Source organism: Staphylococcus auricularis (genome assembly GCF_051172115.1).
Classification (GTDB): Bacteria; Bacillota; Bacilli; order Staphylococcales; family Staphylococcaceae; genus Staphylococcus; species Staphylococcus auricularis_A.
Window position 1 is genome coordinate 115,343 of record NZ_JBPIZN010000003.1, and the last position, 187,546, is coordinate 302,888.

At 37.6% G+C, this 187,546-nt stretch carries 172 protein-coding genes, 7 pseudogenes and 1 other annotated feature (1 of these 180 only partly in view); of the genes and pseudogenes, 53 read left to right on the plus strand and 126 right to left on the minus strand.

From position 1 onward, the window contains the following. From hutI to ACSBRB_RS07025, 3 genes are all read right to left on the minus strand, one after another. Positions 1-952, minus strand: partial view of an imidazolonepropionase gene (hutI, locus tag ACSBRB_RS07015; protein WP_435032193.1) — the 5' portion only. 281 nt of this gene lie to the left of the window's left edge; only the first 952 of its 1,233 coding nucleotides appear in the window; it begins with the start codon at positions 950-952; the stop codon falls past the left edge of the window. Then, entirely contained in the window at positions 952-2,613 is a 1,662-nt protein-coding gene (gene hutU, locus ACSBRB_RS07020; protein WP_435032194.1) for a urocanate hydratase, read from the minus strand. Before hutU ends, hutI begins: the two co-directional genes overlap by 1 nt. 85 nt (positions 2,614-2,698) lie before the next feature. Continuing rightward, positions 2,699-3,973, minus strand: coding sequence for a YjiH family protein (locus tag ACSBRB_RS07025; RefSeq protein ID WP_435032195.1), 1,275 nt, complete (start codon positions 3,971-3,973; stop codon positions 2,699-2,701). A gap of 125 nt (positions 3,974-4,098) precedes the next feature. On the opposite strand from ACSBRB_RS07025, the gene ACSBRB_RS07030 reads away from it, so the two are divergent. After that, positions 4,099-4,974, plus strand: a complete 876-nt coding sequence (locus ACSBRB_RS07030; protein ID WP_435032196.1) for a LysR family transcriptional regulator — start codon at positions 4,099-4,101, stop codon at positions 4,972-4,974. On the opposite strand, the gene hutG is transcribed toward ACSBRB_RS07030, so the two are convergent. After that, complete coding sequence (gene hutG, locus ACSBRB_RS07035; protein WP_435032197.1) at positions 4,964-5,896, minus strand: formimidoylglutamase; 933 nt, start codon at positions 5,894-5,896, stop codon at positions 4,964-4,966. The genes ACSBRB_RS07030 and hutG overlap by 11 nt on opposite strands. A 346-nt stretch (positions 5,897-6,242) precedes the next feature. On the opposite strand from hutG, the gene sdpC reads away from it, so the two are divergent. Further along, positions 6,243-7,481 (plus strand): peptidoglycan release complex CPBP-like subunit SdpC, encoded by a 1,239-nt coding sequence (gene sdpC, locus ACSBRB_RS07040; RefSeq protein WP_435032198.1) that lies wholly within the window; start codon positions 6,243-6,245, stop codon positions 7,479-7,481. Positions 7,482-7,559: 78 nt separating this feature from the next. Here the strand turns inward: sdpC and rpiA are convergent, their stop codons facing one another. The 4 genes from rpiA to ACSBRB_RS07060 all read right to left on the minus strand — a co-directional run bounded on the left by rpiA (position 7,560) and on the right by ACSBRB_RS07060 (position 11,815). Then, positions 7,560-8,249 carry a ribose 5-phosphate isomerase A gene (rpiA, locus tag ACSBRB_RS07045; protein ID WP_435032349.1) on the minus strand — a complete coding sequence of 230 codons (690 nt, stop codon included), beginning with the start codon at positions 8,247-8,249 and terminating at the stop codon, positions 7,560-7,562. A 172-nt stretch (positions 8,250-8,421) separates the two neighbouring features. Further along, positions 8,422-9,444 carry an aldose epimerase family protein gene (locus ACSBRB_RS07050; protein ID WP_435032199.1) on the minus strand — a complete coding sequence of 341 codons (1,023 nt, stop codon included), beginning with the start codon at positions 9,442-9,444 and terminating at the stop codon, positions 8,422-8,424. A gap of 243 nt (positions 9,445-9,687) precedes the next feature. Beyond that, on the minus strand, positions 9,688-10,923 hold the full coding sequence (locus tag ACSBRB_RS07055) for an ABC transporter permease (protein WP_435032200.1): 1,236 nt from the start codon (positions 10,921-10,923) through the stop codon (positions 9,688-9,690). Beyond that, a complete protein-coding gene (locus ACSBRB_RS07060) occupies positions 10,916-11,815 on the minus strand; it encodes an ABC transporter ATP-binding protein (RefSeq protein WP_435032201.1) in 900 nt (299 codons plus the stop codon). Before ACSBRB_RS07060 ends, ACSBRB_RS07055 begins: the two co-directional genes overlap by 8 nt. A gap of 265 nt (positions 11,816-12,080) precedes the next feature. On the opposite strand from ACSBRB_RS07060, the gene ACSBRB_RS07065 reads away from it, so the two are divergent. Beyond that, entirely contained in the window at positions 12,081-12,689 is a 609-nt protein-coding gene (locus ACSBRB_RS07065) for a DNA-3-methyladenine glycosylase (RefSeq protein WP_435032202.1), read from the plus strand. A 41-nt stretch (positions 12,690-12,730) separates the two neighbouring features. Here the strand turns inward: ACSBRB_RS07065 and fni are convergent, their stop codons facing one another. Next, positions 12,731-13,771, minus strand: coding sequence for a type 2 isopentenyl-diphosphate Delta-isomerase (gene fni / locus ACSBRB_RS07070; protein ID WP_435032203.1), 1,041 nt, complete (start codon positions 13,769-13,771; stop codon positions 12,731-12,733). A gap of 329 nt (positions 13,772-14,100) precedes the next feature. On the opposite strand from fni, the gene ACSBRB_RS07075 reads away from it, so the two are divergent. Then, positions 14,101-14,565 (plus strand): thioesterase family protein, encoded by a 465-nt coding sequence (locus ACSBRB_RS07075; protein ID WP_435032204.1) that lies wholly within the window; start codon positions 14,101-14,103, stop codon positions 14,563-14,565. Between the two features lie 133 nt (positions 14,566-14,698). Here the strand turns inward: ACSBRB_RS07075 and ACSBRB_RS07080 are convergent, their stop codons facing one another. Then, on the minus strand, positions 14,699-15,601 hold the full coding sequence (locus ACSBRB_RS07080) for an alpha/beta hydrolase fold domain-containing protein (protein WP_435032205.1): 903 nt from the start codon (positions 15,599-15,601) through the stop codon (positions 14,699-14,701). Positions 15,602-15,882: 281 nt separating this feature from the next. Here ACSBRB_RS07080 and ACSBRB_RS07085 point away from each other — a divergent pair, with 281 nt between their 5' ends. Continuing rightward, on the plus strand, positions 15,883-16,521 hold the full coding sequence (locus ACSBRB_RS07085; RefSeq protein ID WP_435032350.1) for a hypothetical protein: 639 nt from the start codon (positions 15,883-15,885) through the stop codon (positions 16,519-16,521). Between the two features lie 156 nt (positions 16,522-16,677). Here ACSBRB_RS07085 and tcaA read toward each other — a convergent pair whose 3' ends face one another. Then, a complete protein-coding gene (gene tcaA, locus ACSBRB_RS07090; protein ID WP_435032206.1) occupies positions 16,678-18,072 on the minus strand; it encodes a membrane-associated protein TcaA in 1,395 nt (464 codons plus the stop codon). Positions 18,073-18,328: 256 nt separating this feature from the next. Between tcaA and ACSBRB_RS07095 the strand changes: the two genes are divergently transcribed. Further along, entirely contained in the window at positions 18,329-19,279 is a 951-nt protein-coding gene (locus ACSBRB_RS07095) for a YdcF family protein (RefSeq protein ID WP_435032208.1), read from the plus strand. Positions 19,280-19,376: 97 nt separating this feature from the next. On the opposite strand, the gene ACSBRB_RS07100 is transcribed toward ACSBRB_RS07095, so the two are convergent. Next, complete coding sequence (locus ACSBRB_RS07100; RefSeq protein ID WP_435032210.1) at positions 19,377-20,045, minus strand: ABC transporter ATP-binding protein; 669 nt, start codon at positions 20,043-20,045, stop codon at positions 19,377-19,379. Next, a complete protein-coding gene (locus tag ACSBRB_RS07105; RefSeq protein ID WP_435032211.1) occupies positions 20,045-21,097 on the minus strand; it encodes an ABC transporter permease in 1,053 nt (350 codons plus the stop codon). Before ACSBRB_RS07105 ends, ACSBRB_RS07100 begins: the two co-directional genes overlap by 1 nt. 149 nt (positions 21,098-21,246) lie before the next feature. Here ACSBRB_RS07105 and ACSBRB_RS07110 point away from each other — a divergent pair, with 149 nt between their 5' ends. Together ACSBRB_RS07110 and ACSBRB_RS07115 are read left to right on the plus strand one after the other, a co-directional pair. Beyond that, on the plus strand, positions 21,247-21,924 hold the full coding sequence (locus ACSBRB_RS07110) for a response regulator transcription factor (RefSeq protein ID WP_435032213.1): 678 nt from the start codon (positions 21,247-21,249) through the stop codon (positions 21,922-21,924). Then, positions 21,917-23,299, plus strand: a complete 1,383-nt coding sequence (locus ACSBRB_RS07115) for a HAMP domain-containing sensor histidine kinase (RefSeq protein ID WP_435032214.1) — start codon at positions 21,917-21,919, stop codon at positions 23,297-23,299. Before ACSBRB_RS07110 ends, ACSBRB_RS07115 begins: the two co-directional genes overlap by 8 nt. Positions 23,300-23,382: 83 nt before the next feature. On the opposite strand, the gene mqo is transcribed toward ACSBRB_RS07115, so the two are convergent. Beyond that, a complete protein-coding gene (gene mqo / locus ACSBRB_RS07120; RefSeq protein WP_435032215.1) occupies positions 23,383-24,867 on the minus strand; it encodes a malate dehydrogenase (quinone) in 1,485 nt (494 codons plus the stop codon). Positions 24,868-25,147: 280 nt separating this feature from the next. Here mqo and ACSBRB_RS07125 point away from each other — a divergent pair, with 280 nt between their 5' ends. Then, a complete protein-coding gene (locus ACSBRB_RS07125; protein ID WP_435032216.1) occupies positions 25,148-26,302 on the plus strand; it encodes a glycosyltransferase family 4 protein in 1,155 nt (384 codons plus the stop codon). A 53-nt stretch (positions 26,303-26,355) separates the two neighbouring features. On the opposite strand, the gene ACSBRB_RS07130 is transcribed toward ACSBRB_RS07125, so the two are convergent. Further along, the gene (locus tag ACSBRB_RS07130) at positions 26,356-27,960 is read right to left on the minus strand and encodes an L-lactate permease (protein ID WP_435032217.1); all 1,605 of its coding nucleotides are present in this window, start codon (positions 27,958-27,960) and stop codon (positions 26,356-26,358) included. A 307-nt stretch (positions 27,961-28,267) separates the two neighbouring features. Here ACSBRB_RS07130 and ACSBRB_RS07135 point away from each other — a divergent pair, with 307 nt between their 5' ends. Both ACSBRB_RS07135 and glcP read left to right on the plus strand, forming a co-directional pair. Further along, a complete protein-coding gene (locus ACSBRB_RS07135; protein WP_435032218.1) occupies positions 28,268-29,953 on the plus strand; it encodes a CDP-glycerol glycerophosphotransferase family protein in 1,686 nt (561 codons plus the stop codon). 315 nt (positions 29,954-30,268) lie between these two features. After that, the gene (gene glcP / locus ACSBRB_RS07140) at positions 30,269-31,627 is read left to right on the plus strand and encodes a glucose transporter GlcP (RefSeq protein WP_435032219.1); all 1,359 of its coding nucleotides are present in this window, start codon (positions 30,269-30,271) and stop codon (positions 31,625-31,627) included. 114 nt (positions 31,628-31,741) lie between these two features. Here the strand turns inward: glcP and ACSBRB_RS07145 are convergent, their stop codons facing one another. The 5 genes from ACSBRB_RS07145 to ACSBRB_RS07165 form a co-directional block, all read right to left on the minus strand. Then, positions 31,742-32,143 (minus strand): GNAT family N-acetyltransferase, encoded by a 402-nt coding sequence (locus tag ACSBRB_RS07145; RefSeq protein WP_435032220.1) that lies wholly within the window; start codon positions 32,141-32,143, stop codon positions 31,742-31,744. Positions 32,144-32,177: 34 nt separating this feature from the next. Next, positions 32,178-33,209 carry an NAD(P)/FAD-dependent oxidoreductase gene (locus ACSBRB_RS07150; RefSeq protein WP_435032221.1) on the minus strand — a complete coding sequence of 344 codons (1,032 nt, stop codon included), beginning with the start codon at positions 33,207-33,209 and terminating at the stop codon, positions 32,178-32,180. Positions 33,210-33,376: 167 nt separating this feature from the next. Further along, on the minus strand, positions 33,377-33,790 hold the full coding sequence (locus ACSBRB_RS07155) for a DUF2871 domain-containing protein (RefSeq protein WP_435032222.1): 414 nt from the start codon (positions 33,788-33,790) through the stop codon (positions 33,377-33,379). Positions 33,791-33,929: 139 nt separating this feature from the next. Then, positions 33,930-35,597, minus strand: coding sequence for a Na/Pi cotransporter family protein (locus ACSBRB_RS07160; RefSeq protein WP_435032223.1), 1,668 nt, complete (start codon positions 35,595-35,597; stop codon positions 33,930-33,932). Positions 35,598-35,825: 228 nt separating this feature from the next. After that, entirely contained in the window at positions 35,826-37,115 is a 1,290-nt protein-coding gene (locus tag ACSBRB_RS07165; protein WP_435032224.1) for a YhgE/Pip domain-containing protein, read from the minus strand. Positions 37,116-37,271: 156 nt separating this feature from the next. On the opposite strand from ACSBRB_RS07165, the gene ACSBRB_RS07170 reads away from it, so the two are divergent. From ACSBRB_RS07170 to ACSBRB_RS07180, 3 genes are all read left to right on the plus strand, one after another. Continuing rightward, positions 37,272-37,895: a TetR/AcrR family transcriptional regulator gene (locus ACSBRB_RS07170; protein ID WP_435032225.1), complete on the plus strand. Its 624-nt coding sequence runs from the start codon at positions 37,272-37,274 to the stop codon at positions 37,893-37,895. A 64-nt stretch (positions 37,896-37,959) separates the two neighbouring features. Further along, positions 37,960-38,898: a magnesium transporter CorA family protein gene (locus ACSBRB_RS07175; protein ID WP_435032226.1), complete on the plus strand. Its 939-nt coding sequence runs from the start codon at positions 37,960-37,962 to the stop codon at positions 38,896-38,898. A gap of 927 nt (positions 38,899-39,825) precedes the next feature. Further along, positions 39,826-41,001 carry an MFS transporter gene (locus tag ACSBRB_RS07180; RefSeq protein ID WP_435032227.1) on the plus strand — a complete coding sequence of 392 codons (1,176 nt, stop codon included), beginning with the start codon at positions 39,826-39,828 and terminating at the stop codon, positions 40,999-41,001. A 623-nt stretch (positions 41,002-41,624) separates the two neighbouring features. Here ACSBRB_RS07180 and ACSBRB_RS07185 read toward each other — a convergent pair. Then, on the minus strand, positions 41,625-43,067 hold the full coding sequence (locus ACSBRB_RS07185; RefSeq protein WP_435032228.1) for a sucrose-specific PTS transporter subunit IIBC: 1,443 nt from the start codon (positions 43,065-43,067) through the stop codon (positions 41,625-41,627). Between the two features lie 950 nt (positions 43,068-44,017). Here ACSBRB_RS07185 and rsp point away from each other — a divergent pair. Both rsp and ACSBRB_RS07195 read left to right on the plus strand, forming a co-directional pair. Beyond that, a complete protein-coding gene (gene rsp / locus ACSBRB_RS07190; protein WP_435032229.1) occupies positions 44,018-46,111 on the plus strand; it encodes an AraC family transcriptional regulator Rsp in 2,094 nt (697 codons plus the stop codon). A gap of 133 nt (positions 46,112-46,244) precedes the next feature. Then, positions 46,245-46,592, plus strand: a complete 348-nt coding sequence (locus ACSBRB_RS07195; RefSeq protein ID WP_435032230.1) for a DUF4889 domain-containing protein — start codon at positions 46,245-46,247, stop codon at positions 46,590-46,592. A 78-nt stretch (positions 46,593-46,670) separates the two neighbouring features. Here the strand turns inward: ACSBRB_RS07195 and ACSBRB_RS07200 are convergent, their stop codons facing one another. Then, complete coding sequence (locus ACSBRB_RS07200; RefSeq protein WP_435032231.1) at positions 46,671-47,030, minus strand: DUF3139 domain-containing protein; 360 nt, start codon at positions 47,028-47,030, stop codon at positions 46,671-46,673. Between the two features lie 396 nt (positions 47,031-47,426). Here ACSBRB_RS07200 and ACSBRB_RS07205 point away from each other — a divergent pair, with 396 nt between their 5' ends. Together ACSBRB_RS07205 and ACSBRB_RS07210 are read left to right on the plus strand one after the other, a co-directional pair. After that, positions 47,427-47,804 carry an Hsp20 family protein gene (locus tag ACSBRB_RS07205; protein ID WP_435032232.1) on the plus strand — a complete coding sequence of 126 codons (378 nt, stop codon included), beginning with the start codon at positions 47,427-47,429 and terminating at the stop codon, positions 47,802-47,804. A 54-nt stretch (positions 47,805-47,858) separates the two neighbouring features. Further along, the gene (locus ACSBRB_RS07210) at positions 47,859-48,293 is read left to right on the plus strand and encodes an Hsp20/alpha crystallin family protein (RefSeq protein ID WP_059107463.1); all 435 of its coding nucleotides are present in this window, start codon (positions 47,859-47,861) and stop codon (positions 48,291-48,293) included. A 139-nt stretch (positions 48,294-48,432) separates the two neighbouring features. On the opposite strand, the gene ACSBRB_RS07215 is transcribed toward ACSBRB_RS07210, so the two are convergent. The 9 genes and pseudogenes from ACSBRB_RS07215 to ACSBRB_RS07255 form a co-directional block, all read right to left on the minus strand. After that, complete coding sequence (locus ACSBRB_RS07215) at positions 48,433-48,960, minus strand: GNAT family N-acetyltransferase (protein WP_435032233.1); 528 nt, start codon at positions 48,958-48,960, stop codon at positions 48,433-48,435. Between the two features lie 104 nt (positions 48,961-49,064). Further along, positions 49,065-49,613, minus strand: coding sequence for a GNAT family N-acetyltransferase (locus tag ACSBRB_RS07220; protein WP_435032235.1), 549 nt, complete (start codon positions 49,611-49,613; stop codon positions 49,065-49,067). Between the two features lie 16 nt (positions 49,614-49,629). Further along, positions 49,630-50,460 (minus strand): formate/nitrite transporter family protein, encoded by an 831-nt coding sequence (locus ACSBRB_RS07225; protein WP_435032236.1) that lies wholly within the window; start codon positions 50,458-50,460, stop codon positions 49,630-49,632. A gap of 266 nt (positions 50,461-50,726) precedes the next feature. After that, positions 50,727-51,197 carry an SRPBCC family protein gene (locus ACSBRB_RS07230; RefSeq protein ID WP_435032237.1) on the minus strand — a complete coding sequence of 157 codons (471 nt, stop codon included), beginning with the start codon at positions 51,195-51,197 and terminating at the stop codon, positions 50,727-50,729. 184 nt (positions 51,198-51,381) lie between these two features. After that, entirely contained in the window at positions 51,382-51,900 is a 519-nt protein-coding gene (locus ACSBRB_RS07235) for a YceI family protein (RefSeq protein ID WP_435032238.1), read from the minus strand. A 368-nt stretch (positions 51,901-52,268) separates the two neighbouring features. Beyond that, positions 52,269-53,393: pseudogene (locus ACSBRB_RS07240) on the minus strand (metal ABC transporter solute-binding protein, Zn/Mn family); the annotation flags it as partial. Positions 53,394-53,623: 230 nt separating this feature from the next. Further along, positions 53,624-54,238 (minus strand): DsbA family protein, encoded by a 615-nt coding sequence (locus tag ACSBRB_RS07245; RefSeq protein ID WP_435032239.1) that lies wholly within the window; start codon positions 54,236-54,238, stop codon positions 53,624-53,626. Between the two features lie 67 nt (positions 54,239-54,305). Next, positions 54,306-54,677, minus strand: coding sequence for a cystatin-like fold lipoprotein (locus ACSBRB_RS07250; protein ID WP_435032240.1), 372 nt, complete (start codon positions 54,675-54,677; stop codon positions 54,306-54,308). Positions 54,678-54,775: 98 nt separating this feature from the next. Beyond that, positions 54,776-56,224, minus strand: coding sequence for an MDR family MFS transporter (locus ACSBRB_RS07255; protein WP_435032241.1), 1,449 nt, complete (start codon positions 56,222-56,224; stop codon positions 54,776-54,778). 242 nt (positions 56,225-56,466) lie between these two features. On the opposite strand from ACSBRB_RS07255, the gene ACSBRB_RS07260 reads away from it, so the two are divergent. After that, on the plus strand, positions 56,467-56,571 hold the full coding sequence (locus tag ACSBRB_RS07260) for a putative metal homeostasis protein (protein ID WP_107392836.1): 105 nt from the start codon (positions 56,467-56,469) through the stop codon (positions 56,569-56,571). A 354-nt stretch (positions 56,572-56,925) separates the two neighbouring features. On the opposite strand, the gene ACSBRB_RS07265 is transcribed toward ACSBRB_RS07260, so the two are convergent. The 3 genes from ACSBRB_RS07265 to ACSBRB_RS07275 form a co-directional block, all read right to left on the minus strand. Further along, positions 56,926-57,612, minus strand: coding sequence for a 2,3-diphosphoglycerate-dependent phosphoglycerate mutase (locus ACSBRB_RS07265; protein WP_435032243.1), 687 nt, complete (start codon positions 57,610-57,612; stop codon positions 56,926-56,928). Positions 57,613-57,717: 105 nt separating this feature from the next. Next, a complete protein-coding gene (locus tag ACSBRB_RS07270) occupies positions 57,718-58,590 on the minus strand; it encodes a cation diffusion facilitator family transporter (protein WP_435032244.1) in 873 nt (290 codons plus the stop codon). Positions 58,591-58,795: 205 nt separating this feature from the next. Beyond that, complete coding sequence (locus tag ACSBRB_RS07275; RefSeq protein ID WP_435032245.1) at positions 58,796-59,179, minus strand: GtrA family protein; 384 nt, start codon at positions 59,177-59,179, stop codon at positions 58,796-58,798. Between the two features lie 179 nt (positions 59,180-59,358). Between ACSBRB_RS07275 and ACSBRB_RS07280 the strand changes: the two genes are divergently transcribed. The 3 genes from ACSBRB_RS07280 to ACSBRB_RS07290 all read left to right on the plus strand — a co-directional run bounded on the left by ACSBRB_RS07280 (position 59,359) and on the right by ACSBRB_RS07290 (position 62,762). Continuing rightward, the gene (locus tag ACSBRB_RS07280; RefSeq protein WP_435032246.1) at positions 59,359-60,504 is read left to right on the plus strand and encodes a glycerate kinase; all 1,146 of its coding nucleotides are present in this window, start codon (positions 59,359-59,361) and stop codon (positions 60,502-60,504) included. A gap of 96 nt (positions 60,505-60,600) precedes the next feature. Next, the gene (gene tcaB, locus ACSBRB_RS07285) at positions 60,601-61,812 is read left to right on the plus strand and encodes a putative multidrug effflux MFS transporter TcaB (RefSeq protein WP_435032247.1); all 1,212 of its coding nucleotides are present in this window, start codon (positions 60,601-60,603) and stop codon (positions 61,810-61,812) included. 326 nt (positions 61,813-62,138) lie between these two features. After that, complete coding sequence (locus tag ACSBRB_RS07290) at positions 62,139-62,762, plus strand: C39 family peptidase (protein WP_435032248.1); 624 nt, start codon at positions 62,139-62,141, stop codon at positions 62,760-62,762. A gap of 84 nt (positions 62,763-62,846) precedes the next feature. On the opposite strand, the gene ACSBRB_RS07295 is transcribed toward ACSBRB_RS07290, so the two are convergent. Continuing rightward, positions 62,847-63,665, minus strand: coding sequence for a metallophosphoesterase (locus tag ACSBRB_RS07295; protein ID WP_435032249.1), 819 nt, complete (start codon positions 63,663-63,665; stop codon positions 62,847-62,849). 239 nt (positions 63,666-63,904) lie between these two features. Between ACSBRB_RS07295 and yidC the strand changes: the two genes are divergently transcribed. After that, complete coding sequence (gene yidC / locus ACSBRB_RS07300) at positions 63,905-64,735, plus strand: membrane protein insertase YidC (protein ID WP_435032250.1); 831 nt, start codon at positions 63,905-63,907, stop codon at positions 64,733-64,735. A gap of 151 nt (positions 64,736-64,886) precedes the next feature. On the opposite strand, the gene ACSBRB_RS07305 is transcribed toward yidC, so the two are convergent. Both ACSBRB_RS07305 and ACSBRB_RS07310 read right to left on the minus strand, forming a co-directional pair. Further along, entirely contained in the window at positions 64,887-66,491 is a 1,605-nt protein-coding gene (locus tag ACSBRB_RS07305; protein ID WP_435032251.1) for a M20/M25/M40 family metallo-hydrolase, read from the minus strand. Positions 66,492-66,646: 155 nt separating this feature from the next. Continuing rightward, a pseudogene (locus ACSBRB_RS07310) lies at positions 66,647-68,038 on the minus strand (MFS transporter). Between the two features lie 501 nt (positions 68,039-68,539). On the opposite strand from ACSBRB_RS07310, the gene ACSBRB_RS07315 reads away from it, so the two are divergent. From ACSBRB_RS07315 to ACSBRB_RS07340, 6 genes and pseudogenes are all read left to right on the plus strand, one after another. Next, positions 68,540-70,294 carry a LytS/YhcK type 5TM receptor domain-containing protein gene (locus ACSBRB_RS07315; protein ID WP_435032252.1) on the plus strand — a complete coding sequence of 585 codons (1,755 nt, stop codon included), beginning with the start codon at positions 68,540-68,542 and terminating at the stop codon, positions 70,292-70,294. Position 70,295: 1 nt separating this feature from the next. Continuing rightward, the gene (locus ACSBRB_RS07320; RefSeq protein ID WP_435032253.1) at positions 70,296-71,060 is read left to right on the plus strand and encodes a response regulator transcription factor LytR; all 765 of its coding nucleotides are present in this window, start codon (positions 70,296-70,298) and stop codon (positions 71,058-71,060) included. A 118-nt stretch (positions 71,061-71,178) separates the two neighbouring features. After that, positions 71,179-71,640 (plus strand): antiholin-like murein hydrolase modulator LrgA, encoded by a 462-nt coding sequence (gene lrgA / locus ACSBRB_RS07325; RefSeq protein WP_435032254.1) that lies wholly within the window; start codon positions 71,179-71,181, stop codon positions 71,638-71,640. After that, complete coding sequence (gene lrgB / locus ACSBRB_RS07330) at positions 71,637-72,338, plus strand: antiholin-like protein LrgB (RefSeq protein WP_435032255.1); 702 nt, start codon at positions 71,637-71,639, stop codon at positions 72,336-72,338. The genes lrgA and lrgB overlap by 4 nt, the downstream gene beginning before the upstream one ends. Positions 72,339-72,552: 214 nt before the next feature. Continuing rightward, on the plus strand, positions 72,553-73,065 hold the full coding sequence (locus ACSBRB_RS07335) for a DUF4242 domain-containing protein (protein WP_150888469.1): 513 nt from the start codon (positions 72,553-72,555) through the stop codon (positions 73,063-73,065). Between the two features lie 302 nt (positions 73,066-73,367). After that, positions 73,368-74,405: pseudogene (locus tag ACSBRB_RS07340) on the plus strand (acyl-CoA dehydrogenase). A gap of 45 nt (positions 74,406-74,450) precedes the next feature. On the opposite strand, the gene ACSBRB_RS07345 reads toward ACSBRB_RS07340, so the two are convergent. The 5 genes from ACSBRB_RS07345 to ACSBRB_RS07365 all read right to left on the minus strand — a co-directional run bounded on the left by ACSBRB_RS07345 (position 74,451) and on the right by ACSBRB_RS07365 (position 78,842). After that, a complete protein-coding gene (locus ACSBRB_RS07345) occupies positions 74,451-75,128 on the minus strand; it encodes an ABC transporter permease (protein ID WP_435032256.1) in 678 nt (225 codons plus the stop codon). After that, on the minus strand, positions 75,128-76,075 hold the full coding sequence (locus ACSBRB_RS07350; RefSeq protein WP_435032351.1) for an osmoprotectant ABC transporter substrate-binding protein: 948 nt from the start codon (positions 76,073-76,075) through the stop codon (positions 75,128-75,130). The genes ACSBRB_RS07345 and ACSBRB_RS07350 overlap by 1 nt, the downstream gene beginning before the upstream one ends. A gap of 21 nt (positions 76,076-76,096) precedes the next feature. Beyond that, entirely contained in the window at positions 76,097-76,732 is a 636-nt protein-coding gene (locus tag ACSBRB_RS07355; protein ID WP_107392821.1) for an ABC transporter permease, read from the minus strand. Beyond that, positions 76,729-77,898, minus strand: coding sequence for a betaine/proline/choline family ABC transporter ATP-binding protein (locus ACSBRB_RS07360; protein ID WP_435032257.1), 1,170 nt, complete (start codon positions 77,896-77,898; stop codon positions 76,729-76,731). Before ACSBRB_RS07360 ends, ACSBRB_RS07355 begins: the two co-directional genes overlap by 4 nt. Before the next feature lie 350 nt (positions 77,899-78,248). Further along, on the minus strand, positions 78,249-78,842 hold the full coding sequence (locus ACSBRB_RS07365; RefSeq protein ID WP_435032258.1) for a YdeI/OmpD-associated family protein: 594 nt from the start codon (positions 78,840-78,842) through the stop codon (positions 78,249-78,251). A gap of 235 nt (positions 78,843-79,077) precedes the next feature. Between ACSBRB_RS07365 and ACSBRB_RS07370 the strand changes: the two are divergent. Further along, positions 79,078-80,448: pseudogene (locus ACSBRB_RS07370) on the plus strand (CitMHS family transporter). Between the two features lie 115 nt (positions 80,449-80,563). On the opposite strand, the gene ACSBRB_RS07375 reads toward ACSBRB_RS07370, so the two are convergent. From ACSBRB_RS07375 to ACSBRB_RS07385, 3 genes are all read right to left on the minus strand, one after another. After that, positions 80,564-81,757, minus strand: a complete 1,194-nt coding sequence (locus ACSBRB_RS07375) for an MFS transporter (RefSeq protein ID WP_435032259.1) — start codon at positions 81,755-81,757, stop codon at positions 80,564-80,566. Positions 81,758-81,922: 165 nt separating this feature from the next. Next, the gene (locus tag ACSBRB_RS07380) at positions 81,923-83,296 is read right to left on the minus strand and encodes an MFS transporter (RefSeq protein ID WP_435032260.1); all 1,374 of its coding nucleotides are present in this window, start codon (positions 83,294-83,296) and stop codon (positions 81,923-81,925) included. A 270-nt stretch (positions 83,297-83,566) separates the two neighbouring features. Continuing rightward, complete coding sequence (locus ACSBRB_RS07385; RefSeq protein ID WP_435032261.1) at positions 83,567-84,328, minus strand: CPBP family intramembrane glutamic endopeptidase; 762 nt, start codon at positions 84,326-84,328, stop codon at positions 83,567-83,569. Positions 84,329-84,590: 262 nt separating this feature from the next. On the opposite strand from ACSBRB_RS07385, the gene ACSBRB_RS07390 reads away from it, so the two are divergent. The 3 genes from ACSBRB_RS07390 to ACSBRB_RS07400 all read left to right on the plus strand — a co-directional run bounded on the left by ACSBRB_RS07390 (position 84,591) and on the right by ACSBRB_RS07400 (position 90,035). Further along, positions 84,591-85,589, plus strand: a complete 999-nt coding sequence (locus ACSBRB_RS07390; RefSeq protein WP_435032262.1) for a M42 family metallopeptidase — start codon at positions 84,591-84,593, stop codon at positions 85,587-85,589. Between the two features lie 682 nt (positions 85,590-86,271). Beyond that, on the plus strand, positions 86,272-87,801 hold the full coding sequence (gene ppx, locus ACSBRB_RS07395) for an exopolyphosphatase (protein ID WP_435032263.1): 1,530 nt from the start codon (positions 86,272-86,274) through the stop codon (positions 87,799-87,801). A gap of 68 nt (positions 87,802-87,869) precedes the next feature. After that, positions 87,870-90,035, plus strand: coding sequence for an RNA degradosome polyphosphate kinase (locus ACSBRB_RS07400; protein WP_435032264.1), 2,166 nt, complete (start codon positions 87,870-87,872; stop codon positions 90,033-90,035). 50 nt (positions 90,036-90,085) lie between these two features. Here ACSBRB_RS07400 and ACSBRB_RS07405 read toward each other — a convergent pair whose 3' ends face one another. After that, positions 90,086-90,901 (minus strand): hypothetical protein, encoded by an 816-nt coding sequence (locus tag ACSBRB_RS07405; protein WP_435032266.1) that lies wholly within the window; start codon positions 90,899-90,901, stop codon positions 90,086-90,088. A 168-nt stretch (positions 90,902-91,069) separates the two neighbouring features. Between ACSBRB_RS07405 and ACSBRB_RS07410 the strand changes: the two genes are divergently transcribed. After that, positions 91,070-91,345 carry a DUF1413 domain-containing protein gene (locus ACSBRB_RS07410; RefSeq protein ID WP_435032267.1) on the plus strand — a complete coding sequence of 92 codons (276 nt, stop codon included), beginning with the start codon at positions 91,070-91,072 and terminating at the stop codon, positions 91,343-91,345. 235 nt (positions 91,346-91,580) lie between these two features. Here the strand turns inward: ACSBRB_RS07410 and ACSBRB_RS07415 are convergent, their stop codons facing one another. The 5 genes from ACSBRB_RS07415 to ACSBRB_RS07435 form a co-directional block, all read right to left on the minus strand. Beyond that, positions 91,581-91,769, minus strand: a complete 189-nt coding sequence (locus ACSBRB_RS07415) for a hypothetical protein (RefSeq protein WP_059107426.1) — start codon at positions 91,767-91,769, stop codon at positions 91,581-91,583. 203 nt (positions 91,770-91,972) lie between these two features. Then, positions 91,973-93,331: a gluconate:H+ symporter gene (locus ACSBRB_RS07420; protein ID WP_435032268.1), complete on the minus strand. Its 1,359-nt coding sequence runs from the start codon at positions 93,329-93,331 to the stop codon at positions 91,973-91,975. A 154-nt stretch (positions 93,332-93,485) separates the two neighbouring features. Beyond that, positions 93,486-95,039, minus strand: a complete 1,554-nt coding sequence (gene gntK, locus ACSBRB_RS07425; protein ID WP_435032269.1) for a gluconokinase — start codon at positions 95,037-95,039, stop codon at positions 93,486-93,488. Positions 95,040-95,082: 43 nt separating this feature from the next. Continuing rightward, the gene (locus ACSBRB_RS07430; RefSeq protein ID WP_435032270.1) at positions 95,083-95,760 is read right to left on the minus strand and encodes a GntR family transcriptional regulator; all 678 of its coding nucleotides are present in this window, start codon (positions 95,758-95,760) and stop codon (positions 95,083-95,085) included. A 325-nt stretch (positions 95,761-96,085) separates the two neighbouring features. Further along, positions 96,086-97,051, minus strand: coding sequence for an arsenic resistance protein (locus ACSBRB_RS07435; RefSeq protein WP_435032271.1), 966 nt, complete (start codon positions 97,049-97,051; stop codon positions 96,086-96,088). A 770-nt stretch (positions 97,052-97,821) separates the two neighbouring features. Between ACSBRB_RS07435 and sarA the strand changes: the two genes are divergently transcribed. Next, complete coding sequence (gene sarA / locus ACSBRB_RS07440; protein ID WP_059107419.1) at positions 97,822-98,199, plus strand: global transcriptional regulator SarA; 378 nt, start codon at positions 97,822-97,824, stop codon at positions 98,197-98,199. A gap of 167 nt (positions 98,200-98,366) precedes the next feature. On the opposite strand, the gene ACSBRB_RS07445 is transcribed toward sarA, so the two are convergent. The 20 genes and pseudogenes from ACSBRB_RS07445 to pta all read right to left on the minus strand — a co-directional run bounded on the left by ACSBRB_RS07445 (position 98,367) and on the right by pta (position 115,951). After that, positions 98,367-99,077 (minus strand): hypothetical protein, encoded by a 711-nt coding sequence (locus ACSBRB_RS07445; protein ID WP_435032272.1) that lies wholly within the window; start codon positions 99,075-99,077, stop codon positions 98,367-98,369. A gap of 207 nt (positions 99,078-99,284) precedes the next feature. Next, positions 99,285-99,788 (minus strand): SA0570 family protein, encoded by a 504-nt coding sequence (locus ACSBRB_RS07450; protein ID WP_107392815.1) that lies wholly within the window; start codon positions 99,786-99,788, stop codon positions 99,285-99,287. A gap of 175 nt (positions 99,789-99,963) precedes the next feature. After that, positions 99,964-100,787: pseudogene (locus tag ACSBRB_RS07455) on the minus strand (alpha/beta fold hydrolase). Next, positions 100,784-101,485: an HAD family hydrolase gene (locus ACSBRB_RS07460; RefSeq protein WP_435032273.1), complete on the minus strand. Its 702-nt coding sequence runs from the start codon at positions 101,483-101,485 to the stop codon at positions 100,784-100,786. Before ACSBRB_RS07460 ends, ACSBRB_RS07455 begins: the two are co-directional and overlap by 4 nt. Before the next feature lie 38 nt (positions 101,486-101,523). Beyond that, positions 101,524-102,471: a FecCD family ABC transporter permease gene (locus ACSBRB_RS07465; protein WP_435032274.1), complete on the minus strand. Its 948-nt coding sequence runs from the start codon at positions 102,469-102,471 to the stop codon at positions 101,524-101,526. A 155-nt stretch (positions 102,472-102,626) separates the two neighbouring features. Continuing rightward, positions 102,627-103,508, minus strand: a complete 882-nt coding sequence (locus tag ACSBRB_RS07470) for an ABC transporter substrate-binding protein (RefSeq protein ID WP_435032275.1) — start codon at positions 103,506-103,508, stop codon at positions 102,627-102,629. Positions 103,509-103,602: 94 nt separating this feature from the next. After that, complete coding sequence (locus tag ACSBRB_RS07475; protein WP_435032276.1) at positions 103,603-104,238, minus strand: endonuclease III domain-containing protein; 636 nt, start codon at positions 104,236-104,238, stop codon at positions 103,603-103,605. Positions 104,239-104,340: 102 nt separating this feature from the next. After that, entirely contained in the window at positions 104,341-106,002 is a 1,662-nt protein-coding gene (argS, locus tag ACSBRB_RS07480; RefSeq protein WP_435032278.1) for an arginine--tRNA ligase, read from the minus strand. Next, positions 106,003-106,416, minus strand: a complete 414-nt coding sequence (locus tag ACSBRB_RS07485) for a YwiB family protein (RefSeq protein ID WP_059107410.1) — start codon at positions 106,414-106,416, stop codon at positions 106,003-106,005. It abuts the gene before it with no gap. A 161-nt stretch (positions 106,417-106,577) separates the two neighbouring features. Next, a complete protein-coding gene (locus ACSBRB_RS07490) occupies positions 106,578-107,087 on the minus strand; it encodes a YwhD family protein (RefSeq protein ID WP_435032279.1) in 510 nt (169 codons plus the stop codon). A gap of 26 nt (positions 107,088-107,113) precedes the next feature. After that, on the minus strand, positions 107,114-108,412 hold the full coding sequence (locus tag ACSBRB_RS07495) for an HD domain-containing protein (RefSeq protein ID WP_435032280.1): 1,299 nt from the start codon (positions 108,410-108,412) through the stop codon (positions 107,114-107,116). 30 nt (positions 108,413-108,442) lie between these two features. Continuing rightward, positions 108,443-108,922 carry a GNAT family N-acetyltransferase gene (locus ACSBRB_RS07500; protein ID WP_435032281.1) on the minus strand — a complete coding sequence of 160 codons (480 nt, stop codon included), beginning with the start codon at positions 108,920-108,922 and terminating at the stop codon, positions 108,443-108,445. A gap of 238 nt (positions 108,923-109,160) precedes the next feature. Beyond that, a complete protein-coding gene (locus ACSBRB_RS07505) occupies positions 109,161-109,703 on the minus strand; it encodes a flavodoxin family protein (protein WP_435032282.1) in 543 nt (180 codons plus the stop codon). Between the two features lie 162 nt (positions 109,704-109,865). Continuing rightward, positions 109,866-110,042: pseudogene (locus ACSBRB_RS07510) on the minus strand (hypothetical protein); the annotation flags it as partial. A gap of 11 nt (positions 110,043-110,053) precedes the next feature. Then, complete coding sequence (locus ACSBRB_RS07515) at positions 110,054-110,392, minus strand: YuzB family protein (protein WP_435032283.1); 339 nt, start codon at positions 110,390-110,392, stop codon at positions 110,054-110,056. A gap of 182 nt (positions 110,393-110,574) precedes the next feature. Then, complete coding sequence (locus ACSBRB_RS07520) at positions 110,575-111,651, minus strand: phosphomevalonate kinase (protein WP_435032284.1); 1,077 nt, start codon at positions 111,649-111,651, stop codon at positions 110,575-110,577. 12 nt (positions 111,652-111,663) lie between these two features. Continuing rightward, the gene (gene mvaD / locus ACSBRB_RS07525; protein ID WP_435032285.1) at positions 111,664-112,647 is read right to left on the minus strand and encodes a diphosphomevalonate decarboxylase; all 984 of its coding nucleotides are present in this window, start codon (positions 112,645-112,647) and stop codon (positions 111,664-111,666) included. 5 nt (positions 112,648-112,652) lie between these two features. Further along, positions 112,653-113,573 (minus strand): mevalonate kinase, encoded by a 921-nt coding sequence (gene mvk, locus ACSBRB_RS07530; RefSeq protein ID WP_435032286.1) that lies wholly within the window; start codon positions 113,571-113,573, stop codon positions 112,653-112,655. A 546-nt stretch (positions 113,574-114,119) separates the two neighbouring features. Beyond that, the gene (locus ACSBRB_RS07535) at positions 114,120-114,965 is read right to left on the minus strand and encodes a lipoate--protein ligase family protein (protein ID WP_435032288.1); all 846 of its coding nucleotides are present in this window, start codon (positions 114,963-114,965) and stop codon (positions 114,120-114,122) included. Then, positions 114,965-115,951: a phosphate acetyltransferase gene (gene pta, locus ACSBRB_RS07540; protein ID WP_435032290.1), complete on the minus strand. Its 987-nt coding sequence runs from the start codon at positions 115,949-115,951 to the stop codon at positions 114,965-114,967. The genes ACSBRB_RS07535 and pta overlap by 1 nt, the downstream gene beginning before the upstream one ends. Before the next feature lie 166 nt (positions 115,952-116,117). On the opposite strand from pta, the gene hemQ reads away from it, so the two are divergent. The 3 genes from hemQ (at position 116,118) to ACSBRB_RS07555 (ending at position 118,871) form a co-directional block, all read left to right on the plus strand. After that, positions 116,118-116,867: a hydrogen peroxide-dependent heme synthase gene (gene hemQ / locus ACSBRB_RS07545; protein WP_107392799.1), complete on the plus strand. Its 750-nt coding sequence runs from the start codon at positions 116,118-116,120 to the stop codon at positions 116,865-116,867. A 759-nt stretch (positions 116,868-117,626) separates the two neighbouring features. Beyond that, positions 117,627-118,400, plus strand: a complete 774-nt coding sequence (locus ACSBRB_RS07550; RefSeq protein ID WP_435032291.1) for a threonine/serine exporter family protein — start codon at positions 117,627-117,629, stop codon at positions 118,398-118,400. Positions 118,401-118,415: 15 nt separating this feature from the next. After that, a complete protein-coding gene (locus ACSBRB_RS07555) occupies positions 118,416-118,871 on the plus strand; it encodes a threonine/serine exporter family protein (protein ID WP_059107397.1) in 456 nt (151 codons plus the stop codon). Between the two features lie 81 nt (positions 118,872-118,952). Here the strand turns inward: ACSBRB_RS07555 and ACSBRB_RS07560 are convergent, their stop codons facing one another. The 4 genes from ACSBRB_RS07560 to ACSBRB_RS07575 are packed head-to-tail and all read right to left on the minus strand — an operon-like array spanning position 118,953 to position 121,926. After that, positions 118,953-120,443: an APC family permease gene (locus tag ACSBRB_RS07560; RefSeq protein ID WP_435032292.1), complete on the minus strand. Its 1,491-nt coding sequence runs from the start codon at positions 120,441-120,443 to the stop codon at positions 118,953-118,955. 57 nt (positions 120,444-120,500) lie between these two features. Continuing rightward, positions 120,501-120,863, minus strand: coding sequence for a DUF423 domain-containing protein (locus tag ACSBRB_RS07565; RefSeq protein WP_435032352.1), 363 nt, complete (start codon positions 120,861-120,863; stop codon positions 120,501-120,503). A 27-nt stretch (positions 120,864-120,890) separates the two neighbouring features. Beyond that, positions 120,891-121,265, minus strand: coding sequence for a DUF5327 family protein (locus ACSBRB_RS07570; protein ID WP_435032294.1), 375 nt, complete (start codon positions 121,263-121,265; stop codon positions 120,891-120,893). Next, entirely contained in the window at positions 121,258-121,926 is a 669-nt protein-coding gene (locus tag ACSBRB_RS07575; RefSeq protein WP_435032295.1) for a uracil-DNA glycosylase, read from the minus strand. The genes ACSBRB_RS07570 and ACSBRB_RS07575 overlap by 8 nt, the downstream gene beginning before the upstream one ends. Positions 121,927-122,169: 243 nt before the next feature. Here ACSBRB_RS07575 and thiD point away from each other — a divergent pair, with 243 nt between their 5' ends. Both thiD and ACSBRB_RS07585 read left to right on the plus strand, forming a co-directional pair. Further along, positions 122,170-123,000, plus strand: a complete 831-nt coding sequence (gene thiD, locus ACSBRB_RS07580; protein ID WP_435032297.1) for a bifunctional hydroxymethylpyrimidine kinase/phosphomethylpyrimidine kinase — start codon at positions 122,170-122,172, stop codon at positions 122,998-123,000. A 459-nt stretch (positions 123,001-123,459) separates the two neighbouring features. After that, the gene (locus ACSBRB_RS07585; RefSeq protein WP_435032298.1) at positions 123,460-124,068 is read left to right on the plus strand and encodes a CPBP family glutamic-type intramembrane protease; all 609 of its coding nucleotides are present in this window, start codon (positions 123,460-123,462) and stop codon (positions 124,066-124,068) included. 644 nt (positions 124,069-124,712) lie between these two features. Here ACSBRB_RS07585 and ACSBRB_RS07590 read toward each other — a convergent pair. The 9 genes from ACSBRB_RS07590 to nagB form a co-directional block, all read right to left on the minus strand. Continuing rightward, positions 124,713-124,976 carry a hypothetical protein gene (locus ACSBRB_RS07590; RefSeq protein ID WP_435032299.1) on the minus strand — a complete coding sequence of 88 codons (264 nt, stop codon included), beginning with the start codon at positions 124,974-124,976 and terminating at the stop codon, positions 124,713-124,715. Next, positions 124,976-125,347 (minus strand): hypothetical protein, encoded by a 372-nt coding sequence (locus tag ACSBRB_RS07595; RefSeq protein WP_435032300.1) that lies wholly within the window; start codon positions 125,345-125,347, stop codon positions 124,976-124,978. Before ACSBRB_RS07595 ends, ACSBRB_RS07590 begins: the two co-directional genes overlap by 1 nt. Next, positions 125,319-126,458 carry a thiolase family protein gene (locus ACSBRB_RS07600; RefSeq protein WP_435032301.1) on the minus strand — a complete coding sequence of 380 codons (1,140 nt, stop codon included), beginning with the start codon at positions 126,456-126,458 and terminating at the stop codon, positions 125,319-125,321. Before ACSBRB_RS07600 ends, ACSBRB_RS07595 begins: the two co-directional genes overlap by 29 nt. Next, on the minus strand, positions 126,451-127,824 hold the full coding sequence (locus ACSBRB_RS07605) for an AMP-binding protein (RefSeq protein WP_435032302.1): 1,374 nt from the start codon (positions 127,822-127,824) through the stop codon (positions 126,451-126,453). The genes ACSBRB_RS07600 and ACSBRB_RS07605 overlap by 8 nt, the downstream gene beginning before the upstream one ends. 108 nt (positions 127,825-127,932) lie before the next feature. Next, on the minus strand, positions 127,933-128,136 hold the full coding sequence (locus ACSBRB_RS07610) for a hypothetical protein (protein WP_435032304.1): 204 nt from the start codon (positions 128,134-128,136) through the stop codon (positions 127,933-127,935). Positions 128,137-128,245: 109 nt separating this feature from the next. After that, on the minus strand, positions 128,246-128,746 hold the full coding sequence (locus ACSBRB_RS07615) for a kinase (protein ID WP_435032305.1): 501 nt from the start codon (positions 128,744-128,746) through the stop codon (positions 128,246-128,248). Positions 128,747-128,941: 195 nt separating this feature from the next. Next, complete coding sequence (gene hxlB, locus ACSBRB_RS07620) at positions 128,942-129,490, minus strand: 6-phospho-3-hexuloisomerase (protein WP_435032306.1); 549 nt, start codon at positions 129,488-129,490, stop codon at positions 128,942-128,944. 1 nt (position 129,491) lies between these two features. Beyond that, the gene (hxlA, locus tag ACSBRB_RS07625; RefSeq protein ID WP_059107386.1) at positions 129,492-130,124 is read right to left on the minus strand and encodes a 3-hexulose-6-phosphate synthase; all 633 of its coding nucleotides are present in this window, start codon (positions 130,122-130,124) and stop codon (positions 129,492-129,494) included. Positions 130,125-130,287: 163 nt separating this feature from the next. Beyond that, a complete protein-coding gene (gene nagB / locus ACSBRB_RS07630) occupies positions 130,288-131,013 on the minus strand; it encodes a glucosamine-6-phosphate deaminase (protein WP_435032353.1) in 726 nt (241 codons plus the stop codon). A gap of 1,301 nt (positions 131,014-132,314) precedes the next feature. On the opposite strand from nagB, the gene ACSBRB_RS07635 reads away from it, so the two are divergent. The 5 genes from ACSBRB_RS07635 to ACSBRB_RS07655 all read left to right on the plus strand — a co-directional run bounded on the left by ACSBRB_RS07635 (position 132,315) and on the right by ACSBRB_RS07655 (position 135,889). Continuing rightward, positions 132,315-132,674, plus strand: coding sequence for a YojF family protein (locus ACSBRB_RS07635; protein WP_059107384.1), 360 nt, complete (start codon positions 132,315-132,317; stop codon positions 132,672-132,674). Positions 132,675-132,687: 13 nt separating this feature from the next. After that, a complete protein-coding gene (gene bshB2, locus ACSBRB_RS07640) occupies positions 132,688-133,353 on the plus strand; it encodes a bacillithiol biosynthesis deacetylase BshB2 (protein WP_435032307.1) in 666 nt (221 codons plus the stop codon). A 14-nt stretch (positions 133,354-133,367) separates the two neighbouring features. After that, positions 133,368-134,249 (plus strand): GTP cyclohydrolase FolE2, encoded by an 882-nt coding sequence (gene folE2, locus ACSBRB_RS07645; RefSeq protein ID WP_435032308.1) that lies wholly within the window; start codon positions 133,368-133,370, stop codon positions 134,247-134,249. Positions 134,250-134,676: 427 nt separating this feature from the next. Beyond that, positions 134,677-135,510, plus strand: coding sequence for a helix-turn-helix domain-containing protein (locus tag ACSBRB_RS07650; protein ID WP_435032309.1), 834 nt, complete (start codon positions 134,677-134,679; stop codon positions 135,508-135,510). 43 nt (positions 135,511-135,553) lie between these two features. Beyond that, positions 135,554-135,889, plus strand: a complete 336-nt coding sequence (locus ACSBRB_RS07655) for a transcriptional regulator, SarA/Rot family (RefSeq protein ID WP_059107380.1) — start codon at positions 135,554-135,556, stop codon at positions 135,887-135,889. Positions 135,890-135,997: 108 nt separating this feature from the next. On the opposite strand, the gene ACSBRB_RS07660 is transcribed toward ACSBRB_RS07655, so the two are convergent. The 3 genes from ACSBRB_RS07660 to tadA all read right to left on the minus strand — a co-directional run bounded on the left by ACSBRB_RS07660 (position 135,998) and on the right by tadA (position 138,033). Further along, on the minus strand, positions 135,998-136,564 hold the full coding sequence (locus tag ACSBRB_RS07660; protein WP_059107379.1) for an NADPH-dependent FMN reductase: 567 nt from the start codon (positions 136,562-136,564) through the stop codon (positions 135,998-136,000). Between the two features lie 14 nt (positions 136,565-136,578). Further along, the gene (locus ACSBRB_RS07665) at positions 136,579-137,454 is read right to left on the minus strand and encodes a Cof-type HAD-IIB family hydrolase (protein WP_435032310.1); all 876 of its coding nucleotides are present in this window, start codon (positions 137,452-137,454) and stop codon (positions 136,579-136,581) included. An 87-nt stretch (positions 137,455-137,541) separates the two neighbouring features. Beyond that, positions 137,542-138,033: a tRNA adenosine(34) deaminase TadA gene (gene tadA, locus ACSBRB_RS07670; RefSeq protein WP_435032311.1), complete on the minus strand. Its 492-nt coding sequence runs from the start codon at positions 138,031-138,033 to the stop codon at positions 137,542-137,544. A 61-nt stretch (positions 138,034-138,094) separates the two neighbouring features. Here tadA and ACSBRB_RS07675 point away from each other — a divergent pair, with 61 nt between their 5' ends. Further along, the gene (locus ACSBRB_RS07675) at positions 138,095-138,712 is read left to right on the plus strand and encodes a deoxynucleoside kinase (RefSeq protein ID WP_435032312.1); all 618 of its coding nucleotides are present in this window, start codon (positions 138,095-138,097) and stop codon (positions 138,710-138,712) included. Further along, on the plus strand, positions 138,705-139,367 hold the full coding sequence (locus ACSBRB_RS07680) for a deoxynucleoside kinase (protein WP_107392609.1): 663 nt from the start codon (positions 138,705-138,707) through the stop codon (positions 139,365-139,367). Before ACSBRB_RS07675 ends, ACSBRB_RS07680 begins: the two co-directional genes overlap by 8 nt. Before the next feature lie 128 nt (positions 139,368-139,495). Here ACSBRB_RS07680 and ACSBRB_RS07685 read toward each other — a convergent pair whose 3' ends face one another. The 6 genes and pseudogenes from ACSBRB_RS07685 to ACSBRB_RS07710 form a co-directional block, all read right to left on the minus strand. Continuing rightward, positions 139,496-139,888, minus strand: coding sequence for a hypothetical protein (locus ACSBRB_RS07685; RefSeq protein ID WP_435032313.1), 393 nt, complete (start codon positions 139,886-139,888; stop codon positions 139,496-139,498). Between the two features lie 36 nt (positions 139,889-139,924). After that, entirely contained in the window at positions 139,925-140,623 is a 699-nt protein-coding gene (locus tag ACSBRB_RS07690; RefSeq protein ID WP_435032354.1) for an HAD family hydrolase, read from the minus strand. 225 nt (positions 140,624-140,848) lie between these two features. Further along, entirely contained in the window at positions 140,849-141,928 is a 1,080-nt protein-coding gene (locus ACSBRB_RS07695; RefSeq protein WP_435032314.1) for a branched-chain amino acid aminotransferase, read from the minus strand. Positions 141,929-142,157: 229 nt separating this feature from the next. Then, positions 142,158-142,289, minus strand: coding sequence for a hypothetical protein (locus tag ACSBRB_RS07700; protein ID WP_435032315.1), 132 nt, complete (start codon positions 142,287-142,289; stop codon positions 142,158-142,160). 58 nt (positions 142,290-142,347) lie between these two features. Further along, positions 142,348-143,310, minus strand: coding sequence for an NAD-dependent epimerase/dehydratase family protein (locus ACSBRB_RS07705; protein ID WP_435032316.1), 963 nt, complete (start codon positions 143,308-143,310; stop codon positions 142,348-142,350). Between the two features lie 299 nt (positions 143,311-143,609). Next, positions 143,610-144,562, minus strand: a pseudogene (locus ACSBRB_RS07710) (L-lactate dehydrogenase). Between the two features lie 373 nt (positions 144,563-144,935). Between ACSBRB_RS07710 and ACSBRB_RS07715 the strand changes: the two are divergent. From ACSBRB_RS07715 to ACSBRB_RS07725, 3 genes are all read left to right on the plus strand, one after another. Further along, entirely contained in the window at positions 144,936-145,874 is a 939-nt protein-coding gene (locus ACSBRB_RS07715) for a lactate/malate family dehydrogenase (protein WP_435032317.1), read from the plus strand. Positions 145,875-145,944: 70 nt separating this feature from the next. Beyond that, on the plus strand, positions 145,945-146,166 hold the full coding sequence (locus ACSBRB_RS07720; protein ID WP_435032318.1) for a hypothetical protein: 222 nt from the start codon (positions 145,945-145,947) through the stop codon (positions 146,164-146,166). After that, complete coding sequence (locus ACSBRB_RS07725; RefSeq protein ID WP_435032319.1) at positions 146,163-146,576, plus strand: hypothetical protein; 414 nt, start codon at positions 146,163-146,165, stop codon at positions 146,574-146,576. Before ACSBRB_RS07720 ends, ACSBRB_RS07725 begins: the two co-directional genes overlap by 4 nt. 77 nt (positions 146,577-146,653) lie before the next feature. Here ACSBRB_RS07725 and ACSBRB_RS07730 read toward each other — a convergent pair whose 3' ends face one another. The 3 genes from ACSBRB_RS07730 to ACSBRB_RS07740 all read right to left on the minus strand — a co-directional run bounded on the left by ACSBRB_RS07730 (position 146,654) and on the right by ACSBRB_RS07740 (position 149,894). After that, complete coding sequence (locus tag ACSBRB_RS07730) at positions 146,654-147,604, minus strand: ornithine cyclodeaminase family protein (protein ID WP_435032320.1); 951 nt, start codon at positions 147,602-147,604, stop codon at positions 146,654-146,656. 220 nt (positions 147,605-147,824) lie between these two features. Beyond that, a complete protein-coding gene (locus tag ACSBRB_RS07735; protein ID WP_435032321.1) occupies positions 147,825-148,331 on the minus strand; it encodes a GNAT family N-acetyltransferase in 507 nt (168 codons plus the stop codon). A 375-nt stretch (positions 148,332-148,706) separates the two neighbouring features. After that, positions 148,707-149,894 (minus strand): glycine C-acetyltransferase, encoded by a 1,188-nt coding sequence (locus ACSBRB_RS07740; RefSeq protein ID WP_435032322.1) that lies wholly within the window; start codon positions 149,892-149,894, stop codon positions 148,707-148,709. Between the two features lie 183 nt (positions 149,895-150,077). On the opposite strand from ACSBRB_RS07740, the gene ACSBRB_RS07745 reads away from it, so the two are divergent. After that, entirely contained in the window at positions 150,078-151,250 is a 1,173-nt protein-coding gene (locus tag ACSBRB_RS07745) for a M20 family metallopeptidase (RefSeq protein WP_435032323.1), read from the plus strand. 217 nt (positions 151,251-151,467) lie between these two features. Here ACSBRB_RS07745 and tuf read toward each other — a convergent pair whose 3' ends face one another. The 28 genes from tuf to ACSBRB_RS07885 form a co-directional block, all read right to left on the minus strand. Continuing rightward, a complete protein-coding gene (gene tuf, locus ACSBRB_RS07750; RefSeq protein ID WP_435032324.1) occupies positions 151,468-152,655 on the minus strand; it encodes an elongation factor Tu in 1,188 nt (395 codons plus the stop codon). A 215-nt stretch (positions 152,656-152,870) separates the two neighbouring features. Then, positions 152,871-154,961 (minus strand): elongation factor G, encoded by a 2,091-nt coding sequence (gene fusA / locus ACSBRB_RS07755; protein ID WP_435032325.1) that lies wholly within the window; start codon positions 154,959-154,961, stop codon positions 152,871-152,873. Between the two features lie 121 nt (positions 154,962-155,082). Continuing rightward, complete coding sequence (rpsG, locus tag ACSBRB_RS07760; RefSeq protein ID WP_059107362.1) at positions 155,083-155,553, minus strand: 30S ribosomal protein S7; 471 nt, start codon at positions 155,551-155,553, stop codon at positions 155,083-155,085. Positions 155,554-155,623: 70 nt separating this feature from the next. Then, positions 155,624-156,037, minus strand: a complete 414-nt coding sequence (gene rpsL / locus ACSBRB_RS07765; protein ID WP_059107361.1) for a 30S ribosomal protein S12 — start codon at positions 156,035-156,037, stop codon at positions 155,624-155,626. A gap of 95 nt (positions 156,038-156,132) precedes the next feature. After that, positions 156,133-156,387, minus strand: a complete 255-nt coding sequence (locus tag ACSBRB_RS07770; protein WP_059107360.1) for a ribosomal L7Ae/L30e/S12e/Gadd45 family protein — start codon at positions 156,385-156,387, stop codon at positions 156,133-156,135. Between the two features lie 243 nt (positions 156,388-156,630). Beyond that, on the minus strand, positions 156,631-160,227 hold the full coding sequence (gene rpoC, locus ACSBRB_RS07775) for a DNA-directed RNA polymerase subunit beta' (protein ID WP_435032355.1): 3,597 nt from the start codon (positions 160,225-160,227) through the stop codon (positions 156,631-156,633). 174 nt (positions 160,228-160,401) lie between these two features. Beyond that, positions 160,402-163,947, minus strand: coding sequence for a DNA-directed RNA polymerase subunit beta (gene rpoB / locus ACSBRB_RS07780; protein WP_435032326.1), 3,546 nt, complete (start codon positions 163,945-163,947; stop codon positions 160,402-160,404). 205 nt (positions 163,948-164,152) lie between these two features. Next, a complete protein-coding gene (locus ACSBRB_RS07785; RefSeq protein ID WP_435032327.1) occupies positions 164,153-164,761 on the minus strand; it encodes a class I SAM-dependent methyltransferase in 609 nt (202 codons plus the stop codon). A gap of 171 nt (positions 164,762-164,932) precedes the next feature. Beyond that, a complete protein-coding gene (gene rplL, locus ACSBRB_RS07790) occupies positions 164,933-165,298 on the minus strand; it encodes a 50S ribosomal protein L7/L12 (RefSeq protein ID WP_059107356.1) in 366 nt (121 codons plus the stop codon). A gap of 40 nt (positions 165,299-165,338) precedes the next feature. Further along, a complete protein-coding gene (gene rplJ / locus ACSBRB_RS07795) occupies positions 165,339-165,842 on the minus strand; it encodes a 50S ribosomal protein L10 (RefSeq protein WP_107392595.1) in 504 nt (167 codons plus the stop codon). A 47-nt stretch (positions 165,843-165,889) separates the two neighbouring features. After that, positions 165,890-166,037 (minus strand) — a sequence feature (ribosomal protein L10 leader region). Between the two features lie 87 nt (positions 166,038-166,124). Next, complete coding sequence (rplA, locus tag ACSBRB_RS07800; protein ID WP_059107354.1) at positions 166,125-166,820, minus strand: 50S ribosomal protein L1; 696 nt, start codon at positions 166,818-166,820, stop codon at positions 166,125-166,127. Positions 166,821-167,020: 200 nt separating this feature from the next. After that, positions 167,021-167,443 (minus strand): 50S ribosomal protein L11, encoded by a 423-nt coding sequence (rplK, locus tag ACSBRB_RS07805; protein WP_435032328.1) that lies wholly within the window; start codon positions 167,441-167,443, stop codon positions 167,021-167,023. Between the two features lie 171 nt (positions 167,444-167,614). Then, on the minus strand, positions 167,615-168,163 hold the full coding sequence (nusG, locus tag ACSBRB_RS07810; protein WP_059107352.1) for a transcription termination/antitermination protein NusG: 549 nt from the start codon (positions 168,161-168,163) through the stop codon (positions 167,615-167,617). Positions 168,164-168,177: 14 nt separating this feature from the next. Next, positions 168,178-168,357 carry a preprotein translocase subunit SecE gene (gene secE / locus ACSBRB_RS07815; RefSeq protein ID WP_059107351.1) on the minus strand — a complete coding sequence of 60 codons (180 nt, stop codon included), beginning with the start codon at positions 168,355-168,357 and terminating at the stop codon, positions 168,178-168,180. A gap of 267 nt (positions 168,358-168,624) precedes the next feature. Continuing rightward, on the minus strand, positions 168,625-168,786 hold the full coding sequence (gene rpmG, locus ACSBRB_RS07820) for a 50S ribosomal protein L33 (protein WP_083498180.1): 162 nt from the start codon (positions 168,784-168,786) through the stop codon (positions 168,625-168,627). A 100-nt stretch (positions 168,787-168,886) separates the two neighbouring features. Continuing rightward, on the minus strand, positions 168,887-169,471 hold the full coding sequence (locus ACSBRB_RS07825) for a sigma-70 family RNA polymerase sigma factor (protein ID WP_435032329.1): 585 nt from the start codon (positions 169,469-169,471) through the stop codon (positions 168,887-168,889). A 75-nt stretch (positions 169,472-169,546) separates the two neighbouring features. Then, complete coding sequence (locus ACSBRB_RS07830) at positions 169,547-170,074, minus strand: NYN domain-containing protein (RefSeq protein WP_435032330.1); 528 nt, start codon at positions 170,072-170,074, stop codon at positions 169,547-169,549. Next, on the minus strand, positions 170,074-170,820 hold the full coding sequence (gene rlmB, locus ACSBRB_RS07835; RefSeq protein WP_435032356.1) for a 23S rRNA (guanosine(2251)-2'-O)-methyltransferase RlmB: 747 nt from the start codon (positions 170,818-170,820) through the stop codon (positions 170,074-170,076). Before rlmB ends, ACSBRB_RS07830 begins: the two co-directional genes overlap by 1 nt. An 8-nt stretch (positions 170,821-170,828) precedes the next feature. After that, complete coding sequence (locus ACSBRB_RS07840; RefSeq protein ID WP_435032331.1) at positions 170,829-171,215, minus strand: Mini-ribonuclease 3; 387 nt, start codon at positions 171,213-171,215, stop codon at positions 170,829-170,831. Next, positions 171,215-172,618 carry a cysteine--tRNA ligase gene (gene cysS, locus ACSBRB_RS07845; protein WP_435032332.1) on the minus strand — a complete coding sequence of 468 codons (1,404 nt, stop codon included), beginning with the start codon at positions 172,616-172,618 and terminating at the stop codon, positions 171,215-171,217. The genes ACSBRB_RS07840 and cysS overlap by 1 nt, the downstream gene beginning before the upstream one ends. Beyond that, positions 172,602-173,252 (minus strand): serine O-acetyltransferase, encoded by a 651-nt coding sequence (gene cysE, locus ACSBRB_RS07850; protein WP_083498179.1) that lies wholly within the window; start codon positions 173,250-173,252, stop codon positions 172,602-172,604. Before cysE ends, cysS begins: the two co-directional genes overlap by 17 nt. A gap of 308 nt (positions 173,253-173,560) precedes the next feature. Beyond that, positions 173,561-175,015, minus strand: coding sequence for a glutamate--tRNA ligase (gene gltX, locus ACSBRB_RS07855; RefSeq protein ID WP_435032333.1), 1,455 nt, complete (start codon positions 175,013-175,015; stop codon positions 173,561-173,563). Between the two features lie 262 nt (positions 175,016-175,277). Next, on the minus strand, positions 175,278-176,333 hold the full coding sequence (locus ACSBRB_RS07860) for a PIN/TRAM domain-containing protein (protein ID WP_435032334.1): 1,056 nt from the start codon (positions 176,331-176,333) through the stop codon (positions 175,278-175,280). 226 nt (positions 176,334-176,559) lie between these two features. Further along, positions 176,560-177,936 (minus strand): DNA repair protein RadA, encoded by a 1,377-nt coding sequence (gene radA / locus ACSBRB_RS07865; RefSeq protein ID WP_435032335.1) that lies wholly within the window; start codon positions 177,934-177,936, stop codon positions 176,560-176,562. A 433-nt stretch (positions 177,937-178,369) separates the two neighbouring features. Continuing rightward, entirely contained in the window at positions 178,370-180,832 is a 2,463-nt protein-coding gene (locus ACSBRB_RS07870) for an ATP-dependent Clp protease ATP-binding subunit (protein WP_435032336.1), read from the minus strand. A gap of 11 nt (positions 180,833-180,843) precedes the next feature. Beyond that, complete coding sequence (locus ACSBRB_RS07875; RefSeq protein ID WP_435032337.1) at positions 180,844-181,854, minus strand: protein arginine kinase; 1,011 nt, start codon at positions 181,852-181,854, stop codon at positions 180,844-180,846. After that, entirely contained in the window at positions 181,844-182,398 is a 555-nt protein-coding gene (locus ACSBRB_RS07880) for a UvrB/UvrC motif-containing protein (RefSeq protein ID WP_435032338.1), read from the minus strand. Before ACSBRB_RS07880 ends, ACSBRB_RS07875 begins: the two co-directional genes overlap by 11 nt. 17 nt (positions 182,399-182,415) lie before the next feature. Next, positions 182,416-182,877: a CtsR family transcriptional regulator gene (locus tag ACSBRB_RS07885; protein ID WP_059107338.1), complete on the minus strand. Its 462-nt coding sequence runs from the start codon at positions 182,875-182,877 to the stop codon at positions 182,416-182,418. A gap of 157 nt (positions 182,878-183,034) precedes the next feature. On the opposite strand from ACSBRB_RS07885, the gene ACSBRB_RS07890 reads away from it, so the two are divergent. Then, positions 183,035-184,246 carry a NupC/NupG family nucleoside CNT transporter gene (locus tag ACSBRB_RS07890; RefSeq protein ID WP_435032339.1) on the plus strand — a complete coding sequence of 404 codons (1,212 nt, stop codon included), beginning with the start codon at positions 183,035-183,037 and terminating at the stop codon, positions 184,244-184,246. Between the two features lie 141 nt (positions 184,247-184,387). Here the strand turns inward: ACSBRB_RS07890 and pdxT are convergent, their stop codons facing one another. Both pdxT and pdxS read right to left on the minus strand, forming a co-directional pair. Next, entirely contained in the window at positions 184,388-184,957 is a 570-nt protein-coding gene (gene pdxT / locus ACSBRB_RS07895; protein ID WP_435032340.1) for a pyridoxal 5'-phosphate synthase glutaminase subunit PdxT, read from the minus strand. Position 184,958: 1 nt separating this feature from the next. Then, complete coding sequence (gene pdxS, locus ACSBRB_RS07900; protein WP_059107335.1) at positions 184,959-185,846, minus strand: pyridoxal 5'-phosphate synthase lyase subunit PdxS; 888 nt, start codon at positions 185,844-185,846, stop codon at positions 184,959-184,961. A 98-nt stretch (positions 185,847-185,944) separates the two neighbouring features. Between pdxS and pdxR the strand changes: the two genes are divergently transcribed. Then, positions 185,945-187,327 (plus strand): MocR-like pyridoxine biosynthesis transcription factor PdxR, encoded by a 1,383-nt coding sequence (gene pdxR, locus ACSBRB_RS07905; RefSeq protein WP_435032341.1) that lies wholly within the window; start codon positions 185,945-185,947, stop codon positions 187,325-187,327. Positions 187,328-187,546: the final 219 nt, after the last annotated feature.

Sequence of the window (187,546 nt, forward strand, 5' to 3'; positions counted from 1 at the left end):
AGTCAGTCGCTATGGCAATTGCACCATTATTGTCTAACATGCCACGTGCATCAGCGTAATCTTCTTTTCCCAGGTAGAAAGTTGTACCAGGTAACAATACTGCAATTGTATCACTGTCACTTAATTTAGCTTTATCTTCTTCACTTGAAGCGACGAGATGGTCCCCTGTAATTGCACCTTCGTCAATCGCTAAGCCTAGACCACCTAAAGGATCAATTTCATCCGCATGTATTTTCACTTTGAAACCTTGTTCTTTAGCTGCCTGCATGTAACGTTTAGATTCTTCTACTGAGAATACACCCGTTTCACAAAAGATATCTGCAAAATCAGCATAGTCTTTCATTTCAGGTAATAAATCAATCATTTGTTGTAAGAACGCTTCGTTAGATTCCGCTTCTTTTGGCACTGCATGTGGCCCTAAAAATGTGTGTTTCATATCTAAGTTAAAACGGTCTGCGAGACGGCGTGATACACGAAGTTGTTTAAGTTCATTTTCGTGGTTAAGTCCATATCCACTCTTACTTTCCACCGCAAGGACCCCGTGTTGAATCATCGTTGTTAAGTTTTTCGCTGCTTGGTTAAAGAGCGCTTCTTCTGACGCTTGTCGTGTGGCTTCAACAGTAGATAAGATACCACCGCCACCTTCAAGGATTTCTAAATAATCGGCACCTTGTCGTTTTAAAGCCATTTCGTGTTCTCTTGATCCACCGAATACGAGGTGCGTATGCGCATCAATCAGTGAAGGTGATACGACTTTTCCATAACCATCAATGACTGATTGTGCTTCGTATTTATCTGTGTAAGACCCAGCATAAACGATCTTGCCATCATTAATGACAACCGTACCATTTTCTACGATGTTGAGTTCATCTAATTCTTTTCCTTTTAACGGTTTATCTGTCGCTTTAGGTAGAAGCAGTTGTCCGATATTTTGAATGATTAAATCGTTCATTATTTATCACCTTTCTCTGTAATCATTGGAATTTTAATACCTTTTTCTTTTGCCACTTTAATGGCTGATTCGTAACCTGCATCCGCATGTCTTACTACACCCATACCCGGATCTGTCGTTAATACTCTTCCAAGACGTCGATCTGCACGTTCAGAACCATCTGCGACTACAACCATACCAGCATGAAGTGAGTAACCCATACCTACACCGCCACCGTGGTGGAATGAAATCCATGAACCACCAGCTGCAGTGTTGATCAACGCGTTTAATACGGCCCAGTCTCCTACTGCATCAGAACCATCTTTCATACCTTCTGTCTCACGGTTAGGACTCGCAACTGAACCTGAATCAAGGTGGTCACGTCCGATGACAATCGGCGCTGAAATTTCACCTTCACGTACAAGACGATTTAACGCTAAGCCCATTTTTTCTCTTTCACCATAGCCGAGCCATGCGATACGAGAAGGTAAACCTTGGAATGCAATTTTTTCTTCAGCTAAATCAAGCCAACGATTCAGTTTCTCATTTTCTGGGAATAGTTTTCTCATTTCTTCATCTGCACGTTGAATATCTTTCGGATCACCGCTTAACGCTGCAAAACGGAATGGCCCTTTACCTTCACAGAATAGTGGGCGAATATATGCTGGCACAAAGCCTGGAAAAGCAAAGGCGTTTTCAACACCGTTATTATAAGCTACTTGGCGAATATTATTACCGTAATCAAACGCTACAGCACCTAACTGTTGTAATTCAAGCATTAATTCAACATGTTTCGCCATTGAAGCTTCAGATTCTTTCACATATTGTGCCGGATCACTTTCACGGAAGGCTTTAGCTTCTTCGACACTATAACCTACTGGAACATAACCGTTTAATGGGTCATGTGCGCTTGTTTGGTCAGTGACAATATCAATTTTGAAACCTTTGTCAATGATCGCACGGTGCGTATCAACCGCGTTACCTACGAGTCCGATTGATAAAGGCTCACCTTTATCACGCGCTTCACCAGCTAAACGTAACGCTTCATCTAAATCATGTGTTTTCACATCACAATAGCTTGTTTCGATACGTTTATCGATACGTGATTCATCCACATCGACACCAATGACTACCCCACCGTTCATCGTGACTGCAAGCGGTTGTGCGCCACCCATACCACCAAGACCAGCTGTAAGTGTCACTGTGCCGTTTAATTTTCCGTCAAAATGTTGGTTTGCTAACTCTGCAAATGTTTCGAACGTTCCTTGTACAATCCCTTGAGAACCGATGTAAATCCAGCTACCTGCTGTCATTTGTCCATACATCATTAACCCTTTTTTATCGAGTTCGTTAAAGTGATCCCAATTGGCCCATTCTGGTACAAGAACTGAGTTTGAAATTAATACACGTGGTGCTTCTTCGTGTGTTTTAAACACGGCTACAGGTTTACCTGATTGCACGAGCATCGTTTCATCTGCTTCTAACTCTCTCAACGTACGTTCGATTGCTTCGAATGCTTCCCAATTACGTGCTGCTTTACCAATACCCCCATAAACAACTAAATCTTCTGGACGTTCAGCCACTTCTGGATCTAAGTTGTTATATAACATGCGTAGTACCGCTTCTTGTTCCCAACCTTTACACTCTAATTCATAACCTTTTTTTGCTTTAATGTTTCGCATTACCCTTCGCTCCTTAATTTTAAAAATAGTTAGTTAATTTCATCCATCACGTTGCTGTTGAAAATAGGTGTTCCCTCACGCTGCTTTAGAAAATGAAGAGCGCAAATGGAATCGTAATTAATAATAAGAGTACAACTCTTTCAAACCATATGATGACAAGCTTTCCTACTGATATTTTAATATCGGTAGATAAAATGACTGGCACCACACTTGAAAAGAAGATAATCGCACCGACACTGACTACACCAACGACAAAGCGTGTGACGATGTCTGCGTCTCCAACCACTGCTGCTGGTAATAGCATTTCAATGATTGAAACGGTAGATGCTTCTGCAAGCAACCCTACATTTTCTATTGGGAAAATTGCGATAAATGGATAGAAAATATACGAAATAATTTGAATAATTGGTGTATATTCAGTAATCAATAAGCCAAGTAGGCCAATCGACATAATCGAGGGTACAATGGCCATCGTCATTTTCACACCATCTTTAACGTTTAATTTCACGTTATCCCATAGTGTATTAGCTTGAGTTAACGCTTGCCTCGCTTCATACCATGCCTCTTTTAAAATAGGCATATCGCGTTTAACTTCTTCTTGATAAGGTTGTTGCTCATAAGTTGTGTTTGGTTCTGTTCTAATAGGAGGGATTTGTACTGTAATTGCTGTTACGATAAATGTTGCTATGAGTGTAAACCAAAAATATAAGTTCCAATGTTCTATGATGCCTAATGTATTTGCGACAATAATCATGAAAGTTGCTGACACAGTTGAAAAACCTGTCGCTATGATCACTGCTTCTTTATGTGTATACTGACCATTTTTGTACACTTTATTGGTAATCAGTAAGCCGATTGAATAACTACCTACAAAGGAAGCAACAGCATCGACAGCTGACTTTCCGGGTGTCTTAAAGATTGGTCGCATAATCGGGCGACAAATCACACCGATAAATTCGAGTAATCCATATCCGACGAGCAATGATAAAAAGACCGCTCCGATTGGAATGAGCACACTTAATGGAATGGCAAGTTTATTAAATAAAAACGGTGCCATATCGGGATTTAAAATAAACTTTGGTCCAATATTAAATACAACCATTACGCCAATGATAATACCGACTAGTTTGAAAATTGAAAAAATAATGTCTGTTTTCGACTGACGCCAGGTCCCTTTAAACCATGGATAAAGTGCGCCAATGACAATTAATAATAAAGCATAATAAGGTAATACCGGTTGTGCAATGCCACTGACCCATTGTACGACATGATCAATTAGTATCGTCGACTTTCCTCGGATGGTTACAGGTACAAAGAAAAATAAAATACCGATTAAACTATATACAAGAAACCTCCACATAGACTTTCCTCCCCTTACAGAAAGTACGAACCCCTTCTGAAGCATATTGTACTATGTTACTATATAGGTAACAAATATAAATAAACTAATTATATATAACTTTAACCTATAAAAGGAGTGCTTACATGAAAATCCTCCACCTTGAATACTTCATCGCCATCGTGCGTTTTAACAGCTTTACAAAGGCAGCACAATACTTACATATTAGCCAACCTTCACTCACTGCAATGATTAAGAAAATGGAAGAGCAACTCGGTTATCAACTGTTAACACGTACGACGAAAGATATCAAAATCACTGAAAAAGGGATTCAATTTTACCAGTATGCCGTGCCACTCGTAAATGAATATCATCAAACGATGGAGAAAATGTTTGATCTAAATACGAATCAACAACCAGAACTTAAAATTTCTGTTCTAGAATCTACTACACAATGGTTATCTACAATGATTCAGCAACATGCAACGACACATGAAACGCCTCGTTATCAAATTGTCGAAACGCATGATCAAAATTTATCAACGTCTCAATTACTCAACTATCACGTAGATATTGCATTAACCAATGATAAAATCAAGCATGAAGATATCATGTCCAAACGCTTGTATAAGGAATCTTATATCTTGATTGCACCAGAAGGAAACTTTACGAACCAAAAATCAACGTCGCTGAAAGATATGCCCCTCATCGTTCCAAACAAAGGATCCCAAGTGAGAAAGCACTTAGATGACTACTTTAATCGGATGACGTTCCATCCTCATATCAGTGCTGAAACAGATCGTTTCGAAACCGCTGTGAACCTCGTTCATAAAGGGCTTGGGTACGCTGTCATCCCACAAATTTATTATCAATCGTTTAATACGACGGGACTCGAAGCCGTTCAAATTAGACCTAAGCTGTCACGTACGATTTACATTAACTATTTAAAAAAGCGAAAGCACCCGACTCAGGTCCTTTCGCTTATCGATCAATGTTTACAGTATTGGAATTTTAAGACATGAAATGGTAGAAAAATGTAGCTGCCAATTTGGCTGTGCGTGAATCAATATCATAAGTTGGATTTGTCTCTGCAATGCTTATTGTGGAGACTTTATTATTTGGAATAATTCGTTTTGCAATTTCTAGGACGATTTGTGGACTTAAGCCTAGGACGCATGAGGCACTTACACCCGGTGCATAAGCACTATCAATCACGTCCATACAGATTGTAAACATGATGACATCGTGGTCATGAATGAAACGTTCGACTTTATCTTTTACTGGTGGCGCTACTTGATAAAATAATTCATCAGCATATACATAGCTGATATCTTTCGCTTCAGCATAATCAAATAAACTTTGTGTGTTGCCCCCATGTTGAATACCTAACACAAAATAGTCGGCGTTATCATCTTGGTCTAGGATTTGACGGAAACTTGTGCCAGATGTTGAATAATCTGCTTGTCGTGTATCAAAGTGGGCATCGATGTTAATCACACCGATAGACGCATCAGGGTAAGCTTTACGCAACCCTAAATATTGAGCATAAGCGATGTCATGTCCTCCACCAAATAAGAAGGTTTGTTTATGACGTTGAATCGATGCGTTAACGAGATCTGCAAATGCTTCTTGGGTCTCTTCTAATTGATCTGCATCATGAATCACATTTCCGTAATCCGTTACAGATGTTGCTTTTTGCTTCGGTAGCCCTGCGAATGCTTTGCGAATCGCATCCGGCCCCTCTTTAGCACCGACGCGTCCTTTGTTTAACTCTACTCCTTTATCTACGGCATAACCTAGAATACCAATACCTTCTTGTTCTTTTGAATCAGTAGATTCTGTTAAATCTTTAAAGTTGACCGTTTGAAACAAGCGAAATTGGCTTTCGTCTGTTTCGCTATCCACTCTACCCTTCCAGAGATCAGTGTTAGCTAATTGATACATTGGTTTGTCCCCTCTCTTATTAGAATTACCAAATATCACGCGTATAAGTTAGCGATTTCACATATACAATTCTATAATGAACCAACCATTTAAGCAATGACGTCAAAATTTGAAAAAATAAGCTCAATATGGTGAGACAATCATAGAATCCGGCCAGCATCGTTATTTTAGTTTATTTCTCTGTTAAAATTCATCTTTTTGTAATGCAACCTCTTTCAAATATACCCATATCATGTTACAACTATTACATTTCGAAGATATTTATCACGGAATAATTTATTTTTGTAACTTTAACTTGTATAATGAATCATAAATGATTTTTTATAAACCTTATTGGAGGTTAGCAATGGACAATAAACGTATTTCAAAATTCCAATGGGCAATGATGATCTTTGTGTTCATAGTAATTGCACAGCTATTACTACCAATTATTCTCAAAGATCTTCAGAGCAGTACACCATTCAAAACATTTGTTTTTGATTTAAGCTATCTCGCACCATTTGTAGCTGCAATCTTCTGTATTCTCGTTTTTAAACACAGAGATTTACAACTCCAAGGGCTCAAATTCACTATAGATCTTAAAGTAGTAGAGCGTATACTTCTCGCGCTCATCTTACCTATCATTATCTTAATCATTTGCATGACTGCGTTTAATACGTATGCTGATAGTTTTATCTTACTTCAACCGAATGACTTATCTGTCTCAATCAGTTCGATTATTATTGGACAAATTGTGATGGCATTCATTGTTGAATTTGGTTTCCGTAGTTATTTACAACAAATCATTGAGATGAAGATGAACACCTTCTTCGCATCCATTGTTGTAGGTGTGCTCTTTGCAATATGGAATATTAACATGTCGTTCTCAATGGAATATACAATGTATAATGTACTTTATTCCTTCGCATTCTCTCTCTTAGTTGGAGAATTAATTAGAAACACAGAAGGACGTACGATTTATATTGCAACCATCTTCCATGCAGCGATGTCTATCCCACTTGTTTTCCTATTTAACGAGGAACTAGGAAATGTATTTGCGATGAAAGTCATTGCACTCGCAACTACAGGTGTGACTGTTGTATATATTGCTTTGAGTCTCATCATTCGATTAATCATATATTTAACAACGAAACGTTCATTAGATGAAGTAGAAGAAAATAATTACTTAGATCACGTCAATGATCACAGTGATATTGAAAGTACGCTTGAAAACGACAATGACGATGCATTCAATGCAACATCTACATACGCAACAACTGAAGCACAAAACGCATCACAAGACCCAGATGCAACATCAACGGACGAATCAACAAGCGAAACACCTGACTCCTCTCATGACGAAAATGAACAATCATCAGTAACTGAGTCAGATGAAACCGAAAATACAGGTCACACTGGAACAGAAAGCACGAGTCAATCTACAACAGATCAAACTGAGACTGATGTTCTAGATGAAGCAGAAACACAATCAACGGAGATAACGGAAAACGATATAAACGATGAAACAGTAACGGACAACGATGACGATAACGACGCCATTCAATCAGAAATTAACGCTGCGCATCGTCACTCTCATCGCCGCTAACCCGTTTATGATCACGTTATGAACATAACTAACCCCTTCACACAATGTGAAGGGGCCTTTTTTTACCTATCATTCATTTTATTCATGGTTTAAAACTTTAACACCCTGTGAAGTACCAACGATGACTTGGTCCGTTACATCTAAAAACAGTCCAGTTTCTAGCACACCCACCAAGTGAATCAAATATTCATGTAAGTCATAGACATTCATCGGTTTATTAAGTTGAATATCTAAAATATAATTCCCATTGTCAGTCACAAAAGCTTCATCATCGACCATGCGTCGTTCAACGTGTGACGATAAATCTTTTTCTAATTGTCTTGCTAACATGATCCAATTGAATTGGTCCACTTCAACAGGAAGTTTGAATGAAGCACCGAGGTATTCAACTTGCTTCGATTCATCAATAAGGACAATGAATCGATCTGCTTTCGCATCAATGACCTTTTCTCTAAACAAGGCGCCGCCACCGCCTTTGATCAGATTTAATTCAGGGTCAACTTCATCTGCACCATCAATGGCAAGGTGAATTTGTTCTACTTCGTTGACATCCTTGACTGGAATGCCTTCACTTTCTACAAGCATTGCGGTCTTTTTAGATGTACAAACACTTGTAATATGTTTTTGTTGATCTCTTAATTGCTGTGCGAGTTGTGGAATCAACAGCTCTATCGTTGAACCAGAACCGATACCCACAATCATGCCGTCTTCAATTTGTTTGATTGCGTCATCAAAGGTTAGCGCTTTTAACTCATTCATATCCATTATGTTGCCCCTTTACGTCACGTTTTCTAATTATTATTGTACAAGAACATGTATGAAATCTATAGCTCTATCATATGTATTTCTCTCTTACTTAAATTATAAGCGGTTTATGACGAATAAAAAAGCAATTCATGACATCGGTTGCATCATGAATTGCTTTATCGTTCAGATATGGTTATTCATTTTCATTTTTCACTGAAATCTTGTACGTTGTTTTTGAATAAAATGGTTGGTGCGGTTCTAAAACGGAACAAGCATCTTCACCATATCTATTGATATCATTTGGCATGCATTGCGTTTCTAACGTCACCCCAGAATGTGCTTTATAAATATTAAAGTCACTGTCCCAGCTTGAAGGATCATTGAACGTGAACATGACGACATACGGCATATCCGTTTCAACGTCTAACACAAACTGATTATTGCACAGCTGTAACTGACCTTGTGACACTTCAATAGGATGATCTAACCCACCGCATTGTGCCATTTGTTCAGCCAACTGTGGCACATCACTTTCGAACAGTTCTGTTAAGGTGATTTTGTCTTTTCCGAACGTCTCAACCAAATCAATTGGTTCCTCCGTATCGACGAGATGCTGTTTATTGAGAGGATACAACAGTAGCTCTTCACTCGATAATACGTGATTATCTACGACGTTATTATCACGGTTTAAATTGAAATACACGTGGTTCATCGGATTAAATAATGTAGTCTTCGTAGATGTCGCTTCATATTCAACCGTCCAACAATAGTTAATATCATACGTGTGGGTCACCTGTATACGTATATCACCGGGATACCCGTCTTGTGCTTCTGACAATTCCGTTGTAAAAATAAGCTTCGTTTGATTCACTTGTTCTACAATTTCGTAGTCAAAAAATGTCGTATCGAGGCCATTTGAGCCCCCATGAATGTGGTGAGGGTCATCGTTAGCTTCTAGTTGATACGTCTGACCTTCTAACTCAAACGTCGCATTTTCAATACGACCACCGTATCGTCCGACAGTCGCGCCGAAGTTAAATGGATTATCGAGATAAAATTCATCCGCTTCGACTACATTTCCCAAAACAATATTGTTATCGTTATATTTCCATGAAACAATACGAGCCCCATAATTCGTAAAAACAATCGTTGTTTCATCGTTGTTAATCTTAATTAAATCAAAACCATTACTTTGGTGTTCGACCTTTGTAAACATATTCAATATAAATCCTTTCCGTACGATCCACTTTACGGTCAAAGGTTGAGTCCCCTTATTCTAAACGCTTTCGCATCACTTTCTGAACACCTTCAAAAAGCAAGCGACGGCCCCAACCTTTTAAACCATCTTACTTCCCTTTATTTATAACTTACTGCGTGATCTCCCTTAGATTACACGTTATTCCCAATTATAGAACCGCCGTTCAGTAATATCAACTAAATTTACAGTCTACGATCTATTTTATTGTTTAAACAAACGTTTGAAACTTTGAATCAAGCCTTTATCGAAACGTAAGACACTGTCTTTATAACTTCTCAATGTTAACCACGCGAGTAACACGATAGCGATAACTGATAATCCCATACTAATGAGAATCTCAATCCATGATACATCTGGTGTACTTGATCGAATAAACATGATAAATGGTGATAATAGTGGAATAAAGCTCGTTACTTTTTCCAGCATATTTTCCGGTTTGATAAAACTAAATATACCGACGTAGAGCCCGACAATTGAGATCAATGTCACAGGCATGAATGTTTGGTTGATGTCTTCAATACGAGCTGTGATTGAACCAAGTAAGGCTGAAAGTAGCACGTATGAGATAATCCCAAGAATTAAGAAAATGATACCTACAACAATTAACCGCGTTGTCTCTGGATTGGTTTCAAATTCAAATCCATCTAATAAATCACTGACATCAAATGCGAAGAAACAAATCACGGCAGTAGCGACGAAGATAAACACTTGTGTAAACGCGACAGCAAGAATACCACAAATCTTAGCTGTGATATGCGTGACGGGTTTGACACTCGTAATAATCATTTCAATGACACGGGATGTCTTCTCAGTAGCAATTTCCATGCCGACTTGATTGCTGTAATTAATAATGATGAAAAACATTAAAAAGACGCCGCCATTAATAATAATGCTATTCAACGCTTGTTGTGATGGACTTAATGAAGAACCATCTGAACTTGTGGATACGACTTCACTCGAAACTTTACTTTGTGCTTGTAAGTCTGCTAATTGCTTCGGTGTTAAATCCATTTGAGCTGCTCGCATTTGCGATTGAATTTGCGAGAGTACTGTTTGTAATAGTTGTTCATCTTCAGCAGAAACGGTTGAATGACTTAAAATTTTACCTTCTAACTGTTGATCTTGTCCCTCTTTAATCACAAATGCGTCATCGATCTTTTCATCTCTAATTTGTGCTTTAGCAGCTTTTTCATTAATTTTCACAAACTGTACATCATCACCGAACTGTTTGTTTTGCGATTTTACTGTTTCGTATAATTCCGTAGTTGGTGCAGCCACACCAATCTTATCTTCTCCGTCATCAAAGAATTCAATAATCTTATTCACATTGGCAAGTAATACAATTAAAAGCACAACGACAGCTGTAAAGATGATAAATGACTTTGCTTTTACTTTGTTCTTATAAGTCAGACTAAATGTCGCTAAAAATTTATCCATCAAGCTCACCCACCTTATCAATAAAGATTTCATTTAACGTTGGTTCCATCAATTGGAAACGTCTAACAAAACCATATTGGGTTACGACTTGGTAGACAGATTCTGCAACAGATTCATCTTCAATTGAAACTTGGAGTTCATTTTTCTCTCTATCAACGTTTAACACGCCTGGCAATTCATCTATCTCAGGCATCGTATGTTCTGTTTCTATCACGATACGTTTATTCCCATGATTCGCTTTTACATCTTGTAATGTTCCAGAGACGATTATTTCGCCTTGATTCAATATACACACGTCATCACAGAGCGCTTCAATGTGTTCCATTCTATGTGAACTATAAATAATCGTTGCCCCTTTGCTGTTTAAATCTAATACAGCAGATTTCAATAACTCTACATTGACTGGGTCGAGTCCACTGAAAGGTTCATCTAGAATCAATAATTCAGGCTCATGAAGCATGCTTGCGAGCAATTGAATTTTCTGTTGATTCCCTTTAGATAGCTCCTCGATTTTTTTGTTGCGATTTTCAGTGATATTAAATCGCTCAAGCCAATAATCTAACGCTTCAGATATGGCTTTAGATTTCATGCTTTTCAATGTTGCTAGATAACGCAGTTCTTCTTCGACCTTCATTTTCGGATGTAAACCGCGTTCTTCAGGAAGGTAACCAATTCGGTTATACATATGAGGTCCAATCTTCTCACCATTATATGTAATACGTCCTTCACTCATAGGTGTCAGTCCTAAGATCATGCGGAAAGTCGTCGTCTTTCCAGCACCATTTCGTCCTAAGAATCCTAACATCTTCCCTTGATCTAACTCTAGAGAAATATCATTTACAGCTACTTTCGTATTGTAACGTTTCGTTACGTGATCGATGCTTAAAGTCATAGATTCTCTCCTATCCTCTTATTTGGTACCTTTACTATAGCATATTTCTACTTCATATTTTTAACTATTTCGTAAATCAAAAAATTAACTTTAAAGTTAGTTTACTTACCATATAATTAAATGACATATATACGATCAATGACTGCATGATGACACCTTTTTGGCAATCATCGACGAGTACTGTCATTTACTTTATAATGTGTAAGTAATCGAACCATCTACATGAATGATGAATGCATTATTGAATGAGGGGGCTACCAGATTGATGGACTTTTTAAATCGTCAGACTACAGATATTGCGAAAGATTTACTCGGTGTGCGAGTGATATATCAAGAGGGAGACATCACTTATAGTGGCTATATTGTCGAAACGGAAGCTTATCTAGGTGCGCGGGACCAGGCAGCGCACGGCTATAATCATAAAAGAACACCTAGCGTAGAATCCTTATATCAACCTGGCGGCACAATCTATGGTCATTCAATCCACACGCAATTGTTAGTTAATTTTGTGACACAACAAGAAGGTGTAGCTGAAGGTGTTTTAATTCGTGCCATAGAACCAGAAGAAGGCATCGAATACATGGAAAAAAATAGAAATAAGACGGGGATTGAAGTGACAAATGGACCAGGTAAATGGACGAAAGCATTTCATATTCCCCGGGACATTAATGGCAAGCATTTAACAAGTGCGCCCTTACAAATTGATACAGTGCATCGGAAATATCCTAAATCTATCGAAGAAAGTCCGCGCATAGGGATTCCTAATAAAGGCGAATGGACTGAAAAACCATTACGTTTTACGGTCAAAGGCAATCCTTATGTCTCTCATATGCGTAAATCAGAAATGCAAGAGGTATCATCCACTTGGCAATAAAAAAGGTTCGAACTCCTCTTAAGTTCGAACCTTTTTCTTTCTTATATATCTAAATGACGTTGTGCAATCCAATTTTGTAATTGGAGATCATATATGAGAGGTACCTCAGACAATTCAGTGATGGTTTTCGCATTCAACATCGTCATAATATGTGTCATTTGCTCATGAAACTGTTCTACATATTCGAGCGTCGCCGTAATACCTTTATTTTCTAATTGATTTAGGAATGGACGTGACATGCCAACTGCTTTGGCACCTAACGCTAAACATTTGATGGCATCTAGAGGTGTGCGGACGCCCCCACTTGCAAAGACCATCATATAGGATTGGGCATGCTTACTTTCTAATAAGGATTCTACTGTACTTTGCCCCCATTGTGAAAGATAAGACATATCTTTTAATGCACGGCGCTCATTTTCAATATCGACAAAGTTCGTACCTCCCCGGCCGCTGACGTCAACATGCTTCACACCTAATTCATATAAATCGTCGATAAAGGCTTGGCTCATACCAAAACCGACTTCTTTGACGATGACAGGCACATGAACTTGTTTAACAATTTTTTCCAGATTGGATTTCCAAGCAGAAAATGTACGATTTCCTTCTGGCATCACCAGTTCTTGAGGTGCATTAACATGGACTTGAAGGGCTTGTGCATCGAGTAATTCCACCGCTTCGACTGCTTTATCTACAGGTACGTCTGCCCCAACATTACTAAAGATGATGCCTTCAGGATGTGTTTCACGTACGATTTTAAATGAATCACGCTGATTCGGGTTGCGCAATGCGGCGTGGGTAGAACCGACTGCCATGGCTAGCCCTGCTTCTCTCGCAATTACTGCTAACTTTTCATTAATTTGCTTCGTCCAGTCGCTCCCCCCTGTCATCGCATTGATATAAATTGGTGATGACAACGTAAAATCATCGAGTTCACTTTTTAATTGGACGTCTGAGACATCGATGGAAGGCATAGAATAATGGACAAAGCGCAATCGATCAAAATCTGAGATCTTTGCGTCCTGTTGAGCCATCGCTATTTCAACGTGTTCATTTTTACGTCGTTCTCTCATTTCATCACTCATATTGTTCCTACTTTCATTACTGTTTCACACGCGTCATAAATACTGATTAACGCGATCTAGTTACTCTTTTTCTTCCTTAATATTAAAACTCATATTCACATGAGATATAATGCGCTATACACGACAATCCATGAATCGAACAATTTCACGTCAGTTATTATAGCATAACGTGATGTTATAGATGTAACTCACCTATGAAACATTGAGATACCTGATCCATCAATGCGCATTTTTTCAAGCCGTTTAATGTGCAACGGTTCTATTTTATCATAAAAACGCAGATAATATGCTATGATATCTACAAATATGAGACATTGGAGGTCGAACCCATGCAGTATCCATTTATCACACAGCATCAAGTTACAGAAGATATGATTGATCATAACAGTCATATGCACGATTCAGATTACAACATCGTATTCGGTCAAGCGATTAATGAATTTCACTATCAGCATGGCCTGTCGTTAGCTAAGCGAGACCAGCTCAATTATACAGTGTTTACAGCAGAAGCACATACGAGTTATCTATCTGAGTTAGCAAAAGAAGACCACTTTAATATTCATGTCTATATCTATGATTATGATGAAAAACGTATTCACTTTTTCCTCATGCTTTATAAAGATGATGACACCCTAGCAGCAACTAACGAAGTTATGATGATTGGTATTGACCGCTCAACCAATCAGACTGCTCCATTTCCAAAATCCTTTTTTACACAACTTGAACAGGCCTATCAAGCACAACCACAAGTTGATTGGCCTAAACAACTCGGACATCGCATTAGCATATCATAAATCATATGTTTCACTATGAGACGCAGAACATTGCATGAAACGTTACACTCATTAAAAGAAGACTTTGAACTTTACGCAATAAACGGTTAAAAGTTCAAAGTCTTTTGGTTTGTATGCAAAATGTCTGCCAACATTAGTGATTTAAATAATATAAAATTTGATTCAACGCTTTATGTGATTCTCTAATTGGAAATAGTGGGAAATTATGAATCATTTTCTTATATTCGAAAAATTGTACATCCAGCGACTTCGCTTTCAACATATCTGCTAGCACTTGCATATCTGGATTATATATTTCTCGACTGCCTCCAAATATGAATATCGGCGGTAAGCCAATCATGTGTCCATTAAGCGGTGACACCTTCGGATCTTCTAATGATAACTCATCTGCCCATATTTCCATCACTTTTGTCGTATAATGCGTATTTACTAAAATGTCTTGTTGTTTGAGCTCTGTCGTAATCAGCTCATTAGATAACGTCGCATCTAACAGGGGTGAAATTAAATATAGTTGTCGTGGTAAAGGTTGGTCTTGCTCTACGAGTTGTTGCGTGAAGCCTAATGCCAGCGCAGCACCTGAGCCATCTCCCATCAATACGATATCTTCAGAACTTTCCACTTCACTCAATAATTGTTGATATATTTTATTTAACGCCTCATAAGTTTCTGCTACATGATATGTAGGTGTTTTCGGATAAATGGGCATCACGATTTCATGAAGCATGCTCAGTGCGAGTTTGTCCATAAAACGCCAGTGAAAGACGGAAGGTTGTAGGATATTGTAACCACCATGAATATATATAATCTTCTTAGCTGTACTATGTCTAAAATTAAAACGAAATACCTGCATGCCATCCAATTCTTCTTTTTCTAAGTTAGATTTAACATTCAATGATTCAGGTTGTTTATGTTTTTTATCATTTTTAGCTGCTTGTTTATCTACAAAGGTATTGAACCGTTGCTCATCTTTAAAATTCATTGTTCGACTCGGTAAAATATAACGATCTAAAAATTTGCCTAATAATTTTTCCCTCATTTGATTCACCCACCTATCGTAATTCTGTGTCAGTCATGTAGCGATCTATAAAGTTGTCTCATCGTAAGTCTTATCAATATGTTATAATAAAGGTAAATCTATCAATTAACGATGTCTATACTTGCAATTGATTATTAATTCAACATCCCAATGATTAAGTCATTTTCATACACATTATAACAGACCCAACTTAAAATTCATCATTTAGTCGCTTTAAATTAGGATGTGTCCAAACTTAATTGAGATGCGCTCTATTGATATTTGCAACTATAGAAAGGAGTATTATGAATAATCAGCAACCTTCACCTCAATTTGAACAACAATTCGAACAAGAACGCATGTATCGCAGCAATCGTACTGGAAAGAAAAAGCGCTCATGGATTAGTTTGATCATACAAATCATCGTATTTGTGCTCGTCGCAATTACTGGTTACAGCATGTACCGCGAACCCATCGTCAATCTCGTGTTTGCAGATCAACCGATTAATTTTACAGAGCTGACTAAGCTTCAAGATACGATTAATCAGGCATCTGAGTTAAACTTTAATCTCAGTGATATCGATCAATTACAAACAAGCATTGATCGTTTAATCATCGTATTTTACGTGTTCTTCATCGCTTGTATCATTAGTCTTATATTTACTGTGATTACTGCGATTTTTAACCGTACGGCATTAAAAGCATTGAATATCTTTACGCTAGCGATCATGCTCGTCATCACATTTTTCTTTTCAATGATTATCCAACGTATCAGCTCACATATTTCAAATGAACTGACAAATTATTATATTACGGTCAAACCTGAACAGATATTGGCTGAAGCAGATGCGATTCATAATTCACTCATCCTACTCGGTTGCAGCATCGCATTACTATTCATCAGCCTATTCTTTAAAAATAGACGCCGTCGCGTTGAATAAGCGGTCGGATTATGTTGAAAAGTTTATATTCGTATCAAACGAAATCCCCTTACACAGTGCTGGTTAGCAACCGTTGTAAGGGGATCTTATTTTATAACGCTATTTTGATGCGTTAACTACACACTGATTTCACATGTGTTGTCATTTTTATTTCAATCACTGTTCTTCTGCATGGACTAAAACCAAATCCTGTTCTGACGTATCATCATCTTCCAATTGGTAGTTTAACTCACCATATTCGCCATTTGCCTTCATTCCTTCAGCAGTAATATCGTACCGATGACCTTGACGAATGATCTCTGTTACAACTGGTGGCTGTAACCACGTAAAATGATCTTGTTCAATCGCTTGTTTTACATCTTTATACTGACTGCTATCTTTTTTCAAAAAGTCAGATACGAGACCGAAATCATCATTACTTTGAGCTAAATTAATCGCTGACGTATACTTACTGAAGAATTGTGTCACTTTATTTTTTAAACTATTTTCCTCTTTTTCTTTTTTCGCTACATAATCATTAATTTCTTTATCGTCAAAATGTAACATTGCTTCGTTTTCTTCTTTGATATTATCTGTTTTTAGCGTCGTTTCATTGGTGTTAAATGTTTTTTTCTTCGCTTGACCTGATGCAGACACAGTGATGTTTTTGTTATCTGGATATGGGCCATATGCTTTCCCTTTTTGAAAATCATATGTCTTACCGTTAACCTTCACTTTAACAGTGCCATGATCAATGTGACGATCGCCTTCTAACTTCACAGTGACATATGCTTCATTAAAATGTTCCTTCACATCAACCGTTTCTTTATTACTTTCTGCAAAGTCGAAATTGATATGACCATTAAACGTGCCATTAGATGTTTCCTTAGTCGCATTCAATTCATAATTCCCAGGAATAAAACGACCTAATGAAGTGGTATGATTTTTTTCAGCTTTCACTTGTTTCTTATGGTCATCTGCTTTGTATTCATATGTTGCTGTCATATCAGGCTTAATAATCGCTTCTTTGGTAGGCGCGGTAAAGTTCATATTATCGAAAAAGAGATAGCGCGTACCATTTTTTGTGATTTTTAAGATGTTGTCACCATTCTTGCCTTTAATATATCCGTTTACGCTCGATGACTGATCATTTAACTGCTTTATTTCATCATACACATCTTGTTGAAACGTCTTCATTCCTACGTCATGCTTAATATAGTTAATATAGGCAGCCGCTTCATCTTTGCCTACTGTATTATTTTTCGTGCTTAGTACACTGGATAACTTTTGTGTATCGTTATTATCAATTGCATTGATTAATAATTTACTTTGCGCTTCAGGTGAATTAAAATTACGTAATAAAAAGAAAATCAGTAATAGTAAAATGATGATGAATAATGCAATACCAATTGGGATAATACGATATATATTAGATCGTTGCTGCGTTGCTTCTGTGTCAGAGTGAGTACTTTCTGATGAATGAGAAGTCAGGTTGTGCTGTCTAGCTTCGTGGGGCTGTTGTCGATTTTCGAAATTTGTGTCCTTCTCCTTCTTGTTAGAACGTCTCTGCATGATCTCACCTCTTTATCTCTCGCTATATCATTACCCACTAAATTACTCAATTGTGATAAACCTATGATATAGTTTCATTATAATCGGACATTATTCGTAAAGATATACTTATTTGGTCTTAAATTAAATTTTATTGTATATCAATATAGACGGTCGTGTCATTTCATAACGCATTATCGCAATTTACGATTAACGGACATAGAAATTCCCAAATACCAGCATCCCAAAATGAATTAGGAAGGAACTTACTGAACCCATGACGCAAATACTATTTATTATGATAAGTGTGTTGGTGGTTGTATTATTTATAGGCGCCCTATTTAAACAAACTTATCTGCTCAACATCAATGTCTTTATGATACATATCTTACTCGGCTTTATCATCATACTTTATCACATTTTTGACCGCTCAATCCCTTATGAGCTGATAGCTGTATCGCTCATTGGTGTCGTGTTACTCCAATTGAAACACCGGGATATTCTAAGTGATCATCAAGGTCGGTTATTTTTGAAACGGTTATACCACATGGTTTACATCATGGTGCTATTAACGATTTCAGGTCTCTACGTCGCTTATGGACCAATGATTATCGATGTGCTCGGTTTATGGATGAGTGCGATTACATTTACGATGTTATTTAGCTTTATCAGTTTCTGCATCTGGTGTTCAGGATTTCTCCACCAACGAAACGCCTTTGACTTTGATTTGTTACTCATTCTAGGTGCAGGGATTTTTTCAGAACGTGTCACGCCATTACTTGCGCGACGCTTAGATATCGCAGTCGCGTTATATGATAAAACCCCTGAATTACAACTCCTTGTTTCAGGTGGACAAGGGCCGGATGAACCGATCTCGGAAGCAAGAGCAATGCAACATTATTTGATTGAACATGGGTTTCCTTCCTCACAAATTACAAGAGAGCCAAACTCTGTCAGTACACATGAGAATTTAAAATTTAGTCATCGCATTATCCAAAGACAATATCAAGACAAACCCAACATTTTACGTGCGTTGCGTTATGCCCAAATGGAACGTGTTTCTATGGCAGGGATTGGAAGTCAGACGCCTTACCATTTTCTCGAAATTTCACTGCTCCGTGACTTTTTGGCGTTGATGTATGAATATAAACTATTACTTACGATTTACTTTGGACTTCTTTTTGCAGGAAGTATTTTCAACTTGCTTATAGTCCCTTATTTCTTTTAAACTTATACGATAAAATAAACGCTATTGAAAGACGCTTTAGACCGTCGCTCTCAATAGCGTTTTTATTTACTGACAATCAGAAAGTCTTTCATCCAAATTAAGCGCTCACGATTCGTCCTTCTTCTAACTCAATCACACGATCCGCATAATCAAACAAACGTCGATCATGTGTAATCATGATGCCGATTCGATTCGAAGACTTAATGCGATCTCGAATCATTTCTACTACTTCTGTAGCTCTAGCGGCATCTAAACTTGCAGTCGGCTCATCTGCTAAAATGATCTGTGGCTCATTCATAAATGCTCTGGCAATCGCAACACGTTGTTGTTCCCCTCCAGATAACATGTGAGGATACGCTTCAATTCGATGGGACAATCCAATTTGTGATAACAACTGTCCAGCACGATCTGTTGCTGCTTTACGTTTCATTCCCGCTTCTTTACCTATCGTCGTTAGCTGTTCCATGACTGTCAGATAAGGGACGAGATGGGCCGCTTGGAAGATAAAGCCAATTTCGGTTAATCGAGTCGCTGCTATTCGTCCCGTCGTTTCATATAATGGCTGATCTTGATATAAAATAGCTCCTTCATCTTGCGACAATAAACCACCTAATATCGTTAACAATGTCGTTTTACCTGAACCTGAAGCGCCATTTAAAATGACAAATTCCCCTTCTTTAACCTGTAAATTGACATCGTTTAATACATCCGTTTTTGAACTGCCTTTCCCGAAACTTTTATAAATATGGTTAACTGCTAAACTCATTACATTGAACCTCCTATTGCTTCTATTGGATCTACTTTGAATAATTTAATCAATGACAGTGCAGATCCGATTAACGCTACAATGACGAAGACAATCAATGCGATGAACACGTTAGATAATGAAAGATGGAATGGCATGGATACCGGTATCAATATTGAAAGACTATAAATCAATGCGATGGCGATCGCGATGCTCAATAACGTACTCATTAATATCTGTGCAACGAGTGAGAAAAGTAGATGTTTCGTCTTCATACCAATCGCTTTCAAGATGCCAATCTGTGACATTTTTTGGATTGTGATAACATAGAAAAACGCGCTTAACACAATAGCTGAGATGACAAATAAACTGACAATCATCATATTTAGTGGTGCTTGTTCAGCTTGATAACTTGGGATTTCATCCGTAATAGCTGATTCCTCGTAAACTTTCACACCATCAATCTGATTAATTTGATGTTGTTGTTCTGTACTCAGCTGTGAGACTGGGTAAAAGGTAGCTCTTTCTTTAGATGCTGCATCAAATCCTCTTTTCGTCGTCATAACGACTGAACTATGGGCATACATGGCATCATCCAAGATGCCTGTGATTTTGAATGTTTTACCGTTCTTCAATTTCATCGTATCTCCGACTGCTAACCCATCACCGGTCAATTTTCCATTGATCGCTACTTCATTTGTTTGACTAGGATAGTGACCTTCATTCAACGTAGGTCGATGGTTTTTCGCCGTGTGCATCATTAATATATCTTCTTCATTATCTGTTGTTAATAAGACTTGAGATGAGAGTTGCGTTGCCTCAGTGCCTGTCACTTGTTCAACCGCTTGTTGCTGCTCATGAGATAATTGAGACGTTTGGAGTTGGGGTTGCTTACTCTGTTGTAAAATATAGTAATCTGCATTCATATCTTGAAAGAGTGAGACATTTTCACGGGCAAGACCTTGAGCCAATGCGCTTATGAATACAACCATCACTCCTAGAAGTAAAATGATGAACATGATTAATACATATCTCAATTTATAAAACATCATTTCTTTTAACGCTAATTTCATTGTGATTCAGTCCTTCCTTTCATTTGTTAATCACAGTGTAGAAAGAAAATGTGAACTGAATATGAACAAGACGACAAAAAGTTAAAATGAAAATTTGAGCTCAGTCGCTGCTTGTGTATATAATAAATAGACAATGAGGAGGAAACGTTATGCCAACCTGTTTAATCGTGGATGATGATCCAAAAATATTGCACTATGTCGCTGACCATTTAGAGAAACACCATCTCAATCCCATTACGCAATCGAGTGGCGAAGCAGCTTTAAACTATTTAGAAACACATCAAATTGATATAGCGATTATCGATATCATGATGGAAGGCATAGACGGCTTTGAACTTTGCCGCATTTTAAAGGAAGATTTCGACTTACCCGTGATCATGTTGACTGCACGTGATGCATTAAGTGATAAATCGCAGGCTTTTATTACAGGGACAGATGATTATCTCACTAAGCCATTTGAAGTTGAAGAATTAATTTTCCGTATCAGAGCAGTACTACGATGCTATCAGATCAACGCGAATGACGAACTACATATTGGAAATGTCCAGTTAAATCAATCTTACCTTGAAATGAGTGTCGGACATAAAACGATGAACTTGCCTAATAAAGAATTTCAACTGTTATTCTTAATGGCTTCTCATCCAAAACAAATTTATAGTCGTGAATCATTAATTGAAAAAGTATGGGGCTTCGATTATGAGGGAGATGAACGTACTGTCGATGTACACATCAAGCGTTTACGCCAACGACTCAAACAACTCGGTGCACACATTACGATTGATACTTGTAGAGGCTTAGGATATAAGGTGGAAACCAATCATGTTTAAATCACTCTATAGCCGTATAGCAGTTTACACGATTACTGTGATGTTCCTCAGTGCGCTCATCAGCTTTTTAGCAACCAACGTATATTATCACTTTAGTTTGAAGCCATCGAATGACAGTAAAATCATTCGAACTTTACAGGAAGCGAAGCAATATCAGGAGCAAAATGACATCCCATCACTCACACATTATTTTGAACATCTCGGAGAAATGAATTACCAACTTCTCACAGTATCTGAAGATGGAGATAAAAAGTTTTATGGGGAACATTTTAGAGAAGACAACATCAAGCCAGAAGCGATCAATCAAGTCTTGGACGGTCACGATTATCACGGGATTAAAAACCAACCCTATGAACCTTTCATCACAGGCTTCTTTGATAATGTGACATCTAATACAGTAGGTGTGCCATTTTACGACAATGGCGAAACAATCGCTGTCTTTATGCGACCTGACATCGGGCAAACCTTCAGTGAATTTCGGATATTCTTAGCGGTACTTTTGATCTTATTACTGACAATTTCAATCATTCTTGTCATCGCATCAACCTATGCCATTATTAAACCAGTACAGCAACTCAAAAAAGCGACAGAACATTTGATGCAAGGCAATTTTGATACACCCATTCGGGTCACAAGACAAGATGAATTAGGGATATTACAACGTCATTTTGACATTATGCGCGTGTCATTAAAACAACTCGATGATATGCGGCAACACTTTGTACAAAATGTCTCTCATGAAATCAAGATCCCACTCACCCATATTCATCATTTGTTGAATGAGTTAACACGTACAACTTCGCAAGCAAAAAGAGAGCAGTATATCGACGAAATATACCAAGTTACATCTCAACTCAGTGATTTAACGAAAGAACTCCTATTACTTGCTGAATTAGATAATGCGCACCATTTAAAATTTGAAGATGAGGTCCAACTCGATCAGTTACTCACTCAAATCATTCGACACAATCAATTTGCAGCGGATCAGAAAGACATCGTTATCCTATCTGATTTGGCGCCCGTCCGTTACCAAGGTAATTTACGCTTGTTACATCAAGCACTACAAAACTTTATTACGAACGCGATTAAATATTCCACACGCGAAGGTTGGATTTCTGTCGAACTCGGTCAGAACGCACAAACCGTTACGTGTCGCATAGCAGATAACGGTCCAGGAATGACTACAGAAACACAACAACACCTCTTTGAACGTTTTTACAAAGTAAGTCGTCATGACCATAGTAATGGACTTGGCCTTGCGATTGCGAAAACCATCATCGAACTACACGAAGGACAGATTCATGTAGAGAGTACCATAGGTGAAGGGACAATCTTTACGATTGAACTACCCTTGCACTCTACTTCTAATGCATAATAGTATATGATTCCATACCTCAATTAAAAAAGCAGTGGTTCTCTATTTTAGAACCACTGCTTTAAATAGTTATGTGTTTATCGTTAATTTAATTTCAAATTCTGTTTAATTTCTTCGTTCACTTTGTTATATAACGCTTCGTTGTCAGAGAGTTTTTGACCAAATGACGGAATCATCTCTTTCACTTGTGCTTCCCATTGTGGGAATTCATCTTTAAAGCAACGTTGAAGTAAATCTAACATAATATCTACTGCCGTTGACGCACCTGGTGAAGCACCGAGTAATGCAGATAGTGAGCCGTCTTCTGACGTAATTACTTCAGTACCAAATTGTAATGTACCTCTGCTATCATCCGTATCTTTAATGACTTGGACACGTTGCCCTGCTACGACCACTTCCCAATCCTCTGCTTGAGCAGTCGGCATAAATTCTCTCAATGATTCGATGCGTTGTTCATGGGATAACATGAGTTGAGAAATTAAATATTTCGTTAGATTCATTTCTTTAATACCTGCAGTTAACATCGTTACAAGGTTATTCGGTTTCACAGATTTAATTAAATCCATGTTTGAACCTGTTTTTAAGAACTTAGGTGAGAAGCCTGCAAATGGTCCGAATAGTAAAATACGTTTGCCATCAATATAACGCGTATCTAAATGAGGCACAGACATCGGTGGAGCACCAACAGAAGCTTTACCGTAAACTTTACCCCAGTGCTGCTTCACAATGTCTTCATTCGTACAGTTCAAGAAGAGTCCGCTTACTGGGAATCCACCAATATGTTTTGACGCTTCAATACCTGTTTTTTGTAATAACGGTAAGCTTGCGCCCCCTGCACCAATAAAGACAAATTCACTATTGATGGTATCGACCTCTCCTGTCGTTAAGTCTTTCACTTTCACATTCCAAGAGCGATCTGATTGTTGTGTTAAGTCCTGCACTTCATGATTAAACTTAGGATATACATTCGGTTTTTCAGTTAAGTTTGAGAATAATTTCTGTGTAAGCGCACTGAAGTTGACATCTGTACCCGTTTGATCGTAACTTAACGCCATAGGTATGTTAGACTCATGACGTCCTTCAATCATAAGCGGTGCCCATTTTTCAAATTGCGCTTTATCATCTGTCAGTTCCATATTTTGGAATAAAATATTGTTGCGTAACGCTTCGACACGTTTTTTTAAGAATTTTACATTTTTAGCCCCGTGAACAAAGCTCATGTGAGGTACAGGTCTAATAAAGTTTTCAGGTGCTTCAATTTCACCTCGTTTAACTAAAAAGTTCCAAAACTGCTTAGACACTTGGAATTGTTCATTGATTTTCACTGCTTTCGTAATATCAACTGAACCGTCACTTTGTTCTTTCGTATAGTTTAATTCACATAGAGCTGAGTGACCTGTTCCTGCATTATTCCACGCATTTGAACTTTCTTCCGCTACTTTTGATAAACGTTCAAAAATACGAATTTCTTTCTCTGGTGCTAACTTTTGTAGCAATGTACCTAACGTGGCACTCATAATTCCGCCACCAATCAAGATGACATCCGTCTTGTTATGTCGTGTTTGCATCACATTAATACTCCCTTCAACTTCGGTTAGACAATGACAGTGATACGATTATAAAATAATTGACTTTAACCATTGTCATACTTTGATTTTGCAAAAGAATCTCTAGCGATTTTTGATCAAACTCTATAGAGCTACGATTCGCAAAAAACTACTTTATTATATTACCGGAAACCGCTTTCTTTTATTTTATCAAAGAACCTAGCATTTGTAATTGGATTTCACAGGATCTTACGTATTTTTTTGATATAATGACATCAACACACTGCACGGGAGGTTCACGATGAAATCCATTACATTTTTAATGCACAATATCTACGCGATGGGCGGTACAGTCAAGTCTGTCTCCCAACTCGCAAACACACTAGCTGAAAAAGGCCATGCAGTGACCATCATTTCAGTCTTTAGAGGAAGCAAACAGCCTTATTTTGAGCTCAATCCGCGCATTCAGATTAAAAATCTCACTGATTATCGACCTAATCCACGCAACTTTAAAGACATTTTTATAAATCGTCTCCATAAGTACATTGGTTTTTCGAAAACAAAATGGCTATCTTCGTACGAACCTGGGTTGTCACAATTCAATCATTATGTTGAAAAGAAAATCGTTAAGGCTATTCGATCCACGAACACGGATGTATTGGTTGGTACACGCGCAAGCTATAATATTCTCATCGCTAAGCACGGGTCAGTCAATATAGAAAAAGTAGGGATGGAACATATGAACCTGGGTGCTTATCCTGTCGAGTATCGAAAAGAAATTGTGTCTGCTTATCAAGACTTAGATCGCATCACGACCTTAACGTCAAGTGATCAGAAGCGTTATCAAAGATATGTGAAGACGCCTGTCTACATTGTCCCTAATATTTTAGATGAACCTACCTTAAATCTGGTGAAAGAGCAGCGTATCGTGGCAGCTGGACGACTTGAATATGAAAAAGGCTTCGATTTATTAATCGAAAGTATTCGGGTCATCCAACAAAGTATGCGCCAATTAAATTACTCCCTTTCCATTTATGGTGAAGGCACAGAACGTGAGCATTTACAGCAACTCATTGATCAATATGACCTCAACGATTGTATCACGATACACCCACATACGCGTCAGCTAGCTGAAAAGTTAGCTCAAAGTGAAATCACTGTCGTACCGTCGCGTAATGAAGGCTTTGGGATGGTCATTTTAGAAGCGATGAATCAAGGCAGCATTGTCATTAGTTTCGACCAAAATACCGGTCCAGAATCTATCATCGATAACAATATTAATGGCTATCTCGTTGAACATGGAAATGTTGAAGCGCTAGGTTATAAAATACGTCGCTTGATGAATCAAGAACTTAAAAATAATCCGATTATTAATGAAGCCCATCAAACTGTAGATCTATACAAACCTGAACAAGTGTACCAAGCATTTCGCACGGCTATCAATGATAAATCTTAATCCGAATACATGCAAAAGAGGCTGAGACACATCTTGTCTCAACCTCTTTATTATTATGGTAACAACGTATTTAAAATGAATGTCCAGATACAGATAAAGAGCAACATTACGACGCTATACCGTAACGTCATTTTTAATAATTCTGACTCTTTACCTACTTGTTTCACGGCCGCTATAGCAATTGCAATCGATTGGGGTGAAATCATCTTAGCAGCAACCCCACCTGCTGTATTAGCTGAAACGAGCAATGCCCCGTTCGTTCCTATATTTTGCGCTACTGAAGCTTGAATTGGCGCAAATAATGAATTGTTGTTCGTTACAGATCCAGTCATAAACACACCAATCCAACCGAGAATCGGTGATAACAATGGGAAGATGCCACCCGCTTTTGCGATCCCTTCACCCATGGCACTTGCTAAACCTGCATACGTCGTAAGTTTCGATACAGCAAGAATAAAGCAAATCGTTAAAATCGAAATCCATAGTTCTTTAACCGTCACACCTAATAAACGACCCATATCTCCAAAACCGATCTGACGCGACATGAGCACAGTGATAATAATCGCAAGTAAAATAGCTGTCCCTGTCTGACCGATGATATTCAGCGTTAACACGATTGATTTATTTGCTGAATCACTATAAGTCCCTGGAATCGTAAAGTTCATCACAAGATGATGTAAGGCTCCCCCAGGCAAGAATAGTTTTTTAAATGAGGCTGCACTCCATACCATTACAATCCCAGTGAGAATGATAAATGGACTCCACGCGTAAAGAATCGCTTTACCACTATGGCGTGCGGGCGTCGATACTTCAGCATCTTGCTGAATGCGAAAAATATGCTTCGGTTGATGTGATTTAGAATATAATGCCAATGCGAGCATAGCCACGAGCGGTGGTAAAATGTCCGCTAATTCTGGGCCCATAAAATACGTAATGAATGCTTGGCTGATCGCAAATGTAAGACTGACAACTAAGATGGCTGGGAGCGTTTCTTTGATACCTCTAAAACCATCAATAATCCATATTAATAAAAATGGAACACAGAGATTCATAATCGCAAGTGTGAACACAGAAATTTGTGAGACATCCATCGCTGAAATGTGCCCTGGTAGATTTAAGGTATCGATCACACCTACAGGTAAACCGACTGCCCCAAATGCGCCTGAAGCTGCATTGGCAATGAGACATAACATCGCCGCTTGTAATGGCCCAAAACCGAGCTGCGTTAACAATAATGCACAAATCGCAATAGGTACACCAAACCCTGCAGCTCCTTCTAAAAAGGCGTTAAACGCAAAACCAATGAGTAATAATTGAATTCTTTGGTCTTGTGAAATGCTCGTGATACTGTCTTGAATCACGTTAAACTGTCCTGTTTCAACGGTGATTTTATACAATAACACGGCCATGATCACGATGTAACCTATCGGAATGATACCTTGGAAGAAACCTTCTAGCACAGCACCTGATGCCATCCCTCCTGGGAGATGGAAGATGAATACTGCGATGAGTAAGGTCACGACAACCGTAATCATTGCCGCATAGATTCCTTTCATCTTAAACACCGTCAAACATAATAAAAAGAGAATAATAGGCGTCGCTGCCACTAGACTCGATAATAAAATATGATTAAAGGGGTTGAAACTCTCTACTAACATGTTGCTTCACTTCTTCTTTCGCTGTTGATTTTTTATCTTGTGAATTTTTTCACAAGATAAATATACCACCTCTCTTTGCGAATTACAATCATATTTTTAAGGCATATTTACTCTTTTTTATCTATCTTTGCCCTAGTTAAAATTTAATTTCAAAATTTTACTTTTGGTGTTATAAGTGAAATATTATATTTCGACTTTGATCCTCTATTCTTTAACAATCTCTATATTAAATATATTGAAAGTTTAATCTAAGCGTACAAACATGGTAAAATAAAGGTATTATTAAGCGAATAGAAGGATGTCTATTATGATAAAACAAATCGAACTGAAGGATTGGTCATCGTTAAAATCACAACTTCATAATGCAATACAACAAGGGTTTACACATTTTACCATCGTATCTGATGAGATCAGTGTTTATCCTGACATGCTTGCAGCCGTTTCATTAGAAGATCAAACAATCGTCGTTGATTACACCATTGATCATCAATATCTCAATGATTGTCGCTACTTTGGTCATGAGTATGTCACATTCAATGAATGGATAGAAAATATTAACCTCTATCCAAACGTGATTTTTCATATTGGTACTGTGATGACAATCCTAGACCAATATAATGTTGAAACCCTATTCGATCTTGCCGTGCTTTCTTTACTAAATTCACAAATAAAGGTAGACAGCCATGTCGTGTTTGATTTCCAACGCACATTTGAAACCTCACAACAATTGTGGGATCAAGTTGCTGAGCGTCAGTTATCAAAAACGACCAACTTTAATCTGAATAAATTGGCCTATGAACATCGTCATAAATTACCATTTAAACGAAGTGAAACAACAGCGCCGAAACACCTTCGTTTTACGGATAAATTATTAAAATACAGTCGCTTTTTCACGCCGCATTGGTTATATCAACCTGTGAAGTCACACTTACAAACAAAACATGAAAAACAAAGTTATATCTATGAAAAAGATCCTAGCAAAGTAGAAAATCATATCGTATTTTTAGGCTTTGATTATGGTTTTAGAGGCAATTCACGTTACTTGTTTAATCATTTAGCTAAACATTCTACACGCACACCGATTTACTTTGTCACTGAAGACGTGAAAGGACCAAACTTTGTAAAACCAGACGACCCTGATACGAAGTCGCTTATAGAAACTGCTAAAGTCGTCGTACTCGAAAGCTACATTCCTGATGATTTAAAACCGAACGGAACTATCGTACAGTTGTGGCACGGTACACCGATTAAAAAATTATTCCTAGACAGTCACGAACCCCATCAAAATTTAAATATTTATAACTATCGTGCACGTAAATACAATAAATGGTTACAACAAGATTATTTAATTTGTGATTCAGATGATAGCATTCCTTATTTTAATAGTTCATTCCCTAATCATAACTTACACATTATTGGTTGTGGTTATCCAAGAGTCCGTTATTTAATCGATAAGCTCAACGATAAACCTTACATCGAATTTATTCGTAAGGAATTACAACTCGATCCGGAAAAGCCAACGTTGCTTTATGCACCGACATGGAAATCGAACCAAGATGAAGATGACTTATTACCAATCAGTGATGCATTACTTAACAAATACAACGTGATTTATAAAGCACATAAGGAAGCTCATAATGACTATATCCCAGACAATGTCATTCATGCGCCAGCAAATCTAGAAACACAAGATCTCATCTTAGTCGCTGATGTAGTTCTTACTGATTACTCATCAATTATCTTTGATGCGTTGACCGTAAATAAAACAATCTCACAATATACACCGCATCATGATGCCTATCTTGAAGAACGTGGCGTCTATGAAAATGTCATGCAAGCACTAGCGATGGTTCGTTACAGTGACGCCAAAGCTTTACTCAATGATTTAATCAGTTACCAAATGTCATCGATTAAATCAAATGCGTTCATCAATCAAGATAACCGAGCATTTGAAACGATTGCACATCTCATTCAAAAAGAAGCCAAATCTTGACTAATAAATGAAACAAATCAACCAAAGCGCTCATATCGGTTTCAAATACGTGAGTCAAAGTAGGACTACAATCGATACAAGATAACGATTGCGGTCCTATTTTTTTATTGTTGTGCCATATAGACTGGATTTTTATCCCCCAAAAAGATTTGTTCTAACTAACTATCCCAACATTTATATAACTACATTAAATAAATTTACCTTTTACAACTATCCCTTATTAAAATTGTCCTCACGAAAAATTAATAATATTTACATTTATTTTATGAAAGCGTATACTTACGATGTGTGAAAAAATTCAGGAGGTAAAATTTTATGGGAATAAAAGTCAATAAGAAGTTAATTTTCTTCTTAGGGGCACTCGGTGGTTTACTCTACGGTTATGACATGGGTGTCATTTCCGGAGCATTATTATTCATCAAAGATGATATGCAAATCAGTAGTTCAGTAGAAGGAACCATCGTTGCTGCCATGTTAATCGGTGCCATTTTCGGTTCTGCCGCAAGTGGTCCGTTCTCCGATAAATGGGGACGTCGTCGCGTTGTATTCGTGATTGCAATTGTTTATATCTTAGGTGCGCTTATTTTAGCCTTTGCACCATCCGTAGCTGTTTTAATCATCGGCCGACTCGTGATCGGTCTCGCTGTAGGGGGTTCTACAGCTATTGTGCCAGTTTATCTGTCAGAAATGGCGCCTACCGAACAACGTGGCTCACTTAGTTCATTAAACCAATTGATGATTACAATCGGTATTCTTGCTTCATACTTAGTTAACTATGCATTTGCACCTATTGAAGGTTGGAGATGGATGTTAGGACTAGCTGTTGTACCATCATTCATCTTACTGATTGGGGTTGCCTTCATGCCAGAAAGTCCCCGCTGGTTGCTTGAAAATAAAAGCGAAAAAGCTGCGCGTGATGTAATGCAATACACATTCCCAGCTGATGAAATCAACCAAGAGATCAACGAAATGCGTGAAATTAACAAAGTATCTGAAAGCACATGGAATGTCATTACATCTCCTTGGCTGCTACCAACGATCATCATCGGTTGTGTATTCGGTTTATTCCAACAAATCATTGGTATCAATGCCATCATTTATTACGCACCATCTATCCTAGAACAAGCAGGACTTGCTAAATCTTCATCAATTCTAGGTACAGTAGGTATCGGTACAGTAAATGTGCTCGTAACGATCTTTGCGATTATGATCATTGATAAATTTGACCGTAAACGTCTACTTATCGTAGGTAACATCGGAATGATTGGTTCACTGTTAATCATGGCTATCTTAATCGCACTCTTAGGTGTCGGTTCAGCTGCATGGATTATCATCCTATGCTTAACCATCTTTATCTTATTCTTCGGATTCACTTGGGGCCCTGTCTTCTGGGTTATGCTACCAGAGCTCTTCCCAATGCGTGCACGTGGTGCTGCAACAGGTTTAGCTGCACTCGTTGTCTCTATCGGTAGTTTACTCGTAGCTAAATTCTTCCCAATGTTATCTGAAGCATTACCTATTCATTATGTATTCTTAATCTTCGCTGTGATTGGTATCTTCGCGATGTTATTCGTCATCAAATTCTTACCAGAAACACGCGGACGTAGTTTAGAACAAATCGAAGCTGAGTTACGTTCTAAAACGAATGCACATGACGCAAACATTAATAAATAATTGCGATAATAACATGGTGATTCAACGTCCATGTTTCCCAAAAGAAAAGCGCCGGTTGAACGTATTCTCGTTCAATCGACGCTTTCTTTTTATCATATTTTAAATCATTCAGACTTAAAAACGTTTGTACATACCACCTGATTCAGGTTCCGTATTTTGAAACCCAAACTGTTGATAGAGCTGATCAGCAGGATAATCTGCTATTAAACTGACATAAGTGCCCGCTTCTGCGACACGTTCGAGATAAGTCATGATTTCTTTCATGATTCTTTTACCATATCCATTACCTTGGTACGTTGGCGTCACCGCGATGTCGACAATTTGAAAAGCTGTGCCGCCGTCCCCAATGACACGCCCCATACCAATTAATCGTTCATTCTCATATAAAGTCACTGTAAAGCAAGCATGTGCTAACCCTTTTTTCGCAGCTGCTAATGACCGCGGACTCATCCCCGCTTCAAGCCGTAAGTTACAATAATCTTCTGGCTTAGGAATACGATAAGTGATCTCAACCATGACATTCCTCCTTTAAACGCATCATAGCGTAAAGTTATAAATAACGTTGCATGGCTTCTTTATTCGAAGCTTTAAAGATATCGTTATGGCTTGAAACATAGCCTTCAGGAGCAGCATTTGGTTCGATATATTGTTTAGCTAGATTCGCTGCATTACCTGCATCACTAAAGGCACTCGCAATCAAGTGTACTTTCGCTTCATGATGAATGATATCGCCACACGCAAAGATTCCATCGACATTCGTCGATGTATTGCCATAACCTCTAATACGGTACTGATCGTACATTTCAATCTCAGTCGTTGCTTCCTCTAATAACTTACTCTCATGATCAAAGCCATGACTAATGATTACGTCATCAACAGAACGTGTCGTCGTTTCACCCGTCTTCACATGTTCTAAGACGACTTCTGCGATATGATGTTCCGTTTCATCACCAATCAATTGTTTAATTTGTGTATTCGGTAATTTGGTTACATCGAGTTCATCTAATTTTTGGCTTAACGCTTCATAGCCTCGTACTTCTGCTTTACGATACACTAACGTCACTGATTTCGCATATCCTGATAAATCATGCGCCCAATCTAACGCTGAATTACCAGATCCAGAAATCAACACATCTCTATCTTTGAATTTTTTCAACGACTGTACGACATAGTGTAAGTTCGTTAAGTGATAGCGATCCGCATCCTTCACTTCTAATTGTTTCGGATTAATGATGCCGCCGCCAATCGCAATGATAACTGCTTTAGATTCATAAGTATGTCCTGATTCCGTCTTCACTTCAAAATGTTGTTCAGCTACCTTATTAATATCGATGACACGTTCTTTTAAATGCACTTCTGGATTAAAATGAAGCCCTTGATCAATGATGTCTGAAATCACTTCATAACAAGGTTTGGGTGCCACACCACCGATATCCCAAATAATCTTTTCAGGATAGACGTGCATTTTACCCCCTAGTTTGTCTTGAACATCGAGTAATTGAACATCCATGCCTCGTAATCCAGCATAAAAGCTCGCAAATAATCCTGCAGGTCCTCCACCAATAATCGTTATGTCTTTCATTAGACTGCCTCCCACGTATTGTGTCGTTAACCCAATTATGCATTAAGTGAGAAGGATTATCAATAATACCCTAGTGTTTGAATATGATTTTGTCTTTATAATATGAAAAAAGTCGACGCAAACATCTACACACATGTTTACCTCGACAATTTTTTATTATCTTTTATTTACGCTTTGGGTTCTTTGATGACTGCTTTTCTCAATAAGAAAAAGAGCAAAATAAAGCCAACTGTGATCGTCATATGGCCGATGCCTGCAAATCCAGCAAATGATTCCGGAACCGTTTTACCCATGACTTGGAAAGTCCCTTTCATAAACATCATGCCAACCGTTATGATTACGCCTAAATTATAAATAATAAAGAACCAGTTGAATAAATAATATTGGCTTAAATGAAATACTTTTTCGAGCGCGATTAAAATGAGGTGCATGAACATACCCAAGATCAATGCATGGGTGTGCACGACGACCAGTTGTGAATCACCTGTGAAATGATATGCTACTGTCAATTCACGGTAATAAAAGCCGCTCAATAATCCAACAATCGTATAAAATAAAAATGCATATAAAATTCGTCGCATACATTGTCCTCCTCGATGTTATTATAGGATATTTTGCACGAAATAAAAATGACAATATCGCAAACAAAATAAACCCCGATAGCTGAACCTTACGAGGCCCACCATCGGGGTTTGTCTATCACATAAACTCAATTCATTCTTATTGATAAGACCATTCTGGGTTTGATTCTGATGAAATCGTACCTTCATCTTCACCAAGTGTAAGCATGGCTTCAGAAATATTACGTGAATGGTAACCAATACGTTCGAGAATACCGATCATATCGATGTAGAGTAATCCACCTTGCATTGAACATTTACCTGAACGTAGACGTTTAATATGTTTCTTACGTAAATCATGTTCTAATTTGTAAGATTCTTGGCTACGTTCAATAATTTCTAGTTTTTCAACTCTATCGTAAACATTGATTGTGTCGATTGTTTTTTCGAAAGAAGTTGTGACGTATTGATATAAGGTATCAATACTTTGTTGTGCTTTAGAAGAAATTTTGATGTTATCGCGTTCTTCTTGTTGCAAGTCTTCACTGTAAGACTGAGTTAAACCAGCGATTTTAGCTAGCGTACGGTTCATATCTAACAGTACTGAAAGTCGTTCCACGTCGTCTCTCGATAAGTTTTTCTCAGAAATCTTATTGAGATACTCTCTTGCGTTGTCGCTTAAGTTTTCAACTGCTGTTTGTTTTTGATCAATTTCTTTTGCTACTTTTTGATCTGTTGAATTAACTTGTTTCAACATATCTAAAGTCATGCGACCAATGTTTTGGATATCTTCTTGCACTTCTTGTAATGCAAGACTTGGCGCACGATTGATCAAGTTTTTATCCACTGGTTTAGGTCTGTATTTTTCACTGATGTCTTCACCAGGAATAATTTTCGTAACAATCCAAGCAATGACGAAAATAAATGGTAATTGAATGATTGTATTCGTTACGTTGAATGTACCGTGTGCGAAAGCGATAACCATTTTAGGTTGTAAGTTAATTGCTTCTTGAAGTCTTTCCATTAAGAATTCAAAGACTGGTAAACCAATCAAGAAAATCGTTGCACCGATAACGTTAAATGTAACGTGCGCTAATGCAACACGTATTGCTGCAAGCGTACCAGCTAAACTTGCTAATACAGCAGTGATTGTTGTACCGATGTTATCACCTAGTAAGATTGGTAACGCACCATGTAATGATACGAGATCATTTTCAAAGAATCCTTGTAAAATACCAATTGTGGCACTAGAACTTTGTACAATTAATGTTAATAATGTACCAGCAATGACACCATAGATAGGGTTGCTAGACATATTTAACATGAATTGGTTAAATCCTTTAAGATCTGCTAATGGTTCAACAGCGCTACTCATTAATTCGAGACCAAAGAATAGTGCACCAAAACCAAAGAGAATCATACCGATATTTTTAACCATGCGTTTTTGTACAAAGAAGATTAAAAATGCACCAATAGCTAAGATTGGTAATGCATAATCTCCGACGTTAATCCCAATGATAAATGCTGTTACTGTTGTACCGATGTTTGCCCCCATTACAACACCGATTGCTTGACGCATTGTCATAAAGCCTGCAGTTACAAGACCTATCGTAATAACCGTTGTCCCAGAACTACTTTGAATCAAGATGGTTACAAGCATACCAGTAAGTACACCCATAATCGGGTTACTTGTAAATGTGTTTAAGATTCTTCTAAGTCTGTCACCTGCTGCCTCTTGTAAACCATCGCCCATTTGCTTAATCCCATAAAGGAAAATACCTAAACCACCTATAAAGGTAAAGATAATTTCCATAACCGAAGCATCCATATCTGCACCTCACAAAATAAAATTCTGACCAACAACAATTCTAACTAAAGTTTGTTAAGCTAATGTAAATTTAAGATTAAAATTCAGGGTCTGTAAGACTTTTTAAATCGAGGTGCATGATGGATATCCTTGATATAACTAGGCCGTATATCTTAGATGTTTACTTAATTTTACTCATAAGCTACTCTGTATAGACAGGATAGATACAATCTCCCTTCGAAAGATAACTTATGATGGAACTTGATAACTTTTATCGCTATGTTTTCTAATGAGTGATGCAGTCACAATCGCGATTACACCAAAGATCATAAAGCCGATAAACATCCACATTGTACTATCTAACTGAATGCTGTGATTCATATAGATGAGTTCTCTTAAGCTATTCGCATAATGTGTGAACGGATTCCAACCGACAATATATTTTTGATAAAAATCTGGTAACATTTCTTTCGGATACGTAACCAGTTGCATACTAAAGAACATAGCAAGAATGAATATCGGTAATGCAGGTAGTCCAATCCATGTCATTGTGCCTAAGATTAAGCCGATAAAGCCTATCATTGCAATGGCGATAAATAATGCAATTTTATTCGGTTCATCAAAGTGGAACCCAAGTACGCCACCCATGAAATGAACGTAACTAAACGCTCCGACAAATGAAGTCACTACAGCGATTGCCATTTGTATACCTGCTGCAGTTAAACGTTGTGGACGCGTGATATTATTACTTGATCTAAATGCATATAAGAGTAACACAGAGACAACAATAGAACCAATCCAAACTGGCATGAACATTAAGAACGGTGCATTACCACCTGCTTGATGATCTTTGACTTCATGAATTTTTTCGTTGTCTGCTTTCACTGGTGTATTGATGCCATTAATGTCACTCGCATCGACTTTCACATCTTGTTTTTCTAACGTTTCGATGCTTTGTTTCGTAATTTGGTCATTAATACGATCACTCATGCCACTGAGTACATTGTTTGAAACTTGGGCAGCTTGCATAGATGCCCCACTATTCACAATTGTTTTCAATTTTGCTTGTTTTACATCGATGTCACTATCAGCTCCTGATCGAGCCATTTTCTGTTGCATCTGTTTCGCTTGAGCTGGAGGGATCTCTCCAGATTTCACTTTTTCTTTCATTTCCTCTTTTTTCGCATCTATGATGACTTTTTGAGTTTGACTCATGGCGTCTTTGGAGAAGCTTTTATCAAAAATCGCTACACCAAAATATTTTCCATCTTCAATACCTTTTCGAGCCGCTGATTCTGAATCCACTTGTTTCCAAGCGACCGTATCATAATCACTATCTAATAAATTATCAGAGATCTTTTTCCCTATATTTAAATGATTGTCCTGAATATCAGTACCTTGATCGTTATTCACGATTGCAATGGGGATTTCTTTAGGTTTAGGGTTAAAAGCTGGATAAAAAGCTAATGCAAAAAGCGCTAATATGATGAGGACTGCTATAGGTGCAATCCAGAGTAATTTATTTTTTAAAATATTCATGCTTACATCTCCTTTTCTGTTTTTGGACATTGTGTTTATTAATCAGTGCATCGTCTATTATAATAGCGTTAAGAAATAAATCTCAATGACTAATTTTTAGCATTTTGTCCGTTAATCAACGGATTAAATATATTTGTTCAGAAAAGGAGAAAAATGATGGCTGAAGATCGTAGAATACGCAAAACCAAAAATGCAATTAAAGATGCATTTGTTTCATTATTAAAAGAAAAAGATCTCGATAATATCACAGTTCAAGACATCGCAGAAACTGCAGATATTAATCGTGGCACTTTCTATCTGCACTATGACGATAAATATATCTTACTCGAACGCATAGAAGATGAGTATATTCAATCCCTATCTGAGAGAATGGATTACGGTTATTTTGAAAAGCTTTCTAAAGATACAGACATTGAAACCTTCGCCAAAGATTTTACAGAACACATTCTAAGAAGCGTGTTGCTTCATATTCAAGATAATCTCGCATTTTACAGTGTCATTATGGACTTAGACCGTAAAACGCAAATCGAGGAGAAAGTCAGTCAATTACTCTATGATAATATGTCAAGACACGTTGCCTTTAATCAGCATATTTCGAATATACCGGTGGATTACTTTCACAGTTATGTTTCCGGCGCGATGATTTCATTTATTAAGCATTGGGTGAATGATCCTAATAGAGAAGATATTAACGTCATTACTACCTATCTCTTTAAAATTATATTCCATGGCCCATTACGTCTCGTTACCAATGAACATTTAAATAGCACAATGAAATAGTTATTGTCATCATTGAGGGTTTCAGGTAAGATAAGAAAGATTTCTGAGAAAGGTAGCGATGAGGATGATAACTGCTTACAAACACGAAGATTCACTAGAGATTAAAGAAACGGGACTTGATCAAGACGTCGCTTGGCTCAATATTGTGGATCCTGAACGAGAAGAAATTGAAACATTAATGGGTTTATATGATATACCAGAAGATTTTCTACGAGACCCGTTAGACTCTGAAGAAAGCGCCCGTATCGAGTTTGATGATGACACAGGTTATTCCCTTATCATTATCGACTTACCAATCGTCAATCAAACCAATCAAAAGGTATTATCTTTTATAACGATTCCATTGGGTATCATCATCGGTAATAAAAAAATTATGACCGTATGTAGTGAAGAAAATGACTTTCTAGAATTTTACGCCCGCCAAAATATTAACTTGAACTATCGCAGTCAGTTCGCGTTAACGATTTTACTGACGATTGCCAATCACTTTAACCGCAACTTGCGTTTATTAAATAAAACACGTTTACGTATCGAACGTTCATTAAAAAATAATATCACTAACAAACAGCTCTATAACTTAATGGAAGTTGAAAAAAGCTTAGTGTACTTCTTGGCAGCATTGAAAGGGAACGATAATGTGATTAAAAAATTGTTCCGCTTACCTTCTATTAAACGCTTTGATGAAGATGAAGAACTCATTGAAGATCTCATTATCGAGAATAACCAAGCGATAGAAACGACAGAACTGTATACCAACATTTTAGAAAGTATCACCTCTTCATATGCTTCATTATTATCCAATGAGATGAATAATACGATGAAAACATTGACGTTATTTACCGTGCTGCTTACCTTACCGACACTTGTCTTTAGTTTCTTTGGTATGAACGTCCCATTACCAATTGATGACCACAGTTATATTTCCTGGGTAATCATTATCGCTATTTCCGTTACATTGATTTCAGCAGTCGGATTAGTATTATGGCGTAAGAAGAAATTTTAACCTTATTTATTAAAATAAAGAGGCTAGAACAAAATGTTCTTTCTCAAGAAAACAGTGGTTATTTGTTATAAATTTTAACAACAACCACTGTTTTTCATTTTCTAATAATAAAGTAGTTCGATAAGCTACTATTTTTCTTATATTTGAGACCATTGATACAAATCCAAGCCCTCGTTTTACTTATTGGTTCCCTACACAACCTTTTGATAAAGCTAAACTCTTTTTTAATTTTTGAATATAATCGTTCAAATCATTGTCAAAAAGTTCAAAATGATTTAACTCAATCGAACATCCTTTTTCATACCAATATTTAGCCTCATAATTATTAACTAACATTTTATTACTTATCCCTTTTGTTTACTCAATAACTGGTTTCCCTACTACCATGATAGGATTATCATATAAACTTAAAAATTCTTCTATAGAAGTCTGGTGAAAAGATTTAATTTCAGGAGGAAAATCTTCAATAGATCCATGTGAAAAACAATATTTTTTATCAAATTATTTTTTAAAGACTTTGTAAGATAAACCCCTTATAAGATAATTTATGTACATCGCGTCCTTTATTGAATTACGAAATTAAATCACGTATTATAAATCGGTTACATTCAGAATATAAAAAAATATTGCATTTTTCTGTTAACTATTGTACTATGTCTCTTAATAGAAGAATGGATGAAATTTATGGCTGAATATAAAATCTCAAAAATGGTTGAGGTAAAAAAGTAGCTGCTATGGAAGATCATTAAGCAAGTTTTACAGGGGGTAGGTTTGTACCTATGCCTTCATTTTTATAAATAATTTTAATCAATGGAGAACTATTTTGTTAAATTATACAGATTGTTTATGTTATGACAAATTGTTAAAAAACATGTTTGAACATCAAAAATCAGAGGCCAAATACATTCGGGAGTTGTATAAAAACTTATGAGAAACTTTTATGTTATTTCTATTTTTAGGGGATGTATCATTGGACTTTACTCTCCGATTTGGATTTTGTTTCTTTATAATTCTGGCTATAATTTATTATTTCTTGGTTTGATTGGTACTATTTTTGAGGTTATGAAATTTATTTTTGAAATACCTTCTGGAGCGATAGCTGATAAATTAGGAGTAAAATTTAATTTACTAATATCTTTCGTCTGTTTATTTTTATCTTGGATGATATTTCCCTTTTCCTCAAATATAGTACTTTTAACTATACTTTTACTCACATGGACCCTTTCGGAAACAATGTTTTCTGGAACTTTTGAGGCTTGGCTTAGTTATCAAGTCGGTGAAGCACATTTTTCAAAGCAATTATTCAATAATACAAAGTTATTTATTTTATTTATTGTTATCATTTCCCCTTTATCTGGTATCTTATACAAGATAAATCCGGAATTTCCTTTTATTTTAGCAGGGGTTATATCTATAATTCTTATTTTGTATTTAATTATATGTGTTAGTGATAATAAGTTACCTGTGAAACAAGTAAAACATCATTCTATTTTTACAATAATAAAAGAGTCTATACTAATGATGGTTCATAATAAAAGAGTATTAAATATAATAATAGCAAGTTTTTTCTTTGCTTTTGTATTAGACACCTTAGATAGGTATTGGCAACCCTATTTACAGACTATTAGAGTTGATGAAATTTACTTTGGTTTAATAACAACAATAGGTGGAAGTATTTTACTCGTAACTTTATTTATATTTTCAACTTTTGATAAAAATATAAATCAATCTCCAGAAACATTTAGTAGTATAATTACTTTCATAACTATCATTTTGATTATTATATTACTATTCGGGAAAAAATTATTGTCAATAATAAGTATTTCACTAATTACGATAATAGATGATCTTATGAATACACTAATCAATAGTATTATTAACCGAGAAATGGCAAACAAGACCAATAGTATGTCTACAATTTTCTCAATAAATGGTGCTTCTGGAGCGATGGGAGAAATATTATCCGGGATCATCTTTGGATTTATCATAAGTAAAGTGGGTTATAGCTATACTTTTTTACTCTGCGCATTAATACTTATCATTCCATTATTTTTTTATATCAAAAATTCGCTTACAAAAAGGATCATAAAATTTAAGCCGTAAATTTCAATTTTAAGTTAGTCACTCATAATTACTAAAGTATTAATTTAGTTGTTATAGTTGTTCTAGATATTTGGAGCTAGATCCAAATATCTAGAATAAAGCTTAAACTTTACTCTCATTCAAATTATATTTCATATCTAAGCGATTGAGACTCCTGAGGAATAGAGCCGAAGTCGAAAATCCACTATTTCAAAGTGTAGAACGATGAAATAATTAGTTGGCAGTACTGGTCTGCCATGAAACTACGCTTACTTAAGCTTGTTTCAAAACTCGTCCCCTTTGCAGGGTGGTACTACGAAATCTCTTTAAAGATTTCTGTACTTCACTCACACAAGGCGTCTATATTTAAAATATCAGTTTCGTATACATAGACAGCATTACTAAAGCAGACTTCTCAGCAAATACCGTCACAGTTCGACAAGACTTGAAAAGCAATTTTGCTCAAATTCTAAACGCTTTCTTCATGACTTTTTCTAGAACGCGAAAACGAAAAAGTAATCTACTGAACGCCACTTAACATAGTGACATTAACCCACCATAAAAGTTGAAGAGACAAACAAAAACACGCGATTCGATAAGCAACAGCTTATTAAATCACGTGTTTTTCTGATCTACTAAATTGTTTATGCTTCATTTTTATAAGTAGAACGATATGACAAGGCGTAAGTTACGATAAAGGCGATCACAAATGCGATAACCATTCCGATACCATAATGTAACCAACCACCATTTGTAGCACTGATTGAAATAAATCCTGGAATACCTGCTGTTCCTAGGGCGATCGCTTTAACTTTAAAGAATGAAATGTAAGCAGCACCTATACCTGAACCTACGATTGCTCCGATAAATGGATAGCGTAGTTTCAAGTTAACCCCGAACATGGCTGGTTCAGTGATACCAAGGAGTGCTGAGATACCTGCAGCTGAAGCAACCCCTTTGAGTTTTTTATTTTCTTTCACTATAAAGAATGCAGCGAGTGCAGCTGCCCCTTGTGCTACGTTAGACATCGTCGCAATTGGGAAGATAAATGAACCGCCTGTAGAACTACTATCGGCAATTAACTGTGTTTCTATCGCAATGAAACTGTGATGCATACCTGTAATCACGATTGGCGCATAGAGCAAGCCAAAGATTAAACCACCGATGGCACCACCGATATCATATAACCAAGTTAGACCATCTGAAATCCAATAACCGATTGTTCTTGTGATTGGTCCAACAAATAAGAACGTTAAGAATGCTGTGACAAAAATAGACAACAACGGTGTTAAGAGATTATCTAAAACTGTCGGCGTGATTTTACGTAAACCACGTTCTATTTTAGCTAAGATGTATGCAGCAACGAGCATCGGTAAGACTTGACCTTGATAACCCACTTGATTGATCTTCAAGCCAAATAAATCCCAATGCGGTATAGCTTTACCTGCTTCGAGTGCTTTTGGATATTCATATGCGTTCATCAAATCGGGATGCACGAGAATCATACCGAGTGCCGCACCTAAGAATGCATTACCACCAAAGCGCTTGGTGGCACTAAAACCGATGAGTATCGGTAAGAGTGTAAATGGTGCGTTCGCAAAGATATTAATCATACCAGCTAAGCCAGCAAATTGATCATGGACTTCGATTAAAGATTGTTTATCGTAAAATAAACCCGGTGCCGTTAAGATATTGTTCAATCCCATTAATAAACCGCCAGCTACAATCGCTGGGATGATAGGAACGAAGATATCAGAAAGTAATTTCACAAAGCGTTGTATCGGGTTCATGTGTTGTTTGCGTTGTGGTTCTTCTTCGGATTCGTGTGACGTATCTGCTTTACCTGCTACCTTTTCAAGCTCATTATAAACTTTGTTTACTGTCCCTGAGCCAATGATGATTTGGTATTGGCCACCTGTAGAAAATGTGCCCTTTACGACTTCCATCTCGGATAGTGCCGCTTCATCCACCTGACTTTCATCATTTAACACGAGTCGGAGTCGTGTTGCACAATGCGTCATAGAGTGGATATTATCCTTACCACCAATCGCTTGCAGTATCTCTTCAGCTGACTTTTTATAGTTCATCGGGTTGCCCCCTCAATACCATAGAACCGGTTCCAAAATACTTTAACATAATTGTAACCGGTTCCACTCAAGAACGCAATAGTGAATTCGTGCACGTTAAACAATGTTCACGTTATTGATATCAGCTCGTCCCAAATTATTTTCTAATATTTGTTATTTAAAATGTAAGTGTTTAGGTTGCGCTACATGACCGCTTTTTGATTAATTTGCATCGCGCATGGCTCACGTATCTTTAATTATAGGAGTATACATTTCTTGGTTGTTTATAGCCTAACCACTAAGTCCATAAAAGGGTATGATGGTTGTTAAAACAGTTGCTTTTTTGGAAGAATGGCATTGATTGGCGTGGATTTCACAATGTTTTAAAAGACAACCTCATTTTAAATGTATGTGTATCTTAGCTATGCGTGTAGCTGCACATCATTTTATGCCCATGCGTAGCGACTTTCTATATACGTATACCATATCTCTGATGAGTTTGACGGACTTTAAGACATTGGAGATGAGCAGTGATCCTCAATCATTTTAATCAGCTCAGGGGAATATGCGCAAAATTAATATACTAAGCAGCATTGTAACACTATATAAAAGCGCTAACTTATATTCATCTTCAACACGATCTTTTAGATTTTAACGTTACTCACTCGTTTAAAAATCTACTTCACTCAAACGACTTATATAACCTAAACACTTACGTTGAGTATCATCAAAATCTACCTTTATTATTACCAAATTTCATTTTTTGAACAGTACTCAATTTTTACGATATGTCTCCAAAAATTATAAATTATATCTACTTAATAGTGTGCAATATTAAATTGCTGATGGTTTCCCTTTTTTCATAATTTTAATTTTAATATTTTAGGCATTATAATTCATCAAAATTTGTTGTATAATACTATCTAATCTTAACAATATATTTACAATGCAATTGAGGATTTACCGTAACAATGAAATTAATAGATAATATACAAATTCATGATCATTTACAAACGAATACAAAACGATGTATCGGACAAATCAAACTTTTATTCAGTTTAGAACTTTCACTAGACATTACAATCAACGGCAAGCATCAAACGCTCTCTAACGAGATGGTGATCATTAATCACAGCGATCTATATCAAATCCATCAAGGGGCACATGTCATCGAGCTCAATATTACGTTAGCGACATTGTATGAGACCCACCCCGATGTCTTTGAAGGATACTTTGATGCTTCACTTATACATTCCGTCGATTATTTACAAGACACAATATTAACGTTTATTCAAACTACACAAGCCACCAGTCAAAGTAATGATACGTTATTCAAAGATATTGTCCTGTTATTGTTTGAAGAAGCGTTTATTAGCCAAAATACGTATTACGTGGCCACCCATCAATCTGAGAGTGATGTCTTAACACGTATCACAGATTATATTTCGGCACACCAACATCAAAAGATTACTTCAACGAAAGTCGCACAACATTTTTATATCTCTTCGTCTTATATCTCTATATTATTCAAGAATCATATTGGTATGAATTTCAAACAATATCTTTCAAGCTTGAAAATTGCTGCATCGATCCCTCTACTCATTCAACAACAGCTAACTGTCCATGCGGTGGCTGAGTGCTCAGGTTTTTCAAGTAATACAAGTTATTTAAAACACTTTAAATCATATGTTGGCTTAACCCCCACTGCTTATCGAGCACAGTATGAGGGGCGTCTTAAATATCATCTCGAGTTACGCAATAAAGATATCACACCTTATCTGGAGTTAATTCAGTCTAAATCATACAGTAACCCAATCCATTACCAACACATCAATATAGAATTAGCTACACAATCATTAGTTGAACGCATACCTACTACTAAGACATTTATCACATTAAATAATTTCATTTCACTCTATCAACAAAACATCAATGCGTTAGAAACCATCGAAACGTCGATGTTACCCAACCCTTACCTGTTAATCCATCATACAGAAGGATTAACCCAAGATAGTATTCATTTTGTCATGATTAATGATGCGATTGATCAATTATTCAATAAGCAATTTGGTCTGACTGTCACTATCCATTCCGTCGAAGATTTCGAACTGATTGAACGCTTAATCGCTCAATTTTTAAAATATAAACCGAGTTACTTAACTCATAAGACAAAAGTTAAATTTATGTTACTCTTCGATACGGAACACATGACACAAAAAGACATTCACCTATCTTATACTAAGCTGAAACAAAAATATCCTGCGATTGAGTTTGCTGTAACATTAAATGGCATCTTATCTCAAACGACAAATATGACAGAAGCACGCTTGATGTTAAACCGCTTGAAGATGGACTACTATTTTATCGACAGCCCATTCTTACATCAACTTTCTATAGAATCAACATCATCTCAAACTGCTTTTGATAAAATAAGCACATTGATTTCATCTTTGAAGTTACCACCTGAACGTATCGCCTACATAAATATGACGCACCAAGACTTAAATGATCCTACACCTGGTCAAAAGAATGCGTTACCCACAATGATGCGACCATTTTTACAATTTATTATGTCAGACATTAATCTTGGCTATGCACTCTATTCACATCATACGGAAGACGTTGCATTGGTCAATCACTATGGTTTATATCATCCGTTGAGACATGTCTATAGTTTATTGCGTCCTTTTTATGATAAGCCGATTGCAGTGCACAAACAGTATATGATTGCCTACGAGGATGATATGTATCATTTATTACTATTTAACGACAATGAAAAGCATTTAAAACCGAATCAATTACATCGTTTTAAAATTTATCCAGCGAGTGACCACAGTTTAATGCTGTTCATACAAACACTGAATGCATCATATGGTACAATCGAACACACCTTATCCGATCATTTAAACCTTCATGCGATTGAAAAGGAAATATTAACGTATTTAAAACAAGCCAATCGACCGAAAGCGGAAGTGACTGTCGTGCCACAAAATCAACTTTCGTTTGATATCGTCTTGGAACAAGCTGCGCTCAAATATGTGCGCATCAGTGCGATTGAATCGTAGTTTGAGTTTATATTTTCAGCGTCAATAAGTTGTCACAAATATGTAATTGTTGGAATCATTAGACAGATTTTCGTTGCTTTCTGAAGAAAAATCATTTATAAACGAGATAGTATACAAAAAGGAGCTATCTAAAATGAAAAAAGGTAAAGGACTAGCAGCAGTACTCATCGGAGTCATGCTCATTGTATCGATTGTACTCGTCATTATGATGATTACAGGTGGAAGACAAGAAACCTATTATGGATATATGAAAAACAGTACAACCGCTGATAAAGTGATCAGCGAAGAAAGTCACGAAATCGAAGAAAATGTGAAATTACCGACAGAAGATGATTTCTCACCGAAACAAGGTGATTTCGTAAAATTAGTGAAAACAGAAAACGATTCTGAGTTTAAGAAAATGGAAGTCGTTAAACACGACGACGTGCCTCACGGTCTTATGATGAAAATTCATGACATGCATGGTCATGATGCTCATTAAACGGTAAAAATAGTATATAAAGAAAAAGCCTCTCTCCTTCCTATTACATCACATAGGTTTAAGGGAGAGGCTATTTTTTTAATCATCTTTTGGTTTATAGTCTGGATCGAATTTATTATGTTTGGCTTTTTTGATATTTTTATTCGTTTCATCATCAAAGCCTTGGACAACAATACCTTCGTACGTTGCTACAGGTTGTACAACGTAAGTTTTATCTGGATCATCTTTAAACTTGATCTCTTTATAAAATAGACCTTTTTTAGCACTATATTTTTGCTCTTCAGCTTCAACTTGATCTGATAAATGTTGTTCTTCTAGATATTTATCTACAAGTTCTAAATTTTTATGCCCTTGATACGTACGCATTCCAAAGAAAAAGAGCACTGCTATAATTAATGATACAAACAGGATACCTAATACTTTTAAAAATGTTTTCAATTCTATTTCTCCTTTTACCGCTCTACGTACTTTAAGTTAATCACATGCATTCTATTATGACGGATGAAACCCAATTATTAAAGTGTAATTCATTGTTTGTAACAAAATAGTCGCTAGATTAAGACGCAAGTTGATATCTTACATCTCATGTTTAACTTCTACTCATGCGTTAATGTAATAAATAAGACGTTATTCAAGCTAAATTTTGACGATTAAAGACTATAAATAGAGATGATTTGATTTGACCTTTGACGAATTTTACCATTTCAAACGCCGTCATAGCAAGGTTTTATAAGTTTTATCTCAAAAAGTCAAAAATAATCAAATTTTGATATTGACTTTCTTTGACCTTCGATATATAATGTAATTGTAACGTTAAAGGAGAGGTGATCAGCAATGACTGAAAATACTTTAAATCGCAATCTTCCATTTGATTTATTAGATGAATTATTTACAACTGATCGTCAGTTTAAAGCTGATGTATACGAAACAGATCAAGCATACCAAGTAGAAGCTGAACTTCCAGGTATCGACAAAGATCAAGTAACCATCGATTTTGATGAAAATGTATTAACTATTAGTAATGAACCTAAAGAAATCTCTAATGAAACAGCTGAACAATATATATTAAAAGAACGTAAAAACGTCGCACGAAAAAGACAATTTATTTTCAAAAACGTAGATCAAGCAAATATTGGTGCAACATTTAACAACGGTATATTAACTGTCACACTTCCTAAAAAACAAATTAAAACACAAATCAATATAGACTAATCATAAAATGTAACTCAATATACTAATCTATTATTATTAAAGGAGAGATATATCATGGGCTTTGAAATGAGACCTTTTAACAATTCATTTTTCGATATTAATCCTAACGACTTTTTTAAAGATTTTGGACGTCAACTTGCTGGACAATTTCCAGGTAACCAATCTATCAAAACAGATATTACAGAATTAGATGATAAATATGTTGTAGAAGCTGAATTACCAGGTATGTCTAAAGAAAATATCAGCTTAAACTTTGAAGATAATGTTTTAACTATCGAAGGTAAACAAGAAGTAGATAATAAAGAAGAAGATGAAAACGGCCGTGTCATCCACAGAGAACGTAGTTTTAGCAACGTGAGCCGTCAATTCTCATTCGATGATGTAGATCAAGATAACATTTCTGCTTCTTACGAAAACGGAATGTTGAACATTACACTTCCTAAAATCGAAGCAGACAAACGTACAAATCACAACATTCAAATCGACTAATTAAAGCAAAATCATAATTTATTCATTTTATCCCTTAAGAAAGCCGACAAAGTTCGAAACTTTGTCGGCTATTTTTGTATTTTATAAAGGTTAAATGAAAAACACCCTCGTTTTTCCTAAAAAGATAAGCAATGATAACCTAACGTTCTTCGAGCACTTTTTCATCGAAACGATCTGGGATCAATACTTTACGCATTAATACCCCTACATCATCATCGCTTTCATGTTCTTTATAAACCTCATAACCACGGTGTAGATAAATATCTAACAACCATGGATGTTTACGCGCAGAGGTACCTAACGTCACTGCGGGTGCTTTCAATGTATCTCTTAAAAATGTCTCTTCTACATAAGTGAGGAGTCGGCTTCCCATACCTTGACCTCCATAAGAAGGTTTTGTCGCAAACCACCATACAAACGGATAAATGGAAACCCGATCTTCACTTTCCCACGGATAACGTACAGTAATCGTAGATATAATTTCTTGCCCATTTTCTAATACAAATGCAGTTCCCGTTTCAATATTATCTTCTACCATCTCTACTGTCGCATTGACAGATGGCCATTGAATGCCCATTTCTCTCAATGGTGTAAAGGCCTCGTACATTAACTGTTGTATTTCTACTGAGTCATCTTGATTCGCAACTCGAATATGGATATCAGACATCATTTCACGCCCCCTAAGATTCTCTTTATCAAAGCCAGTCAGAGTCAATTACACTCATAACCTTATTGTGTACATCCGCTTCAGTCAATCGATTTGATTCTACTTTAAGACTTTCTTTTTTTAGGGGGTGGTGTGCCAAGTACCTCTTTATTAAAACGATCTGGAATCAGCACTTTATACATAAATGCGTTGATATCACCATCATCACGCTCACGTTCATGATAGACGACATAGCCGCGATGTTGATAAATTTTAAGCAACCATGGATGTGTTTTGGCTGAGGTACCTAACGTCACTGCAGGTACTTTGAGTGTATCTCTTAGATAAGTTTCTTCAACATACGTCAGTAATTCACTTCCATAGCCTTGGCCGCCGTATTCAGGATCTGTCGCAAACCACCATAGAAATGGATACATCGAATTACGACGTTGTCCAATCCAAGGATAGCGTACTGTAATGGTAGAAATGATTTTCTCTTCTTGTTCTAATACGAAAACCGTTCCTTTTTCCATATTACGTCTCACCATATCTAAATCCGCGTTCACTGAGGACCAATCAATCCCCATTTCCCTCAACGGAGTAAATGCTTCGTGCATCAATGCATGTAGTGCTTCCGCATCTTTGGACTCGGCTACTCGAATGCGAAATGACATTACCCGTGACCTCCTTTTATTTATTTTCGGTTATATATTGATCACGTTTACCATTTAAATACGCATAAACTAAACCTACAAAAATACCGCCACCGATGTAATTACCAATAAATGAAAACACGAGGTTTTTAAAAATATGTAATAAATCGGCATCACCAGCATTATAGAATAACATGCCTGCAAATAAACCAGTATTGAAAACTATGTGGTCGTAACCCATGAATACAAATATCGTTACACCACTCATTAAGAAGAAGGCTTTAGTTAAACCATCTTTAAATTGTAGTGACATCAATATACCAATATTAATATAAAAATTACAGAAAATACCTTTTACAAGAATATGATACCATGTTGAGTCGACTGTTTTCGCGGTTACCACTTTCGTAATCGCATCAACCACATTTGAATTAATGATCGGTGTGAATGTCATTAAACCAAATACGATAATTGCTCCGACGAGATTAAACACGAGACAGTACACAACAATCTTCAAAATTTGTCCCAAACTGATTGCTTTATAATAATATCCCATGGTCAAAAAGCTGAAATTACTCGTCAGCAATTCTGCATTCGTTAATACGATTAATACCAGTGCCAAGCTAAATGAAATCGCACCAATCAAGTTTACGACCCCTTCATTAAGTCCTGTTAACTGAGCCTTTACAACTAACATGAAAACAGTCATGATCCCGATAAAGAAACCTGACATGATGGCTTTTAACACTGCCCTTCCAGGCGTGTGTTTATACATCACATCTTTCATTTGGACTTGGGAGAGGATTTGTGAGACGACCCCTTTCGTCATGTATGTATCTTCTACCTGCTTGTGATTCGTGACTTGCATATACTCATCCCCTTTAACTTTTATCATTGGCATACCACAAGTAACTAGGAAAGATTTTACGTTGATGTAGGCTGTTTAATTCCTAGTTAAATGATAGGTATACTATAGTTAAAGATAGTATATTATATCTCTGTCACTGTGGCAATATGGTTTCGATATTTATTCATACTTTTTTACTCAGAATTCTAAGGGCGCGCTTTCTACATGCGAAAGAAACGCCCATTACCTTTGTTATTTTGGTAAAAAGATCTACTTAGGCTGTCAGTTTACTTATGTGCAAGTAACTGTTCAAGATGATCAAATGTGCTTTCCATGCCTGTTTCCACACCCATTTCAAGTAGTTTTTTAGCAGCTGTTTCTGTCGGTAATACCGCAGTTGAAGTTAACTCTGTATGATTTGATAAGTCCTTTAATTCGATTATATTATGCATGCCAATCATATTTTTATCTACATTGCCCTTTTCATCTGCAAAATAATCATAATAGTCAATGAATTGATGTGGAATGACTTTGTTATATTTCATGACGGTATAACTCGTGCCTTGAGGTGCTTTAATAGCGAAAAATGCTCTGCCTCCTGGTTTAACATCAAATTGATAAACTTCTGTCGTAGCCCCTTCTGGATGGAACCACTGTTCAAATTGTGTACGGTCAGTATATGCTTTGTAGACTGCTTGTACAGGTGCTTCAAACGTTCTAGTAAAAACGATTTTATTTTGTTGTTGTTCGATTGCCATACTTCTACGCTCCCATTCTTGAAAAAATCTATATCGTTGATTATTTTCACATGAATAGAGATGGAACACCAATATTTAAAGTTAAAATTGGAGTCAATGATCAAAATAATTTATTTTAAACAAAAAAGAACAGGTGACATTCACCTGTTCCGTTTATTTGTTACGATTAAATTGAATCGTGCGCTTATTCGTCTTCTAATGCCGCTTCAACGCTCACTTGGAATTTAACCTCTTTACCAAGCATGACGCCACCTGTTTCAAGTGCTTGGTTAAATGTAATACCATATTTTTCACGGTCGATTGTACCGTTTACAGTATAACCAGCAGTTTGTGCACCGTTCATAGGATTTTTGCTGACACCTTCAAATTGGCCATCAAATGTTTCTTCATGTGTTTCACCTTTAATAGTAAGTTGGCCAGTTACCGCATTTTCTTCTACTTTTTCAATTTCAAATGTAATTTCTGGATATTGTTCTGCTGAAAAGAAATCATCAGTTAATAGATGTTCGTCACGATTTTGATCACGTGTATCAATAGAGTTCACTTTAATAGTGAATGTACCTTTAAGCGTTGATAAGTCATTAATGTCTCCTTCGAATTGAGCATCAAAGTCTTCAAATCTACCTTTTACATTAGAAATCATTAAGTGTTTAATAGAAAAGTCTACAGATGAGTGTGCTGGATCGAAATTAAATTGAGTCATATTCAAGACCTCCTCGAATTATTTGATATATTTAGTATACCAAGTTAAATGATTATATCAAATTTTATGCTTTAGCTGCTTCCTTTACCTTTAAAATGCGAGTGACAGAAACTTTAAAATAGATTTATTTCAATCGATATATTCCTATCTATCTTTCACTTTATGACATACCCGGTTAAACGTACTCTAGACAAATATATGATATTGCTTACGCGTTTTAGACTGGGAGTAAAGGAGGCTACAAAATATTAAGAAGACTTATTTAAAAAACAAAAAGCGAGGTGACTTTCAAGTTCATTTCATAACCTGAGAAGTCATCCTCGCTTAATGTTGCGCTTTGAACTACATTTTCAGTAGCTCGCTAATTATTTATTATCGCCGCTTAAAGCTTTTTCAAGTGCTTCGATATCTTTGTTCATTAATTTTTGGAATGAAAGATCATCATCATTTTCTTGTTCTTTTGTTAATGATTCCATGTTGTAGAATTTCAATGGTTCAGCATCAGTTTCGTCACGGATGACGTCTGTTACTTTGTTTTCTACGTTATCTTCGAACAAGATATATTTAGCGTCTTCATCTTTAATTTGTTTAACAATATCTGTTAATTCTTTTTGTGATGGATCTTCAGCATTCATATTTTGAATACCTTCTTGTTCAAAACCGTAACGGTCTGCTAAATAACCGATAGATTCATGTGAGATGTACACTTTGCTGTCTTCTTTACCGTCAGTTACATCCTTAAGTTTTTTATCGATGTCTTTAAGATCTTTATCTAGTTTTTTGTAGTTTTCTTCGTAGTAGTCTTTGTTGTCAGGGTCTTTTTCTACTAATTCATCTTTGATGTTTTTAGCGAATTGTTGGTCTAATTTAGGATCTAACCAAACGTGTGGGTCATATAAACCGTGGTGGTGATGATGTTCTTCTTCACCATCTTCGTGTTCGTGATCATGTTCTTCATCTGCATCTTCGTGATGATCATGATCGTGTTCTTCGTCTGCATCTTCATGATGGTCGTGATCATGTTCTTCGTCCGCATCTTCATGGTGATCATGGCCGTGTTCGTCGTCACCATGTTCATGGTCGTGATGATGTTCATCTTTTAATAAATCTTTTTTATCAAGTCCAGCTTGTAATGATAATTTTTTATCATCATTATCGATTGTATCTGCTACTTTTTTAGCAACTGGATCTAAATCGTCACCAGTGTAGATAAATAAGTCTGCTTTACTAGCGTTTACAATATCTTTTTGTGATGGATCATAAGTATGTAAATCTGTCCCTGCTGGATAAATAGATTTCACATCTACGTGTTTACCACCGATTTGTTCTGTAAATGATTTTAAAGGATAAACAGTTGTATTCACTGTTAATTTGTTATTGCTATCGCTACCGCTGTCGCTTTTAGTGCCTTCGTCTGAATCGCCATTACCACATGCAGTAAATAAGAAAAGCATTGCGAGCGTAAGCGCAATCACTGAAAATATTTTTTTCATTTCATTCGACCTCCATCCGTAATTATTACGATTTAAAATTATACAGATGTTCTCCCGAAATTACAATACCTTTTTATTATTTTTAAAAATTCTTTACAACGCAATAAAATAAGAAAAGATCGAAACACATTGGATTTTATGAGACGTCATCTTTAACTGACTATGCTCTACAAGTCGAGCACATCATTCATCTCTAATCCAAATTGTGATTTCGATCTTTAACCATTAAACTATTTCTTTAATGCTTCGTCTAACTTTTCCTGGTATGATTTATAGTGATACGGATCATCGACCGTTTCTCCTTCGATTATCACTGTAGGCGCTTTTTTAATACCTTGATCTTCAGCACGCTGTTGATCTTGTTTGGCAGCTTTCCAAGCTTTGCTATTCTTCTCTTTATAATTATCTTTAATACGTGCTTTGGAAGCTGAAGATATTTCGAGTTCATCGATTTGTGCGTCTACTAATTTTTCTGTAATCCATGGCTTTTCGTTGTCTGGTTGTTGTTCAAACATCAAGTGCTGAAACGTTAAATAGTGTTCAGGTGCTTCTTGTTTCACTGCATGACCTGCACGACTACCAATGATAGAATCCTTGCCTAAAAAAGCCATGTTCACAAACTCGTAATCGACTTTGTCTTGATCGATATAGTCTTTTTTTAACTGAGGCAGCACTTGGTCTTCTACTTTTTTACAATAAGGGCATTTAAAATCACCGTATTCAACGATTTTAGGTTTCCCGTTTGACCCCTTTTCTGCTTGCTGTGTTGAGTCTGATGTTTCATCACATGCTGCGAGTAATACCGTCATACTAATCATCATTAAAAGGGCTATTAACTTTTTCATAAAATCTCCTTGTCTCAATGTGTTTTTCATTCAATTAACATTGATTCGACATAAGCGTATCTTTCAACTAATCATTGCCATCTTTCATATTTTCTTCTTGATAATCTGGTTCATGTTCTTGCACATAACCACGTGTGTTGAAATCTTTTACGTATTCAGGTTTATCATCTTTAAAATGATATGTGTAATAGTGGATTTCTTCATCATCTTTAAAAGGTTTGTATGCAATAATAACGTATTTCCCTTCTTCAAATACGTAGATGTTCGCATCTTTTTTATCAAATGATTGATCCACATCACCTTGATGTTCTTTCGCATATTGTTTTTGATAACTTTCTTGTTTATCTATGGCTTTATCAATTTGATCTGCGTATTTACTGCTACTGCAACCCACCATCACGATAGATACAGCAATGAGGGTGAACAATAATTTCTTCACACGAATCTCTCCTAAACTAATCAATCATACTTATTATAAATTATATCACTAATCATACTTGATGCGTCAAAATGTTTTAAGGTTTGTCTCTTACCCTTCTATCCGTAAACTTTAAATGTTTTATCGGCTTTTTTCTTATTATATAGCATAAACACACATGCAAAACCAACTATAGCAATGATAACTGTAAACCAAAATGCAGCATGATAACCATTAATGAGTGCATCTTGTTTAATCTGAGCTGTCATTGCTTGTTTACTCATACCTTCGTAATCACTCATTGTCGGTGAGAATGTCCGAGTCGCATGACTCATAATCGTAATTAAAATCGCTGTACCAATAGAAGCAGAAATTTGTTGTGCAGTATTAACCATTGAAGAACCGTGTGCATTCATTTCAGGCGTTAATTGGTTCATCGTATGCGTCATTAATGGCATTAGACCAAGTGCTAAACCAATCATACGGATCGCATATACCGTCGTAAGCACTGTAGTAGATGTGTCTTTACCCATAAAGATAAAGTAAGACGTCGTTACAACTACGACGAACATACCGATAATCGCTAAGATTTTAGCGCCATAACGATCAAATAAGAATCCTGAGATGACAGACATAAAGCCCATGACGATCGCTCCAGGTAATAAAATCAAACCAGAGTTCAATGCAGATTCACCCATGATCGTTTGTACAAACATAGGAAGAATCGTCTCTGATCCGATGAGTGAGATCATTACGAGCGACATCACAATTAAACCGATGCTGAATTGACCATTTTTAAACACACTAAAATCTAAAAGGGGTGAAGTTAAACGTGTTTGTCTGATGACAAATAACGTGATTAAAATCACACCACCGATGATCGTTATTAAAACAATCGGTTCATTCCAACCATCTCTTGTAATCGAACTTGTACCATAAAGTAAACTACCAAATCCGAGTACAGATAACACGACAGAAATTAAATCAATCGGTTCTTTTTTATTCACCCCTACATTTTTCACGAAGAAAAAGGATGCTAAGAATGTCAGTGCTGCGATCGGTGCTACGACATGGAATAATGCACGCCAATTAATGTACTCGACTAAGTAACCAGATAACGTCGGTCCAATCGCAGGTGCAAGACTGATGACTAATCCAAACATACCCATATATTTACCACGTTCATCTGGGTCGAAAATATCTAATATTGTAGTCATCATGAGCGGCATCATAATTCCTGAACCCATCGCTTGTACGATACGGGCTAGTAATAACACCGTAAAATTAGGACTAAATCCACCGATTAATGTCCCAATGAAGAAAATAGATATAGCAAACAGGAATAATTGTCGAGTTGAAAAGCGTTGAATAACCATCGCTGATAGAGGAATAATCACGCCATTCGTTAATAGAAAGGCTGTCGTCAACCACTGTACTTGGGTAAAATCAATATTAAAATCTTTCATAATGCTAGGTAGAGCTGTAGTTAAGAGGGTTTCATTTAACAATCCAAAGAAGTCACCTAGAAGCATTGTTACGATCATGATTAATTTCGTCTTCAATGTCATAATTACTTATCCTTTCCTCTTAAGTTTTATCGATTAAACTATCTCAGTGCAACATAGCATTATACGCGTTCGAAACGGTCAAACGACTAACTGAGCAATGATACATTATACATTTACCTTAAACAACTTACATCTAATCAACTCAATTCGATAAAAAAAGTTTAATAAATCGTAGTCATTCCTATTTACAAATCATCACTTTTAGTGCATAATACGTTTTAGGATACAAAGGAGGTATATTTATGAAGAACGATTTACCAACAGCGCGTCGCAATTTAAGTAGCCCTAACATTAAAACGCGTAAGCGCGCATTAAAGATCATTAAACAACATAAAAAAAATAAATAACCTAACGCACTTTGTATCAACAATCATTTTTACTTTTGTTTGTCACTAGCTATTTACATACAACTTTAAAGCAAATAGCTTAATTAGTCTTACTTTCCTTATTCATTTTAATAAACGTGTTGTATCTTTACTGATGTCCACAACAGCACTGAGCCTATTAAAATGATTTCATACACCTGATAGTCTAAGGTCAGGTGTATTTTTTATGTATACAATTAAAAATGATACAACCTTTCATATAAGCGTATCTACATATATTACCACAAAAATAAGAGATCGGGACGATAAAGTCTCAACCTCTTTCTTTAAATGCGCACGTCACTCCATTTTAACTATTCGTGCGACTTTCTTCCATTATAGATAATATTTATCTTTAACTTGTAGCGCATCGTCTAATTCGTAAATTAACGGTGCACCTGTTTTAATTTCATAACCGACAATATCTTCATCAGATACATCTTCTAAATATTTAATAAGCGCACGTAATGAATTACCATGTGCAGAAACTAATACTGTACGACCGTCTAGAAGTTGTTGTGATATTTGGTCATTCCAATACGGTATAACGCGATCTAGCGTATCTTTTAAGCTTTCACCTTCTGGTAAAATGCGGCGATCAAGGTGCGCATATTTTCGATCATTTAAATAACTTTCACGTTGTTCATCACTTTGAGCAGGTGGTTTCGTATCGTATGATCTACGCCATTCGTGTACTTGATCTTCCCCATACTGTTCACGTGCATCATCTTTGTTTAACCCTTGTAATCCGCCATAATGACGTTCGTTTAAGCGCCATGTTTTATGAATAGGTAAAAATAATTGATCAGACTCTGCAAGTAAGTGATACGTTGTTTTAATCGCACGTTGTAACAATGATGTGAAAACAACATCAATATCAATATGTTGTGCTTTTAATTTTTGTCCTGACTGAATCGCCTCTTCACGTCCTTGATCTGAAAGGTCGACATCAGCCCAACCCGTAAATAAATTTTTCGCATTCCAATCACTTTGACCATGTCTACAAAGAATAAGTCTTGGCATGTTATACCTTCTTTCTATTTACTCTATTCAATTTAAATATGCAATATCCCTATCGTTACTTTACGACAAATCGTATTCAAATAGCTAGCGATAAGAAGCATACCCTTATTCTAACATGGAATCTGGTTCTGGATGAACGTAGATCGAAGTGACACCGACTTTATGCATATGTCGTTCAACTTGGTCACAAATTTGGTGCGCGGCTTCTAATGTAATGTCTGATTTAACAATGATAGATACATCAACAAAGACGCTACTACCGTGATAGCGCCCTTTGATACTTTGTACTCTGATGACCCCGTCCACTTGAGCCACCTCTTCTTTATATGCTTCTAGTTCTTGTTTATTAAAGCCATCACTCAATGTGAAAATAGATTCTTTAAAGATGCCAAAACCAGTGTAAACGATGAGTAGACCTAAACCGACAGCTAAAATCGTATCGATAATAGGTAGGCCAAATTGTGTGAAAATCAATCCAACTGCAGTACCAATACTGACCAGACCGTCAGATAGGTTGTCTTTTGCGGCTGAACTTAGAGAACTGCTTTTCGTTTTAGCTGCGAGCCGTTTATTATAAATGTAAACAAGTAACATCACAATTCCACTTAAAATACTCGTGTATATAGTGATTGCACTTGGCACGTGTGTCTCATGGGTGAAAAGTCTAGGTACATTTTCTATCACAACTTGTATCCCGACAAACATAATGATGAACGAAACGACTAATGTAGAAATATTTTCGGATTTCAAATGGCCGTACGGGTGGTTTTTATCTGCAGGGATGATTGAAATCTTAAGGCCGATAATGACAGCAAGAGACACGATAATATCTGTCATATTATTCAAACCGTCTGCACGCATAGCTGCTGAATCAAAAATAAAACCGACACTATATTTCATGATTGAAAGTAATATATAAGTGATTAAACTAATATAAGCCCCGCGTTGTGCGAGTTTTAATTTTGCTGTTTGGTCCATCATTTTCACCACCTTTTTTAGTTTGGAATACTATTATGAACCATACGAAACTCAATTACAATATTTTAATATAACAAAATTATTAAATGAATATTACCCAAACTTATTTTTAGCTACCCCTAATCCGAGAATTAGACATAAAAAAACCTATTAAACCTGACATCGCTAAGCCAGATTTAATAGGAAGCATTGAATCACCTGTACTTTATCTATCTCGTAAAATATATTTTGATAATGCAAAGGTGATAGGAATAGAAACTACGATACCAATAAATGGTGCGATCACCGGTGAAACGTGGAACCAATTCACAAACACATACAATAGTGCGGTTTGTAATCCCATGTTGACGACCTGCGTAATTGGGAACTGTATGAATTTACGTAACGTTGGTTTCACGTTATAAACGAAATAACAATTTAAGAAATAAGAGATGACAAAACTGATGAGGAAACCAATTACATAACTCACCATATAATGTATCCCAATAATCTTGAGCAGTAACAAGTAAGCACTATAATGTACTAATGTGTTTATACCGCCTACAATAACAAATTTAATGATTTCAAAATGTGTCTTGGTTAATTTCATTACCCGTTGACTCCTCTATATCCGAACTTCTAAATTTTTTATTCATGATATCTGTCATTTTTCTTAATATGAACCACTTCTCATAATCGCTTTCTATATTTTTACTTGAGCAATTATACTACAATTAAACAGAGATCAAAATCAATCAATTGTATCATCTAACGAGAGGATGAAAAAATATGAAGCCTTTTAATATTATCATTGCACCCGATTCGTTTAAAGAGAGTATGACCGCGCGTCAAGCTGCAGAAGCGATTCAACGTGGCTTTGAAAAAGGGTTTAAACAACCCGCTCAGTATACGATTATACCGATGGCCGATGGTGGCGAAGGAACGACAGACGTATTAATAGAAGCTTTAAATGCATCACTGCAAACCGTTGAAGTCAAAGATCCGTTAAATCGAACAATCAAAGCGCAATACGGCTTATCAACGTCGAAACAAACTGCTGTCATCGAATTAGCAGCAGCGTCAGGACTCGATCTAATCAAAGAAAACGAACGTGACCCACGTTATACGACTACATTTGGAACCGGCCAATTGATTCAAGATGCGTTAAACCACGATGTGAAACGTATCATTCTTGGTCTAGGCGGGAGTGCTACAAATGATGGTGGCGTTGGCATGTTGCAAGCATTAGGGGTACGTTTCCTTGATGCACAGCACAAGCCACTCCCTGCAGGTGGCATACACTTATCTGAACTTACGACGATAGACACAACATTGATGGATCCACGTTTAGCCGAGGTTGAAATTACCGTCGCTAGTGATGTATCCAATCCTCTATTAGGTGAACGTGGAGCCACTGCAGTTTACGGCCCTCAAAAAGGGTTAAACGCGCAAGACTTTACACGCTTAGAAGGCGCACTTAGTCATTATCATGACATTATAGAGCAACAATTACATATTTCCGTGAAAGATCGACCAGGTGCGGGGGCAGCAGGTGGCACGGGTACTGCGTTACTTGCCTTCCTTGATGCGACACTTTCCAACGGGATTGAGCTCGTGTTAGAAGAAACGCACTTCGTTCAACATGTCGCTAAAGCTGACCTAGTGATTACAGGTGAAGGACGGATTGATTCTCAAACGATTTATGGTAAAACCCCGATTGGCGTGGCGAAAAGTGCTCATCCTTTCCACTGTCCGGTGATCGCAATTTGTGGCAGTATCGGAACAGGTTACGAAGCTGTATATCAACATGGTATAGATAGTGTCTTTAGCATCTTAAATGCGCCGACCGAACTCAAAGATGCCCTATTAAACGGACCACAATTTATCGAAAGCACTGCGGAAAATATTGCACGATTATTGAGTTTAAAATTTTAAATCTGAAAGCTACTATCTTTGAAAAAATTTTAATTACAATCCCTCAGAAAAATGCTATAATGGGACGTATCTCAATTTGAAAGGAGCGTTCCACTTTTGAAAAGTCATTCAGAACAGCATCTGTCGCTAATGGTCATCATTGTACTCGGTGTCATGACGACATTCGGTCCACTAACCATTGATATGTTTAGTGCCGCGTTACCGAACGTACAAGACGATTTGGGTACAACGACATCTCGTGTCCAACTCACTATGTCCTTCGCGACAATTGGATTAGCGCTCGGTCAATTTATCTTTGGACCTCTATCCGATATATTCGGACGTAAGAAAGTTGTCCTCATTCTAATCGCTGTTTACACAGTGGCTACAGCCATTGCCGCATTTACGTCAGGGCTTGGCTTCCTACTTGCTTTACGTTTTACCCAAGGTCTAACTGGGGGTGGCGCGATCGTTATCGCTAAAGCAAGCGTCAGTGATACTGAAACAGGAAGAACACTAGCCAGAGCCCTTGCATCACTACTCGTCGTTAACGGTATTATTACAATAGCAGCACCGTTACTGGGTGGTTATGCCTTGAGTATAGGGAACTGGAGAACGATCTTCATATTCCTCGCAGTGATTAGCGTAGTGATATTTATTTTCTCACTTTTAAAAATGGAAGAAACACAAACAAATACATCAGATCGTGTCAGCTTCAGAAGCGTATTTAAAGATTTCGGTTTACTCCTAAAAACACCGAGATTCTTAATGCCGATGATGCTACAAGGTTTAACATATTTAATGCTATTTTGTTTTGCATCTGCAGCACCATTTATCACGCAAAATATTTATCATATGACGCCGCAACAATTTAGTGTGTTAATGTCCATTAATGGGATTGGCTTAATCTTAATGAGCCAACTCGTGGCATTCGTCGTTAAATACGTACCACGAAACTTCTTAATGATCTTACTCACTATCGTCCAATTAACAGGTGTTGCATTAATCATCGCTGTGATTGTCGCCGATTTACCAGTATGGTTGTTATCTGTCGGCTTCACACTTAATGTTTGTCCAGTAACAGGTATTGGACCTTTAAGCTTCGCCCTTGCGATTGAAGCACGTACAGGTAGTAACGGGAATGCAGCCAGTCTACTCGGCTTATTCCAATTTATTTTAGGCGGTACGATTTCTCCACTTGTAGGTTTACAAGGGGAAGCAAGTGCCACACCATACTTAATCGTTATCTCTATTACAGCTATTTTAATCATCGTATTAGAAGTCTTCTTAACACGTAATATTCATAAATCTAATACGTATGTCGCATAATTAGAGAACATTAAAAACAAACACCTCTTATGTAGATGATTCGTCTATATAAGAGGTGTTTTACTATGTATATTGATAGATGCTTTACACATCTCGACTTTTGCGAAAAAAGCAAAGTTGGGATTTTTATTTTAAGGTCGTAAAAAAGTCAATAGGATGTGAGTAAGGTCCATGAAAAAACGGCAACTAGGTATCACTTGTAGAGAAACTCCCTAAAAAAGTGAATGTAAGCTTTCGTAGCGAAAATAACCTCAATGCGTTGTGCTTAATCGTGCATTTTTGAATCATTCAGTATATACTACGAGTAATGATTTGGAGGTGACGCCATGCGCGCAATTCAACTACCTGTAAAACCCATCAGTCAACTCTTCCCTATTCCTATGTTAATGGGATGTGAAGGTGTATATGCAGCGATGATTCTGCAATATAATCATATCGATGTGAAAGCCACACAAATCATGAAACATTGGCCTAAACATCCTAACAACCCACGTAAAGGCTATGTGGGCCATCAATCATTTATCAAATTAGGGCATCATCAAACCATCTTCCCTACTGCTTTTGTGCCATATTTAAAACGTTTTACACCGCGCGTTAAAGATAGTTCTGGTACATCTTTAACTGAATTAGAAGACGTACTCAAACAAGGTCAGCCTGTCGTTATCTATCCTACCTCACGAGCTAAACGTCCAGTGAAACAACGCTTCAAAATTGATCATCATCAAGAACAGTTGGTCTCGAATATTCATATTACAGTGCTCACAGGATTTGATGACCCATACTATTATTATGTCGATCCATTATGGGCTCAACTTTGTGATCAGCTCCATGTCCCTGCTGTCTTCCCAGGTCGACTTCAACGCAATAAAATTCCTAAACAACAATTACAACGCAGTTTTGATGCAGCAGGTCGAATGAGCTTTTATATTGATGTGCCTGCGCCTCAATAAAATATCGCATGCTTGTTGTTATTGAGAAGATTCGAAGTGATTTAACGCTTGAGTGTGCGGTCACAATATAGAGTAAAGCACATTTTAATCTTCTAGCTCTATGATCGCTAGCGTATCATTTATTTCTCGGGAAATATGTGGTGTTCGCCACTGTCTTGGATACCCTAGACAGGGACATATATAACGAACACCTTTTTCTTCGATTTGTTTTCGAAAATGGACATGTCCCATAATGCTATAGCGAATTGGAAAGTCTTGATAGAGTTCATCAAAGTCACGTGTACCAATGAAAGCATTGAAAAAGTCAAAGATACGATGTGGTGTGGGTACCACAAAACGTGGATGTGTGACAATATGCGTCACTAAGATAATTTGTTTATCACGCACTTGTTCTAAGTCTTCTCGTGCTTGGGCTACTGCGCGTTGTGATAGACTACGATCACTATATTCCCAATTGATTCTTTCCTTATCTTGCCAGGTCGCACCTTTAAACTTTCCTCGGTCTAGGCGCGCTTCTGAAAATCGTTCATGATTCCCATATCGATGATCATACCAAGCGGTGTTGCCAACAATCGCCCAGTTTTCATTGATCATGTATGGTCGAGTCATTAAACAAGTTTCCATTTCCATATAACGCTGGAGAATTTCTTGAGAAGACGTATGCGTTTCTGAAGTCCAATAATCATGATTCCCTGGTATAAAACGTATTGGGATGCGACACGATTGTTGAAACTCAGTTATAAAGTTATGCGTCAGCTCGAACGTATTGGAGATATCCCCTGCAATGATTAGTAAATCTAGTTGTTGTGCTTCAGCTACTTCTATTAAATTCATGAGATAATCTCTGGGTTCCAATGATTCATGACGATCCACGTGCAAGTCTGCGATAGCTCCGATTCTCATATTTATCCTTCTTTCATTCGCACTTCCATATGATTTAAAAAAATCTTCTTTTTTATCACTTCAAAACGATTCAAAATCACTTCATTATTCTATGCACCATCCCTCAATACTTCACGAAAGACATCCATCAACCTACACTTTGGCATGATTTTCGCACAGTGTGGCACACCGAAACACTGCGCGAAATGAATTATGATACAGTATGGTTGTTCTTAATTTAAAGTGGAGGCATGATATAAATGAAGCAACTCATCATAGGAATCCTGTTTTTATCTTTCATATTAACAGGTTGTGACTACTCAAGAGAAGAAGATCGCACTGGCATTTTTTATCATGTTTTCGTCCAACCGATAGATCAACTGATACATACTCTAGGTCATTTATTCAATGAACAATATGGATTGGCAATCATTATCATGGTGCTTCTTATCAGATTCATCTTACTCCCTTTTATGCTTATCAAGACTAAAAATATGCACATTACACGCGAAAAAACAAAAGTAGTTCAGCCTGAGTTAGATCAAATGCATCAAAAATTAAAAGACGCAAAAACACCTGAAGAAAGACAACAAGCGAATCGTGCCCTGACTGAAACGTACAGTAAATATGGCATCAGTCCTTGGAAAGGTTTAGTGGGTTGCCTACCTATCCTCATTCAAATACCGATTATCCTCGGACTCGTCGCTGCATTACGCTATCCTTCAGAAGGTGGCATTATTGAGCGTCCCCACTTCTTGTGGTTTAACTTGATGGAACCTGATCTCGCTATCACCTTGATCGCAGCTGTCATGTATTTCATTCAACCATTAGTGAATGCGATGCATTATCCTAAATCTCAACGCAGCACCTATTATTTCATGATGGTCGCATCACCCATCTTCATTACCTTTGCGGCACTTCATTCAACATCTGCACTGGGTCTATACTGGACATTCAGTGGGTTATTCTTAATCATTCAAATGCATTTTGCGCACAGTCACTATCATAAAGTCGCTGTCAGAGAAGCTCAGCAACTCCGAGATAACCACCCTATTCAAATGTCTGATGAAGAAGCAGCATCAAATGACTGACTTACTTGAAATAGGAAAGAGGTTTGGATCTGATATGTTTGATGCGCACCCCAAAAGTTGGACTAAAAATCTAACTTTTGGGGTGCAGTACAGTTCCAAACCTCTTTTTCACTATAATCTTTTACTTCCACCCGTTCATCTACGCATTTTACTATTTAATGAAGTGTTCTGTGATGATTGTTTCTAATACATGTGGTAACTCTACAAACGCGCTATGTTTATGCAAACGTTCACCCATCTTGTGGGCATCTTTACCTACGGGACCACACAAAATTGTCGGTGCACTGATACGTTGAATACTTTCAAAAGGTAAGTGATACGTGCGATTAAAGTTGGCACAGTTACGTTTAAACGTTTCGCCTAACGTCTGATCCGCTTGATGTTGTGCATAGCTTGAATCACTGATTGTATTAAAGCAGTGCACGTGATGACTTGGTCTTTGATACTGTGACTCTAACGTCTGTTGAACTGTCTTAATAATACCTTGAGCAAGAGGATCCTCTGAAGCATTGACCGCTGGATAATAAGGCGCAGCAAATAGAGTCACGACAGCTGGAGTAATGTCACTACAACGTTGTAACAACTGTTTAGCGATATGTAGATTTTGGTAGAAAAGCTCTGGTATCTCATCGATTGCTTCCTCAATCCACATTTCAACTTGACTTTCCCCAAACTGTTGTATCGCATAACCTTTCAACTGTTCTAACGTAAGCACATTGATCTTACCTTCAAAAGGTAAATCTTCATTTTCTAACAAAGTGAGCCAATCTTGCTCACAACGTTCGACCGCTGAAATGACTTCATCATTAAATAAACGAAAGACCGCTTCTGGTGATCGTTTAAATGAAAACACATTATACAAACCGACTGAGATAAACGGCGTTTGCACATCATAATGTATTTTTAAGTCTTTATTCATTAACGAAACAGGTAACGGTGTACTTTCTTGATCATACGTTTCTCTGAATGCACGGTTATATTCGATAGCTTGATTGATGTAGCTCATCATGTAATTCGAACTCAATCCGCTTAACGGATTACCGACGTGTGTAGCTTTCCCATAGCACACGATACCTGGCATCATTTTACCGATTGAACCACTGTAGACATAATGATCGTCTGAAGACATATCTTCTTGCATCGTCGGTTCGCTATTTAAATGAAGTTGGATATCTAAGCCTTCCTTCTCTTTTAAGGTTGCCAATGCATCAACAGCCTTTCTCATTCCTGAAGAGTATACCTCTTCATCCGGTACAGTAACTAATATAAGATTCACATCCCACGCTTCAACACTCGCTTTTTCAAGCAGTGACATATGTAACATGAGTCCGGCTTTCATATCCATACTGCCACGTCCAAATAAATAGTCGCCACTTTCTAAATCAATCTGCGCTTGTGAATCTAAATAAGATGGATGTTCAAGATAAGCTTGATATAGCGCGTCTGGTGACATCGCATGGGTTTCAAACATACCATAGTCTTCGATTCCTACCGTATCAAAATGACTGATTAAAACGACTGTGCGTTTAGATCCTTTCGATGCGCGATAGTGCGCTAATAATAATGGCTTCTCATCCTTAGCATAAGTGATTTGGAGTTGGTCTTGATGTGCGTTAAAATAATCGAGCTCCAACAACAATGATTTCACAAATGATGGAAATGTGCGCTCATTCTCAGAGTCAGTCACAGTATGATGTTGAATCAAACGTTTTAATAACGTTTCTCGCGTTTCAGGTGTTTGCCATAAAGCATCCATTCGTTAATCCCCCTTGTCTTCATTTGCTTTATTATAAGCTTTTTGAGAAATCGCTTTCAATGTTTTTTATATATTTTTATGAAAAGAAGGATTCATAGGACAAGTAATCGTCTTATTTTGAAAATCTGCTAAAGCATTCATTTATTTTTTGTATCTCACTTATTCATATAGTGTTTAGGAACAAATACAAAGATGAGTATTAATGCAATCACACCTAAAGCAGCATTAAACATTTGTCCTACCATTGCACCTATTTCTGTAGATGATTGAGCTGCAACCATCGTAAAGATCGTAACGGATAATGCGAGACCAAAGGAATTACCGAGAGAGGAGGCCATTTTATAAATCCCAGAGGCCACTCCAACTTTATCACTCGGTGCTGCTGCAACTGCAGTATCTGTGGAAGGTGTTGCTTATAATCCGAGACCCATACCATAGAATAAGTAACCAACCACACTACTCAATACATACCATGGAGTCGGTAGAAATGTGAGGCACAGTAAAATGACGCCAATCGAATTCAGGAGTGCCCCAATCATCATCGGTCGTTTCGGCCCCACATGTTGAAGAATCTTTTCACCGACGCGAATCATAATCAACACTGAGAAGAGATAAGTGAGTGAAATATAACCTGATTGCTGCGATGTAAAGCGTAATCCAGATTGATAATACGTGTTTGCGATAATGAGTGAACCAGCTACCCCATTCAGTAAAAAATTAGAGAGCGTAGCACCGACGTATGCTTTATGCTTAAACAAGTTGAGATCGATGAGCGGATTTTTAACTTTGTCTTCATAATAAACGAATCCTACCCCTGCTAATATAAATAAAGCGAGTAAACCGATAATAATCGGAGAAAAGAAACCGAGTGTTGAAGATTGAGTGATGACTAAATTGATACTGAGCATCGCGATGACAAGAATGATTAAACCAACCATATCAAAACGTGCTTTACGTGACGCTTCTGTTTGAACCCCTCTTGTTTCAGGTGTATGCTTCATTAACAACATCGAAGCGATAGAAACAATAATAGAGAATACAAAAATATAACGCCATCCTAAATTCGTAGCTACAATACCACCGAAGAAAGTCGAAATCCCCGTGCCACCCCATGATGCGATAGACCAATAGCTCAGTGCACGCTGGCGCTCTTTATCTTTATAATATTCGTTGATGATGGCTAACGTCGCTGGCATAATACATGCAGCAGAAAAGCCTTGTACACTTCGTCCTATAATTAATAACACTGTAAACGATGAACAAATGACGAGAATTGAACCAATAATATTTAAGATGAGTCCAATATAGACCATCTTTACACGCCCGTAACGATCTGCCATACCGCCAGAGCCTACAACGAGTAACCCACAGAGTAATGAAGTGATACTGACAGCAGTACCAATTGTTGATACGTTACTACTAAATGATGTTTGTACATCATTTACGATATTGACAATAGAGTTTGAGAATAGCCAAAACGTAATCACAGCTAAAAAAATACCTAAAAGAAGTCGATTATCCCCTTTGATGGTTTGACTTGAATCCATGATGAATTTTCCCCCTAATAAAATCTCTTATATATAAAGATTCAAATCTACTATACACCCTTCAATAACAGCTGAAATTTACAATTAAAATGTCTATAGCAAACTCAAATCGTTTATCCAATAAAATCGTTTTCACGATTTCTTAATTTAATATGTAAGTAGATGCCATGCTATGCTTAAAAAAACACGACAAATTTTCAAATTTTTCAAAAACCTATATATATATGTGTAAATTAACACTAATTTTAAAATATTGCTATAGTTTTCTGTATATTAATTGTAAAAATTATATCTTTTTTGATAAATGTCATTAAACTTTACTAAAATGATTTCATCTATTTTGTAATTACCTGTAATTAACATGTTTTATTTAATGTATAATGTATTTAAAGACGCATTTCCAATGAATGATAAGAAACCACCTCCTCGTTATATCATGGTGGCATTTATAAAATGCGAACGTCTAATATAAAATGAACCTCATAAAAATAAGGTGTAATCATGTTAAATTTATTTATATTATTAATAGAACGTGTGGGTTTAATCATCATCTTAGCTTATATCCTAATGAATATTCCATATTTCAAAAAGATGATGAACGAACGGGAATCCTTCCGAGCACAATGGCAACTCACGGTCATCTTCGGGTGCTTTGCACTCGTTTCTAATATTACCGGTGTGGAAATTAAAGGAAACCATATCTTGAGTGATTTCTTGTATCAACACTTAAATCCCGAGGCCTCAATGGCAAATACCCGTGTGTTATCGATTAGTGTAGCAGGATTAATTGGAGGCCCTGTCGTAGGAGTCATTGTCGCCATCATCTCTGGATTATTCCGTGTCTATATTGGGGGAGCAGATGCATATACTTATCTTATTTCTTCAATCATTATCGGACTTTTATCCGGTTATTTTGGCGCACAATCAATGCGTAATCACCGTTATCCCACTGTATTAAAAGGTGCCGTCATCGGGGCCATTTGTGAAGTCATTCAAATGTTGTGCATTCTGATATTTTCAGAAGATATCTCTGCAGCTTGGGAACTTGTCCGCTTTATCGCACTTCCTATGATCTGTGTTAATTCTCTTGGTGCCGCAATCTTTTTATCTATTATCTTATCTACGCTTAAACAAGAGGAACAGGCTCGAGCCGTTCAAACGCATGACGTCTTACAACTTGCGAATGCGACGTTGCCTTATTTTAGAGAAGGTTTAAATGAACAATCTGCTAAGGAAGCTGCGACAATCATCCGTGATTTAATGCACGTCTCAGCAGTCGCGATTACGAATCGTCATGATATCTTAACGCATATCGGGGCTGGAAGCGATCACCATAAACCTCAAAAAGCAATCATTACCCATCTTTCTAAAGAAGCGATACGAACAGGTACGATGAAAGAAGCCCATTCCAAAGCTGAAATCGGTTGTGATCATGAGACCTGTCCGTTAGAAGGTGCTATCGTCGTGCCCTTATACATGCATCACTCGGTTGTCGGCACACTTAAGCTCTATTTCACTGAAGGGAATACGATCACCCATGCAGATAAACAGCTCGCTGCAGGTTTAGCCAATATCTTTTCCAGTCAACTCGAACTCGGTCATGCTGAAATGCAAAGTGCTTTGTTACGAGATGCAGAAATTAAATCATTACAGGCACAGGTTAACCCTCATTTCTTCTTTAATGCCATCAATACCATTTCTGCACTTATACGTATTAATAGTGAAAAAGCGAGAAAGTTATTACTACAACTCAGTCAATTCTTCCGTTCTAATCTACAAGGGGCGCGAGATAATATCATTACACTAGAACAAGAATTACAACAAGTAGAAGCCTTTCTATCATTAGAACAGGCTCGGCATCCGGATCGCTTTGAAGTGACATTTGATATTGATGAAAGTTGTGAACAGGCACAAGTTCCACCTTTTGTGCTTCAAATCTTAGTTGAAAATGCAATTAAGCACGCATTCAAACACCGTAAAATCAATAATCACATTAACGTGGTGGCACATCACGAAAACGAAAATCTTTATCTTTGCGTAATAGATAATGGACGCGGCATCCCTGAATCGCAACTAAGTCAACTCGGTCAAAGTGTCGTACCTTCTGAATCCGGTACAGGTAGCGCGCTCTTGAATTTAAACCGCCGCTTAATTGGATTATTTGGTCAAGATGCACATCTTCATTTTCATTCAACAGCGGAAGGCACGAGCATTGATTGTACCCTTCCCTATCAACAATTAAAGGAGGCTCAATAAAGTGAGAGCTTTAATCGTAGAGGACGAACCTTTAGCGCGTAATGAACTTAGTTATTTATTAACAGAAATACGCCCATTTGAAGCGATTGACGAAGCAGATTCGATTCAAACTGCCATAGAAGCGTTGTTATGTCATACATTCGATGTTGTTTTTATCGATATCAATCTGATGGATGAAAGTGGTTTGGATTTAGCAACCAAAATTAAACAAATGGATCACCCTCCTCATGTTATTTTCGCGACTGCACATCACGCTTTCGCTGTTAAAGCGTTTGAATTAAACGCAACAGATTATATTTTAAAACCGTTCGAACAACAGCGAATCGCACAAGCATTACAAAAAGTAGAACAACAACCGATCTATCACGAAGCTAAATCTCAGAATGAAAGTAGTACAATCGCCCAAGAAACGACCGAGGCCGCCTCATCAAAGCAAACTCCTGTATTACCCGTTGAAGAAAATGAGCGCATCCACTTAATCCACTTCAATGAGATTATTGCTATTGCGGTCAATCAAGGTACGACAACGATTTATACCACAGACAGAACCTTTGAGACGACTGAACCACTCAGCCATTATGAATCACGTCTCAAGCAACATGATTTAATACGCATTCATCGCGCGACGTTAGTCAATATCAATCACATTCAAACCATTGAACCTTGGTTTAATTATACGTACCAATTGACAATGACTGATGGACTAAAATTTCAAGTGAGTCGCTCTTACATGAAAGCGTTTAAACAACAATTCCATTTATCATGAAAGTGAGGTGCTTATCTATGCACTTCAGCCTCATATGTTGTATTTCACCGACAAAGCGACATGTATCGTATGTTTTCATATTATAATGTCCCCAAGATCAATATGAGGAGGACCTCTTATGGGAAATAGTACAGATACAAATACAACGCAATCCTCTAAGAATCAACATGCAACCTCTAGCAAAACATACAATTTCTTTCATCAAGTCTTAGTCTTAGCCATTATTTTACTCATCTCTAAAATGATTGAACATGCGGTTCCTGTGCCTATGCCAGCATCAGTCGTCGGCCTTGTGTTATTATTCATCGCTTTATGTACTGGCATTGTCAAACTCGGAGAAGTCGAATCTGTAGGTACTGCGCTGACAAATAACATCGGTTTCCTCTTTGTGCCAGCTGGGATATCTGTCATTAATTCATTGGACGCATTGAGTACGAGCCCTATTCTCATTATTTTAATGATTATTGTTTCAACGATCTTATTACTATTATGTACAGGTTTTGTCTCACAATTTTTCATGACCAAAGTCACAAAAAGAGATCACAAGCCCTCTCATAGCGGAATGGAGGATAAATTATGATTGAAGCATTAGGAATTAACACACCTTACTTTGGTATTTTACTGTCACTCATTCCGTTTATGATCGCAACCTATTTATTTAAAAAGACGAATGGCTTTTTCTTATTTGCACCGCTGTTCGTCAGCATGGTCGTCGGTGTTGCTTTCCTTAAAATTACAGGCATCAGCTACGAGCATTACAAAATTGGAGGAGACATCATCAACTTCTTCCTCGAACCTGCAACGATATGCTTTGCGATTCCACTTTATAAAAAACGCGCCGTATTGAAAAAATTCTGGTTACAAATCTTCGGTGGTATGACAATCGGAACGACCATTGCACTGGTACTCATTTTTATGATTGCAGCGCTCTGTCAATTCTCAACGCCGATCATCGCTTCTCTGTTACCACAAGGTGCAACAACAGCGATTGCTTTACCAGTTTCTGAAGACATCGGTGGTATCAAAGAGTTAACGTCACTTGCAGTCATATTGAACGCTGTCATCATTTACGCTTTAGGTGCCAAAATGATCCGATTATTCCACATTACTGATCCAGTGGCAAGAGGTCTTGCGCTTGGTACGAGTGGGCATTCATTAGGTGTTACTTCAGCCCAAGAATTTGGTGAAACAGAAGAATCAATGGCGAGTATCGCGCTTGTGTTAGTCGGTGTCATCGTGGTCATCATCGTACCGTTCTTGCAAGCTGCACTACTGTAACTAAAACAAGATGTATATTGATCGAGGCATATCGATTTTGAAAATGATATGTCTCGTTCTTTTTATTGTTTGGTATTTCAACTTATTACCTTCGTATACAATACACGCAATATTCTATAGATAATTTTCAGTAAATTCTTATTTTTAATCCATTGTAACTTGATAAGAATTATAGCATTATAGCGATAATACAACGAAACAGGAGGCTATATTTATGGCATTATTTTTATTAGAATCTAACGACTTATCTTTTGCTTCATCTAAACAAGAGCTTGAAGATAAAGCGAAAACACTAAACCATTCAGAAACACCTACATTAGTTGAGGTTCAAGCGACTGAAAATTTAACACATGGTTACTTCATCGTAGAAGCTGATGACGAAGCAACAGCTAAAAAATTTTTAGAAGATGCAGATATTTCTATCAATTTAACGAAAGAAGTTCGTCTTGTTGGTAAAACTTTAGACGAAGTGAAACAAGGTGACGTCAATATCGATTACCTCGTAACTTGGAATATCCCAGAAGGTATTACAATGGACCAATACTTAGCACGTAAGAAGAAAAATTCTGTACATTACGAAGAAGTGCCAGAAGTTCAATTCCAACGTACTTACGTTTGCGAAGATATGTCTAAATGTATCTGCCTGTATGACGCACCGGATGAAGATGCGGTTCGCCGTGCACGTAAAGCGGTCGACACACCCATTGACGACATTGAAAAAATTTAATCCACGCTTGAAATTTGTGTGATTATTCAAAGGACGTTTTGATTTCGTAAACCACTAAAATATGTAAACGTGTCTTGTAAATTAAAGGGCGATCAAACCTTAATCTCATTTTATGAATACACACTTTTACTCATATATGAGATTAAAGTTCATCTACCGCCCTTTTTCCTTATTTTTAATTCTTAGTTTCCTAATAAGAATGCACAGTTTTAATCAACATAGCCCCATTTTCATATATCTCAGTGTTCAAGCACTTCGTTCAGAACAAGTGAGATAGTCATAACAAAGAGGGAGGGAACCCCATGACATTAGAAACACTCATACAAAAACAACTCGATCCACATTTAGTGAATATCGATGAAGGTCGCTATTATCCAAAATCCTTCATCTCTGAATTATTCAAACAACAATATATTTCAGAAACGGATCTGAAACAAAATGCACAAGTCGTTGAACGCGTGGGTCAATCTTGCTTAACGACCGCCTTTTGCTTATAGTGCCAACTCGCATTTTCTACATACTTAAGAAACGCAGATAAACCACGCTTTAATCAAACATTGCAACAACAACTCTTAACTGGAGCAATCATGGGTGCAACCGGTCTATCTAATCCTATGAAGTCCTTTAGTGATTTAGAAAAGCTGAACTTAACACATACCAAACAAGGTGATGACCTAATTGTGAATGGCGTGTTACCTGCAGTGAGTAACTTAGATGAAGATCATTACTTTGGTGCGATCTCACAATCGACAGATCAAGATTCTGAATCACCTGAACTTGTGATGTTCATCGCCCAAGCGAACCAACCCGGTATTTCACTTGCAATTAAAGACAACTTTTTAGGTGTGAATGGTTCAGGCACATATAGCGTGACATTTGATGACGTGCACATTGATCAGTCTCAAATCATTAGTAGAGAAGGTAAAACGTTCGCAGCTAAGATTCGCCCGACATTCATCGCATTACAAATTCCGATTGCACTTGGTTCCATCCGTTCATCTTTAGACCTGATCGAACCTCATACAAATGCGCAAAATGATCTCTCGTACGACATTAATGGCTTTGAACAACAGTATCAAACGCTCCATCAACGTTATTATCAAATCATCACAGACCATGCTGATACATTAGATGACTACTTATTAGAACTCATTCAGTTGAAAAAAGCAGCAGGATACCTGTTATTAGAGGTCAATCAAGCGTCTATGGTCAACGGTGGTTCTCGCGCATATGCGCCAACTGCCCCACAAGCACGTAAACTCAAAGAAGGCTTTTTCTTTGCTGCATTAACGCCAACATTACGTCATTTAAGTAAACTTGAAGCTGAACTCGTCCATTAATAAAAAACACCCACTGACATCGTTGCCAGTGGGTAATTTTTATGATTAGATTGTTTCTTCTTTAAGTGATTTTGTCCGTTTAACTGGATCTAATAATTTTTCGAGTCCTCTTAATCCAAGGTCTATCAATACCGCAATCAAAGCGATCGGTATCGCACCTGCTAAGATAAATGTTGTACCATCTGTCGCATTTGTACCTCTGATTACAATATCTCCAAGTGTAGATGCTCCGATAAATGAACCTACAGCAACAACACCGATAGCTACGACAAGCGCAATGCGAATGCCACCTAATATCACTGAGAGTGAAAGTGGTAATTCAATCATCCGCAACACTTGATTGCGTGTCATGCCCATCCCTTTACCGGCATCTTTAATATTCTCATCTACACCGACAATACCAGTATACGTGTTTTTAATAATAGGTAACAAGGCATATAAGAATACAGTGAGGACGACGGTATTCGTACCGAGTCCCATGACCAACATGAGCATCGCTAACATGGCGATGACAGGCACGGTTTGAATAATATTTGCGATCGTAATGATGACTGAAGAGAGTTTTGCATAACGTGCGATGAGGATACCGACTGGAATACCTACGATAGCTCCAAATAACACGCCGTAAACGGACATCAATAAGTGCTTGATAAATAAATCCCAAAGATATCCAAAGTTCACAGCATAGTAATCTGCGAGCTGTTGTAATAAGTTACCGTCCATTAGTTGTTATCCCCTTTCTTATCATCAAAGTAATGATGTTTTTTCAAAAAGTCTTCTGCTACGATGACTGGTTCTTTACCTTCACCATCGACTTTGTAATTCAACTGTTGCATCTCTTCGGTAGAAATTTGATCCGTTAATTTATCAATGATGGGTTCTAATTCTGGATGTGCTTTTAATAAGTCATTCGTTGCGACTGCACTCGCATCATAAGGTGGGAAGAAGTGTTTTTCATCTTTTAATACCTTCAAATCATATGATGCGATACGTCCATCGGTAGAATACCCAACCGCAACATCTAAATTACCTGAATGCAAGGCATCATATACAAGCCCGATCTGCATAGAACTGATATCGTCAAATTCAATGCCATATGCTTTTTTAAATGAAGGGTAACCATCGCCTTCACGTTTTAACCAAGAGCTATCTGCGCCTAATGCCAATTCATCACTGTGGTCTGCTAAATCAGACACTGTTTCTAAATCATATTTTTCAGCAGTTTCTTTAGTTACGAGAAAGGCATACGTATTGTCAAAACCATATGAATCAAAGAATTTTTGATCGTATTGTTTTTGGAAGCCTTCTTGTGTTGCTTTCATTGCTTTAGCTGGATCCTTGATTGGATTTTCTTTCAGTGCACCTGTTAAATCTGTCCCTGTATAACGCGCACCAGATAAGTTTGCGTCTCCATTCACTAACGCATTGTGTTGAATCGTACTTGACCCTAAGTTATTGATCAGTGTTGGTTTTATGTCTCCGTCTGTGTCATGTTCGATTAATAATCTCAACATGTGTGAAATAATTTGTGACTCACTCGTTCCAAGCGCTGTAATTCTAACATCATCATCTGAATTACCTTGACCGCCACCTAAACCAGGTAAGCTACATCCAGATAACAAAGTCAGACATACAGCAAGTACAATGAATAATTTTTTAGGTTGCTTCATGTTCATTTTTTGTCCTCCTTATTATCTAGATACTTTAAGTCCTTTAGGTATAATCCATTTTTCAACTAGTGAAAGTAAGAAGTCTACGATGAGCGCAAGTAATGTAACTAACACAGCTGCGCTCACAATCATGTATGGGTTATAAAGGTTTAACCCGTTGAAAACGAAGTCTCCTAAACCTCCTGCACCGACATAACTGGCAAGTGTAGCCCAACTGATTACGTAAACGGAAGATAAGCGAATACCACTTAAAATCATTGGTAAAGCTAGTGGTAATTCGATATCTTTCATCAGTTGAAAGCGTGTCATCCCCATACTGATGGCTGCATCTTTCACGTTACGATCGATATTTTGGACACCTAAGACTGTATTATTCAACATAGGTAATAAGACGTAAATGAAAAGTGCAATAATGGCAGGTGTTTTACCTACACCAAAGATTGGAATCATCACTGCAAGCACTGCGAGTGTTGGAATCGTTTGAAGTACACCTGCAATCGTGAGCACGATGCTAGATGTCCGCTTCAACTTCGATAACATAATACCAATCGGCACTGAAACCACAACGGCGATGAGCAGTGCAATGACTGATATATAAAAGTGCTCAAGCATTTTCTCAAATAACTGGCCTGCATTTTCTGATAAGAATTGAATCATGTTTGCTCAACTCCTGATGCTTGTTGCGCCTCTTCCGTCGTTGATGTATCTTCACCCCAAATACTGTCATAAACAATATCTACAAGGTTAGAACGTGTAATCAGACCAAGTAATGTTTTCCCATCTTTATCTACTACAGGAACGTTACGCACATTTCGTTTCAAAATAGTACGCATAGAATCTTGTAGCTTACTATTCACATTCACGGTATAAATATCACGTTGCATCGTATCTATCAATTCTTTATTCGCGCGTAAACCTTGATTAATATCTTCAATGTCAAGATAGCCAAGTAAGCGTTGTTGTTGATCGATGACAAAGATTGTATCTACGCGGCGTTCACGCATAATGCTTACCGCATCGTTTAAACTTTGATCCGCTTCAACAGTGACCGGTTTAATCATCGCATCTTCTACCGTACGAATATTTGGACGGTCTTGAATCAAACGGTTTTGACCGATAAATTCACGCACGAAATCGTTCGCTGGTGCTCTTAAAATATTATCTGGCGTATCGTATTGTATGATTTTCCCTTCAGACATAATACAAATTTTATCAGCAAGTTTGATAGCTTCATCCATATCATGTGTGACAAAAATAACTGTTTTACCTAGTTGTTGTTGTAATGACTTCACAAGGTCCTGTAATGTATCACGTGTAATTGGATCGAGTGCCCCAAATGGTTCGTCCATTAAAATGACATCTTGTTCTGCCGCTAAGGCACGTACAACCCCAATACGTTGTTGTTGCCCACCAGAAAGTTGGGATGGATAACGATCTAAATAAGACTCAGGTAAATCAACCAATTTAATTAACTCTTTGGCTTTTTTGTCTTTCTTTTCCTGAGACCATTTTAATAGTTTAGGTACCAACACAATATTTTCCTTAATGGTCATATGTGGCATTAATCCGATTTGTTGGATGACATAACCGATACTTCTACGTAACGCTACCGGATTCATGTTACGCACATCTTTACCATCCATCGTAATTTGTCCCTCAGTCGCTTCTATCATTCGATTAATCATTCTTAAAGCCGTCGTTTTCCCGCTGCCGCTCGTCCCAATAAAAGCGACAAACGAGCCATTTTCAATGTCGATTGAAATATTGTCGACTGCTTTTTTACCCCCTGCATACACTTTGGATAAATTTTTTATACTTAACATGTCTCAAATCCTTTCTATTCAACATTTTAAAATCCACCCTGCATTGGGAAGCGATGCGAGACCGCTTACAAGGTAGATCGATAGGTTTATTTAAGGCATAGTTATCTGTCCCATGGGTGCCGTAACCTCTTCTATCTATTTTGAACTATTCAGCGATAAAGTCAAATGTATACTAAATTAAAATGTAATAAAGTATGACTTTAATTCTTAGAAAGTATATTCAAATAATTTTTTGAACATATTTGACTCTGTATAGCGACATAAGCTTTTTTGTGAATAAGACAAAACAAAAAACTCAAAAGTTAAAGCACGGATGTGCGATGACTTTTGAGCTTCTGGTGTATATCGTTTTATTTATCATACATACCTTTTCCATCTAATATGTGTGGAATATATTTTTCTGCGCGCTGTTGTCTTGTGCTTTCTCGTTTAGCTTGACCAATATGTAATATATATTGGCGTTGTCTGCCTGGGGTAAGTTGTTCGAAAGCAGTTTTCAGTTCAGGTCGAGCATCGAGCTCCCGTTGTAACTCTATGGGCATATCAAAGTCTTCTGTTCGTTTCATTGGAACCTTTTCACCAGATGCTTCTACACGTATTGCGTCCCCAATATACCATTCAATCTCTTCTTTTCGCTGTTCGATTTCCGCTAAGCTTTCAAAACATAATTGGCGGGCTGCTTGCACATTTTTCGTCTGTTGAATTAATGAACCATATTGATCTTTCATCAATACACCTTTTTCAAATAACAGTGCACAATAGTGTTTAAACTCTTGGATTATTACGACGTTTTTCTCATTGTATGTATAACAAGGATGTTTCCACTTAAATGTTTCCGTTAATTCTCTCTCGTTTACAATACTGCGCAAGAATATAATTTCATCTTGCCACTTTTTCAACTGCGCGATATATTCATTGACTTCTTCATTCAATTGTTGTTTCACTTTGTGACCTCACTTCACTGTATATTTGAGGCAATTATATCATGTTTCATCTTTTTATTATTTATGACTTCCGGCAAATATATTATAATATGATTATGTAATTAATAATGGTTATCATTCTCTATTAGAAATACTTATATAACTTTTCTATTTATTCAATCGGATTATGGTATAATTATTTCAAAAAATTCAGATAAATATTACATCATTTGATTTACAGCTAGGAGGCCTATAGATGCAAAACGACACATTATGGTTAACAATTATTGGCATTCTTATCATTGGCTCTATCGTTGGGTTATTGATCGCTAAACGTATCAGTCCAATCGTTGGTGTGATCTTAATTCCAAGTATCGGCGCATTGTTACTCGGTTATCATATTGGCGATTTAGTGAGCTTTTTTAACAGTGGACTCGAGCGGGTCATGAACGTCGTGCTCATGTTCATTTTCGCTATTATCTTCTTTGGCATCATGTCAGATAGCGGTTTATTCAAACCTTTAATTAAACGATTGATTATTTTAACACGAGGAAATGTAGTGGTCGTCAGTATTGTAACGGCACTCGTCGGGATGTTTGCGCAACTCGATGGTGCTGGTGCAACAACGTTTTTATTGTCTATTCCTGCATTACTCCCTTTATATAAAGCACTCAATATGAATCGCTACTTATTACTTTTGATACTAGGTTTAAGCGCAGCATTAATGAATATGATTCCGTGGGGTGGACCCATGGCAAGAACCGCTTCAGTCATCAAAGCAGAAAATGTCAATGAACTATGGTATGGCATTTTACCCGTCCAATTGATCGGCTTTGTACTCATTTTAATCTTCGCCACTTTCCTAGGTTTTAGAGAACAAAAACGTATTCGTAAAGCCGTTCAAGCTGGTGAAGTAACCAACTTAGAAGATTTGGACATTAGCAGAATTATTACACAATACGAACACGATCAGGATATTAAATTTCCTGTACGTGGGCGTGCAAAGCAACATCCCAGTATTTTATGGATCAATGCGGTACTCACTATCACCATCATCGCAGTCATGTTGCTTGATATCGCGCCACCTGAATTCGCATTTATGATTGGTGTCGCACTTGCGCTGATTATTAATTTTGGTGATGTCGACGAACAAATGAACAGACTAAAAGCACATGCACCGAATGCTTTAATGATGGCAGCAGTCATCATCGCAGCTGGAATGTTCCTCGGCGTGTTGAACGAAACTGGCATGCTTAAAGCGATTGCGGTGAATTTTATTAAAATCATTCCAGATGCCGTAGGTCCTTATATTCATATTATCGTCGGAATCTTCGGCGTACCTTTAGATTTATTAACAAGTACCGACGCCTATTACTTTGCATTACTTCCAGTTGTTGAACAAACAGCAAGTCAGTTTGGTATTCCTAACGTATCGACCGCCTACGCTATGATTATCGGCAATATTGTCGGTACTTTTGTGAGTCCCTTCTCACCTGCATTATGGCTCGCAGTCGGTTTAGCCGAAGCGAACATGGGCACTTATATTAAATATGCCTTTTTCTGAATCTGGGGCTTTGCGATTGTACTGCTTTTCATTGCAGTACTCATCGGTGTTGTCACAGTTTAAGATGCCATAAAAAAGCGATGTGACGAAATAAAGTAACCATAGCTTCATTCACGCCACATCGCTTTACCCTTTTTATTTTTAAAAATCAATCCATTCCTCGTATGAGCTGTCTTTGTTATTTTGTCGTTGCTTGATAATGATGGACTTTTTTCAAACTGATCACAAGTAATAATGCTAACAGTGCAATACCGGCACTAAAGTAAGTCGTCGCAAAGACATTTAAATGAGATACGACAAGTCCACCTATCATGCCACCGACACCAATACCGGCGTTTAAACTAGACATATTCCAACTCATCACTTGGCTCGTGTCCCCTTCTACGTGTTCAATGAGACCACTTTGGACTGCAGGATTTGTACTCCATTGCATGATGTTCCAAATAAAGATAATGATAAGCAATGTCACACTAAGTGAAAGGAACCAGTTTAAAATCCCAACCGAAATCATGAAACAAGTCACAGCAACGAGTAACCAACGTTTACTTGTAAATCGATCAGATAAGAAACCACCCATGGATGTACCAATGACACCAGCTACACCGTTAATTAACAATGCGACTGAGACAAAGGTTAAACTATGGCCGCTATTTAACATCAGTGGATTAATATAAATAAACGTGATGGAATTGGCAACCAATAATAAGAACGTAATGATAATATATTTTGTAACTTCAGCAGGACGCAAGATACGTGAAGGCGCCTCTGCTTTATCACTGTTATTCGCTACAGGTTGTGCAGCGGCTTGATATGTATTTAACTCTCTCACTGAAGGAAGATGGATTAACATGAGGAGACCTGCAAGCACACTCACACTAACAATAAATACGAAAGTGAAACGCCAGCCGATGAAATCTCCAATCATCGTACCGATTGGCACACCTAACACATTCGCCCCACTAAAACCTGAATAAACAATGCCGAGCATTTTCCCTCTATTTTGTGGTGTAGTAAGTAGTGTCGTTAACGCCAATGTTTTAACGACAATAAGTGAAGCTGCAGCAGAAGATAAAATCCGTCCGATTACTAATATCGTAAAGTTAGGCGCCACTGCAATAATTAAATTACCAATCGCGAACGCCAACAACGTATAAAGTAAAACATATCTCGGTGAATAACGTTCTGTTAATTTAACTAAAATGGGCCCCGAAATTGCAAACGTAATCGCATAAATCGTGATCAATTGTCCAATCACCGCTTCTGATATATGTAAATCGGCACTCATTAAATTCATGATTCCTGCAACCATCATTTCTACCATGCCGACGATAAAGACACTCAAGATGAACGTGATTGTTCTCATCACAGTCATACGTTTCACTCCCTTATTTTTCTCTCGTAATCCTATTATAAAACAACTGTTTATTCTTAAAATAATAAAACACTTTATCCAATTGATACAACCTTAATTTTATAAAAAGAATGAGCCGCCGACCCTTTAAAGGATCAAACGACTCAAAAAATATTTCACTCGCAGTTAAGCTTTAATATGTTTAGGTATAATCACATAAGCTGAAAGCACACCGATTAACATTAAGATGACGCCAAACCAAAAGGCACCTGATGCAGCTGCACTCATAGTGAAAAAGTTTTGGAAGATGGTATATAGCGTAGGAACGAGCGCTAAACCAAATGCGCCGCCTAACGTTGCACCCATTTTATATAAGCCTGTTGCGAAACTGACTTTTTCTTGCGGCATGTTAAAGATCGCAATCGTAAGTCCTGGTGTTGCGACAAGACCTGTACCAATCGCACAGATGACGAAACCAATTGTGACGACGGCAATATAAATCGGTTGCGGTAAGAATGTCATACTGATGAGGACCACACCAATCGCTGGGAAAAGCGGCCCTGCGATTAACATATTTTTACCACCGTAAATATTAATTGCTTTTTCACCAATACGTACCATCGCAATCGCCATGATGACATACGGCACAGTTACAAGACCTGTTTGAACCTCACTCATGCCAAAAGCCTGTTGCGCATACATATTGAACACCACGGTTGTCCCTATACCGGTGTTGACAATAAAGTTATTCAACGTTGAACCCATAAATGCTCTATTTTTAAGAATACTGAAATCGATAAATGGGTGACGTAGTTTACGTTCGAAAAAGTAAAGGACGACGAATGAAAGAATAGCAACTACTAATAATGAAAGTGTTAAGATACTGAGTAACCCAAATTGAAGACCTTCAGTTAATAGCACATTAATACTCATGATAAATATCGCAAAAACGACCATGCCGACATAGTCGAATTTTCGTGTTTCGACGGTCACTTTGTTTTCTTTCACTCGACTTAAAATGACAAGTGCAATCACTGAGATGATAATAGAAATGATAAAGTTAGCTTGCCAATTTAAGAAAACTGAGATCGCACCACCTACTACAGAAGCAAATCCTACGCCCCCTACTGTCACAATCATGAGATAACTTAACGCTTTTCTTAAGTTCTCTTCTTCAAATTGTGTAGACAATAGTCCTACGGTTGCAGGTAATAAAATAGCTGCAGAGAGCCCTTGGAACACACGTCCAATCAATAAAAATGCGGTTAAAGGTGTCACGATTAATAAAATACAACCGATAATATTGAGTAGTAACCCTATGATAACTAATTTCAAATTACCGATGCGGTCCGCCACATCTCCCGCAAGTACCATCAATAAGCCTGTAGTAAATGAAACGAGGCTGATAGCTAAGTTTAACGTTGAATCTGATATATTAAATGTCTGTTGAACACTACCACCAATATTGACGAAAGACTGCGCAAAAAGCCAATACGTCAACACTGCGAGACAGACGGCTAAGACGAGTTTACCGTCATATCTTTTATGTCCTTTATCCATAATGTAAGACTCCTTTAGTGAGAATTTTAATTGATAAACGTTATCAATTAAACAACATTTTAGCACGTTTCTATGTAAATCACTATATCGATTTACATAAAAATATGCAGGTTTTTGAAGCAACTTCAACCCTGTCAAATAAGGCTGTTTGCTCACCTTCACTATGAGAGTAGCTGGTTTGAATTAAGATGCCGTTTCCTAACTGAATATATATCCGATCAAACACAAACATATTTCTAAATTACGTCGCATGCACATTTGCTTCTTATCTTAAAACAATAGAATCGAAATAAATGAAATACAGTTATTGAGTGCATGGAATGTAAATGATACTGCGATGTTTTTGCCTGATTTAAAGTAGACAAATACAATGCCTAAAGCCATGATTAAATACGTTCCAATTTCAAATGGAGAACTAGCCCCTATGCAATGTGCCCCTGCGAATAATACGACTGATAAAATACCTGCAATCACATATGTAATCCGTTTACCGAGTTCGTGAATGATAATATGTCTAAAGAGTAATTCCTCCATCATTGGTGTAACAATGACAATATCTAAAAATAGAATGGGTAAAAGCCAATTATTTTGGAACATATCTAGAATTAATTGTTGATTCTCTGTTTCTTCATAACTTAACGATTCAGGTAAAAATTGTACGAGCCATTCGTAAATATTTTCAAGCGCCAAGACAACTACAAACGTAAGTACAATCATTAAAATATAAGGTTTAACTTCTTTAAATCGTTGTTTCGTCACTTGCACCAGGTGATGCTGTGTATGCATTAAATAAAATGAAAATAAGATAAGTAAATTTGCTGTGAGTCCACCTATAACTGTAATGGTGTTCTCGCTAAATAATCCCCCTGGATAGATGATTAAATTGGCGAAAAACAAAATAAAAATGACCACAACTGGTATGATCAAATAAATCGGCCACAACCAGAAATCACGTTTCATCATAGATTGCTGTTGCCAAGCACTAAGTTGTTGATTATCTGACTCATGATTAAGTGTCTCGTTATTTGGCATGCGACAACTCCCTTTCAAAAATGTAATAACAATATAACACGATTTAATGCGATTATCTATATTACATCGTTAGTTATACTGTTTAAGTATATGTTTGATTTATGTATACCACAATATTTCTTCTTGTCTTATTTTAATGCACTCATACTAAAAGTTTTTTGACTTTTCTATAAAAACAGAGGTTAAAAGAAGCAAATTTCATAACTACCAACTTTTTTAATGCTAAAATGACACTTATATAATAAAAGAGGAGGTTCTTTACGTGACAAATTCAATTGATTTATTGAAATCATTATCTCAAACTGATGGCATTGCTGGACACGAACATGATGTCAAAGCATTAATGCATGACTACTTATCACCTGTCAGTGATGAAATCGTAGAAGATCAATTAGGTGGCATCTATGGTAAAAGAAATGCTACAAACGGTTCAAGATCACTTATGGTTACGGGTCACTTAGATGAAGTTGGCTTTATCATTACTTACATTGATGAAAATGGCTTTATTCGTTTTACTACAGCAGGTGGCTGGTGGAGCCAAGTGATGCTATCTCAAAAAGAACGAAATCAAACGGTAGATATTAAAGAAATGTTTATTGATATCGGCGCAAAAGATAAAGCAGAAGTTGAAGCACTTGGCATTGAAGTTGGGAACATGGTGACACCGTATAGTGAATTTGAAACATTAGCGAACAATCAATACATCACGTCAAAAGCATTTGATAACCGTTATGGTTGTGCACTTGCAGTAGATGTCTTAAATAATCTTAAAGATGAATCTATTGATATCAACCTCTATTCTGGTGCAGACGTTCAAGAAGAAGTAGGTTTACGTGGTGCCAAAGTTGCAGCTCAAACTGTAAAACCTGACTTAGCACTTGCGATTGATGTTGCTATTTCATATGACACTCCAGGTTTATCTGGACAATTAAGCGACACAAAACTTGGGGATGGTCCAGTTGGAATTATTATGGACTCTTCTAATATTGGTCACACTGGCTTAATTAAACAAATTAAGAAAGTGGCTAAAGCACATAACATCCCTGTTCAATGGGATTCAACTATAGGTGGCGGAACAGATGCCGGTAGCATTCATGTAGCAAACGAAGGCATCCCAACCTTATCTTTAGGTATTGCATTACGTTACATGCATTCCAACGTTTCAGTCATCCATACCGAAGACTACCAACGTTCAGTAGAACTCGTTACAGAATTCGTGAAATCACTCAATGATGAAGTCGTAGAAAAAATAATATGGTAAAAAAAGCATGGAGAATGCGGTTAAGATTCGAGCAAAAACAAATGATGAGCAAAACTGATTTGTAGTTTTGTCGAATCATGCGTTTTTTGCCGAGAATCTTGCATTCGGAATGCCGTCTATGTAAGCGACACTTAAGGTTTAGGATTGGAGCAGAACGGAGCGATGAGCAAAAGTGTTCTCCAACTTTTGTCGAATCGCAAGCGTTTCTGCCGAGAATCCTGCTTCTTGAATGCCGTCCATGTATGCGACACTACATTTTTGAATGCGGTTTAGATTCGAGCAAAAACAAATGATGAGCAAAACTGATTTGTAGTTTTGTCGAATCGCGAGCGTTTTTGCCGAGAATCTTGCATTCGGAATACCGTCCATGTAACCGGCACTTAAGGTTTAGGATTTAAGCATTACGCTGCGTTTTGTCGAGCTTTGTTTTGCATAATCCCTCTTTACAAGAGTAGGACTACGAAATTCAATATTTCTGTCCTGCTCTTTTTTCTATCTCATATTTTCTACATCTTACACCCCAAAACTGAAGCATCATCACCTGTTTTGGCCCCCTCCCCAAAAAGTGTGACAAAGTTATTGAATTTTCTTGCAATCATACATGTCAAATCGCGTGTAATCATGTAAAATAAAAGTAGTAGGAAATCACTTATTCCTCAGATGATTTAGGAGGTTCAATTTAATGGAACGCTTAGGATTAATAGACATTGGCTCAAATACGATCAGACTTGTTATATTCGAATTTGATCATGATACAGGTTTGAATGAAATATTAAACATCAAGACTCCCGCAAGATTAAGCCAATACTTAGATGACGACTTAGCCATGACAGATGACGGTATTCAGGTTTTAAAAGAAACATTACATAGCTTCAAATATGTCGCAAAGCAATTTGAAGTCGAACAACTCCACCCTATCGCCACTGCAGCCATTCGTCAATCTACCAACCGCAAAGACATCGTAAAATACATCAAAAAACAACTAGATATTTCCATTCAAATTATATCTGAAAGTGAAGAAGCCTTTTATGGTTTCTATGCGATTGCCCATACAACTGGCATCGATAACGGAATTTCTGTCGATATCGGCGGTGGTTCAACTGAAGTGACACTATTCGAAAATAAAGAATTAAAGGAATCTTATAGTTTTCCTTTCGGTGTCGTGACGTTAAACCGTAAATTCTTTGACGGCAAGGATCATAACGACAAGTCAGCAATCAAAGATATGGAGAAGTTCTTAGCTAAACAATTCAAACAACTAGATTGGTTGGATGACCAAGAAGTCGCCCTAGTCGGTATTGGTGGCTCAGCGCGTAACGTGGCTCGCATTCATCAATCTGCTCATGATTACCCAATCGGGGGCGTACACAATTATACGATGACAGAAGAAAGCATCCACGAAGTCTTTAACTTAATCAAAAAGAGTTCCCGTGATGATTTAAAAGATTTAGATGGCTTAAGTCGAGATCGTGTCGATATTATCTTACCAGCTGTTAGCGTATTCAAAACGCTCTATAAACAAATCGACGCCAAACAATTTACCTTTTCATGCAAAGGGTTACGTGAAGGCTACATCATGAAAATCATCAACGAACGTTATCCAAATGAATTCGACAAGTCCGAAATCAGACGTGATGCATTACGTCATTTAGCCAATGAATATGGTGTAGAGGAAGCGAATGCATATCAACGTATGAAACTAGCCCAATCTATCCTATCCCAAGTCCTAAACTTTAGTAAATTAGAGATCAGCGATGATGAACAACAACTCTTTGAAGAAGCCGCATATCTGTATTACTTAGGTAGTTTTATAGACTCAGACTCTAGCTCACCCCATACATACTACCTTATTGCTAACTCCATGATCGATGGGTTCAAACATCATGATCGGGTGAAATTAGCACTACTCGCAAGTTTTAAAAATAAATCTCTACTCAAGTTTTACAGCCATGAAACCAAGTGGCTTAGCTCCAAAGATTTAGAACATTTACAAGCATTAGGTGGTTTCATTAAATTTGCCAATGCACTAAACATTTCGCATACCAATGCGGTCAACAAAGTGAAATTAGAAGAAACAGACGATAAAGATTATACACTGTATGTTTACTATCAAGGCGAACCGATTGCTGAAAAATACCAAGCACATAGACAGAAGAAACATATAGAAAAATGGTTGAAAGGCAAGCTATCCATCGTTTTTACAAATTCTTAATATTTTTATGATATGTTAGCTATAGAGTAGCATGTAATTTAGACTATGAACGAGGTGTTGGAAGCTATATGCAAAATCAATTGGGAGATAAGGATTTAAACAATCCGGAATATTACAACAACCGTGAATTGAGCTGGTTGGACTTTAATTTACGTGTGCTACAAGAAGCAAGTGATAAAACGAATCCATTATTGGAACAACTTAATTTTACCTCCATATTCAGCTCAAACTTAGATGAGTTCTTTATGGTACGTGTAGCTGGGTTAAAAGACCAAGTGAAATTAGGATTTGACAAACCTGAAAACAAAGCGCAACTCACACCACAAGAACAACTAGACAAAATCAAAGAGAAAAACACGAAATATGTCGACTTACAATATGAGCGCTACAACGAGTTAGTTGACGAACTACACGAACACCAAGTTGATATTGTAAGACCCGAAGATTTACCTGAGTCATTACTTGAACAGTTGGAATCAGACTTCAAATTAAGCATCCTTCCTACTTTGACACCACTAGGTATCGATGCTTACCATCCGTTTCCAAAATTAAATAATAAAAGCCTCAATGTCTTTGTTGATATCGACACTGAAGATGCGATTAATTCAGCCATTGTACAAATTCCTTCATTAATTCCACGCTTTTTAGCATTAAATGAAGGCAACAAACAGTACATAGTTATGATTGAGGATGTCATTACACATTTCATCAACTACTTATTCGCTGGTTTCGAAGTATTGAATACATTCACGTTCCGCATTACAAGAAACGCCGATTTAACAATTCATGAAGATGGGGCAGAAGATTTACTTATCGAAATTGAACGTTTCTTAAAAGAGCGTAAAAGTGGTTCAGCCGTGCGTCTAGAGGTAGACGGACGTACAGCAGAATATGACGATATCGCATGGATTGCGAATCAACTTGAAGTTGATGAAAAAGATGTTTACTTCTTAGATGGCCCACTCGATTTAACGATGCTTTCTGATTTAGTAGATCATCTATCACATAAATTAAATCATCTGACTTACGAAAAATATACACCACAAGTACCACGTTCTTTAGGTAATCATGATGTTTATGATTTATCATTACAACGTGATATTTTCTTCCACCATCCATACGAATCATTCGAACCAATTGTTGACTTCATCCGTGAAGCTGCAGATGATCCAAATACCATTGCGATTAAACAAACATTATATCGTGTAAGTAAAGATTCACCAATCATCAACAGCTTAAAAGAAGCGGCTGAAAAAGGTAAACAAGTCACAGTACTTGTAGAATTGAAAGCCCGCTTTGATGAAGAAAACAACGTTCACTGGGCACGTATGTTAGAAGATGCTGGGTGTCACGTAATCTATGGTATGACACACTTAAAAACACATAGTAAAATCGCACTCGTTGTCAAACGTGTATCTAATCAACTCGTATCATTTGTTCACTTAGGTACAGGTAACTATAACGATAAAACGGCGAAACTTTATACTGATATGGGTCTCATTACTACAAACAAAGAAATCGCTGAAGATGCCATCAACTTCTTCAATTATCTCAGCGGTTACTCTGTCAAACCTGAGTACAATAAATTGATTGTTGCACCGTTTGATATCCGTGATGTATTCATTTCACATATTGATGATGAAATTGAAGCACAGAAAAAATACGGTAACGGTAAAATCATCATGAAAATGAACTCACTTACCGATAAAGACATTATCTTGAAATTATTTGAAGCGTCACAGGCAGGCGTTAAAGTTCAAATGATTATTCGTGGTATTTGTTGCTTGAAACCAGGTATTCCTGGCGTCAGCGAAAATATCGAAGTTGTTAGTGTGGTTGGACGTTTCTTAGAACACTCACGTATTTACTACTTCCACAATAACGGTAACGAACGCATTTACTTATCTTCTGCAGATGCGATGACACGTAACATGATCAAACGTGTGGAAATCTTATTCCCTGTTGAAGATCAAACGATTGCATCTCGCTTATTAGATTACTTAAACCTTCAATTATCCGATAATCAAAAAGGACGTTATCAAGATTCTTCAGGTAATTATCACTATGTCGATAATGATTTAGAACCTGTAAGTTCTCAAAATTACCTCATGGAATCAGCCATCGAATACGGTCAAAAATTAAAAAAAGAAGCTACACAACCCGCGGGTACACCCGTTCAATCCCGCAATAACAACAGTTGGTTTGCGAGACTCAAAAATTCATTTAGAAAATAATGAGCCGTAAATCTTTAGCCATCTTAACCCGATAGGTTAAGGTGGCTTTTTTATGTGCTGGAATATCTTAAATCATATTTGAATCCCCACATGACAATGCCGTGCAGTGGAAATTGTGTGAAGCGGTACAGCCACCATGGTAACTGAGGTTCAAAGTCGACCAATGCCGTATAAGCTGATGGTTGTCCTGCAACCTTATAAAAACGAAACGATGCTTTCCCGACACATGATTGCTTCACTAACCTTCCTCCAGAAATCGTGATTACTTGTTGAAAGGCCTCCTCACGTTCTATATGCATGCGAATTAAATCTATATTCAAACCTTTTAAACGGAGCGTTACGTTTGAGTCATCCATAGAAACATCTACTAAACCTAACGTCACGCGTGATAGATAATGAAAATATCTCTTCATCATATGAAACCCATCCATCTCCGCTGGCGCATTCAAATGCTGAATCGAGTGTACCCTTTTAGGTTGTTGAGAACGTTGAGATTTTCCATGTGTCTTCAACATAGATCTCGCCACACGATACATATGGAGATGAGTATTTTGAAAGGCTTGTTCAAGCTCACTTCCATGATGGACAATCACTACTTTTTGGGATAAATCATGAGCTATTCGAGCAATATGTGTGAGTTGGAGACAATGGATGTCACGCTTTTTACCTTGTAAGGTGCCTAGGGGTAACGCATCATCATTCACAAGATAAATAATCGTCTCAAAAGCACGTAACAATTCATAGTCAGCATTTAATATAACGTTTTGTGATGCTTGGCTCACTCGGACGGTGTGGTGGCGTTCTTGTAATTTATGTATTAACGTTTCTCCTATTTTACAAGCTCCACCAATCATTAATATGTTCATGACTTATCCCCACCTTTTTGAAACCTTATTCGTATCATTTTCTCGATTCATTATATCATTTAGACATTTCAGAAAATAACTACGCATATATCGCATAATTACGCGAAGTGCGATAAAATAGAACTATTCAAACTAACGGACATTTTATAGGCATGGAGGGATAAATACATGAAAGATTTTGAACAACGTGTAGAAGCTTTACGACAAAAGAAAGCGAGAACAAGTTTTGATTTTCATTTTGACGAATTATACTCTGAAGACGAATGGTTAAGCATCTCAATGAAAGAACAAAAAGATTTAGAACGCGCATTTCGTAGCTACGTAGATAAATGTAGTCAAATTCGAATTCCCGCTGAAAGTAAAGATAAAATTCGCTTCCGTATCTTCAACACACTCTATTCTTATAACGAAGTGAAAAAGAACTTTAAACAATACGTCATCTAATACGCCTCAACATCGAAACAACAGTAAAGCTACCCTCAGTTGTCATTCCACAACATGGGTAGCTTTTTGTCTATATTAAAATAAGGCTCTCAAACATACTAAAGCCCACATACCACGAGGCAGAAGTATGCAGGCTTTCTAACTAAACAATAAATCATTATATAGGGCGTTTCAACATCATGAAAGGAAGTCATTTCTTCTTTCTGAAAATAGTTTGTTTAAGATGGCATTATGTTTAACTCTTAACGGGCATTTTTTGGAGTCCATAATGATAAATTCGTTCTGCATCTATATAACATATATAATCAATGCTTCGGTAACCATCTTTGAGGTCATTAATCACACCTTGGTTCACGCCTGTGTGACTGTGAATCTCATAGCTACTCTCATCAGAGAAAATAACTGCTTCTATAATTTCTCTCATCATAATCACTCCTGTTATCAGCTTTAATGATGCGATCCATTACATCTTTTATATTACAACGCATCATTCGAACTTTAAAGGGTTTTGTGATATATTTCACAAAAAAGTCACGATTCATTTTGGCTCTTTTTGAAGCTCTTATTCTACAAAAAAGAAGCAGCTTTACCCCTTGATAAAACCGCTTCAATCCTTCGATGATTTAATTATACAAACAAGCTGATAAATAAAATGAATATGATACCTGAAACAGAAATAATCGTTTCAAGTAGTGACCATGTGAGGAAGGTTTCCTTCACCGTTAAGCCGAAGTATTCTTTAAACATCCAGAAGCCTGCATCATTCACGTGAGACAGAATAATACTACCTGCGCCAATTGCGAGGACAACGAGAGCCATATTAACGTCTGACGCTTGTAGTAACGGAAGCACAATCCCTGTAGATGAAATGGCTGCAATCGTAGCAGAACCTAACGCAATACGTAATACTGCAGCGACCATCCACGCAAGTAAGATTGGTGACATGTGACTGCCTTCGAATAATGTAGAAATTGTATCACCAACGCCTCCATCGATAAGCACTTGTTTAAAGGTACCGCCACCACCGATGATGAGTAGCATCATACCTATCGGATAAATGGCATTCGATACAGAATCCATGATGTCATTGAGCTTTCTACCTTGTTGAAGTCCCATAGAAAAGAGCGCAAATAATACGGCAATCAACATGGCAGTTCCTGCTGACCCGATAAAGTACACGGCAGCTTCAAAGACGTTGGTTGCTTCATCGTGTCCTGTGATCAGTTCTACAATCGTAGAAAAAAGCATTAAAATGACAGGCAAGATCGCCGTTAAAATACTCAAACCAAAACTAGGCATCTCTTCTTGCGTAAATTCTTTTTGTGCACCAATCGCTGAAATATCACCTTCTCGGTTGTATGCAGTTGGCACAATTTTTTCAGCCACTTTATTAAACAGAGGACCAGCAATGATTGTCACTGGAATTGCGATAATAATACCAAACATTAAGACTTGTCCCAAATTCGCTTCTAGTTCCTTAGCAATGACAACGGGTCCAGGATGCGGTGGTAAAAAGCCATGTGTGACTGACAGCGCTACAACCATAGGTAAACCGAGTTTCAATTGTGAGACATTCGCACGTTTTGCGATCGTGAAGACAAGTGGGATCAAGAGAACGAGTCCGACTTCAAAAAATAGCGCAATACCGACGATAAACGCCGCAACAATCATCGCCCATTGCACATGCTTCAAACCAAACTTATCAATCAATGTATCCGCAATACGCGTTGCGCCGCCACCATCTGACAGTAATTTGCCGAGAATCGCACCCAGTCCAAAGATCAAAGCAATATGCCCTAGGGTGCTTCCCATCCCTTCTTCGACCGTATCAATAATTTGGTCGAGTGGCATGCCTAAAATAATCGCAGTAACAACAGAGGTCACAATAAGGGCAATAAAAGTATTTAATTTACAAAAGATAATCAATACGAGTAGTAATAAAACGCCGATAACGACGCTCGCGAGTGGCCAAATCGTTTCAAACATCATCCAACACTCCCTTAACTTAATAAATAAAAACATGTTTACGTGTGTGAATCATTTCTATATCCCTGTGACATGTTCAACTTCCATTGTGCGTTTGAGAGGTGACCCCCTGACATGATAGTGTCACCTTCTCGATGGTATAAGTGACTCAATATTAATGTGATGCATCATCGTTCATGTGCTCACGCTGAAATGCTGTAATTTGTGAAAATGGATCACTCATCGAACGACTGAGATTAATGAAGATAGTCACGAGTTGTTGGTAACGATCGACCATCTCAGGATTAGGTTGATGCTGGTACGTACTACCCACCATTTCTTCTACGGCAGAAAAATCATCAATATCACCAAGTGCCTTCATACCGAGAATGCAAGCACCTAAGCATGAGCTTTCATAGCTCTCTGGTACAGTTAATTGCGTATCAAAAATATCTGCCATCATCTGACGCCACATTTCACTTTTCGCAAAGCCACCTGTCGCTTTAATCTCTGATGGTACTTCATCCATCACTTCAACTAATGCGAGATAAACCGTATATAAGTTATAAAGGACGCCTTCCAATGCTGCACGAATCATATGTTCTTTTTTATGCGCTAATGTGAGACCAAAATAAGTGCCTCGTGCATCTGGATTCCATAGTGGTGCACGTTCTCCAGAAAAATACGGTAAAAAGATTAAACCGTCAGAGCCTGGTGCCACACGTTTAGCAATCTGTGTGAGCACGTCGTAAGGATCTACACCAAGACGACTGGCTGTTCCAACCTCACTCGCAAGTATTTCATCTCTCAACCAGCGTAAAATCACGCCACCATTATTGACAGGGCCACCAATTACATAATGATCTTCTGTTAAGACATAGCAAAAGATGCGTCCTTTTTTATCTGTACGAGGTTCATCAATCACTGTCCGTATCGCACCTGATGTGCCGATGGTTACTGCGACTTCACCTTGGTGAAAGGCATTGACGCCTAAATTTGCTAATACACCATCACTTGCCCCGATCACCACAGGCGTATTCACATCCACACCCATTAAGGCTGCATAGCGATGTTTCATCCCTGTTAAAACATGTGTAGTTGGCACAAGTTGAGGCAGTTGCTCCTCTGTGATACCTAATATATTGAGCACCTCGTTATCCCAATCTAATTGTTCTAAATTGAAGAGTCCTGTGGCAGATGCCATAGAATAATCCATCACTTGCTGTTCAAATAACTGCGCTAAAATATAAGATTTAATATCTGTATACGTTGCAGCTTTTGCATAAGTATCGGGTTGTTCATGTTTTAACCAATAGATTTTCGAAAAAGGTGTCATCGGATGAATGGGTGTGCCTGTACGTGCATAAATCGCTTGCCCTTGATGCTCATCATCAATTTTCTGTGCGTAACGACTTGCGCGATTATCTGCCCATGTGATACTTTCCGTTAAACGTTGATGCTTTTTATCTAACACGATTAAACTATGCATTTGTGCACTGAAGCTGATAAACTGAATATCTTCAGGTTGTAGCGCTTGTTCGCGAATCACGTGTTTAACTGTCATCAACACCGCATCAAAAATTTCGTCAGGATTTTCTTCTGATACGTCTACATTTGGCGTGTGAAGCGGATACTCGATACTATGTTTCGTTACATATTGTCCCTTTTTATCGTATAATACAGCTTTCGTGCTCGTGGTACCGATGTCTACGCCAATCATATATTTCATCTTCATTTTACCTCCTTAACCTTACTTTACTTTCCTTTTAACTTTATAACCAAAATCGTTCTACATCTTGTCCCACATCATCAAAGTTACGATGGAATGCTTGTTTTAATTGTGATGCATCATTTTCTGCAACAGCTGTAATATAAGCTTGGTGATTATTGTGAATACGTTCGAAATCCTGTGGTTGGTGTTCCATTCGTTTGCGCATTGAAATTAATACGAGGACTTCCATGATTGGTTTTAAATAATTCCAGAAAATCATTAAATACGTGTGATTCGAAGCGGTAATCAATGCTTCGTGAAAGAGAATATCGTGTTCAGTAAATGTTTCTGCATCGTCAAATTGAACGGCTACTTTCATCATCGCTAATTGCTTTTGCATCTCACTCACTACTGCTTTGCGATCGTCCTGTTGTAATCTCGTAAATGCGAAAGACTCTAACATAATACGTAAATCATAGAATTCTTTCTTTTCCTTGTCGTTGAAAGACAATACTGTTGCGCCCATTCTTTCGAGCTGTACAAGCTTATCTTGTTGCAGTAATTTAAATGCATCCCGCACTGGAGAACGACTGACATTATAACGTTCAGCAATTTGGTTTTCAGTCAGGTTTTCACCTGATCCAATTAAGCCAGCAACGATTTTTAACCTTAAATCAGCAGCAACCCCTTCCCCTTTCGATGCTTGCGTTAACCATTGTTCGGGATAATTTAAATCCATCGAGGAGCCTCCTCACTCTTATTTCATATACCAACCTTGTTAGGGGTGGTAAGACTATGTTGTTCAACTTGTATACAAGTATTTTAAACCCAAAACCAATTTAAAGCAAGCGCTTACATTTCAGAGAACGCTGTGCTTCTTTTTTCATAAAAAATATGAGGCAGCCTTTCCTTTTTAAGAAATCACTGCCTCACTCCATCTCTCTCTATCAAATTTTTGAAATGAATATAAGGAAGACTGCGGTATATCTAACCTTTTTAAAACGAGGACGGTGCGATTTGAACGTATGCTTTTTAAAATTATTTAAATATTTAGTTAAACACACTTATTTATATAGAAATTTGGGTATGACTTTAATATAAACCAGTTCAGCAATCAGTTCTACACATGTTTGAGTCACAATGACAGTACTCGCAATGATGCGCCATTCTCCTGGCAATGCGAATGCTAACGGCAACACGACTAAGGCATTTCTTGTACTGCTACTAAAGATGAGCGTCCGACGCATCACTGGCGTTAATCTAAACAAATGGCCGATGAGATTGGCTATAAATGGAACGAAGATGACAAAAATTAGATACACTGGCACTACGATTGCAACGATATGTACATGTTGAGCTATATAATGTATATGTGCACTGACGATACTAAATAACACCAAAGCCATCAGAGGTACGGGAAACCAATCAGAATGTACAACGAGTGAATCCACTTGGTGAGAGCGTCGACCCAATAGCTGCATTATGACTGCAAGGATAACAGGCACGAATATCACGAGCACGAAAGTATAGATAAAAGGATGGAAGTCGATTACTCGCATCGCATCTGTTGGCAAGAACATCATAAAATAAAGCGGTAATAACACCATTTGTAAGATCAATAATAAAGGTGTACTCATCAACATCATGGTCGCATTCCCTTTACCTAAGTGCGTAAACACAATGACATAATCAATACATGGACATAAGAGTACAAGATACAAACCAATTAAAATGGGTAAATCGTTGATATGCAAGACATGAATAAGCGCAAATACAAATAAAGGGATTACGATAAACTGGCTTACCAATAATGCACCAATAAACGACAAATGATGCAGTTGATCCTTCAATTTAAAAAAGGGTAATTGTAAAAACATCACCAACATGAGTAAAAATAATAAACCCACAGTAAAGGAAGAAAAATGCTTTGCGATGTCAGGCCAAAGTAAGCCAAAAATTGCAGCAATGATTACCGCACCAAAATAGATATATGCTTGATATATTTCAATCTTTTCCTTTATATTGTTCATTTCTTGTCTCACCTTGCACTTTTAATATATCTTGACTTTAACACATTTCCTACAAACCGACCTTAATATAACGGCAAAATATCTAGTGACATTGACGCACCACCCTATTTAAAATATTTATGATAATAGTGATTACAATGACGACTATGAATGTTATGAGACACAAAATTTATTTTTGTATATTTATATATACTTATACAAAGTTGCTACGTCTAACAACTTATTTCTCCGTCATTAAAATGTATGAGCGGCTTAAAAAATTAATAAATATTAGTTCTTGGGATTCTTTAGAAAAAAATCTATATTTAATCGAATTATTAAATATTAAAATCGAACAATTAGTGATAGAATAAAAGTAGTTGGTCATATCTTTCAAACTATATATAGCAGTACTGTCTTTATACGGGCAAATACGTAGATTTAAAATCATAAGATTGATACTATTTATACTGTATTTCTTTTTAATAAATTTTTTATCAAGTTTTAGTATATATATTGGAACACAATATCAATTTCACTTTTGATTAGCGGGCTTCATATACTATTAACTAAAGAAAAATTTAAGTGCTTTATAAACTTAAATTTTTTACTTGCTTTTTTTATTTAGTTATAATAAACTAAATAAAAGTTGTTTTAATATATACAGTGTAATTATAATCTAGGTCAATCTTGAGGTAGATTTATTGAACTGTTATAGCATTAAGACATCTATGTATACAATGCGCTAGTTGTATATACTTTTGAGGGCTATTATATTAGGAGGAATCAGGATGGCTATAAGCAAAATTAATGATTGTTTTGAATTATTGGCAATGGTAACTTACGCAGATCAGTTGAAAGGTATTATCAAAAAAGAATTTTCTGTAAGTTTTGAAGAATTTGCTGTTTTAACTTACATTAGTGAACATGAAAGTGAAACATACTACTTAAAAGATATCATCAATCATCTTAACTACAAACAACCTCAAGTAGTAAAAGCAGTCAAAAACTTATCTCAAGAAGATTATTTTGATAAAAAACGTAACGAGCACGATGAAAGAACAGTACTTATCTTAGTGAACGATACGCAAAGAAGTAAAATCAACGAACTACTTTCTCGCGTAGACCAACGTATCAAACAAGCCAATGATCAAGGCGAAGTTGGGTAACATTATTATTTTCTAGTCTTAATATTATATTATTATATCATGTCAAAACCACCTGCTCATTCTCAGCCGATGAGTAGGTGGTTCTTTTCTGTGTATTACTAAAGTGTTCGAAATCATTTTTCAGCTATGGCCTTTTGCATTTTAAGCAGGCAAAATTTCCCGAAACGTTAATTCCGTGCAGAAATACGAATCGTATAATAAATAATGACGATGAGTAATAAAATCCAAATGACTATGGATGCTACTTGCGCAATATTAGAATCTGTTATGATCGCATCAATTGTTTTTTGACATAATAGTAAGCCAATACCGGTGAATTCTAATTTTCTTAAATAAATCCCACCAATACTAAATATAATACCTACGACAAAAACAAATTGATGGGCATACATGGTTACCATCACAATTCCAAAGTTCACATTCAACGCATGAATGACTACGAGTATGATCGACATGGCTGCAATGCATAATCCCAAAATCATTTCGAACTTGTTACTGTATAAGTAATTCTTTTTATTAATCCGATAATAAATCAGTATTGAAATCGGTAAGATAATCAAGCAATAGAATATCGTTAAGCCAGAAGCTGCTTGGAATGGCACATATTGTTTATCATAGAGATATGAGATGAGTATAAAGTTTAAGATGAAAAATAGAATTGGATTTAACTGAAGCGAAAAAAGATTACGCTGAATCGTAAGGATGATTTCAGCTGGTGATTTTCGTCGATATTCGATGTAATCTTTGTCTTCGGCCTCAGATTTTGTAAAATCTTTTTTCAATTTCACTTTAATATCATCAATCAAATTAGGTGATAAACCTTTATGAGTGAAATAATCATTAATATTTTCGATTAATACTTTATCGTTCGCTCTCATAGATTATATATGCTCACTCCCTTCTGTACTTATGGTTATATTTACTGTGCTTCATTTTTAAATTGAGTTGCAACCTGTGCACTCATATTATAATTTTCTGTGTTCTAAGACATGATTCCAATATACCTCTCTATCATATCAAGAAAAGAGCCGATAAGTATATGAATTTATACTTATCGACTTGAGCGAGATGTTAATTCTCATCTACTATTTTTCAATATCTATACGATATAATTTAATACGTGTATCATCAGGTGAATCTGAGCCAAATTGATAGCTTACATTGTTATCTTCAATATAGCCAAAATTACCACTGACGCTATTGTAATGTTCACGGTAAACTGCATTATCACTCACTGCTTTTTTAACCGCTTTATACGTTGGTCCATTAGATTTGTAGCTCATTGAGATATGTGTCACCTTACCGTGATCTTTTTTACCATTGGCAGTTACTAGTAATGTACCGTTGTCTTTTTCAAATTCGTAGTAATGTTCTTTGCCATCTGGTCTAAATGAATAAGCAGATTTATCTTGCTCTTTTAACACGGATTCAATAGATTGCCCTAACGTCACACCTTCAAGAGTATCATCACCTTGTTGAAGTTGCTTGACGCTTTGCATTGTATTTCCAGAAGCCGCCATGGCACTAGGGGCACTTAAACCTGTAAACGCAAGTCCAGTGACTAAAACTGCTGCAACGACTTTTTTCATAAACACTCTCTCCTTTTACGTGTTCCAAATGATTAACCCCATTGTACTATATTTATTACTAAATTAACAGTGATGTTACAACAAGATTACAATTTTTTGTGAGTATGTTTACTTAGACATTGTTTCAGCCCTTTAGCCACGGCATTTATCCTCAACACATATTTTATTACAATTTTTAATGTTGTGCAGATTTTTCAGCAGTTTGATATGTTTCTCGGAAAAAGTCACTCACTACTTTATTGAAGTGGTCTTTTTCTTCCGCAAATGGATATAATCCAGACTCATTAAATACATCAAATTTGGTTTCTGCATGTGTCATGTAATCGTTGAGTTCTTTTGCTTCTAATACGGTTGTACGTTCTCCATGTTCACCCACGATGATTAACGTCGGTGCGACAACTTTATCGAGATAAGTCGTAATATGGTTGTTGTTAAATGAATTTCGCACAGCGAGTAATTCTGCACGAGTAGCAATTGTATTTGTTTCTTCAACGTGTTTGAGGAATTTTTCGCTTTACGTTTTGAATATTAAAGCATTTTATTTAAGAACTTCAATTGATCATCGATCGCCCAGTTGCGGATTTTATAAGCGTATTTACGATAGAGTCTTTCAGATGTAGACATATCCTCTAATGTCGTAGGATTAACGAGCGTCATCGCATCTACGATATCAGGATAAGTTGCCGCAAATTCTACCGCAATAGAAGCACCCATTTCATGGCCTAATAAGGCACAACGATCAATATAGAGATGATCTAATAATTCTTTGATATCTGAAGCATAGTCTTTAAAAGAAATGTTGTGTGGTCGATCTGAGTAACCGTGTCCTCTCAAATCAATGAGGACAACTTGATAAGATTCTGCAAACACTGGTGCGATTTCATGAAATACAGTGTAGTTTTCTAAAGATGTATGTATCATGACGATCGCATCGCCCTCACCAATCGTTTGGTAATTCAATACTGTTCCGTCTTGTGTCTTAAATAATTCCATAGCTATTGTGCTTCTCCTTTCTCACTCATAGGTAAAATATGTGTTAATTCTTCTAGTGTCGAAATCGTAAAATCGACTTCATTGGCTAATGGAGCGACTTCTGCATCCTCGTGCTTATACCAAACACTAACCATGCCCATTGCACGTGCTGGTGCAACATCATTGAGCGCGTCATCACCCACATACATTGTTTCTTCAGGCGCAGTACCCAACTGCTCTAGCATATCTTCAAAGATCTTAGGATGAGGCTTTCTAAACCCTACCATTTCCGATGTCGTGAGATATTTGATCATGTGTTCAATGCCCAAAGCATGTAAACGGTACTGTTTAATCTTAGACTTCCCATTCGCTATGACTCCAGTTAAATAGTCATTCGCGTTCAACTGATCTAACGTATATAACGTATCATAGTACGGAAAGACATAACGGTAAAAGTGCATTTCAAAATCATTAAATAGATCTCTCCAACTCAAGCGATCTACATGAAAATGCTTAATGATGGCCTTGTACATTTCAGGTTTGTCGTGGTCTTCATCATCATCTAATTCGATAAATTTCTTCTTGAAGTCAGCCAATTGAACACGAATAAAGTAATCGTGAAACCGTTCAAACTGTTCTTCGATAAATTTATCTCTGGATTTTTTCCGATCTAACAAAGTCCCTTCTAAATCAAATACAATTGCTTTCATGTGTGATAATTCCATTTTCTTACCTCTTCTTATTTAGCCGAATCAGGTTGATTTTAATCATATGTTTTCGATTGTGTCACCATGATGTAAAACAATACTGGAATGCCTAATAGGGCTAAAATAATACTTGCTGGAACCTGGATAGGATAAATCACCGTACTGCCTAACCAATCGGCTAGCACCATGATAGAACCACCGATCAGCCCGTTTAATATCATTTGTTCACCCAATTTACTTTGACGATAGTACCTTCTTATTAATTGTGGCACAACCATGCCGATAAAGCCAATAATCCCAACATATCCTACAATAACCGCAGTCATGACAGATGCAATGATTAAAACAAGGTAGCTCAAACGTCTGACATTAAGTCCTAGTGCTTGTGCAGATAAATCACCTAATTGTAATATCTTAATTTTATGTATCATCAAGGCTAAAAGCAACAAACAACCACTTAAAACAAGGGCAATATAAATCACTTTATTATATTCTGCTGCCTCAAAACCACCAAACATATAGTTAACGATGCGATTCATGCGTGTTTGATTAAATACAATCAGTACATACAAAAACGCGTTGAATAGTGCGCCTATCATAATTCCTTCAAGTATTAACGTCTTGCTTGGATAACCTCTCGACATCATCGTTGTAAGCATTAATACGAGCGCGAGTGTAATCAAACTAAATGCAATGGAGCTCACTTGGATTAACACAAAGCTTAATCCAAGTACCGTCGCAAGACCAGACCCAAATGTTGCTCCACTGGCGAGGCCTAAGGTAAAACTATCAGCCAATGGATTGTTTAATAATGTCTGAAATAATTGCCCAGCTATCGTCAATCCGATACCAGCCAGTAAAGCAAGGGCTACTTTAGGTATGCGGACTTGATATAAAATGGATTGATTTAACGGCTCACTCATATCGCCAATATTCCAAAATAAACTTAAAATCACAATGAGACTTAACACAACGGTCCATAGGCCAATGATTTTGACTCTCATATATTTACTCACTTTCTCCTGATTAACTAAAAATACAAGGTTAAGACTCCTCTCGTTTATGTATCATGCTAAACGTACGTCTCAACCTTGTTTCATGTCTTGTTTCACCTTTACATCATTGATACACCATTTTATGAGCTTAAATCAATGTGTGATCAATCATAAATAGCATCTCTTAATGCTTTTAGACCATCATCAATACGTGGACCTGGGCGTGAGATTTGATCGCCATTCACCGCTTCTATATGATCATTTTTAACGGCCTTAATTTGATCAAAGCCGCCGCGTTTATCGATGACGTCTTTGTATTCTTTTTGTGACATACCACTTGTCGCAACTAATACATCTGGATCTTTACGGATGATGTCTTCTTTCGAAACTTTTTGCCAACTATCTAAATTACTGAAACTATTTTCAGCTTTGAGTTGTTTCAACATATCATCGAAGAATGTCCCTTTTCCTGATGTGTAGATTTCCGGCTCAGAAGATACTTCCATAAATACCGATTGTCCCTGATCATTTTCCGGCACAGAATCAATCACTTTGTTGATATTTGATTTCGTTTCTTCAACTAAAGCTTTCGATTCCTTCTCTTTACCAGTTACTTTACCGACTTGATTAAATGTTTGATACATCTCGTCAATCGATTGGGCATCTTTGATGTAAACAACTTTCACACCACTATCTTCGACTGATTTCAATGTTTCCCCGGCTGTCGATTTTTGAGATTCATGCGCCAAAATTAAATCCGGCTTCGCTTTAAGCAATGCCTCTTTATTTAATTCCATCGCATCAAATTGATCTTTATTTTTGACGTCTTTTGGATAGTCATCTACGGTAGAAACGCCGATGATGTCATCCTTTAATCCTAACTCGTATAATATTTCAGTATTGCTTGGCATCAATGAAATAATACGGTGATAGGAAGCATCCGAAGAGGATGACTCAGATTTTGAATGTTCATTAGAATCATTACCACCACATGCTGAAAGTACTAAGATACATGCGATTAATACATATAAAATTTTGTGTTTCATATATCTTCTCCTCTAACGTTATTTACTTTATCATACCAAAAAACGCACGTATTACGCCATCTCCTTAAGATATTTCCCAGGTTATAGATGTAGCTTATTTTTCAAAATACGGATCTAGAAAAGTATACCGTTCCGTCTCATTGCCATTGAAATAATTTTTACCGAAATTATCTAGCAATGCATGAAATTCATTGGCATCTTGCGCTGTAAAATCCGCCGGCAACGTTATATATTGCTTAAATTTTTTATAGCTTTCAGTCTGCGGATAGCCAAGCTTTGCGAAAATGCGGCGCGTATAACTATCTGGGATGAATTCAACACGGTCGAAAATGTAAACAAGTAATACATCTGCAGTTTCATCACCTACACCTCTGAGTTTAAGTAAGGCATTGCGTAGTGAATCACCATACGTTTCAGATATCGCTTCATAGTCATAATGATAAGACTGCAGCCATGTTAAAACGGCGTGAATACTTTTTGCTTTGTTCTTATAGAAACCGCTCGATCTCACTAACTGCTGTAATTGTGCTTCATCTAATTCACATATCGCATCAGGATCTAAATATGTCTCTGCTTTCAACGCATTGAGAGCGAGTTCGGCATTACGCCAATTCGTATTTTGTACTAAAATAGCTCCTAATATCACTTCTATCTTCGTAGATGCTGGCCACCAACCTTGAGGTCCCATATGCTGTTTTAAGGTTTGATATAATGCTTCAGTCGATAACATTCTGCTTCCCTCTCATTTAACGTATTAGTATCTTGTCCGCATATAAAATGAGCAACGATCACTGAATCAGCACCGTTGCTCATCATTGTTTTTCATTATCATTTACATAGATTCTGGAGCTGCAACTCCTACCATATTTAATGCGTTATGCAATGTGATTCTAACTGCTTCAATCAGTCCAATGAGTGCTTTTGTTTTAGCCTCATCATCTGTAATAACTTTTTCAGCATTATAGAATCTGTGGAAGTGCGCTGCTAAATCTTGGATATAATTCGTGATACGATGTGGTGCGCGATGTTTTGCAGCACTTTCAATCGTCGGTTCGAATTCTGCTACTTTTTTCAATAATTCAATTGCTTTATCATTTTGAATCAGTGACAAATCAGCATCTTTATCGTATGAGATTCCTTTTTCTTTCGCTTGTTTTAAAATAGAACAAATACGTGCGTGTGCATATTGTGCATAGTATAACGGGTTATCTTGAGATTGTTGTTTTGCCAGTTCAAGATCGAAGTCAAAGTGTGTGTCTGCACTACGCATTGTTAAGAAATAGCGAGCAGCATCTCTACCTACTTCATCCATGATTTCGCGTAAAGTAATCGCATTACCTGTACGTTTACTCATTTTCACTTCTTCGCCATTTTTCATGAGACGTACAAGTTGCATGATTTGAATTTCAAGGCGGTCGCTATCCACACCGAATGTTTGAACGGATGCTTTAATACGATTAATATATCCGTGGTGATCTGCACCAAATAGGTCGATTAAGATATCGTTACCGCGTTGAATTTTGTCATAATGGTATGCAATATCTGGTAAGAAATACGTATAAGTGCCATCTTTTTTAATGAGTACACGATCTTTATCGTCATCAAAATCTGTCGTACGTAGCCATGTTGCGCCGTCCGCTTCATAGATGTAGCCAAGGTCTTTCATCTTGCTCAGTGCAGCATCAATGTTTCCATTTTCATAGAGAGATGTTTCACTAAACCAGTTATCAAAATGCGTGTTAAAGTCGTCTAAATCTGTTTTCAGTTTTTCCATTTCGTAATCTACGCCAAGTTGTCTAAACGTTTTGAGACGTTCATCATCTGGTAACTCGCGAAGTTCTGGTTGACGTTCGGCTAAATCTTTACCGATGGCGATGATATCTTTACCATGATAACCATCTTCAGGCATTGGATGAGAGCTATCGCCTAGTGCTTCAAAATAACGTGCCTCAATAGAATGCGCAAGTTTCGTAATTTGGTTCCCTGCATCGTTGACGTAGTATTCTCTTGTGACATCATATCCTGCTGCATCAAGCACGTTCGCTAATGTATCACCGACAGCAGCGTTACGCGCATGGCCGATATGTAAGTCGCCTGTAGGGTTTGCTGATACGTATTCAAGCAAGATTTTTTGACCATTACGTTCAGCGACACGACCGAATTGATCACCTTTTTCTATCGCTTCTGGAATGATATCTGTGAGATAACTATTATCTAAATAAAAGTTAATAAATCCCGGTCCAGCAATATCCACCTGTTTCACGTGTGCTTTAGACGCATCAAGGTGGTCTACAATCGCTTGCGCAATTTCACGTGGATTACGTTTCGCTATTTTAGTAAGTACCATCGCAATATTGGTAGAAAAATCACCATGACTGCTATCTTTAGGAGTCTCTATTTTAATTTCTGGAATATCTTCAGCCAATTGAGCTTGTTGGATGCTCGCTTTAATTTCTTCAACTAGCGTTTCTTTGACTTGATCTATTATATTCATCTACTCAATCTCCTTATAATTTATTTCATATTGATAGGTCCCCATCTTTTCCTCTGCTTGTAACAAATCGTAGTGGACTTTCAATTTACCACCGTCAGCTTCGACAAAGTGTTTAATTGAACGCGTGCGCACGGTCAACGGAATCTTCGCACCACTTAATTCGTATAACGTCACCGTATCTTCGCCTTCTACAAAATGTAATTTCATATTGATGTCACCTTTGCGGATGATTTTCACACCACTAGATTCAATCTTCACAGTGACATTCACATGTGCTTCTTCGACTTGTTCTTGATATCGAATGAATTCAGCCTCGCGTTGTTGCCATACACCTTCCGTACGGTTCATAAACTTCTGTTTATCATCAAATTGCTTTACCGTTTGCTTAATTTGAAGCTGGACATTATTTTCCAAGTCAAATACACCCTTATCTTTTAAAATAATACATTTTATTATACCATATTTCTTTAACGCATCACAGTAGGGATCTAGTGATTAAAGTCTGTTACAGCTTCGTGTGTCTCGGTCTCTATATCAAATTATTTAAGGGGCTGAACAATTTTAAGACAGAGATTTTACGCTTCAAAAAGCTGATGCAATTCGTCACTTGAATTATTCCACATCTCAGGACTGTGATTTTTTAAGAAATCTTTCAATAACGCTTTGTTATCTTCGCCAATGTGATCAATGATAAAACGATGTTTCATCGATTTATCCATCATATTAACGTGTTCAGGCATGCTTTTATATCCACGTCGAATACTTTTATTCACAAGTAAGTAACATGCGGTCAGTCCAGCATAGTATGGCCCTTGTTCACCACGTTCGGTCGTTACCCAACACAACCAGTATGGTTTCGCTTCATCGCCTTCAACCGCTTCTTTATCCGTGATCCATTTGACGCCTTTTTCTACTTCAGAGCGTGCATGCATCCCACCGATATCAACAAAGACATCTTCATTTAAAATATCGATAAAGACAGGGGCCACATTATCTAAACTGATAGAACCGATATTTGTCCCTTTATGTCCGTCTAGGGGATTATTTTTTATAATATTAAACTTAAATCCTTTATTCTCTGCCACTTGATACACCTCTCCTCTGATACAAGTTAATTCAATTCGTTGAGTATCCCAACGATTGCATTTCTAATTTGATCATCTTCAATGTCCGCAATCAATTCCTTAGGATAATACAATTTATAGTCTTGGCGATTAATACCAGTGATACTTGAAATGACGAGTGACTGACTACTTATTTCTCGAATAGAGCCGTTTCGTCTCAACAAGTGAATCGGCTGACGATTAGAGCCTGGTCGATCGTAATCATACGGTAAATCTGAGAATGATTCACTGACGAAATAATAGTTCGGATCAATGCCAGCTTGAACAAATAAATCTGTGAGCTCTGAAATCGTAATAATTGAACCATCGAAAGGTAAATATTTAAACAAGTCACGGTTAATAAATCGTTGCGATAAATCACTGAGAATACCATCATCTTCATGAATCCATTCTTTTAAGTAAAATAATACAACAGCCTCATCTAACTCTATGTATTGCTCAATCGATATATCCTCTTCAAAAAACGGGACAAAATCAGTAGGATAACGTTTAAATTCGTATCCTTCTAAATAAAGTTGTTTCGCGCGGTGTAAACAATTGCTTAATAACACTTCACCTCCGCGGCTCACTGGGTGAAAATAAATTTGCCAATACATTTGATAACGGCTCATAATAAAGCTCTCTACCGCGTGCATCCCGCTATCTTTAATCAGCACTTCATTTTCAGAAGGTCGCATCAATCTCAATATGCGTTCCATATCGAATTGACCATAGCTCACACCTGTAAAGTAAGCATCTCGTTGTAAATAATCCATTCGATCGGCATCAATTTGTGAAGATATCATGGAGATGACTAATTTATTGTCATGGGTCTTATTAATCACATCAGCCACCTGTTGTGGAAAGTTTGGTGCCACCCGTTGTAGCACCTCATTCACTTCTGTATCACCTGTAATAATCGCTTGGGTGAAAGCTTCGTGATCTGTATTAAATATATTTTCAAAGCTATGAGAGAACGGCCCGTGACCTAAATCGTGAAGTAACGCAGCACATAAGGCAAGTGGACGATCGTCATTGTTCCATGCGGGTCGCCCATTAAAAGATTCGTCAATCATACGTCGCACAATTTCATACACACCTAATGAATGCCCAAAGCGACTATGCTCTGCGGTGTGAAATGCTAAATACAGCGTACCAAGTTGTTTGATACGTCTCAATCGTTGAAATTCTTTTGTTTTAATTAAATCCCATATCACTTGGTCTTCAACGTGGATGTAACGATGGATTGGATCTTTAAATACCTTTTCTTCTTTTAATTTGGCTGTAGCATAGTCTGTCTGCGTCACGATTAGCCTCCTTCTCTCATTTAAACTGCGTTAATTTAATGGTTTACGTAATAATGCTAATTGGAGTGATTCGCCGTATAATACATGTTCATATGTACGGACGAGTTCAAAGCCTTGATGTTGGTAGAATCGCACTGCTGCGTCATTTTGGTGATTGACTTCGAGATAAACGGCATCATATTGCCCTTTGAAATAAGACAAACCTTCTGTGAGTAATGCCTTACCATAGCCATGATATTGATAATTTGGTTTGACATAATGTGCCGCTAAAAAGAGTTCTTTACCATTGATGAAATTAGCAAAACCAATAATGTCATCATCATCTTCCACGACTAAAAAGAGCTGTTCATCCAAACGTTTATACAACTGTTGTTCGTCGTATGAAGCAGCTAAAAATTCATTGACCGTTTTAGCAGCATAAATATTTAAATATGTGTTGTACCAAGCTTTAGTTGCTACATCTCTGATCCCAATAACATCTCTTGGTGTCGCTTTTCTTACTTCATGCATATTGTTCACCCTTCAATTGTTTGATTTATTGTTTCGCATACCCTTAATAAAGATGCGACACTTTGAACATGGTGCTTGTGCTCAGTGCGCGAATTAGATATCTATTATTATACTATAGCTACTTTATGCGATTCAAAATACTTCCATTGTTTTGATAAAAAATGAATAAGTTACACTTATTTTATCACACAGCTGGAGAGAAAAGCGTTGAAAAAACTTTTGATCAGTGCGAACGACGTTATGATTGAGGTAAGACTTGGCGCCATTCTTCTGCGCGTTCTAACGCATAACTATCTTGCATGATATCACCAGGGCGTTCTGCTGTCCCTATAATATAATGCGTCAATTCAGCTCCTATATAAGCTAAGGTATATTGCATTTGTTTAATGCAAGGATTACCTTTCACTTTTGGACAATCCCCACCTACTAATATTAATCTAAATTCGATTTGTCCCATACGTTCTTTAAAATCTTCGTATTCAGGATCTAACATCGTTTCTGACCATAAATCTATGAAAGCTTTGAGCGATGCAGAAATGCTGTACCAATAAATGGGTGAAGCAAATATCACGACGTCGCTAGCTAACATTTGATCTAACACCGGTTTATAATCCTCAGTATAGTCATGAATTTCTTTATCGTTATGTCTATAATCTCTAACAGGATTAAAATGATACTCGGTTAAATCAATCCAATTATAGTCATGTCCTTCTAATGCTTTTTGTGTTAATTGAACTGTATTGCCGTCTGGACGACTACCACCATATAGTACTGTTATCACTTCACATCACCTTTCCCCTTTTTGTTGTGTCATTCCCTATTATGTGACAATTTACTCATTCATGTATTTGTGTCTGTAAAATTTAGGGTCTGATGTGGAAATGATTTAAAGAAATTAAAAAAAGACTGGGACAATTTGTTCTTGTCTCAGCCTCGAAATGAGTTAATCACTCATTGATTGTGCCATATTAGATTTTATATCATCTGCTAATAATTGCAGTTCAGGGAAATAGTTGTTAGCAAAACCAATAATCATTTTATTTTTTGTAAGCGTATCTAATTCTCTTTCCTCAGGAATCGTCTCATCTATTAAATCTAAAATTTCGTCATGGTTGATCGAACCGTGCGGATTTATTTACCTTTTCGTTTCGCAAGTTTTTCTTTTAATTTGCGATCTTGTTCTTCTTTGCGACGTTTGCGTTCTTCATTTCGTTTTCTCAATCGTTCCTCTTCTTCAGGATCTCGTGGTTTTTGGAGTTGTTTTTCAACTTTTTCCATGAGTTCATCTTCTGACAATGCAGCCAGTGGACGGTTATTGACAAAGGCAAATGTCTTACGGCGTCCAGGACCACAGTAAGACTGACATCCTACTTCAATGGTTGCATCTGGATCTAATTTCGTTAATCTACGCTGTAACGACTTACAGTTCACTGCTTGGCAGTCATCACATATTTGAAATTTATTCTGCACTGTAGACACCTTACCTTTCTTTTTATCTTTGTTCTCTTAAAATAACGATAAATATTTTACGCTCTTCCGCAACTTTTTCAAGCATTTTAGCTAAATTGAAATCAAATTGTCATACCCATAAAAAAGACTCGATCACTACATAGCGTATCGAGTACAAGATAAATACGAGATAAAAGATTACATTATTGACCATGATAAACATTAAATTCGAGAGGTTTGACGTTGTTTTTACGCCACTCTTCATAAATCTGTGCTTTATTGTCATCACTTTTAATAATGGTAATACCACAGTCACCGCCGCCTGCACCAGAAGTTTTAGCTGCGCCATGATATTTCTCAGCAACATCACATAACGTTTTAAGCTGAGGTGTTTCAATGTCTACTGTTGCTTCACGATCCATTTGTTGGATGACTTTTCTGTTTTGACGAATCATTTTTTGGACACCTTTAATGTGATTCGTTTTAAAAGCGTGAATCAGTTGTTCAACACAGGCGTGGGACTGTTCTAAAAAGCCACCGTAGGAGGTTGGATCTGATTTTAATCGTTTCACTTCACTGACTAAGTGGTGGGATGAAGCTGGTGAACCTGTCCATCCGATGAGGACTTCCATATTTTCAGGTGCTTGGAGTGGTTCGATGTGTAATCCAGGCCAGTTCTTTTTCAGCACTTCATTGACAGAAGTATCTTCAATCTGTTGCATCACCCATTCGTGATCAAACGTACTGTATGCAAGCCACCCGGTATACACACTTACCGCAATATCACCGCAAGAACTTAAACTTTGTAATTTCAAGTTTGCGATCACTGCTAATTTATAAATATAGAGGTTTGATAAATCCGTTTCATAGTACTCATTAAGAGCTTTAATGACTGACACAAGCACGGCAGCACTAGACCCTAAACCATATTTTTGCCCTGAATCGTCAGCTAAATTACTATCGATTGTCAAATTAAAATGCTTTAATGGCATGTGGTTACTTCTTATGTATTGCTCAAAAATTTCGATCGCTGTAATGACGTATTTCAATTGATTCGCTGCGTGAACATCTGAAACGACAAGATGATCTTCGCTGCGCTCAAATACAATCGGTTCATGGTGTAATGTTTTAGAATGAATGGTACCGTGGTCGCCATCCGAATCCTCAATCGTCGCTGTAACAAAACGATCGACTGCAATCAACACTGACTTGTAGCCAGGTTCTGTCACCGCATACTCCCCTGCGATATAAAGTTTCCCTGGTGCTTTTACATGAATCATTTTATCTCTTCCTTATCCAATAATTTCAATCCCTGAACGTGTAATATCACTTATGATAATTTGTTCGTCATTAAATGTTTTTGCTAATTCAGACACCACAGCTTGTTGGTGTTCTTTCTGCACAAGTATTTTAACATTTGCGCCTGCATCCATGGTAAAGTAACAAGGATAACCAAGTGTTCTACAATGTTGGACGATCGCCATCGCCTGATAACTTTCTGGTGCTAAATATGTGAACGGAGGTTGGGCACCCAAATTAGTGGCATGCATGCGTAAGCCATTTGCTTCAATGACTTCGCCTAAACGTTGAAAATCTTTGTCGCTAATCGCTGCTTTGGCTTCGGCGATATCCGCTTCGATGTGATCTAACCAATATTGATAAAAACGAGATGTCTCACGTGTCAGCGCCATTCCTGAACGACTAGACACACTTTTTGCTTTATCGTTAATCACAACAATAACCATAGATAGTTCATCTTCCCAGCGATCTGATTCAATTGGATGGCTGAAGGAAGTCTTGTCGTCGTGTCCTTTTTCCCATTCTACAAAGCCTCCAAACACACTGCGTGAGGCTGAACCAGAACCTCGGCGAGCTAAACGTGATAAGTCTTTATCTGATAAGTGTAGTGAAAGCGCATGATTACAAGCAGCAGCAAGTGCAGCATAGGCACTAGCAGAGGAGGCTAAGCCTGCTGCTGTAGGAACGAAATTTTCACTTTCTATATGTGCATACAACGGTTGTTGACTATATTCTCTGACTACATCCATGAATCGGCTAATTTTATTTAATTCCTTTTCATTCACCGATTCACCATTCAATACTAAGGTATCTTTGTCGTAACTTTCATCGAATGTGACTTTTGTTTCAGTATAAAAACGATCTAAAGCCACTGAAATACTATTATTCATCGGAATGATATATGTTTCATCCGCCTTACCCCAATATTTTATAATTGCAATATTTGTATGCGCACGCGCTTTCCCGCTCATTACCACGTTTTCTAACCTCCTAATTGTTCAATCCATATATGATGGGCACCCAGTTCTTTGGCGCTCTCTGAGATTTGTTCAGCAGCATCCATAGACGGTGCTAACACAATCATACTGCCACCGCGTCCACCACCAGTTAATTTACCCGCAATCGCACCTTGTTCACGGCTCGCTTTGAGTATGATTTCAATCATTTCATGACTAACGGTTAATGTTTTCAAGTGTCTTTGCCCTTGATTAAATACCTCAGCTAATTTAGCGAAATCATGTTCTTGAATCGCATCTCTCGCTTGAACTACGAGTTCACCTAAGGCTCTGATGTGTTGTAGATAAGCATCATCCTCACACAATGCATGCACATCTTCTACGGCTTGTTTCGTTGACCCTCTGACACCTGTATCAATAACTACCATAAAACCATCTAGTGCGAGAGGTTTAAGTGTGGTCACTTTGCCTTGTTCAAACAGTACGGGTTTGTTAGATACAATCGTTTGTGTATCAATACCGCTTGGTTTACCGTGTGCAATGCGTTCAGCCCAATTCGCCTCTTCAAGTAGCACCGCATCAGTTAAAGGTTGATCTAGATAGTCATAACTTGCACGGACAAAAGCGACCGCCATCGCAGCACTTGAACCTAAACCGCGAGACGGTGGCAAGTTAGAATCAATCGTTACTTGTATTGGCGTAGTGATGTCGTATTTTTCTATAAAACGTGTCACAACCGCATGGATATGCTCTGGCGCCTCATCAAGTACACCTGTGAAGACATCACTCTTCACATACGATTGTTCATTCGGGTGGAGTTCATCGATAGAAATACAAATCTTGCCCGTTGTAAAAGGAATTGCGATCGCTGGTTCACCAAATGTGACCGCATGTTCTCCTATCAAAATCACCTTCCCGTTTGCTTCCCCGTAACCATGTTGTGTCATATTCCAATCACCTTTAATACCTTCTTTAAATTTCTCTTTTCATTTATCTATTGAAGCGACCAAATTTATTTTCGCTTATGACAGTCAAACACACTTGATATGTTGCCTCACCGATGATGAACGTGTTGCATCATACCAAGTACTGCTATGGCAAAAGACAATAAATAAAATGATGCTTGATTATCTCACAAAAACCAATCATACTCATCCGTCTTAAGTCACATTTTGTTCATATTTTTATGATAAACCATCAAATTATTACCTGCTACTAACTATAACTAAGTCTTTACTATTATATAACTTTAGAACCGTAGATTCAAAACCATTAATGAAAATAATTACAAATCTCTCTTTATATTCAAAACAAAAAGGGTTGGGACAACTTCACTGAAGTATACATCATCTCATACATTTTCGTACTGTTAAGCTATGGCTAGACACGACCTCAAGGTAGCATCTATGCGATTCATCACATGCTTCATAGCTCGATGACATATGTTCGCAACGTTTGTCCCGACCTCTTTCATTCAATCATTTAATTTTAAGTTATTCATCTTCGCTCATCTGTGCATTGATTTTCGTATTACGCTCAACCATCTTATCATAGTAACGCTCATAATTTTTCAATTCCACATCTGTTAATGGTTCCATATTGAGGTGTCCACCCATATTTTTAATGGCGTATAATAAGCGGAACATGACATCTTGGACGGTGATCTGATGTCCAAGTAATGTTTCTAATGAAGCCATGTCTTCAGGCACAATAGAAGGGTATTGGAACTTAGTCTCTACACCTTGAAGTGCTCTATCGTAAAATGTTTTCATCATTTCAGCACGTGTTTCACCAGATCCCTCCACGCATAAATAGACTTGAACCGCAATACCGCCTCTCACTCTTCTTTGGGAAATACCAGCAAATTTTCGACCGTTAATACTCAAGTCAAACTTACCTGGGCAGTAAGAATGTTCAACTTCGTACGTATCGATGTCTACATCTTCATCTTCAAACATTTTCGCGACTAACAAATACATCACGGTAAACGCTTCATCAATCGTGATTTCGTTCATCCCTTTGAAGATTAATGAGATATTCAGCACCCCTTGGTCAAGTACCACCCCGAGTCCACCAGAATTGCGTACGATCGCATTGTACCCTTGTTCATCGGTGAGATACCGAATGCCATCGCTCAAGAAAGGCAGACGTGCATCATGCATGCCGAGTATCACCGTATGTTGATGGATCCAAGTTCGGACGACGTTACTGGATAACTCCTTCCCTACGCTTTCAGAAAAGGTGTCATCAAAAGCAAAGGATTGAATGGGCTCAAGACCATATGAGTGGTCCACATAACGCCAATTGACCCCGTTAAAATATTTACTCGTTAAGTCCATTATGATAATGTTTGCGCAGCTGTGATGATTGATAAGTTATAAACGTCTTCTGTTGAGCAGCCACGTGATAAGTCATTCACTGGAGAGTTTAAGCCTTGTAAGACAGGACCAATTGCGTCATATCCGCCTAAGCGTTGCGCAATTTTATATCCGATGTTACCCGCTTCTAAACTTGGGAAAACAAAGACATTTGCGTCACCTTGAATTTGAGCGTCTGGTGCTTTTTTCGACCCAACTTCAGGTACGATGGCTGCGTCAAATTGGAATTCACCATCGACAACAACGTCTTCTAATTGTTGTTCTTTGATTTTTTCTTGCGCTAATTGTGTCGCGTTCGCTACTTTTTCGACGTCATCAGATTTAGCAGAACCTTTCGTTGAGAAGCTTAACATTGCGACACGTGGTGTCATACCGAATGATTGTGCTGATTTCGCACTTTCAACCGCGATTTCAGCTAAGTCTTGTGCTTCTAGTACTGGGTTGATCGCACAATCACCGAAAATGTATTGTTTATCGTCTTTAATCATAAAGAAGATACCAGATGTTTTAGCGACACCTTCTTTTGTTTTGATAATTTGTAAAGCTGGGCGTACCGTGTCCCCTGTTGAGTGTACCGCACCACTCACTAAGCCATCTGCTTTACCAGTGTAAACAAGCATTGTACCGAAGTAGTTTACATCTTTTAACATTTCTTGCGCTTGTTCTTCAGTCGTTTTACCTTTACGACGTTCAACAAATGCATTGACTAATTCTTCTTTGTATTCACTTGTTGAAGGATCGATGAATTCGATGTCAGAAATATCTAATCCTTTTTCTTTAGCTGTTGCTTTGACTTCATCTTCATTACCTAATAGTACAGGTGTCACATAATCAGTTGCTTGTAATTGCGTAGCAGCTGTTAAAATACGTTCATCTTCACCTTCTGGTAATACGATTCTCACTTGTTTCCCTGAAAGTTTTTCTTCTAACACATCTAATAAAGCCATAGTAGCCTCCTCAAAATTGTTGTTATATAGTATTTTTACAGTTTTATTATACGCCTTTTTATTATAAAATTCCATGTCACTAATTTGTAAGTTGTTCACAGATGTTTAAGGCTCGTGCTTATGATAAACTTTTTATGAAATGAAATTTTAAAAAGGAGTGAGTTATATGCCACAAGCACCTGAAACACTTGAAGGATGGTATAGTTTACACTTATTTTACGCAGTAGATTGGGCTAGTTTACGCCTCATCCCAGAAGATGAAAGACAATCAATGATCGAATCATTACAGTCCTTTTTAACCAAACATGCGTCAGCTCGTGAAAATAACACTGGTGACCATGCTTTATATAATATTACAGGCCAAAAAGCAGATATTCTCTTATGGGTTCTTCGCCCAGAAATGAAACAATTAAACGAAATTGAAAATGAATTGAATAAATTACGTATTATGGATTTCTTAATCCCAACTTATTCATTTGTGTCTGTCATCGAACTCGGCAACTATCTTGCTGGTAAATCAGATGAAGACCCTTATGAAAACCCACGTATTAAACCACGTCTTTATCCAGAATTACCTCAGTCTGACTATATTTGTTTCTATCCAATGGATAAACGCCGTAACGAAACATACAACTGGTACATGTTACCACTTGAAGATCGTCAAAAATTAATGTACGAACACGGTAAAATTGGTCGTCAATACGCTGGTAAAATCAAACAATTTATTACAAGTTCTGTTGGTTTAGATGATTTCGAATGGGGTGTGACACTCTTCGCAGATGATCCGCTTCAATTCAAAAAAATCGTCTACGACATGCGCTTTGATGAAACAACCGCACGCTACGGCGAATTCGGTAGCTTCTATGTCGGCACAATCCTAAAAACAGATGATTTAGATCAATTCTTTGCGGAATAATTTCTTAGAGATATTGATCCATATAAATAAGGGACTCAGAGTGATTGATACGTCACTTTGAGTCCCTATTTTTGTCCCTACATACGTATGTAAAGACGGTATATAAAATTTATCATTATCGAATATATTAGCAGTCAAGGGGAGGGGACAAACGATCGTTAATACTTAAGTTAACCAATCAACGGTATCTCAAAAGCAGAAGTTTGCTAAGGACCGAGACAATGCGAAGAAATTGAACGATCAATTCCCCCTCATCTTTCGGTTCTGAACAACTCCCCAAACGCGATTGTCCCGGCCTCGACTTTTTTTGTAGTGCCTTTGCCTTGGGAGAACTTATTCACTACTAAACGCTAACTGATTAACTGTCTATGTAATATATTGTCGCTACTCAATATATCTAAAACAGTTAACATTATTACTTTAACCATTTTAAAATAATTGAAACGTCTTTGACCCCTCTAATGTGAAAGTTTTAACGCAAAATTCTAATATTATGTAATATTAATTACCAAATCAACTTAAAAATGTACATTTGTTACCTCCAATTGTATAAATTGTTAAGAACATATAAATAATTCGTAAATTGGATAAACATTTTATCTCCACTCATAATCAACGTATTTTAGGGTATAATCAAAAGACAAGATAAAGTATACAGCGATGGAGTGAAGTTCATTTAAGCTTTACATCAAAATGATGGTTGAGCATCATTCTGTCGTAGCGATATATTTTAACTAAACTAAACAATTCGGTGATCATATGACAACACATCCATATACTCAAGAAACGAATGAAGAACGGCTCATTAAAGATGTCGTCGTGTTAGCTGGCCGTATACTGCTTGAATCAGGTGCTGAAGGCTCGCGTGTAGAAGACACGATGACCCGTATTGCTAATAACTTAGGTTACAGTGAAAGCCAAAGTTTCATCACGAATACCATGATTAACTTCATGCTTCATAATGACACGAATCCAAGAATATTCCGGATTAATAAACGAGATACTAATTTACTACGTATTTCACGTACCAATAGCGTCAGTAGAGACTTAGCTAATGGAGAGATCACGTTAAAGGAAGCGTATGAAAAGCTCGATCGTATCCTCAATTCACGCAGCTTACAGCACGATTTGGTTTCTAAATTTTTTGCGGCTGCCATCATATCAATCAGTTTCCTCTATCTACAAGAAGGTCATCTGATCGATATTTTCACTACTTTAATTGCAGGTGCTGTAGGGTACATCGTTGTAGAATTATTAAGCCGTAAATTACAGGCCGGGTTCATCCCAGAATTTATCGGTTCACTCATCATAGGTTTAATCGCCATTCTCGGACATTCCCTCTTCCCGGACGGCTCACTATCAGCCATTATCATTGCCTCGGTCATGCCGATTGTCCCAGGGGTGTTGATTACCAATGCAGTTCAAGATTTATTCGCTGGACATATGCTCATGTTTACTACGAAATCATTAGAGGCACTCGTGACATCATTTGGCATTGGTGCAGGTGTAGGTACTGTACTACTCATCGTCTAAAAAGGAGGCACATCTATGTTTTGGATACTCAATTTTATATGTAGTTATATCGTGTCCATGTTCTTTGGCGTGCTATTTGATGGACCGAAACGTCTCTACTTTGCATCCGGCTTCGTAGGTGCATGCGGATGGATGGTCTATATCATTCTCTACAATGGTTTAGGATTCCACAGTATTTACGCAAGTTTCTTCGGCAGTCTCACACTTGGTGCGATCAGTCACGTGATGGCACGGACTAAAAAAGAGCCCGTCATTCTATTTATGATTCCTGGTATCATTCCACTCGTACCAGGAGGCCTCGCATTTGATGCGACGAAAAACTTAGTCTTATTAGAGTTTGGTGAAGCGATCAATACGATGTTAGAAGTAGCACTCGTTGCAGGTGCGATTGCTCTTGGTCTATTATTTGCTGACCAACTCGCAAAATTATATATTCTCAGTATGAATCGACGCCGCAAACATGCACGATAACAAGCTGTTTAAATAATATAATCATGAAAAAGCTACCCATATGAATGAAGCATACGGGTAGCTTTTACTGTGTTTTCAATTTTATTTATCTTTAGACTGATTTGCTTTGTCATCGTGAATCATAGCTTCTGTTTCTTGTTCACTGCGGTTTAAAATTAAGCGGCTGAGTTGATCCTCATCGATAGCTTTAATTTTCGTATAGCGGAAACCGAAGATGATGAGTCCGAGTAATAACCATCCACCGAGCGCGATGTAAGACGGTAACGATAGACCGGCTGGTGAGAATGGTATGAGTAATAAGAGTAAAAAGATAAATGACACGATTGCGCCTAAGATACCAAAAGTTTTATAAACTGGACTGTACGTCGCACTTGCTTTGTCATAACTAAACAATTTCATCGCTGCTAGACAAGTGACGAAGTATGCGATTGAAACCCCTGTAGATGACATATCGACAATCCATGTAAGTGCTGTACGTCCTAACCAAGGAGCAATCAATGTGAGTGATACTAAGAAAATGATCGCTACATACGGTGTTTTATATTTTGGATGTGTTTTACTAAAGACTTTCGGTACGATACCTGAGCGCCCCATTGAGAAGAGGAGCCGACTTGAACTCATAATAAAGCCGTTTAGTCCGGTAAAGATACCCATGATGATCGCGATGGACAGAATTCCGAGACCGATAAAGCCAAATGCTTCTTTCGTTACAGAACCCGTTAACCAGAGCTGACCATTCACGTTGGTATTAGATGAGCTTAACCATCCTGTATAAAGCAACATGACAACATATGTAAGTGCTGCTGCTAATAGACTATAAACAATGAGTTTGAACGTTTTCTTAGGTGAGAAATTAAATTCCTCAGCAGTTTGTGGAATATTATCAAACCCAACATATGCCCATGGTGCGATCGCAAGGATCATGATGATAGAGACGAACCAACCTTTTTTCTCATTTTTGAGTGGTTCTAAGTTCTCTAATGAAAAGTTATTACCGAAAAACGAACTGAGGAATAATAGCGCTACGGTAACGATTAATGCGATACAGAAATAGTACTGTAATGCACCAGATACATTTGTTCCTCTAATACCTATGTACATAAATATTAATAATAATACGGAAGCAATAACGATTTCAGTAATGTAGACGTCCCATCCTGCTATCGTATATAACTTACCTACTTCAATGACATTTGGCATTAAGAATTTAATCAACAAACTAAACGCGGTGGCATTTAACGCTGCGACACAAATATAACCAAATGTTAAAAACCAAGAAGAAAAGAAGCTGACATATCGCCCGAAGCCGAGATAACTGAATGCGAATGCCCCACCAGAAACTGGGAAACGTTCGATGAGCGCACCGTAACTGACACCGATAATAATCATCAGTAAGGCGCCAAGTGTAATCCCGATGATGGATGCGATCGGTCCTGATTGTGCAATCCAATCACCCGGCTGAATAAATGAACCCCAACCGATACAAGAGCCGTAAGCAATCGCCCATACAAACTTTTCGGACAGATTCGCTTGCAGATCTCCCCTATCTATTGTTTCCTTATTTTTAGCCATAAAATAAATTCACCTCGTGAGTATTGTAATACCCAGAAGGTGAATGTTTTAATCTATTTATAATTTAAAAGATGCAATCACTAACAATAACCATCCTAAAATAAAACAAATGCCTCCGATTGGCGTAATGGCACCGAGTACACGAATTTGTGTCAGTGCTAAGACGTAAAGTGAGCCACTGAAGAAGACGATGCCTAAGAACATGAGCCATCCTGCCCAGTTCAAATTGAGGGATGTCACACCACTAATGATACCAATCAAGATCAAACCAAGACCGTGATACATTTGATATGTTGTGGCTTTTTCCCAAACGGACATATATTTCTCAGAGAGCTTACCTTCTAATCCATGTGCACCAAAAGCACCTGTGCCGACAGACATTAACGCATTCAATGCCCCTAATATAATAAAGACTTTCATCATATTGCTTCCCTTCTTTCACCTACATTAAAAATCGAAAATTGAATCGCCGTTACCAATCTCATCATCTGTAATCATTTGATTTGAAGGTAAACTGCTCGTATGATCCGCTCTTTGTTTCATCGAAGCAGGTACCTCACCGCCCATCGCTTTGATTTCTGCTGCAGTCACTTGATTTTTAGCAGAGGATTGAGAAGTAGATGAGGATTGGCTTTGAGTTGAAAACGTTGAGGGTTTTGACGTAGTTGATTGACTGTCATCATGACTTGCCGCACCCTCTGTATATAGTGATGTTAACGCATGAATCGCATACATGTGCTTTTCAAAATCAACAGAAGATGTGGCTTCATCAGCTTGGACGAGTTCCTGTTCAATCAATTGAATCATTTTATCTTTATTCATCGTGCGGATTCACTCCTTCACACCAGTTGATGGGAGATATCCCATTCGAAGTTAAATAATCATTAGCCTGTGAATAGGGCTTAGAACCGAAGAAACCACGATTTGCCGATAACGGACTTGGGTGTGGTGACTTAATAATATAGTGTTTGGATGTATCGATCAATTTCATTTTTTGTTGTGCTGGTTTTCCCCATAAAATGAAGACTACGTGCTCCAGTTCTCTAGAAACTGTGGCGATAATTTCATCCGTAAATGTTTCCCAACCAATACCACGATGTGAATGGGCTTCACCTTGACGCACGGTCAATACTGTATTCAGTAATAACACACCTTCTCTAGCCCAGTCTTGTAAGTGGGGTGACTGTCTTTTACAACCCAGGTCATCTTCCAACTCTTTATACATATTACGTAAAGAGGGCGGGAATTTCGCATTCGGTTGCACCGAGAATGCTAAACCATGGGCTTGATTAGGACCGTGATACGGATCTTGCCCTAAGATGACGACTTTGATGTCATTAAAAGGTGTTAAATCAAAGGCTTGATATATATTTTTCCGTTCGGGATAAACGATTTGTGTCGTATATTCTTTTTCTAAAAAATCATGCATTTCCTGGAAATCATGCTTAGTTGTTATATCATGAAAAACGTCCGACCATTCCATGTTTCTTCACCTCATTTCATATCTTAACATAACCATCGTGCGCAGAGATACGTTTGTTATTGCGACATCTTTTTGAATGCATCATCTCCATCTTGAGTGAATGTACATTTTAAACTGAAAGACTCAGACGTGTGCTATCTAACTTGATAAAAGCGCTTTATAAGTTGATAGGCACGACTTTTTGAACTGTTGCTAAACGTGGTATGATATAAGCAATAAAGATTTTAAGGAGTGAACTGATTTATGGCACTTAAAAAGATTTTAACCATTGCCGGTTCTGATACAAGTGCAGGTGCAGGTATGCAAGCTGACTTGAAAACATTCCAAGAATTAGACAGTTACGGTATGGTGGCGTTAACTTCAATCGTCACTATGGATACTGAAACATGGGCACACGATGTGACACCAATTCCGTTCGACGTATTTGAAAAACAACTTAAAACTGCGATTTCTATCGGTCCAGATGCTGTGAAAACAGGTATGCTAGGTACTGAAGAAATGATCAAACGTGCAGGTGAAGCATTTACTGAATCAGGTGCCGATTATTTCGTTGTAGACCCTGTTATGGTATGTAAAGGTGAAGATGAAGTCCTTAATCCAGGTAATACAGATGCGATGATTAAATATTTATTACCTAAAGCAACAATCGTAACACCTAATTTATTTGAAGCTGGTCAACTTTCAGGTCTAGGTACACTTAAATCTATCGATGACATGAAACACGCAGCAGAAATCATTCATGATCAAGGTGCGCAACACGTCATTATTAAAGGCGGTAAAGCGCTAGATCAAGAACAATCTTATGATTTATATTACGATGGTGAAACATTCACCCAATTAACAACAGATATGTTCCAACAAAGCTATAATCACGGTGCAGGTTGTACCTTTGCAGCAGCTACAACAGCTTATTTAGCAAATGGTAAATCACCAAAAGATGCCGTTATCGCTGCGAAAGCATTCGTCGCTTCAGCGATTAAAAACGGTTGGAAAATGAATGAATTCGTTGGACCTGTCGATCACGGGGCACATAACCGAATCGAACACATCGATGTGACAACTGAAGAAGTTTAATCATTAATGAAATGAACGATATTAGCGGTTGATGAGTAAGCTCATCAGCCGTTTTTTTACTGCACTCCAAGCCTTTATGCTCAGTTCATATCCATGTCTGTTAAGCTAGGACACAGATTCCTTACCTTTCCTCTATTTCCTAGGCTCCTCAATTAAGATATGAAGACCTTTAAGCACCTGTCTTATCATAATCACTTATATTTTCATATATACTCCTCTTTTAATTAACATTTAACCAAAATCCGAACAACAATTTATTATACCAATAAAACTTTACAAAATTTTTTAAAATTATGGTAAGGTGACAGTGTATAATGTAATTTTATATTATAGTAACGTTTCTAAGGTATTATTACATATTATCATGAAATGATTTAATGACTTAAAACTACTTTCAACTATGGAAATCTGCTTCAAATAAAATTATCAACAATGATTGTGATTTCGGAGGTAATCTGTATGTATAGCCAATCAGATGTAAACAAAACAATGATTATTTTAGGTTCTTTATCAGCTTTTTTAACTTTTTTCATTGTCCTGTGGTTAGTATCTAATCCAAGTGACTTTATCACAAATAAATTAGGTATAGATCACAATATATTAAATCCACTTGGGTGGATTTTAACACTCATGATTGTTGTTCTTTATATCACAATGACTCTACATAATGTACCTTTTATAAAGGACAATGTTTCTCGTTTTTCAATTTTAAAACTAATCGGTATTTGGGCCGCTATAGTTGCGGGTTTTATGAAAGAATTTATTTTTAGAAAACTTATCATGGACTTTTTAGATTATGTGAACATTTCAGTGGTAATTCAGGTGATTACTGCAAGTTTAGTATTCGGAATCGTACATGCAATGTGGGGTATACTTGCAGGAGATTTAAAGTTAACACTAATTATCGTCATATCCACATCATTACTTGGTTTAATGTTATCACTTTTATATATCTTTATAGATCGCAATATTTTCTTTCCAATTATTACACATATATCTATTAACTTGGTTATCGAACCTTGGCTAATGTTGTCAGTGGTTTCAAATAACGCATCTGCCAAATCATAACCACTAACTACATTTTCCTTAAATTATTTCACTTCATTTAGGCTTGATATCGGCAATTCAGCAATCTACAACGATAGTCCTAGAGAAAGTTGATACCATAGACGCATGTCAATCATATGGAAAGGATGTAAGATATGTAGTGTAGAGAGAAGCAATAAACATCCTACAGCAAGATCGATGATATGAATTTGAGCTTGTTATAGATTGCGTGATCGTATTGACTTTCAGTAATCTTTCACACATCTTTATGATGTGTGAGCTACACCATTCTCTCTACCTGAAAGGTTACGATGACGCTAAAATCAATCATATTCATCTTCATTGAGTATGAATCTGCTTATCAACATTGGTAAAATACCGATGTGTAAGCACTCCAGATTTTGAATAAGACAGTATATTACTCCTGAAAATATGTCGTCTTAGACATCCACTGTTCGATGGTATAACCTGTCCCTTTATATCATTGAACAGTACGTCACTAGTAAAACCGATAAACCTAACACACGATGATACGCCAAAGTCTGTCCCCTTTGTTTGCTTGGAGAGCAACTCGAAGCATTGCGAATCATCGTGTTGTCCCATTATTACAAACCCCTTATAAAACCTAGAGCGAATGGCGATACATCGTATCGTCATTCGCTTTTTTATGACAATCTTTGAATTACTAATTTGATCTGATTGTCTTGATTTCTTAATTTTACGGTAGCATCTTTTATCACGTCGTATTGCAAGTCATCATTAAAATAAATGGGCTGTTTATAATCAACGCTATAGTGCTGCCAAGTAAGTTCACACTGTGCCATCACACGTTGTACCACGTACTGACCCGGCACTACGGTTCCATGTATCGGATTCAAATCCTCCACTAGTGCTAAATAATTTTCAACCTCTGTTGTTGTTATTTTCATCACTCACCCACACTTTCTACAAATGTTTGTGTAATGGTTAGCACCTCGTTTGGTTCATCTGTGATATGTAACTGAAATGTATATTTCCGAAAAGATCGAATGCGTCGTACTTCAATACATTGTAAGGTCGCTAAGTAGTCCTTATTGGTATGTAGTGGTTCACGTTGCTGTAGTTCAGTGCTTTTCAACGTAATCGACTGACCTACAAACGATTGAAACATTTGAAATTGCGGCCATAACTTAGCACAACAAAGCGGTGGCACATCTGTTTCACTGTACTCCAGTTGCATCAACGCACAGTACTGTTTAACAAAATCGACATCAAATGACACATGTATTTTCTCAACGCCATCGTTTAAATAATACGGCATCACCCATGCCACCTCCAATTCCCATCGTTGCGATTGAATACCCAGGTTCATCCATATAAAACAACCGTGTGACTAAGGCTGCACCACTTGCACCATAGGGGTGACCTGTTGCAAGCGCACCGCCCCAACGATTTAATTGTTCATCAGTCATTCCTAATTGTTGCTGACAAGCTAATACTTGAGAAGCAAATGCTTCATTTAATTCCACACAGTGGATGTCAGCGATATCCAGTGATTGTCTTTCCAATATTGCTTTTACAGCAGGGATGGGTCCTATACCTAAAATTTCAGGCGATACACCTGACGTTACACTATCTATAAATTGTAGACCTTGTGTATAGCCCAAACGTATTCCGGTTTCTTTTTCCATCACTAAAAGCAGTACAGCTCCGTCATTTTTCATACAGCTATTACCTGCTGTCACAGTTCCACCCGAGATAAGTGGCTTTAAGCGACTTAAAAACCGTTCATTTACTTGAGATTTCACACTTTCATCCTGTTGAAAGATTTGACCTTTTACTGTTAATGGTAAGATTTCCTGGGAAATAGATGTTGCGGCATTACGCTGAGTTCTTTCATAGCTTTGCAGTGTAAAATGATCTTGCATTGCTCGGCTAATATTGAATTGTTGTGCTACATTTTCAGCCGCTTCAATCATCGAAGGATCTTGACCTTCAGGCGCAAATGATGCACGTTCGTAAAATTGTGGTAACTGCGTCTCATACACGGATTGTGGCCGTTTAATCTTCCATGGTGCGCGACTACTGCTTTCAACACCGCCTGCAAGATATATCTTTCCTGCACCTGCTTGAATCATGCGGCATGCGTATTGGATGGCTGCTAGACCAGAACCACATTGTTGATCAAGCGTTATACCAGGAATACGCTCATTTAGCCCCGCTTCTAACAATGCCTTCCGCGCAATATTCCCGCCATTACCGATCACGTTACCTAGCACGACTTCGTCTATATCTTGCATAACGTTAGGATCAAGGTCACTATAATACTGAAATAATGGTTTCATTAACTGCTCGGGCTCCAGGTGTCGAAGTGTGCCGCCATACTTCCCAAAAGCAGTCCGTTTAGCAGCAACAATCACAGGTTCATTCATAGATTAATTCCCCTTCCTCATATGCACGTTTCATCTGACCTCTCGCAATCTTACCACTTGGTGTATAGCGCATCTGGTTGACCCTTTTCCATTTTGAAGGGATTTGATAACGCGAAAGACGCGCTGCTAAATAATCACGCATTTCAGCATACGATACTGTCTCTTTCCCCGTATAAAGCGCAACGGCAACTTCTCCAAAACGAGGGTGTGCTTCACTGATGACAAGTACTTCTTCAATCGTTGGATATTGAGAAATCACACGTTCAATTTCTACCGGATAAACGTTTTTACCGCCAATAATCATCTTGTCATTGGCCCTGCCATGTAAGTATAAATAACCCTCTGGATCAAGCGACGCATAATCACCGATTTCAATCCAGTCGTTTGTACGTTTTTCCTCATCTATATAACCACTAAATGTCATGTTACTTTTGACGAAGAGTCTCCCAATACCTTGGTCATCCTTGTCTGCTAATTGAACTTCTACATTTGGAAAGCAACGACCTACAGAATCTGCTGGTGCTTCATTATCGCAGTTATAACTGATGAAACTGGCTTCTGAAGACCCGAAAAATTCTATCAATTGAGCTGCTGGAAATGCTTCACTGAGTTGGCGTCTTAACTGCTCAGACAATTTATCTCCTGAGCTTAAAATTGATTTGAGGTATTTTGTTGATTGAGGACATTGATGAACACAGTCATGCAACATCGTAGGTACTGCAAATAATGCTGCGCTTTGTTTTGCTTCATTCATCATATGTATCAAGGTTTGTGGTTCAAAATGTGCTTGGCCTAAAAACGTACGTCCAGTATACAATGCATAGATACATGCATATAGCGACAAAGAATGCGCTAATGGACCTGGCGCAATAATCATCGTGATTTCTTGGTTAAACAATTGTTCATTTTGTTCATAAGACCGAATCCACGCCATTTCATTGCGATAATAACCCTTAGGAAACCCTGTAGTACCAGAGGTAAAACCGACATGAAGCAAATCTTGTGATATCAATTTTAAGGGCGAAGTTGTAGGTGTATAACTGTGAATTTCGTGCGTACCATCAATATAGAAAGGAATGCCGTCATCCTGCAATAACTGATTCACCTGCGAAGACGGCCATGAATGATCAAACACGCATGGAATACATTCCTTTTCCTGCAAAGCAAGGTAATACAGCATGGTCTCCATCGTTTGTTGAAAACCAACTGCGACGAATTGGTGCTTTGGAATTTGTGATAATCTATCACAATAGTCGTCGATATATTGCGCTAACTCGCCATACGTTATGCTATATGTATCAAATTGTAGTGCAACTTGATTCGGTTGTAATTCCGCAAATCTGTGCAATCGTTTCATCAATGCCATATCTTCACCTACTCGAAAATGTAAACTTATTTTAATTCATAGTAACATTAATAGCTCGTGAGTGGTATGTTTTAAATTTACATGAAATCCTTATATTTCGATATTTCGTTAGTTATTTCGTTTTTTATGCTTATCCTCTTTATCTTTGTCCTTATCTTTTCCATTAATAAAATAAAGGCATACGAGTATAAACAATGAAAGTACGTTATGTATGGCTAAAAATGTATCAGAGATACCACTACGTCCAAGTATGATGGAATCTAAAAGTAATATAATGATAATGATAGCCGACCACGTCGTTGTCTTGCTCACGATTCACCTCTCCTTTCTTATATATTGAAATTTTTCTAAGCATGAATTTCTAAAAATAAAGCAACTATCCCTGATGGAAATAGTTGCAACATTTAATATTATAATTAAGTTAATTCTGTTTATACAGTTTCAGATCTTCCATGATGCGTTGAATCATGTCCTCTTTTGTCATATTATCATCAACTATGCTTTCGTTTTCTAATCCGATAGTATCATGAGGTGTAAACCAAGACCGCATTTCTTTTTCTCCAAAATCTGTGTTTCCTTTTGTTTGATGTCTTCTCAACGTTTCTTCAAAACTTAAATCATAATAATAAGCAAAAACCTTATCCGCTTGTTTCAAAGTATTTCTTAGCATGTCACCGTACTTATTTTCAGATAAAATACCTTCGAGAATGACAAAATCACAGTGCCTCATCCCATAATCCAGTATTTGTTCTATTAATCCAATCGCCAAATTATTAGGCTTGTCTTTGACTTTAAGCATTTCTCTTCTTACGACATCTTGAGATATGTATAAAGTGACGGGACCTAGGAGATGATGGATTTCTTTTGCAACCGTTGTTTTTCCGCTACCTGAATTACCCCTAATCAAAATGACAACACTCATTCTATTCACTCCTCATCGCATATTTGTGTTGTATTAAAATATCCTCTTATAGCCACTTCAAACATGATAGATGTAGATCAGGTCATACCTCATTCCACTTTTATTGCATAACAAAACCTCCACTTATCAAAACGGCATCACCGCTTCAATAAATGGAGGAAATAAAACTATCAATTCAATTTAAGTGTGTGTTTACTATTCTAGATTAGCGTGGTTGTTTTGCATAGCTGTTTCATCGATATCTAATAATTTCATGAGATCAATAACCATGCTATCTAAGAAGATTTGTGCAGATTGTTCAAATAGACTACCTAATGGTTGTTCTGAACCTTCTGCATCGTGTTTTGTGCCTGCAGGTAATTCAATCGCACTGTCTGCATATTCCCCGATAGCTGAATCCGGTTTTGTTGTTAATAATGCAACTTCAGCGTTCAGTTTTTTCGCTTTTTCAGCTAATAAGCGTAAATGCTCAGTTGAGCCTGAACCTGAAATAACGATGAATAAATCGCCTTCTGCAATAGAAGGTGTAGTTGATTCGCCGATAACATGTGCTGATTTACCAAGTTGGTTTAATCGCATCGCAAAGCCGTTTGCAACGAAGCCTGAACGACCTTTCCCAGCTACAAAAATGTTTTTCGCATTTTCAACTTTTGCTAAAAATGCATGTGCCGCATCATCTGAAACTTGAGAAAGTGTGTTATCAAGTTCGTCTAAGATTAAACGATAATTCGCTTGTTCTGCCATCTTATTTACCTTCGACTGCAGCTTTACATTGTTTAGCAGCTTCTACTGGATCATCAGCGTTTGCGATACCGCCACCAACAATTACGAGATCAGGGTTTTCAGCAGCTACTTCTTCGATTGTATCTGGTTTAATACCACCAGCTACTGCTACTTTAGAATTTTTGATTACTGATTTAACTGTTTTCAAGCTATCTAATGGAGAAACACCTTGTGCTTGTAAGTCATAACCAGTGTGTACTGCGATATAGTCAGCACCCATTTCGTCTAATTCTTTAGCACGAGTTTCTAAGTCTTGAACAGCGATCATATCTACTAATAATTCTTTACCGTTTTTGTGTGCTTCTTCAACGGCAGCTTTGATTGAAGCATCTTCAGCAACACCAAGGATTGTAACAACATCTGCACCAAATTTAACGGCTTGGCTTACTTCGTAGTCAGCTGCATCCATGATTTTAAGGTCAGCTAAAACTTTTACGCCATCAATGTTGTCGTTTAAGTGTTGAACTGCTGGTAAACCTTCATTGATTACGATTGGAGTACCAATTTCAACAATATCTACATAATCTTTCACTTTATTTGCTAATTCTGCTGCTTCTTCTTTATTTAATAAATCAATAGCTAATTGTAATTCCAAAATATATCTTCCCTTCGTTTCGAATTTTCGTTATAAATCATCTTATCAAAAGCCACTTAAGCTTTATACAAATCAGCTTAAGTACGTACCAATAAATTTTTACCCTTCTCCAATAGATTTAAACACGAAGGACCTGTTGACTCAGTTTCGAAAATAAGGCATTTTATTGTGGTGCTGCATCGTCATCCACATAAATTTCAACATTAGGATGCGCATTTAATATCGTTGCTGGTACCGCTGGATCTACTTTTCCATCCAAGAGCTGTGTGATGGCTTCACGTTTTCGTTCTCCAAAAGCGAGTAAAATGATGCGTTTCGCTTTTAAAATCGTAGAAATTCCCATAGAGATGGCTTGTCTTGGCACCTCTGATTCATTATCAAAATAATAGCTGTTCGCTTTGATTGTACTTTCCGTTAAATCAACCACATGTGTTTGACTATGCATGTCTGTACCTGGCTCATTAAATCCGATATGGCCATTTTCCCCAATACCTAATAATTGAATATCTATAGGACCTTGTTGTTGAATACGCTGCTCATAGTCCCGCACTTCTTGATCTAAATCAGTTGCTTTGCCATCGGGGATATGCAGTTTGGATTGATCAAAGTGTGGATACTGACTAAACAAATGGTGTTGCATATAATAGTGATAACTTTCTTTATGTTCGGCAGATAAACCGATATATTCATCTAGATTAAATGTTTCTATATTTGAAACGTCTAAATCATTTTTTACGAGTAAATTAACTAATTCACTATACACGTGTTCCATCGTACCGCCTGTAGCTAGGCCTAGTTTAGCAGATGGTTGCACAAGAATCTCTTTATATAATTCACAAGCAACATAGAAAGAGGCACGTGCTGCTGTACCTAAATTTGTAATCTTCATCATGATCTCCTCCTTAAGGCTACGCTGTGCTGGCCCCGTTCATTCTTTACGCTAGAAACAATTTCATCTTAACACATGTGATAAGTGCTCCCTAATGTCTACATGCTCTACTATAATCCGCAATATTTAATTTTTGTTAACAGGCACATGAAATCTTCGTTAAATTCTATTTCATTCACCCACATATACAGGCTCAACCCGAAGCGTTATTCATCTATCAAGGTTACTGGTATAATTTAAATAAACACTGAACTGTTCCTTTATTTGAGAAGTGAGTATAATAAAATTCACTTTTTTATTATTCACTTCATAACGTAGGTAAATCTTTTATAATTTATCTCTATATTGAGCATAGATATACATTTTTTGTGACGTTTTTAGTAAAATAAAGGAATAGTTATTTTTATTAACAACCCTATAAACATGAATTGGGGAGCTGAAATATTTCATTTTAAAATATGATGTATGACATTCACCTCAGGATGCATCAAACCGTATGTACTTCTCTCTCATTGCATTGTTTAAAACGATCATTCATATGATTTTAAGCTCAGATAATTACTTATTTTAATTAAATAAATAGAAACGAATTTAATATTTTCTTGAATGCAACATGAATTAAGCATCAAAATATGGTATATTAATATTTTAGTGAAAACGCTTAACCCAATTCACAATGAATCAACGTAACGTTACAGCAAGGCACATGAAATGTGCGTAATCTAATATAAAAAATCATGAAACGTTTGTTTAACCGCAGCATGGCTGTTCTAACGCCATTCGTACATGTACAGTTCAAAAGGTAAATGAGGCTATCACAAGTGTTAATTTACTGGAAGTAAATGCACAATGAGACAGCAAGTCGACGCTGAATGCGAGCGATTTTAGCTTAATCGTGTTACCGGTGTGATCGCGTTTGTCAGCCTAGGAGGCGTTTGAGCTGAAGCAGCAAGTTTACTACCCGTAAATGCGCAATGAAGCGACAAATCGACAACGGATGTAAACGCTTGTCACAAGGTTAGTATCACGCACTGACTGCCTTAATGATAACGCTTGCCAGTCTAGAAGACGAGGCTGTCGAAGCCGTAAGTTTACTCAGCGTAAATGCACAATGAGACAGCAAGTCGACACTGAATGCGAGCGATTTTAGCTTAATCGTGTTACCGCTGTGATCGCGTTTGTCAGCCTAGGAGGCGTTTGAGCTGAAACAGCAAGTTTACTACCCGTAAATGCGCAATGAAGCGAAATGACGACAACGGATGCGAACGTTACTCACAAGGTAACTATTAGGAGGGAAAAAATTGGAACCAATACAACCAACCCAAGTACAAGAATTATTGACATCATACGAAAATCAAAAAGTGTACTTACACGTAGAGACTACAAATGGCGCATATGCGAGCCATTTTGATGAACGTGTATTTAATGCGAGTACTTTTTTAAGAAACATCGAAGTAACCATTGAACATGCTCAGCTTAAAGGTGGCGAGAAAGATCCATTTAGAGTTGGTTTGAAACTTGCGGATCAAGGTTGGGTGTATGTCCAAGGTTTAACGCATTACGAGGTCAATGAAGCGAATGAGTTTTTATTGGCTGGATTTAATTATGAGGGACAGTTGGCTGCCACTTTAGAGTTGAGCACGAAACCGTTCAGAGCGTAAGGAGGACACAAAGATGAATGATGAAAGACATGTGTTAGTTATTTTTCCGCATCCGGATGATGAGACATTTTCTTCAGCTGGAACGATTGCACATTATATTGACCAAGGTGTACCGGTCACTTATGCTTGCTTAACATTAGGTCAAATGGCTCGTAATTTAGGTGATCCTCCGATTGCGACACGTGAGTCGTTACCTGATGTACGTGAGAAAGAATTAGAAGCAGCTTGTAAAGAAATGGGCATTACCGATTTACGTAAGATGGGCCTCCGTGATAAGACAGTAGAATTTGAACCCCATGCTAAGATGGATGGCATGGTTAAGTCGCTCATTGATGAACTTAACCCTTCCGTCATTATTTCTTTCTATCCGAAATTCGCTGTGCATCCAGATCATGAGGCAACAGCTGAGGCTGTAGTTCGTACAGTCGGACGTATGCCAGCTGAAGAACGTCCGCGATTACAACTTGTCGCCTTTAGTAATGATGCTCCTGAAAAATTAGGAGATCCAGATATTGTAAACGAGATCAGTGATTATAAAGAGGTTAAATTACGCACGTTTAAAGCGCACGCATCCCAAACAGGTTCCTTTTTAGCACAGTTGGGATCACCAGAAATTTCTGGTCAGGCGCAAAGCTTTTTAGAAGTAGAACCTTATTGGACTTATAACTTTGAATCTTAAGTGGAGGCAATAGCATGACTGAATATGATTTATCTACACGGGAAGGCAGATGGAAACATTTCGGTTCTGTTGACCCAATCGAAGGCACAAAACCAACGACAAAAGATAAAATGGCAGATCTTCAAGGCACACATAAAAATTATTTGTTCGAAATTGAAGAAGTCGGTATTAAAAATTTAACATACCCTGTATTGATTGATGGTTTTCAAACAGCAGGAGACTTTAGTTTCTCAACAAGATTAAATCAAGACGAAAAAGGAATTAACATGAGTCGTATTTTAGAAAGTGTTGAGAAACATTATGATAACGGAATCAAACTCGAATTTGATTCTTTATACCAAGTCTTACGCAGTTTACAAGAACGAATGAACCAAAATGCGGCAGGTGTTGATGTATCGGGTACGTGGTTCTATGATCGCTACAGTCCTAAAACAAATATTAAAGCATTAGGACATGCTGAAGTCACATATGGCTTAGCCATCGAAGGCGAAACAACAACACGTAAAGAATTAACGATACAAGCAGCCGTCACTACTTTATGTCCTTGTTCTAAAGAAATAAGTGAATACTCTGCACATAACCAACGTGGTATTGTCACTGTAAAAACTTACCTCAACAAAGATGTCGACCTCGACGAGAACTATAAAGAATTAATCTTAGATGCGATGGAAGCGAATGCAAGCTCAATCTTATATCCTATTTTGAAACGTCCGGATGAAAAAAGCGTGACTGAACGCGCCTATGAAAATCCACGTTTCGTTGAAGACTTAATTCGTTTAATCGCTGCAGATTTAGTAGAATTTGATTGGTTAGACGGTTTCGACATCGAGTGTCGTAATGAAGAATCTATTCACCAACATGATGCATTTGCAAAATTAAAATATAGAAAACCTTGAACACTCCATTTAATCAATTAATTAGATTTATTCAAGCTATCGAAAGATGGTTTAATCACCCTTTCGGTAGCTTATTTTTATGTCTTAGCGTTTTTTTCTATGCAACAGATACTTACGCTTCAGATATTTAAAATGAATACATGAATCGTCATAGATTGCTCAAAACTATAAGGTTTACGACAGGAAATACGTCCAAATTGAGTCTTATCACATTTTTTAATAGATTATTAAAAAAACTGTAGCCCTGTATTTATTAAGATTTAAAATTTTAAATTTTTAACTTGTTTTAGTAAATAAATGACATATTCAACCTGCGCATTCTATATTACAATGCTTTCTATACAATTAATTATTATTTGATAGTAAGCTTTATTCATTTTAAATTAAGAACAAATGACTATGGATTTTAAAAAGGAACGTTTTGAGTATGAGAGATAACGTCATCGGTTTCGACTTAAAGTCATATCATGCGACCGACGCACTTCATGTATTAAAAGCGCCCTATCATGTATATGTCTATTTTGTCGTATCTGGAAACTGTACAATAATGAAAAATAATAAAATGGTCAATCTCAAAGCAGGTGAAGTGCTTGCTGTATTTGAGTATGACCAAATTCAATTATTATCTCATGCTTGTCAGTTACTATGCTTATCGTTTAATCAAACAATATATTATAAATATTGTTTCGCTACACCATCGTTATCTGAAAATACAAAATCTACTGTATCTTTGAAACAAGCGTTTCTTCACAGCATTTTCGCATTAAATCAATCGGACATTAAGCACATTCATACAACGATTCAACTATTATGTAGACATATTCAAGCTGTGCGAATGGGAGAACTCACAGCATTAACGTATGCTTCTACACTCATCCAAGATGTTATTCACTACATAAACCGCGACGCTGAGCGTATTTCAACATGTCAGATGATCGCACGTCAATTCTATGTTAATAATAGCTATTTGTCCCGACAATTTAGTGATGTGATGCATGTTTCATTAAAATCATATCTTAAAACGACTAAAATTCACCGAGCAGTATTTGATTTATCTGACGGTAAACCGTTAAAACAACTGTGGCGACAATACCATTACACGTCTGAGAAAGCTTTTTCGAAGCACTTTGAAGACGTGATGCATTGTTCACCTCGTACATTCCTTACAACACATTTAATGTGTGCACAACGGACTCTGTATATAGATCAAGCACTGTTACAGAGATTGCAACATATGTCTCTTATGAATGAGCAAAGCTAACACTCAAATATAATGTTAAAAAATTTTATAGTGGTGATGAATGATGAATATTATAGTTTATGAAGAAAAAAGAAATTTAATCAAGAAGATAGTGAAGCAAAATTTAAGTTTATCTATTATGGAGATTATTCTACTCAATAAAATTAAACAGTTAAATCAAGTCAAAATCGATGTGATCGACTTGAAAAACTTATTACAAAATAAAAATACGCCAATTTCAGCGCAATTAAATAACTTAATCAGTTTAGGTTTTTTCAAAAAACAAAGAGACAACGATGACGAACGTCGAATCTACCTTTATGACATTGATTTACAAGAGATTGGTCGTGCACTAGAACAATATGAGCAGATAGTTAAAGATGTTGCATTAGCGGAATAAGACATAAAAAAGACAGTTAGCTATGAGGTTAGAATAGCCATTTTACTCAACCAAAGAAATAAGCTATATCAACCTTTCTAGCTAGCTGTCTTTTATATTTTAGCTTAATTATTTCAAATGTTCGTATGGACTATTTTGCGCAAATGACACGATTTGATCTACAAATAATTTAGCTCTTAATTGGAACTCGTCATTATTTAAATAATAAGAACCGTCGTCTAATTGTTCGAAGTCGCTGTCGTGTGTCGCGATTTGAGTTGGTACCGCGATACCTAGTAATGTACGAACGATTAAACGTAGATGAGAAAGTGGTTCTGCACTTACGATACCTCCACTATTACCGACTAAGCCAACGGGTTTCATTTTAAAATCATCCATTGTTAAGTGGTCTAACGCATTTTTTAAGATACCTGAAAAAGAGCCGTGATAGTTCGGTGTACCGAGTACAAAGAAATCAGCTTCTCTTGCTTTTTCACGTAAATCTGTTAAATTCTGTTGATAGGTTTCTGGTGGTTCTGAAGCCCCTGAAACATCTAGTTGATGAATCGGACGATCTGCTAAATCAAAGATTTCCGCTTCCATTTCATGATCTTTAAAACGTCCTTGTAAGTAACGTGCTAAACCTTTGGTGTGTGAATCTACTTTCGCACTCCCAACAATAATGAGTCCTTTCATTATCCTTTCACCTCTTATGAATTTATGTTCTCTGCTTTAATAAAGTGTTCAATAGCTTTTCCTACACCACTTTGTTCATTCGTATCAGTGATGTGAATGGCGATCTCTTTCAATTCATCAATCGCATTTTGCATTGCGACCGGATAGCCAACACGTGATAACATGGATAGATCGTTTAAATTATCTCCAACTGCTAATACATCTTTCATATCAATATTGAGTTGTTCTGCAATCATTTCTAAAGCGTTCCCTTTTTGTGCATCTGAATGCGTAATCTCGATATTGCCGCGTGAAGATGAAGAAATCGCTAAATTAGGTGATTGTGCTAACTTGGCACTGACACGTTCAATTTTTTCTAAATTGCCGTCGAACGCTAAAATTTTCATCACAATTTCCCCTGGTACCTTGCCAATGTCATCGTAATTATCTACTACTTTAAGCGAACCATTATCGATACGTTCTTGTATACCCGTTTTAATCTTTTCGACATTTGCTTCTTGTCCGCCTTGTTCTGCGATATCGATATAGATATCCAAATCTCTTTGTGGATCTTCAGTATAAATACCTAAGTTGGTATAGACTTGATAATAAATATCCTCTTCATTTAACGCTTGCGTAATTTTATTGATTAACGCATTGTTTAAATGTGATGTATTTAAAATATTGTACGTTTCATCTCGAACTTCTGCCCCGTTGAGACATATGTAAGGCATTTTCAGTCCAGCTTTTCCCACGGGTTCATTCGCTTCATAGAATGCGCGTCCCGTCGCGATAACCACTGTAATGCCAAGTGATTGCGCGTGTTGAATTGCAGCTATATTTTCTTCAGATATTTCATGTGATGCATTAAGCAACGTCCCATCCATATCTGATGCGATTAACTTAATCATAAGATCCCTCATTTCACACTTTTTAAAAGCAAGTTGTATTACTTCCACAGTCAAAATTTCGTAACACAAACTTATTTTAACAAATATTTAACGTCCTGTACTCCCCGCTGATCGACGGTTTTTCTTCCGTTCTCTAATCTTTCTAAAAAACTGTGTTAACAACTGTGCGCATTCTGTTTCGAGCACACCTTCAGTCACCTCCGCGCGGTGATTAAACTTCGGCTGTTGAAGTAAGTCGATAATGCTTCCCGCACAACCCCCTTTGGGATCTCTAGATCCGAAAACCACTCTCGGAATGCGGCTCATCACAATAGCACCTGCGCACATGGGGCAAGGCTCTAGTGTGACATATAACGTACAATCTTCCAGTCGCCAGCTCCCTACAGCTTCTGCAGCACGTTGTATCGCAATATGTTCGGCGTGTGCAGTTGGATCTTGTAGATATTCTCTTAAATTATGGGCCCGCGCAATAATTACGTTTTCTTTCACAATTACGGCACCGATTGGCACTTCGCCTATCCGCTCTGCTTTGTGTGCTTCGGCGATGGCTTTTTCCATATAAAACGCATCACTTGTCATGTGTCTTCACCTCACATATGGTAAAATACATTATGTCTATTTTAACATTGGAGCAATGAATATGAAAAAAACATTTATCGCAGTTGAAGGGCCGATTGGTGTTGGTAAAACATCGTTAGCCCACAAATTGAGCCAGACCTATGGCTTTCATGAAGAAAATGAAATTGTGGATGAAAACCCCTTTTTATCGGACTTTTACGATGATATTTCGAAGTGGAGTTTTCAAACCGAAATGTTCTTCTTATGTAATCGCTATAAACAATTCCAAGATCTTCAACACATGACGACAGACATCGTTAGCGATTACCATATCTATAAAAATAAAATTTTTGCACATAATACCCTGACAACAGACGAATATAGTAAGTTTTCACGGATTTATGACATCCTAACTGAAGACTTAGAAATGCCAAATATGATAATCTTTTTAGATGCAGATCTTTCTGTGCTACAACAACGCATTGCTCAACGTAATCGTAGCTTCGAACACCAAATTGAAGACGATTATTTACTACAACTACAACACGCTTACAATCGTTATTATAACGAGTTGAAATCAGAAGGTGCGAACGTCATTCGTATCGATACAACAAATCTCGATTTCGTAGGTAACTCAGAAGATTATCAAATGATACTCAATTTAGTAGATCCCATGATTGGAGGTACACAAGATGAATAACTATGGTATTCCACAAGATGCGGTAATTACCATTGCAGGGACAGTCGGTGTCGGTAAGTCTTCGCTCACACAAGCACTTGCTGAACGACTTAATTTTAGAACATCATTCGAAAACGTAGATCATAATCCTTATTTGGATAAATTTTATGCGGATTTCGAACGTTGGAGCTTCCATTTACAAATTTATTTTCTAGCAGAACGCTTTAAAGAACAAAAAAGAATGTTTGAATACGGCGGTGGCTTTGTCCAAGACCGCTCTATTTATGAAGACGTGGATATCTTCGCGAAAATGCATGAAGAGCAAGGTACGATGACAAAAGAAGATTACGAAACGTATGCGAATCTCTTTGACGCTATGGTCATGACACCGTACTTCCCAAAACCAGATGTGCTCGTATTCTTAGAATGTGACTACGAGGAAGTCATCGAACGCATCAAAGCACGGGGTCGCCAAATGGAAATCGATACTGACCCAGAATATTGGAAGAAATTATTCGACCGATATAATCAATGGATTAGCGATTTTAATGCTTGTCCTGTCGTACGTGTTAATATCAATGAATACGATCTCTATGAACAACCAGATTCACTCGATCATGTCATTGAAAAGATTAAACACGTGATTGAAACAGCACGTCAAACAGATCCACGTTAATCCCGTTTAAATTCAATATATCGAAAATCCAAATGAAGGCTGGAGTGATCAATCATTGTCACCCCAGCCTTCATTTATATCATGACGCTTAACCCGTTAACTTTGCTGTGCTTACGTGCGTCATCGGTTCATTTTAAATCATGATGGAAAATGATCTTCTCTATTTCGTCCTCTTTCACAGCTTTACTATAATAATTTGAATGCACTTCGGTTAACCCAAACGCTGTTGCCTTATCCGCTTCATCTGTACCAATCATTGGCGTCCCATTGTCATAAAATAAATCAAATACGGTGCCTCGGTATCGTGCTTCTTGTTTCAATTCATATAGTTCATCGATATCATCGAGTGGAATCCATTTGTGGTACATAACTTGAGGTTCATGTTGTACCTCACTTGGTTCAAAACCGAGTTGTTCCGCGATGTCCGCTGAAACATCAGTGACAACTTCGACTTCATTCCCTGTATGTGCAATGACTTTACATGTTAAACCACGGTAGACTGCATACGTGCCCTCAATCATCTTTACACCTTCTCCTAATAAATTTACTTATCCTTATTATGCTTTGGTATTTAATAGTGACACGAGTTCATTCGCCGTCTCAATCACATGATATGCATGATTGAGATCTTCGGTTGAACCCACACCCGTTAACACGCCAACCGTCATACCTAACTGTGCGTTGATTCCTGTTTGAATATCATTCGGCGTATCTCCTACGATAACGACGGTTTCAGGCTTCACATCGTCATAATTAAATAATGGCTCGAGCACTGCTGGATCCGGTTTTTCTACGGCATTCGCTTCAGTAGAGATAACTACATCAAAGTAAGATGCCGTGCCCGTATGATCGAGAAATTGATCGACACCTTTTTTGGAATCACTCGTCACAATTGCTAACTTGTAACCCTGTTTTCTAAGTGTATCTAAAGTATTTTGCATGCCTTCAACCCATTTATTTTCTGGTACACGCTCATCCACTAACGTTTGACTACGTGCTTCTACCCATGGCGTCACATCTTCTGCGACTTGCTGGTTAAATGTGACCATCATCTCTTTCAATGCCCCTGAAGCTAAAATGGAACCTGGTTGAATCTCGCCATCTTTCACACCAAATGCGTGGTAAACCGCTTCAGGATCTCTGATTTCTTCACGATAGGCATCGATAAAGTCATCCACGAGTTGGAGCCCTATCTTCATCCAACTTTGGTCAAATTCGATCAATGTCCCATCTTTATCAAAAAGTACCCATTGAATCACATCGCTCACACCTTACTTTTTTAGATTTTGCTTAAATTGATTACTTTTTATTTTAGCATGCTACTATGCGTTTGAGTCTAACAAGTAAAATAAGCAGAAACACAGAACTGAGGACATTACCTGAGCTCCGTATCTCTGCTCTATTGCTGTGGTCAGGCGTATGTTATTGAATACAACTGTGGATTCAATATTAAACCTGTCTTATTTTAGTCATTGCTTACATTATTCATAATGCGGAACGACAACTCTCCAGCCTTGTGGATCGTCTAATTCGCCGCTTTGAATACCGATATATTTATCATACAATTCTTGTGTGATTTCACCTGTTTCATTGTTGTTGATGACATAATCTTTACCATTATATCTTAAAACACCGACAGGAGAGATCACGGCAGCTGTACCTGAGCCAAAGACTTCAGTTAACTCACCGCGTTGATGTGCTTCTACTAACTCGTCAATAGAAATACGGCGTTCTTCTACTTCGTAACCGAGTTCTTTTGCAAGTGCAATGATTGATTTACGTGTAATACCTGGTAAGATACTGCCGTTTAATTTTGGTGTGACGAGTTTACCATTTTCAACGAAGAAGATGTTCATGCTTCCTACTTCTTCTACGTATTTACGTTCAACACCGTCTAGCCAAAGTACTTGGTCATAACCGAGTTGGTTTGCATTAGTTTGAGCTAATAAGCTTGCTGCGTAGTTACCTGCGACTTTCGCGTAACCTACACCGCCACGAACGGCACGGACATATTCATCTTCAACATAAATTTTTGTTGGTTTTAATGAATCACCACCATAGTATGAACCTGATGGAGATAAAATAATTAATAATTGATACGTATTAGAGGCACGTACACCTAAGACACCTTCAGTCGCAAAGACGAATGGACGAATGTATAAAGATTGTCCTTCGCCTTCTGGAACCCAGTCACGTTCTTTATCGATGAGTTGTTTTAAGCCATCGAGCAATACGTCTTCATCAATTTTAGGCATTTCTAAACGTTCTAATGAATCGTTAATACGTTTGAAGTTTTGATCAGGACGGAATAATACGACCTCTCCATTATGTTTATAAGCCTTCAATCCTTCGAAGACAGATTGACCATAGTGGATACCTTGAGAAGCTGGAGACATTTCAATAGGTCCATAAGGGACGATTTTTAAGTCATGCCAGCCTTGTTCACTATCATATTCATAACTCAACATATAATCAGTGAAATATTGCCCGAAGCCTAAATCAGATGGATCCGGTTTTTCTTTGAGTTGTTCACGTTCTACAAATTTTACATTTTCAGCCAAGACGAATTCCTCCTCAGTTCTATATGAATGTATTACTTTTCATTATAGCAATCTCAATGGGGTGGTTCAATAATTTTCGGAAAATTTAAACAGTAATCACATCGTTATTCTTACTAAGCGCCACCGCATTCACCTTCTTAGCATACGCTTATATTCTACCATCTTTCAAATGATTCTATGCGCTGTTATATCTCAGGAAGTTTTATTTTAATACGACTACCGTCCTCTTTTATACGCACGCTACATCCATAAAAAATAGACCAAAGACGATGGATTTAGGTGTTAGTAGTGCTTGAACCAAAGCTTGTGGAATCATTAACACGATGTCAGTTCCGTGATGCCTAGCCTTAATTCCTACCATTATATTTAACCCATGTCTCGGTCTAGCATAAACGATATTTACGCTACGTTTGAGCTGCTTATTTTGTTGATTGATTTTGTTGTTCTGCGATTCCCTGTAACATTGTGCGCGTCATACGTGCTAAATCATATTGCGGTTCAAATTCCCATTCGGCACTCGCACAGCTAGTATCGATATTATTTGGCCAACTGTCAGCAATCGCTTGTCTGTCAGGATCGACATCATATTCAATAGTAAAATCAGGATAATGTTCTTGGATAGATTGTTTAATCATCTCAGGTTCTACGCTCATACCGCTGAGATTATAAGCATTACGATGCACTAATTTCGCACCGTCTGCTTCCATTAATTTAATAATCGCATTAGTCGCATCATCCATATACATCATATCCATGAAGGTATCTTTGGCGATATAGCTTGTGTATGTACCATTTTTAACCGCTTCAAAATAAATTTCACACGCATAGTCTGTCGTACCACCACCGGGTTCTTTGACGTATGAAATAAGTCCTGGAAAGCGCACGCTACGTGTATCTGCGCCAAAGTGTTCAAAGTAATATTGACATAACAATTCACCAGCAACTTTATTAATACCGTACATGGAAGTCGGGCGTTGTATTGTCAATTGAGGTGTGCTCACTTTAGGTGTAGAAGGTCCGAAAGCACCGATAGAACTTGGTGTAAAGAACTGTAAGTCGTATGCTCTAGCAATTTCTAATGCGTTCAATAAACCACCCATATTTAATTCCCACGCAAACATTGGATCTTTTTCAGCCGTTGCAGATAAAAGTGCTGCCATATGCATGAAAGTATCAGGTTTAAATTGTTCTACTAATGTTTCCATTTGATCTTTATTCGTCACATCTAACACTTCAAAAGGTCCATCAGCTACCATTGTACCTGCTTCAGGTTCTCGGATATCTGTCGCAAGCACATTATCATTTCCATAAATCTCTCTACATTTAATCACAAGTTCGGTTCCAATTTGACCTAATGCCCCTGTAATCATGATTCGCTTCATGTTTATCTCTCCCTCGTCCTACTTATACGTTCATTGTATTTCCCGTGTAAACAATGTGTTTATTTTCATAGGTATTATAATATAAAAGCGCTTTCTTGTATATATAGAACGAACATTTTGCATCTGTTTTTATTGGTTTTGGCTACTTTTAGCAATAACTATTTATGTACTTTGTGAATTATCTTGATGGTAGCGTCCTGTAACTTAGGTTTCTGTGAAAATGAATAGTTGCATAAAAAAAGAGCAGGACTGTATCGCTGCCCTGCTCACTGAGATTGTTTGACTGAAATTCAAACTGCTCATACTAACGTTTTAATATCTTGGAATGTGTCTTGTAATACTTTTACGGAATGATCGAATTGTGTTTGTTCTGATTCAGCTAGTGGTGTTTCTATCACTTTGGCTGCACCTTGTCGATTCACTACTGTAGGTACTACGCCAATGTATACATCATCATGTCCAAATGCACCGTTTAATTTGCTGGAGACCATTAAAACTTTATTTTGGTTGTAAAGAATCGCTTTGGTGATTTCTAACAGTCCCATCGCTATACCATAACTGGTAGAGCCTTTCACTTTAATGATTTCGTATGCCGCATCACGTGTTTCTTCAAATAGTTTTTGTTTTAAATGCGTACGTTTTGAATCATTTTCAAGTAATTTTTCTATCGGTAAACCTGCGATTGTAGCTTGCGACCAAACTGCGAGTTCTGAGTCACCATGTTCACCCATAATCATTGCTTCAACGCTCGAAGGTGCCACTCCAAATTCTTGTCCTAACGCATATTTAAAGCGTGCTGTATCTAAGATTGTACCTGAACCAATCACACGTGAAGCAGGAAGGCCTGAAACTGTTTGAGTCACTTGTGTAAGTATATCGACAGGGTTAGATGCCACGATAAAGATACCGTCAAACCCACTTGCCATCACGTCTGAAACAATGCCTTTAATGATCTTCGTATTGCGTTCGACTAACTGCAAACGTGTTTCTCCTTGTTTTGCGCAGCACCTGCAGTTAGCACGACAATATCCGCATCGTGACAATCAACGTAGTCTCCCGCTTTCACATGAATCGATGACATGCCATACGGAGCCCCATGGTTTAAATCTTTCGCATCTGCCACCGTTTTATCTTTTGCTAAATCAATGATGACCAACTCGTCAGCCACGCCTTGGACGACGACAGAAAATGCGTAGCTTGAACCCACAGCGCCATCCCCGATTAATACGACTTTATTTGCATGTTCACTCATTGTATCCACCTCATTCTTTCTATTTAAGCTTGTTATTCCGTAATCATTCATACACCGTTACGTGAGAATAATGCATACCGATGTATCTCTTTCAATTCTTATTTTATGATAATTAGACCTATCAATAAAATACATAGTTATAATTAAAACCATTACTTTAATTCATATATAGGTACCTAAAAGTGAATTTGTATTACTATAAATACTTATGATGTAATAAGAATCTGTATAAAATGATATGATTTTGACGTATTTGTGAATTCAATCACATGATTTACGAAAAAATTTACAGCTTTGCTAAAAATCATTTATTTAAACTGAAAAGTCTGATAAATTTTAAAGTATATATTGTTCAAGGAAAGAGGGTCCGCATATGAAATTAGGTCTGATCGGTATTGGAAAAGTAGGGAGTCAAATTTTAACTGACATTCAATACCAAAATTTATTTTCTGAAATTGTTGTGATTGATACTAACGAGAAACTTGCGCGAGGAGAAGTTCTAGACCATCAACATGCTCAAGGTTTTGATGACAGCAATCACGTCAAAATAAGTGTGGGAGATTATCAAGATTTAAGTGATCCTGCTGTGATTATCGTCACGGCAAGTACACCTATGAATGCAATGATGTCCGATCGTGTGTTACTCGCTGAAGAAAATGGCAAATTGATGGCTGACCTCATGCAACGCATTGCGAGTGTCACACAAGATGCAATCATTATCTTTATCTCTAACCCTGTAGATGCGATGACTTATATTGCTTCCACTGCAGTGTATTATCCGAAACATCAAATCATGGGCACTGGCACATTATTAGAAAGTGCGCGTTTTAAAACGTTGATTGCCAATCATTATGGTATCGATCCTAAAAGTGTGCATGCCTTTGTCATTGGTGAACATGGGAAAAATGCGGTCCCAGTTTGGAGCAAAGTTACAATCTTTGGTATGCCAATTAAAGAATTTGAATCGCTCATGGAATGTGACCCCATTGATCAAACGACTATAACAGCACAAATCGATAAAGTTGCATTTGATGTGCTACAACAAAAAGGTTGGACGAATACAGCCATTTCAAAAGCGGCAGTCGCGCTCACACGCCACATTGTGCTCGATGAACATACGATTTTACCAGTGACTGCTTTACTGAATGGAGATTATGATACAGATGCGTGTGCTATGAGTTTACCTACCCTTGTTACACGTGAAGGCATCGAGCATCGTTTCCCAATTGAGTTGAGTGAAACTGAGAAAGGTGCAGTCAACGAGGCAATTAGTTATATACAACAAGCAATAAAAACTGGCCAATTAAAATAAATTATATATAAAATGGTAATTGCAAACTAGATGTGATATATTAAAGAAAAAGATATAGAGGAGGCACATCGTGGAACATTCTAAATTGCCATTATATGATCATTTTGACCAACTTAGAGAGCGTCCGAAGTGGTTAGTAAAATTTCTTTTAATTATTGTAGTATCTCTAGTAATTGGTTTTATTAATGGGAACAATACGGATTTTGCAAGACAAGCTAAAGAATCAGCAGAACTCGTAGGGACAAGTGCAAGCCTTGATGATTCAATATTAGAAATGCAAAAAACATTATGATTTATATGTCACCAATAGGTGCGCTTTTTTCTTTATTATTAACCTTTGTCGTGATTTTGATTATTACAAAAATTGTTAAATCTGAAACGAAAGCAAGTAGTATCTTTTCAGCAGCATGTAGCTTTAAAATGATTACATTAATCGTTACTTTAATCGTAAGTCTTATTCAATTTATCGCAGGCATTGATTTGTTAGATTATGACATAAGCAGTTTGAACATCTTCGATAAAGGTAATCAGGGACTCGCTTCAGTTAATTTAGTCAATCTTGTTAATACCTATGTAGTATTTATCATATTATATGCGACAAGCCGCTTATCTGGTAAAGCATCCATCATTTTAGCGATTGTTTATGCCATCCTAGCTATGGGCTTTAGCTTAGTCGGAGGCTTAATGCAATTATTCGCTTAATCACACATATTAAAACGCTCAATGCACGTATTTCTCGCGCATTGAGCGTTTTTATGATGCTTGCTTTTTACTATCTATTATTGATCTATCAATTTATTGTAAATGTAATTAGCAACCACAATATCAACGATTGCCAAACCGACGGACTTAAATACAGTTACTTCTTGTTCTGTCTCTCTTCCTGGTAATACGCCGCTGACCACTCGACCGAGTTCACCATGCAACGCTTCTGCCGAAAACGCACCTTGTTGAATGGGTTTGAGTAGGTCACCCGTCTCTTCTAATGCTGCTTCTTTAGCTTCTACAATAACTTTATCCGCTTCACTTATTAATGCGGTCGGTAATTCTTGCATCTCAGGTTTAAATGAACCTACTGCATTGAGATGTACACCCGGCTTTAGTGCTCCCTCAAAAACTGGATCAGAGGCATTAGTCGCTGTCACGATAATATCTGTATCTTCTAACACGTCATTCACATCTTTAAAGACTGTGACCTCAAGTTCGGGATGTTGTTTTTCCATATTTTGGGCAAACCACTTAGCTTTTTTATAAGTCCGATTAAACAATAACAGACGCTTAATCGGTCTCACTGCGAGAACCGCTTCGATCAGCCCTTCTGCTTGTGCCCCAGTTCCTATCACTGAAAGTGTCGTCGCATCTTGTTTCGCAAAATATTGAGTGGCCACACCTGAAATCGCACCTGTCCGTATTTTTGTTAAATACGCAGCATCTAGTGTCGCTAACGTCTCCCCTGTATCGTAATCCGTTAAAATGACAGTCCCATTGATAGCAGGTTTTCCTTGCTTCGTATTTTGTGGCACGACAGAGACCACTTTAACCCCGGCAACCTGTAACGTGTCTGATAGTGCTGGCATGACCAAGTAACGATTCTCCTGATTAAAATCCAAAGCATATCGGATTGGATTTTGCGTCTGTCCCTCTGAATACGCTTGTAATGCTTCAGCTACTTCATGAATTACTTCTTTCATATTAACTAAGCTCTGTTGCTGGGCTGTATCGATATGCATATGCGTCCCCCCTCGCCCTTTGTTAAATTAACTCGAGTATAACACAGCTAGCCGTTTTGATTGTAAAATCTCCCTCGAGTTTTTAAAATCTTCCATCCAATATAAAAATACGAGGTAACAGACATTGCCCTTAAACCTGATTTCTCTTAACGTTTAAAACAATGTGTTACCTCGTATCGTTTATTTTGATATCGATGTGTACAAACATCACAACATCCTTTTATGCAATTTCTATTAAAAAGCGTTTAACTACTTTACCTTCTTCAGTTTTAGCATCTTCTATCTCTTCGCCACCATTTTTCTTAATCATTTCTATGGTGTCTTCATTGTCTTCGTCACATGTGAGGAGTGCTTCTTTAACATCAATACGTGATAAGTAGTCTAATGCTTTTTTCAATATTTTTTGTTTATAGCCTTTGCCACGTAGACGGTTACGTACGCCAATTTCAACATGGCCACCTTCTGTTTTCAATGAGTTTGTTAATTCATGACGAATGTTTGCTGCCCCGATGATTTGTTTATCATCAATTAAGAATAAAGTCGTATTATCAACCGTTTCGTCATGTGATTTATTATCTGCAAGCTGATGCACAAGATCTTCAAAACTTTGATAGTTTGTAATATTTGTTATTTCTGGAGCTATGACTTCATTTTTATCTATCCATTCTTTGACATAATCACAATAGAGTGACTCATCTGCCATAGTAAGTTCTCTAAATTCAACCATGGGAGTGCACCATCCTTTCATTTCTACTTTATATACCTCTCTAAAATGACCCTATAAACATGACGTTTTTTTAATACTCCCTTATCATAGTAGATTTATGCTTATTTTTAAATCACTTTACACAAAAAAATTTAAAATTTTTTATGGCTCGTTACATAAAAAGTGTAAAGACACATACCTCGTAGAAACCTTAATATTGTAGTCCTATTGCTAGACAAAAAATTTCGCTTAATGCTTAATGACGTGACCCTGTTTGTGGAGTTGTTTTCCGTATATAAAAAAGCCTAAAGATATCAAGTCTTCATTCCACATGCATATCGTGAAAGTAAGTTTCTATCTTTAGACTTTTACTTTATATATAATTTAACACCATGTTTAGATAATACCTAATTCTTTGCCTACCTTTTCATAAGCAGCTAGTGCACGGTCTAACATCTCTTGCGTGTGGGCCGCTGTAGGCATATTACGCACACGTCCTGTACCGCGGGGCACCGTTGGAAAGACAATGGATTTAACATAGACGCCTTCTTCTTTCAGTCGTTTGCTGAAGGCTTGCGTATCTTTCTCGTCTCCGATAATTACAGGCGTAATCGGTGTTTCTGAGACCCCAATATCAAAGCCAAGTTGATACAGTCCTTCTTTTAAATACTGTGCATTATCCCATAATTTATCATGGAGTGATGTTGATTCCATTAATTTCGTTACCGCAACTGTAATAGCTTTCGTATCTCCAGGTGCTAAAGACGTAGAGAATAAGAATGGACGTGACTGTGATTTCAGCCAGTCAATGAGTTGACGTGTCCCTGCCACATATCCACCTACAACACCAATTGCTTTAGATAATGTACCGATTTGGAAATCAATCTTATCTTGTAAGCCAAAGTGTTTCACTGTACCTGCACCTTTACCCATCACACCAGAACCATGGGCATCATCTACGTAAGTAATCAGACCATATTCTTCAGCAATTTCTACGATTTCCGGTAATTTCGCAACGTCCCCGTCCATGCTGAAGACACCGTCAGTGATATACATCACTTTATTGTATTGTCCTGATTCCACTGCTTCTTTCGCTTTTTGACGTAAGTCATCCATATCTGAATGATTCACACGGATAATTTTCGCTTTAGATAAGCGACAACCATCAATGATCGAAGCATGATTTAATTCATCTGATAAGATCGCATCGTTTTTATTCATCACAGCTGAAATTGCGGCCATATTACAGTTAAAACCAGATTGATACGCAATCGCTGCTTCTGTACCTTTAAACTCAGCTAAGATAGATTCTAGCTCATCATGTAAATCCAATGTACCATTAATTGAGCGAACAGCACCCGCGCCTACACCGTGTGTATCAATCGCATCTTTCGCCGCTTGTTTTAATGCTTCATTTGTCGCAAGTCCTAGATAATTGTTTGATGATAAGTTGACGTATGATTTCCCTCCAATAGTGATTTTAGGTCCATTTGCGCCTTCAATCGTATCGATTTCACTATACAAGCCATTCTCTTTTAACGCATTTATATTTTCAGTTAAGAAATGGTCCAGTGTTTGTACCACTTTGCTCTCCCCTTTGTTTGGATTTGTCTTTTCTCAATCATAACCTATTTTCATATCCAGGGGAAGCAAATATCTTTCGAAATATTAAGCGCTTTCAAATTATTTTTAAGCATAAATCGCCTATTGCTTCATTGTTTAAAGTGTTATAATAAATTAAATTATGTTGAAAGAAGGGCTTTTACAGTGTTTGATTGGTTTCAACTCGCCAAGGAAAAAGAACAAAAAACAATTCAAATACGCAGATACTTACACCAACATCCTGAACTCTCTTTTGAAGAGCATCAAACAGCAGCTTATATTATCGATCAACTATCGAAACTCAATTGTGAGGTTCAAGCGCCTATCGCACGTAATGGCATTATCGCAACGTTCGAAGGCTCTGGTGAGGGCCCAACCATCGCATTGCGAGCAGACTTTGATGCGCTACCTATCGAAGAGGAGACTGGTTTACCTTTCCACTCCCAAAATAAAGGGGTCATGCATGCCTGTGGTCACGATGGTCATACAGCGATCCTCTTAACCGTAGCTGAAATCATCGACGCACATCGAGAATATCTGAAAGGTAATGTTGTACTTGTATTTCAATACGGTGAAGAAGTCATGCCTGGCGGTGCGCAAGAAATTATAGATACAGGCTGTTTACGTCACGTTGATCGCATTTACGGTAACCATCTCTGGTCTGGTTATCCAACCGGTACGATTAATTCAAAACCCGGTGCAATGATGGCTTCACCAGATGAATTTAACATTACTATCCACGGCAAAGGCGGTCATGGTGCGAAACCACATGAAACAATCGATCCAGTTGTAGTCATGGCAGAATTTATCATGAGTGCCCAAAAGATTGTTTCTCGAACAATTGATCCAGTAAAACAAGCTGTCATTACATTCGGTATGATTCAAGCAGGTAATGCTGATAACGTCATCCCAAATAGTGCGTTTTGTCGTGGTACAGTACGTACATTTGATACAGAAGTGCAATCACATATTATTGAACGGATAGAAAAGTTACTAGAAGGCCTAGCTGTCGCTAATGACATCACCTATGATTTAGATTATATCCGTGGCTATCTCCCCGTACATAATCACGGGAAATCTTATGAAGTCGTCAAACAAGCTGCGAACGACATGAACTTACGCTTTAGCGAGTCAGAACTCATGATGATCGGTGAAGATTTCTCACACTATCAAAAAGTATTACCTGGGGCGTTCTTCCTAACAGGCTGTGGTAATGAACAAAAAGGTACCACATATCCGCACCATAGTCTCCAATTCGATGTAGATGAATCTTCATTTAAATATGCAGTCAGTGAATTTATGAAAATATTAGAGCTTGAAGGCGTCATTGTACGCTAAGTGTTGGCGCAATGATGTAAGGTAGGTGTTTCATCTATAAGGTGAAACACCTTTTAGTTGTATACAATATGAAAAAAACGCACCCTTAAGTGACTCACAATGAGTTAAATAAGGGTACGTTTTTCTGTATCAACAATCATATTTTATTAAGATAGAGCCTCTCTCTTAAAGAGGCTCTTAACGTAGATTTATATTGATCAACGTTTGTTTGTTTTAATTATTCTTCGATTTCAGTTACAACGCCTGATCCTACAGTACGTCCACCTTCACGAATTGAGAAACGAGTACCGACTTCGATAGCGATTGGAGAAATTAATTCAACTTCCATTTTAACGTTATCGCCAGGCATTACCATTTCTGTACCTTCTGGTAAAGTAACAACACCTGTTACGTCAGTAGTACGGAAATAGAATTGTGGACGGTAGTTAGAGAAGAATGGAGTGTGACGTCCACCTTCATCTTTAGATAAAACGTAAACTTCTGATTTGAATTTAGTGTGTGGTGTAATTGAACCAGGAGCAGCTAAAACTTGACCACGTTGTACTTCTTCACGTGAAATACCACGTAATAAAGCACCGATGTTGTCACCAGCTTCAGCGTAGTCTAATAATTTACGGAACATTTCTACACCAGTAACTGTTGTTTTTTGTGAACCGTCTTTCATACCGATGATTTCAACTTCTTCACCGACTTTGATTTGACCACGTTCAACACGGCCTGTTGCAACAGTACCACGACCAGTGATTGAGAATACGTCTTCAACTGGCATCATGAATGGTTTATCAGAGTCACGTTCTGGAGTTGGAATGTAATCGTCAACTTGTTGCATTAAGTCTAAGATTTTTTGTTCGTATTCTTCGTCGCCTTCTAATGCTTTCAACGCAGAACCAGAGATTACAGGTACATCGTCACCTGGGTAGTCGTATTCACTTAATAAGTCACGAACTTCCATTTCTACTAATTCTAATAATTCTTCGTCGTCAACTTGGTCAACTTTGTTTAAGAATACAACTAATGCTGGTACACCAACGTTACGTGATAATAAGATGTGTTCACGAGTTTGTGGCATTGGACCGTCAGCTGCAGATACAACTAAGATGGCACCGTCCATTTGAGCCGCACCAGTGATCATGTTTTTAACATAGTCAGCGTGTCCTGGGCAGTCAACGTGTGCATAGTGACGTTTGTCAGTTTGATATTCGATGTGAGCAGTATTGATTGTAATACCACGTTCTTTTTCTTCTGGTGCGTTATCAATCATGTCGTATGATTGAGCTACAGTGTCACCATTTTTTGCTAATACAGTTGCGATAGCAGCTGTTAATGTTGTTTTACCATGGTCAACGTGACCGATTGTACCAATATTGGCATGTTCTTTTGAACGATCAAATTTTTCTTTAGCCATTATAAAATCTCTCCTATTCATTCAAAAATTTATTTGCAATTATCTCTCATGATAGTTTCTCACCATCATGAGAAGACAATTTCAATGCTTATGTTAAAAGCATACACAATTACTTTATAAATCATTTACTTTCAAAAATCAATATAAACATGTGGTATACAGTGAATATGCTCAAACTGTATTGTACCGGCTCTCACCTTACAATACAAGTATTATTATTCAGCTTTGTTACCAGTGTTTTTCTTAATGATTTCTTCAGAGATTGATTTAGGTACTTCTTCATAGTGGTCAAAGTACATTGTGTAAGTACCGCGACCTTGAGTGTTAGAACGTAATGATGTTGCATAACCAAACATTTCTGAAAGTGGTACATAAGCATTAACAACTTGCGCGTTACCACGTGGTTCCATACCGTCTACACGGCCACGACGTGAAGTAACGTCACCCATGATGTCACCTAAGTACTCTTCAGGCATTTCGATTGTAACTTTCATCATTGGTTCTAAGATAACTGGATCACATTTTTTAGCAGCTTCTTTAAGTGCTAATGATGCTGCAATTTTGAAGGCCATTTCAGATGAGTCGACATCGTGGTATGAACCATCAAATAGTTTTGCTTTAACATCGATTAATGGATAACCAGCTAATACACCATTTTCCATGGCATCTTTAAGACCTTGTTCAACAGATGGTACGTATTCACGTGGTACTACACCACCGACGATAGCGTTTTCGAATTCGAAGCCGCCACCTGTTTCGTTAGGTGTGAATTCGATTTGAACGTCACCATATTGACCACGACCACCTGATTGACGAGCGAATTTACCTTGAACTTGTGCTGATGTTTTGAATGTTTCACGGTATGAAACCATTGGCGCACCAACATTACATTCAACGTTGAATTCTTTTTTCATACGGTCTACAAGAATATCTAAGTGAAGTTCACCCATACCACCGATGATAACTTGTCCAGTTTCATCGTCTGTGTGTGCATGGAATGTTGGGTCTTCTTCTTGTAGTTTAACTAAAGCTTGAGTCATTTTATCTTGGTCAGCTTTAGATTTAGGTTCAACTGACAAGTGGATAACTGGCTCTGGGAATTCCATTGTCTCTAGGATAATGTCATTTTTCTCACCACATAATGTGTCACCAGTACCAGTATCTTTAAGACCTACGGCAGCTGCGATATCACCTGCGTAAACTGTGTTAAGTTCTTCACGGTGGTTCGAATGCATTTGAAGTAAACGACCTACACGTTCACGTTTGTCTTTTTTAGAGTTTTTAACGTACGAACCTGAAGATAATGTACCTGAGTATACACGGAAGAATGTTAATTTACCAACGTAAGGGTCACTCATAACTTTGAATGCCAATGCAGCGAATTCTGCATCGTCATCTGCTTTAGCGATGACTTCTTCGTCAGGGTCATCAGTACGGTGACCAATGATTGGTTTAACATCTAATGGAGATGGTAGGTAGTCAATGACAGCATCTAGCATTAATTGAACACCTTTGTTTTTGAATGCTGTACCGCAAAGTACTGGGTAGAATTCTACGTCAGTAGTAGCTTGACGGATTGCATCTTTTAATTCATCTACTGAAATTTCTTGATCATCAAGATATTTTTCCATTAGATCTTCATTTGTTTCTGCAACAGCTTCGATAAGTGTTACACGTGCTTCTTCAGCTTTATCTTTGTAATCATCTGGAATTTCAATTTCTTCAATGTCAGTACCTAAGTCATCATTGTATTGGTAGCATTTCATTTCTACTAAATCAATGATTGCGTTGAATTCGTCTTCGGCACCGATTGGTAATTGAATTGCTTGCGCATTTGCTTGTAAACGATCGTGTAATGTACTTAATGAATAATCGAAGTTTGCACCTAATTTATCCATTTTGTTTACAAACACAATACGAGGTACACCATAAGTTGTAGCCTGTCTCCAAACTGTTTCTGTTTGAGGTTCTACACCTGATTGAGCATCTAATACTGTAACGGCACCATCAAGTACACGTAAAGAACGTTCAACTTCAACTGTGAAGTCTACGTGCCCTGGAGTATCGATGATGTTTACACGGTGATCATTCCACTGTGCAGTTGTTGCAGCAGATGTAATTGTGATACCACGGTCTTGTTCTTGTTCCATCCAGTCCATTTGTGAAGCACCTTCGTGTGTTTCACCAATTTTGTGGATACGGCCAGTGTAATACAAAATACGTTCAGTTGTAGTTGTTTTACCAGCGTCAATATGCGCCATGATACCGATATTACGGGTTTTTTTCAAACTAAAATCTCTAGCCATGTATTTTTTCTCCTTCCAGCAATTACTGCGAATAAATACTATAAATATGGCGATGCCCTAAGCATACCTCCATATATAGTGACCTATATGATGGAACATGCTCAGGGAATTATATTCTACCTTACCAACGATAGTGAGCGAATGCTTTGTTTGCTTCTGCCATTTTATGAACGTCTTCACGTTTTTTAACAGCGCCACCAGTGTTGTTAGCAGCATCAAGAATTTCGTTAGCTAAACGATCTTCCATTGTTTTTTCACCACGAAGACGCGCATAGTTTACTAACCAACGTAAGCCTAAAGTAGTACGACGTTCTGGACGAACTTCTACTGGTACTTGGTAGTTAGAGCCACCTACACGACGTGCTTTAACTTCTAATACAGGCATGATATTATCAATTGCTTCTTCAAACACTTCTAATGCATCACGACCACTACGTTCTTGTACTAAATCGAATGCAGAATATAGAATTTTTTGAGCTGTTCCGCGTTTACCATCTAACATAATTTTATTAATTAATCTTGTAACTAATTTAGAATTATGAATTGGATCTGGTAATACGTCTCTTTTAGGTACTGATCCTTTACGAGGCATAATATAAGTCCTCCCTTCCTATTATAATATTTCTTGTTATTTCGTCATTAAAATTTACGCAATCTTAATGTTATTTTTTAGGTTTTTTAGTTCCGTATAATGAACGACTTTGCATACGTCCATCAACACCTGAAGTATCAAGTGCACCACGTACAATATGGTAACGCACACCAGGTAAGTCTTTAACACGTCCACCACGTACAAGTACAACACTGTGTTCTTGTAAGTTGTGTCCGATACCAGGGATGTATGCGTTCACTTCGATGTTGTTTGATAAACGCACACGTGCGTATTTACGTAACGCAGAGTTAGGTTTTTTAGGTGTCATAGTTCCTACACGAGTACAAACACCACGTTTCTGTGGAGAGTTAAGTGTAGTGAATTGTTTTTTCTTACTATTGAAACCTCTGTTTAAAGCTGGTGAATCAGATTTTTTTGATTTGCTTTTTCTTGGGTTACGAACTAATTGGTTTATAGTTGGCATGAAATATGTCCTCCTCTCTTGCTTTTTTAATCCCACACATCCAGGTGGTTCATTTTTAGGTTAAATAAAATTTAGTAAGCTTACATTCACTAATTTCATTTGATTAACGCTACGATTGCAGCATTAACGTTGATACCTACAGCCTTTCCTAAAGCATGTTTACTTTCGTATAAAGTGATAGGTATATTTTTGTTATTGATCTTACATAACACGCGAGATAATAAAAATACCTCAACATCTTGTGCAATGATCAATGATGTGACTTGATCTAAATCTAAAGCTTTGATTGTTTGTTTTAGACCAACAACATAATGTTGTTTGTTAAAGCTGGCAACTTTTTCATTAGACATTTGATATCCTCCAAAGTCTGCTTACATCAACCTTAACAATAATAACATTTTCTACATGAAGCGTCAACTTAATTTTTAAGTTATCTGCCCATCATGACACTTTTTTATAAAAAGATAATAAGAGGATGGTGGCGCACCTTGAATCCTCTTAATCAGAAAGACAATGTCTATACTGATCTAAGGGTGCGACCATCCTCTCATTCAATTTGCAAAGCTTAATTCATATTGTTGTAAATATCTTTTTTATGGTTCTGTAACTTCTACTTCTTCAGTTTGTTGTACATCAGAAGCATCTTTATCATATTCCACATCGCTGTAACGACGCATACCTGTACCAGCTGGAATAAGTTTACCGATGATAACATTTTCTTTAAGACCAAGTAAGTTATCACGTTTACCTTTGATAGCTGCATCAGTAAGTACACGAGTTGTTTCTTGGAATGATGCGGCTGATAAGAAGCTTTCTGTTTCAAGTGATGCTTTAGTAATACCAAGCAATACTGGTTTAGCAGTTGCTGGACGTTTACGTTCTTTAAATGCATCACGGTTGGCATCTGTGAAGTGATGGATATCAACAAGTGAACCAGGTAATAGTTTAGTATCACCAGATTCAATGATACGTACTTTACGTAGCATTTGTCTTACCATAACCTCAACGTGTTTATCGTCGATTTCAACACCTTGCATACGGTATACTTTTTGAACTTCTTTAAGCAAGTAGCTTTCTGTTGCGGTTAAACCAGCTACTGATAAATAGTTTTTAGGCTCGATTGAACCTTCAGTAAGCACTTGACCGCGTGCGACACTTTGGCCGACTTCTACGACGATACGTGCTGTTCCTGATGCAAGATATGATTTCGTTTCATTTGCACCTTTAATGACGATTTCTTGTTGACGATCTTTCGCAACTTTGATGTCTTCAACGACACCTTCGATTTCAGTGATGACTGCTTGACCTTTCGGATTACGTGCTTCGAAGATTTCTTGAATACGAGGTAAACCTTGAGTGATATCGCTACCTGCTACCCCACCAGTGTGGAAGGTACGCATTGTAAGTTGTGTACCAGGTTCACCGATTGATTGAGCGGCGATGGTACCAACTGCTTCACCGACTTCAACTTTTTCTCCTGTTGCAAGGTTTTTACCGTAACATTTTTCACATACACCGTGACGCGTATTACATGTAAATGCTGAGCGGATGTATAATTCTTCGATACCTGCATCCACGATACGTTTCGCAATTTCAGGAGTGATCAATTGATCTGGTTCAACAAGTACTTCATCTGTTTCTGGATGACGTACTGTTTCTTTAGAATAACGACCTTCGATACGTTCTTCGAATGGTTCGATCATTTCTGTACCTTCTTTAATGTCAGAAACGAGCAAGCCTCTGTCTGTACCACAATCTTCTTCACGAACGATAACATCTTGTGCCACGTCAACAAGACGACGAGTAAGGTAACCTGAGTCAGCTGTTTTAAGGGCTGTATCGGCAAGACCTTTACGCGCACCGTGAGTTGAAATGAAGTATTCTAACACGGTTAAACCTTCACGGAATGAAGATGTGATTGGCAATTCGATGATTTTACCAGAAGGTGCGGCCATGAGACCACGCATACCGGCTAATTGAGTGAAGTTAGATGCGTTACCACGGGCACCTGAGTCACTCATCATCAAGATTGGGTTTGTTTTTTCAAGTGATTTCATCAATTTGTCTTGAATTTCGTCTTTCGCATTTGTCCAGATATCAACAACTACGTTATAACGTTCATCTTCTGTGATTAAACCACGGTTAAATTGTTTAGTAACTTTCTCAACTGATTGTTCAGATTCATCAAGGATACGTTGTTTATCTGGAAGTACAACGATGTCGGATACACCAACTGTAATACCTGCTTTAGAAGAAAATTTGAATCCTAAGTCTTTCATACGGTCAAGCATCATTGATGTATCAGTAATGCTGAAGCGATTGAACACTTCTGCGATGATATCTCCTAAGAATCCTTTGTTGAATGGATCAGTTGTTGGCACATTATCGAAGTATGCTTTAAGACCACCTTCACCTAATTCTTTAGGATCTACGAAGTATTTATCTGGTGTTCTATCTTCTAAGTTTTCTTTTGAAGGTTCATTAATATAAGCAAATGAATCCGGAATAATTTGGTTGAAGATTACTTTACCAACAGAAGTAGTTAAGATTTTATTGTTTTGATCTTCTGTGAACGTTGGATTATTGAATGAACGTGCGTGCACACCGATACGAGTGTGTAAGTGAACATAGCCATTTGCATAAGCTTTCAACACTTCGTTTGTATCTTTGAACAATGCACCTGTATTCAATGCATCTTCACGTTCTAACGTAATGTAATAGTTACCTAATACCATATCTTGAGATGGTGTAACAACTGGTTTACCATCTTTAGGGTTCAAGATGTTTTGAGCTGCAAGCATTAACATACGTGCTTCTGCTTGTGCTTCTTTAGATAACGGCACGTGAACGGCCATTTGGTCACCATCAAAGTCTGCGTTGTAAGCAGTAGTTGCTAATGGGTGAAGACGGATGGCACGACCTTCAACAAGTGTAGGTTCAAATGCTTGGATACCGAGTCTGTGTAATGTTGGCGCACGGTTTAAAAGCACTGGGTGTTCTTTGATAACATCTTCTAAGATATCCCATACTTCATCATCCATGCGTTCAATTTTACTTTTCGCATTTTTAATATTTGTTGCGATTTCACGTTGTACAAGTTCTTTCATAACAAATGGTTTGAATAATTCAAGTGCCATTTCTTTTGGTAAACCACATTGATACATTTTCAAGCTTGGTCCGACTGCGATTACGGAACGACCTGAATAGTCAACACGTTTACCTAATAAGTTTTGACGGAAACGACCTTGTTTACCTTTAAGCATGTGTGAAAGTGATTTGAGTGGTCTGTTACCTGGACCAGTAACTGGACGGCCACGACGACCATTATCAATCAAAGCATCCACTGCTTCTTGTAACATACGTTTTTCGTTTTGAACGATGATGCCAGGCGCACCTAAGTCTAATAAACGTTTCAAACGGTTGTTACGGTTGATCACACGACGGTATAAGTCGTTTAAGTCACTTGTAGCAAAACGTCCACCATCAAGTTGTACCATTGGACGAATTTCTGGTGGGATGATTGGAAGTACATCTAAGATCATCCATGCAGGATTGTTTCCTGAGTTACGGAATGATTCTACAACTTCTAATCGTTTAATTGCACGAGTCAATCTTTGACCAGTTGCAGATTCTAATTCATCACGTAATGCTTTTAATTCTTCATCTAAATCAATTTCTTCTAAGAGTGCTTTAATACCTTCTGCACCCATTTTAGCGTTGAATTGACCTGGATATTTATCGTAGTATTCTCTGAATTCTGCTTCAGAAAGTAATGATTTTTTCTCTAAGCCTGTTGGGCCTGGATCAACAACAACATAAGAAGCAAAGTAGATTACTTCTTCAAGTGCTCTTGGTGACATATCAAGTAAAAGACCCATACGACTTGGGATACCTTTAAAGTACCAAATGTGAGAAACAGGCGCTGCAAGTTCAATGTGTCCCATTCTTTCACGACGTACTTTAGATTTCGTTACTTCTACACCACATCTGTCACAAACCATACCTTTGTATCGTACACGTTTGTATTTACCGCAACTACATTCCCAGTCTTTTGTAGGTCCAAAAATTCTTTCACAGAATAGGCCATCTTTTTCTGGTTTCAAAGTACGATAGTTAATTGTTTCTGGTTTTTTAACCTCACCGAATGACCATGAACGGATTTTTTCAGGTGAAGCAAGTCCTATTTTCATATAATGGAAATTATTTACATCAATCAAGGAGCCTACCTCCTTCAATTTAGATTAGCTGTGCAAATTGATTGATTTCGTTTGATCTATACACATCAGATTAAAGTGAAGAAGCAAGAAGCTAAGTGCTTCAAGACTTCATTCACTGCTCTGAAATGACGCGAATTCATCTAATTACTAAACTTCTCTTTGTGATTCAGGCGCATCTTTTTGTTGTAAGTCAACTTTGCGCTCTGTGATATCTTCATCATCATTGTCGTGCATATCAATTTCATTGTTATCTTCATCGATGATCTTAACGTCTAAGCCAAGACTTTGTAACTCTTTCATTAAGACACGGAATGATTCAGGCACACTAGGTTTGCTAATGTTTTCGCCTTTAACAATAGATTCATATGTTTTAACACGACCAACTGTGTCATCTGATTTGTAAGTCAAGATTTCTTGAAGTGTATAAGCAGCACCATATGCTTCTAGTGCCCATACCTCCATCTCACCGAAACGTTGACCACCAAATTGTGCTTTACCACCAAGTGGTTGTTGTGTAACGAGTGAGTAAGGACCAGTTGAACGCGCGTGAAGTTTATCATCAACCATGTGTGCAAGTTTAAGCATGTACATGACACCAACTGAAATACGGTTATCAAATGGTTCACCTGTACGACCATCATATAAGACAGTTTTACCGTCGCGAGCCATACCAGCTTCTTCAATTGTTGACCATACGTCTTCGTCATTGGCACCATCAAATACTGGTGATGCAACATGGATACCTAAGTTTTTAGCAGCCATACCTAGATGTAATTCTAACACTTGTCCGATGTTCATACGTGAAGGCACACCGAGTGGGTTTAACATGATATCGATTGGACGTCCGTCTGGTAAGTAAGGCATATCTTCTTCTGGTACGAGTTTAGAGATAACCCCTTTATTACCGTGACGACCACACATTTTATCTCCGACGTGGATTTTACGTTTTTGAACGATGTAAACACGTACGAGTTGGTTAACACCTGGAGATAATGTATCGTCGCCTTCTTCACGATTGAAGACTTTAACGTCTAAGACGATACCGCCTGCACCGTGTGGTACACGTAGTGAAGTATCACGAACTTCACGTGCTTTTTCACCGAAGATTGCATGAAGTAAGCGTTCTTCTGCAGTAAGTTCAGTTACCCCTTTAGGTGTGACTTTACCTACTAAGATGTCACCATCTTTAACTTCTGCACCAACGTATACGATACCACGATCGTCTAAGTTTTTAAGTGCATTTTCAGAAACGTTAGGAATATCACGAGTGATTTCTTCAGGTCCGAGTTTTGTATCACGTGCTTCAGATTCATATTCTTCGATGTGAATTGAAGTATATACGTCATCTTTAACAAGACGTTCACTCATGATAACAGCGTCCTCGTAGTTATAACCGTCCCAAGTCATAAATCCAACGACAACGTTACGACCTAATGCCATTTCACCAAGATCCATAGAAGGTCCATCCGCTAAGATTTCACCTTTGTCTACGATATCGTTTGGTTTAACGATTGGACGTTGGTTATAGCAAGTACCTGTGTTTGAACGTTTGAATTTAGCTAATGGATAACGGTTTAATTCGCCTTCGTACTCTTTGCCATCTTCTTCGATAAGACTACGTACTAAGATTTCATTAGATTCAACGTGTTCAACACGGCCTCTTTGTTTAGCGATAACAGCTGCACCTGAGTCACGTGCTGCTACGTGTTCCATACCTGTACCTACGAAAGGTGATTCAGGGTTCATCAATGGAACTGCTTGACGTTGCATGTTCGCACCCATTAACGCACGGTTAGAGTCGTCGTTTTCTAAGAATGGGATACATGCTGTCGCAGCTGAAACAACTTGTTTAGGTGAAACGTCCATGTAGTCCATTTTTTCTTTGTTCATCACTGTGTTATTGCCACGGAAACGACAAACAACTTCATCGTCTAAGAAACGACCTTCTTCGTCTAATCTTGAGTTTGCTTGGGCTACAACGTAACTGTCTTCTTCATCAGCTGTTAGGTAATCAATTTGATCTGTCACTGCATTCGTTTCAATGTTGACTTTACGATATGGTGTTTCAATGAAACCAAATTCATTGACTCTCGCATAACTTGAAAGTGAGTTGATCAAACCAATGTTTGGACCCTCTGGTGTTTCGATTGGACACATACGACCATAGTGAGAGTAGTGTACGTCACGTACTTCCATTTGTGCACGTTCACGTGTTAAACCACCAGGTCCGAGGGCTGATAGACGACGTTTGTGAGTCAACTCAGCTAATGGGTTGGCTTGGTCCATGAATTGAGATAATTGAGAGCTACCAAAGAATTCTTTGATAGATGCAATCACTGGACGAATGTTAATTAATTGTTGTGGTGTGATTGAATCAGTGTCTTGGATAGACATTCTTTCTCTTACGACACGTTCCATTCTAGATAATCCGATACGGAATTGGTTTTGTAACAATTCACCTACTGAACGTAGACGACGGTTACCTAAGTGGTCAATGTCATCTGTAAATCCAATACCACTATATAAGTTGAAGAAGTAAGACATTGAAGCAATGATGTCTGCTGCTGTAATACATTTCACTTCTGAGTCAGGGAATGCATTACCGATCACTGTTGTTGTGCGGCCTTCTTCATCATTTGGAACGTAAACTTTAATAGATTGAATTTCAACTGGTTCATCGATGATGCTGCCTTCTAATTCAAACACTTCACTGTTTGCATTTGTTTCAAGTACATCCATGATTTCGTCTACTTTACGACGATCTAAGACTGTACCTTCTTCAGCTACGATTTCGCCAGTTTCTGAATTAACAATCGGTTCTGCTAATTTTTGATTGAATAGGCGGTGTTTTAAATGTAGTTTTTTGTTTGCTTTATAACGACCTACACTAGCTAAGTCATAACGTTTTGGATCGAAGAAACGTGAATATAATAGACTTTTAGCGTTATCTAAAGTAGGAGGTTCGCTCGGACGTAAACGTTCGTAAATGTCTAATAGCGCTTGTTCTGTATTTTCAGTACCATCTTTTTCAAGCGTATTACGTAAGATTTCGTTATCTCCAATAAGATCAATGATTTCTTGATCTGAAGAAAAACCAAGTGCACGTAGTAATACGGTTAATGGTAATTTTCTTGTTCTGTCAATGCGTACGTATGCTACGTCTTTCGCATCTGTTTCATACTCTAACCAAGCACCACGGTTAGGGATGATTGTTGCGTCATAATTGGTACGTCCGTTTTTGTCTAATTTTTCATTGAAGTAAACGGATGGAGAACGTACTAATTGAGAAACGATAACACGTTCTGCACCATTAATCACAAATGTACCTGTATCTGTCATTAATGGGAAGTCACCCATGAATACTTCTTGTTCTTTTACTTCACCAGTCTCTTTAATAATAAGACGTACTTTAACGCTAAGAGGTGCAGCATAAGTTGCATCACGGTTTTTAGATTCTTCTAAATCATATTTAGGTTCACCTAGTTTGTAGTCCACAAACTCTAAAGATAGGTTACCAGTGAAATCTTCAATCGGTGAAATGTCTCTGAACATTTCTAGTAAACCTTCTTTTAAGAACCAGTCATAAGATTTAGTTTGAATTTCGATAAGATTTGGTAATTCAAGTACTTCTGAAATTCTCGCGTAGTTTCTACGTTTACGATGTCTTCCATATTGGACAAATTGACCTGCCAAACAGATTCACCCCTCAAAAATTGTGTGATTATCTCACGCATTATAACATATACCTTAAGACAAAAAGAAAACGGCAGCATTTCTGATGACACCATTTTCTATTTCATCTACGATCGATATACAATGTTATTTTATACGTAAAAGTACACACTTATTGAACATAATTTTTTACATTCTATTACTATATCAGAATAGGTCTGCTAAATCAACCTTTTGAGCTTCTCAATATATAATAGCCTTTGCTCTTCTCTAATACTTCTACATTATCAAATAACGTGCGCATTTTTTCTTTTGCTGAAGGCATACCTTGTTTTTTCTGTATCACGACGTAAAGCGCACCATTTTGTTTCAAATGTTGATGTGCTTCCTCAAAGATGCGATGCACGGTCTGCTTACCGGCACGTATCGGAGGATTCGTGAGCACATAATCATACTGTTGTTCGTCGACTTGGTCGAAACCATCACTTTCAATAATTGATACGTTGTCGATGTGGTTTGATTTCGCGTTGTGGCGTGCCAATTTTAACGCACGTAAATTCACGTCTAGCATATCGACATGATTGTGTGGTTCCATTTTAGCAATCATCAAACCGATGGGACCATAACCGCAACCTACATCGGCAAGAGTTTTAACTGGGCCCGGTGGATTTTGCTTTAAAAATGTCCGCACTAATAAATCAGAGCCAAAGTCGATTTTACCTTTTGAAAATACGCCTGCGTCTGTTTGTAATGTAATAGATTGATTATCATAGTGATAATCAAATGTTTGTATATCACTTGCTACATCAGGTTGTTCATCATAATAATGACTCATGACCCTACCTCATTTCACATTGTACTTAGATAGCTGTTACTGCGATAGTTGAAGAACAACACAAAACCCCGTTATCTGAATAACGGGGTTTTCACTTCTCAAAGAATCATAGGCCAATGTGGGCATTAACCTAACTTATAAAATTATATTTAATAAGTTATGCTGCTCGCATTATTTTAATTCGATAGTTGCGCCAGCTTCTTCTAATTGTTCTTTAAGTTGTTCAGCTTCTTCTTTAGGTAAGCCTTCTTTAACAACTTTAGGAGCGTTATCTACTAATTCTTTAGCATCTTTCAAGCCTAAGCCAGTTGCTTCTTTAACTGCTTTAACAACTTTGATTTTAGAAGATCCAGCTGAAGTTAATTCAACATCAAATTCAGATTTTTCTTCAGCAGCATCTCCGCCGCCTGCTGCACCTGCTGCTACTGGAGCTGCTGCAGTTACACCAAATTCTTCTTCAATTGCTTTAACTAAGTCGTTTAATTCTAATACTGACATTTCTTTAATTGCTTCAATGATTTGTTCTTGATTAGCCATTATTGTTTTCCTCCAATTTAATTTAAGTTTTTATGCGCGATTATTCAGCGCTTTCTTCATCTCTTTGTTCTCCAACTGCTTTAACTGCATAAGCGAAGTTGCGGACTGGAGCTTGTAATACTGAAAGTAGCATTGATACAAGACCGTCGTGTGATGGTAAAGATCCAACTGTGTTAACTTGTTCAGCTGAAATAACTTCGCCGTCCATAACGCCTGTTTTAACTTCTAAAGCTTCGTGTTCTTTAGCAAAACCTGCGATAACTTTCGCTGGTGCTACAACGTCGTCTGTTGAAGTAGCGATGGCAGTAGGTCCTACTAAAAATTCTTCAATGCCTTCGATTCCTGCTTTTTCAGCTGCGCGACGTACCATTGTGTTTTTGTAAACTTTGTATTCTACGCCAGCTTCACGCAATTGTGAACGTAATTCAGTCACTTCTTCTACTGTTAAACCACGGTAGTCAACAATAACTGTTGAAACTGAATTTTTAAGTTGTTCAGCAATTTCGTCAACATGTTGTTTTTTAGCTTCAATGATTGCAGACATTTAGACACCTCCATTTAAAATTTTTGGTGCTTTTATCATGAGCGTTCTGCCCATTAAAAAAAGCACTTTCTACCCACGGCAAAAAGTGCTTGAAACATTTTTTAATCACGTTCAAGTCAATTTTAGCCTCGGTAGGATCTAAACTTTTAAGTTATTTCTAACTCCTACTGTCTTAGGTAAAATAATCACAATAACTAATATAACTGTTTTGATTACATATGTCAATAAAATTTACAGGCTAAAAGTAAATTCTTTTAGCCTGTCATTTGTTGTCATTTATAATTATAATTTAAAGCTTGAAGTATCAACTTTGATACCAGGACCCATTGTAGTTGTAACGGTCGCTGATTTGAAGTAAGTACCTTTCGCTGCAGAAGGTTTTGCTTTAGTTAATACATCTTGTAAAGCTCTGAAGTTTTCTACTAATTTATCAGTATCGAATGAAGCTTTACCGATAGAAGCATGTACAATACCAGCTTTTTCAGCACGGTATTCAACTTTACCTGCTTTGATTTCTTCGATCGCTTTTGTAACGTCCATTGTTACTGTGCCAGTTTTAGGGTTTGGCATTAAACCTTTAGGTCCTAATACGCGACCTAATTTACCAACTTCGCCCATCATGTCTGGTGTTGCAACAACAACGTCGAAGTCGAACCAACCTTGTTGGATTTTAGATACGTATTCAGATTCACCTACGTAGTCAGCACCAGCTGCTTCAGCTTCTGATGCTTTATCACCTTTAGCGAATACTAATACGCGTTGAGATTTACCTGTACCATTTGGTAATACTACAGCGCCACGAATTTGTTGATCGTTTTTACGTGTATCGATACCTAAACGGAAAGCAACTTCAACAGAAGCATCGAAATTTGCAATGTTTGTTTCTTTAGCTAATTCAATTGCTTCTTCGACGCTGTAATGTTTTTGACGATCTACTTTAGCAGCAACTTCTTGAAACTTTTTACTTCTTTTAGCCATTTCATGTTCCTCCTTTAGTGGTTTTAGCGGAATTTCCTCCCACGTTACTTGCCTTCACAAGTTAGAAGCAGATAACAGAGTGAGTAAGTTATATACGTTGTTATGCGCTCCTTACACTTTGACAACCGATCTATCCGTCCTGTTTGTCACTTCTGTCATCTGCTTGTTAATCGTATATCTGATTTCATTTTCAAGTTTTATTATTCAACAGTAATACCCATGCTGCGGGCAGTACCTTCGACAATACGCATAGCTGCTTCTTCGTCAGCTGCGTTTAAGTCTTTCATTTTAGTGTTAGCAATTTCACGTACTTGATCTTTTGTTACACTAGCAACTTTGTTTTTGTTAGGTTCACCTGAACCTTTTTCAATGCCAGCTGCTTTTTTAAGTAGTACTGGAGCAGGTGGAGTTTTAGTTACGAATGTAAATGAACGGTCTTCAAATACACTGATTTCTACTGGGATGATTAAACCTGCATCCTCTTGCGTACGTGCGTTGAATTCCTTACAGAAAGCCATGATGTTAACACCTGCTTGACCTAATGCTGGACCAACTGGTGGTGCTGGGTTTGCTTTACCTGCAGGGATTTGTAATTTAACTACTTTTTCTACTTTTTTAGCCACGATGTGCACCTCCTTGATATCGTGATGTGGTCACAGGACTGAGTTTTGCCCTCCCACTCTAAACATTTCGTGACGAAATGGAGCGCTTCATTAAGCGCGACCACAGTATTATAACATTTTAATTCACTAAAAAGCAACAGGTGATTTTTGATTTTTTAATCACTGTTGCAATTAAAGTTTTTCAACTTGATCAAATTCAACTTCGACTGGTGTTTCACGACCAAACATGTCAACGAGTACAGTGAGTTTGAATTTTTCAGCTTCTACTTCTTGAACTTCACCCACTTGATTCATAAATGGACCAGCTTTGATGCGGACTTGATCACCGACTTCGATTTCAACATCGATTGTTTTTTCTTTCATGCCCATTTGTTTCAAGATAAAGCGTGCTTCCTCTGGTAATAATGGGTTCGGTTTTGAACCTGCACCAGCTGAACCAACAAATCCTGTTACGCCTGGTGTATTTCTCACGACATACCATGACTGGTCAGTCATAACCAATTCAACTAAGACATAGCCTGGGAATGTTTTCTTAGTTAAAGTTTTCGCTTTGCCATCTTTGACTTGCGTTTCTTCTTCTTCAGGTATTACTACTCTAAAGATTTCTTCAGTCATGTTCATAGACTCAACACGTTTTTCCAAATTCTTTTTCACTTTATTCTCATAACCAGAATAAGTGTGCACTGCGTACCAGCGCTTTTCGCCAACTTCTCCAGACATGTCGTCACTCCTCACTATTTAAATAATTGAATAATGCCATCAATGCCTAAATCGATAGCATAGAAGAACACTAAGAAGAAGATTACCGTAGACACAACAATAACTGTGTATTTAAATAATTCTTCCTTCGTTGGCCAACTTGTTTTCTCCATTTCAGACTTAACGCCTTTAAAGAAATTTTCTTTTTTAGCCATAATTACGACCTCCATCTTTATAACAATAATCTCGCTTCGTCATGAATTAGCAACACTACATTTTACTGTGAAACATTTGACGCACAAATGTATTTGAATCAATCTAAACGAAATGGGCTACATATTAAGAACAAGCTCAGTCTCTAAGTAGCTAGAAGATGAGAAAACTAGAACCTAGTCACCTCAAGCTTTAAAGTTGCTAACCAAGCACCTGCTTCATCGTGATTCTATATCATTAAAGATAGATTGAGGCTCACTACTCAGTTTCTATTTAGATTCTTTATGTAGCGTATGAGTATTGCATCTCGGACAAAATTTCTTTAGCGTTAATCTCTCTGTTGCATTTTGTCTTTTAGGTACGTGATAGTTACGATTACCGCATATTTCACAATTAAGTGGTACTTTTTTCACATTTCTCACCTTACTCATTTTAATACCAATATACTATACATAAAAAATACCTTGCTTGTCAAACGGCCTAACTGCTGCGTATCCTTATCAATCGCTAATTGAAACGCCTAAACATGAGTTAACCCTCTTGTTCTGAAATATAGCGATTCATCGATTTTTGAAGCTTTCGTTTGCTGCGCTGAATTGCGTTATAAACTGTCTTATCACTGAGAGATGTCTGGGATGCAATTTCTCTCGGTTTATAATCGTTAAGCAAACACTCAATCACGCGTCGTTCAATCTGACTGAGCGTACCTAAGTGTGAAAATAACTGTTGTAACTCTTGTAATTCAAGCTGGCGTTCTAACGGCTTCATCGTGCGTCTAGTGTGATAATCTACAATATATTCATTGATGAGAAGTTGTTGTCTTTTTTGCTGTGCAACCTTTCTTCTCACATAATCACATTTCACTGATTTAATCATCTTGTTTACGTAATGCTCGAGTGGCGTTGATTGATCTACTTGAAAATGATCTGACATTTTAATCATCTTCAACATGATGTCTTGATACACATCCTCTCGATCATTCGCATTGATGACGTAATGATTTAGCCGTTGCTTGATGATCGGTTCAACCATGGGGAGTATCTGATTCAACAAAGCATTACGCGAAGCTATCGATACTGTGTGCGTATCCGAAGTATGTTCTAGAGATTGCGCCATAGATGTCGTCCTTTCACTACTTTCAAAGTAGAGACATCATACGGAGATTACATGTTAAAAATCAATAGCACACTTTTAATCGTTCTTCTGATTGCCACGTCTTATTTTTTCAAATTCATGAAGAATGTCACTAGATAACGGAATACGCGTGCGTGGTTTCTGTTCATCAAAGCCTTTCATCGCTTTAGATACAGAGCGTTCATTCTCTTTCATATCGCGCCACATCTCTCGTGACGATAACCGGTAAGCGCCAGCACCAAAGATGGCGTGTTGTTCACTCATATCGCTTGTCACTACAGTAATGTGTCGGGTATGTTTATCATACAAATCATAAACTAAACGCTCGATATAGCTATCTGCCGTTTCTTTTTCCTTAGTGAATACCGTCTTAACACCGTGATACATTTGCTCATGTTCGGTGCTCGATTGCTCATAGGCATCAAAGACACATACTACTTCATCAATCACTGCAGCATTATAATTCGCAATTTCAGTTAATAATCGTTCTCTCGCTTCTTCTAAATTCTCTTTGGCAAGTTTACTCAACTCTGGGGAATGGCCAATCATATTGTAGCCATCGATTATCAAATAACGATCTTTCATTATTGATCACCAAGTTGATGGCGTTTTCGATACACTTCATACATCATTAAGCTCGCGGCTACAGAAGCATTTAAGCTATTCACATGACCCACCATCGGAATTTTAATATAAAAATCACACTTATCTTTCACAAGTCGGCTCATACCTTGTCCTTCACTACCGATGACGATTACGAGTGGCATCTCAGCGTCCATCTCCCGGTAGTCGGTTGCATTTTCCGCTTCAGTTCCAACGACCCAGTAGCCACGATCTTTTAATGTTTCGATGGTCTGCGCTAAATTCGTCACACGCATCACTGGCACGTGTTGAATGGCACCTGTCGACGCTTTAGCAACCGTCTGTGTTAATGCGACCGAACGCCGTTTAGGAATGATGACACCATCTACACCACTTGCATCAGCTGTTCTGAGTATAGACCCTAAATTATGTGGATCTTCTAAGCCATCGAGCAAGATAATGGTAGACAGTCCGTCTTGTTCAGCTTGTGTTTCGAGAAATGCATCTAAGTCTGCATATTCATATGGTGCAATGTATGCTGCTACCCCTTGGTGAGGGGAATCAGAGAGTTGATCTAATTTAGATTTTGGTACAGATTGAACGATGATTTTTTCTGATTTTGCTTTTTTTAAAATTTCATTCAGTTGTTGTTTTTTGACGCCATCCTGAATCAAAATTTTATTAATTGTATGGCCGGTCGTGATAGCTTCCTTTACTGCATGCCGACCGACAATCACGACTTCCTCCATCATGATCACTACCTTTCATTTACAATTTCTATAATCGCATCTAGGAGCTCTGCTAATCGGTCACGTCGATGATCTAAATAAAGAAAACCTAGAATCGCTTCCAGACCAGAACTTTTTCGATAGGTTTGAATATCTGTGTTTTTCGCTTTTGTATAACTTTTTGCATTGCGACCACGACGAACAATATCAATCTCTTCATCTGTAAACCAATCCTCCGACATGAGCAAGTCGAGTGTCTGTGATTGGCTTTTAGCTGAGACATATTGTTTTGCTACTTCATGTAAACGATGAGGTTTGCTTTGCAGTTTTAATACGATGTATTCACGAACATGCTGATCCAGTACTGCATCGCCCATATAAGCTAACGTTAATGGATTGAGCAATTTAATATTCATTATTTGCCTCGTTTAAAGCGCACACCTTGAGGCGTATCTTCTAAAATAATGTCTTGTGCTTTCAATTGATCACGGATTTCATCTGCGCGCGCATAATCTTTATTTTTTCTCGCTTCGTTACGTTCTTCAATTAATGCTTCAACCTCTTCGTCTAATAACACGTCTTGCTCTTTACCTTTGAGAGGTACGCCTAGCACGTCGCTGAAAATTTGATTCACCTCAATAAAGCGTTCAATCACTTTTGTAGAAGTTGTTTGTTCTAATAAGTATTTATTCGCTAACTTAGCTAAGTCATACCATGCTGTAATTGCATTCGCAGTGTTGAAATCGTCATCCATCACGTTTTCGAAACGTGTGAGTATGCCATTGATTTGATCGATATAGCCAACCTGATCCTCAATATTTGTCGTAATGGAAGCACGTTCTTCAAGTGCTTTGTAACTATTTCTAATACGTTCTAAACCACTTTTCGCAGCATCTACAAGTTCGAGATTGTAATTGATAGGGCTACGATAATGTACACTAATCATGAAGAAGCGTAAGACATCAGGATCTACTTCTTTAATAATATCGTGAACAAGGACGAAGTTACCTAATGATTTACTCATTTTTTCGTTATCGATATTGATAAAGCCATTGTGCATCCAGTAGTTCGCGAATTGTGCGTGGTTATGGGCTTCAGATTGTGCGATTTCATTTTCATGGTGTGGAAATTGTAAGTCGCTACCACCTGCGTGAATATCAATCGTTGGACCCAATTCATGATATGCCATCACTGAGCACTCGATATGCCAACCTGGACGACCACGACCGAATGGACTTTCCCAACTGATTTCATCTGGTTTTGCTTTTTTCCACAGAGTGAAATCGAGCGCATCTTCTTTGTGTTCGCCAGACTCGATACGCGCTCCTACTTTAAGGTCATCGATCGATTGTTGACTCAGCTTACCGTAATCTTTAAATTGACGTGTTCTAAAGTATACGTCACCACCGCTTTCATAAGCGTAACCTTCATCGACTAAATCTTTAATAAATTGAATAATGTGATCCATATGATCCATGACTCTCGGATTCGAAGTCGCTTTCTTCACGTTAAGCGCACCAACATCCTCATAAAATGCCTCGATATAGCGATCCGCAATATCTGGAACTGGTTCATTTAACTCTTTTGAACGATTGATCAATTTATCATCTACGTCCGTAAAGTTGGAAACATATTCCACTTCATAACCACGGTATTCGAAATATCTTCTGACTACATCATAGTTAATCGCTGGTCTTGCGTTACCGATGTGGATGTAGTTATAAACCGTTGGCCCACAGACATACATTTTAACCTTACCTGGTTCAATAGGTTTAAATGTTTCTTTCTGTCGTGTGAGGGTGTTATATAATGTAATCATCTTGAATCTCTCCATTTCTTGTTTTCTCCAATTGTCTTTCGAGTTGTTTTAATTGTTCGTAGATTGGATCTGGTAAATTGCGATGGTCAAATGATTTACCAATGCGCCGACCATCTTGTTTAACAATATGTCCAGGTATACCGACAACTGTTGAATAGCTCGGTACTGAACGCAATACCACTGAATTTGCGCCGATATTAACGTTAGAATTCACTTTAATATTGCCTAGTACTTTTGCGCCTGCTGAAATGAGCACATTGTCACCAATGTCTGGATGGCGTTTCCCCTTTTCTTTACCCGTACCACCAAGTGTCACACCTTGATAGATGGTAACGTTATCGCCAATCGTACATGTTTCACCGATAATGACCCCCATGCCGTGGTCGATAAATAGGCGTCTACCTATTTGCGCACCCGGATGAATTTCAATACCTGTAAAAAAGCGTGAAATCTGTGAAATCAATCTTGCAGTGACAAATTTCTTTTTCTTAAAAAACCAGTGTGCGATTAAATGACTCCAAACCGCGTGTAAACCTGCATAAGACGTAATCACTTCAAATGTTGTACGCGCCGCCGGATCTTGCTCGAAAACCATATTGACATCATCTTTAATTCGTTTAATTACCTTAAACAAGGCTATCCCCCTCCTAGTAAAAAAAGCACCTCTAACCTAGGTTAGAGGTGCTTTGCACGGTTCCACTCTTGATATTTACGCATCGTTATCAGTTCGATACCCCTTTGGTATCAACGATAGATTATATGCGTACGCTCATTTACGATATTTAACTCAACTACATAAAGGTGCATTCGGTAAATGTCAGTGATATGCTTCCAGCAACCGCATACTCTCTGTACACATCCATATACTTACTAATCCTTTATGGACTTCACTTTTATCATAGGGCCATCTATAATAAATTTCAAGCGTTTTATCGTGTTATTTTACACGTATTGTTTTAAGCGTGTGAGCACTTTGTCTTTACCTAATACTTCCATTGTATTTGGTAATTCTGGACCATGCATTTGACCAGTGACAGCGACACGAATTGGCATGAAGAGTTGTTTCCCTTTAATGCCAGTTTCTTTTTGTACTTCTTTAATTGATTTTTTAATATCAGCCGCTTCAAACGGTTCTAGACTTTCTAGTTTACCGTAAAGATGAGACATGAGTTCTGGTACTTGCTCACCATTGAGTACTTCTTGTTCTTCTTCTCCAAGCGTTTGTTCATCACGGAAGAATAATTCAGAAAGCGGTACGATTTCTCCGGCGTAGCTCATTTCTTTTTGATATAACCCGACGAGTTTACGACCCCAATCCAAGTCTTCTTCTGATGGATTTTCAGGAAGTAAGTTCGCTTTAATCATGTGTGGTAAAGCGAGTTGGAATACCGTTTCTGTATCTTTTTGTTTCATGTATTGGTTGTTAACCCATTCTAGTTTACGTTTATCGAAGAATGCAGGTGATTTAGACAAACGTTTTTCATCAAAGATTTTAATGAATTCTTCTTTAGAGAAGATTTCATCTTCGCCTTCAGGAGACCAACCTAATAATGCAATAAAGTTGAATAACGCTTCAGGAAGGTAACCTAAATCACGATAATCTTCAATGAATTGTAGGATTTGTGCATCACGTTTACTTAGTTTTTTATGTTCTTCATTCACTATGAGTGACATATGACCGAAACGTGGTGGTTCCCATCCCATCGCTTCATAAATCATCAATTGTTTAGGGGTGTTAGAAACATGGTCGTCACCACGAATCACATCTGTGATTTCCATGTAATGATCATCAATTGCAACCGCGAAATTGTAAGTTGGGATGCCGTTTTTCTTCACGATAACCCAGTCACCGATATTGTTTGAATCAAATGAAATTTCGCCTTTAACCATATCGTCAAATGTATATGTGACATCTTTAGGCACTCTGAAACGAATCGCTGGTTTACGGCCTTCAGCTTCGAATTGTTGACGTTGTTCTTCTGTTAAGTGCGCATGTTGACCACCATAACGTGGCATTTCTCCACGTGCTTTTTGCGCTTCACGTTCTTCTTCTAATTCTTCTTCTGTCATATAACATTTATATGCTTTATCTTCATCCAATAATTGTTGAATAATTGGGTTATAAATATCAGCACGTTCAGATTGGCGATAAGGACCATAGCCTTTATCTTTATCTACAGATTCATCCCAATCCATGCCTAACCATTTCAAGTTATCAAATTGAGAAGATTCCCCATCTTCTAAGTTACGGTTAGTATCTGTGTCTTCGATACGTACAACGAAATCACCGTCATAATGTTTTGCAAATAAATAGTTGAATAATGCTGTTCGTGCATTCCCAATATGCAAGTAGCCAGTTGGACTTGGTGCATATCTTACTCTCACGCGATCACTCATTACGTTCACTCCTGTTTTTTAGTATCTACACGTTTTTAATACTATCTTCGTGCATTTTCTCTTAAAAATTTAAATTGAATTGCTATCTCTGCTTCAATCCATAACAGTCCTAGTATTTTAAAGCTCATGCTGACAATATAATGCATGAATCCAAGATTGAATAACGAGACATTAACGTACTCATTGTAGCATTTTCACATGCGTCTTGATAACCGTTGTGCTTAAATTTAACGCTGCAAAAACGGCTCATAACGCTTTTATGTTAGATGAGCTTAGCGAAAATAATACGTCCGGATGAGGTTTGTAATAGGCTCACCACTTCAAGGTTAACATGACTACCGATATAGCGTTTGGCATTATCTACCACAATCATTGTACCATCATCAAGATAACCTACCGCTTGGCCATCTTCTTTACCTGCTTTCGTTAACAGCAGTTCAAATTGATCACCTTGGTGTACCATGGGTTTGATGGCTTCTGATAAATCGTTGACATTCAATACTTGAATTCCTTGAACGTGACACACTTTACTTAAGTTAAAATCAGTCGTAATGATATGTCCTCGGTAGTGTTTCGCTAACTTAATTAACATCCCATCGATGTCGCTATGTGACTTGGTAGGTGCAATGATACGTGTTGGATGAGCAGAATCATACAATTCGTTTAAAATGTCTAAACCACGCTGCCCTTTCTCACGCTTCACACTATCGTTCGCATCTGCAACGACTTGTAATTCATTAATCACACCTTGTGGAATGAGGATTTCACCATCAATGAAACCACATTTAATCACATCGACGATACGGCCGTCGATAATCGCACTCGTGTCCATCAATTTAGGCACCGCATTTCGTGAGCTGATTGAAACCGTTCTTGCGATTTTTTCCGGAAGAAACAGTAACATTTCGTCACGCTTTCTCAAGCCGAGTTGGAAACCTAAATAACCGAGTAAGATTGTAATAATAACGGGTACAAAGTGATTGAGTACAGTATTTCCGATGAGTTGGAAAATAAATGAAATCATGACTGAAATCAGTAACCCGATGATTAATCCAACGGTCGCAAATAAGATTTCTATCGCACTCCGTCTCATAATGACTTGTTCCATTTCTTTCAATGCGCCAGATAATCGGTTGATAAACCAACCAAAGACTAAGAAAAATAACAGTATACCGACAACCGCATTAAAATAACTATTATGGAATAAGTCGAATTCTCCTAACCCTACATCGTTAATAAATGTTGGTATCAAATATACGCCGAGACTTGCACCTAATACGACGTAACATAATACCACTACAAACTTGGCGATCTTCACATGCTTGCCCCCTTTCTAATAAGTTGTTCTCTCTTTACTTATAACTGTGGATGCATTGCATCGAGCCTTTATTACGGACTATTGAGGTGAGTTCATAGTCCATTTTTTTAAGATAAAGGCAATGGATGACGCACGGGTCATCTTGATCATTTTTAATTAACTTATAAACATTAAGTTGAAGTGCTCGTCCCTGCGAATCAACTTCACGTTCGCATCGAGAGGCCGCTTAGTGTTGGCGTTGTTTAAACGCGCAGGCCAATGCCTCACTCACGTTCGATACGCCGATGACTTGAATATTTTCTGGGAATTCCCAACCACCAATATTGGTTTGTGGAATAATAATACGTTCGAAGCCGAGTTTAGCCGCTTCTTGTACACGCTGTTCTATACGAGAAACACGACGCACCTCGCCAGTTAATCCCACTTCACCAACATAACAATCTAAACCATTAACCGGTTTATCTTGGAAGCTAGACGCTGTCGATACGATGACACTCAAGTCTACTGCGGGTTCAGTCAATCTAACACCACCAGCGACTTTAATGTAGGCATCTTGTTGTTGTAATAAGTAATTTTCTTTTTTCTCTAGTACCGCCATTAATAAATTCAATCGGTTGTAATCAATACCTGTCGCCATCCGTCGTGGATTATTGAACGTTGTCGGTGTGACAAGGGCTTGTACTTCAACCAATAAAGGCCGAGTCCCTTCCATCGTCGCTACGATTGTCGAACCCGGTACATTGGTAGAACGTTCTTCTAAGAACATTTCTGATGGGTTTTTGACTCCTTTCAAACCGCTCTGTTTCATCTCGAAGATACCCATTTCATTCGTAGAACCAAACCGGTTTTTGACTGCTCTCAAGATACGATACGCATGGTGCTCGTCCCCTTCAAAATAAAGCACAGTATCTACCATGTGTTCTAATAATCTAGGTCCTGCGATCTGACCTTCTTTTGTCACGTGTCCCACAATAAATGTCGCGATATTCATTTGTTTCGCGATATTCATCAAGCTTTGGGTACTCTCACGGACTTGTGACACAGAACCAGGTGCCGAACTGATATCAGGATGATAAATCGTTTGAATAGAGTCCACGACAATCATATCTGGTTTGAGTTGGCGTACGGTTTCATGAATCACTTCTAAGTCTGTTTCCGCAAAAACATTCAACGCACTTGAGTCTTCTTCAAGTCGCTCTGCTCTCAATTTAGTTTGGTTAAGTGATTCTTCCCCTGTGACATAGAGGACGTTATAATCTTTCGATAACGCTGCACACATTTGAAGGAGCAGTGTCGATTTCCCAATACCTGGATCACCGCCGATGAGTACGAGCGATCCTTTAACGATGCCGCCACCTAACACGCGGTTGAACTCTTCAGATGCGCTTTTAATACGCGGCGTCTGTTCTTGTTTAACGTCATTTAATTTTTGTACTTTCGCATTGTGTGTCTGGCTACGCACACCGTGTTTTGGACTGGTTTCTTTTTGCTCTACAATCTCGTCCATTTGGTTCCAAGCACCACAGTTTGGACATTTACCCATCCATTTAGGTGACTGGTAGCCACAGGCCATACATTCGTATATCACTTTCTTCTTGGCCAAGAGGACACCCCCACTTTCATTTTGAACAAATCTATTTTAAACCTCTGAATTATTAAAAACAACTTTAACCCAAAGACGTCCATAGATCGTCACTTAACTTTTGAATAGAATTTGAACAATCACCTTAATAAATGTGATACGCGAATTAAATATCACTTTTATAATTCATTGAATCTCAAGTTTGAGCCTTTTTATTAAAGGCCTCATAAGTAACTTATACAATTCGTATATTATTGTAAAATCATACGTGATATTTCAGTTGAAATCAATTAAAATTCGTAGATTTATTGTGATAGAGAGACTCAACCTCAGTTCGTATGTACTGTATCACAACAAAAACATAATAAAAAGGTGCCAACCTCTACCGTTATTGAGATAGACATTGGCACCCCATGCTTTGAACGCAACGAGTTATGCGTATGGGTCACACAAATTATGATTCAGTTGCTTCTTCTTTTTGTTGCGTTTCTTCTTTATCTTGAATATCATATTTGAATTCATCGCCATCGTGATCTACGACCACATTTTTACCTTCCAGTTGATTACCTGCTAAGATGAGCTCACTCAAGTTGTCTTCGATATTTTTTTGAATGGCTCTTGCAAGTGGTCTTGCACCGTACTCAGGATCGTAACCTTCTTCTGCAATTTTGGCTTTCGCCGCTTCAGTCACATTAATTTCAATGTTTTGTTCTGATAAACGATCAGTGAGTTTGTTCACCATCATCGTCACAATTTCTTTCAATTCATCTTTAGAAAGTCTGTGGAATACGATGATGTCATCCACACGGTTTAAGAATTCTGGACGGAATGCATTTTTAAGTTCTTTCATCATTGTTTTACGGATGGATTCGTAATCTTGACCTTCAGATGCACCACCAAAACCAGCAAAGCGTTGGTCTTGAAGTTCTTGTGCACCGACGTTAGAAGTCATGATAATCACTGTATTACGGAAGTCGACTTGACGACCTTTCGTATCAGTTAAACGACCATCATCTAACACTTGAAGTAAGATGTTAAAGACATCTGGATGCGCTTTTTCTATTTCGTCGAATAGGATGACTGAGTAAGGTTTTTGTTTTACTTTTTCAGTTAACTGACCTGCATCGTCGTGACCTACGTAGCCTGGAGGGGCTCCGACTAAACGACTCACAGCATGTTTTTCCATAAATTCACTCATATCAACACGAATCATCGCATCTTCTTCGCCAAACATAGATTCAGCTAATGCGCGTGCGAGTTCTGTTTTACCTACACCAGTAGGTCCTAAGAAGATAAAGCTACCGATAGGACGTTTAGGATCTTTCAATCCTGCACGTGCACGTCTTACTGCTTTACTGATTGAATTAACCGCATCTTCTTGTCCAATTACGCGGCCATGTAACGTATCTTCTAAGTTTAATAGACGTTCAGATTCTGTTTCGTTAATTTTAGTGAGTGGAATACCTGTCCATCCTGCGATAACTTCAGCAATATCTTCTTCAGATAATGACGTATTGTCACCGTTTTGTGTGTTTTTCCAGTCATTATTTGCTTCTTCAAATTGTTTTTCAAGTTTGGTTTGTTTATCACGTAAGTTTGCTGCATTTTCAAATTCTTGCGCATGCACTGCAGCGTCTTTTTCGTGTTTCACTTGTTCAATTTGTTGTTCGATTTCTTTTAAGTTTGGTGGTGTGGTATGACTTCTCAAGCGTACTTTTGAACCCGCTTCATCAATTAAGTCGATGGCTTTATCTGGTAAGAAGCGATCTGAAACGTAGCGATTGCTGAGTCTTACAGCTGATTCTAATGCTTCATCAGAAATATTAAGTCTGTGATGTGCTTCGTAACGATCACGTAAACCTTTAAGGATTTCGATCGTATCTTGCACGGATGGTTCATCGACTTGGATAGGTTGGAAACGACGTTCTAACGCTGCGTCTTTTTCGATGTTTTTACGGTATTCGTCTAATGTTGTGGCACCGATACATTGTAATTCACCACGTGCAAGTGCGGGTTTTAAGATGTTAGATGCATCAATCGCACCTTCTGCACCGCCTGCACCGACTAATGTGTGTAATTCATCGATGAATAAGATCACATTACCTGCTTGATGAATTTCATCCATCACTTTTTTCAAGCGTTCTTCAAATTCACCGCGATATTTTGTACCAGCGACAACTGTACCCATATCTAATGACATTACGCGTTTGTCTTTCAGCGTTTCAGGTACTTCATTGTTTGCAATAGCTTGTGCTAAACCTTCAGCGATGGCTGTTTTACCTACACCTGGTTCACCGATGAGTACTGGGTTGTTTTTAGTACGACGGCTTAACACTTCGATGACTCTTGTGATTTCTTTATCTCTGCCAATGACAGGATCGAGTGTGCCATCTTTTGCAATGACAGTTAAGTCTCTAGCAAGGCTATCCAATGTTGGTGTGTTATTGGATTTATTCGCTTGTGCATTTTTATTGCCCATTTCAGGACTGCCTAATGCTTTGACCACTTGCGCACGTGCTTTGGTAATGTTTAAGTCTAAGTTTGCGAAAACGCGTGCTGCGACACCTTCATTTTCTCTAATTAATCCGAGTAAAATGTGTTCAGTACCCACGAAGTTGTGGTGTAATTTACGCGCTTCATCCATAGAAAGTTCAATCACTTTCTTAGCTCTTGGCGTATAATGTAGCACGCCCATTTGTTCTTGACCGTGGCCGATTAATTTTTCAACTTCTTCGATTACTTTTTCTTCAGTAATATCGAATGATTCTAATACTCTTGCAGCAATGCCTTCAGGTTCTTTCATGAGACCGAGTAGTAAGTGCTCAGTACCAATATTAGAATGGTTCAGGCGAATTGCTTCTTCTTGCGCATGTGCTAATACGCGTTGCGCACGTTCTGTCAATCTTCCAAATAGCATAGCGTAACCTCCTATTTTATCTGTTCCCTTAAAACGTCTGCCCGGCGTTCGCTTACGGATTTATCATCTGTTTCATCTATTAAAAATGGTGACTGTATCTGCACCATCAATTGGTTAAAATCAAAATGTTCTAATTCAATGTAGCCAAGATCAATGCCTAACTTCACTTCACTCAATCGATATGAAGCTTCTTCCATCGAAAGTAGTCGGCAATTTTGTAAAATACCGAGTGAACGATAGACCCTATCGATCGTTTCGACGTGATTGTATCTGGCTAAGCGTTCCCTTAACTGTAACTCTTCATTGATAATTTGTTGTACGATTTCAATTAAGCGTTCAATGATTTCGCTCTCTGTTTTACCTAAAGTGAGTTGGTTCGATACTTGATAAATATGACCAAAGACTTGAGAACCTTCTCCGTAAATACCTCTGATGGTAAAACCAAAGCGATTGATCGTTTGTGCGATGCGATTCATGCGTTTCATAATCGATAAGCCAGGTAAGTGCAACATCACCCCTGCACGCATCCCTGTACCGATATTGGTTGGACATGTTGTGAGGTAACCTAAATCTTCGTCATAGCTAATATCTAACGCTTCATCAAGTTGATCATCAACTGAAGAGGCCTTTTCAAATAGCTTTAATAACGATAAATCGTGACTCATCGCTTGGATACGCACATGATCTTCTTCATTTACCATAACACTAATAGAATGATCATCATTCAAAAGCACCGCTGAGGCCGGTTGTCTTAATAACTCTGGACTAATCAAATGCTGTGCGACCAATTGATGTTTGCTCAACTGATCTAAGTCATCTAACCGTTGCACTTTTAGATCAGGTAATGCATCTTGGACTTCATTGATCACTCTAAAGCCTGCTTGTTCTGAAGGGAACATGAGTGGGTGTACATGATTTTGTAAGTTTCGAGCCAATCTAATTCTCGATGAAATAACCACTGGACTCTCAGTTTCTTCGTACATCCAGCTGTTCATGTCTGTGTGGTCGTGTTCATTCTCCATCCTGTTTCCCCTCACTTTCAGCTTTCAGCGCGTTGATTTCATCTCTGACAACAGCAGCTTCTTCAAAGTTTTGTATTTCAATTAATTGATTTAAATACGCTGTTTTATCTTCAATTTGTTTTTTGATTGCCAGTTTTCTATGTGAAGAATAAGGTGTTTTACCTGTGTGTTGAAATTGTCCGCCTTGAACACGCTTTACAATGTCAGTTATATCATCTTTAAATGTTGCATAGCAATCAGCGCAACCGAACTTACCGACATTGGCGATATCTTTCAATGTCATCTGACATGTTGGACATCGTTTTTCTTCTTTTACTGTTAAATTATCAAGGTTCAAGCCGTGTTTAGCTGCTAAGTGTTGTAAGATTTGTTTCACAACAAACGATTCTTCGATGTTATCTTGTGAAGGAATTTGTTGATTCTCATTCCAAGGGTTGCCACCGTTTGCACAAGTCGTGCATAACCACTTTTCTTGGACACCTTCATGTCCTTTAACGGCAACCTTAACTTCTGCATCGTTCAAATGACAATTTTCACATAGCATAAAGCAACACCCATTCTTTAATAATAGTTAATTACTGGAAGCAATTTCTTCAAAATGTTAGCGCGAATAATATCGCGTGACATGACATCCAATTTCAATGTGTCTCTATCTACAATCGCGTGAATCATTTTCGCTTCACGTTCTGTAATATAGTCTTTCTCAAGTAAGCCATCTATAATGTAGTATGCTTGTTGTTGAGAAATAGATGGACCAATTAATTGGAGTAGGCGATTAATATAACCGTTTGTGTCTTTATTTTCAACTTTAGTGATTCGGATATAACCGCCTCCACCTCTTTTACTTTCAATTTCATAACCATGTTCGTTGGTGAATCTGGTTTTGATCACGTAATTCAATTGGGAAGGTACACAGTCAAAACGTTGTGCGATATTTGCACGCTGAATTTCTACAACGTCATCGTCTGTATCTTCAAATAATTGCTTAATGTACTGTTCTATGATGTCGGACATATTGTGCATCATCATCACCTTCTTTTTGACCTTCTTTGACTATATTATATGACCAACTTTGACCTTTTTCAACCATTATGTTTGGAAATTTTAAATTAACGATAGTTAGATGAAAAAATTTATTGTATTATAGAAAGGAAAGAACTTTAATAAAAGGGTGGAAAACATGCACATAATTATCAGCATTATTGGTATTATCGTCTTTTTAGCGTTAGCTTATTTATTTAGCTCAGATCGCAAGAAAATCCGCTGGCAATATGTCGGATTACTATTACTCATCCAACTGATATTCGCGTTTATCTTACTCAAAACTAAATTCGGTATCACAGTTGTTGGCGGTATTTCAGACGGATTTAACTACTTACTCACTAAGGCAGGAGAAGGTGTGAATTTCGTATTTGGTGGCTTCAAAATCGATCCAAGTAACCCACCATTCTTCTTAAATGTTTTATTACCTATCGTCTTTATCTCAGCATTAATCGGTATTTTACAATACACACGTATCTTACCATTAATCATCAACGTACTCGGCTTCCTCATTTCAAAAATTAATGGAATGGGTCGTCTCGAATCGTACAACGCCGTAGCTGCAGCAATCTTAGGACAGTCAGAAGTATTCATTTCATTGAAAAATGAACTTAAATACATATCTAAACAACGTCTCTATACATTAACGGCTTCAGCCATGTCAACGGTATCCGCTTCAATCATTGGGGCATACTTCTCACTTGTGGAACCACGTTATGTCGTAACAGCAGTCGTCTTAAACTTATTCGGCGGATTCATTATCGCTTCTATCATCAACCCTTATAAAGTCGATGAAGAAGATGATAAACTCATCGTTGAAGACAGTGAAGTAAAAAAACAATCGTTCTTTGAAATGTTAGGAGAATATATCTTAGATGGGTTCAAAGTGGCGATTATCGTAGGGGCAATGTTAATTGGTTATATTGCAATCATCGCATTACTTAACGGTATCGTGAGTGCAATCTTCACATTCCTTAGTGGAGGATCAATCACTTGGGACTTCCAAACATTAATCGGTTTTGTCTTTGCACCATTTGCCTTCCTTATCGGGATTCCTTGGGAAGATGCCGTACAAGCAGGTTCAGTCATGGCTACAAAACTATTATCTAATGAATTTGTCGCAATGGAAAGCTTAACTAAAGTGAAAGACATCGGCGAACACGCAAAAGGTGTCGTATCTGTATTCTTAGTTTCATTCGCAAACTTCAGTTCTATCGGTATTATCTCAGGTGCGATCAAATCATTAAATGACGAAAAAGGTGACATGGTTGCTCGATTTGGTCTTAAACTCTTATTCGGTGCAACACTTGTTTCATTCATCTCTGCAGCGATTGCAGGTATCTTTATTTAATCTAATGATTTTAAAATTAACCTTCCAATGTGTGGCATATCACGTGCCACCTTCTGGAAGGTTTTTGATTTATGATGGAATTTATTTTATAGATGAAAAAGGCCAGGAGTGGTGTTACTCCTAGCCTTTTTATTGTGTAAATTAAGCTTCTTTATAGTTTGCTACAATGTGGTCAATAAAGTATTGAGTCACACGATAATCATCTGTCAGTTCTGGGTGGAACGATACGCCTAAATAACGTTCTTGTTCAACCGCAACAATCTTATCTTCAACTGTCGATAAGACCGATGTTCCTTCATGCGCTTCGGTTATATGCGGTGCACGGATAAATACACCCTCAATATCACTTGCGATACCTTTAATATCTAATTCCGCTTCAAAGCTATCGACTTGTCTACCAAAAGAGTTTCGCTCAACCGTGACATCTAACTTAGATAAATATCCCGCTTCACCTACGATATCTTTCGCCAAGACAATTAATCCTGCACACGTACCAAACATCGGTAACGTTGAATCAGAAAGCGCCTCTTTAAAACCATACAAGTTCATTAAACGTCGTAGTGTCGTCGATTCGCCACCTGGAATAATGAGCCCATCAATGTCATCGAGTTGTTCAACCTTTTTAATAGGAACCCCTTCATGTCCACTGAGTTCGATATGTCTAATATGCTCTCTCACTGCGCCTTGCAGTGCTAAAACGCCAATCTTCATCTTACCAACCACGCTCTTGCATACGTTCTTCTAGAGATAATTGATTGATATCCAAACCTTTCATTGCAGTGCCTAATTCTTTAGCTAATTTACCGATTAATTCATAGTCTTGATAGTGTGTCGTAGCTTGTACGATCGCTTTCGCAAATTTTTCAGGTTCGTCTGATTTAAAAATACCTGAACCAACAAACACACCATCTGCGCCGAGTTCCATCATTAATGCAGCATCTTGTGGTGTCGCAACGCCGCCTGCCGCAAAGTTAACAACTGGAAGACGACCTTCATCTTTGATTGATTTTAGGACATGATAAGGCGCACCAAGATTTTTAGCTTCTGTCATAATTTCATCATCGCTCATCACTGTAAGACGACGCACTTCTGCATTCACTTGGCGCATATGTCTTACCGCTTCTACGATATTACCTGTACCTGGTTCACCTTTCGTTCTTAACATTGCAGCACCTTCACCAATGCGTCGAGCAGCTTCACCTAAATTACGGCACCCACAAACGAATGGCACGGTAAATTGATCTTTTAATAAATGGAATGTTTCATCGGCTGGTGTTAATACTTCAGACTCGTCGATGTAGTCTACACCCATTGCTTCTAATACACGTGCTTCAGTGATGTGTCCGATACGTGCTTTCGCCATGACAGGAATAGATACTGCATTCATCACTTCTTCTACAATTTTAGGATTCGCCATACGTGCGACGCCACCCGCAGCACGAATATCAGAAGGTACACGTTCTAGTGCCATGACCGCAACGGCACCTGCTTCTTCCGCAATTTTAGCTTGTTCAGCGTTGACCACGTCCATGATGACGCCGCCTTTTTGCATTTCAGCCATGCCTCTTTTTACACGTTCTGAACCAGTTACTTTTGTCATATTTCAAAACCCCTTTTATTTATTGATTAAATACAGTTTAAGGGATAAACTGATAGTTAAAAAGGGGCACATTTTAGAAAAATGAAGGGGTCAGATTTATGAAACAACAACCACTCTACCTTGAACTTTATGAACGTCTTAAAGCACAAATCATCGAAGGCCAATATCAGTCAGATGATAAATTTCCATCTAAACGTGCGTTACAACAACATTTATCTATGAGTAATACAACGATTGAACACGCATATCAATATTTACTAGACGAAGGCTACATCTATTCAAAACCCCGTTCAGGATACTACGTCTCTGATATCGAGTCGCTGCCTACATTAAACCAACCAGCGTCTTCTCAAGCAGTTCGAGATACATCTATGATGAGGGAGACGGCAGAAGAGGATAATAATTATCGATATAGCTTTAATCTTTCAGAAATTGATACTCAATACTTTCCGTTAAAACAATTTAGAAAGTATGCCCGAGATGTTTTTGAAACTGAACAATCACAGTTACTGCTGCAGGGACATGCTAAAGGAGAAGAGACATTACGCCAACAAATCGCACGTTATGTTTTCAATAGTAGAGGCGTCTCATGTCATACTTCACAAGTCATTATCGGATCTTCTACAAAACAACTCATTAATTTACTAACTGATTTACTCACACATTCAAAATTCATCATCGAAAATCCGAGCTATCCTCCTATTAAGCAAGTGCTGGACCAAAAGCACATTCCATATGAACAATTAGAGGTAGAAGCCGATGGTATACGTACAGATCATTTAAATGAAACCCATCACGATGTCGTATACGTGACTCCATCTCATCAATTTCCAACCGGTTACGTGATGAATTTAAAAAAACGCACCCAATTGATTAACTGGGCACGTCAGTCAGAGGAACGCTATATTATAGAAGATGATTATGACTCAGAATTCAGATACTTCGGCAAGCCTATTTCCGCATTACAAAGTTTAGATCAAAGCGGCAAAGTGATATACATGAGCACATTTTCAAAATCACTATTTCCGAGTTGCCGTGTCGCTTACATGATTCTGCCTGAAAGATTACTAGCCATTTATGAAAAGTTGAGATATAAAGAAGTGAACACGGTACCTGTGCACTTGCAATACATCATTGCAGCATTTATGAAATCTGGAGGCTTTGAACGTCATGTAAATAAAATGCGTAAACTTTATCGTTCTAAACTCACATATATCTTAGAAGCTTTGAAGCCCTATGAAAACCAACTACAAATCCATGGTGCATTAACAGGAATGCATTTTACACTTACCGTTACAAACGGGCGCTCCCTTAGTGAATGTCTACAGCGTGCAGAAGCGCTCAGTCTCAAAATCATTCCATTTCAATCATTTGATGCGGATGAAACAGAAACGAAATTTATTCTCGGATTTGGAGGCATCCCTTTTTCCGAGTTAAAAGCACATACCGAAACATTAATACAAGCTTTAGTGGTGAAATGATTAGCGGGATGGTTATTTCTAATGGAGTAAGGGCTAATTTTAAAATTACTCTTGCGAGATGTAAGTCGGCTACCATGGGCGCTAAGGAGTTTCCCTTACTTAAGGCCAAGCACTCGCATCATGACTCTCTACTTGAGACAAGCGTTCGCATCTCGACTCCTCTCAATTTTTCCTGACTCACTTACGTTCTAGTAAGCTCGTGGCGTCAAAATTTCGACT

Excerpts from the sequence above, each read along its gene's own strand:
- ACSBRB_RS07415 (WP_059107426.1), bottom strand. The coding sequence starts at position 91,769 with ATGAGAGAAATTATAGAAGCAGTTATTTTCTCTGATGAGAGTAGCTAT.
- ACSBRB_RS07050 (WP_435032199.1), bottom strand. The coding sequence starts at position 9,444 with ATGTTTACAAAGGTCGAACACCAAAGTAATGGTTTTGATTTAATTAAG.
- ACSBRB_RS07685 (WP_435032313.1), bottom strand. The coding sequence starts at position 139,888 with ATGATTGAGGGCACGTATGCAGTCTACCGTGGTTTAACATGTAAAGTC.
- ACSBRB_RS07075 (WP_435032204.1), top strand. The coding sequence starts at position 14,101 with ATGCAGTATCCATTTATCACACAGCATCAAGTTACAGAAGATATGATT.
- ACSBRB_RS07575 (WP_435032295.1), bottom strand. The coding sequence starts at position 121,926 with ATGGAATGGTCGGACGTTTTTCATGATATAACAACTAAGCATGATTTC.
- ACSBRB_RS07890 (WP_435032339.1), top strand. The coding sequence starts at position 183,035 with ATGCACATAATTATCAGCATTATTGGTATTATCGTCTTTTTAGCGTTA.
- ACSBRB_RS07400 (WP_435032264.1), top strand. The coding sequence starts at position 87,870 with ATGCAAAATCAATTGGGAGATAAGGATTTAAACAATCCGGAATATTAC.
- gltX (WP_435032333.1), bottom strand. The coding sequence starts at position 175,015 with ATGAGTGATCGCGTGAGAGTAAGATATGCACCAAGTCCAACTGGCTAC.
- ACSBRB_RS07535 (WP_435032288.1), bottom strand. The coding sequence starts at position 114,965 with ATGGACTTAACGAGTAAATATTTTAACGGGGTCAATTGGCGTTATGTG.
- ACSBRB_RS07385 (WP_435032261.1), bottom strand. The coding sequence starts at position 84,328 with ATGCCAAATAACGAGACACTTAATCATGAGTCAGATAATCAACAACTT.
- ACSBRB_RS07295 (WP_435032249.1), bottom strand. The coding sequence starts at position 63,665 with ATGAGAATCGGAGCTATCGCAGACTTGCACGTGGATCGTCATGAATCA.
- thiD (WP_435032297.1), top strand. The coding sequence starts at position 122,170 with ATGGCACTTAAAAAGATTTTAACCATTGCCGGTTCTGATACAAGTGCA.
- ACSBRB_RS07185 (WP_435032228.1), bottom strand. The coding sequence starts at position 43,067 with ATGAACTATAAAAAGTCAGCTGAAGAGATACTGCAAGCGATTGGTGGT.
- sdpC (WP_435032198.1), top strand. The coding sequence starts at position 6,243 with ATGGACAATAAACGTATTTCAAAATTCCAATGGGCAATGATGATCTTT.
- ACSBRB_RS07215 (WP_435032233.1), bottom strand. The coding sequence starts at position 48,960 with ATGTCTGATATCCATATTCGAGTTGCGAATCAAGATGACTCAGTAGAA.
- ACSBRB_RS07560 (WP_435032292.1), bottom strand. The coding sequence starts at position 120,443 with ATGGCTAAAAATAAGGAAACAATAGATAGGGGAGATCTGCAAGCGAAT.
- ACSBRB_RS07600 (WP_435032301.1), bottom strand. The coding sequence starts at position 126,458 with ATGAATGAACCTGTGATTGTTGCTGCTAAACGGACTGCTTTTGGGAAG.
- hxlB (WP_435032306.1), bottom strand. The coding sequence starts at position 129,490 with ATGGCAGAACAAGCGAATTATCGTTTAATCTTAGACGAACTTGATAAC.
- mvk (WP_435032286.1), bottom strand. The coding sequence starts at position 113,573 with ATGACACAACATGGTTACGGGGAAGCAAACGGGAAGGTGATTTTGATA.
- ACSBRB_RS07105 (WP_435032211.1), bottom strand. The coding sequence starts at position 21,097 with ATGAAATTAGCGTTAAAAGAAATGATGTTTTATAAATTGAGATATGTA.
- hutU (WP_435032194.1), bottom strand. The coding sequence starts at position 2,613 with ATGCGAAACATTAAAGCAAAAAAAGGTTATGAATTAGAGTGTAAAGGT.
- ACSBRB_RS07520 (WP_435032284.1), bottom strand. The coding sequence starts at position 111,651 with ATGATTCATGTAAAAGCACCAGGGAAACTTTATATCGCAGGGGAGTAT.
- ACSBRB_RS07700 (WP_435032315.1), bottom strand. The coding sequence starts at position 142,289 with ATGGTAGGAATTAAGGCTAGGCATCACGGAACTGACATCGTGTTAATG.
- ACSBRB_RS07150 (WP_435032221.1), bottom strand. The coding sequence starts at position 33,209 with ATGAAAGACATAACGATTATTGGTGGAGGACCTGCAGGATTATTTGCG.
- nusG (WP_059107352.1), bottom strand. The coding sequence starts at position 168,163 with ATGTCTGGAGAAGTTGGCGAAAAGCGCTGGTACGCAGTGCACACTTAT.
- ACSBRB_RS07660 (WP_059107379.1), bottom strand. The coding sequence starts at position 136,564 with ATGAAAGGACTCATTATTGTTGGGAGTGCGAAAGTAGATTCACACACC.
- ACSBRB_RS07100 (WP_435032210.1), bottom strand. The coding sequence starts at position 20,045 with ATGAGTTTAGCAGTTAACCATATTTATAAAAGTTTCGGGAAAGGCAGT.
- rplA (WP_059107354.1), bottom strand. The coding sequence starts at position 166,820 with ATGGCTAAAAGAAGTAAAAAGTTTCAAGAAGTTGCTGCTAAAGTAGAT.
- cysS (WP_435032332.1), bottom strand. The coding sequence starts at position 172,618 with ATGATTACATTATATAACACCCTCACACGACAGAAAGAAACATTTAAA.
- ACSBRB_RS07305 (WP_435032251.1), bottom strand. The coding sequence starts at position 66,491 with ATGGATGCTTTATGGCAAACACCTGAAACGCGAGAAACGTTATTAAAA.
- lrgA (WP_435032254.1), top strand. The coding sequence starts at position 71,179 with ATGGGAAATAGTACAGATACAAATACAACGCAATCCTCTAAGAATCAA.
- pdxS (WP_059107335.1), bottom strand. The coding sequence starts at position 185,846 with ATGACAAAAGTAACTGGTTCAGAACGTGTAAAAAGAGGCATGGCTGAA.
- ACSBRB_RS07655 (WP_059107380.1), top strand. The coding sequence starts at position 135,554 with ATGAATATTATAGTTTATGAAGAAAAAAGAAATTTAATCAAGAAGATA.
- ACSBRB_RS07130 (WP_435032217.1), bottom strand. The coding sequence starts at position 27,960 with ATGTTAGTAGAGAGTTTCAACCCCTTTAATCATATTTTATTATCGAGT.
- ACSBRB_RS07420 (WP_435032268.1), bottom strand. The coding sequence starts at position 93,331 with ATGTTTGAAACGATTTGGCCACTCGCGAGCGTCGTTATCGGCGTTTTA.
- ACSBRB_RS07380 (WP_435032260.1), bottom strand. The coding sequence starts at position 83,296 with ATGGATAAAGGACATAAAAGATATGACGGTAAACTCGTCTTAGCCGTC.
- ACSBRB_RS07160 (WP_435032223.1), bottom strand. The coding sequence starts at position 35,597 with ATGGATGCTTCGGTTATGGAAATTATCTTTACCTTTATAGGTGGTTTA.
- ACSBRB_RS07165 (WP_435032224.1), bottom strand. The coding sequence starts at position 37,115 with ATGAATATTTTAAAAAATAAATTACTCTGGATTGCACCTATAGCAGTC.
- ACSBRB_RS07595 (WP_435032300.1), bottom strand. The coding sequence starts at position 125,347 with ATGCCGTATTATTTAAACGATGGCGTTGAGAAAATACATGTGTCATTT.
- ppx (WP_435032263.1), top strand. The coding sequence starts at position 86,272 with ATGGAACGCTTAGGATTAATAGACATTGGCTCAAATACGATCAGACTT.
- ACSBRB_RS07445 (WP_435032272.1), bottom strand. The coding sequence starts at position 99,077 with ATGAGAGCGAACGATAAAGTATTAATCGAAAATATTAATGATTATTTC.
- ACSBRB_RS07435 (WP_435032271.1), bottom strand. The coding sequence starts at position 97,051 with ATGAACAATATAAAGGAAAAGATTGAAATATATCAAGCATATATCTAT.
- ACSBRB_RS07885 (WP_059107338.1), bottom strand. The coding sequence starts at position 182,877 with ATGCACAATATGTCCGACATCATAGAACAGTACATTAAGCAATTATTT.
- ACSBRB_RS07345 (WP_435032256.1), bottom strand. The coding sequence starts at position 75,128 with ATGGACGGTAACTTATTACAACAGCTCGCAGATTACTATGCTGTGAAC.
- fusA (WP_435032325.1), bottom strand. The coding sequence starts at position 154,961 with ATGGCTAGAGATTTTAGTTTGAAAAAAACCCGTAATATCGGTATCATG.
- ACSBRB_RS07375 (WP_435032259.1), bottom strand. The coding sequence starts at position 81,757 with ATGACTGTGATGAGAACAATCACGTTCATCTTGAGTGTCTTTATCGTC.
- ACSBRB_RS07060 (WP_435032201.1), bottom strand. The coding sequence starts at position 11,815 with ATGACTTTAAGCATCGATCACGTAACGAAACGTTACAATACGAAAGTA.
- ACSBRB_RS07195 (WP_435032230.1), top strand. The coding sequence starts at position 46,245 with ATGAAAAAAGGTAAAGGACTAGCAGCAGTACTCATCGGAGTCATGCTC.
- ACSBRB_RS07055 (WP_435032200.1), bottom strand. The coding sequence starts at position 10,923 with ATGGATAAATTTTTAGCGACATTTAGTCTGACTTATAAGAACAAAGTA.
- ACSBRB_RS07405 (WP_435032266.1), bottom strand. The coding sequence starts at position 90,901 with ATGAACATATTAATGATTGGTGGAGCTTGTAAAATAGGAGAAACGTTA.
- ACSBRB_RS07030 (WP_435032196.1), top strand. The coding sequence starts at position 4,099 with ATGAAAATCCTCCACCTTGAATACTTCATCGCCATCGTGCGTTTTAAC.
- mqo (WP_435032215.1), bottom strand. The coding sequence starts at position 24,867 with ATGCAAACACGACATAACAAGACGGATGTCATCTTGATTGGTGGCGGA.
- ACSBRB_RS07175 (WP_435032226.1), top strand. The coding sequence starts at position 37,960 with ATGATAACTGCTTACAAACACGAAGATTCACTAGAGATTAAAGAAACG.
- ACSBRB_RS07235 (WP_435032238.1), bottom strand. The coding sequence starts at position 51,900 with ATGACTCAATTTAATTTCGATCCAGCACACTCATCTGTAGACTTTTCT.
- sarA (WP_059107419.1), top strand. The coding sequence starts at position 97,822 with ATGGCTATAAGCAAAATTAATGATTGTTTTGAATTATTGGCAATGGTA.
- rplL (WP_059107356.1), bottom strand. The coding sequence starts at position 165,298 with ATGGCTAATCAAGAACAAATCATTGAAGCAATTAAAGAAATGTCAGTA.
- ACSBRB_RS07715 (WP_435032317.1), top strand. The coding sequence starts at position 144,936 with ATGAAATTAGGTCTGATCGGTATTGGAAAAGTAGGGAGTCAAATTTTA.
- ACSBRB_RS07650 (WP_435032309.1), top strand. The coding sequence starts at position 134,677 with ATGAGAGATAACGTCATCGGTTTCGACTTAAAGTCATATCATGCGACC.
- ACSBRB_RS07280 (WP_435032246.1), top strand. The coding sequence starts at position 59,359 with ATGAAGCCTTTTAATATTATCATTGCACCCGATTCGTTTAAAGAGAGT.
- ACSBRB_RS07290 (WP_435032248.1), top strand. The coding sequence starts at position 62,139 with ATGCGCGCAATTCAACTACCTGTAAAACCCATCAGTCAACTCTTCCCT.
- ACSBRB_RS07570 (WP_435032294.1), bottom strand. The coding sequence starts at position 121,265 with ATGAATAAAGATAAAATGATTCAATTGATTGAACAGGAACTCGTCCAA.
- ACSBRB_RS07730 (WP_435032320.1), bottom strand. The coding sequence starts at position 147,604 with ATGCATATCGATACAGCCCAGCAACAGAGCTTAGTTAATATGAAAGAA.
- ACSBRB_RS07470 (WP_435032275.1), bottom strand. The coding sequence starts at position 103,508 with ATGAAACACAAAATTTTATATGTATTAATCGCATGTATCTTAGTACTT.
- ACSBRB_RS07555 (WP_059107397.1), top strand. The coding sequence starts at position 118,416 with ATGTTTTGGATACTCAATTTTATATGTAGTTATATCGTGTCCATGTTC.
- ACSBRB_RS07675 (WP_435032312.1), top strand. The coding sequence starts at position 138,095 with ATGAAAAAAACATTTATCGCAGTTGAAGGGCCGATTGGTGTTGGTAAA.
- ACSBRB_RS07210 (WP_059107463.1), top strand. The coding sequence starts at position 47,859 with ATGGGCTTTGAAATGAGACCTTTTAACAATTCATTTTTCGATATTAAT.
- hutG (WP_435032197.1), bottom strand. The coding sequence starts at position 5,896 with ATGTATCAATTAGCTAACACTGATCTCTGGAAGGGTAGAGTGGATAGC.
- rpsG (WP_059107362.1), bottom strand. The coding sequence starts at position 155,553 with ATGCCTCGTAAAGGATCAGTACCTAAAAGAGACGTATTACCAGATCCA.
- ACSBRB_RS07350 (WP_435032351.1), bottom strand. The coding sequence starts at position 76,075 with ATGAAGCAACCTAAAAAATTATTCATTGTACTTGCTGTATGTCTGACT.
- ACSBRB_RS07680 (WP_107392609.1), top strand. The coding sequence starts at position 138,705 with ATGAATAACTATGGTATTCCACAAGATGCGGTAATTACCATTGCAGGG.
- pdxT (WP_435032340.1), bottom strand. The coding sequence starts at position 184,957 with ATGAAGATTGGCGTTTTAGCACTGCAAGGCGCAGTGAGAGAGCATATT.
- ACSBRB_RS07830 (WP_435032330.1), bottom strand. The coding sequence starts at position 170,074 with ATGAAAGATCGTTATTTGATAATCGATGGCTACAATATGATTGGCCAT.
- fni (WP_435032203.1), bottom strand. The coding sequence starts at position 13,771 with ATGAGTGATGAAATGAGAGAACGACGTAAAAATGAACACGTTGAAATA.
- ACSBRB_RS07825 (WP_435032329.1), bottom strand. The coding sequence starts at position 169,471 with ATGGCGCAATCTCTAGAACATACTTCGGATACGCACACAGTATCGATA.
- ACSBRB_RS07410 (WP_435032267.1), top strand. The coding sequence starts at position 91,070 with ATGAAAGATTTTGAACAACGTGTAGAAGCTTTACGACAAAAGAAAGCG.
- ACSBRB_RS07605 (WP_435032302.1), bottom strand. The coding sequence starts at position 127,824 with ATGGCATTGATGAAACGATTGCACAGATTTGCGGAATTACAACCGAAT.
- ACSBRB_RS07475 (WP_435032276.1), bottom strand. The coding sequence starts at position 104,238 with ATGTTATCGACTGAAGCATTATATCAAACCTTAAAACAGCATATGGGA.
- ACSBRB_RS07335 (WP_150888469.1), top strand. The coding sequence starts at position 72,553 with ATGGCATTATTTTTATTAGAATCTAACGACTTATCTTTTGCTTCATCT.
- rplJ (WP_107392595.1), bottom strand. The coding sequence starts at position 165,842 with ATGTCTGCAATCATTGAAGCTAAAAAACAACATGTTGACGAAATTGCT.
- pta (WP_435032290.1), bottom strand. The coding sequence starts at position 115,951 with ATGGCTTTATTAGATGTGTTAGAAGAAAAACTTTCAGGGAAACAAGTG.
- tadA (WP_435032311.1), bottom strand. The coding sequence starts at position 138,033 with ATGACAAGTGATGCGTTTTATATGGAAAAAGCCATCGCCGAAGCACAC.
- ACSBRB_RS07220 (WP_435032235.1), bottom strand. The coding sequence starts at position 49,613 with ATGTCATTTCGCATTCGAGTAGCCGAGTCCAAAGATGCGGAAGCACTA.
- ACSBRB_RS07770 (WP_059107360.1), bottom strand. The coding sequence starts at position 156,387 with ATGTCTAATGAAAAAGTTGCCAGCTTTAACAAACAACATTATGTTGTT.
- folE2 (WP_435032308.1), top strand. The coding sequence starts at position 133,368 with ATGACTGAATATGATTTATCTACACGGGAAGGCAGATGGAAACATTTC.
- ACSBRB_RS07080 (WP_435032205.1), bottom strand. The coding sequence starts at position 15,601 with ATGAGGGAAAAATTATTAGGCAAATTTTTAGATCGTTATATTTTACCG.
- ACSBRB_RS07355 (WP_107392821.1), bottom strand. The coding sequence starts at position 76,732 with ATGATTCAATTCTTATCAGAAAATGCAGGCCAGTTATTTGAGAAAATG.
- ACSBRB_RS07145 (WP_435032220.1), bottom strand. The coding sequence starts at position 32,143 with ATGGTTGAGATCACTTATCGTATTCCTAAGCCAGAAGATTATTGTAAC.
- ACSBRB_RS07590 (WP_435032299.1), bottom strand. The coding sequence starts at position 124,976 with ATGAAAATAACAACAACAGAGGTTGAAAATTATTTAGCACTAGTGGAG.
- ACSBRB_RS07135 (WP_435032218.1), top strand. The coding sequence starts at position 28,268 with ATGATAAAACAAATCGAACTGAAGGATTGGTCATCGTTAAAATCACAA.
- ACSBRB_RS07735 (WP_435032321.1), bottom strand. The coding sequence starts at position 148,331 with ATGGTTGAATTTAGAGAACTTACTATGGCAGATGAGTCACTCTATTGT.
- ACSBRB_RS07705 (WP_435032316.1), bottom strand. The coding sequence starts at position 143,310 with ATGAAGCGAATCATGATTACAGGGGCATTAGGTCAAATTGGAACCGAA.
- ACSBRB_RS07275 (WP_435032245.1), bottom strand. The coding sequence starts at position 59,179 with ATGAAATTAACCAAGACACATTTTGAAATCATTAAATTTGTTATTGTA.
- ACSBRB_RS07360 (WP_435032257.1), bottom strand. The coding sequence starts at position 77,898 with ATGTTAAGTATAAAAAATTTATCCAAAGTGTATGCAGGGGGTAAAAAA.
- ACSBRB_RS07315 (WP_435032252.1), top strand. The coding sequence starts at position 68,540 with ATGTTAAATTTATTTATATTATTAATAGAACGTGTGGGTTTAATCATC.
- ACSBRB_RS07725 (WP_435032319.1), top strand. The coding sequence starts at position 146,163 with ATGATTTATATGTCACCAATAGGTGCGCTTTTTTCTTTATTATTAACC.
- ACSBRB_RS07550 (WP_435032291.1), top strand. The coding sequence starts at position 117,627 with ATGACAACACATCCATATACTCAAGAAACGAATGAAGAACGGCTCATT.
- argS (WP_435032278.1), bottom strand. The coding sequence starts at position 106,002 with ATGAATATAATAGATCAAGTCAAAGAAACGCTAGTTGAAGAAATTAAA.
- ACSBRB_RS07110 (WP_435032213.1), top strand. The coding sequence starts at position 21,247 with ATGCCAACCTGTTTAATCGTGGATGATGATCCAAAAATATTGCACTAT.
- rpsL (WP_059107361.1), bottom strand. The coding sequence starts at position 156,037 with ATGCCAACTATAAACCAATTAGTTCGTAACCCAAGAAAAAGCAAATCA.
- yidC (WP_435032250.1), top strand. The coding sequence starts at position 63,905 with ATGAAGCAACTCATCATAGGAATCCTGTTTTTATCTTTCATATTAACA.
- ACSBRB_RS07180 (WP_435032227.1), top strand. The coding sequence starts at position 39,826 with ATGAGAAACTTTTATGTTATTTCTATTTTTAGGGGATGTATCATTGGA.
- rpoC (WP_435032355.1), bottom strand. The coding sequence starts at position 160,227 with ATGAAAATAGGACTTGCTTCACCTGAAAAAATCCGTTCATGGTCATTC.
- ACSBRB_RS07460 (WP_435032273.1), bottom strand. The coding sequence starts at position 101,485 with ATGGAATTATCACACATGAAAGCAATTGTATTTGATTTAGAAGGGACT.
- ACSBRB_RS07095 (WP_435032208.1), top strand. The coding sequence starts at position 18,329 with ATGACGCAAATACTATTTATTATGATAAGTGTGTTGGTGGTTGTATTA.
- ACSBRB_RS07585 (WP_435032298.1), top strand. The coding sequence starts at position 123,460 with ATGTATAGCCAATCAGATGTAAACAAAACAATGATTATTTTAGGTTCT.
- ACSBRB_RS07840 (WP_435032331.1), bottom strand. The coding sequence starts at position 171,215 with ATGAATATTAAATTGCTCAATCCATTAACGTTAGCTTATATGGGCGAT.
- tuf (WP_435032324.1), bottom strand. The coding sequence starts at position 152,655 with ATGGCTAAAGAAAAATTTGATCGTTCAAAAGAACATGCCAATATTGGT.
- ACSBRB_RS07255 (WP_435032241.1), bottom strand. The coding sequence starts at position 56,224 with ATGACATTGAAGACGAAATTAATCATGATCGTAACAATGCTTCTAGGT.
- ACSBRB_RS07430 (WP_435032270.1), bottom strand. The coding sequence starts at position 95,760 with ATGGATTTAAATTATCCCGAACAATGGTTAACGCAAGCATCGAAAGGG.
- ACSBRB_RS07225 (WP_435032236.1), bottom strand. The coding sequence starts at position 50,460 with ATGCAAGTCACGAATCACAAGCAGGTAGAAGATACATACATGACGAAA.
- ACSBRB_RS07205 (WP_435032232.1), top strand. The coding sequence starts at position 47,427 with ATGACTGAAAATACTTTAAATCGCAATCTTCCATTTGATTTATTAGAT.
- ACSBRB_RS07450 (WP_107392815.1), bottom strand. The coding sequence starts at position 99,788 with ATGAAAAAAGTCGTTGCAGCAGTTTTAGTCACTGGACTTGCGTTTACA.
- ACSBRB_RS07785 (WP_435032327.1), bottom strand. The coding sequence starts at position 164,761 with ATGAGTCATTATTATGATGAACAACCTGATGTAGCAAGTGATATACAA.
- ACSBRB_RS07260 (WP_107392836.1), top strand. The coding sequence starts at position 56,467 with ATGAAGAACGATTTACCAACAGCGCGTCGCAATTTAAGTAGCCCTAAC.
- nagB (WP_435032353.1), bottom strand. The coding sequence starts at position 131,013 with ATGAAGATTACAAATTTAGGTACAGCAGCACGTGCCTCTTTCTATGTT.
- ACSBRB_RS07155 (WP_435032222.1), bottom strand. The coding sequence starts at position 33,790 with ATGCGACGAATTTTATATGCATTTTTATTTTATACGATTGTTGGATTA.
- ACSBRB_RS07065 (WP_435032202.1), top strand. The coding sequence starts at position 12,081 with ATGGACTTTTTAAATCGTCAGACTACAGATATTGCGAAAGATTTACTC.
- ACSBRB_RS07880 (WP_435032338.1), bottom strand. The coding sequence starts at position 182,398 with ATGCTATGTGAAAATTGTCATTTGAACGATGCAGAAGTTAAGGTTGCC.
- rlmB (WP_435032356.1), bottom strand. The coding sequence starts at position 170,820 with ATGGAGGAAGTCGTGATTGTCGGTCGGCATGCAGTAAAGGAAGCTATC.
- lrgB (WP_435032255.1), top strand. The coding sequence starts at position 71,637 with ATGATTGAAGCATTAGGAATTAACACACCTTACTTTGGTATTTTACTG.
- ACSBRB_RS07170 (WP_435032225.1), top strand. The coding sequence starts at position 37,272 with ATGGCTGAAGATCGTAGAATACGCAAAACCAAAAATGCAATTAAAGAT.
- gntK (WP_435032269.1), bottom strand. The coding sequence starts at position 95,039 with ATGAAATATATGATTGGCGTAGACATCGGTACCACGAGCACGAAAGCT.
- ACSBRB_RS07565 (WP_435032352.1), bottom strand. The coding sequence starts at position 120,863 with ATGAAAGTCTTTATTATATTAGGGGCATTGAATGCGTTAATGTCTGTC.
- secE (WP_059107351.1), bottom strand. The coding sequence starts at position 168,357 with ATGGCTAAAAAAGAAAATTTCTTTAAAGGCGTTAAGTCTGAAATGGAG.
- ACSBRB_RS07245 (WP_435032239.1), bottom strand. The coding sequence starts at position 54,238 with ATGAAAAAGTTAATAGCCCTTTTAATGATGATTAGTATGACGGTATTA.
- ACSBRB_RS07125 (WP_435032216.1), top strand. The coding sequence starts at position 25,148 with ATGAAATCCATTACATTTTTAATGCACAATATCTACGCGATGGGCGGT.
- ACSBRB_RS07500 (WP_435032281.1), bottom strand. The coding sequence starts at position 108,922 with ATGCATGAAGTAAGAAAAGCGACACCAAGAGATGTTATTGGGATCAGA.
- hemQ (WP_107392799.1), top strand. The coding sequence starts at position 116,118 with ATGCCACAAGCACCTGAAACACTTGAAGGATGGTATAGTTTACACTTA.
- ACSBRB_RS07870 (WP_435032336.1), bottom strand. The coding sequence starts at position 180,832 with ATGCTATTTGGAAGATTGACAGAACGTGCGCAACGCGTATTAGCACAT.
- ACSBRB_RS07465 (WP_435032274.1), bottom strand. The coding sequence starts at position 102,471 with ATGAGAGTCAAAATCATTGGCCTATGGACCGTTGTGTTAAGTCTCATT.
- rsp (WP_435032229.1), top strand. The coding sequence starts at position 44,018 with ATGAAATTAATAGATAATATACAAATTCATGATCATTTACAAACGAAT.
- bshB2 (WP_435032307.1), top strand. The coding sequence starts at position 132,688 with ATGAATGATGAAAGACATGTGTTAGTTATTTTTCCGCATCCGGATGAT.
- ACSBRB_RS07115 (WP_435032214.1), top strand. The coding sequence starts at position 21,917 with ATGTTTAAATCACTCTATAGCCGTATAGCAGTTTACACGATTACTGTG.
- ACSBRB_RS07875 (WP_435032337.1), bottom strand. The coding sequence starts at position 181,854 with ATGGAGAATGAACACGACCACACAGACATGAACAGCTGGATGTACGAA.
- glcP (WP_435032219.1), top strand. The coding sequence starts at position 30,269 with ATGGGAATAAAAGTCAATAAGAAGTTAATTTTCTTCTTAGGGGCACTC.
- ACSBRB_RS07665 (WP_435032310.1), bottom strand. The coding sequence starts at position 137,454 with ATGATTAAGTTAATCGCATCAGATATGGATGGGACGTTGCTTAATGCA.
- rpmG (WP_083498180.1), bottom strand. The coding sequence starts at position 168,786 with ATGAGTAAGGTGAGAAATGTGAAAAAAGTACCACTTAATTGTGAAATA.
- tcaA (WP_435032206.1), bottom strand. The coding sequence starts at position 18,072 with ATGCAGAGACGTTCTAACAAGAAGGAGAAGGACACAAATTTCGAAAAT.
- ACSBRB_RS07615 (WP_435032305.1), bottom strand. The coding sequence starts at position 128,746 with ATGAGTGTTGTCATTTTGATTAGGGGTAATTCAGGTAGCGGAAAAACA.
- ACSBRB_RS07230 (WP_435032237.1), bottom strand. The coding sequence starts at position 51,197 with ATGGCAATCGAACAACAACAAAATAAAATCGTTTTTACTAGAACGTTT.
- pdxR (WP_435032341.1), top strand. The coding sequence starts at position 185,945 with ATGAAACAACAACCACTCTACCTTGAACTTTATGAACGTCTTAAAGCA.
- ACSBRB_RS07270 (WP_435032244.1), bottom strand. The coding sequence starts at position 58,590 with ATGGACCAAACAGCAAAATTAAAACTCGCACAACGCGGGGCTTATATT.
- ACSBRB_RS07265 (WP_435032243.1), bottom strand. The coding sequence starts at position 57,612 with ATGCCAAGACTTATTCTTTGTAGACATGGTCAAAGTGATTGGAATGCG.
- ACSBRB_RS07025 (WP_435032195.1), bottom strand. The coding sequence starts at position 3,973 with ATGTGGAGGTTTCTTGTATATAGTTTAATCGGTATTTTATTTTTCTTT.